Raw genomic sequence first — 230,686 nt, 5'->3', positions numbered from 1 at the left:
ATTCGGTGGACTGTGTTTTCAGGAGACCAGTTCCAAGCAAGGACTTCGCCGATCGCGTTTGCGGGGTGATTGGCGGGTGCGATCGATGACTGCGGCGAGACGGCTTGCGGGTTGAAGCCGGCCATTCATCCGCTTAGCTGAAGGCGCAACGTGCGCGGCGACAATCAAGACGAGGCTCGTCTGATTCTGATCGTCGCTGACGGCGACGAAACGTCCACATGGTAAAGGTCCGACATTGTTCGAACCGAGAGCAGCCAACCGGAAGCAGACGCGGGGCCGCTCAATATGCTCTCGGCGGAACGAACAGGCAGATCGTCTTGCCGTAATCTTTGCCAGCGGCCGAGCACCAATGATATTCGCCGTCAGGTGAAATGCGCACCCTTCTATCGCCATAAGGAACGACCTCACCGGTCGCCTCCACAGTATAGCCTTGCGGGCGCTCGCTTATCGCCGTCTGTCCCACTTCGCGACAATCCAGGTTCGAGCAGCAGGAGCTAGGATACTCCCAGCCGCTCGGAGCGTAGTGGGCGAAGACGGTCGCTGGCAGTCCGCAAAGGAGCACGATGAATATTGCGCGCATTTGCAAATCCCTTCCTCCGATCGCCCACTCGCGAAGCCTTGAGGAGACTGGGCGGCTCTCTTTCATGAGCTTCAAACCTGCGGATCGGCGAAATGATCCCGCAACCGACTCACGCCCCGCAGTTCCGAGCCGTTTTGAGCGTCGGCCGCCGTGCCGCCTATTGGCCAGCGTCCCCAGGTCACTGGAAGGTATGCTCTGCAGGGTTTCGAATGGGACACCGGAGTATCCTGGGGCAGGATGGGCTGAGCCGTTCTGGCAGGCACACGCCTGCTTCATTGCGGTCCAAAAGTTCAGTCCCCGGCGGAAGCCGGCGCTGCGAGTTGAACGGAACTTCCGAGAGATCTTCAGGTTCTACGCGAAACAGTTAGGAAAGGAACATGCAATGTCGGACCCGAGAGAACATCTACATGCATGGCTAAGGGACGCGCATGCCATGGAAGAACAGGCCATAACCATGTTAACCAGTCAATCTCAGCGACTGGAAAACTATCCGGAGCTCAAAGAGCGGATCGATAGGCACCTGCAAGAAACGCGAGATCAGGCCGCGATGCTCGAACGGTGCTTGGAACGGGTCGGCGGGGGTACTTCAAGTGTCAAGGACATCACTGCCAAGATGGTTGCCTTCGGCCAAGGCATGAGTGGTCTGTTCGTCGACGACGAGGTCGTCAAAGGCTCGCTTGCCAGCTATACCTTCGAACAGATGGAAATCGCAAGCTACAGGATCCTGATTGCCGCCGCTGAGCACGCTGGTGATCAGGAGACAAAACGCGTCTGTGAAACGATCCTGCAGCAGGAACAGGAAATGGCGCGTTGGCTTGACGAACACGTCCCTGCCATCACGCGAAGGTTTCTTGAGCGTGACCGGCAGGAGGTAACCGCGAAACATTGACGAAAAGGCGTGATCGAAAACCGCACTATATTCATCGCGGTTATGGCGCTTCGGCTTTGATTAACAACATGGAAGTTGCTTGGTCATACGCGCAGTGGAGTCCGCAGAGTGCAGCATCTTAGCCGTGATCTTGGCGACGGTTGAACAGAAATGGGAGAAGAAGCATGGTTGATAGCACGCAACATAATGAAGACCCGGCCGAGGGGTCGAGGGAAACGATCGAGCGTGAATTGGCAAGGAGTGGTCGAGACGGAGCCGGCAAGGACGGGGACCGCCCGGTACCGCGGCAGCAAGTCAGTTCAAAGACGGCAAACGAAGGAAAGCGAAAGCGCGGAGACTCCAAATCACGGTGAGGAGTCGTCCTTTCGAAGGGCGGCCAGGAAGATTTCAAGCCGTGCGCGGGCGAAGGCGGCGATTGTCTCTGCCGCGCACTTTGCAGCTTTGAACCAGATAACCGTACCGCCACTTATTGCGGCCCGCAAACGCGGCGATTTCATAGCGGATAAGATCCCTCGTCGTTTCAATGAAACAACGAAGCGATCTAGCTATACTCGCCACCCTTCCTTTCCTCGGCGGGTCTGTCGACATATTCGCCGTCATCGGGCACGGCAAGGCGATCGAAGTTCCGGGCGAGCGCATGCAGTGCGTCGCGCATTCCCGCCCCCTGCATGGCAGGGCCGTGGCCGGTGATGACCCGCTCGGGCTCTAGCCCGGCGAGCAGTTCGACCGAGGTGCGGGCGTTCTCCCAGTGCGTAGTGTAGTACATTGGCGGCCCGTGCATCTCCGGTTGCTGAACGGTAACGGCGTAGGCGGACTCCTGCCGGGTCGTTATGAAGGCGTCACCTGCGATGATCGTGCGGTCGGCCTCTCGCCAGAGCGATACATGACCGGGAGTATGTCCAGGCGTGTGAACCCAGCGCCAGCTCGGCAGTCCTGGCACGCTGCCGTCTTCGGGGAGAGTCTGAAGCCAACGGCTCACATCCACGGGGCCGCGCGGAAAGAGCGGCGAAAGCAACGACATCAGCCCGCCAGCGACAGAGGGGTCCGGTGGCGGATAGGAGGCGCTGCCGTCGAGATAGGGCCGTTCGAGCGCGTGCGCGTATACGGGAGCATCCCACCGGTTCGCAAGCTCTTCGAGAGCGCCGACGTGATCGAAGTGGCCATGCGTCATGATGATGGCGGCGGGCCGCGCGTTCGGTCCGAAACGTTCCTCGGCAGCTCCGGTGATCAAACCGGTTGTGCCCATCACCCCGGCATCAATCAGCACCCATTCGCGGTCACCGGCACCTGGCGTTCCAAAAAAGATGACATTGACAATTGCCAGCCGGCGATAGGCGAGATCGGGGCAGATCTCGTGCGTGCTGTCGTCGCGCGCTGCGTCATTCTCCGGATTTTCGGCCCGTCCATTGGGATCGAGCGGTATCTGCTGGGCCATTTGCCTGCCTCCTGTCCCGCTGATTTGGAATGAGGCCGAACAATGGACGATGCGATTGGTTCCGCAGGTACGAGAGCCGGCGAAAAAGGTCCGTGGCGTGAGGCAGATACTGGCGAACCGCCGAGAAGGAACATTGCTGTTTAGCATGGCGTTTCAATGAACGGACGCGCGAGCTTGGACGATGCGATGGCAAATCGTGACCCTTCCCGGCCGAAGATTGCCAGACTTTGCGGCGGCGCTGCTCGTGCGCTGCTCGCCAAGCGCCTGTAGGATGCGCTTTCCACTGTCCAAGGACTCGGTTGTTGTCGTCACGGGTGGATCCAGTGGCGTCGGTAGGGCCATCGCCCTCGAATTCGCTCGCAAGGGCGTCCGCCTCATCCTGACTTCCAGAGACCTGGCTGCTTTGGAAGCGGCGGCGAATGAGTTCCACGCACATGGTGCAACGGTCATCACACACGCCCTGGACATGAGCGATGTGGTGGCCGTCGAAGAACTCGGCCAAAAGGCGGTCGGCGAATTCGGACGGATCGACGTGTGGGTAAACTGTCCTGCGCTGCTTTTATTCGGCCGTTTCGAAGAGTTACCGGCTGCCGACTTTCGGAGGGTTGTTGAAGCCAATCTCATCGGTTACGCGAATGGCTGTCGGGCAGCCCTCATAGCGAGGTGTTTCAGCATCTGCATATCGCGCACACCCGTTTGATAGATTTCGATCAGCCTGGCGGCGAGCTCCTCAGCTTCTTCTCCCTCTCTTGGGATCTGATATTCATCCAAGATCTGGTCGAAGAGACTACCCAGCATCTCGACGTCGTCAGGACTGATTGCTGCGGATTCGTAACTGCGGCGTTCCATGGCGCAACTCCAGACGTGGCGTCGGAGAATCCGTCTCCGGTCGCAAGCGGGTCACATCAAAGTCGATGAAGTGCTCAGTATAAGCGTTTCCGAGCAGATTTGCAGCTTTCTTGGCGAGCCGCAACCTGACGCAACGACCGCCGACGGGTAATTTCGACGTCCGATCTCGATCTCGCACCCGGCATGATAGCCGCCCTTCTTGGTGCTCCCGGTTGCGATGGGCGCTTCCACTTCACGCCATGGGCGCGGAAAACCGGAACCAAAGTTCCTCGGGGTTGTTCACGCTATTTCCGCCACCACGAGGGAGAGCTTCCGTGCCGCGATCCACCAGTGAAGTTTTCGACAGCCATCTGAACCTGCGAATCGACCGCGATCTGGAACGGGATCTCGTCGAAAACTACTCAGAAGACGTTGTGCTTTTAACGCTGAACTCAAACATGAGCGGGCATGAGGCAATCCGTGCATCGGCTGCTCGGCTGGGAGAACAGCTCCCCGGTGCCAAGTTCGAGATTGTGGCAAAGCAGGTGAGCGGCCCCTACGCATTGTTGATATGGAGGGCGACAAGTCAGCGCTTCGATGCCGTCGAGGGCGCGGACAGTTTCGTCGTCAAGGCCGGAAAGATCGTTTTTCAGTCGATTCACTAGAGGCTAGTAGCGGGTTAGCCGCGGCCGATGTTACGTGCGGCTTTAAAATCTTCTGCAAAGTAGAATGTGTGCAAAGAAATAGGGCTGGAATTTGGAACTCGGAAAAGCCTTGCCGGTTATCGCAAGGAATACCACAGGAGGTTCCAATGAAGGAGATTCTTTGGCACGTACCTCTATCGGTCACCCTGCAAAACGGCATGGCTCGTCGGTTCACTGGCCCTTACGACGCTCTTGATTTCCTGGAGTACGAGTGGCCGTGTCATGGGAAGCGGTACCATCGTGCGGTACGCGACTGTCGTGCCGCACTGTCCGGATTAATAAGCGCCGAGGTCGCAAGAGCCTCATTCACGACCGCATGCGCCGAGGCGTCCTTGGCGTGCAGCGACGTGCACGCCGGCTGTACGTTCGAGTTGCCGGGGATTCCTGCCACCACACGGCAGTATTGAGAGACGCCAGGTTCGCTATTGCACTCCCGGTCAGGGGCGTCGCGGAACTTTCCACGAGTGGCTACATTGTAAAGGAAGGTAAGGAAGCATTGGAGGACCGCAAAATGGAAGGTCTCCTGCTAATCTTGGTTATGTCGCTGCCGCTCGGCGCGGCGCTGCTGCTCTTGTGGTGTGGCCCTGTATGGAAAGAGCGTGCCGGACCGTCCAGATTCGCAGCGATCTGGTGTGCCGAAGCCACACTCTCTGGCAGGTTCTGGACCCCCGGATGTGGAGACGGCGTATCGCGGTGTCGGACCAGCCAGTCTGGTGCCTTCCTCGCTTAGCGCCAGACGCAAGCGACGCCCGCAATGAGTGGTTGCGCCGATTTTGGCGTACTCTGCTTTCTTGTGGACTTTACCTCCCATGGCACGGCCACGATTTGATTGACGTGCGCCCTTCGCGCGATGAATGTTGTGGAACACCTCTCCGGCTGTGCGGTTAGAGCGCTTTCCGCCCTGCGCCAAAACCGGAGAATCCCCATGCGAATGATCAAGATAGCCGTTGCTGCAGCCTTCCTTGCCGGTGCGCCATATGTCTACGCGCAGCAAATCTCATCCGAGGAGTTCGTGACCATGGCCGCGAGCTCCGACATGTTCGAAATTCAATCGAGCCAACTCGCGATGCAAAACAGTAAACAGGACGGTGTGCGCCAATTCGCCGAGATGATGGTTGCCGATCACACCAAGGCCAGCCAGGAACTGAAGGCCGCCGCAGGAGAGGCCAAGATTACGGTTCCGACGCAAATGGTTGAGAAGCACGTGGCAGAGTTGGAGAAGCTCAAGAATGCGCAGGGTGAGCAGTTTGATGCGGCCTATGTGCAGGCTCAGCTCGCAGCCCACCAGGAGGCGCTGAAGCTGCTGCAGAGTTATGCCCAGGGCGGCGATAGCGCACCTTTGAAGGCGCATGCGGCGAAGACGGCGCCAGTCGTTCAGGGGCATCTGGAGCACGCGCAGAGGCTCAGCGGCGGCTAAGACGAGTCGAGCATCTGGCGTGGTGTGGCGCAGCGAGCGCTGAAGTCCCAATGCCTGCTGCGAAGGCTATGCCGACTACCTGAGGCAAAACGGGTTCAACTTCAGCGTCAAGCCGACGCAGGACCTTGCAGCGATGGGCCGCGAGGCAGGCATTCCGGACGACGTCCTTTCCTTGATAGTTTCCAGGTTCAGTCGCGGGAAAAGCTTTGTGCAATAGGCCGGTCGCTCTCCGTCGCATTCAACTTCGACTTTAACGCTGCCCCAGCGCGCGACTTGAGATTGGAACTTTTCTCCCGCTCAATCGTTCGGCGCACTTCATCGTTCCAAGCATCGTCCACCGGGGAGGAGAGCGCAATGCGGAAACAACTGATGTTGCCGGCATTCGGAGCGGTGTCGCTGGCGGTCTTGCTGTTCAGTCTGGATGCTTTCTCGGACCCACTCCCGCCGGATCTTACCTACCGGCCGCTTCCCACGCTCCCGTTTTCACAGGTGAAGGAGATAGATGAGGCGCAGAAGCCCGCCGTCATGCGACGCCAGGCCGATCTGCTTAACCGGCGCTACGACCTCGCAGACCGCCCCATGGAGGGTGTGATGATGTCGGGCGGCACCAGACCGGTGCAGGCCGGCGTCAGGGTGAAATTGCCCGACGGCGTGAGCTGGGACGAACTTGCGTCGATGACGCCTGGGGAAATCCGTGAGAAGGCGCTGTTGCCGGAAGGCTTCATGCCCTTGCCACATGTCAAACAAGCAACGGGCGGGCAGGTTTTTCCGGATCGGCAGATCGAGGAGATCGACAGACAGGAAGCACGCGACCTCCGTCGCTTCGATGCGGATTTCGATTTTCCGGATCACCTGATGCCGGAATTTCCTCCGCCTATTTTTCTGACGACGCATCCCGAGTTAGGCGACGTTTCGCGAGGCCAGTTGCTGACCATCAAGAACCACTATGAAATTTTGAACGGGATCATCACTCCGGTCCAGATGGAGGGGTTGAGGCTGCTGCTCACGCCCTTCCCCCAGGAGGAATTCAACCAGACCGAGGACAGGAAGGTCGCAGGGCAAAGTCTCGGCGTGGCCTGTCTCGATTGTCATTCCAACTTCAACACGAACGGCGCCTTCCACCTGACGCCTGACGTGCGGCCGCAGGCGTCCCGATTCCGTTTGGACACGACCAGCCTGCGCGGAATGTTCAACCAGCAGATCCACGGCTCCAAGCGTTCGTTGCGATCGGTGGAGGACTTCACCGAATTCGAACAGCGCACCGCCTATTTCAACGGCGACCACGTCAGCGCAACGCGTAAGGGCGCCAATCTCCCCGACAGGACGAACCAGGTCGCGATGATGGCGCAGATGCAGAACATCATCGATTTTCCGCCGGCGCCCAAGCTGGACTTGTTCGGCCGGCTCGACCCGGCGCGTGCGACCGATCTCGAGCTCGAAGGCGAGAAGGTCTTTCTTGGCAAGGGCCGATGCTCCGACTGCCACGTTCCGCAGACATCCTTCATGGACAATAACATGCATGACCTGAAGCTGGAGCGATTTTACGATATCGGCAAAACCGCCAATGACTTCGTTGCGCTGCCGGACGGACCGATCAAGACCTTCACCCTACGCGGCATCAAAGACACACCACCCTATCTTCACGACGGCCGCCTCATCACACTCGCTGATACCGTGGAGTTCTTCAATCTCGTGCTTGGCGTCAAACTCACCCAGCAGGAAAAAGACGCGCTCTTGGCTTACTTGCTGACGCTTTAGGTTTTTGAACTGGCGCAATTTCGAGGGCGGAAGATCGGTGTGCTTTCCCGAAATTGCCAGCCGAGCAATGGAGGAGACGATGTTCCGCTATGCAGGTTTGGGCGTCCTTGCCGCTCTTCTGACCGTTCCCGCCTCCGCTCAGATCGGCAATCCGGCGGGACTGGGCGCGGATACAAGAATGTCGGAGCCCGGTGTTCCGGCACCCCACCAGACGAACAACCAGGACAGACTGTTTGCCCGCTTGGCCGCAGCTGGTGGAATGGCGGAGGTCGACCTCGGCAAGCTTGCCGCCGGCAAGAGCGAGGCTCAGGCGGTGAAGGACTTCGCCAACCGTATGGTCACGGATCACGGCGCGGCGAACGATAAACTCAAGCAGCTCGCCGAGGCGGCGAGAATGCCATTGCCCGACAAGCTCGATGCCGAGCACGCCGCGGTCAAGGAAAGGCTGCAGTCGCTCAGTGGCGAGGCGTTCGACATCGCCTATATCAAGGCCCAGATTGTCGACCACCAGAAGACCTCGCATCTGCTGCAATGGGAAATCGCCTCCGGAGAGGACGCCGAGTTGCAGAGATTTGCCGCAGAGATCCTGCCTGGCGTTTTGCAGCACCTCGAATTGGCGCGTAACATCCATGCCAATCTCACCGGTGCCGCAACGCGGTAGCTGCCGTTTTTTCCAGGTAGCACTCGTCGGATGACCAAGCCAAGCCGCCGGTTCGAGTCGTTCAAGGCGTGGGACATCGCCGTCGACTTGCTGCCGTGGGGAGTGGACAAGCGCCGATCGTTTTGAGCGGGGGGTGATCAGTCATCCAAGGCTGGCAACATGGAAAGCTGGATTTCCGACGAAGCAGTCATTCGGCCACGAGCAGTCCCTCACCCGATCCTGAGGAAAGGGTTCGCCTTTTTGGGAAGCGTCGTGCGATCGACCATCCGGGATGAGACTTCAAAGTCCGCGTTGATCGCCGGCGCGTCTTTCGGCATGCGACGCCTGATGATTGTCCTCGAACAAGCTGTCCGATCCTGACGTGCTGTCGACTCGGTCTGTCTTTCATGAGAGGCCTGCCCGCTCTTGTCGCGAGCGGCAGCTTTGGGATGATCGTTCCGGTTAAATCGCGTCGCATTGGGCGGAGGGCGGAAGTTTGCTGTGCAGTGGACGAACGGCCGATTGCCCAGGAAACCGCCCATCGCGTCGCCGCATCCTCGGAGCCCCTGTGAGCCCCCCGCGGTAAAACGCTCAGCTTGAGCGCGGAGAACCGCTTTGATCTATGCGCGACGTAGACAATGCGCGTAATGTGTTCCGGCCAATTCTACTTGCATTAGAGACCTAGCGGGAGGAAATGATGGCAAACAGCAAAAAGCGGAACGAAGATCCGGTTGAAGGCTCGAGGGAGACGATTGAACGCGAACTGGAGCGCGATCAGAGCGGGACGGGGTCACCGAATCAAACCATCGATGATGACGAAGATCGAATTCGAAGCCGCGCCTACGAAATCTGGGAGCGCGAGGGCCGACCTGAAGGCGGCCATGAGCGCCACTGGCATCAGGCAAAAAAGAGCTTGAAGATGAAGGACGGAATTCGCCGCGGTAGGCCCAGGGTGTCCCCCAGCCTTACAGGTACTTGCGGAAGCGGCCACGGCTGGCTGTCACGAGACGCTGATCAGTTGGCGCAGGTCTTCCACGTCTCTAACGCGCGCCTGGTAGAGACTGAAGATTTTTGCTGCCAGTTCCTCCGCCGCAACACCCTCGCGGGTGAGGTGCTGGCGGTCGAGTTCCTCCTGGAGGAACTGAGACAACAGATTGACTTCATCCGATTGAAGGGAAGCGGCATATCGGCCTCCTCTCCCGCAAGCGAATGGGCGAACCAAGTTCGCGGTCGTCGGGTGAACCTGCTCTACTGAAATTGTACGCCGTTGGCGTACGGTGACCAAGAGCCGAGAATCATTGTAGCGTTGGGAACGAACTGCAGGCACCGGGGTTCTCAATACGGCCTTCGAGGAGGTCCGAAAATGAGAGAAGTATCTTGGCGTACCTCACTGTGGGTGACGCTGCAAAACGGCATGAAACGCCAGTTCTGCGGGCCGTACGACATCCTTGATTTCCTGGAGAATGAATGGCCGAACCACGGAGTGCAGCACGCACGGGCGGTCAAAGCCTGTCGTGAAGCGTTGCATCATCCGGCATATGCCAATTCCGCTAGAAACTGCTTCAGGGCAGCATGCATCGAAGCGTCATTTGCATGGAGTGAAACTGGAAATCTGGGCTCCCGAACTGAATCGAGGCTGCTGAGTCGGCACAAGTAAACCCTTAATCCCGGCGATATCGTCATTCTCGAAAATCTCGGCAGTCACAAGGGCAAGCCGGCGCCCAACGCCATCCGCGATCTCGGCGCCCATCTGTTCTTCCTCCGCCTTACAGTCCCGATCTCAATCCAATCGAGATGATGTTCGCCAAACTCAAGACCCTGCTGCGCAAATCCGACGAGCGCAGCGTCGACGCGACATGGCGGCGTGGCGGCGAAGTCCTCAAAGCCTTTCGGCCCGCACGAATGCGCCGCCTATCTCAGGCATGCAGGATATGCTTCAACCTAACAGACTTTAATCCAAGGATTTCCGGATCGAAGTTCACATCGCGCGACGTCGTCTTGGCGGACGGCTCATTGTGAATGTATCCGGTTTTATCGCGCGTTCGATTTCTTTCCACGTCACAGGTGTCGCGACGGGAAAGCCCGGACGAGCTCTGGGCGAATAGGTGCCGACTGCGGTGGTGCCGCGGCCATTCCTGAGGTAATCGAGGAAAAGTTTGCCCGGCCGGTGCGAAAGCTGTGCCGACGTGACGTAGCGGTCGGGATCGCTGCTGGCGAACTGCTGCGCCAGGCGCTTCGCACAGGCATGCACCGCATTGTGGGCCATTTTCTCCTCGAGAGGGGCCATCAGATGAACGCCCTTGCCGCCGGTAAGCTTCGGCCAGGTCTGGAGGCCCTCCGCCTGAAGAAGCTCCCGTAGGCGCAACGCGGTCTCGACGACGAACTCCCACTCGATGCCTTCGCCGGGATCCAGGTCGAAAATCAGCGTGTCGGCGTGTTCGATATCGTCGACCGTCGCCGCCCAGGGATGCAGTTCCACCGCACCGATTTCGACAAGGCCCAACAACCCCGCCAAATCATTGACCCATAACCGCACACCTTCGCCGCCCTCGCGTTTCTCAATCCGGAGCTGATGGACCTCCGGCGGTATCGGCGGCAGCGGCCCCTTGTGGTAAAAGGTGGTGCCATGGACGTGCCGCACGAGCTTCAGCGGACGGCCGCCGAGGAAATGAAGGGCGCGATCTGCCACGCGCGTCCAATAGGCTGTGAGGTCTTCCTTCGAAGGGACAACCGCATCCGGCAACAACTGCAATATGTTTTCGCGGGGAACGCGGCTAGTCGCCGACGCGGCCCCTGGCGCCTTTTTTGGAGCTCTCGATTCCTGCAGGCCCTTGAAGACGGGCTCGCGCAATAGGCCGTCATCGGTCACACCCCCGTAGTCGACCTCAGCGCAGACCTGCGGTTCGACCCAGGTCGCCTTTGGCTTGTTGATTTCGTGGGAGAGGGCGCTCTTGCCGATGATCAGCGGATTGAGCCGCTCGCGCACTTTTCGTGCGGCGGCAAGCGTGTAGCCCGTTTGAGCCTTGCCGGCATAGACGAGGCGGTCGCCCTCCCAACGCCCGAGATAGAGCGAGGCGATCCGGCGAGGTTGCGCACCAAGCTTTTCGACGAAGGCGATGATAGGAAACGCCGCGCGCTTCGTGCACTTCGCCTTCGTCCAGATTTCCTGCCGTCCCGATCGGTAGGGCGCGTCTTTGCGCTTGGACACGATTCCTTCCAAGCCCATCATGCAGGCGTGCTCGTAGACCTCGTCTCCTTCATGGACGTCGAGATGGTCGACATAGGCGAGGGTGGCGGCGCGGTCGCCTATGAGCTCGCGTAGCGCGCGCTTGCGCTCGACCAGGGGCACGCGTCTGAGGTCGTATCCGTCCAAATAGAGCAGGTCGAACGCCTGGAACGTCAGGTGCGGCGATGAGGGTTTCGCGAGCTCGCGCCGAAGCGCTTGAAAGTCCGGAAGGCCGGTCTTGCCGAAGACGGTAGCTTCGCCGTCCATCACCAGCTCGTGGTCTGCGAGTGCCTCCGCGGCGGTCGCGATTGACTTGAATTCCTTCGTCCAATCAAGTCCCGTTCGAGTGTAGATCGTGACCTTGCGCCCGCGGATGTGGAGTTGTGCTCGGTATCCATCAAACTTGATTTCATGCAACCACTCCGGACCGTCGGGCGGTCGCTTCTTCAGTGTTGGATGACAAGGCTCAATGAAGACGGGGAAGGTGGCCTTCTTCGCGCCCATATTGGCCAGACGACGGGGAGAGGCCGCTTGTTTGCCGGCTTGCGGCCGCGCGTTCTTGGCACGCCGATCCAAGACATGCCTCCATGTTCTGAACTGAGCGTTCAATCCTCACACGCGAGAATCGTTCCCGAGACTCCTTCGTTTCAAGGATGCAACGGTTTCGCACGTAAGCGAGTTTAGTGGGTGGGCCTTGCGTAGTTGTCGACGAAACGACAACGCTGGCGGGGCTGCGCCCCAACGGAGTGGCCTACAGGCGCAGAGTACCAAGCAAAAGCTGATGAAGGCGAGCGATATCCCTGCCTTCGTCGAGGAGGTGATTAAAACCGGCTGCAACAGCCGCTCTTGCCGGCGTGGGCGAGAACGTTGCGCATGAAGTGGACCCGGCAGCAACCAGCCATGGCTGCCCAGGCGAGAAAATGACGGTCGCGATTCTACAAGAAACATTGAAACTCGTTTGCCGAAGCCGCCCTGTTCGAACAACGCCCGCGGATGCCAACATTCCGCTCAGCTCAATTCCGGCCTCGCCGGCACCGCCGATCTCAATAATTCTGGCCCATGCAGAGGCGAACGCCGTTGCAGCGAGGTCTCGCAGATGACCGGCGACAGGCGGACGTTACGATGAATGCTCGCGAATACTCGGCGCGTCGCATGCCTACAGGCACCCGCCCAACAGGATCACGCGGTGGAACAATCGAGTGGCCGGTAACGGCCGCTTTCCCGGTCATGGGCTGATCCGAGTGTTCGGCCCGCACCACATTCAGATCGCGCTTCGGAGACCCGTCAAACTCAATCTTCTTTGCCGCTCCGCGGAGGAGGCGCTAAAGGCCCTGCGAGCGGTGTGCCGGCCTGATGAGCCGCAGTAGCGCAATCAGGCACGCTTTCGAGCTTTTGATGTAGTGGAGGCGATACAACCGCTGTCTCACATCAGCTCACATGACTTGACGCAAAAGTCTAGCCGAAGATGCTAGGGACGTCTGACAAGATTGGCACCGACGGCGTTGCCAGCAGACCGCAGACATATCGGTCGATCGACATCGGACGCGTGTTCTCGATACTGCAGTTCTCGAGGCACATGAATGCGAATAATATCTGAGGTATTCGCATCGACGCATCGCGGATGGCAATTGGTTGTGGTCCGAGCTACCGCCGCGTGCGGCGTCCAACATCGACTTCGGTTCCCTCCTCAATCGGGCTGCTCACCGCGCCGGGAGAGTTCGGTGCGGGTGGGGCGTCCATCTGGGTCTTGTGCATTGTCCGGGCCATTAGCGCATCGGCCGCGCTCGGAAGAAAGCGCTTCATAGCTATCTTGATAGTCCCATCCCATCCGACGATGTCCTCATCGCTGGGATCGCGTGCTGCGGCCACAATGGCTTCGGCGACGTTTTCCGGATCATGCAGAGGCGTTGGCGGTTTAACCTGGTGCCCGCTATAGTTCGCCACATGATCGAAGAAGGGTGTGTCGTGTGCCGTCGGCATGATCGCGCATATATGAATGTTCTCAAGACCTGCTTGCTTCACCTCTTGGCGCAACGCGTCGGACAACCCGATTACGCCGTGTTTTGACGCCGTATAGGCTGCGTAGTAGGGCACGCTTTCCCTGCCGAGCTCGGAAGCGATATTGATTAAGATACCTGAACCCTGCGTCTGAAACTGCCGATGTGCATGAAAGCTGCCGTAGAGGGTGCCTAATAAGTTCGTCTCGATGACTTTGGCCTGCTCTTCAAGCGGAATATCCTCAAAACGGCCGATGGCACCGACGCCGGCGTTGTTGACCCAAACGTCGATCTGGCCGAGCTCGGCAAGCGCAGCGGACGCCAAATTTGCAACCGCAACGGGGTCGCTGACATCTGTCTCAAGCGCGAGAGCCCGAACGCCAAGCGAACGACACTCCTGCGCAAGCTCTTCCAAAAGATTTTTGCGGCGTGCGGCAAGGACCAGTGAACAGCCTTCCTTGGCGAACCGACGGGCGGCGCCCTTCCCGAAGCCACTAGAGGCACCCGTAATCACGACGATTTTGCCGCTCAAATCCTTCTTAGCCATCAGATCGCTCCATTAATAGTGTGACGCCGATGCTCGTGCACAGTTCATCGGCCTCGTCACCTCCCAAGCGTTTTGCAGCCGCTCGAAACCGATAAGCTTGCAGCGGGCAAACGGTCTAGCCTGCCTTTTCGCCTTCAAGCTTTGCCTGTTTCAGGTCCTCGTCCGACTAGACACGCACATCGGGATCGGCGGTGCTATCGGTGCCAGGAGCGAAGCGCAGCTTCTCCATATAGGGAGTTGGTCTCTTTCGGCGATAGTCACCGAATTCCTTGGCGTAGTAGGCGCGGGCCTCCTCGACGCTCCTGGCGCCGGTGACGATATCGTGCATCAGATTAAGCGCCAGGAAATTTGCCTGTTCGTCATGGCACCGCGCAGATACCTCGCCGGCTGTCCGTTCCACGATCACGCTACCGTCGAACGCGGCAAGATCAGAAAACCTTTCCGGCGGCACGCGATAGTCGATGACCGACTCAACAGAGTCGTGGTGCGGGGCCGGAAAATTGTGATTGTAAAACACCTTGGTGGCGACGATCCGCTTCCAGGGGCCTGGCCGATGCCAGACGAGCTGCGTCGCGGTGACTTCATCCGGTCCATACTGCTCAATGACCAATTGTGCAGCCTCACGGGATTCTTGCGGCCAACTTTCGACGTGCTTTGAAATCGAATGTGCGGACATGATGCACCTCCAGCTTGGCGACCAACCAGCTGGCTCCCACGAAGGTTCCACGATGTCCGGTGAAACGACTCGCAAGATGGGAGAGCCGGGTGCTGCTATGCACGCGCGGCAGGAGATGCGTGTCGAAGGGAATCGTCGTATCAGCCGATCTGATTGAGCGCTTGCTCAATCTCCTTTGCCGGCAGTGGCGTCCGGCGCGCTGCCGATGATCGCGCGGCGCAGTGTTTCCGCATGCTGCCGTCCCTCATTGGCCCGCCTTCTGTTTGCGGCAGCGGCGGCGGCGAAACCGCTGCGCTGCGCATCTTCAGCCATTTTTTCGCTGAGAGTTACCCTCTCCTCGATGATCCGAAGGGCAACTCTCAGAGCCTCGTCGACGGCGCCTTCCGTCTCAGCAGCCAAAGCCTCGGACGTATAGGCATGCCCGACTTGGCAACGAAACCGCAGCGGCGGCCAGTTCTTGATCTGCGACAGCACGCCGCCGCAGGCCGGGCACGAGATCGGGACCGGGTCCGCAATGGTTCGCATCGTCTCGGAACCGATCTGCCGGCCGAGGGCGATATCGATCTCGAGCTTGATGTCGGCCGCGATGAGAATCGGCGTGCCGGCCTCCTCGCCGGTGAGCTCGACGAGGAGTGCGGCGAGACCGTCGAGGGGAGCCCGGTAATCGACGTCGCTTGCCCTCAGGGCGCCCATCGGCATGTCAGGCGCAACGGCGTCGCTCGGGTTCTGGACGACAGTCACCCCGCCGCACCTCTTGAGATCGGAAAGTCCGGCGGCCCCGTCATTCAACATCCCCGTGAGTACGACCGCGATTGCCCGTGGTCCGTAATTCAAACCGACTGATCGAAAGAGCGGGTCGACCGCCGGTCGAGCCAGGTTCTCGCGGGGGCCGCGGCCAAGCCGGATGATGCCGTCGATAACGAGGAGATGGTGATCTGCGGGCGCAACATAGACGTGGCCGCGTTCGACCCGCTCTCCGTCGACAGCGGTCGTGACGGGAATCCTGGTGTTCGCATCGAATATATCTGCGAGCAGATCCTTTCCGCGTGCGCCCACATGTATGACGACGAACACGGTGGCGGGGAAGTCACCCGGAAGTTTGCCGAGCAAGTGCTTCAGGGCTGCCACCGCGCCAAGCGAACCTCCTATGGCTATCACGTCCCGGCGGCTCATAGTATGCTCCATCGGGCAAAAACGTTCGAGGCACGGATAAGTTCGATCGCGTGGGAATCTTAGGGGGGAAGGGAAGATTTTCCCACTCGATACTATCATGGCCGACACGTCCGCTGATATAAGAGGAACGTGCCGGGAACGTGGAATGGGCTACCTCCGGCCTTGAAGATTGCCGATATTCCTCACAGGCGCAGCAGCCGCCGCGCAGGCGGCGCGTTCCTGTGAGATTCCGGGAGGTTAAGCATGGATCGAGAATTGGATCCTCCGATTGTGGCAATCGGAGCTTCTGCGGGCGGCGTCCAGGCTCTTCAGACCTTCTTCGATCTTTTGCCCAACGACACCGACGCGGCCTTCGTGGTCATCGTCCATCTCGATCCGCATGCCAGAAGCGAGCTTGCCAACATTCTTGCGGCCCGGACGCCTATGCCCGTCATCCAGGTCGAGGACCAAGCGCGCCTTGAACGAAACCACGTTTACGTCATTGCGCCGAACCGCCGGCTCAAGATCGCCGACGGGATCATAGACGCGCTTCCGTTTGAGGAGCCGCGTTCGAGCCGCGCGCCGATCGATCTGTTTTTCCGGTCGCTCGCGGAAGAACATGGAAGCGAATTCGCGGTCATACTCACCGGCGCCGGGGCGGACGGGGCGCTTGGCGTCAGGGCCATAAAGGAGGCGGGCGGGATCGTGCTCGTCCAGGATCCGGACGAGGCGGAATATGCCTCCATGCCCCGCAACGCGATTGCCACGGACATGGCGGATTTCGTGCTGCCCGTGCGCGAACTTCCCCGGCGCCTGGCCGACCTGATTGCCAGCCGTGACCGACTGTCTTCGCATCTCGATGAGGCTGGAGACGAAGATCTGGTCGGGCGGATTCTGTCGCATGTGCGCGCCCGAACCGGACATGATTTCTCCCAGTACAAGCGCGCGACCATTCTGCGGCGTATCGGCCGGCGAGCGCAGGTCGCCAGGAAGGAGAGGCTCGCAGACTATTTCGACTACCTGCGCGAGAATGCCGAGGAGGCGCAGGCTCTTTTCAGCGACTTCCTGATTTCCGTCACCACGTTCTTTCGCGATCCTTCGGCGTTCGAGTCTCTGGCCGAGAACGTCATCCCGCAGCTGTTCGACGGCAAGGAAGCCGCCGACAGCATCAGGGTCTGGGTTCCGGGCTGCGCCACCGGCGAGGAAACATACACGATCGCCATGCTTCTGCTCGAGGAGTCCTCGCGCCGCGACCTTTCGCCGGAAATTCAAGTATTCGGCTCCGATCTCGACCTTCAGGCACTGAGCATGGCCCGCGAGGGGCGATACCCATCGACGATCGAAGGCGATCTCTCGGAGGAGCGGCTGCGCCGGTTCTTCCAGCGCGAGGGCGATCACTATCGCGTTCGTCGCGAGTTGCGCGACGTCGTTTTGTTCGCAAGCCACAGCCTGCTTAGGGACCCGCCCTTCTCCCACCTCGATATGATCTCCTGCCGGAACCTGCTGATCTATCTCGACCGCCAGCTGCAGCAACAGGCGTGCAGTACGTTTCACTACGCGCTCAAACCCGGCGGCTTCCTTTTGCTCGGATCGTCTGAAAGCGCCGACTATCCGGGCCTCTTCCGCACTGTGAACCGCGAGGCGCGCATCTACAGGGCCGTAGCAGGCGGTGATCGGCGTCTGGTGCCGCCGGTATTGCTGGGCCCACACAAGACGGAGAGGATATCGACGATCATCCGACCGGCGCCGGCGGGCCACATCAGCGATGCGGCCGTGCACCGTCAGATGCTTGAGAAGATTGCCCCCCCAAGCATGCTGGTGGATGAAAGCCATCACGCAATTCACCTCTCCGAAAATGCCGGGCGGTATCTCCGGCCCTCGGGCGGTCCCGTCACGACCGATGCGACGGACCTCGTGCGCGAGGAGTTCCGGTTCGATCTGAGGGCGGCGCTGCATCGCGCCTTCGAGCGGAATGAACCAACCTTGAGCATGCCGATACTTGCCGAGCTCGATGCGCAGCCGCATCGCGTTTACCTGCAGGTAAAGCCTGTCGTTCAGGCGGACGAACGCACGCGCCACGCTCTGGTGCTATTCATCGAAGGCGAGGTCATCGACAAGACGGGGGAGGTGGTCCTCGAGACGCTCGACGGTCGTCCGTCCATCGACCAGCTTATTCGCCAGCTCCAGGAAGAACTGCAGCTCGCGCAAAGCCGGCTTCGCCTGACGAGACAGGAGTCCGAGGCGGCCAGTGAGGACCTGCGCGCCGCCAACGAAGAATTGCAGTCGATGAACGAGGAATACCGTTCGACGGCAGAGGAACTGGAGACGAGCAAGGAAGAACTCCAGTCGATCAACGAGGAGCTGCAAACGGTCAACAATGAGTTGAAGCTGAAGCTGGAAAGCGTTTCTCGCGCCCATAGCGACCTTCAAAACCTGATGGCGGCAACCGACATCGCGACACTTTTTCTTGATCCGTCCCTGCGCATCAAGCGTTTCACACCACGGTTGACGGATATCTTCAACGTCACGCCGAACGACGAAGGCCGGCCGATCACCGATTTCACGCATCACCTCGAATATGCGGGACTTGCTGACGACGCACGCTCGGTTCTGAAGCAGCTCACGCCGATCGAACACGAGGTGAAAGGCCGCAATGACGGCTGGTACTTGGTGAGAATGCGCCCCTACCGCACGATCGAAGACAAGATCGACGGCGTCGTCGTCACATTCGTCGACATCAGCGAGCGGCGCCATGCCGAAGAAGCGGCGAAGGAGAGCGGACGGCGCCTTGAACAGGAAATGCGGCTCGTCGAGCTGTCGCGCTCGCCCATGTTCGTATGGGACTTCGACGATGGCATAATGCAGTGGAACCGCGGCAGCGAGGAGCTCTACGGCTATTCGCGTGAGGAAGCGCTCGGAAGGCGCAAGGAAGAACTGCTCAAGACGGCCGTTCCCGGCTCGTCCTTCGACAAGCTCCGGCGAAAGCTCGCAGAAAAAGGCCGTTGGAGCGGCGAACTGAACCATACCACGAAGGACGGGCGGGTGCTGACGGTAGAAAGCCAAATCGAGCTCGTGCCGATCGGCGAGCGCCGCCTTGTGCTTGAAAGCACCCGCGATATCACCGACCGCAAGCGCTGGGAGCGGCGCGGGCAGCTCTTGCTGAACGAGCTCAGCCATCGCGTAAAGAACACGCTCGCTGTCGTCCAGTCGCTGGCACGCCAGACGCTCCGCACAACGCGATCGAGCGAGGACTTCGTCGAGCGCTTTGAAGGGCGCCTCGCAGCACTTGCGAGCGCGCACAAGCTGCTTGTCGACTCCGAATGGAGCGGCGCCGAGCTCGACGCACTCGCGCGCGGGCAGCTCGATGCCTATGCGGGCGGTGATCGGCGCCGGCTGCTGATCGAGGGCGAACCAGTGATGTTGCCGCCGGACCTGGCTACGCCGTTCGGTCTCGTGCTCCACGAGCTCGCGACCAACGCCGCCAAATATGGGGCGTTTTCCACCGACAACGGACAAGTCAAACTCAGTTGGAAACTCGGGAACAACGGCCGAACTCTTGGGGTTATCTGGCAAGAACGCGGTGGCCCGCCGGTCGAGCCGCCGAGCGAGCAGGGTTTCGGCGGCGTTCTGATCGAGAAGAGCTTGCCAGGATCTACGGTCCGTCGCGATTTTCAACCGGATGGCGTCGTCTGCACGGTCGACATCGAGCTTCCGGAGATCCCGCCAGATGGCGCGGAAAAATGACGACGGCAGGCCTCTTGAGGGCGTCAGAGTTCTGGTAGTCGAGGACGAGATTTGGATCGCTCTCGACCTGGAGGCAGCACTTCTCGATGGTGGAGCTCAGGTGGTGGGACCCTGCGCCACCCTTGAGACCGCATTGGTGGCGGCGAAAAATGAAGCGTTTGCGCTCGCGGTGCTCGACATTCGCCTGGGCACGGCAACCACCGAGGGGGTCATCGATCTCCTCAACGAGCGGGGCATTCCATTCTTCTTCTATAGCGGCCAAACGCTACCCGACGACATGCGAAAGAAAAGCAACGGCGCCGTCGTCATCGTAAAGCCCGCCACGCAGCAGGATATTGTTGGGACGGCCGCAGGAGTGCTTACGGCCTCGGACCTGCCGCCTTCGCCGGCGTAAGATTCCAATGACGGCACTTGGCTTCGGCGGAGATTGTCTTCGGATACAGCGCAGCCGCTACAATAGCAGGTCGCATATGGTAGGCGCGAAGGAGACAGAGACACGAGGACAGAGGCGGGAGCCTCCCCCGTGAGGGTAGCCCCCAAATTATTCCAAAGCTGCAGCTCCCGCCGTCCTGTCATTTAGCAACTGCGAAATTGCAACGATTAATTGTGACACGACGAAAGGTTTTTCAATCATGATGCTCTTAGGAACGCCTTGAGACGCCCAATCGGGAGCACTGTCCCCGCTGATGTAGACCACCGCCATCTCCGGGTCGACCTCCCTTGCAATCCGGGCGACATCCCAACCGCTCGGGGATTCAGCGAAGCGGATGTCCGTCACTATTCCAGCGATGGAGGGTTCTGCGGCTTTCGAATGCTCGATTGCCTTCTTGCCGCTCGTCACCGCCAGAACCACGAACCCGGCCTCTTTAAGGGCGTCTTCGAAGTCCAACAGCAGGAGAGTCTCGTCCTCCGCGAGCAATATGGTGACCGATTCCAATGCATGTCCCCCGAGATATGGTTCCCGTGAACGCGCAGTTCGGCAAACGGTTCCCTCAAATGTGACTGGATTCGGCGCTTGCTCAGGTTTCCTGGTCAGACCAGACCGAAGTTCGCGCCGCAGCATCATGGAAGTGCAACAGGATACATCTCGCCTTCCCTCCCCGTGTACCCTCGCGTCGGGCCGTTTCTCGCAAACACGCACGGCTGTCCGGCCGGACCGAAACAGCCGAAGAGACGCACCTTTGCGGGTCTCCCATTGGCGCCGATATGGTCGAATTCGTATCTCGGGGAACGGCCCCACCCTGCGTGAGCGAGTGAGTCTCCGCAGCCACTGACTGCATCTCTCGCCTGAGTTTTGCTCTGGGCTGTGGTTGTTTGACGAGAATTTCCCGAGAGTGGTCGTCCTGGTCGCATTACCCAGACGCGGGAGTTTGTATCCCGCGTACACCCTTATCCCAGCCTACATGGTCATAGAGGAAAGGTTCGCATTCAGGTGTGTGTGGCATGGCGCCCAGACGTGGTCGGTTGAGTTGACGACGACTAGGAAAGGGCCGACACCACCGGTGGCGCTCCCAGCCATTCGCCCATCGCAGTAGTGGAGAGTCGGTCCCGTAACAGTTTCGTTTCGATGTTCGGAAAGGTAAAGTGACGGCATGAAGGTTTGTGCGCTCGATCATAAAGTGCTCTGCGTCAACGACGTTCGCGCCACTCGCCGCTTCTATGAACGTGTACTGAACATGGAGTCGCGGGAGGAACGGCCAGGCAAGTGGTCACTGCATTTCGGGGCCCAAAAGATCAGTCTTCAGGACGCTGTTGCATTCCCGAGCATTGCCCACTGCAGCTCTATTTGTGTCAGCCATGTTCGGCACTCGGCATGCCAACTGGGCGGGGCACTGCTTGGGTTTGTGCTCGTTCGTTGTATTAAGCGGAATACAGCAACTCCTTGGAGTAAGACTTCAGTCCTATTCCAAGCACGCCGTACTCCCTTATTTCACTGGCATGTCCAAGAGAGTATCGACGATAATTATCCTGTTGCTGGTTCTCGTCATGCTCCTGATGGCGATCTACGGCATTGTTGGGATTCAACGGATAATCTGACCAGATCCTAGCAGCAAGAAAAGCAGCGCTCCGGCAGATGCGATTAGGAGCGCTGCAGTTGTCCGACATGTGCGATTGTCCGCTAGTCAAAATTCAGAGGGAGAAAACAACCTTCCTCAAATGGGAACGCCTCTCAAACACCGTGTTGGCTGCAATTTTCCGGAATAATGCCCTTTTTCACGCCGGCTCCGGTAATGGCTGCTGGGGAAGGGGACTGTCGTCTCCACCGCCATCATGCTCATCCGGCCACCATCCTTTCCAATCGTCTCCCAACGCTTCCTTCGCCTGGCGGCCGTCCAGACGGGCGATGAGCATCTTCACCAGCTCGTGCTCAGAAATGCCACTCGCCGGTGGCAAGTACGCCGCAATGTCCTTCTGGCAATCCCAAATCAGCTGTTTCATTTTGAGCGCGTCGGCCATGATCTGTCTCCTCGGGCCGTCAACCACCTAACCCTGCGTGAGGTTCCCGCCCTTGTCGTCAGCCGGTCGCCTCCTATCCTTCATGTTTGATGATGGAGGAAAGCATGGCAGACAATCCAAAGAAGAAAGGCCGCGACCGCGAGCTCGTTTCCGAACAGGAGCACGAGGTCGCCTATTTAATGAAAACGGCGAAGGTGTCGCGGCAGAGGGCGCTGGAAGCGATCCGCGAAGCCGGGCCGAACCGAGAGAAGGTGATGGCGTATCTGGGCAAGAAGTAGCGCCGGTGCGATGGCTTTCATTTCCGGGGTTTTCCTATGAAGATCGTGTTGCCGTCTCGGTTCTCGCACTTCTTACATCGCATTCTCGGCACCAACTGAAGGATGCTCTGCCTTTTGCCGAAGCGCGCGGCCAGAGCGCTTCGATTTAGTCGATCGATGCGGCCGCAGCTCCGGCACTTGGCACAGGACGTCGCACCATTCGGGAAGGTTCGCGAAAGTAATCTCCTCAGGGGCACCGGCTGGGGCCGCATCACCAGCCGGCTCCTTCGAGAGAGGGGCGGCTCTCCCGATGGCATATCATATGTGAGCCTGCAACGATCGCGCTGGATGTTGCCGCTCTTGGGGCAACCGAGCGCCTTGGAGAATTCGGAGAGCAGCCCCGGCATGCTCCGGTCACCGATGCGATCGAAAAGCTGTCGTGCGTCGTATTGCCTCTTTACCCCGCACTCGCATTTGATCCGGATCTTTGTCCAGGCCAGAAACTCTGAAAGCCACCAGGCTCCGTCTCTAGGCATGCTTCAGCTTCCACTCTGGCTGATGCTCTGCGCAGAACCACTGAGACTCCTCTTTCCCTGAGGCAAAGCCGAGGCTGCCCCACCTTTTGCAGCCGGGATGCTCGCACCAGTGCTCATACATCACGGTCTCCAATGAAAGAACTCAAGGGGCAAAACGCTTGTTCTGCGCGGCTTTCCCTGGGTTCGATTGCGTTTTGACCGGCACTTCTGCCGACCGGGTAAATCTTCTCCGTTCGCAGGACGGGCTTTTCCATCCTGTGGTGCTGAACCATTCTCCAATTCGTGACCGCTCGTCAACAAGCCGCCGAAGGGGCCAGACTGGGCCTACGAGGTAAAATGGGACGGTTACCGGATCGCCGTGCACATCGAGCCCGGCCGGGTGAGGGTGCTCACGCGCGGCGGCTATGACTGGACCGAGCGCTTTCCGACGATCGTTGACGACGCGCGGCGCTTGGCCGTGAAAACGGCCATCCTCGACGGGGAGGCGGTCGTTCTCGACGATAAGGGCCGGTCGGACTTCGGCATGCTCCAGCGGGCGTTTGGCCGGTTACCGTCGGCGGTCGAAGCCGGCGCCATCGTCTTCTATGCCTTCGACCTGCCCTATCTCGACGGTCGCGACCTTCGCCGGCTGCCTCTGGGCGAACGCCGGCGGCTGCTGGAGCCTCTTGTTGCCGGCCGCGAGGGTGCAATCCGCCTATCGGAAGAAGTCCAGGCCGACGGCGACGAATTCTTCCGCGTCGCCTGCGCGCACGGTCTCGAAGGCATCATCGCCAAGCACATCGAAAAGCCGTATCGGTCTGGCCGCGGTGAATGGTGGCAGAAGATCACCTGCAAGCGCCGGGATAGCTTCGTGATCGTCGGCTTCGAGCCTTCGACGGTGCCTGGTCATCTCGGTCGGCTGCTGCTCGCAGCGCGAAAGGATGGCGAGCTCGTCTATGTCGGCGGCTGTGGTACCGGCTGGTCACATGAGCTTTCGCGAGAACTGCGCAACCTGCTCGAGGGAATGGCGACGAAAACGGCGGCCGTACCGCTGAGGAGGAAAGGCGCTGTCTTCACCGAGCCGGTGCTCATTGCAGAAGTTGAATATCGCGCCTGGACCGACGATGGAAAGCTGCGGCATGCCTCGTTCAAGGGGATCAGGGAGCTGGAGGATGTTGTGGAGATTTATTCTCTGGAACGTTAGTGGTGAATACGCTCCTGGCCGCGAGTGCCGATGCCACCTCAGCGACGGACCAGCGCGGAGCCGCCGGGGAGATCCGGTTCGAGTGACATGACGTGAAGCATGTCATGTTTCTAGTGGTGTCGATTCGCTGAACATACAGGCGGGACCAGTGCTGGGTCATGCCTTCAAGATTCATGGCTTCAAGGGGTCCAACAGACTCGAATAGAGAGTTCTGCCCCACTCCCGTTTTCCACTCCGCCCAAAAGGGGCGGAGCGAAGCAGGCGGACGCCTGAACGCGCTTTCACATCGCGCCGAAGAGAGGGCCGGAGCCTGTGGTAAACGGGAGTGGGGCGGCTGCCGCTTTCACCGCCTCCCGCCTTGACTTGAAGAGGAGGATTGCGCCGCTTAGCTGCGTTCGCTCGTGCTGGTGGCGACAGCGTCGGCCGCGGGTTCGCCTGGGGTCATGCGTCTCAGAAGCCGGATCAGATCGCGCATGGTGTCAGGCGGCAATCGTTCGATAAGCCTCATCAGTGTCATGCGATCCTCTGCTTCTTCCGGCGTCTTGCCCCACAAGTGCGGCGCTGCGTCAGAGATCATATCGAGGGGCATAAAGCCCATGATCTCACAGAGATGAATCAGCCGCGGGATCGACATCCGAGCCTCTGAGCCCCGCTCGTACCTCCCGTAAACAGATACGGACAGCCCTAGCAAATGCGCTAAATCGGCGCGGGAAATACCCTTGGCTTCGCGCGTTTTCTTGAGCCAGGCCGAAATCTTTTCGTCCATCTCCTTTGCGGTAAGGGTGCCGTCGAAACCCGGCTGGCGGAAGACCGGCCTGTCAAATTCCGGATCGGCTACTTCAACCAAACCTCGTGCGCTCATCAAGCCGACTGCGTCCGTCACCGACCTCATCCTTTTTCTGTGTACCGCCCTCAAGCGCCCACTATGCACCACATTGAAGTATTTGGGAGCACGCCCTCCGAAGAATCACAGCAATTTTCCCTAATTTTTTTGGGGAAATCGCGGTCGCGAGCTCATTGAGGCGATGGATCAAAATGCTTCAGCATACGCCAGAGCATTCGGGCAATAAACTTGGCGCTTAGAATGGCGAAGCAGCCGTGAGAAGCCATTACCGGTTCTTCGCGGCTATCATCTTCCAGTCGCCGCCGTTGGCCTGAAAAACCGCCTCGATCCGAGTGTCGCCGGAGATCCACCTGAGCTGCGCGGAGAGCTCGCAAGCGATCTCCGCGTCTGCAATTCGAATGCAGCGGTTGACGATCACTTTGGAGCCGTTGCCATGCTTATTCAGATCCCATTTGGATAGAGCGAATAGCTGGGCCTTGGCCTGTTCGTCTGTCGGCCACGTAGCCTTTTCGGGTACGGCTCTCGCAATATTCACATGAGGCAAATTGCCTTCTGAAAAGTTCCCCATTCCGACCGTCGGTCGGCCGAGATGGGGAGCAACATACACGCCGAGGACGCAGCCAACAGCCACTCCAAGCAGGAAGCCGCGGCCTAACATCGATCAATAGCCGTTATCTTTGAGGAATTGATCGATCGCGGCCTTCATGATGACCGTCATCTTCACGTCGTTCTCAATGGCGGCCTTTTGCAGCCGCATCTTCGTGTCGTAATCCAGCGGGCAGTTGACGTAGTGCTTGGATTCCCGATCGCGCGCCCTCTTCAGGTCGCGCAAGCGAACTCTCGAATCCTCTCGCTGCAATGCTCTCGTGGTGGCCCGTTCGCGCCGAGCTTCTTGTGTCGGGGCGATCAGACCATGAGCGGGCTGACCAATCTCAGTGCCGAGCGGTACAGGCTCCTGAGGCTGATCTGCATTCCTGCTTTCTGTCGACGGCTCAGCCGGATTCGTTGCTGAACCCGACGGTGTCGCAGCATGCTCAAGTGCGCGGCTGCGACGCGGCGCGACTGCAAAGTCAGAAACGGTCGTTTGACCCTTAGCCATTCGCTGCTACCTCATTCTCCCCCGCCAAAATCGCTTCGATGTCCCGGACCAGGCTCAACACTTCCGCTCTCGCTTTTTTTACCGATTCTGTGAGCTCGAGTATTTGCACGGTGCCATAGCCGTTGCGAATTTCGCGATAGCAGTTTCGCTCCATTAGCTCGGTCTTGAGGAGATAGGAGTCGTAGCCTCCTTCCTGCAGGTTCTGCACGAACGGCCTGATCAAGCGGTAGGCTTCTAGCAGTTTCGCCGGCATGGTGATCCTGGTGACGAAGTTGGCATGGGGGATTAACCGCCCCACCTTGTCGGAAATATCGGCCGTGTCGGCCGCGGCCTGTCCTGCCGCCTTGATCTCGTCCTGGTTCGGCTGGATCGGCGTCAGCACAATATCGGAGCCGGCGATGATCGTGTCCCTTAGAACCGTGTCCTGGCCGGGCGAGTCCATCAAAACGACGTCGAACTTGTTCGCCTCGTTCTCCAGGAGCTGCTGGACGGTGGTCTGGCGCGCGGCGGTTATGAGCTCGATGTTGGCAGGCAGATTGTCCTTTGCCTCACAGCGCTTCCACCATTCCTGCAGATTTTGGCGGCCGTCTGCATCGATGAGAAGCACACGCTTCCCCTGAAGCGCATACTCCCCGGCGATCAAGATTGCCGCTGTTGTCTTCCCAGCCCCACCTTTGCCGCTCACGGCGGAAATAAATAGTGGCAAGCGTCGCAACTCCTTTGCTGATCCGAAGTCATTCCGGCAGTTCGTCGTGGACTTGCACGGAGTTTCCGCGTCCCACGTGCACACGATGCGAACAATTGCCCGTACGTTGTGGAATCATTGCACCACCGCCCCGTGTAGTCAATCGAGTCAACTAAACCACGGCTATAGGATGTGAACAATTCCCCCCACGATGTGAAACCATTTCCGCAATCGCCCCATCAACACATGATGTGGAATGATCGTGCTGCTAACTCGTGTGAAATATCGACACGACATTGGTATGTGACCGCTGGCTGCTTTTCGACGGCGTTTCGGTGCGGCGTCCACCTGAACGCTCTCCTCGATCAGTGAACCCCGGAGCCGCGTAAGGCCGGTTTTGACGCTCGCTCGGAAGCGGCAAGGGCGAAGAGCGGAGCGTCCCTTGCGGCTGAGTACGAGGGGCAGACAAGGCCTTCAAAAGCGGATTTCGGAGGTGAACCCTGGGGGCAGCTCGAGGTTGTTTGGTTGAACTCCCCTTACAATTTGGAGAGGCAGGATACGGAAAAATGTGCTACGCCATTTTCCTGCAATCGAGGGACGAGCCCTCGATCATCTGACGCAAGCGCCAGTAGGGGGCCAACGGCCAAATGGATGACGGGAAATTCAACGCTCTTCTCGAGCCAGCGAAGAAAGATCGCACTGTGCATGTCCGCGTCACGGGTGACGAACATGCGGCGATCGAGAAGGCCGCTGAGGATGCCGACATGACGGTATCCAGCTTTTTCCGGTCGCTGCTTCTGGAGGGGGCAGGGGTTCGGCCGATGTTGACCGGCGATGACCGCCTGGTCATGGCGGCTCTGCTCGAAGACATGCGGATGATCGGGATCAACCTGAACCAGGTTGCGAGGGCGCTCAACAGCGGCCGTGGTGTCCACCCAAGCGAATTGGACATCAACCTGGAGAACGTGCAGCGGGTTCAAGTGGCCGTGATGAGCGAGCTGCGTGCTCTGACGCGGCGAGCTGGTTATCAGCGTCGAGGGGAGATGTAGCCTTTGGAAGTCTTCTTCGGCGCATTCACCAGCGAATGGGAGCAGCGGCGCGCGGCCCTGCTGCACGAAATGTCGTCTGGCGGGCGAGGCGCTTCGGCAGAAGAAGAGATGCGAAAGCGCCTGAAGCAGTTGGTTCAACTCGGCGCTACAGGTGGCGGCGGAGGCTCAAGCGGGGCACCCGGCGGACGTGGCTCGGCATCGAAGGGCAGGGCGGCTCCTCCAGCGCAGGCGAAGTCAGCGACGGCAGCAAACCGGCCGATGGAGACACGGCTTGCAGCCGTCGCAAAGGGAAGCCAGCCGGCGGTCGTCAAAATGGCGTCTTATGGCGGCGGTGCTCGGGTCGGTGCGATGCTGAATTATGTGTCCCGTGGCGGCGAGCTGAAGGTGGAGAATGAATGCGGCAGGATCCTCGAGGGGCGGGAGGATTTGGCGCGCATCCGTGGCGATTGGGACCACCTTTTTCAAAACCGCGTAGAAAGCCGCGACATTGGGAGTTTTTCCGTCGAAATCGCAGCGTCCGGCTTTGCATTGGACGAGGCATTGCACGAGCAGGTGAGAAGCACCCTGACGAGCGGATTTGGCGACCGGCGCTTTGCCTATGCGATCGCGAAAAATGGCGGCGGCTCCGTGACCGTTCAAGGGCTTGTCGTCTTGCGAAGCGGGCAGGGGGAGCGGCTAACGGGCGACGTGAAGGCGGCCGGCATCATCCAGGCGAGATACGACGCCAGCGCGGCCGCGGGCGAGGCTGCGGCGAAGTTCTCCTTTCATGGCTACGGAAATGGCGTCGAGTTCGGCGCCAGCCGCTTGCGCGGGCTGGTCGATCGGCATGACGACGTTCGCGACGATCGCGGCCAGTCGATAGCGAATGAGAAGGTCGCGGGCGATCTGGTGCAGAAGGAATGGCGCGGCGAGCTCCACAGCCGCAAGAGCCGCGACGTGATGCACGTCATCATGTCGGCTCGGGCCGGAACCGATGTTGCCGCATTCGAAGCCGCGGTGCGCGACTTCCTGGCGCATCAGTTTGCTGGGCATCGGTATGTCTTCGCCATGCACGATCCGGCCAGCGATCCAAAAGAGGCGGGGGAGGGGGGAAAGCGTCCGCATGTGCATGCCCATGCGATCGTGGCGATGAAATCGGATTCCGGTGATCGCATCGAGACGACGCCTGCCGTGTTTCGCGAATGGCGATCCGTCATGGCAGAGAAGGCGCGGGAGCACGGCATTGAGATGGAAATGACCGACCGGCGCGAGTTTGCCACCCCGCCGGCATTCACGCGCACCCAGGTCCGGCCGGTGAACCGCGAAGGCCGCACCGAGCATGTCGGGACGAGCGAGGCTGCGCAGGCGCGATACGACGCCAAGCGTAGCGTCCGACGCACGGTCGCGAAGAGCGATCGGAGCCGGCAGTACATCATAAAGGCACAGGAATCGTGGCAGAAGGTCGCTCTGGCGGGTGATGATCGTCAGACCGTGGCCTATGCCACGCAGCTTCAAAAGTATTTAGAATCAAGCGTTTCGACAACGCAGACGGAAACGAGCGGCACTGTCATACGGGCGGATTTTGGATCGAACTTCCGCATCAATTTGGCTACATTGCGGGAGATGGTTTTGGAGGGTCAGGAATTGCGCGAAATGTCACGAGCAGAGTTTGAGACCTACGAGAAGAAGGTAGAAACGGCCTTGTTCAAGTTGGAGCGGTCGGTCTCGGCAGACGACCGAGCGGACTTTGTCGAGGTAGCCGGCCTGGCCCGAGATTTCGTCAATCAGAAGCGTGAGCTGGTGGACCTTTACGAGCAGCGCAAAGAGGCATTGGCGGAGCAAGGTGTTGAATCGCTTCGCAGTGAGCCGCGTGATCCGGCCAACGACGAGTGGGACGCTGCGGTCGCCAAACACGGCGGGGCTGTTGTCGAGGCCGGCAACGAGGCCATGATCGAGATCGAGCACTACCGAGAGGGACTTGACCGGATCGAGGCTGGCGAGTTTTCGGCCGACCGCAACGATGGGATGCAAGCCGGCCTTCAGCAGGCGATGGAAAGGGCCGCGCAGTTGGCTGTCGAAGGAAACGGCTACCTCAGAGACGTTGCCGAGCAGGACCAGGATTTGCGACAGGCCATCGATCGCGCGGGAAAACAAGCCGAAGTTGACGGACAGGATGACGGGCGCGCAGACGTCATTAAGGTGGTGCGGACGGTCATAGCCGAGCGGATCGACAGCCTGAATGCGCGTTTGAGCGATATTGCAGAGGACAGCTATGCGACCCGAAAAGAGCTATCTGCCGAACGGCAATTCCTCGCGGACATGAATGGGCAACTCGACGAGCTTGGACCGGGGGATGTTCTCGACCTCTTGCGGACGGAAACCGACTACGGCTATGATGAAGAGGAAGCCGCATCCGCTCGGGAGAGTGGCGTCGATTACGTTCCGTCGCTCGAGAGGGATCGGCAAGAGCACGAAAGCCACATCGACAGTGTTGCTCCGCAGTTGGAGCAACTGAGAGCTCATGGCGTCACGATCGACACGGACTTTAAGATTGCAGCGCCGTCGTCTCAAAGGGATTTCGACGCCTATATGAACGAGCTGGCGAAAGAGTTTGCGGAAGCAGAGCCCGACCTTGACGACACGCGCGAAGCTCACGAATTGGCGACCGCAGTCGATGCTACAAATCGCCTAGAAGATCGTCTAAATAAGGATAAGGAGGCCGCTCAGCGCAGCGGAGAAACGACACGGACAGACCCCGCCCAACAGCATATTCCTCGTCTGGAGGAGCTGGAGCGCGAACAGATGCAACAGAGGGAACGCGACCGCGACGACCGGGACCGTTAAGAGGCAATGCGAGATCACCGTCACGAATACATCTACGACAGTACCGATCCCAAGGCCAATGAAGGGCTCGGAACCGTCATGGGCGCGCTTATCGTTTTTGTTGGTTTCCTTGCCGTTTTGCAAGTCGCACTGGATACAGTTTCCGCCTGGTATCGTGACACGATGGTTTGGCTAAACGACACAGCAAGCTATCTTGCCGGCTTCTGGCCCTTCTAAAGCTCACTTGCCGATCTTATCGCCTGGAGCTGACTGCTTTGGGTGGTGACCGGTCGTCTGCTGCGGTTAGCCCGAATGGCCGAGACGCGGACTTTTCGGACGCTTGGGGACACCACCGCGAACGTCGTGAGTGGGGCCGACAAGAGACAGTCTGCTTCCAGCCGGGCGAACGAAGAAGCGGACATGCCAACATTCACGTGCAGGAAGCTGAGGCACTGAGGAAGGGGCTGGCGCCCTAGGATGCGGTGCGAGCCGCTGGCTCCAGCGCATTTTCGACCCCGACGCTGAGATATCTCACGGTGCCTCCGTTCACGGGCGACCATAGAAAGACAGAGGCACGGCCCCGACGGGTGCGAGACCGTGGTCTGTCGTCGTATGCTAAGCCAGTTCCACAGCCTGCAGCAACGATCGTTCAACTTCCGGATCATCAATGCGAGTGGGCCGGCGCTACCTATTCAAGATACTGCTCGTCAGAAACGAATTCCATCCACTCAGCGTTCTTGCCGTCCTGGATGTAGGTGATGGCGTAGTGACTCATGGCGTTCTGCGCGGTCGCACCATGCCAGTGCTTGACACCTGCCGGAATCCAGATGGTCTCGCCCTGAAGGATCTCCTGACGCGCCTGGCCTTCCTGTTGCACCCACCCTTTACCTGCTGTGACAATCAGCATCTGACCAAGCGGGTGGCTATGCCACGCTGTACGAGCACCGGGTGCGAACGTAACAAGTCCGGATGACGCCGGCGTCGACAGTGAGGTGGGCAGAAGCATATCGACGACGACGTGGCCTGTGAAGTTCTTCGGATCCGCGAGGACAGACGCCGCGGCGCCGACGGGGCTGACGGTAATGCTTTCGGATCTAGCTGCAGGCGCGTCGGCTAATGCCATGGCGGAAAGGGTAGCAGCGATGAGGGTCTTCTTCATAATACGGGTCCTTCTTGTTCGATACACTTGGTTCGGCTACTGCTGGCGCTTTTTCACGACGTCGGCGACGACAGGCCCTGCCGAGAAGGCATTCGGCCAACCGGCGTAGAAGGCGATCTGGGTGACAACCTCGCCCGCCTGCTCGGGAGTGAGCCCGTTGTCGAGCGCCCTGTTGAGGTGGCCTGCGAGCTGGGCCACCTGGCCGTTGGCCATTAGGGACGTGATGGTTACGAGACTGCGGTCACGTGGCGAGAGATCCGGTCGCAGCCAGACATCCTTGAACAGCGGATCCGTCGTGAAGTCCGCTAGCCCAGGCGACGCATCGCCCAGCAGGCCTTCGACCGCCTTTTGACGTGCAGCCTCACCCTCCTGGTTGAGCGGCATGAGATCCGGAGAAACTTCAGGCAACTGATCTGCGTCTATGTTCCGCTCGGCGAAGATGTCATGGGCGACAGCCACCGCCGACGTCGCGTTCGTCCAACCCGCATAGAATGCGAGATGAGTGATGATCTCGGAGAGTTCCTTGGGTGTCACGCCGTTGTTGAGCGCAAGGTTCATGTAAAGTGGAAGATCGGCGGTCTGACTGCGGGCCACGAGGATTGCGACGGTGACGACGCTGCGGTCGCGTACGGATAGCTGCGGACGGGCCCACAGGCCTTCGACGACGTTTTCCTTCTCGTATCGCCCGAGAGCGGGGGAAACGCTGCGGATCTCGTCCGAAGACACGCTTGTCGATCTGGTCATGGTCGAACTCTGCTGGGAGAAGGCGGGTGAAGATGCGATGGTCGCAAGAGTGAGGGTGGCGGCTGCCAGAAGTTTCACGGTCGTCATCCTTTCGATGGTCTACCAACCACCATGAGATAGGAGCGAGGAAACGCAGGATTAGAACGCCGTTTCTGATAGGGTCTATCCGATCTCGACATCAAACGCCGGCGACACTGCAAATACGAAGACGGCCGAGGGGCTGTCCCTTCGGCCGTCTTCGGTCAAGTCCGAGAACCGCCGCCGAGCGGTCTAAAATGCTGGTTACAGTTCCTGCGCCGACGGACGGAACAGGATCTCGTTCACGGCGACGTCCTCTGGTTCGTTGATCGCGAAGGCGACCATCCTGGCGAACGTGTCGGCTGGAACGCCGACCTGACCTACATAATCCTGATTCGCCTGCTGCACGTCCTTCTCGCTGATGTGGTCCAGCAGCTCCGTCTTGACGGCTCCAGGCGAGATAATCGTCGTGCGGATGTTGTAAGGCGCCATCTCCTGCCGCAGCCCCTCCGACAATGCCCTGACTGCGAACTTGGTCGCAGAGTATACGGCGGAGCCGCCGAAGAGTTTGTGGCCGGCCACGGAGGACAGATTGATGATGTGGCCCGAACGCTGCTCCTTCATATAGGGGAGCGCTGCAGCGATGCCGTACAGAACGCCTTTGACGTTAACGTCGATCATCTGGTCCCATTCGTCCACCTTCAGCCGATCCATGGGCGAGAGGGGCATGACGCCCGCGTTGTTGATGAGCACGTCGACCCGTTCGTAGGTCTCAACGGCCGTGTCGATCAACTTCCGCAGGTCCTCTTGCCTCGTCACGTCGGTGACCACGGCAGTGGCCTTGTGGCCGGCTTCATTAAGTTCGGCGGCTAGTGCGTCGATCCGATCGGAGCGGCGCGCTCCAAGGACTACGTTGGCGCCCTTGGCTGCGAGATAACGGGCGGCTGCGGCACCCATGCCGCTCGAGGCGCCCGTGATGACGATAGTCTTGCCAGCGATATTGTCTGTCATTTCGTGTCTCCCTGATGAGAAAGAGACGGCCTTGTGACCAGAAGGTCACCTCGCCGCCTAGAATTACCTCGACCGGCGAGTCAGCTTATGCCAGATGCTGGCCGAAGAACTCGGCCATCCGGTCGAAGGGGATCTTGTCCATGCGGTCGTAAAGGTCGGTATGGTTTGCGTCCGGAATGATCATCAGTTCCTTCGGCTCCGCGGCGGCTGCGAAGGCGGTTTCACTGAAGTAGCGCGAGTGAGCCTTCTCGCCGTGGATGAGCAGCACCGGACGCGGCGAGATCTCCGCGATGTAGGTCAGGATCGGCATGTTCATGAACGAGATTGGCGTCGTCTGCGACCAGGCGTTCCGGGAATTGACCGCCCGCTTGTGGTAGCCGCGCGGCGTGGCATAGTAGTCGTGATAATCGATCATGAACTGAGGGGAGTCCGCGTTGACTTCGGCGTTGTACGCCGGCTGATAAGCGGGTGTACCCTTCTCGGCATCGACCCATCGCTGACGGCTCAACTGCTCCAAGGTCTTGGTGCGCTGTTCCAGCGTGACTGTGTCGTTGTAGCCCTTGGACATGACGCGGGTCATGTCGTACATGGTGCTGGCGACAACCGCCTTCACACGCTTGTCCGAAGCAACGGCGTTGAGCGCCATGCCACCCCAGCCGCAGACGCCGATCACGCCGATCCGTTCGAGGTTGACTTCCGGCCGCAGACCAATGAAGTCCACCGCGGCACTGAAGTCCTCGGTGTTGATGTCCGGCGAGGCGATGTTGCGCGGTTCGCCGCCACTCTCTCCGGTATATGATGGGTCGAAGGCCAGCGTCGCGAATCCACGTTCTGCCATAGTCTGCGCATAAAGCCCCGACGACTGTTCCTTCACCGCGCCGAACGGCCCGCTGACGACGATGGCGGCCAGCGTGCCGTTGCCCCGATCGTTGGGAAGGTAGAGATCTCCCGCCAGGGTGATGCCATACCGGTTCTTGAAGGAGACCTTTTGATGGTCGACCTTGTCGCTCTTGGGGAAAGTCTTGTCCCATTCCGTGGTCTGAGCCAGGGCCTGGGTCGCCGCAGCCGCCGGGATCAGGCCCATGGCTGCGACGGCGACGCCGGTCGCCTTCATCAGACCACGCCTGCTTGAATTGAAGCCGTCCTGCGTCTCAATGCGCTTGCTCATTTGGGAGTCTCCTGTTTGACTGGGTTGAGTTTCACTGGATGCGCTCGATGCGCAGCGGGAATTCCCCAGGGACGTGAAGCGCTTCGTAGCCGTCGTCGAAGCGACCAAGCCGGACGAGGCCCGGATGCTTGTAGTCGGCATAGAACATCGCGAGATTTCCCCAGGGCATGTAGTAGCAGAGGTCGTATGGCCGCTCGTTCGAGAAGGGACCGCTCCCTTCGACCGTCAGCTTCCGAGGCAGGTACGCGATCTTTTCGTTCGATCCGAAGTCCTCGACCTTGAGATCAAGTGGCAGCATGGAGGCGAAGTCACGGGCTGACGGATTGTCGTAGAGCGTCGCCGTCATCGCGTGGTCGCCAAAGGTAAGCTTTATCTTCACGTCAGTCGGCTCCTGGTTGTTGGGGTCGGTCTGAGTCACGCCTAGTCCTGGCAGTGCAAGAACAGCAGCTCCTGCTAGAAGGGTTCGGCGCTTCATGCGGTGTCGCGGATCGCTCATGAGGCTTTCCTGACGGTGTGCCAGGCGGCAATTGACGTCAGAGCCGAGCCGACGAGAAGGGTCGCGCTCAGCGCAAAGGCGGACCACCAGCCCACGGCGTCGAAGAGGAGGCCGCCGATCGATGCTCCCGCCGTGATTGCGAGCTGGATGACAGCGACCTGCAGCCCTCCTCCCGCCTCGGCGTCATCGGCGAGGTATCGGCTGAGCCAGGTTCCCCAGCCGACAGGAGCCGCCGTACCGAAGAAGCCCCAGCCCACGAGTGCGGCGAACACGGGAATCTCCCTCTCTCCGAACGCGATCAGGAACAAGGCGAGACCTGCCATCACCAGGGGTATGACAACAAGGATGCTGAACAGACGCTGCCTCAGAAGTTACCGATCACCCAGGTGCCAACCGCCCCGGCGAGGCCCATCACGAGCAGGCTGAGCGAAAGCGTCTGGATGTCGAGATCGGTTACCTGCTCCAGGAAAGGACGCAGATAGGTGAAGAGCGCGAACTGTCCCATGAACAGGAGCAGGATTGCCATCATCCCGGCGATGACCGGGGGACGCCGGAGCAACCTGAACACGTTCGGCGAAGAGTGGCCGGCCCGCACAGGCAGCGAGGGAAGGCTGATAAACTGCCAGAGGATCGCAAGTAGGCTAATTGGAACCACGAGGAAGAACGCTCCTCTCCAGCCGATGTAGGCGCCCAGGAGGCTGCCGGCTGGAGCCGAAATGGTCGCTGCGATCGCATTGCCTGCGTTGAGCAGGGCCAGCGCTGCAGGCACCTGGCTTTCTGATACAAGCCGCATGACGATCGCCGTCGACATCGACCAGAAGCCTCCGATCGAGACGCCGAGCAGCGCGCGGCCGATCATGAGGACGGGATAGGTTGGCGCAAACGTCACGATAATGCCGGAGAGCGTCAGGAGAGCGGTCAGTCCGAGAACGACGATCCTTCGGTCGAGCCGACGGGTGAGCGTGGCGATGAAGAGGCTTGTGATGACTGCGAAGACGCCGGAGATCGAAATCGCCTGTCCCGCCTGCCCCTCGGAGATGCTGAGGCCCGACGCGATCGGTGTCAAAAGACTGACCGGCATGAACTCGGAGGCGATCAGAACAAAGACGCACAGCGTCATGGAGAATACTGCTCCCCAAGCGGCTTTCTGGCTCTCGATGCCATCTTCGAAGGTTATGCTCATGTCATGGATCCTTGCGTGCTCGCGTTTCGCGTCATGCAGGAGAAAGATATTGCCGGGGGACTTTGCGAACAATCCGTGCTAATCCGCATGGAGTTATCGATACTGAACATTAATAGGAGCTTGGACGGGCATGCTGCGGGAGGATGTGAAGGATCTGCTGTGGTTCATCGAAGTGGCGAGGGAGCAGAGCTTCACCAAGGCCGCGGCGACGCTCGGCACCTCTCAGTCGACCCTCAGCCATACGATCAAGCAGTTGGAGGCGCGGCTGGGCGTCCGCCTGCTGACGCGGACGACCCGTAGCGTGGCAACAACGGAGGCTGGCGAACGCCTGCTACAGTCGCTTGCTCCAAGGTTTGAGGGGATCGAGGCAGATCTGGCAGATCTGGTGGCTTTCCGGGAGAAGCCGTCAGGCACTGTGCGCCTTACGCTCTCAGATCACGCCCTACAGACGACGGTCTGGCCTAAGCTCAGCCGTGTCCTGTCCGACAATCCTGACGTCAAGGTTGAGCTCTACAGCGACAACGGAATGCGCAACATCGTCGAGGAGCGTTTCGACGCGGGCGTTCGGCTCGGCGAGAGTGTCGACAAGGACATGATCGCCGTGCGCATAGGCCCTGATTGGCGCCTGCGCGCCGTAGCTTCCCCGGAATATCTCGTCAGGCACGGGATCCCTAGCACGCCGCAGGACCTCGTCAACCATGTCTGCATCAATACGCGGCAGGCAACATGGGGCGGATTCTATGCCTGGGAATTCGATAAGGACGGGCGGGAGCTGCGGGTCCGGGTCGAAGGGCAGCTTAGCTTCAATTCTTCGATCTTCCAGATTGATGCCGCGGTGAAAGGATACGGGATCGCCTACATACCGGAGGATCTTGTAGAAGAACACATCAAGGCGGGAAGGCTGCAGGCTGTCCTCGACGACTGGAGCGCGCCATTCACAGGATATCACCTTTACTATCCCAGCCGACGCCAGATGTCCCTCGCGATGGCGCTGATCGTCGATGCTCTGAGACATCGGAGCTGAGGACAGGCAGCTTGGTTGTCGGAACCTTCATGATGGAAGCACGATCCGGCGCTTCGGCTGCTCTGTCTCGCTGATCAGGTGTAGGCTAAAAGCCGACCGGCAAAGATGATGCCCGTGCCAGGCCCGCGTGGGAGACGGGGAGCAGATAGCGTTCCGCTGTGGTGACGGAAACGAACCGGTGTCCTATCCCCAGTAGGCGGAAGTCGAAGGCGTACGCGGGGCCAACCAGAAGAGCGATCCCGAGGATGTGGATCGCTTCAAGCACCGGATAGAGGTAACGGGCATTACGCACCACGTCGCCGAGCGCTGAACTCTGCAGCGTCATCAGAAAAGAGTTGAGCAAATCAGGCATATCCGTTCACGTCCAATCCGGAGGGTGATGGCGCAGGCGAAGCAATCTACCCACGCCTGCTGAGATGACGACGAGCAGGATCGCCTCGCGATCAACAGTCGAGGCTCGCACTGAGGGTCACGCAAAATCGTCGTAGAAGCCTACTTCGGAAGGGGGGCTCGTACCGGGAGCGTATTGCCCAGCACCTGGTTCACCGGGATACTGTCGTCCCCGTACCAGAACACGACCGGACGAAACAGGCCATCATCTGTCCGATTGATGTAGCCGACGGCTTGAAAGCGTTCACCGATCTTCAGCGCGTGGCCCAGGCCCCACCTGCCCGACCAGGCCGGAGGCGCGATGATGATTTCCAACTCCGAGCAGCATTGACTCGGCTACTGTCCTCGGGATCTTGCAACTCGTCCGGAATCCTTAAATCAGGAGTGTCGGCAGGTAGGCTACTGTCCAGGGTGACGTCGAACTGGGAGTACGGGTTACCCCAGACGCCGTCCGAAGCAACCGTTCCCGAGATATAAATGAGGCGATCGGTCTCGAAGCCAGGCCACCCGTGATGCGCGGCAGCAGGAGATACCGGACCCAGTACGGCTCCAAGCGCCGTCAGGGCGGCAATACCTGACATGGCTAGCTGTCGGAGGCCCCTTATGACGCCAAGCGTATCCACGATCATGCTCTTCATTTGACTCTCCCTTCCTTGCTGCTCGCGCGTTGCCACGACATCGGTGCGAAAGGAGATATCACTGCGCGGCGCGCTCGATTAGCTGCCGCAGATCGCATCTTCTTATTGGAACAGAACATAAATGGGCGGGAACACATGCGAGGGCTGTAATCGGCGTCGGGCGACCTTAGCTGTTACTCGCCCTTTGCTTCCACTCTGTAACATCGTGGAGCAATAGTCCTCGGAGGCAGTATCGCCCTTTAACAATGCCGGACCAGTTGAGAGAAAGTCGATCAGCACCGAATGCCTTTCGGGCGGGCGCGAGGATGGCGTCTATGACCGACATGAAGGCGCAAAAGAGACGTGGCATATAGCAGCATTCGGCCCGAAGCATGCGTAATCGGGCGGTCCCACAAGGGGCAAGCTCCCAGTACAGTCCCGGTGCAACCGAGATGAAGGGAGATGACGATGTTCTATGCTGCGTTGGACGTGTCACTGCGCTCAGTGGCGATCTGCATTATTGACGGAGCCGGGAAAGTCAGACTTGAGCGGTCGGTGCCATCTGACGTGCCTGACCTTGTTCGCTGCCTGAACGAGTTCGGCGAACCAATTCATCAAGTCGGGCTTGAGGCTGGTACGCTCACTCAGCATTTAACGAACGGCTTGACGGAGGCTGGTTTCAATGTCGTGTGCATGGAGGCGCGCCAAGTCAATGCCGCTCTTTCGGCCATGCGGAATAAGACTGACAAGAACGACGCCCGTGGCATAGCCCAACTGCTGCGATCGGGTTGGTACAGCCGGGTGCATGTGAAAAGTGTCGAAAGCCATTACATCCGTGCACTCCTCTCCAGCCGCAAGGTCATGCAAAGGAAATGCATTGATCTTAAAAACGAGATTCGCGGCCTCCTCAAAGTCTTCGGCGTCAAGCTACCGATGCGCCTGCGAGGTGGCGCGTTCGAAACGGCTGTCCGCGGCACAATCGAAGGCGATCCGGCGTTGAGCCACGCGTTACTCCCGCTGCTGGAAGCCAGGCAAATGCTCCTGGAAACCTTCCTTGAACTCGATCGACGAGTCCGAAGTGTCGCGAAGAAAGACGCCGTCACCGCACGGTTTATGAGTGTTCCTGGTGTTGGGTACGTGACGGCATTGAGCTTTAAGGCCGCGGTTGACGACCCCGCTCGCTTCAGAAGTTCGCGTACCGTCGGCGCTCACTTCGGATTGACGCCGCGAAGGTTCCAGTCTGGCGAGAAGGACAACCCTGGTCGCATCTCTCACGCCGGAGACGCCGACGTGCGGGCGACACTCTATGCCGCCGCCAATGCGATGCTCATGCGCTCGATTGTCTGGAATAGCTTGAAGGCTTGGGGCGTGCGGCTGATGAAGACCAAGGGACGCCGACGAGCCATCGTAGCCGTCGCCCGAAAGATTGCCGTCGTCCTGCATCGCATGTGGATTGACGGTACAGAGTTCCGGTTCGGATCGGAGACTGCAGCATGATCTAACACTGCCCTCGAAACCGACCTCGGCCGGATCGTCCCATGCGGACGACGGGATGGATGAAGCCGACTATGACTGCTGCGCGTCGAGCGCGCCCCAAAGCGAGGCTCTCCAGACCCTGATCCCATGCATGCGTGCAGCGGCTCCAAAACGCAAAAGAGTCAGTAGACTGCGAAGAGAAGCGTGACCCGCGTGAACGATCAGGCCAACGACGATCAAAAGAGCTTGACCCAAATGCCCGATTAGAGAAGCGGACATACGCAAAGCCGAGTCATACGGCATGGTTGCCGCCCGCTCGCGATATTGGTTTGCGCCGTATGCGAGGTGCCCGGCCGTAACGCAAACGAAAGAACCCCGGGATTGGCCGGGGTTCTGATTGGGGTGGGGAGGCTGGTTTCCCGGCCCTTCGCGGTGCTCTTTGGCTGCAACGACTTCTGACCACTCCGACGCTTTAGGCGTGCCCCTTCTATCCTAATGGACCCCACAGAACCGCGAGAAGGAATACCCCAGTTTTCACGTATGCGTTCATCTTAAATCCTTTCAAAAAATCCATCACGAGGTCTTTTGCAAGGTCCTGGACGAATGGACACGCCAAAACATCAAAGATTAGGCCAGCCGGCACAACCATCGACGAGCTGAAACTCGGCGCTTGAAATGGTGGGTGCCAAAAACGATTTTCAAGGGACGGGAGGAATTATTGGTCTTTCTCGCCAGCAGACGCGGCCTTGGCCGCCCGCCTGGCAACACCCTTGTCGTACGTGTCCTTCCACCACGGCAGCAAATCACCCGGCTCGAACGGGTATTTCTTCGCCTGCCGCACGTTGGGAACAGCTGCTGTCCTTACCTCGCGAATGCTCCAGCCGTTGAACTGGTTGTCATGCGCCGCCGCTCGGAACGTCTCCAGCAGGTCATCGCCGGTGGATCGGCTCATGACGTTCTCAAGCTCGTGGATAGACACGAACAGCGGGGTACGCTTGTCGGCGGCCGTCATCTCCGGCTCTTTCTGTGCTGCGATCTTCTCAGCTTCAGCAATCATTGCTGTCCGCAGCTCGGCCGAAGTCTGCGTCCATGGCTCCATGGTCAGCACCACAGCCGCCACTTCTTCCGCAAGCGGATGCTGGATGATGCCGCGTCGAACATGGGAGAAGAACCGCCAGAGCTGGAAAACCCCATTGGCGATCTGATCGTATTGGCTCTTGGCGTCGGCTGCCGGGTCATTGGCATACTGCGCCTGAAACGACAGCTTGGTGGCCTTGCACTCAAATACCGCGACGATTTCCCCGTTACGGTGCATCAGCGCGTCGGGCGTCTCGGCGGGATTGTTCTTGTAGGTGTAAGGCTGCGCCGGCTGCGGGTCGAATTCGGGCAAATAAGCCTGGATGGTGTTCCGTGCGTACTTCTCGAACCGGCTCCGTGCCTCGTTCATCGCCCCGGTAGGCGCGTTGATAAGGTCGAAATACAGCCCGACCGTGGAACGCAGCAACAGGAACTCGGGGAAAGGCGCGATGTAGTGGTTGCGCGGCGCTGCCCGGATAATCGGCCGCACGCGAAGATAGCTGGGATGATAGGCGGCCGGAATGGCGTTCCCCGCTGCCAGCTTCTTGTAAAGCTCGAAGGATTCACGGCGAGCGGTCCACAATTCCGCCGACACCATGGCCATCGTCTTTTCCATTGCGCCTTCGGCAAGCTCGACCGGCAGCTTCCCGCTCAAGGGCATGTTCCAAGCTGCTTGTTGAGTCTGGACATAGAGGCAGAAGCAGCAGGCCATGAAATCCTGAATGGTCAAGCCATAGGTCTTCTCGAAGTAATCTGCGCACTGCCCCTGCCCATAGATGAACACGTGGCGGTAAATGTTGGCCACGTTCTCCCATCCGGTCTGCCACGGAAACTGGCGATGCGCGATGCGGTGGAATTCCCGCATGATGGTGTCGCCGGTGAGTTGCTTGCTGTCTTCCTGCTCAACTGCCTTGAGAAGGTTCATCGTGTCGGCAAAATCGCTGAAATCAGCCGTATTGATAGGCCTCTTCATGAAGTCCGGCACGACATCTTTCCGCATGTTGAGCGTCAGCGTGATGATGCTCTCCATCTCCCATTTGTAGGCCATGAACTTGGATTCCATATCCGTGGTTTCGGCCTCGATGGGATGGCGGATGAGTCCCTTCGCCTGGGCGACACGGTTGCTCTGGAGAGCGTGCATGGCCCACACCATTAGCAAGATACGTCGGTCGTCCGTGTCCGACAGGCGGCGCAACAGGACTTCAATCGGTTTCGCCTTGGGATGGTAGGCGTGCATCGGGTTCTTGGGCATGGCCTTCGGTAGGGTTGCCCGGACACGGGAAGCCCACCCGCGCATGATCGGTACCCAAGCCCGATGATAAAATCCGTAATGGGAGGCCGAACGCAGGTAGATGTCCCGAATTTCCGGAAGGACTTTAGTCAGTGGTGCGCTTCCTGTAATGGGACACGCGGTCTTCCGTAACGGTGACGCTGATGACGTGACTCGTTCATGGCAATGTCGTTGTCGACCCGCTCCATAAAGGTTTTAGAGTTGCGAGCCGTCGTGCGGTTCAGGCCGTCCCCGCCGCGGTTCATGACATCGGCGGTAACGACGTAATTGGGTTTCAGTCATGTCTGCTCCTTGATCTCAACGCCTCAAAGTAGCAGAGTCGGCCGGATTCAATCCAGTCGGGATGCAAGCCTTTCCCCAAAGCACTTAGTAGATAAGGTTCCGAAGGAGGCTTGCAGGGGAGGATGAGCGTCTCGTACTGCAGTCGCTAAAGCCCAAGAACCACCGCGCTCGCATCGTTGTCCGCTGTTGGCGCACCAGCGCCAGGGCGGCTGACGGCCGTAACCGGTCATATCGAGTGCTTCACTCACGCGATGCCGTTGAATGCTACCGCATATTGACCAACGCAACCAATTTCCGCATCTAGGTCAAGGCCATTGAACACCCTCCGAGCCGCTGGTTGCCCGTGCTCTATCGGTTCGACAGCGTAGAACAGTTGGAAGCCGTCCGGATAAGCAGCACCTATTGATGTCGCGCCGCCTACCGCCTCATCCAGCGCTTCAGCCACCATCTTATCAATGACGCGTCGTGGAACTCGCTTTCGAATATCGGGCTCGTTTTGAAGGTACTCAGTTTTTGCTCTGAGGAACGCCTTAGTGCCGCTACCTAAGACGAGCCAAGGTTCTCCTTCGGCGTCGGGAATCTCGGGGTAGCTTAGCTCAACCCTGAAATTCCCTGCGTCTTCTCGACCATCAATATACGCGAGTCTGTATATGTTGTTGAAAGGGCACCACCCGAAGAAGGCGGCTTGGAATAGCCCCTCAGCTCCGAACTGACGTCTCTCCATCATAAACCGGCGCGCCAACCTGTGGATCAGTTGCGCTACATCTTCAAAGACAGGCGGATTCCCGCGACCACCTGGACGAACTAGGTTCTGCAGAAGAGTTGAGGCCGTAATAGCTGTCTGCGATGCTGGCAGAGCCGCCCCAGCATATACGAACCCATATTGCGTCCAGTAGTGAGGGTGACGACGTTCCGATGCGATAAGGTCGAGGGGTAAGCCCGGATTGTACGCACTTGTAGAAAGCGGAATCGAATAAATCTTTGCTGCCACCTCGGTTGTAATGTTGTTCCGCTCGCCAGCGACCAATCGTGTGTCAGCGGCACACCACAACAACCCGTCTTCTTTCCAAACTACCGCTATTGTCATTTCAAAGTTTCCTAGTTGCACTGGTAGTAGATCGCCAAAGCTAGGACTGGCAATATATGGGCGCAATCATGGTGAGCCACGAATTTGGATATGGCCGCTTATGGCGCATCTGTGCCGCTGAACTCGACACCTGGATGGACCGCTTCGGGCTCAATCGAGCCATTCCCGGTCATCGTCCCCTACGGCGGCAGAGGTCGATTTGAGCCGTAGCGCCAGCAGGTTCGGATGGCTGCAATGGCTCCGGAAGCGATCTCGGCAAGCTATTCGGCCGCCACACGAACTTCGACGGGATCAGGCACAGTCGCGCTGAAGATGTCCAGGATGTTGCGGCGCTTGGTCGGAGACTTGTCGCCAAGCTTCTCAGCCTTCATCTCGACCACTTCCTTGAGCTGCGCGGCCTTTGGTTTGAGGCCCTCCTCGATCGCCTTTATCCGGGCTTCCATTGCATCGAGGCTTGCAGATGCTTCCGCACCACCAGCGTTTGCAGCATTCGCCTTAGGCTTCGGGCGCAGCGCCTTTTTATTGACGGTGCGTTTGGCAGATGCTGCAGCTTTCTCGTCTGCCGCAGGTTCCGCCTTGACCGGATTCGCCTGCGCCGCGGCGGCCGTCAAAGGCTTCTCCTCTTTCGCTGGCGCCGGCGAGGGGATTTCGACGGAAGGATCTCCCCCCTTGGTATATTCTGGAGTTGTCGCCGGCACGGGCTTCGGTGCCAGATAATCGACTTCCGGCACCTGCGGAGTGTTGGCCTGAGAAAATGCCTCGGCTGATTTGAAGGGCTGTGTTTGGAAGAAGCGAAGCTTTTCACCGAAGATCGGCCGTTGTCCTTCGATTAGCAGGATCATCTTGTTCTCCGGCATTTGCCGGACCTCCTGCGGCATCATCAGATCGCGTTCGCGAATCTGCTCCACCTTCGTGCGGCGAGGCAGGCCCATCAATTCGATCGTGCGGGATTCCGACTGGTAACGGATGGTGCGCTTTCCGAGCGCGCGCGATGCATACTCGGCTGTGGCCTGGTCGTTGGCGCCGAGGACGAGCTGATAGCCACAATTGCCGAGCAGGGAATGCCGGGAGGTTTCGCCGTAGATCTCGTCGAGGTTCTTCAGATCCTGGATGATGAAGGCGAGCTTGATGTTATAACCAGCCACATAGGGCAGCTTGGTCATGATCTCGTCCATCCGCTTCAACTGCCGGAACTCATCGAGCAGGAAGTAGACGGGGAGGGAATTTGGATCGTGCTCGAGTGTGAGGATATCCATTACCTGCTGCACGAACAGGGTGAGGAGAGGGCGCAGCAGGGTGATGTCGGTGATGTTCGGCGCCAGGTAGATCGAGATCGGCCGGCGCTTCATTGCGCGAAGATCCATGTCGGTGACATTGGTCGCTGCAACGATCCGCTCATTTTTGAAAGGCCGCATCGCCTTTTGAATGTCCAAGAGAGCAGACGCGGCGGCGCGTTCCGATAGGGCAATATAGGAATTGAAGCTCTCGACTGTGAACTTCGAAAGGTAGGGCTCTTTTTCCTTGATGTATTTCATGAGCGCCTGGAGATCGATGCCGCTGTTAAAAAAGGAATTGACCTCGGCGAGGTTGCGCCGGTCTTTGTAGAAGGGGCTTTCCGTGATGTAGCTGATCGCGCCGGCAAGGACCTGTTGCGCGGTCGCTTGCCAGACGGAATTTTCTGATCCCGTGTTCTCGGGCACAAGAATGCTGGCGATGTTTTGAATGTCGGTCGTGCGATTGCCGCGCTCCGGCCGGATAAAGTCCAGCGGGTTATAGCTGTTGGTCTTTTCGGAGCCGGGCGCGAATAGGAAGACTTGGCTGCCGTTCTGCCGGCGATAACCCGCCGTCGCCTTGAACACTTCTCCCTTGAGGTCGGTGACGATCATCGAGCCTTCGTGCATCAGCGCATTGGGGATCACATAGCCCGCGCCTTTACCCGAGCGCGTCGGGCCAATGATCAGATGATGCCGGTCGTCCTTGGTGCGGAGTATGTTCCGCCCGACCCGACCGAAGATATGGCCCTGTTTGCGGAACCACTTCCCGCGTCGTAGCGAAGCCATGTCCTGAAAGGCGGCATCCCCCAATGGGCTGCTCGTCGGTTTCAGTCCGATGTAGGCGACAAGGCCCGCCACCAGCAGCGCCGGCACTATCGACCCAAGCGCGACCTTCTGCAGGGCTGGGCTCGTTTTGTAATGCCAGAACTGTTGAATCGGAGCGAAGGGATTGCTCGTGATCGTCGTTTCGAGGATCCGACCGTCCTTGTAGAAGAACTGAAGCCCCAGGCCGTACCCGAGCATCCAGACAACGAACGCTATCCCGACGCAAAAGAGCAGGTATAAAGCCTGGAGCTGCTTCGTCATGACTCATCCCGGGCGAAGAAGATCTCAGAGACCCCCCGCTTGCCGCCTTCACGGCGGAGCTGGATGACGATCGGGATGACCATCTGAATATACGACATCAGATCCTGCTTCGAAAAACCCGCCGACATGCCGGCTTGCTGCATCATCATGGCTAGCTGTTCATAAGCGCCCATCGGCGTGTCGGCGTGAACCGTCGACATGCTGCCGGGATGGCCGGTGTTGATTGCCCGGAGGAAGGAAAAAGCCTCTGCGCCTCGAATTTCGCCGACGAACAGACGGTCCGGCCGCATGCGCAGCGATGACTCGAGCAGGCTTTGAATTGTCACGTCCGCTGTGCCCTGGTCGCCCTTCGACGCAATCAGATGAACGGCATTTGCTTGCGGTGGGAAGAGCTCTCGCGTGTCCTCGAGCGTGATGATCCGCTCATGCGGATCGACGCTCTTCAGGCAGGCATTGAGGAAGGTCGTTTTGCCGGAGGAAGTGCCGCCACTGATCAGGATAGAGACCCGCTTGGTGATGGCGGTATGGATGAAATCGAAAATCCGATTTCCGCGCAGATGCCCTATCAGTTCGCGATCAATGTCGCTGAGTCCGCCGACGGCCACAGAGACCTTATCGAGCGAACCGTTGTCGCGATACTCCTGGAGCGTAAAGTTATTGACCACCTGCTTGCGGATCGAGATCGAGCCGCCTTCGGGTGCCGCCGGCGGCAAGACGATCTGGATACGCTCGCCGGTCGGAAGCGCGGCGCTGAGGATCGGCTTCGAGCGGCTGATAAACTGGTTCGTCGCAGCCGCAACACGCTCGCCGATGTTCTGGATTTCATCACCCGTCAGGGCGTCGATTCGATGATGCTCCATGTAATCGGCGCCAAACCGTTCCACATAGACATGGCCCGGTTTGTTGACGGCGATTTCCACCACCCTCGGATCGTCAAGAAACTCCCTGATCGGTTCGAGCGCGCGGTTGAATGGTCGGCTTTTCCGACGGATGCGCCGGAAGCCGGCTGCGGCTCTGGACATTTTCTGCGTCCAGGATGTAGCCGCGGCGCGGCACGGTGCGGATAAAGCCTTCTGCTGCACTGCCTAGCGCCACGCGGATGTCCTTCAGACACTGGCTAAGGGAATCGTCCGTCACGATGGTCTTTGGCCAGACCGCGGCGATCAGTTCCTCTTTGTCGACGACCCGGCCCGGGTTTTCGAGGAGATAGATCAGCAGCGCCATGGATTTGGGCCTCAATGCCACTTCGTGCTGGCCACGCTGAAGCCGACCGCGACCGAGATCGAGGCTGTGGCCTACAAATTCGTAAATGCGCTCAGGTCTCATCTGCCCCCCGATACCGCAGAATACATTTCAGTCGCCAAGACGGAAATAGTCAAACACGGGCATGCATTCCGGAGGAAAGCTTCTATCGAACAGGTCCCACTTGACGCGGCGCAGCTTGCGGGAAACGCCGATATCGCTAAGCTGTTCTTCGCTGAACAGGGAAAAGGCTTCGAGGGCCCGCGCATCAGTAATACGGGCAGAAGGATTGTCGCAACTTGCGGGCTGCTCCGCGCCCCTGTGCCGGATCAGCCGGAATGCGCCTCGCAGAACGGTCATCGGGGTTATCGCGTCAGCAATGCGGATATAGGCCATGGCTCGCTCCATTCGTTCCGAATGGGTCCAGGTTCCCATGCATCAGTCATGGAAGTCCGGAAAGTTCGCAGAAATTTGGCTGAATTCCATCCGAAGGTAGGCCCGGAAGGCAGGGCCCGGTTATGGCCGTTGGCTTAAAGTGAAAAAACTCCGAGTTTTGCTCGAAATTTTTGCCGCCTTTTGCGCGTCTAAAAACTCAGGAATTGCGCGACGGCATCAATTTCTTTGTAGGGCGAGATGCGCGCCGAGCCCACAAGGATAGTACCACCGGCTCGCTGAACCAGCTCTTGCGCCATGCTGCATTCGTTGAACCGCGCCATAATCAGCCCTGCGAATGAACTGACATTTCGTCGCGAGAGTTCCATTGGTTGTGAACCATTTGAAAATACTCGCATCATAAGGCCCACGCCAGACCATGATGGTCGAAAGCGAGGATTTTGCACAATTTCGAAGTTGGACTGACGCTGGTGCATGGATTGGGCGTTATGGCGTTGTCGTTCGGCACCATCCAAAGGCTGCCCGCGCCGGCGACACCTCCGCCGTCGTCCGACTCTACCGCCTCGGCCGAGCGCTCGCAGCTTCACTTATTCAGAGACTAACCACCCTCTCCGCTTTCAAGATGCTCGAGGAGGCTTTGGGCAAGCGGCGTCAGTGCCGTATCGCTGCGGGCGCAGAGTGACAAGCGACGCACCGCCCAATCCTCCGCCAAGCCTTTGACGCAGATCGGCATTGATTTCCGGCAGCGGCGTGCGGCAGTCTCGGGCACGACGCCGACCCCGACACCGGCGCTCGCCATCCGGCAGATATCGTCGAACCCGCGCAGCCGGATGCGCGGCCTGAACCGCAGACCGATGCGCGCCGCCTGCGCCTCTAGGTGATCCTGCAAGGCGCCTTCAGTCAGCCCGATAAATGGGTGATCGCTCAGATCGGCAAGCCGCACCGGTCGCATGGCCGCAATGGCATGGTCGCGTGCCGCCACTACGACAAGTCGGTCCGTTGCGACGGGCCGTAGCGACAGGCCAGACGTTTCGACCGAATCCGACAGCACGCCGATCTCAGCAAGGCCGAGGGCGATACTGCGGGCGATGTCGGCGCTTTGGCGTTCCTTAATCACTATATCGGCTTGTGGATGCGCGGCCAGCCAGGGCGCGAGCCGCGCGGGCAGGAATTCGGCCATGGCCGCCGTATTGGCCAGAAGGCGGACGGTGCCGCGCAACGTTTTCGCGAGCTGTCCTACCTCACCGTGCATCCGAGCCAGTTGGGTGAGGATCAGCCGCGCATGGTGCAGCAGCGTCTCGCCGGCTCCCGTCAGTGTCACGCCGCGCCGGCCGCGGTCCAACAGCTTCACACCGGCCGAGGTTTCCATCTCGCGTAAGCGTTCGCTCGCGGCAGGTAGCGACAGACCGGCCTCGGCCGCGCCATGGGTGATGCTGCCGGCCTCGGCCACGACAAGGAACAGGCGCAGGTCGGTCAAATCGAAACGCATGCCGGCAGAATAACCGGAGGCAAGGCTTCGGTCCAGCCGAAGGCTGACTGCGGTACTTCCGCATTGTCTGCGGCGCGCCAGAAGGTATGACGGGGCATGACCGATCTGTCCATGCCCGTCCTGCTCGCGGCCGCCGCAACCTTCTTCGCCGCCGGCGTCGTCAAGGGCGTGACCGGCATGGGCTTGCCGACCGTGGCGATGGCGGTGCTTGGCGCACTGGTCTCGCCCTTGGCGGCGGCCGGCCTGCTGATCGTCCCGTCCTTCGTTACCAATATCTGGCAACTTCTGGCCGGACCCGCCTTCGGTCCGCTCGTCCGCAGACTCTGGCCGATGATGCTGGCGATCTGCGCGGGCACGACGCTGGGTGTCACATGGCTGACCAGCGGTGAGACCGAGGCGACCACCACCGCCCTCGGCGCCGCGCTCGTCACTTACGCCGGCTATTCATTGCTAGGGTCACAGATTCGCGTGCCCGCCCACTGGGAGCCATGGCTTTCACCGCTGATCGGCGCGGTGACTGGTGTCGTGACGGGCGGCACAGGGGTACTCGTCATACCGGCCGTTCCCTACTTGCAGGCACTCAGCCTTCCGCGGGACGACCTGGTGCAGGCGCTCGGGTTATCCTTCGCTGTATCGACCGTGGCCCTCGCCGCGGCGCTTGGCGCACATGGCGCTTTCGAGCTGCAGGGACTGGCGCTCTCGGGACTGGCTCTTGGCCCTGCGCTCGCAGGCATGTGGGTTGGCCAGGCGCTGCGCGGGCGGATCAGCCCGGTTCCCTTTCGACGCCTGTTCTTTATCTGCTTGCTCCTGCTCGGAGCGGAAATGTCACTGGGGCCGCTGGGGTGAAGGGACTCGATCTGCGGTTCGGCCGCACTGTGGGTCCAGCACAAACCGAAATGGCACCATGAACGCTTGTCTGTTTGGCCAAAGATATGGTCGTCCCGAGAGGAACGATCGACCTCCAGTCTGGAGAGCGATCAGAAGACGAGCATCATCGCGACCCGACGAAGTGGGTCGAGACCCTTAGCCTTTTCCGCCGAAAGGATGGCGCTCAGGCGCTCCGGACATGCATCTCCCTCCACGATATGGAATCCGAGCGACGTGCAGAACGGGGCGTTGAAGGGGGCGAAGCGATCGGTCGTAAGAGTTCCACCCTTGAGTTTTCTTGCGCGAGGAACTGCGCCGACGGCGCTCACACTACCAATTATTGCTTACTGGTCATAGTACAACTTTGATGTTTGAATTGGAGGTCGATCACCAGACCTGAAGTCTTTGAAGAGCGGGATCGAGGAGCAGCCCCCCTCAGAGACTGTAGACTCCAGTTCCACCAGATCGACTGGGTTCTGAATTGAAAACTCGCAGGGTCGTCGAGGAGATTGACGACCATCAGATGTATGATTGCTCACTCGACGGGTGCTTGCAGGCGCTGGCGCATCACAAATCCGGTTTGGGAGGCATCACATGAGCAAAGCGGACGAGACGAGACCCCAGGCTGCCGGAACCAAAGGTGATCTCTCTCGCCGCGAGTTCATGGCGGGAGCAACCGCCTTGGGAGGGGGGCTCGTAGCTTCTTCTGCGGTACCATCATTCGCCCAACAGGCGGCAGGTGACCAGCACCCCTGTCGGATCGTTCCACCAGCTCAGACGCCGATCCGGATGCGAGCTGACAAGGCAAGCGAGCTCAGAAGAGATCGCGCGAGCGCTACCCGTCTACTAAACGCCCAACTCCCCGATGGTGGAGGAGCGGGGGAGGCGCTCTGCAACGAAGACGAGGAGGAGTTCTGGAGCGAGGGAACTCCTGGTTCGTGGGTAGTTTTACAAAAGGGCTAAGCCACGATCCCGAAACGGGTGAGGTCCTCGCGGACGCGTATATGGCACTCCTTGCTGCGCTGCGAGCGAGCGATGTCGAGCAGTTCGATGAGCTAATCGAGGATGGGCTTGGGACCAGAGCCGACACCGCGCGGGAGTTGCTGTCCAGGTTCCAAAGTCTCAGTTCTACCGACAGGGAAGCTCTTTCTTCGTTTCTCCGGTCCCAAGGCTTCGAAATCGATCCTACCGGCGCCCGGATTCTCCGGACTGGTTTAGGAGGCCCAGTCACGGTTCCTGAAAATCAAGTCGTCTTGAACCGTGTCCAGCCACATGTTCAGCAAGGTTTGGCCGGAGGTGTGACGAGGAAAGACACGGGTGAGGCCGGCTTCAGGCTCCTGTTCGAGAATCCCTTAGCAGCACTAGGTTATACTCTTGAGGGTGTGGATTGCCATCTTGTGAAACTGTTCCGCTTCAGTGATTCCGAAGACGTCGATCTCATCGAATACCCGACACCGCCGAAATTCTCTCATCCCTCTCAATTTGCAGAGATGGCGGAGCTGTACTGGATGGCTCTCGCGCGAGATGTCCCTTTTGCCAACTATGGGTCCAACCCAATAACACGCGCGGCAGCGGTCGATCTGGGCGAGAACTGGGGTTTTTACTTCAACGTGCCTGAACATGGCGAGCTCCGCACCAGAGCGCAGAACAATGGAGTGCCGGACACGGCAAGGCTATTTAGGAGCTTTACTTTTGGTGATCGCCTAGGCCCTTATGTAGCTCAATACCTTGTCCGCCCGGTGCCCATGGGACGAGTGACCGTTGATCCCCGGATGCGGACAGCTCGAATGCGACGCGACCATGGCGGAGATCCTGTGCCCGTTGAAGGCCGTGACTATCTCACGAACTTCGAGGACTGGCTGGAGCGGCAGCAGGGCTTTGTCCCCCAGAGGGCCATCGGGAATATCCTGAACCCGGAGTTTGACTTTGTTCCCCGCCTGATACGGTCAGGTCGTGACGGTGGAGAATACGTCCATGTCGACATTGTCTTCCAAGAGTTCTTGCACGCTTGCTTCCTGTTGTTGGTGCCACCGCAGGAGAGGACGGGCTATGAGGCCGACCTGACGCAGCGCGTCTTTAAGGAACTTGATGTGGACGCCGCCGCTCTTCCGTTCGCAGGCGGGTTATTTGATCCGGAGCGGACCTTCTCCCGCACAAACCCTTATTCCCCCTTCAATGGGCGCGATGGGCTACCGTCTAAGCCAGGATCGTCCATCCAGCAGGGATTCATCACTTTAGGCAACCACGATGTGAAATCGCTCGTCTCCGAAGTCGCGCGTCGCGCGCTGCTCGCTGCCTGGTATCAAAAATGGTCCGTGCAGCGTAGAACTCGGCCGGAGGAGTTTGGCGCCCGTATTCACGTGCACTTCAGCCGCCATCATCTCGGGGGCGAGCATCGTGGGCGCTATACTTCGAACTGGGACAACGGCTATGCGCGCCAGTTACTCGAACGACCGGTCCTGGAGGGCAAGTCCCTTTTGGCGCTAGTCGCGGAGGCGAACGCGGCCAATGAGGGCGCGGGTGGTGGTGAATCCTTCCTGCTGCCGATCGCATTCCCTGAGGGGTGTCCGATGCACAGTGCTTATGCTGCCGGTCACGCCACCGCAGCCGGCGCATGCGCAACTCTGTTGAAGGCGTTCGTCGGTGACGACAGATCGCTCCGGGACTTGTATCGGACAACGGAGTCGAGGGGCGATCTGGAACAGATATTCGTTCCTGCGGAGCCGCAGCCAGACGGACGAACTCTACGCGTCGCGAACTTTCCAGAGGCTGAGTGGCCCCTGATGACGATAGGCGGCGAGCTGAACAAGCTTGCTTCCAACGAATCCCTTTTCCGCAATCATGCAGGTGTACATTGGCGGTCTGACCACACCTATTCCCTACTGCTGGGCCAAGCCGTGGCGATTTACTTCTTATGGGATTTGGTCAACACATATTCGGAAGCTTTTTCTTTCGAACTCCGAACTTTTGAAGGGTACCGGATCAGGATCACGAGAGGGGAGCGCATTCTCGAAAGCGTCCAAGTGATCGACGGCCGGCCGGAGCATTTTCCTAATCTGGAAGGACTCTACAATCCAGTCTGGTTGAGGTAGGAGCAAACGGAAGATGATCAGGACGCGCAACCGCGCGCTCAGATACGAGCTCTTCGCTGGATTACCCGATTGCGGCGACACGCGCGCGAAGCCTAACAGCGGATGAGTGAGCGGCTGCGCAGGTCCATGAGCGTCGGCCCTACAGTTCCGCCTCTTGAGGGCTTAATCGAAGCGGGAGAGATGTTCCCGTTTTGTGCTTCGAAAATCGCATAATGTATCCTCGGGAATTTCCTAAACGTGGCGTGATAACCTCCTACCGGGAGTTCTGGAGTGGACGCTTCGGCGATGATGCCGGGAAACCGTGAGGCGCTGAAGCGGAATCGATCGTTGAAAGACAATGGCGAATTGTCGAAGAAGCGCAATTCGGTTGCCGGCGGCGCGGGGGGCAACAGCGACCTGCTTGTCCGCTGAATACGAGCAGCCGAAACCGGACGGCTCATCTAATAGAATTCAATTGACCGCCTGCGGCTCAGGGAACTTCCATTTACCTTCCAGGATTTCTGCACGTGGGCGATAGAGGCGAACGGTATAATTCCAGCCTTTCATGATCGGCAGGCAGATCTCTTCCCGCCCATCCAGCACCCGGTGGCCTTCTGGTCGACCCCGCTTGCGCTCCACCAGTGACATGACCGTGCCACCGGCCCGAAACAGCTTCATAAGGCGGTACGCGGTTGCCCGACTGATTTGAGCTCGGTCGCAAGCAGTGCCACATCTCCGGCTGTCGTCTTGCCAGTCCGGTGCGCTCGGGTAGGCGGTAATCCCTACAGCCTGCCTCCCCGGATCGATCTAGGTGAGCTTGCCTCCACCGCGGCCAAGGAACTCTTTCGCGGGTGCTTAGTTTAGACAAGTTGCATAAAGGGAGGCACACCATCATGAGCGATCCTGCCGCCGTTCATCAAACCCGCGAGACCGTTTACGCCCCTGATCTCTCGGCAAATTCCGCCATCAACGAAATCTCTTGGGGAGCAGTGTTTGCGGGCGTCGCGCTCGCGCTCGCGGTGCAATTTCTGCTGAACCTCTTGGGCGTCGGCATTGGAGCCGCCGTGATCGATCCGACAACCACCGACAACCCAAACCCGAGCACTTTTTCGATTGCCGGCGGTCTCTGGTTCGCCGTCTCTGGCATAGTTGCGGCCTTCGTCGGCGGATATATCGCCAGCAGGGTTTCCGGGCGCCCCAGCAAAACGACGGGAAGTTACCATGGGCTGACGAGTTGGGCCGTTACGACATTAATCGTTCTGTATCTCCTCACAACCTCCGTCGGCGCGCTGGTAGGTGGTGCCTTCAGCGGTCTGAGTAGCATCATCGGGGGCGTCGGCAAGACTGCCGCCACAGTCACCTCTGCCGCCGCACCGGCAATCGCCACGTCCGCGGATCCAATGGCCGACATCGAGCGGCAGGTCAGAAGTGCGACGGGGGGAAACGATCCGGCAGCCCTCCGCGACGCAGCCGTCGCCGCTGTGCAGGCAGCAGTCACCGGCGACGAGGCCACCGCGGAAGAAGCACGAAATCGTGCTGCTGATGCCATTGCAAAGGCACAGAACATTCCTGTGGACCAGGCACGTGCGCAGGTTCAACAATACGAAGAGAGCTACAAGGCCTCGATCGAACGCGCCAAACAACAGGCGACCGAAGCCGCCGATACGGCCGCCACCGCCGTTTCGAGCGGGGCCATCTTAGGCTTCTTCTCCCTCGTTGTTGGCGCGGTCGCTGCTTGGTTCGGTGGCGCGTTTGGAACGCCACGTACTCTGGTCACGACCAGCGCCACGCGTCGGGACGGTTAGTAAAAGTAGCGCCGATCTCCCGCAGCTGCGGGAGATCGGCGGTCGGGAACTTGGCTCGCCGCGCTGGAACGCGGGGAGTGCCGACGAGTGCTTCACCATTGCGGGTTTCTCAAAGCCTACATACAGGAACTAACGGCATGATTCTTCCGTCTACAGGATGACTTCGCATCCAAAACATCGACGGCTTGTCGTCATCAGCGATTCTCAGGCCGGGTGGCCATTTGCCTCTCGGGTACCCTCCGTTGAGGATTGCCAGAAGCGGTGGGAAAAGCGTGCGCGCGAACAGCCTAAGGCAGTTGAACGGGCACATCGCGATTTTGCGGTAGAGGGCGGATACATCGAACGTCTTCCTCTGGCCTGCTTGAAAGTGGGGATAGTCGATGCTGTGGAGATTTGGACACATTGGCGCGGGGACGATCCTCCGGAGACAGATCTAGGGGAAGTGCGACCTCTCTTCCGACGTTCATTTCAGATGAATGGTCCGGAAGTACCGTTTGCATCAAACGACATGCTGGCCCACATTTTGGCATTTGGTCCGCCTGACGTTCTTTGCGTATGGGGCCTGGGCGTTTCCGAAGACATACTCGCCGCCTGTAAAGGCAGTTACCTGATTTACAATTCCATTGATGCGCCAGCGTTGCGTATCCCGCCTGAGATTAGCCGGCATTTCGATCTCGTGCTTACCGGTGCGAAGTGGCAGTCAGACGAGGTGACCGACCGGCATCCCGGAATGAAAACTGCCATCAGTACGTTCTATCCGTACCAGAGCCCGAAGCCGTATGACGTCATCTATGTCGCAGCCGCGCAGAGCTACAAGCGTCACGACATTCTTTTCGAAGCTTTGGCGAAACTCCCGCCCTCCCATCGCGCGTTGTGCGTCTTTGGTTATGGGGAGATGAGCGAAACTTTGCGTGCGCAAGCTCGTGACTTGCAGATCAACGTTGACTTCGTCGGTCCGCCCTCCGTCCCGTTTGCCGAGGTAAACCGCTTGATGAACCAGGCCAAGATTGGCGTCGTTTGCGGCGTCGATGATGGGGCGCCAGCGATCTTGACCGAATACATGCTTGCCGGATTGCCCGTCCTTGCCAACAGCGCGCTTCGGTGCGGACTTCAATATATTACGCCGCAGACTGGGCGCGTCACAGCAGCTGGCGCCTTTCACGAGGGGATTCTTGAGATGCTCTCAACGCTTTCCGACTTTTCGCCCAGGCAAACCGTTCTCGACAACTGGACGTGGCCGCACTCGGTGCACAAGCTGCGAACACTGATGAATTTTCCCGCATATTAGAATGTTTGAAGGAAGCGCGCGGAACAAACCAACGGGATCGTAGTTTGCATCCGTCTCTCAAACGCGGATGTGCAATGAATCTCTCCAGTTCGTTTTCTCAAGCGGCACATTCCGTGTCCGCCCACAACACGCCTCTTATTTGTTTCTCTCACTTACGCTGGGATTTTGTGTTGCAGCGCCCGCAACACCTGATGGACCGCTTTGCCAAAGATCGGCAGGTATTCTTCTTTGAGGAATTTATTCCGACAGACCATCATCTCGCCTATCTCGAAATTCATTCATTCGACGGAACGGCGGTCAAGGCCGTTCGTCCCCGGGTTCCGCATGGATGGAGTGACGGCGACCGGGAACAGGCGTTGAGAAGACTGCTGGATGATCTTCTCGGGCTTTGCGGCGCGACGCGCCCAATTTTGTGGTTTTACACTCCGATGATGTATGATTTCGCCAGCCATGTGGATGCGTCGGCGGTCATTTATGACTGCATGGACGAACTGGCGAATTTCAAATTTGCACCGCCCCGATTGAAGGAAACGGAGGCTGCGCTCATCGTTCGGGCCGATGCGGTATTCACGGGAGGACATAGCCTTTACGAGGCGAAGCGCCATCTGCATGCCAACATTCATCCTTTTCCATCGAGTGTCGACGCAAGCCATTTTCAGACCGCACGGCTGAACTGTGAGGAGCCGTCCGATCAACGGACAATTTCCGGCTCGAAGCTCGGATATTATGGCGTCATTGACGAGCGCCTCGATCTGGCGCTGATCGGTGCAGTGGCCAAAGCCAAACCAAACCTCTCCTTCATCTTTATCGGTCCGATTTCCAAGATTTCGCCGGATGATCTGCCAAAGGCCCCAAACATCCATTATCTCGGACAGAAGAGTTACACTGAACTGCCGGCCTATCTTTCGGGATGGGATGTGGCATTGATGCCGTTCGCCCTCAACGAGGCAACGAAGTTCATCAGCCCCACGAAGACGCCGGAATATCTGGCAGCCGGACGGCCAGTTGTCAGCACGCCGATTACGGATGTGGTGCGTCATTACGGTGATGTGGGTGGCGTATTTCTGGCTGGTGACGCCAATGATTTTGCTACGGCATGCGAAAGTGCGCTTACCTTGAAAAGCTCAGGCACGGATTGGCTGGCATCAGTCGATACTTTGCTTGCGGGGTCATCCTGGGACCAGACATTCCTTGCGATGAATGCTCTGATGGAGGAAGCTGTGACACGGCGGATCGTGCCCGAGCTGCCTCCCAAAAGACGCCATCCTCAAAGATCAGGCGCCCCGTTTTCTTTGGTTTACGATTATCTGATTGTCGGTGCAGGGTTTGCCGGTTCGGTTTTGGCAGAGAGACTTGCATCCGATGGCAATAAGCGCGTGCTTCTTTGCGACCGACGACCGCATATCGCCGGGAATGCCTATGATTTCCACAATGGAGACGGCATCCTGGTTCATCGATACGGACCTCATATCTTTCACACCAACAGCGAGGTCGTCCTCAAGTACCTGTCGCGGTTTACCGCTTGGAGGCCCTACGAGCATCGGGTACTTGCACACGTCGGCGATCATCTACTGCCTGTTCCCATCAACAGAACGACGCTGAATGCCCTGTACGGTCTTGACCTCAAGAACGAGGCGGAAGCCGCGCTGTTTCTGGCCAGCCGCGCCGAGCCGTGCGATGCGATCGTGACGTCGAAGGACGTGGTCGTGTCTCAGATCGGCAGTGATTTGTACAGTGCATTCTTTGAGGGTTACACCCGGAAGCAATGGGGGCTTGATCCAGCGCAGCTCGACAAGTCGGTAACGGCGCGGGTGCCGACGCGCACAAATACGGACGACCGGTATTTTCTCGACACTTATCAGGCGATGCCGCTTCATGGGTATACCGAAATGTTCAAGAAGATGCTGGATCACGAGAACATCACCGTCATGACCGGCACCGAGTATGCCGACATCCACAGGGACAGCCTGGCAGCGCATACGATCTTTACAGGGCCAATCGACGAATATTTCGGTTACTGCTTTGGCCCACTGCCGTATCGCAGCCTGAAGTTCCAGCACGAAACGCATGATATCAGTCGCGTGCAACCCGTAGCCGTCGTAAACTATCCGTCTGAGGCTGTGCCTTATACCCGCGTTACCGAGTACAAGCATCTGACCGGGCAGATCCACCCGAAAACCAGCATTTCCTATGAGTTCGCCTGTGCCGACGGCGACCCCTACTATCCGATTCCGCGACCGGAAAACCAGGCACTCTACAAGCAGTACGAGGCCTTGGCACGAGCGCGCGCGGACGTAACGTTCGTCGGACGACTGGGAACCTACAAATACTTCAATATGGACCAGGTTGTTGGTCAGGCGTTGGCAACCTATCGGCGGATGGTGAAGACAGTCCTGAGCGACGCCATGGCTGCCAGCGCTCAATGAACACACGTTTGCGCATAGTGCTTGCGACCGACAGTGTCGATCCATCCGGAATGGGTGAACACATGCTGACGCTCGGTCGGGCGCTCCAGGGCCAGTTCGATGTGACGCTTGCCGCCATCGATGGGATCGAAGCCGCCCTGCTGACAAGGGCTGCGCGTTGCGGCCTCGCGGTCAAAGGCATCGATGATAATGCGTCGTTCGAACATTGGCTGCGGCTTTCGGGCGTTTCTTTGCTCCACGTCCACGCTGGCATCGGTTGGGAGGGGCATGAGATAGCGCGCGCAGGGGTCGCTTGCGGCATCCCGGTTATCCGTACGGAGCATCTTCCCTACCTGCTCACCGATACCGAGCAGAAGGAGCGCTATGCCAGTGAAACTGATGCTCTTGCGCATCATATCGTCGTTTCGGAAGCATCGAAGTTCAGCTTCGAGAGCAACGGGGTCAATGCCAACCGCATGACGGTCGTCCGCAATGGAATCTTCTCGCTAGGCACACGGAACATTGCCGATCGCAGCAAAGCCGCACTTGGGCTCGAGGGAAAAAGCGTCCTCATTACGGTGGCGCGCTTTTCTAAGCAGAAGGACCACGCCACTCTGATCAGGGCAATGCCGGCAGTAGTAGCGGCGGACCCATCGGTCGTTTTGCTTCTTGTGGGCAAAGGCGAGGAGATGGATGCTGTTCGGGCACTTGTCGAAGACCTGTCGCTTGGCCCGCATGTCCAGTTTCTGGGGCATCGCGTCGAGGTCGACCAGTTGATGGGCAGCGCCGACCTTTTGGTCCTGCCGTCGCGATTTGAAGGGCTTCCCTTAGCAGTGCTCGAAGCAATGTCGATCGGACTGCCTGTCGTCGCAACCCGGATCGGCGGCACCGTCGAGGCGCTTGGATCGGAACATCCGTTCCTGGCTGAACGCGAAAATCCACCCTTATTGGCCCGCGTGCTGATCGAAGCTCTGAGAGACCCGGAACGGGCGAAAACGGTCGGCCGGGCCGGCCGGGACAGGTTTCACACTGAATTTTCAGCGCAGCGAATGGCGGACGAAACCGCAGCTGTTTATCGGCGATTTCTTTCCGAGCAGACGGAGAATGAACAAGGACATCATTTCATGAACAAGACACGTGTCGGCTTCATTGGCGTCGGGGGCATCGCCCAGCGGCATCTCGATATATTCGCCGGTTTCGAGGACGTGGCGCTCGTTGCTTTTGCAGACCCGGACTTCGGACGCGCCGAGCATGCTGCGTCGCGGTTCGGCGCGAAGGCGTTCGAGAGCCACAGTGCGATGCTGGAGAAAGAGGCGCTGGATGCGGTCTATATCTGCATTCCCCCCTTTGCCCATGGCGATGCCGAACGGGATCTGATCGCGCGTGGCATCCCGTTCTTTGTCGAGAAGCCCATCACGCTCGATATCGGGCTGGCGGAGGAACTGTCTGCCGCGATCGAAGCCGCACAGCTGATCACGGCTGTCGGCTATCATTGGCGCAATCTCGATACAGTAGAGGAGGCGCGCCGGCTTCTGGCCGAAAATCCCGCTCAGCTTCTTTCGGGCTATTGGCTGGACCAGACGCCACCGCCGCAATGGTGGTGGAAGAACGACCGTTCGGGCGGCCAGATGGTTGAGCAGGCGACCCACATCATCGATCTGGCGCGATACCTTATTGGTGAAGTTACGGACGTTTATGGCCGTGTCGGCTTCAAAGACCGCCCCGAATTTCCGGGCCTCGATGTGCCGGCGGTGACCACTGCGAGCCTCACCTTTCAGTCGGGCGTTATCGGCAACATCTCCTCGACATGTCTTCTCGGTTGGAGCCACAGGGTCGGACTGAACATCTTCGCCGACCGACTTGCGATCGAGCTGACTGACCATGACATCATGATCGATGTGGGTGCTGGTCGACCAGTGCGGCATGCCGAGGGCGATCCCGTCTGGCGTGAAGATCGCGATTTTGTCGACGCCGTGCGCGGGGGAAATAATAACATTCGCTGTGCCTACGCGGATGCGCTGGCGACGCACCGCCTCGCGCTCGCGGTCGCATCCTCGGCGCGCAGCGGCGAGCCGATAAAGCTCGATCCGCCTGTCATAGTCCGCAACGCTGTGACGACGCTGCAGTATCCACCGTCGTCCGAGGCCTCTCACGGATTATCCCCAGACCATCGTGCCATTCGCTCTCTTGGCATCGAAGGGCCCGGAAAAGCATTCTTCTTCGACTATGAAGAGGGCCCGCCCGCTGACGGCCATGTCCGTTTGGAAACGCTCTTTACCGGCTTTTCCGCCGGCACCGAACTTACCTTCATGAAGAACACCAATCCTTACTTCCACTCCCGTTTCGATAGCGAGCGTGGCGTGTTTGTCGAGAACGAGCCGGATCTTCGCTACCCGGTGCCTTTTCTGGGATACATGGAAGTGGCGCGCGTCTCGGAATCGAAGGCGGTAGGCTTCAAGGAAGGGGATGTCGTTGCCGCGACCTACGCGCACAAAAGCGGCCATACTGCCGATCCACTCCTCGACTTGCTGGTGCCCTTGCCAGCCGAAATCGATCCCGTTCTCGGCGTCTTCGTAGCGCAGATGGGCCCTATCGCGGCCAACGGCATTCTACATGCGGATGCGGACGCTCTGGGGAGCAACGTATCCTGTCTCGGAGTTGGCGTTGCCGGGCGTCTCGTGGTCGTGCTCGGAGGAGGCACGGTTGGATTGATGACGGCGCTTTTTGCGCAGAAAGCGGGGGCCTTGGAAATCGTCGTTGCCGATCCTTCGGCGTTTCGGCGGAACAAGGCGCGGGCCATGGGTCTGATTGCGATGACCGAGGATGAGGTCTGGCAGCACGCGAAAACGCGATGGCATAACGGCGGAAGTGATCGCGGCGCCGATGTCGTGTTTCAGACACGGGCGCACCCGTGGAGCCTCCACGTCGCGCTGAAGGCACTGCGCCCGCAGGGCACAGTCATTGATCTCGCATTCTATCAGGGCAACGCCGAGCGGCTGCGGCTAGGCGAAGAGTTTCATCACAATGGCCTCAACATCCGCTGCGCACAGATTAACCGCGTACCCAGAGGACTGGCGCCGCTGTGGAACAGGCGCCGGCTAGCCGAGGAAACGGTTCAGCTCCTAAAAACCCACGGAGCTCTCATTCGCGAGCATATGATCACGCATGTCGTTCCATTCGACGCTGGGCCAAAATTCCTCGCTGATCTGGTGGAGAACCGGCCGGAATTCCTGCAGATCGTCTTCAAGGTCAGCGGATGACGCCGCTTGAGCCACCACTCCGTATTCTGTTCGTCTTCGCATGGCTGGTGGTCGGGGGCGAGGAGACGGAAGTCCGCCTTCTGGCTCGTAGCCTCAATCGAGTTCGCTACCGGATAGATGTTGTCGCCTGTTTCCACAAGCCCAACATGCCCAGCCAGACGCATGAACAATTGACGGCCCTGGGCGTCGACGTGGATACGACGCCTTACGATCTGTCCTTCGACGACACGGTTTCCTATCTTGCAAATAAGATACCGGGATATGACGTCGTGGTCGCGTGTCAGAATGTTGCAGATATTTACCCGGCGTTGGAGCGTGTCCATCTGCGACCGCCGCTGATCGAGCATGGTGGACTTGTATCCGAAGCGCTGGCAGGGCCGAAGCATTTCACCAGCCGCTACGTCGGCGTCTGCCGATCAATACGCGACGCCGCTGCCTCGGTCATGCCGGGGCGCGGAGAAGATGCGATCGAAATCCCCTCGATGGTCGATCTGACGGAGTTCGACGCTACCCAGCGCGCCGCAACGCGTGCGTCGCTTGGTGTGGCGGAAAATACAGTTCTTATCGGCTGGGTGGGGCGGCTCGATCCAAAGAAAAATGTCGAGGATTTCATCGAAGCAGCGGCGATCGTGCATGCGGAAAATGAGTCTGCGCGTTTCGTGATTGTCGGTGGTCCGGACGCGTTTATGCCCGATTATGCCGTCCAGCTGCAGTCGCTAGTCGCTTCGTGCGGGCTGGGCGATGTGCTGACTTTTCTTGGGGACCGGAAGGATATTCAGGCGCTTCTGTCGGCTTTCGACATTTTCACCTGGCTATCGAAGGGCGAAGGCATGCCGCATGTGATAGCGGAGGCGGGCGCGGCCTGCTTGCCTGTTATCGCGACGCCTGACAACGGCGCCTTGCAGCAGATCGATGACGGGGTGTCTGGCATATTCGTGCCCTATAGCGACCCGGCCGCGGTCGCGGCGGCGATGAAGAAGCTGATCGCGTCAGCCGATTTGCGCAGAAAGCTCGGACAGGCTCTACGTTCAAAGGTGGAAACCCACTACAGTGTGGCGGCCGTAGTACCCCAGTGGGAAAGCGTCATCCAGAAGGTCGTCGACGAGAGGCGGAAGTCGGGGCCCGCGGGCATATTCCAGTCCTTTCTTCAGGGCGGTTTCGAGTGTTCCACGCATCGCTTGCGTCCACGCGAGGGCGAAATTACCGGAAAACGCCTGGATGTGATCGCCACGACTGGGCATGATGTCTATGCCGCGGACGACTATGCGCAGCTCGCTCGCCATGCGATCCGTACCGTGCGCGACGGATTGCGCTGGCACCGGATCGAGACGGTCCCCCGGAAGTACGACTGGTCAAGTTTCCTGTCGATGCTCAGGGCAGCGAAGGAGACCAGGACGCAGGTGGTCTGGGATCTGTTGCATTATGGCTGGCCCGACGACATCGACATTTGGTCTCCGGATTTTGTGACACGTTTCGCGCGCTTTGCGGGTGCTGCGGCAAGTGTCATACGGCAGGAAAGCGACGCCGTGCCATTTTACTCGCCCGTCAACGAGATCTCGTTCTTCTCGTGGGGCGGCGGCGACGCCGGCTACCTCAATCCTTTTGCCAATGGGCGCGGCTTCGAATTGAAGGTTCAGCTGGCGCGTGCTTCTATCGAGGCGATGGAAGCCATTCTTGCAGTGGATCCGAGAGCGCGCTTCGTCCACTGCGATCCGGTGATCAATGTTATCACCGATCCGTCGCGCCCTTGGGAGCGGCGCGCCGCTGAGGGCCACCGTCAATCCCAGTTTCAGGGCTGGGATCTGCTTGCGGGACGGCTCTGGCCGCAGATTGGCGGTGCTGATAAGTTCCTCGATATCGTTGGCGTGAACTACTACCATAACAATCAATGGATCCACGGCGGGCGGCCGATCGATATTGATCATCCGCTCTACAAGCCACTCAGGACAATTCTGATCGAAACATATGCGCGATATGGTAAACCGCTCTTTATCGCGGAGACGGGAATAGAAGCGGAACGACGCGCCGATTGGATAACCTATGTTTACGCAGAGGTCAGAGCCGCTATGGACGCCGGAGTGCCCGTAGAGGGCATATGCCTTTATCCAATTATCTCTCATCTCGGCTGGGATGACGACCGGCCTTGCGAAAACGGTCTGTTTGGGGCGCAGATTTCGGGTGATGGACGTGCAACATATGCACCTCTTGCCCGTGCTTTGCGAGAGATTCAGCGCAGACTTGAACTTGTCCCGGACGTCAAAAACGATGCGCGATAATCCACGCCGAAGTTCTAAGCTGCAGATTCCGAGGCAAGCCATATCGTATGTCTAAGCGCAATTTCTCAGAAATTAATAGCGCCGCTACTCAGGTGCCGCATTCAAAAAAGTGTATCAAACGATACCAGCCGCGAAACTTCCTGACACCCTTCCGACGCCCTACTGCATGGCTGTATTGCGGCGCAACATAGGGGAAACGGCAAATTCTGATGAAGGCAACCCGAGCGGGGCTCCCGACATCTTTGATACATTCGGAGACAAACAGCCGACTGCCTCGCATAAACGCGCGACAACTCACATTTAGTTTCTCCCTTGTCCGAGGCCGCATGATTACTGCGCCCGGACTACGTCGCCATAGCAGCCCGACATCTCCCAAGCCGGGGGCGATGGCACAACGGACAAAGGAGAATGGCATGACCGCCAAGCACTATATCGCAGCTACCCTCGCATCGTTTGTGACGCTCGCAAGCGTCGCACCCGCGTTTGCCGACTCTTATTATGATGGCATCGACATCAACAATCCGAGGGGCTCCCTTTCGGCTCCCAAGAAGACGAGCGTTGCACGCGACATTCGGACCCAGTCCGCGGACTATGGCTACCCGGGCGCTGGAACCGCACAACCGGTGTTGTCGAAGGGCGGCGAAGGCGAATACTACCAGGGCATCAATCGCCGATGACCTGAGACGGTCGTGGGCGCATGGCGCTCGCGACCGTTGCCGTGTCGCATTGGCCCGTTCGCCCGCGCCGTAGGGGCAATATCCAACTCTCGAAACAAATGCCGGAAGGGTTCCATGAACGGGGATTGGAGCGAGAAAACTGACGTCGACATCGCGCCGAAGCGGAAGCGCCTTCGGTGGCCGCTTTCCCTCGGAGCATTCGTCGCCGCCGCCATTGCCAGCGGGGCCGCCTACAACGCTTCGAGCGAAGCCAAAACGACCGCGGCCCCGCCACCGCTGACTCCGGTCAAAATCGCCCGTGCGGCCGTTTTCGATATACCCCATGTTACCGAGATCGTCGGCACGGTGGATTCGCTAAATGACATTCTTGTACGAACACAAGTTGAAGGCGTGCTCACAGCCGTGAACTTCAACGAGGGAGACCTTGTCCGGGCTGGCGATCTACTCGCCACTATCGATGATCGGCCGTACCGCGCGGCGCTGGCCGCGGCGCAGGCACAATTGGCGCGCGACCGCGCCATGCTGGCCGTTGCCGAGCGCGAACTTGCGCGAGGCCAATCGCTCCTCCGGCAAAATGTCACTTCCGTTCAAACCGTCGATCAGCAACAGGCCCAGGTCGAGCAGTTGCGCGCAACAATCGCGCTGGACGAGGCGAACGTCGAAACCGCCCAAATCAACCTGTCGTTCACGAAGCTCCTCGCGCCCACAACAGGACGCGTGGGCCTGCGGGAAGTCGACGCGGGGAACTTTGTCAGGCCGGAGGATGCGAACGGCATCGCTTCAGTCGTGCAGATGGACCCCGTATCGGTGATTTTCAACGTGCCGCAGCAGCTGCTAGCCGAGCTCAAGGATCACGCGCAAACATCCGATGGTCAGGGCGTTGCGATCGTCGATCGAGACAGCGGGCAACGCATCCAGGGCAGACTTGCCGCGTTCGACAACCGCATCGGCGGCGGCACAGGCACCGCACGTGTGAGAGCGGTTTTCGACAATAAGGACGAGCGGCTGGCACCCGGCGCGTTCGTTTCCTTGGAGCTTCAGACGAACGTGTCGGCCGAAGCGGTCGTTGTGCCGAAAGTGGCGGTGAGGCTGGGTATGGACGGCAACTTTGTCTTCCGCATCCGCGATGCCGTCGCCGAGAGGGTTCCCGTCAAGGTCGGCTACAACGACGACAATATCGCGGTCGTCACCGAGGGCGTCTCGGTCGGCGATGCCGTGGTTACGGATGGCTACTCACGCCTGAGGCCATCTGCCAAGGTCCAGGTAGTGGAAGAAGCGCCTGTGGCGGACCCTGCCGTGGTGCGTGTTGCGGGAGTTGCCAGCCGATGAGCGAGCTCACACGAACAACGCTCGAGCATGAGCGCGCGCCAGCCTCGGGCGGCGGTCTTTCGGCTTGGTTCATTCGCCGGCCGATAGCCAGTGTCTTGCTTGCGCTCTCGGTGACGTTGCTTGGCGTCTTCGCCTTTCCCGCCCTATCGGTCGCGCCTCTGCCGCAGGCGGACTTCCCAACGATTCAGGTCAGCGCGACGTTTCCGGGCGCAAGTCCCGAAACAATGGCATCGGCAGTAGCGTCTCCCCTCGAGGTCGCCTTCACCGGAATCGCGGGTATAATTGAGATGACGTCTTCAAGTGCGCTAGGCCAGACAAACATTCTCATCCAGTTCGAGCTGGAGAGGAACATCGATGTCGCGGCCCAGGAGATTCAGGCGGCCATCAATTCGGTAGCGGGCCGCCTCCCTTCCGACCTTCCCAACCCTCCGACCTGGAGGAAGATCAATCCGACAGATGGTCCGGTGATGGTGCTGAGCGTGACGTCGGAGAGTATGCCTACGACGTCACTTAGCGACCTAGCCGAGACCAGGATCGCGCGCCAACTTGGACAGATCAGCGGTGTTGCACAGGTCGTCATCGCCGGCATGCAACGACCCGCTATTCGCATTCAGGCCCAGCCGGATCGGCTTGCGGCCTATGGGCTGACAATGGCCGACATCCGCGCGGCGGTCGCATCCGCGAACGTCAATCGGGCCAAGGGCGCTGTTTTTGGACAAGATGTCGTATCGACATTGCAGACAAACGACCAGCTTTTCACCGAGGGTGAATATCAGGACGTCGTCATAACGTGGCGGGATGGTGCACCTGTGCGGATACGAGACGTCGCGAAGGTCGCTGTCGGTCCGGAAGACGCCTACGTTGGCGCATGGCCCAGCGGGGCCCCCGGGCTGGGTGTCATCGTGCAAAGGCAGCCAGGTGCCAACATCATCGAGATCGCCGACCGGATATCTGAAGAGCTTCCACGGCTGCGGGAAAGCCTGCCGTCCGATGTCAGCGTGACCGTCCTCAATGACCGAACGCGGACCATCCGCGCCTCGCTTCATGAAGTGGAATTGACACTGGTCGTAACGCTGGTGCTCGTCATCGCAGTGATGGGTGTGTTCCTGAGGCAAGTCGCGGCAACGGCGATCGTCGCGATCATCCTCGGTATATCCGTGATTGCCACCTTCGCAGCGATGTACGTCCTGGGTTTCAGCCTCAACAATTTGACCCTTGTTGCACTGGTAATCGCGATCGGATTCGTAGTCGACGACGCCATCGTCGTGGTTGAAAACATCCACCGTCACATGGAGGCCGGCGAATCGGCGATGACAGCGGCTCTCGAGGGTGCCCGCGAAATCGGCTTCACGGTCGTTTCGATCACCCTGTCTCTGATCGCGGCCTTCACACCCCTGCTGTTCATGGGAGGCATCGTCGGGCGTCTGTTCCGGGAGTTCTCTCTCACCATCACCTTGTCGTTGCTGATTTCCGTCGTCATGGCGCTGACCCTGGCACCGACGCTTTGCGCCCTATTCATGAAGGCACCGAAACACGGTGGCACCAGGGGCAAAAAGTCCCTTACCGACCGGCTGGTCGATTCCTATGCCGCGGCGCTGCGCTGGTCCCTTCGGCACAAGGCGTTCACCATGTCGGTGTTTGTGGCGACAATCGCAGCAACGGTCGCAACTTACGTTTACATCCCCAAGGGCTTCTTTCCGCCGCAGGATACCGCCTTCATCCTGGGGACGACGATCGCGCCAGAGGACATTTCCTATGAGGCCATGAGGGAGAAGCACCTGGCATTGGCGGACATCGTCGCCGCCGACCCGGCAGTCCAGGACTTCAGCACCGCGATCGGGCGGACCGGCGGCAGCCAATCGCTGGCCAACGGGCGTTTATGGATCGTATTGAAAGACCGGTCCGACAGGGACGTGTCTGCAGAAGAGTTCATCGCTCGCCTACGACCGAAGCTCGCGGCAATTCCGGGAATCGCAGTTCAACTCCGATCGGCTCAGGACATCAACCTTGGCATCGGTGGGGCTGCGCAATACAGCTACGTTATGACTGCCGATAACCAGGATGAGCTTGCGCTGTGGGCGGATCGGCTGACGCGCGCAATGGCGGACTCGCCCACTTTCAGCGACGTCCGGCACGACATGCAACTCGGCGCGCGCATGCAGCAGATCACGATCGATCGGCCTGCTGCCGCACGATACGGCCTTTCGGTCGACATGATCGACCAGACACTCTACGACAGCTTCGGTCAACGCCAGATCGGTGAGTACCAGACGCAGATCGGCCAGTACCAGATCGTGCTGGAGGTAGAGCAGAGCCACTTCTCCCGCGTCGCGACGTTGAGTTCGCTGTTCATGCGGGCTCCGACAGGAGACATGGTCCCGCTTTCCGCCGTGGCGAAGGTGGAGCCGCAGCAGGCAGGACCGCTTTTCATCAACCGCAGCGGGCTTGCGCCCGCCGCAACGATCTCCTTCAATCTTCCCGTCGGCACCTCCCTGGGTGACGCGATCGCCACCATTGACAGGCTGAAAGCAGAAATCGAAGTCCCGACATCGGTCCGCGGGCGCTCGCAGGGAACCGCACGCGCCTTCGAAGAGTCTTTAGCCTCTCAGCCATTCTTGATCGCCGCCGCGCTCATCGCCGTCTATATCATCCTGGGTGTTCTTTACGAGAGCTTCCTCACGCCGGCCGTGATCCTTTCGACCCTGCCGTCAGCAGGTCTCGGCGCGTTGTGGCTCATTTGGCTCTGGGGTCTTGATTTTTCTGTGATGGCTTTAATCGGTGTCATACTTCTCATAGGCATCGTCAAGAAGAACGGTATCCTGATGGTGGATTTTGCGCTCGACGCCGAACGAAGGCGCGGCCTTGACTCCGAAGAAGCGATCTACGAAGCCGCGGTCACGCGCTTCCGCCCGATTATTATGACGACGATCGCCGCGCTGCTTGCCGCTATTCCGCTCATGTTGGCCTTCGGGACGGGCGCTGAGCTGCGCGAACCGTTGGGTGTGGCGGTCGTGGGCGGTTTGCTTGTCAGTCAGGTTCTGACTTTGTTTTCGACTCCGGTCGTATACGTGGTGCTCAATCGTATTTTCCGCGGTCGGAAGCCAGCGATGCAGCCAAAGCAGGTTCCGGCTTGAGATCGACTCAACGAGTGTTAAATGGAATAGCGTGTCACCGCCGCCGTGTCTTGGCAAACGAGGAAAGCCCTTCGGTGGTCCGACATTGTTCAGGGTTGATCTCAATCGTCCGGTTCGGTTGGCGACTGTCTCGCAGCGGATGTGCAGCATTCAAGGCCTGATCGAGACGCCAGCGTCAGCGCTCGGCGGTTAAGTGGCGTCCCTCAGCGAGGTAATCGGCGGCTATGAGTGCGGGACCAATCGTTGCTGGGATGAAACGTGAATATCTCCTCTCAGGAGTCGGTCGCCGTCAACTGGCAAATCTTCATCGCAACTTGCAACGACCTTTCGAAGGCTGGTACCGGGAGAAACTCGTAACGTGAATGGAAGTTGTAGGCGCCGGTGAAGAAGTTCGGTGTCGGTATTCCTCTGGCCGAGAGGACCGCGCCATCGGTGCCGCCGCGCATCGGGATCACTTTCTTCTCGATCCCGAGTTCCTCCATGGCCTTGAAGAGAAGAGCGACCGCACGATCGTCACGAGCGAGGCTCGTGGAGATGTTCAAATACGTGTCGGTGACCTCGTACCGGACACTGCCAGTGGGATAACGTGATTGCATGCGCTCCGCGACCTGAGCGATCCGGCGTTTGCGCCGATTGAAGCCATCTTTATCGAAATCCCGGATCAATGCGGTCAGTATTGCCTCGCTGTCGTTGGCGACGAGGTCCTTGAACCACAAAAAGCCCTGGCGGTCCTCCGTGCATTCAGGCGTCTCCTCGCGGTCGAAATGGGAGACGAAGTCCATCGCCATCAGCAGTGGATTGACGAGCTTTCCCTTCGCGGACATGGGGTGCGCACTGACCCCGGTAAAGACGATCTCACAGGATGCGGCATTGAATGTCTCCAGCACCACTTCCCCGAGTTCGCAGCAGTCGATCGTGTAGGCGAAATCACAGGGAAAGCGTGAGAGATCCAGCGCCTTGGCGCCACGCAATCCGATTTCCTCGTCCGGCACGAAGGCGATGAAGACATCGCCGTGGCGGACTTGCTGATCGAGCCGGGCAAGCAGCGTCATGATGACCGCGATTGCCGCCTTGTTGTCTGCACCCAGCACGCTGGTGCCGTCGCCGACGATGATGTCTTCCCCTATCCATTCGAGAACTTCCGGATGTTCGGCGACACGTAACCAGATGTCCTTCTGATGGTTGAGGCAAAGGTCCGTGCCCTCGAAGTGAAGGACTTGCGGGCGGACAAAGGGCGAGAGGCCGACATCGACCGTGTCGAGATGCGCGATAAAGCCGATCGATGGAGCCTCAGGCCCATTGCCACGTTTGACACCCGTCACGATGGCGTGCTGATCGATGAGGATGTCTTCCAGGCCGAGCGCACGCATCTCGTCAGCGAGCAGGGCGGCAAGTGCAGCCTGTCCCGGGGAGGAGGGAAGAGATTGGGAACGGCTGTTGCTTTGGCTCTCGATGGCGACATAGCGGAAAAAGCGGCTGATGAGTTCTTCGCGTAAACCCATGGTGTTCCTCATGCGGGGTATGCGGGCCGTGTCGGCCGCTGGCTGGGTTGCTGTCACACGCCGGGTCACTGCGGGCTAGACCCTGACGACACCGACATCATCGGAAATGTCGATCTCGACGCCGAACCTGGCCGATTGTTCGCAAATCCGCCGCAAGATACGCTTGGCACTTTTCCCGGTCGCAAGATGCGGCGCCAGGCGCCGTTCCAGCGCGCCTTCCTTCAATGCCTCGTCGCCGCCGATGATGACGGGATGAAGTGTGAGCTCGGCGAGACGGTCGTCAGCCCGGAACGAGCATACTCCGACGACGCTCTCCCAGACTTCGGGTGCCGTCCAGGTCGACTTCTCCGAACGCACATGGAAAATGAAATTCCCCAAGCTGTAGAAGATCGGCCGGCCCCGGTCGATCTCGATCGGCTGGAGGACGGGCGCGCCGTGACTGACGAACATGGCAGCACCAGCATCGATGCACTGTTTGGCGACGCCGGCGACCCAGTCGGGAACCTGGTACCAGTCGGATGCCCAATGATGATGGTGCAGATAGGCGACCACTAGAGATCCGTCCTTGGCCGCGGTAGCAATCGCGGCGAGGTTCCGGGAAAGGTCGGCCTCGTCGATCTTGACGTTGCGTCCGAAGCGGTCAGATCGCCGGAACACGGCTTGGGCGATGCCGATCTCGCTATCCGGAGCAGGGTGCTGTGGATCGTCGGGCTGGCTGTCATTGGTGAGATCGATCGCGGTGTAGCCGACCTTGTCGCGAATGGCCCGAATCTGTTCAAATGCAGCTCCATCGACCTCGAGTACCTGGGTGAGACGCAGCCGGTTGACGCCGGGGCGTGCCGGCCGGTTGTCGTCGCCATCGGCGGCATACATGAAGTCCGGACCCGGACCTCCGTCCATCGCTACGATCGCGACCCGGCGCCCGCCGACCGTTGCGGTGCTGGCGCGCGAGACTTGCGCGTGGTCGCGGCCGAGGCCTGCATGGAGGAAGCCGCGCCTGTCTACTTCTTCAAGCGTCGAGAGCACGCCGGATGGGCCGAGGTCGAAGGCATGATTGTTCGATAGCGACAGCGCCCGGAACCCGATCGCCTGAAGGGTGTCGAGCACGGCCGGATCGCTGCAGCCGAAGAACGAACCTTTAAGTGGCCAGCCGCCGTGGCTCCCAAGGATTGTGCTCTCGAAGTTGGTGAAGGAGAGATCCGCCTCACGAAGCAGCGACTGAACGTTAGCGAAAGCCGGGGCGGTGATGTCGCGGATATCGTGCTTGATTAGCGACTGGCCGGTGACGGCCAAGGTGAACCTGTCATTTATTGAAGTGCCCTTCTGTGGCGATGCACGCCATGTGTTTTGAGTGTCCGCTGTGCTGGTTTGGATCCGGTCGGTGAGGCGTATCCCACAGCTCAGCATGTGAACCGCTGCGGTCGGGCGTCGATGAGCGTGCGCGTGTAGGGATTGTCGGATCGCGAGAAGATGAACTCGGCGGGCCCGAAATCCTCGACCCGGCCGTCCCTGAAAATGTAGACCGAGCTGCACATCTCCTGGACGATGGCGAGGTCGTGGGAGATGAAGATCATCGTCATCTCTCGCTCGGCGATGGTGTCCTTCAGGAGTTGGACGATCTCGGCCTGCACCGAGACGTCGAGCGCCGATGTCGGTTCGTCCGCGACGATGATCTCGGGATGCGCGAGCAGGGCCCTGGCGATGCAGACACGCTGCTTCTGGCCGCCGGAGAGTTGGTGCGGGTAGCGGTCGAGTAGACTCCGAGCAAGCCCCAGCCGATCCATCATCGCTGCCGCGTCCGTAGGCTTATCGCCGGAGCCGAGTCTCGCGCCGAAGCGGATGCTTTCGTCGAGCGTGTCCGCGATGCTCATCCGGGGGTTCAGCGAGACGGAAGGATCCTGGAAGATCATTTGCACGCGGCCGAGGAGGCCGTTGCGGCGACCGCTTTTCGAAACGTCGAATTCGCTGGCACCGATCCGGATCCTGCCGGCAAACGCCGTATCGAGGCCGGCGATGATGCGGCCGAAAGTCGTCTTGCCGCTTCCGCTCTCGCCGACGATCCCGATGATTGAGCCGCGCGGCAGCCGAATGCCGACGTCACGCAAGCCGGACTTTGGCTCGCTGCGGCCAACGCTCCACGCAAAACCCTGCGGGCCAAACTGTTTCGAAACGCCTTCCGCGACGAGAAGCAGGCTCCCACCACCAGCTGTGGCGGGAGAGTCCTCCTGACCTCCACCCCAATGCGCATCAGCCGTGCCGCTCGGGATACGAAGCCTGGGGACAGCGGCAAGCAGCTTCTTCGTGTAGTCGTGGCCAGGCTGATCGAGAATGGAGGCTGTGCGATCCGCCTCAACCACCTGGCCTTTTCGCATGACGAGCACCCGGTCGGTGATCTCGGAAATCACGCCCATGTCGTGGGTGACGAGGATCATCGAGACGCCCGTTTCATCGACGAGGGTTCTCAGCAGTTCGAGAACCTGCTTCTGGACCGTCGCGTCGAGCGCCGATGTCGGCTCGTCCGCGATGATGATGTCGGGTGAGCCGGCAAGAGCAATGGCGATAACGACGCGCTGCCTTTGCCCGCCGGAGAACTGGTGCGGGTAGTTGCGATACCGCCGCTCCGGTTCCGGAATTCCGACGCGGGCAAGCAGATCGATCGCGCGGGCGCGGGCCGCGCGCCTCGAAAGTGAGCCATCGACTGCAAGGCAGGTTTCCTCTACCTGGGCGCCGACGCTCATCAGCGGATCGAGCGAGGCGGTGTGGTCCTGGAAGATCGCCGATATCCGCTTTCCTCGAAGCGCCTCGCGCTCGCCAGTCGTCATGGCCTCGATCGCCTTGCCATCGAACTCGATCGTTCCGGACGTCCGCTGGAACTCGGGCGAAAGCAGGCCGAGCACGGCATTGCCGAGTGTCGACTTTCCGGCTCCCGACTCGCCAATGATGCCGAGGATCTCGCCGCGTCCGAGTTCAAAACTCACGTCCGACAGGATCGTCGTCGGAGCGTCTCCCGAAACATGGCGAAGGCCAAGGTTGTGTACCCGCAGCAGGGGTGTCGTCACGTGTTCCATTGTCATAGCGAATGGTTCCTTGGATCGAGGCTGCGTCGAACGTCTTCGCCGACGAGATTGATGCTTGCGATCAGGCCGAAGAGGGCGAGGCCCGGGAACAGGCTGATCCAGTATTGGCCGGTCAGCAGGTACTGGAACCCGTTTGCGACCGCGGAGCCGAGCGAGGGCCGGTCGATCGGCACGCCCAAGCCGAGGAAGGAGAGGGTCGCCTCGAGTGCGACGGCATGGCCGACCTCGATCGGGATCAAGGTGATGGCAGGCGCGATGCTGTTTGGAAGCAGGTGGCGAAAGATGATCCGGGACGTCGGCAGCCGCATCAATCGGGCCGCATCCATGTAGGGCTTGTTTGCCTCGCTCAAGGCCACGCCGCGTACAATCCGCGCGTAGGTCGCCCATTGCGCAATGATCAACGCCAGGATGATCCGGTCTATGCCCGGCCCAAGCGTGACGATGGCGATGAGCGCAATCAGGATCGTGGGCAGGCTGAGCTGCAGGTCGACCAGCCGCATGATCGCGGCATCCACCCACTTGCCGAAATAGGCGGCACTGACACCGGCTGTCAGCCCGATCAGCGCGGCGATCGCGCTACTCACGATCGACACCACCAAGCTGATGCGCAGGCCATAGAGGATGGTGCTGACGATGTCGCGGCCGAGCCCGTCTGTCCCGAGAAGGTAGAGATAGCCGCCGCTGCCGGGCGTGCCCGGCGGCGAGGACGCCTCCCATCCGTAGATCTGCAGCGGATCGTAGGGGTTTTGCGGTGCGATCACGGGTGCCGCGATGGCAACCAGGATGTAGCTCGCAAGCAGGACCTTGGACGCGGTGAGGACCGGTCCATGCGGACGCTTTTGAAGCGCCCTCAAAATTTGGGCTTTCATGACGGGGTCACCTTTGTGAAGACAGGCGCACGCGCGGATCGAGCACGGCATAGAAGAGGTCGACGAGGGCGTTCAGCGCCACGAACGCGATTGCGATGAAGGTCAATGTCGCCATCACCACCGGTCGGTCGAGGAGCTGGATCGAGTCGATCAGAAGCTTGCCGATCCCCGGCCACGAGAAGATCGATTCCACCACCACGGCAAAGGCGAGCATGCCGCCGAACTGCAGGCCGATGATCGTCACGATCGGCACGCTGATGTTCGGAAGGGTGTGGCGGAACAGAATCCTTCGAGGGGAAAGCCCTTTGGCGCGGCAAAACCGCGTGTAGTCCAGGTTCTCGACTTCGATCGTTCCGGACCGCGACAGTCGCGCAATCAGCGCGATATTCGGTATCGCCAACGCCAAGGCCGGCAGCACGAGGTGCCACAGTCCGTTTGCGGTGAGGAAACTCCAGTCCACACCTAGGAAGCTCTCAGTCGATCCTCTCCCCCCGGACGGGAACCAGCCTGTCAGAATGGCACCGACGAGGATGAGCATCATCGCCAGCCAGAAGGAAGGGATGCTGAGTGCCGACACGCTCGCCTTCAGGATGGTCCGATCGAACAGAGTACCGTTCCGCCGGCCGGCAAGGAGGCCGAGTCCGGTCCCGACCGGCGCCGCGATCAGCATCGCGACTGAGGCGAGTTCCAGCGTCGCCGGCAGCTTGCTCATCACCAGCTCGAATGCCGGCTGATGATAGATATAGGACGTGCCAAAGTTGCCGCTGACGACATTGCCGATAAAGACGAGGTATTGTTGCCAGATCGGCTGATCGAGGCCGAGCGCGATTGTTGCCCGCTGGATGTCCTCAGGCGTGGCCGTTTCGATGTTGACGACGTTGAAGACCGGATTGCCGACGCTGTGGATACCGATGAAAGCGATCAGCGACATGGCGATGAGGAGCAGGAAGGCTTGCGATAGCCTTCCCAATGCGACTGAAATCATGACCATGATCGCTTACTCCATTGCCGCAAGCGTCTGCATCGCGGTCGTCCAGCCGCGGGGATGCATCACATAGGAGCCGATGCGCGGGCCGAAGCCGACGATGTGATGGAAATGGTAAAGCGGTATGATCGGCTGGTCGGCCATTACCAGCTCGGTTGCTTCAGCCAGCGCCTGGTTTCGCTCCGGCCCCACCTCAATGCTCTCCGCCTCTGCCAGTATCGCGTCGAAGGCAACGTTCTGATACTTCCCGAAGTTCAACGCTCCGGTTCCGCGTTCAGCGTCTGGGGATGCCAGCAAGGTATGGAGGATGACGTCGACCGCCTCGCCGGAAGTGCCGCCGTACCAGACGCCATAATCACCTGCGGCCCGCTTGGTATTGAAGACAGAGAACGGAGCTGCCGATGGCTGGGCGTTGACCCCGATGCGGGCCCAGCTTTGCGCGATGGCTTGAAGGCTCTCGGCGTCACCGGGATAGCGGCCGGCCGGTCCGGCAAGAACGAGGTTGAAGCCGTCTGGGAGGCCGGCCTTCGAAAGAAGTGCCTTTGCCTCCTCATAATTGGGCGCCCCGGGCACCAAATTTGCCGAGGTGCCCGGGAGGCCGTTCGGAAAGACCTGAGCCGCAGCCGTACCATAGCCCGCGAGGATCTTGTCGACGAGAATGCCCCGGTCCGTCGCCATCGCAAGCGCACGGCGAACCAGCGGGTTCTTGAAAGGATTGGCGATCGGTTCGCCCGACTTGCCCGTCACTCCCGGAAGTGTCTCTCGCGAAACGTCGAATTGCACGAAGTTGACGCGTGCCGCACCAACGCTTGCAAGCCTGGCGCCGCGCTCTTTCAACGAGGCGACGTCCCGCGCCGGAATGGCGTCCGCCACATCCACTTCCGCGGTGCTGAGTGCGGCCACGCGCGCGGCCGGGTTCTCGATTACCCGGAACGTCACCTTCCGCCAGGCAGGTTTCTCGCCCCAGTAGTCGTCGTTCCGGGTAAGCCTCAGGCTCTCGCCGGAACTCCAGCTCTCGAACCGGTAGGGTCCGGTGCCGAAGGGCGAGCGACCGGAGTTGAGGTCCTCTGTCGTCTCGAACCCGTCAGAGGGCCGCTTCATCACAAAGATGGAGGAGAAGAAGAGTGGCAGGTTGGGGACCGCGCCGTTTGTCTCGATGAGGACGGTGAGGGGATCGGGCGCCGAGGCCGACTTGATGCCGCTCACATACGAGCGAAAGCCGCCGCTTGGCGGTTTGAGGAAGTCCCGGATGCGCTCGATCGTGTAGACGACGTCGTCCGCCGTAAACTTTGACCCGTCATGAAAGCGGACGTTGTCGCGGAGCTTGAACTCCCATTGCGTGTCCGACAGTAGCCGCCAGGAGGTGGCAAGGCCCGGCTTCAACTCGAGATTCTCGTCCTGATAGACGAGCCGCTCGTAGATATGGGAGAGCAGCGAGGTATTCTCGTTGAGATTGGCATATTGCGGATCGAGCGTCATCAGCTTGTAGGACGTGGCGATCCGAAGCTCTTCTCCTTCCTGCGTCTGCGCCAGCGTTGACGGAGCACTCCAGAGGGAGATTGACATCAGAAATGCGGAAAGCAGCCGTGCGCGAAATGGTTTTCCCAGTTTCATACGAAGTTCCTTTTTTTGAGTTCTTGGTGGAGTCACAACACCGCGCTGGAGTGGTCTCCGACGCGGGGTTTCCAAGGCGAGATGCGTGCAAAGGCGCGGTTGCGCGTGAGGGCGAGCCCGAAATCCCGCGTGCTCTACCGTCGCCCGTTCAGCCGCTTTGAACCTCAGATCGGATTTCGGGCGTCGATAGGCAATTCCGTCCGCTCGCAACTGAGGCGATATCGATCTTTAGGAGGTCAGCGATAACGGAGCGGATTTGCGGCCAAGGCTCTTCTTGGCTCGTGGGGGAGGGTTGCCATTTGGTGATGGCGGCGTGGAGTTTGGCGGCAGCGCCTGCGATCGACACCGCCGGTGTCTCCCACAAGGTTTCCGCGGCCCGCTCCTCCGCGATGGCTGCGCGATCTTCGGCTTCGAGAGCCTCGTCGTAGGTTCGCGAACGTGCGGCTTGCTCAAGCGGTGGCAAAGCATCCGGAAAGAGTGATCGTTCGAGCCGCTGCTGGCGCAAGCTCGATTCGCCTAAATATTGCCAGGCGGCACACCATTGATGCCAGAGGGCGAGCGTCGGATCTTCGGCGCACGCACCCCGGGACAGCTGTTTCACCCGAGTAAGCTCTTGATTTGTGGGTAAAGACGCCGCCACCAAGGAATGAAAATCTCCCCGGGTGACCGTAGACAAAGTTCTGCTATTGTCGGAATCAGCCATGATCCGAGCTCCTGACAGCTTGGTTGTGGTCAGGCTGTGCCCGGTGCTCGCAACACCAGGTACAGCCGCTAACGTGTACTCATATACAGGGCAACCTTAACATGCGCAACCAAAATCACCATGGCATGGTGATATGAACGGAATTCAGTGTAAGTTGGCCCGCGTTGCGCTGGGTTGGGGAGTCCTTGAACTTGCAAAAGCAGCTAACGTCTCGACTCAAACGATCACCCGACTTGAGCGTGGAGACCAGCTCCGGGCGTCCACCTTAGAACGCGTCCAGCGCGTGCTGGAAGATGCCGGGATAGAGTTCATCCCTGAAAATGGTGGCGGCGTGGGTGTTCGTTTCAAGAAGTAGTGGCAGGTTGGGCTGTCATGGCCCGAATGGTCACGGCTCTTCGCAGGCCGAGCACGTCGGTAGCGGCCGGGCACATGTTTTGCCGTGGACAATTACGTGAATAGGCTCAGGCACTGGGACTCTCGATTTGCGGGAGCAGGAAAAGGACTGTTGCTTCAACTGGTGAAGGCCTGCGGTTTGGTACCCGGCACAACTTCTTTTATGGGTGGTGAGCGGCAGGTCGCGTAAGCACCACTATGTGGGCGTTGCCGGGGCTAGAACAGCTGACATCCAACTCTGGCAGCTCACGCACGCCACGGCCGTCGCCCGCGCCCCGCCGAATCCTCCCGAGGTCAAATGAGCGTTGGCGCTGGCGTGACCGACTCGTCCCTACGCTAGAATTGCCGCGATCGCGTCGGCCAGACGGTCCACATTCTCCATCCGGCAAGTTTCGCCCATCAGGCCGATTCGCCAGATGCGCCCGGCGAGCGGCCCGAGTCCTCCACCGATCTCGATCCCGAATTCATCGAGCGGGCGTCTGCGTGCGGGGGCGTCCTCCACACCTTCCGGGATCCACACGGTATGCAGCTGCGGCAGTCGGTGCTCCTCGTCGACAACGAAGGCGACGTCGAGCCCTTGCAATCGTTCGGCCAGCCGTGCATGGGCGGCGCGGTGGCGCGCCCATGCGATCTCCAATCCTTCCCCAAGCAGACGGTGAAGGCTCTCGTGCAGCCCGTATAGCGCATTAACCGGCGCGGTGTGGTGATAGGAGCGGGCACCTTCCCCGTCCCAGTAGCCGAGCATCAGACCGAGATCGATGCTGCACGGAGCAAAGATGACGGCACGCGTGACGATAAGTAAAGTTTACTTTATTTAGCCTTGCGCTAAGAAAAAGTTACCGCTGTCATTTGCAGGTGCGATGTTTCAGCAATGCCTCCAGGGTGGCGACGTCGATCACATCCCCCGCCGGCTTCCAGCCACTGATGTGCCGCAGCGGTCGACCGAGCTCCCCCAAGTCAGAAACGACGCAATCGCCCTCCCCCAACTCCTCATCCTGGGTGTAGAGGCTCGGAGTCACAATTACCGGCAGGCCGGCCGCTTTTGCCGCCAGCAGCCCATTGCGCGAGTCCTCAAAGGCAACGCATTCGCTGGGCGCCAGGTTAAGACGATCGAGCACCTGAAGATAGGCTGCGGGGTCCGGCTTCTTCCGGCTGACGTCCTCGCCGGTCACGATGGCCGAGAACCAACCCGCCCCGGTCCCGAACGCCGCCGCAATCAGGGCGTCGAGATTGCCTCGGCTGGTTGTCGTGGCGACCGCCATCGCCAGTCCGCGTGCCCGTGCCTCGACGATGAGACGCCTCACGCCCGGTCGGAGCGCTACGCCCGAAGCCGTTCTGAGCGCATAAAGCCTGTTCTTTTCGGCATGCAGCTCGGCGACCCGCGCTGTAGAGTCTGTCCCGACGTCGAGGCCCATGCAGTCGAAATAGTGACGGATGCGTTCCTTGCCGCCTGTGACCTTCAGGAGCTGGTAGTAGAGCTCACGAGGCCACTCCCAGTCGTGCCCGGCATTCGCAAACGCGTCGTTGAAGCAGATACGGTGAAGCTCCTCGGTTTCGGCGAGCGTCCCGTCCACATCGAAAATCAGCGCCTTGAGTAGCATTCGACCTGTCCTCCTTAAAAACGGTGCCCAAGCCCAGATTAAGCGAAGTCCCCCCCGCGTCTAACGGGAATTCGGTCGGCTCACTGTGACACGCTGTCTCGCCAGAAACACCGCAATGAGCCGTTCGCAGACAATGACGCGAGTTATTGCGCCGTCTGAATGGGCCCCAATCGTGCCGTTCCCAGCGTCTGTTGCGGAAGACAGCAAAGGGTCGGCTTCGGCCTTCAGCGGAGCTTCAATGAGAAGCGCCGCTCTTTGCACTATTACAATTCAAGCACCATCTACGTCGGCACTTGCGCCGACCGGAAAAGGTCGCGGCGTCTTATGCGCTCGTGCTCTGGCGAAGATGCGGGATCGCTGCGATCCGCCTCGTCAGATACGGTTCTGGGCGTCGTTAAAGCGCTCCACGAACCCGATAATGTCGTCGACCAACGGTAAGTCCCAAAGATCATTATGACCGGAGAGGTCGTAGATCAGCATTTGCTTGGGCTGGGGTGCGATTTCATATAGCGCCTCGCCCGAGGAAAGCGGAATGACAGGGTCACGTCGCCCGTGGATAACCAGCTTCGGCTGCCTGACCTTCGCTATTCTCAGATCGGAGCGGAACAGATCCTTTATAGGAGTGCAACCGGGAAGCAGGGATAGATCGTCTGAGCGAGCGACAGCACCGACAGGTAGCCAGATACGAGAATGACGGCCATAGCCGGTCTTCGCCGCGCAATATCGACCGCGACGCCGCTTCTCAACGATTGGCCTAGAAGAAAGATCTGGCTTTCAGATTCTGCAGCAAGCCAGTCGAATGCGGCAACTTCATCGGTGAGTAGCCCGACCTCGCTCGGTGTTCCCGTCGACCCGGGATAGTCGCGATAAGAAATTGCGAGCAGGCCGATCCCCCGTGAGACCAGCGCTTGGGCGAGAAAGCTATAGTTGCCGACCCGGTCAGCGTTGCCAAGAAAGAATAGCACGGCCCGGCTTGCGGGGTTTGTCCCGGCTGTAGAGTCCGAAAAGCGTCTCTCCATCGGGCGTCCTAACATAGACACTGTCGCCCCAGCTTGCGTGCACAGGCGCTTGTCGTGCACCGAGTAGAGCAGGGCTCTCTCTGGGAGAGGTACGTCCCGCCGACGAGGGACGCATAGGCGATAATCGCCACAGTCAAGAACATCAGCAGGAGTTTTGCAGTGCTCACGACGCCATCCAACGACGCCTAACTGAGTGCCTCAGCGCTAGAGTGATCGGCATGCAGGCCCCTCAACACCGCTTCGCTGCGGCGGCTAACCCTGTGGTGTCGCGGATCCCGGACTGGTAGGCATCGATCAGCTTCGCGGCAAGGACTTGAGCTTCCTCCGACTTCAACGGCAGAGCGCGCAATTGCAGTTCGCTTCGGAAAATTCTCTCGATCATCTTGAGCTCGTCAGGCCCGATTGGGTCGAAGCTCCAAACTCGCTCGGATTTCATCAGCTTTTCCTCTTTGCCCCGGCAACGCCGCAGGGTCGATGCTGGCGCAAAGTCTACGCCACTTCACCAACATGGCGAGTCATTAGAGCGCCTAGCGGATCAAGGGTCCGGAACCGTACGAACGAGGAGATCAGTCTGATGGGAAAAACAAAATTAGCCAACGGTGGCTCTGCTATTCCAATTACTAGGGGCGCAGATTGGCGACGCGCAGCCGGCATGCTAATGTTCTATGCGTTTCGGTTATAGCGGAGCGGTCGGCGAGGCGCTGCGGTGGCCGGCTCCGCAGCCTAGGGAGCGGCTATGGTAGTTCCTTCCCAAGCTTCGCTCAACAATCTACTGCTGACCCTGCTCCCAGAGGCCGACTATCGCCAGATCGCGCCCGATCTCGCCCCTTTCAATGTGGCGCGAGGGGCGTTGCTGGCAAGGGCTGGCCATCCCATCGAGCATGTCTACTATCTCACATCCGGCATAGGCTCGCTGGTCGCCTCCACGCCGGAAGGCAACAGAGCAGAGGCGGGCATCTTCGGGCGTGAAGGTTACATTCCGACCTCTGCCGCGATGGGTGTTGAGCTCAGCGTCCACGACGTCATCATGCAGATCGAGGGAGATGCTTACCGGATGGAGTTCACCGCATTCCGGAAGTGGATGGATCATAATCGGAACTTCGCCAAAGTCATGATCCGATGCATCGAGGCCTTCTCGATTCAGCTTACCTACACTGCGATTTCGAACGCGTTGCACGGGGTGGACGAAAGATTGGCCAGATGGCTTCTGATGTGTCACGACCGTGTATCAGGCGACGAAATTACTCTGACGCACGAGTTCATTTCGCTGATGCTTGCGGTTCGCCGTCCAAGTGTCACAACGTCGCTCCACGTCCTTGAAGGCAACGGTTTCATTCGCTCGAACAGGGGCAACATTATTATCCGGAACAGGCAAGCCCTCGAAGAGTTCGCCCGCGACGCCTATGGCAAGCCGGAGGCGGAATACCAGCGGCTTATGACAGGGCTTTTTTGATTCCGGAAAGAAGGTCGCCAAGTCGCTCGCCAGTAGATGTCGTCGCGCTCACCGTCAAAGCTCAAAAAAAGCCCCTCGGAGCATTTGCCGAGGGGCAGGCCATCAATGTGCAAGCCATTATGTGTGCGGTTCTGTAAAGTAGCGCACGAATCGAAATTGCGCCATCTTCGCTCGTCCTGCGTACGAAAGCGGACCAACGGCTCGGGCGGTGGAACGAGACGTGCGCCTCCGGGTTGGATGGCAGGTTCATAGAAGGGAGGTCTCAATGAAGGAGATCCCCTGGCGCATAGCCCTTTCGGTAAGACTTCAAAACGGCATAGAGCGACGGTTCTGTGGCCCGTATGACGCCCTCGACTTCCTCGAACACGAGTGGCCGAACCATGGAAGACGTTACTACCAAGCAGTCGCAGATTGCCGTGCGGCGTTGTTGAGGCTTCAAACAGCCGAGGTGGCAAGGCTATCATTTATGGATGCCTGTATAGAGGCATCGATGCCATTTGCGGAGACCCGTGGCAGTCACACTCCGGCTCTACTTAAGCGCACGTCTGCGCGTCGGCGGTACTGACAGGAAACTAGCGTGAATTCCAGACCGCACCCTCAAGCCTCTTTGAAGCGACGCAGACGACTTCTCGCTCATTTGTATACTCATAGTCAGAATTTCACCTGTGGTGAAATCAGCCTCCATCGCGCGTCGGGGCGGGAGGTTGATTATCCCACCGGGCGGCCAAGCGACGGCAACCGGGTCCCTCAAGACGCCTTCAGATAAGGCGCCGCGGCGCGCCCATGGCGACACGGCCGTCACGTCCTCGCGGGTCCATTTGTGCTCTCGCGCCAGCGTCCGCTCTTGCGGCCAAGACCTGTCAACGCGCCTGACCCGCCGAACGACGGCAATTGGTTTTCTGACTTTGATGCACCGCTGAGGAACTTCGCCTTTGCGACTCGTTGCGGACCTTTCGGTGAGCTTTCAACATCGCGCTCCTGCTCCAGTCTCAACTCCCTCCTCAATGCTCTCCAGTACAGTAACTTTCTTGACTTCAGTGGGTGAATGTTCTGCAAATCATTGTGAGTGAGCGGTTATGGAGGCGCGGCCACTTTCCGGCCGCGCCATCGCATTGTTCTGGAGTCTTAAGCTGGAGCGCGGCAGAGACCCGAGCGAGATTTGTTCAAAATTGCCGCTGCCGCCACTATACTCGGCGTTATAGCCGGGAGAGAGTTCATGCGTCGACTAGCCCAGTGCCAAGCGTTTCTGGCCGTGGTTCTCGCGAGCGCAGCCGCCGTGATTCCGACATCCGCGCCCGCTCAGGATCGCTTCGCCGAGCGTGCGGCGATGATCGAAACGGTCAAAGGGCACGCCCGCTCAGCGCCGTCGGCGGTCGAGGGGCAGGGCATCGATCCGGCCGTGCTGACGACGATGGGGAAGGTGCCGCGCCACTTTTTCGTGCCCGAGGAGCAGCGCGGCGCGGCCTATCGAGATCGGCCACTGCCGATCGGATACGGTCAGACCATCTCGCAGCCCTTCATCGTCGCGCTGATGACCGACCTGATCAACATCGGGCCTGGCGACTCTGTCCTCGAGATCGGTACTGGCTCGGGCTATCAGGCAGCCGTCTTGTCGCCGCTCGCAGCGAAGGTATACTCGATTGAGATCATACCGGAACTGGGCGAAAGGGCGGCCGCCCGCCTCGCGGAGCTCCGATTCAACAATGTCGAGGTGAAGGTAGACGACGGTTACTATGGGTGGCCTGCGCACGCGCCTTTCGACGGCATCGTAGTGACTGCCGCTGCCAGCCACATCCCGCCGCCGCTGGTTGAGCAGCTCGCCAAGGGGGGCCGGATGGTCGTGCCCGTGGGAGGTCCCTTCGCGACCCAGTTTCTCATGCTGGTCGACAAGCGGCGGGACGGAAGCATCACGACCCGGCAGCTGCTGCCGGTAAGCTTTGTGCCGCTGCGTGGAGGTGGGGCCCGATGAGAGCGGGGCGCCTGCTGCCGGTTGGCCTCATATCGGCGGCAATCCTTGCCCACGAAGTGCTGCTGATAAGGCTCTTTTCGATTATTCAGTGGCATCATTTTGCCTATATGATGATAAGCATCGCGCTCTTGGGCTTTGGCGCGAGCGGCACATTCGTTGCCTTGGCCCGCCGCCCGCTGGTGGAACGGTACCCCGTTGCCTTCGCAGCGTCGGCAGCGCTGTTCGGCATTACTGCGGTTGCCAGCTTCGCCTGTGCCGAACGTGTACCGTTCAACGCGCTTGAGATCGTCTGGAATCCGCGCCAGCTCGGTTGGCTTGCGGCCATCTACGCTCTCCTGATCCTGCCGTTCTTTTTCGGTGCAACCAGCATCGCCCTTGCCTTCAGCCGCTATCCTGACCAGATCGGACGCGTCTATGCCTTTGACCTCGTCGGCGCAGGGATCGGTGCGCTGGGCACCGTCGGCCTCCTGTTCCTGGTCTTTCCCTCCGAGGCGCTGCGCTTCATCGCGGCGCTGGGATTCGCGGCGGCTGCCCTCGCCGCGACGGGCATGGCTCGCCATCGGTGGTTCGCCGCGGGCAGCCTCGGGCTTGCAGCTGCGGTCATCACGGTGTGGCTACCACCGTCCTGGCTGGCCCCTGGCCTCCACATGTCGCAGTACAAGGGCCTCCGCATGGCTCTCGAAGTGCCGAACGCGCGGGTGGTCGAGGAGCGATCGAGCCCGCTCGGACTGCTGACGGTCGTCGAGAGCCCGGCCGTCCCTTTGCGGTACGCGCCGGGTCTCAGCCTCGCCAACACCCAAGAGCCGCCCGCGCAACTCGCCGTCTTCACCGATGGCGACAGTCTTACGGCGATCACCGCCTATGGCGGCGACCCGGCGACGGTCGCCTATCTCGGCCGGACAACGACGGCGCTCCCGTACCGCATCCTTGAGCGGCCGCGGGTGCTAGTCCTAGGCGCCGGCGGCGGTGAGCAGGTGCTGCTGGCGCTGCGCGCCGGAGCCGATACCGTGGATGCTGTAGAGGTCAACCCGCAGATGATCGACTTGGCTCGGAATCGCTTCGCGGACATCGTGGGCGGCATCTTGAGCCGACCGAACGTGCATCTGCATCTAGCCGAGGCGCGCGCCTTCGCTGCGACGACTGGCGAGCGTTATGACCTGATCCAGATGCCGCTCCTTGACTCCTTCAGCGCGGCCGCGGCCGGCGTGCAGAGCCTGCATGAGAACTATACCTACACCGTGGAGGCAATGCGGGATTACCTAGCGGTGCTGAGACCAGATGGAGTCGTCGCGATCACGCGATGGCTGCGGGTGCCGCCGCGCGACATCCTCAAGCTATTCGCCACTGCTACCGTTGCGCTTGAAGCGGATGGCGTGGCCCAGCCAGGCCGGCACCTGGTGCTGATCCGGAGCTGGAATACTGCAACCCTGCTCGTCGCCAAGGCGCCGTTCACCGGCGAAGACGTCGCAGCCATCCGCGGCTTCGCGGCCGAGAATTTCTTTGACATCTCCTGGGCGCCGGGCATCTCCGCGAGCGACGTGAACCGCTACAACCAGCTCGACCAGGAATATCTCTACCAGGGAGCCCTCGCTCTCCTCGGCCCTGAGCGCGCCGAATTCACCGAGCGCTACAAGTTCGATATTACACCGGCCACTGACAATCGGCCCTATTTCTTCGACTTCTTCCGCTGGCGCGCCCTGCCCGAACTCCTGACGCTGCGCACCCAGGGTGGGGCAGCGATGCTCGACTGGGGCTACCTGATCCTGGTGACGACGCTCGTCCAGGCCGCGACCCTCAGCGCCGTCCTGATCCTGCTACCGCTCTGGCTTGGCCGGCGCGCACGGGGGAGAGCCGTACATCGGCTGCGCTTCGGGCTCTATTTCCTTGCCTTGGGCCTGGCCTTCCTCTTTATCGAGATTGCCTTCGTCCAGCGCTTCGTGCTGTTCCTCGGCCATCCGCTCTACGCTGTCGCTGTCGTGCTCGCGGGTTTCCTTGCCTTTGCCGGTCTCGGTAGCGCCGTAGCCGCACGGTGGATGGCGGCGGTCGGACGCGGATCACCGGTGCGCGGCATTGCGCTCGCCGTCGTGGTGATCGCGTTCCTGGCTGCCAGCTACCTCGTCGCGCTGCCCTTGATATTCGAACGGCTGCTGGCACTCCCGGATGCCGCGAAGATCGCGATCACGCTCTTCCTCATAGCGCCGCTCGCCGTCTTTATGGGCATGCCGTTCCCCCTCGGCCTCGGCCACGTCGGTGCACGCTCGGACGAGTTTATTCCCTGGGCGTGGGGGATCAATGGCTGTGCGTCCGTGTTGAGCGCGATCCTCGCCACACTGCTTGCGATGCATATCGGGTTTACAGGCGTCGTGACGATCGCCACCATCCTTTATCTTCTCGCCCCGGCCTTACTCGCAGGGCTGCCGGATCGATACGATGAGCACGGCTCTGATCCCGATCGCAACCGTTCGCGAGTTAAACCAACCGGCTGAAAGCCCTACGCGGCTAGCGAGTGCGCCCTGCGACGGCTCGCCAGAGGGGTGTCGTGCGGGTCATTGGCAAATGTCTGCGTTGGGAATCAGAACTTCCCCTCCAAATATCTGTCGGGGAAGACCCGAGAGGGTCATGACCTCCGGTTCGGCGTCAGTGTTTGAAACGTCATATCACCGCGCGAATGACCGAAAATGCATCAAGACTTGCCGTGTGATTGCGGAGAAGGGAGGTCGGAGAAGGGTCGATCTTTCCGGTTCGATCCACGGCAAAAAAGGGTCAGGCCTTGACCGTCAGCGGGACCAGCGAGGGGGGCGCTTCGATGAGAAGCGCCGCCATGAGCACTACAATTCGACTTGCTCAAAAATGGCCAGGGCGTCGTCCACCTCGATCCCGAGGTATTGTACAGTGCTCTCCAGTTTTTTGTGGCCGCGCAAAAGCTGGACGGCGCGCAGGTTGCCGGCCTTTCTGTAAATGTGGTCCGCCCTGCAGACTGATTGTGGATGCTGCCCTGGATCGTTGACGTGGCCCGCGCGGTCCGCAAGACCATCTTAACCAACCTTATGTGGGCGTTCGGCTACAATCTCGTTGCGCTGACGTTCGCGGCAATCGGACTTCTGCAGCCAATCCTTGCGGCGGCGGTCATGGCCGGCTCGAGCATCCTCGTGGTGGTGAATTCGCTGAGGCTGGAGCGGCTGCCCGATCCTGTTCCAGCGCCTATCCCGGAGCAACGATCCGGCAATCTTCCGCTCGGGCGCAGGCTGAAATCCGGGTGAATGGGGAGGATCCTTCGTGCGGCCGCTCTCGCATCCAACACCAGACAGCGCTGGCGCCGTCGAGGTACTACCGCTTCGGGTCGAGAACTCGCCTTCATCAGCGTCGCGGATGGGTGGAGAGCGGAAGTTCGTGCAAGCACCATCTAGTGTCGGCACTTGCGCCCCAAGGGGCCATCCACCGGGATAAACGCCAGCGATTTAGAATGTGGATATCGCAGCCTATCCGAGCGTCAACCCTGGGCGCGGTGCCGTCAAAGGGTCTTGCTTGGAACACTCCGTAATCCAATCGACGAAGATGCCGGCGCCGACCTTGGGCTTTCGTCGCGTTGGCGTCACGACATAGTACGCGCCCGCCGCTTCGATTGAAGCGTCCGTAAGCCGGACCAGGCGGTTCTGGTTCATGAGGTCCTGCACGAGATGCTTCCATCCGAGAGCAATCCCCTGCCCATTCAGTGCCGCGTAAATCGCTTCGGTGTAGAAACTGCAGCGCAATCCCAAAGTCTTCCTCGGCACAACGACGGAACAGGCGGAAAGCCACTCGTTCCAACCGGTCCACATAGGATCGGTCGTGTCGTATGATATCAGTGAGTGGGCCAGCAGGTCGGCGGGCGAGGTCATCGACCCTGCGGCCCGGGCATACTCGGGACTGCAGACGGGAAAAATCTCGTCGCCGAAAAGCCTCTTCGCCCGGCTATCCGGCCACATGCCGTTACCGAACCTTATGGCGACGTCCAAGTTGGCCCCGTCCAGACGCGGCATGCTGTCCTGCGTCATGATTCGAAGTTCAATCTCGGGATGCTGCCCCGAGAACTCGAATATCCGGGGCATCAACCAGAAGTGCGAGAACGCGACCGTGGCGGAAATGATCAGCTCGTCACGTGAGCCCGCTCGGGTGATGTCGTTCACGACGGTGGTGAGGAGATCGAACGCCTCGCTCGCCGCCGCCGATAGCGTCTTGCCCTTTTCTGTCAGCGCGACTTTCCGGTGCAGCCTGATGAAAAGCGGGAAACCGAACTTTTCCTCTAGCAGATGAATCTGCCGGCTGACCGCCGCCTGGGTGATACCGAGTTCTTCGGCGGCTTTCGTGAAGCTCGAGAGGCGCGACGCGGCCTCGAAAGCCGTCAGAGCGCCCAATGGGGGCAGTTTCTTCCGTACGCTCATTCTGAAGCCATGTCCTTCCGGCAGAGACGCCGCTTCTGACGTTACGCGAATAGTCCCATTACCAGCGGTTATGTCAATGCAGTAAATTATTGCGGTTGAGCTCCCGCGATTTCCTGCGATTCTGGGGGAAATCGCATGAGGAGACGACATGCTTAATAAGCTTCAGTCCACCATCACCGCTCTGCTCGACGCACGCGTCGAAGGCCATTCTCTCCCAGCAGGGCTTTACACGCGCGATGACGTCTTCCAAGCCGACCTCGATGTGATGTTTGGCAAGCATTGGATTCAAGTCGGTCTGGAGTGCGATGTTCCGGAACCGGGCGACGCGATCGTCATCGACATCGGCAAGGTCAGCCTGGTCCTGCTGAGAGACGACGACAACCAAATTCGCGTCGTGCGCAATGTCTGCCGGCACCGCGGGTCGCGTCTTCTCGACGGCGGCAGCACTGTGATCTCCAAGCTTGTATGCCCCTACCATCAGTGGACTTACGAGCTCTCGGGCGAACTGACCTACGCGCCCCATATGGGCAAAGACTTCGAAAAGAGCTGCAACAATCTAAAGGCGGTCAACTTCAAGGCCATAGGCGGCCTCATCTTCGTCTGTCTTTCGGACAACCCTCCGGCCGACATCGCAGAACTCCAGACAGTCATGGAAGAGCGCCTAGCGCCATACGGCATTCGTGACGCAAAGGTCGCTCACCAGGTCGACGTCATCGAGGAGGGCAACTGGAAACTCACGATCGAGAACAATCGCGAGTGCTACCATTGCTCGGCCAACCACCCCGAACTCTGTGTGTCGTTCGTCGAAGTGGATTTCGGCTACGACCCGGACGCGCTCAGTCCCGAGGACCGCGATGAGGCGGAGCGGCACTTCGACATGTACGCGGAGCGTACCAAGAGCTGGGAGGACGAGGGCTACCCGTCGGCCGCCGTGAACCATACGCGGAATGTCGAATCCAATTTCAGAACGCAACGGCTGATCATCGCGGGAGCGGGCGAATCCCAGACGGAGGACGCGACCGCAGCCTCGTCGAAGCTGCTCGGCACCATGACCCGCAAGGACCTCGGCGACATGCACCTCTGGGGCCACAACGCCTGGAGCCACTTCATGGGCGACCACGCCGTGGTGTCGACCCTCATTCCGCTGTCGCCCGACCGGACGCTCGTACGCACCAAATGGCTTGTCCACAAGGACGCGGTGGACGGCGTCGACTATGACTTCGACAAGCTGACCAAGGTCTGGATCGCTACCACCGAGCAGGACTCCGAGCTCGTCGGTCGGTCACACGCCGGGATTCATGACCCAGGCTACGAGCCCGGCCGCTATTCCCGTTTCACCGAAGTTCACGTTGACGACTTCGCCACATGGTATGTCGAGCGGATGCGCGCACATGGCTATTGATCTGCTGCAGCGGGCTTCGGCGAGCGCGGGGGAATTCTGGAACAGGGATACCGACGACACGCTCCTCTGCGTCGATGTCCACTACGAAACGCACGACGTCAAGAGCATCACCTTCGTCTCTCCGGAGGGAAAGAAGTTCGCCCTCGGCGCGGGGCAATACATGCTGTTAGAGCTCGGAATCGAAGGCGACACGGAGGCGCGCTGCTACAGCATCTCGTCCTCTCCGCTACGGAACAACGCGATCACGGTCACGGTCAAGCGCGTAGCGGGCGGCAAGGTGTCGAACTGGCTTCACGACAACCTGAAGCCCGGAATGAAAGTGAAGGCGTCGGGTCCACTCGGCAAGTTCGTCCGGCCGCAGTCGGACAAGTACCTGTTCCTCTCCGGAGGTTCGGGTATCACGCCGGTCATGTCGATGGCGCGGGAAATGCTCGACTCGGCCCAGCCGGTCGATGTCGTCTTCCTGCATGCGGGAAGAAGCCCGAGGGACTTTATCTTCCGAGACGATCTGGCGAACATCGCAAACCGGCTTAAAGGGTTTCGCCTTCACCTGTTGCCCGAAGAGGTCGGTACGGAGCGGTCGTGGCCTGGCCTTACCGGGAGGATATCGATGGAATTCCTCACATTGGCAATGCCAGACATCGCCGAGCGGCTCGTCATGTGCTGCGGTCCCGCGCCGTTCATGATGACGGCGCGCAGACTGTGCTCCGAACTCGGGGTGCCGCCGGAGAACTATCACGAGGAGAGCTTCGACGCCGCGGCGATAGAGGAGCCACCGACGCCCGTGACCGAGGCCGGCGTTGCCGCGACGTTCAATGTCCGCTTCTCCAAGCAGGCCAAGTCGGTGGACGTCAGGGCTGACCAGACCGTCCTGTCCTGCGGCAAGAAGGCGGGCGTACGGATTCCGTCATCCTGCGCGAATGGAATCTGTGGCACCTGCAAGTCGAAACTCGTGAGTGGGACCGTCGACATGAAGCATGGCGGCGGCATCAGACAACGAGAGATCGACGCCGGGTTCTTCCTGCCCTGCTGCTCGAAGCCGCTGAGCGACCTAGTCGTAGAGCGGTAGGCCGCTGCGCATCCGGTATTTGCCGTATGGGACTCGAGGTTGAGGTAAGAGCGATCATCTTTGCCAATGTTTGCCGCTAGCCAGCAACGGTTCGATATCCGTGACCGTTATCTCGAATTTAATCCCCGCCCGAACGGCCGCCCCAGAGGACCGGTGACCCATTCACCATTCACGTGACAAAGCGTCACCTGCGCACCCTCCCGCTCGCAATAGGCAAAGCCCGCCGCGGACGGTCGTAGACAACGCAAATCCCAAGACAGTTGCACCAGAACTTATGGCTCGCCCTGATATCCGAGACGTCCAGTTCCGGCACCAGCCGGTTGAATCCGCTTTCTGGTATCTTTCCGGTTCCCTGAAGCACTGTTTCGCGATGCTTGCGAGAGGATGTGTCAAGGTCAGCTCCTGCTGGTTCATCGTGTAACCAAGCGATTGAGAGACGAGACGAGGCAGACGCTGCCAATACCAGCCGCACCATTATCGGCAGTGAGGTGTAATGGCAGCTTTGCGCAGATTTGCGCCGTGTCGCGAGCAGGTTCGGATGGCTGCAATGGGCCGAGAATTCGCCTTCATCAGCGTCGTGGATGGGTGGACAACCGACGTCCCCATAATCCGTCCAAACGGGCAAAATGCGCCATGTTACGGACGTTGGGACGTTTTTGGCCGCAGACGGGATTCTCTCGCGCCTTCATCGAGAATCTGCGGTAGAATACAGAGCCTTGCACGCCGGAGAGACAGAGGCAAAGATACATGAACGTCGGTGCCTGGCTTCGGGAGTTGGGTCTTGAACGGTACGAACGTTCGTTCCGCGAGAATGAGATTGATGCCCGCAGCTTGCCGCACCTCACCGCTGAAGACCTGAAAGAGCTGGGCGTAACGCTTGTTGGCCATCGGCGGCTACTGCTCGACGCGATAGCTACTCTGGGTAAGGCGCAGCCAGTCGGCGCAGCGCCAGAGCGAACCGACATCGAAGAACAACAGCCAGCGCGCTCACCCAAAGGCGAAGCCGAGCGCCGCCAATTAACGGTCTTGTTTTGTGATCTGGTCGGCTCGACGGCGCTCGCTGCGCGCCTGGACCCCGAGGACATGGGGGCGATCATTCGCGCCTATCACAGCCGCTCCACGGACGTCATACGGAGTTGGGGAGGACACGTCGCGAAGTACATGGGCGACGGTGTATTGGCCTATTTCGGCTTTCCACAGGCGCATGAAGACGACGTCGAGCGAGCGATCCGGGCAGGGCTTGCACTCATCGACTCGGTCGCCGGTCTGAGGACCCCTTCCGATGAGCCTATCGGCGCGCGGGTAGGAATTTCGACAGGTCTAGTCGTCGTCGGCGAGCTGATCGGCGAGGGCGCTGCGCAAGAGGAGAGCGTCGTAGGGGATACGCCAAATCTTGCCGCCCGCCTTCAGACGCTAGCGCAGCCGAACGCTGTCGTGATTGGTCCGACAACTCATCAACTCGCTAGCGGTTTCTTCGAGTATGCCGATCTCGGCAGCCACGAGTTGCAGGGCTTTTCTGAGCCCATACGGGCCTGGCAGGTGATCGGGACGACCAGGGCCGAAACCCGCTTTGAAGCGGCGCACGAAGCTGAGCTGACGGCCTTTGTCGGGCGCGAACAGGAAATCTCCCTGCTGATGGACCGGTGGAGTTACGCCAGCGAAGGTGAGGGTCAGGTGGTGCTGATTTCGGCGGACCCCGGGATGGGCAAGTCGCGGATCACCCAAACGCTGCGAGAACACCTCGCCGAAGTGCCGCACACGCGCCTGCGATACCAGTGTTCGCCCCACCACCGCAACAGCACGCTCTATCCCATTATCGACCAGCTCGAACGGGCCGCTGGGATCGGACCCCAAGACGCGGCTGACTCCACGCTCGACAAGCTCGAAACCGTGCTCGCCCAATCCGCCACCAATCTCGCGGAGGTCGTGCCGCTGTTTGCTGCTTTGCTTTCGGTGCCAACCGGGACGCGCTATCCGCCGGTTGATTTGAGCACACCGCGGCAGAAGGAGCGCCTATTGGAAGTTCTGGTAGATCAAGTCGACGGCCTGGCCGCGCATCGGCCGGTCCTCTTCATTTTCGAGGACGCGCACTGGATCGATCCAAGTTCACTCGAGCTCCTGGACCAGATCGTCGACCGTGTGCAGAAGCTCCGGGTTCTGATGGTAGTTACGTTCCGGCCAGAATTCGCTCCGCCCTGGACCCACTACCCGCACGTGACGTTTCACTCGCTCAACCGCCTCACGCGCAAACAAGTCGATACGATGGTGGAGAGCGTTGCCGGGGGCAAGTCCCTGCCGGTGGAGGTGCTCGACCAGATCGCTATCAAGACTGACGGCGTGCCGCTGTTCATCGAAGAGCTCACGAAGACAATCCTAGAATCGGATCTCCTCGTCGCGCGGGACGGCGGCTTTATCCTACGCGGTCCGCTGCCGCCCTTCGCAATTCCGAGCACTCTGCAGGATTCGCTGATGGCCCGGCTTGAGCGGCTTGCGCCTGTAAAGGAAGTTGCGCAGGTTGGTGCAGTCATCGGCCGCGAATTTTCACATCAGCTGCTCGCTGCCGTGTCGCCTCTGCCGGAGCCCGAGCTTGAGAACTCTCTCGATCAATTGCTGAAGTCGGAACTGGTCTTCCGGCGTGGTATCCCGCCCCACGCGACCTACGCCTTCAAGCACGCGCTGGTTCAAGACGCCGCGTATGCCACCCTGCTCCGGAGCAGGAAACAACAGCTCCATGCGCGTGTCGCCCAGGTTCTCGGGGAGCACTTCCCGGCGCAGGCCGAGGCAGAACCTGAGGTCCTTGCTGCTCACTTCACGAAGGCAGGACTGACCGACGAGGCCATTACCTATTGGCTATTGGCTGGACGTCGGGCAACGGAACGCTCGGCCAACGTGGAAGCGATCAGTCATTTAACCGCGGGGCTGGAGCTCTTGGCAGCACAGCCCGATTCACCAGAACGGGCCAAACGAGAACTTATGCTTCAAATCAGCGTGGCGGTCCCGCTGACAGCGGCCAAAGGCTACGCGGCTCCGGAAACAGCCCGGGCCTATACGAGAGCGCGAGAGCTTTGCGGCGCTCTGGGCGATAGGACGCAGCTCTTTCCTGCGATGTACGGCGAATGGGTGTATCACATGGTGAAGGCGCATCAGCGGAAGGCGCGGCGCGTCGCACAAGAGTTTCTGCACCTCGCCGAACAGCATGGGGCTCTTGATGGCATCGTTGTGGCGCATCGCACGCTGGGGCTGACGCTTCTCAACCTTGGACAGCTCGCGGCGGCCCGAGAGCAGATGGAGCAGGTTGCTGCGCTCTATGATCCGGAGGCGCACCGCTCGCTGGCGTATCGCTATGGGCAGGATCCGCGGGCCGTGGGGCTGTCCTTCCTGGCCTGGATTGAATGGCTTCTGGGCTATCCTGATGTGGCGCTGAAACATAGTCAGGAAGCTATCGATCTCTCGCGCGATCTCGCCCACGCCACGACCACAGCGTACGCCTTGAGTGTGGCGCCCTATGTGCATCACTTCTGTGGCGACCTTGCCGGAACCCACAAGGCGGCTCAGGCCGCAGTCGTCTTCTGTGAGGAGGAGCGCAACCCATTCTGGCTGGCCATGGCCCGGGTGATTTGGGGATGGGTGCTGGCCGAAGAAGGAGACGTAGAACGGGGTCTGGCCGAGCTTCGTTCGGGGCTTGCCGGGTGGCGCGAGACAGATTCGACATGGCTGTTGCCATGTTACCATGCATTGTTTGCCCAAGCGCTTGTCAAGGCGGGCCGGTCCGAGCAAGCGATCGAAGCGCTCGATCAAGCGTTGGCGACAATGAGAGAGACCGACGAACGTCTCTACGAATCAGAGCTCCATAGACTGAGGGGCGAGCTACTCCTGCGGCTCTCTCCCCAACAGAATGAGGATCGCGCCGAGATCGAGTATCTCAACGCCCTGGAAATCGCCCGCAACCAAGCAGCCGCTTCGCTCGAGCTTCGGGCCGGCACCTCGCTCGCCCGCCTGTGGCGCGACCAAGATAAGCGCCCCGAGGCCCGCGATCTGCTCGCGCCGGTCTACCGCCGGTTTACCGAGGGTTTCGACACAGAGGACCTTGCCAGGGCCAAGGCGCTCCTCGATGAGCTACGCTGACGGGGTGCCGCAGGTGTGTGGTGCCGATATTCATCTGGATCAGTCGGTACCGCTACCTCAAGACTGCATCAGGCATCGTAGCTGCCGTTTGTCATTTCGATCGGAAGGGCCGAAAAGGGGTCGATCTTTTTCAACCTCAAAAATAGCATTGTGAGGCGGCTACAGCGCCTCCAGCGCTAGTGCAATGCCTTGTCCTCCGCGCACAGAACTCTATGGCCAAAACATCGTGCTTGGCGAGATAGGGCGCCATCGGCAGGAAGGCCCTAACCCTGATGCAGGGTGCAGAATGTGACATCAGAGCAGCAAACCTGGCATGAAAAGGCAAGACGAAAGTTGAGCGCTATAGCAATATGCAACTGATTGGGAAGGCCTACGAAACAAAGTCACCGGAGCAAGCAGAGCCGGCGTCATGGACGGTGAGCGAAAATCATACAGAAAACGAGATCCCTAGGTGAGCAAATGAATGGACCCATAATGAGATCGCTTGGCACAGCAGGGCGCGCGTACGCACTGATGTCGATGCTCGCAGCCAGCGCGGTCGCATTGCCGGCCTCAGCGCGAGACGGGATCGAACCGGAGGCTGATCGGATACTGGCTACGATGAGCGAATATCTCAGGTCGGTGCCCACTCTCAGTGTCGACTTCGATGCAGATCAGGAAATCGTTACTCTGGATGGCCAGAAGATCCAGTACAGCGCATCCGGCTCCATTGCACTTGATCGCGCGAAAGGTTTTCGGATGAAGCGTATGGGCCCATTTGCCCATGCGGAAGTTATTTTCGACGGCACTACGATATCGCTCCACGACCAGATCGCCAACGCTTACGTACAACTGCAAAGTCCGGGCCGCAGTGTTGAAGATGCGACGGAGGAGCTTCGCGCCACAACCGAACTCGACACTCCGGGAGCGGACCTGCTTGGAAATGATCCTTATGGCGTCCTCACCGATGGCGTCACCGGGGGAACCCATGTCGGGTCAGCCTTTGTCAATGGTGTGGAATGCGATCATCTCGCCTTCAGGACCGATATCGTCGACTGGCAAATCTGGATCAGCAAGGGCAGCAAGCCAGTGCCGCTTAAATATGTCATCACGACCAAATGGACGACCGGGGCACCGCAATACACGCTGCGGCTGAGCAACTGGAATTCGGACGGGATCGAGGCAGCGCAGTTTAAGTTCACGCCGCCAGCCGACGCGAACAAGGTTGAACATGTCCACGCCGACGCCACCGGCGAGCTTTCACTGGGGGCGGTGCAATGAAGAGGCGCAAGTTGAAAGTCCTTTCGGTTGCCGTCGCCGGTCTCGCCATGCTCGCGGTGGATGTCGTTCCCATGCCGTTCGGCTCGTTCGTATCCGAGGCGCACGCAATCGTAGGCCGACCGTTAACGCCGGGAAGTGTGGCCGGCGTCGCCCGCCGTACCACGCGTCGAGTGATCCGCCGCTCCACTGTTTATGCCGCCACGCTGCCAGCCGGCTGCGTCAGGAACAGCGTGAACGGTGTCGTGGTATGGCGTTGTGGCGGGGTCTATTACCAACCGTACGGGGGGCGTTACGTGGTCGTTTACATCGACTGAGCTCAGTGCATTGCGTCGCAGCCAATTTTTTTCTGGAGGGATAAAATGGATATCACACGTCGTGACTTGACGAAGGCCGGTCTTGGGGCGCTGGCGGCTGGGTCTCTCGGTTCGCCGGCGATGGCCGGAGACGGCTTGGTGGCAGACTTGCCGGAAGGACTCGACGAGTTTGCGCTGGCTGTCGAAGCCTACATTTATGCCTATCCTCTGGTGACAATGGAAATGACCCGACGGGTGATTACCAACGTCGCCGAGGCGGAAGGCAGCCGCGGTCCTATGGGGCATCTGATCAAGCTGCGCCAGTATCCGGACGCCAAGTTCCGAGACGTCACTGCGCCCAACGCCGACACCCTCTATACGACCGCGTTCTTCGATGTGGGGGATGAGCCTTGGGTCGTTAGTCTGCCCGACCTGAAGGACCGCTATGCCCTGTTTCCGATGCTGGATGGCTGGACGACAGTGTTCGATGTCCCCGGAAAGCGCACCACCGGCACGGACGCACAGACCTTCGTGGTCACCGGCCCAGGTTGGGAGGGGACGCTCCCGGAGGGCGTGACCCAATATAAGTCTCCGACGAGCATCGTTTGGCTGCTTGGACGCATCTACTGCACAGGCACGCCGGAAGACTACGCCGAGGTGCATAAGCTGCAGGATGAAGTGAAGCTCTACCCGCTGAGCGCATGGGGGAAGGACTGGACGCCACCGAAGGGCAAGGTCGATCCGGCGATCGACATGAAGACTGCCGTTCGCGCGCAGGTCAACAATATGGACGCCATTGAGTACTTCACCCTCTTCGCCGAACTTCTGAAGAGAAATCCGCCGACCGACGCGGACGCACCCATGGTCGCCAAGCTTGCCGAACTTGGCATCGTTCCTGGCCAGGACTTCGACAAGGCCAAGTTCGATCCGGCGTTTGTGAAACGCGTGCCGCAGGTCGGCTTCGCGCGCATCATGACGCATTTCAAATTTAGTGGCGGCGACGTGCAGGACATTGATGGCTGGGGCTTCACGACGAAAACCGGTATTTACGGCACCAACTATATCCAGCGTGCCCTGGTTACCGCGATTGGGCTCGGAGCAAACCGGCCGCAAGATGCGATCTACCCAACCTCGCTGAAGTCCGACAGCGGCGTGATCAAGCGGGCATATAACGGGTCCGAGAAGTACGTTCTGACATTCAAGAAAGGCCTAACGCCGCCAGTTTCGGGTTTCTGGTCCTTGACCATGTATGATGCAGACTACTTCTTTGTCGACAATCCGCTGAATCGCTATTCGATCAGTGCGCGGCAGCCACTCAAGGCGAACCCCGATGGCTCGATTGACCTCCTTATCCAGCACGAGTCGCCGGGAGCGGACAAGGAATCGAACTGGCTTCCCGCGCCCAAAGGAAAATTCATCCTCATGATGCGCCTTTATTGGCCCAACGAAAGCAATCCATCCATAATCGATGGCTCTTGGACGATACCGCCGGTGACGAAGGTGAGTTGATATCTGTATTGGCGTGCATGCAGCCGCGACGGCGCTGTTCGTGGTGGCTGCGAAACGTAAAGCCATCGATCCCTCTGTCACACAGACTGGTCCCAGAACAGTGCGATCGAGGCGCAGCGCGCCAATCCATTCTCAGCGGGTTAGAACGCGGACCAACAAACACAGGTTGGTCTTAACAGAGACCGTCATAGGGAGAAATCATGAAGAATTGCATCGCCTGTACTGTGACGGCAATCGGAGCGTGCCTCTTTGCCGGGACGGTCAACGCTGCGGACATCTATTCGCCAATGACGCCGGAGCTTCAGCAGACGACCACCGATAGCGGATGGACCTTTTCCTTTGCCCCTTATTTCTGGGCGGCCGGATTGTCGGGTGACGTTGCCCAATTCGGGCTGCCGGCGGTGGATGTCGATGCCAGTTTCAGCGACATTTTCGACAATCTTGAGTTCGGTGCGATGGCAATAGGCGAAGCCCGCAGCGGCCCGTACAGCATCTTCGCTGATGTGATGTATACCAAGATTTCGGGGCAGGCGGGTACTCCAAGAGGTGTTCTCGCAACGGACGTCGAGCTTACCTCCGAAACATTCGCAGGACTGCTCGGTGCGGGGTACTCTGTCTTCGAAAGCGCGACAGCGCGGTTGGATGTGGTGGGCGGCCTGCGCGTATGGTCGGTCGAAAGTCAGCTTTCCTTCAGCGGCGGGCTTTTCGATGGGCGCTCCAGAAGCGATGATGCCACCTGGGTAGACGGTCTGGCCGGCTTTCGCGGAACCTATTCGCTGACACCCGAAATCTACCTGACTGGGTGGGGGCTCGTCGGTGCCGGTGGCGCCGATCTCGACTGGGACGTCGCCGCGGCGATCGGCTACCGGTTCAGTGATTCGATTTCGGCGGTCGTCGGTTATCGCGCTCTGGGCGTGGACTATAGCGACGGCGGGTTCGTGTTCGACGCTGTTCAGCAGGGGCCAGTCTTGGGCCTCGTGCTGCGGTTTTAAGGATGCTCGTGCGCCCGCGGAGAGATTGTCTACGTGCTCGCCGGCAGGAGTTTTAGATCCAGGCATGCGGGCGGGCGTTGGCTCAAATCAGCAAACACCAAGGGGGGTAATGCGTGTTCACCCATAGCCCTGAGAGACAGAAACCTGATCCCATCGACATTCACGTGGGTCGCCGAATCCGTATGCGCCGACTCTGGATCGAGATGACCCAGGAGACCCTTGCCAAGGCGCTCGGGGTTACATTCCAGCAGGTGCAGAAATACGAGAAGGGGACCAATAGGGTCGGAGCAAGCCGGCTGCAAGCGATTGCCAAAGTGCTCGAAGTGGCACCCTCGTACTTTTTCGGGGACATGCCGGAGGACGACGAGTCCGCCAAGCCGATTCCGCACAATGATTTGACCGAGTTTGTGTCCAGTGATGAGGGCTTGGCCCTGAACAGAGCTTTTGGACGAATTCGCGACGCGAAAGTCAGAAAGCGCTTTGTCTGTCTGGTCCAACCCCTCGCGGCGCAGGGTTAGTGTAGCCTTGTTAATGCAGCAGTTTCGACTGATCGTGAGCGACCTCACCACCGGAGACCTACGATTGAAATAGCCAAATTAGCCGGTGATGAGAGCCGACAGCGCACTGACGCAATGTCTATGTCTCACCACTAGAGTGCCTTGCTGGCGGCGTGCAGACCGCGGCGCTTAGACATGCACGGCACTCGACGGGGTAATCCTTGGTGATCTCGCCCGCCTCGGCCAAGAGCTTGAGCGCAGCCAATCGGCGTCCACGGGCGACGACGAAATAGCGGCCCTTCTTGTCGCCCTTGCGAACAACGAGGTTCTGCAGAAGCCGGTAACCGTCGGCTCGAATGTTTGCTGCCAGCGCCTCAATTCCCTCGGCGCTGTAGGTCTTGCGGACGTTCATTGGATCGGCGTCCAGCTTGCTCAATGCAACGGTGATGATGTCAGTCATGATGGTTCCCTTTCCCTATTCCCGCGAAGCGGCCTCAAGCCCGAAGGGGCAGGAGCCCCGCTCCTGCTCCCCGAGCTCGCGCGGAGCAGCGGGGGAGAGGGGGCCAAGGGGAGAAATCGGAGGGGGATCACCCGCCCGAAGGGGCGACGCCGTCCAGACAGCGATGAGCATTTTCACCAGCTCGTGCTCCGAAAATGTCGCTCCCCGGCGGCCGATACGCGGCAATGTCTTTCTAGCAATCCCAAGTGGAAAATGGCTGAGCACCAAAAACGCAGCTAGTTAATCCCTTCTGGCTATAGACCGCCGCCGATCAAGCGTTAGGTTGTCAGTTGCCGCGTATAAATTAGCGATTTGACAAATTCATTTGGAGTGGTGCCCCCAAGAAGTACGTGCACTGCTGCTCGAAGTCGAGAAGGGCTATGGTGTGCGCCCTCCCGTCCTTCGGAAAAGCACGAGGTTCGCGAACATGGAACCGGCCACAATATTAGTCGCCGACGACGAAGCGCTGCTGCTCTTGGGGTACGAGGACACGCTCGCCGACGCAGGGTTCCGCGTGGTGCCGGTAACGAGCGGCAGACAGGCACTAGCGTTCTTGCGTTCCGCAGACTCCGCCGTAGACGCGGTGGTAACCGATATCCGCTTTGGCGAACTTGCGGACGGATGGGATATTGCGCTCGTTGCTCGCGAGATCCATCCCGATATGCCGGTCGTCTACATTAGCGGACACGCGGCTGACGAGTGGCAATCAAGGGGGGTGGAAAACAGCATTCTGCTGGAAAAGCCTTTCCCTTTTGAGGAACTGGTGACGGCTGTCTCTCAGCTACTTCAGGTGAGTGTACCATTGCTGGGGACCGCGTCGGATACTTCACGACCAGTTCCGGTCGCCATGTGGCGCAGCATGTCCCCCTCGCGAACGCCGGATTGGTAGATGGCAAAATATGCCGGCCTTGGCGTCGCCCGTCGATCTACGCCGCGCCTAACGTGCGGCGACAAGGACGTGGCACTCCTGTGGCGACACGAGCCCTCCGCTCGTCGCATTGCCCCCTAGCGACCGCACGAGATCGCATGTAATCGCATCCACCAGCGCGTCACGCCGGCTAGCTTCCACTCCCGCAAGCATCCCCGCTTGAGGAGTCGCCGAAAGCTGAAGGCGCACATAGTCGCGTGCTGACGGAAAGCGGATCGTTAGGGCGAGCGATGTCACCGTGACGTCTCTGAATCCGGCAGAGGAGACGAGATTTTCTAACAGATGACCGTCCGAAAGGGCGTGCTCGGATCGCTTGATTGAAGAGGCATCGGGCCCGAGATGACGGTCCAGCGCATCGGCTAATGCATGGGCCATCGGCGTCCGTTCAATCGCGGTGAAGACGCTGAGCGCCAGCCGTCCGCCCGGTATGAGGACCCTGAACATCTCTGCCAACGCTCGGGCGCGATCAGGAAAGAATTGCAGGCCCAACTGGCACAGGATCACATCGAAAGTCCCGTCGGAGAACGGCATCTGAAGGACGCTAGCTTCATGCCACTCAATCTTCGGCCCCCCGTTCTGCGCAACCGCACGTGCAACCTCCAACATGGTGCGGTTGAGGTCCAGGCCGACCACGCGTCCCGAGCCCATCCGTTCAGCGGCAAGTCTCGCCACTACCCCCGTACCACACGCCACATCGAGCACCCGCTCGCCGGGGCGAGGCGCGGACCGCTCGACCAAGTCCGCCGCCCAGAGTTCCGTGATGAGCGGAACGAGATATTTTTGATAGAGTTCCGCAGCGGTGCCCTCCAACTGCCATTCCTCATGCTGTGCCATCGCTTCCCCCTTTCAAAACTCCGGCCCACCATGCGCTAGCTTGCCTTCGAGGTCAAAAACAGAGCTATGAACGTCAGGTTCCCCGTCAGCAAAACTAAGGTTCCGTATCTTGCCGCCCCGCCAGGCGCCGACATGTTAGCCCGAAAGGGTTACTGGACAAAACAACCTCGGATTTGGAACATAGCTCTGCTATAGCCCTGCCCGCTGAGGCACAGGAAACCACTCAGTCATTTCAGAAGCAATTTAGAGTAGGGCCCGCGTCTGGGGGATGCGGGCCTTGCTTCTCCAGGTCAATGCCGCGACTCTTCCTCGTGGCGCGACTTCCATTCAGGCTGATGCTCAGAGCAGAACCAGTGCGGCTCCGCCCGACCGACGGCGAAGCCGAAACTTCCCCATCTGTTGCAGCCCGGATGCTCGCAGTAGTGGACATACGGCCCTTGTTCGTGGTGAGGCTTGGCGCCCAGTTCGTCGCTCAATGGACGATCTCCTATGATCACCTCTCCAATATTGGGGAGGTCGAGCATCGGTTGATTGTTCTTCTTTTGTTCCTACCTTATTTCATCGCCATGGTCGAGACAATTGGCGACGCGTTCAGCCTCGGTTGGCAACTCAAAGCGCGATGTGCCTTCGGCTGGCCTGCGAAGAGGAACGCGCGCGCTCCGTCGGCAGCGATTGTGATGGCGCTTTCGGCGTCATTTCGCGTCAGCGATGCCACCTGTCCGGCTTCGACGTCGGCGGCCGAGGCGCCGATCCGGGCGCTTCCCTCGAGCACTACAATGAAGCCGCTGTAACCGGCAGGCAGCTCTTGTTCGAAGCGGGCATCCGGTTCGATCCGCGCCTCGACCGTGGTCACTGGCGCATAGTTCGTCGTGGGCGCAACCGCCGATCCCGACGCGCCGGAAAACACCCGGATCTCCGCGCCAGGTTCATGACGCACCGGCATGTCGGCTGCGCGCAGTGCCTGGAAATGAGACGGAACCAGCTTGTTCGCCGCAGGCAGGTTCACCCACAACTGACGCAGGTGGACAGCCTCGCCATTCGCAGGCTGCTCATTGTGCACGACGCCGCGACCGGCGGTCAGCCAAAGCGCGTCGTTGGCTTCGATGATGCCCTCGTTGCCGTGGTTGTCGTAATGATTAATGGCGCCGTCAACGACGTAGGTCACCGTCTCGACCCCGCCGACCGGCAGATCTGCGAAGCTCCAGCGCCGGCACGCCGCGATACCGTCTTGGGTGGCCGTTGCGTAGGTTTGCCACCGGGCAGGTGAAGTGAAACGGAAATGGTTATCTCACCAAGCGCAGGACCATGATTAACTCGTCATTCTCGGTACCGTGCCCCAGGAAGCCGTTTGGAATCCGGCCAACCTCTACGAAACCGTGGCGTTGATAGAAGCGTATCGCTGCTGAAATCTCTGCATTCACCGCAAGCTCCAGCTGCAGAACTCCGCGATCTCGTGCATGCTCTGTAACGTCATGCAAAAGGTTTGCTGCAATTCCGGTCCCTCGTTCGCCTTTCCGCACATAGACGCTGACGAGCTTTGCGCGATGCACCATTTTCCTCGAACGCTCAAACCTGAGCCCCATCATGCCGACGGGCTGCCCGCTCAGGAACGCGACAAAAACTGGCTGGTCCAGATGCTCACGCCATTCACGGTCGGAGAGATGGACCCAATCGTCAAATACGCTCGCAAACGAAAATGGCTCGTGTGAAAGCGCCTCCAGCCGTATGCGGCGAAACACGTCCACGTCCTCGACTGATAGGCGCCTGATTACCGCCCCTTCTCCAATCGGCACATCGACCTCCACCAAGTTCCGGCTGAGAAACGTCGTATCCTGCCACCCAGGGCATCTGATCGCATGCACGTAAACGCTCCAGCAGCGAAGCCGCTCGGGCATCCGTCCTCGCTCACGAACCCGACCACTGCCACTCGACGGAACCCGAGTTGATGACGCCGCCCGCAATTTGCTCCGACAGGCCCGCCCAGATCGGGTCCCTGGTGAAACTTCCTAGATCACCGCTCGACTGCACCAAAGGCATCTGCGCGTATTTTGAAAGGGGTGCCGCGGCCCCATCGAAAAGCTCGATCTCCTGGAATGGATAGCCGCCAGCAGGCTTCAAGACACGATGACCCCACAGCCCGGGTCGGTCGTCCCTCCGCAATTCAGTCACGAGATCGAAATTTCCCGACTGATCAAGTCCGATCGCGGTAAGATAGCGCATAAGCGGGTAGTAGATCGTCTGGCGACATCCTCCAAGCGCTCTCACGCCGGGCAATATGGATGTCACCAGGAACACCGTGTACAGGCTCGGCACGATCGCTCGCTGCCGAAGCGCGGCTGCAATGCTGCCTGGCCGGAACTTCACTTCGAAGTTCGACAGACCCTTGGCCCTGAGGACGTTGTCCTGAAGGCGGAGCGGAACAATCCTGCCTTTTTCCATGGCCCAGAAGAGATCGGTCGTTCTGCGGATCCAACCTTTCCATGGCCCGGTGTTCAAGCGATCCATGGCATTCAGGATGCCCTCGGCAACCATGCCATCTCCGATGAAACGAGCCGACATCCAGGATTCCGTGTCCTCGAGATGGTCGGCGACCAGGTCGGCGACGTCGAAATCATCGAGCTGAAGCAGCTTGATGGGGAAGGGGAGCTTGTGGCGCCAGATCGTTTGGTTGGCCGCCCTGATTGCGTCGGCCGCTGAAGCAAATTCATCCGACGGCAGTTCGGCGAGGAGATGGGCGGCGGAGGCATTTGGTGCCGGATCGCCTTTGGCATTCGAGAAAGCGAAGCGATAGGGACCGTTCGAGCCGCAGATGCTAAACGAATCCATCCGGCTCCGAGGCAAGCCGAAGACGTTGAGGGGCTCGTCCTTAATCCAGAGCCAGCCGGGACCCTTCTTGGCCTTTTCCGAGAAACTGACGGTCGAGGCGTGATACGTGATGTACCATTCGCGACCATTGGCGTTCAGGCCCAAAAGGCTGAACAGATGCGTGTAGAACGCATCCGGCTCGATTAACAGCAGGCAATGCGGACCAGTCTGGAGCACCGGCGACGCCATCAACTGAAGGCTGGCTCTTCGAGCTTCCACAGGATCGTAACCGGACCTCCGCGCCGCCCGTTCAATGCAGCTGCAGAGCAGCTCCATTGCATGACGACGGACCGAAGATTCGTAACGGAATTCTTCGACGGCGTAGACAACCGAAGCGTAGTCTCGGAGGGGACGCTCCCAATAGGGGGCGAGATGCGGCATCAAGGCAGACAGCGCGCGTCGCACGGCAGCTGCGCTGCAATGTTCGTCCGCCTTGGGAGTTTCCATCATTTCATGATGCCAGGCGCTTCGGCGCGAGCAGCGTCATGGTGTTCGCGCTACGCCAAGTTAGATCAGGAGCCAACGCCTCTACCTCGGTATCGACGATCGCGACCGGCAACTGCTCGTAGCAATAGCCTGGTGGAATTGCCGGCTTCAACATCAGCGAAAGCAGTTCCAACATGGAAGCCCGGGAGTTGGATGACACGATCGTGTAGAAGTTCCCGCTGTTCCAGGTTAACACCGAATATCGGAAAAACGCCCTCAGAGCGGCTACCGTCGTCGCCAGATCGACTTGGAGATCCGTCATAGTGTTCAGGACTTCATCGTTTTTCTTGGAGATGTGGCCTGTAGAGAAGAACCTGGGCTTAAAAAGCTCGTCCTTTTGCCGCTCGCGTCCCTCATATATGTCGCGGTCTTCATGAGCGAGCTTCTGCACCTGCACGAGGAGGCCGCCAGGGCGGATGCGAGGAACAACGAACTCCAGCTGATTTAGCCGATCGCGGTCGTACATCTGAAACGTCGTGTCCTCCAACAGCACGTCGAATCCGCCCCGAAATGGGAGAAGATCCTTGTCGGTCGCGTATCGGTCGTCGTCCAACTCAAAGAATGGGCCGTGGAAGAAGTGCGCGTGCTGGCTTCCCCGGTTCGCAAAGAACGACGCTCGATTGGCTGCCGTTGGACTGCAGCAGAGCGCCTCGATGCGACCATCGCCAAGCGTGGCGAGCGTGCGCGCGAGGCAACCAGTGCCCGTGCCCAGCGTGTATATTGTCGTTGGGGAGGCGTTGCGGGCCCAGGTCCTTAAAGCGAAGGAAAGTATCGCAGCACCCAGTCGGCATTCCTCTTCGAGCCTATAGGGAATGCTGGCAAAGTAATGGCTGTCAAAATGGCCCCAAAGACGCCGATGCGTATCCGCGAAAACTCGCTCTCGAGATCAAAGTCGAGCAGGCTCATGTCGATTTGAGGTTCGGCAAGGTCCGGTGCTTCACCCTTTCCGCTGGCGGTTCTTTCAAAGAACTCGGCGAACGCGGTAAGTCTGGGAGCATTCCGCCAGTGTTCAATAGTTAGTCGATCCACCATCGCTACCTCCCAATATAGCCGGCGGGTGGCGTGCTTCATCTGAGCGCCCATCGAGATGTTTTAGCTGCCGCCCGCATCTGCCATGCGTGAGCTTCTGATCTCATCTGTGGACCCAGGGGAGCGGGTAGCCAATCTACCTAATTCGGGAGGTTGACCGTTCCGGGTATGTCGAAGAGAGGGACGGGCCGCGAATGCGATCGGGCGCGGTCAGATTTTGATCAGCTCGAGGAAGCTTGCCTTGGCAACGGCCTGATAACTTGTAAAAGCACCGAGTTTTTGTCTTGCCGATCGCAGGTACAACTTCACCGCGTTTTCTGAGATGCCCAGATCCGCTGCTATTTGTTTGGAAATCAGACCTGTTGCAAGAAGTTGAACGCACTGGCTTTCGCGCCTGGAGAGGTTCCGGTAGCGGCCAATCTCTCGAAGGCCGCTGGCAGAAAGCATCGTCTCATGAAGATAGTGGGAAAGGATCTGCAGCTCGTGAATGCTCGAAGCGCGTAGCCGCAACCAGTCGCGCTTGGGCAGGTTCGAGGTCACGGAAAAGAGAGACCGTTCGCCTTTCGAGCCTCGGATGGGGATCGTCAAGCCATGGGGGCCGATATCGCACGAACGCGCTTCCTTAAACAATCGGTAGACCTGTGCTGACCGCCGATCGAGAGAGGACCAGTCCACCGGGAGGAACCCCCAACGGACGACGTCAATCACCGGGTCTATGTCGAAATAGCCCTTGTCGACGTATATCTCAGTCCACGTAGCTGGATATGTCGTGCAGTAGTCGGGGTACAAACCCGACCTGCCTCCGTTGCAAACCACAAGCAATGTCATGTGCGACAGGCCGTGTCGCACGCAAAGTTCGCGCAATGCGGGGTCAAGGTCCTCGCGATGCTTCGCTGCCTGGAGCGTCCTTAGGGACAGTGAGATTCTGCGGTTGTCGACCATCGGTGGAAATTTCAGTTTCTGCCATCGCTCTGTGTTTCGACCCTGACTGTTCAGATCGGAGAACCGGATCTTAATGGCAGCGCTCGGGCAGCGAAATTGTAGGAAGATGCAAGTGGCCGAAATCGTCGCTAGTCCGCAATCTCATTGGGTTCAAGTTCGAGGCGGAAGGACTTTGGGTAAAAATCGGGAGTTGGTGTTCTTACCCTCGGTGTCAGTGTCATAGCTACCAGGAACTCAGGAGGGGGCCCGGCGGGGTAGCCATTGAGGTGGCGTCCAGTTCGTTGGCATCGTCATGGTCGGGGTGTTCAACCGCTCTCGAACCTCCAGGTAGCGGCCACTTGAGCGAGCTGGCAATCCTCTATCTCGAGCGGCAGATCACTGGCGAGGTGCGCCCACGGCGCCACCCAAGCCAGCTTGCGGGGTCTGACCCGCCGTGGGCTGCGGCCACCCGCGGTCGCGTCGGTGCCTCGTTTCTCGTCCCTGAAGCTTGGGCTGAGAGGACAGATCATCCGGGCGCCCGCAACGCGCGGTCTCATACAGCGTCGTTGGAGGGCACCTCGGGTGCGCACGATGCGGTCTTCGCCACCACTCATCAAACGCCGAGGCTGTTGTTCTTCAACGGCAATTGTCGGATGCGCTTGCCAGTGGCCGCAAAGACCGCATTCAGAACCGCCGGTCCCGCCACCGCGATCGTCGGCTCGCCGACGCCGCCCCAGAAATTCCCCGATGGCATGAGAATGGTTTCGACGGCCGGCATCTGGTCCATACGCATGACCTCGTAGGTATCGAAATTCTCCTGTTCGACGCGACCGCCATTGATCGTGCACTCTCCGTAAAGACAGGCTGAAAGACCGTAGACGAACGAGCCCTCCACCTGCCGCTCGGCCTGGGCGGGATTCACGATGTGACCCGGGTCCGTCGCCGCGACGATGCGGTGGATCTTAAGCTGACCGTCTGTGACCGAGACTTCCGCCGCGGCTGCGACGTAGCTGCCGAATCCCATGATCTGGGCGAGGCCGCGATGGATCCCGTTTCCTGCCGGCTTTTCCCAGCCAACCCGTTCGGCCACCGCCTCGAGAACCGCAAGGTGCTTGGGGTGGTTGGCGAGCAGCTTTCGCCGGAAGTCGAGTGGGTCGATCCCCGCCTCGTGCGCGAGCTCATCGATGAAGCATTCGACGTAGAGCGCGTTCTGATTGAGATTCACGCCACGCCAGAACCCTGGAGGAACTGGCGGATTGCGCATGGCGTGATCGATCAACAGGTTCGGAATGGTGTAGCCAAAGGCGCCCTCCGTCCCGCCATCGTTCAAACCCTGGAAGACGGCCGGATCGCGACCGGTTTCGCGCACTTCGGCGCGAAGTGGCCACAGAATCGACTGGCCGCTGATCCGCATGTGAAGCGCAGCCACGTTGCCGTTGCCGTCGAGCGCCGCCCTGAAGCGACATTGCGTTACCGGGTGGTAGGCGCCGTGGAGCATGTCCTCTTCGCGCGACCAGATAAGCTTCACGGGGGTCCCCGGGAATTCCTTGGCGAGCCTCACAGCCTGACGAACATACTCCTGGTAGTTGCCGCGCCTGCCGAAGCCGCCGCCAAGGTGTAGCTTGTAGACCTCGCATTGCTCGATCGGCAGGCCGGAGGCTTCGGCCGCGGCAGTAAGGCTCGTCTCGCCGTTCTGGGTCGGCACCCAAACTTCGCATTTGTCAGGTGTATATCGTGCCGTCGCGTTCATCGGCTCCATGGTTGCGTGGGCCTGGTATGGAAAGGAGTAGGTCGCCGTCACCAATTTGGCGTCGCCGTCAAGTGCCGCCCGGGCATCGCCGATCGCCGTACCAACGACTGCGTCCTCTGCGTCCAGTCCTTCCCTCAGCATCGCGGCAATCGTTTCGCTGGTGACGTTCGTATTAGGACCTTCGTCCCAAACAATCGGCAGCGCATTGAGGGCAGAATGCGCCTGCCACCAGGTGTCGGCGACGACGGCAACGGCCGTTTCATCCACCTGAACGACCTTTCGCACGCCGGGCATACCAGACACGGTCGCCGCATCGAAGCTCGCGACTTTGCCCCCGAAGACCGGGCAGGCTTTGATCGAAGCGTTCAACATGCCCGGTAACGTTAAATCGACGCCATAAATCTGTTTGCCTATGAGCTTGTCGCGCGTGTCGAGCCTCGGCAGCGGCTTTCCGGCGATCTTCCACTCCCGCGGAGCTTTCAGCGCAACGTTCGCCGGCAGCGGCATTTGCGCGGCGAGCGAGGCGACCGCGCCATATCTGACCGTGCGCCCGGAAGAAGGGTGTGTGATGATACTATTTGCCGCCGAGCACTCATCTGCAGGCACCTTCCAGATGCTCGCCGCTGCGGCAACAAGCAATTGCCGCGCGGCCGCACCGCCCTGGCGCACATATTCGTGCGACTCCCGGATGCCGCGGCTGCCACCGGTCGAAAAACTGCCCCAGATGCGATTGCGCCTCAGGCTGTCTCCGGGGGTTGGATATTCGGTGGTCACCTTCGACCAATCGCACTCAAGCTCTTCCGCCACGAGCTGGGCGAGGCCTGTCAATGTTCCCTGGCCCATTTCCGAGCGGGCGATGCGGATCACGACGGTGTCATCCGGGCGGATGAGCACCCAAGCGTTGATCTCAGGAAGGACGGCGGAGCTCCCCTCAGCCTGCGCCGCGAAGGGCACATGGAAGCCGAGCGAGAGGCCGCCGGCCGTGGCGGCGGTGCCAATGAGGAATTTGCGGCGCGACAAGGTTGCGACTGTCATGGTCAGGTCCTCATCCTTTCTGGGATGCGCTGGCGGTTTCAGCGGCGAGTTTGATGGCGGCGCGGACGCGGTTATAGGTCCCGCAGCGACAAATGTTGGTAATTTCGGCGCTGATGTCGTCGTCGCTCGGGCTTGGCGTGCTGCTGATGAGGGCGGCGGCCGCCATGATCATGCCAGCCTGACAGTATCCACATTGTGGAACGTCGAGCGCCAGCCATGCCTGCTGGACCGGATGGGAGCCGTCCTTTGACAGGCCTTCGATCGTGACGATCTGTTGACCTGATTCTACTGCACTGACCGGCAACGCGCAGGAGCGCGTCGCAACACCGTCTATATGGACTGTGCAGGCGCCGCATTGCGCTATCCCGCAGCCGAATTTGGTGCCGGTCAGACCTGCCTGTTCGCGTAGTACCCAGAGAAGTGGAGTCTCGGGATCTACCTCGATATCCCGCGTCTCGCCATTGATGGTCAATCGAGCCATGATACCTTTCCTTGCCAGGTTAGCGGCGGCGAACCGCCAGCGCTTGAACGTAGACCAGTCGCATGCTTGTCTTACTGGGTCGTCTCGCCAGGAATGCTCCGCAGATAGGAGATGATTGCCGATCGCTGCGCCGCATCGCGAATGCTGACGCTCATCGTGGTGCCCGGCACGGCCTGGCGTGGATTGTTCAAGTAGTCCTGCAGTCGTTCTTCGTCCCAGACGAAACCCGATGCGCTGAGTGCCTTTGAGTAGCGGGCGCCTTCGATACTGCCGGCTGAGCGGCCAACGAGCCCGGATAAATGCGGACCGACACGGTTTTCGCCCGTATTCAGGCTGTGGCAGGAGGCGCAGCGGATGCGGAAGAGCCTCTCGCCTTCGGCAGCCGCCGGTTCCTGTGCCAGGCTCGCGCCAGGACAGAGTAGGGCACCAAGAATGGAGGCAGAGATCAGATACTTGTTTTTCATGAACAATCCTGGGAGTTGGCGGCTGCAGGCGAGGCACGAACGCCTCCCGTGCAGGTCGCTTCGAGAACCGAAGGATAGTTGGCGTTTGTCGCAGAGATTTGCCGGTGGAACTGCCGAGTTGTAACGAATTATCTCAAAAGCATGCTGTATGAGGCCGCGCGCGAAGTCGGCCCTGCAGAGTTTTACTGGACGCATATTCGAGCCGGCCAGGCGGCTTTGAATTTATATTTCCGGCTCCTTAAACTAAGCCGCCCGACACATGCTGATACAAATTGCCAGCGAACCTGGGAAAATATTGCGACAAGTTGCGGCTAAGCTTCGACCATCAATTCATCCCTGAAGAAAGTCGTGGAGCATGAAACGTAAACTCGCCGAGAGTGAGCCTGGGTATCTTCGTGATCGCCGTGAAGCTGGTGCGCGGCCAGCAGCGAATGTACTAGCGGGTTTACTTCTGAGCGCAGCTTCGATCCTCTGCGCCGCGATGATTGTTCCGGCGGCTGACCTTACCGAAGAGACTTGCGCGGCTCAGACAGCAAGTGTCGAAAAACAAGCGCCGTGCCTGAAGCTGGCCCCGGCTCAGGTCTACGGGGCGCAATCTTCATTGCAGCACACAAGCTGAAAGCCGACGTGGGGCCGTCGCCCGCCAACCAGGGAGGGCGCGGCCGCACACATCGCAATTGCACCGCCGGGATGCCGTATGCGCTCGTCGCCGATCTGTACGGTAGGGTTCTCGCTATCCGCGCACGGGGCCGCCGGAACGCCATCCACAGCCAAGATAGCAGCGCTTCAAGCGCCCCGATCCGACTTGGGAAGCGTTATCGTCGCCCTCAGGCCCTTCTTCAGTCGCGACAGGGTGATGTCGCCGCCGTGGTGGCGAACGGTTGCCCGGGCGATCGACAGGCCTAGGCCAACCCCGCCTGTTTCGCGATTTCGCGAGGACTCCAGCCGGAAGAATGGCTCAAAAACACGCTCGAAATCCGCTTCGGGAATCCCGGGCCCATTATCCTCAACTGCGATTCGAACGGAGGAGGGCGTCTCATTGAGCTGGACGCGAGCCTCGTTGCCGTAGCGCACGGCGTTTTCGATCAGGTTGCGAACGGCGCGCCTGAGCCCGTCCGGACGGCAGCGATAGGTAATCTTGGGGCTATCGAGAAATGTCACGTTTTGCCCGAGGTCGGCAAGGTCGTCACAGAGGCTTTCGATCAAAGCCGTCAAATCGACGGTGCGTGTTGCCTCCGTCACGGCCTCCTCGCGCGCAAAGGCAAGCGCTGCCTCGGTCATCGTCTGGATCTCGTCGATCGTAGCCATCATTTTGTGCTGAGCGTCGCTGTCCGTCACGAATTCAGCCCGCAGACGCAGCGAAGTAAGCGGAGTGCGGAGATCGTGACTGATCGCAGCGAGCATGCGCGTCCTATCCTCGACAAAGCGCGTAAGTCGCGCCTGCATCCGGTTGAAGGCCTCCGTCGTCCTGCGGATATCATCGGGGCCGGTTTCCGGCAGTGGCTCGACGGATTGGCCTCTGCCGAGAGCCTCCGCGGCGCCGGCCAGCCGGCGCATGGGTCTTGCCATGCGGTTAGCTACGAACACGCCGATCAACGCAAGCGTTGTCGCGGTGACGGCGAGCGAGACGAGGGACTGCGTGTTCCAGAAAGGATTCGGCATCGTCTTGCGATAGACGGAGTTCAGCCAGCGCCCGTCGCTGAGTTGGACCGCAAGCCCCATGCCGTGGGAATCGCCTAGCGGAAGAAACTTGGCGAACCGGGGCAGGCTCCATACGTCAGTAGAAAGGCGCGTCCAGCCCTCGGAGGCAATTGCCTTCTCGAAAAGCTGGAGACCCTTGCCTGACGGCGTCTTGGCTGGCGCAGCCGAGGTTAGCTCAGGCGGGCGATAGGCTGGGAGCAGGTTGGGTAGCGGTTCCTCCAGCTGCGCGACTGCCTGTTTTCGCCAGGCGAGCGTATCGACGGGATCCTGTCCCGACATCCAAAAGCGTGTATACGTTGTTCCGCTTGCCCGCAGGACATCGGTATGGAAACCTGGAGGAATGGACTCGAGCAGAGTTGCAAGCGACGCCGTGCGGCTCAAGAATTCACCCTTCGATGCCGCACGCAAAGCCTTGTCGCGTTCCTCCCAGGAGATCAGAAACCCGATCACTTGCGACAACACAAGCGCCATCAACAGAAAACAGATGAACTGAGCCGCGAGGCTCTTCCTCCACCATCGCATTAGTAGGCTTCTACCTCCGCCACGAAGCTGTATCCTCCACCCCAGTGCGTCTTGATCAAACATGGATTTTTCGGGTCGCTCTCGATCTTCTTGCGCAACCGACTGACCTGGTTGTCAATGCTGCGATCGAAGCTCTCCGCGGCTCGCCCTGCGGTCAGATCAAGTAGCTGGTCACGGCTCAAGACCAGACCGGGGTGTTCCAGGAAGGCATTGAGCAGCCGGAACTCCGCCGTGCTCAACGCCACGCTGACGCCATCGCGTCCGACGAGCTCCCGGCGTCCAGTGTCGAGTTCCCAGATACCGAAGCGGATGGTCTTGGCCTTGATCCTCCCGCGCTGGGGAGGAAGGCTGTTGACACGCCGCAGCACCGCCCGGATCCTTGCCAGGAGTTCGCGCGGGTTGAACGGCTTGGTGATGTAATCGTCGGCGCCGAGTTCCAGGCCGACGATCCGATCGGTCCCGTCCGCCATCGCCGTCAGAAAGATGACCGGCAGCTCTGTCGTCGTGCGCAACTGCCGGCAGACCGTCAGTCCATCCTCGCCGGGCATCATGATGTCCAGCACGACGAGATCTGGGGCTCCTTTTTCCAGAAGACGTCGAAGCGCTTCGCCGCTTTCCGCGAGGGAAACGCGGTAACCCTGTTGTGTCAGATATTTCCCTACCAGGTCGCGAATATCGCGATGATCATCCACAACGGCAATGTGAGGCGTGGATTGCATTGGGTCCGCCCGGGTAGAGTTGTCCTTATAAACACATACCGCCACCGCTGAGGCGCCGCATTGAAAAAAGTGTATCAAACGGTATCAGTTACAATACTGCTATCGGTGGCCACGGCATTCTACGCACACCCATATTTGCGCTGCAGCATGGCCGAGAGGGGATAATTGAGGGCAGCGCAAGGCACTCGGACCCCGTCGCGACCTTGTTACACTTGGTCACAAACCGCGCATCGCGTCGCATACCCATTCGACAAATCACGTCTAGGGTTCTCCCGTCCGAGGCCGTGCGTTCTTTCGCACCAGTCCGGACGTCGTCGCCATCGCGCCCTGATAGCTCCCGAACCAGGGCGCGATGGAACAACGGACATAGGAGAATTCCATGACAATCAAGCATTACATCGCAGCCGCTCTTGCGTCGTTTGTTGCCCTTGCAAGCGTCGCACCGGCGCTCGCCAACTTTGACTACTATGAAGGCGCCGACATCAATGTGAAGCGCGGCGCCACATCGGCCGCCAAGAAACTCGACGGCCGCGCCACCGGTGGCATCAGGACAAAAGCCGCCACCTATGGCTTCCCAAGCACGGCGAAACCGGATCCACGGGTCGTGAAGGGCGGTGAAGGTGAATATTACCAGGGACTTAGCCGCCAGTGATCCAAGAGACCGCGGGCGCTCCGGGGAGACCGATCGGCCTTCAGACTGGAAGAGGAATTGGCACCGGGCCTCTCGGCGCGCGACTGATCAACTTGCACGTGGAGGTGGTGAACCATACGCGCCAGCGGAGCGTTTTCTCACCAGGGGCGCACCGCGAGGACTTCGGCTATGCGTCTATCCAGCGTTGCTGCCCGGACGGCGCCGTTTTAGGCAATGCCGGAGAGTTTCTGGTGGTCGCGAACGTATGCGATTGCAGCAGCCTCCAAGCTCTTGCAATTCTTCTCGGACTTGAGCAGGGCGTGATCATCTTTCTCGGCTGCGCATCTTAAGACGTCGCGCCGCAGGCACGCGTGCTCGTAGACCTCGCATATCTTCAGGAACCCGAGATCTCGGTCCATCCAAGCATTGTCACGTAAGTCAGGCGCTGCAAGGAGCAGCCGGGCCATTCCTGCTTTCTGAGCATCCACTGTTGCGCCTCGCAATTATTCGACGAGGTGAACAGTTTCACCTGTTAGAGCTGAGACAAAGTTCCACAGAAGCAAGTGCCGGAAGTGGCTATACGGCGAGCTGCTCTTGGTTCGATGGCCGATGCGCCTGGGAGAAGCATACTGGTGACAGCCCTAATGGGGGTCAAGAGCCGTCGGGGCGGATCACCCGCCCCACAATTATGAATTTCAGAGTTTCTGCTCACCGCAAACCCTTCCCGCTGGCTTTTGAGGGAGCAACCTGATGCTCGCCGTGCCCAGCGCTAGAGCACGTCCACTTTAAACCGGGTCATAACCTGCTGCTGCGAAGTAGTTCGCACACTCTTGCGGCTCGAAGAGTTTGACGATGTCGCCAACGGTGTTCCACAGGGCGTCGACGGAGCGTTCGGCCTGTGCCCGCAGAAGCGCTTTGAGCTTTGAGAAGGCGTTTTCGATCGGGTTGAAGTCGGGGCTGTAGGGCGGGAGATAGAGCAGCGTGCAGCCGGCGGTTTCTATGGCCTGTCGGATGCCATCTGCCTTGTGGGCCGGCAGGTTGTCCATGACGACGATGTCGCCGGGCGTGAGGGTCGGCACGAGAACCTGCTCGACATAGGCCCGGAAAGCCACTCCATTCATCGCCCCGTCAAGGACCATCGGCGCGGTCATGCCGGAGAGCCTGAGCGCCCCGGTGAACGTCGTAGTTTTCCAATGACCGTGCGGAACGCCCGATCGGCAACGCTCTCCGCGCGGCGCGCGACCGCGAAGCCGGGACATCTTCGTGGAAAGACCCGTCTCGTCTATGAAGACGAGGCGGGCTGGATCGAGATCAAGCTGGGCATCGAACCAGTCCTGACGCCGCTTCAGGAGGTCTGGCCGCTCCTGCTCCAATGCATGTGCGGTCTTTTTTTGAATGTGAAGCCGCGCTTGCGCAGCCAGACGTCGAGGGTGCTGCGGCCGATAGAGACGGATCGGTCCTCTTCCAGACGCAAAACCATCTCGTTCAGCGTGATGTCCTTCGACGCCTCGATCATGCCGATGATGAAAGCCTCATGATCGTCGAGACGGGAACCTCCAGGTCGACCCTGCTTGGCAGCGCTCACCTGACCCTGCCGGGCGCTCGCGATCCAGGCAATCGCCGTCGAAATCCCGATCCCGAACCGCGCTGCAGCCGACCGCGCGGACATCCCACCAGCCGACGCAGCCAGAACCCGGTGGCGAAGATCATCACTCAATGCTCGGGCCATGTTCCCTCCGACAAATCAAAGACAGGAGGAGGGAATCACAGAACGCTCTGAAAAGGAATCCTCGCGCCGATTCCGCTTTCATCGGACGCGCTCTAGGTTGCTGCCTCTCATAGGAATGCCGCCAGCGCGGCGCTAAACACAGCCAATATGGCAAACTTCATCGGTTTCATCCGGCGCGTTCTCTTGCCGGTCCAAGAGCGCCGGTTCGAGGCGGAACCGTGGCGAATTGAACACAACATCAACCATAAAGCGACACCCCCTGAAAAAAGCGATCCCGCATCGTAGGATCCTGCAAAAGACCTTGGTTTCCTGAAAGACAGATTTTCGGCGTTCTGCGTCTCTTGCCCTTGATTTCGGTCAGTCCGACTCGTGGCGTGGGGACAATAACGCGCTGCGAAGGACTCGATCGAATGACTGAATTCGAGGGGGTCCTTCATGCGGAAGCCAGTTTCGCTGCGCGATGTCGTGCGACGTTTTACCAAAACTCATGCCGCGACCACGCCGGATTCGGCACAACTCTTCAGTTCGGCACTGGCGACGGTCCGCCGGCGGGCGGGCTCCGCAGCATTCCGGGACATACTGACATCGACAGCTCTGGTGGCCACAACGCTGCTTGCCTCCCAAGCAACGGCTGCAGAAGCCCCCGCGCAGGCCTGGCCGACAACGATAACCGGAACGGGAGCCGCTGTAGGCGCTACCCGCACGTTCAACTGGACAAGCAGTCCTTACGGCAGTCCGGCAGTCACTGCCACTCAGACCATTACCTCGCGCGTTGCAGCGCCTTCGGCGGCCGGCTGCCTCTTCATGGGTGGATCAGGGACGGCCTCCAGTCTGAACAGCTTCTCGAACGTCGCCACCTTCATCGAGCCGGACTTTCCCTCGAATGGATTGGTAGGAAACAGCTGTATCGAGGGCAGCAACGGCTATGTTTCCCGACTCCAGTTCAACAAGCCGCTGATCGCTCCAATTTTCCATTTCTACAATCTGGATGCATCGCGCCTCGCAGTCACTGGAACGAGCACATCGGGTGCGGCAATCGGGCTGACGACCGTCGTCAAGAACAACCTTATGGACGTCAGCGGCACGACGCTGAACAACACCCTGCAGCCGGCCACCCAAAATGGCTGCAACAACAACAGCGCGACCGATCCGATCAATGGCGCCTGCGGCTCGTTCCGCCTGACGGCAGCGTCGGGTCTAATCCAGACCCTGACCCTGAACAACAACGCCACGCCTCCAACCGGCACCACGACCGGTTTCAACGACGGCTTGGCCTGGACGCTTTCCTTCCCCACGGCACCGCTGACCAAGCAGTTCAGCCCTGCTTCGATCGCGGCGGGGGGGACGAGCCAACTCATCTTCTCGATCACCAACCCCAACCAATCGGGCTCGGTGACCCTTACCCCCTTGGACTTCTCCGACAACCTTCCCGTGGGTCTGACCCTTGCGTCGGGGACGGCAACGAACAATGGCAGTTGCGGCAGTCCAACCGTTACCAATGGAGCAGGTGGCGCACTGGCGGCCGGCGCGACCTCCGTTCGGGCGGCGAACATCAGCGTGGCCCCGGGCTCTACGTGCACGATTACCGTGAGTGTCACCGCGACAGCGGGGGGCAACTACACAAACGGCGCCAGCAACATGTCGAGCAGCGTGGGCAATCTCGTGCCCACCGGGAGCGCCTCCCTGTCAGTCGATACTCAACCGAGCTTCGGCAGTTGCACCTCGACCATGTATCTGGCCCAAAACCGGCCGACATCGCTTTACCGGTTCGACACGTCGTCGAATCCTTTTGTCGTCCAGCCGGTAGGGGCGATGTCGTCCTTCACGTACAATGCGGTCGCCTACAACCCGGCCGACAACTACCAATACGCCATATCGGCGACGAACAGGCTTCTCCGCATTGGCGGCGATGGGAGCGTCGCGGATCTTGGCACGGTAAGCGACCTCCCTCAAGTCGCCGGGGCGGAGTACAATGCAGGTGAGATCGGCCCGGACGGCAGCTACTACGTCCGAACGAACCAGGTCTATAACGGGCTGTACCGAATTGATCTGGCGTCGAGAACCGCCACTGCCGTCCCACTGAGCCGGACGCTCTATGTTGCTGATCTGGCATGGTACAATGGTCAGCTTTACGCCGTTGATGGCCAGAACTCCACTCTCACCCTTTACGCGATCAATCCGACGAGCGGCCAAGTCGCGTTGGTCGGGCCGACGGGCCTGTCGACCAGTATTTTCGGTGCCATGTTCGGGGCCAGCAATGGGCTCTATGGCGGCCTGAACTCAGGCGGGTTCTATAAATTCGACGTGACCACCGGGGCGGCGACGCTGATCTCGGACTTGCAGGGTTCGACCAACAATGACGGCGCCAAATGCGCTCTCTCTCCAATGGAGTTCCCGGTTGACCTCGCCATCACCAAGGACGATCAGACGACGACCTATGTCCCCGGAGGGGACGCGACCTATACGATCGTCGTCAGCAATAATGGCCCCTTCGGCGTCCAGAACGCCGCAGTGAGAGATCCGCTCCCGGCGGGCATCACCAATGCCAGCTGGACCTGCGGCAACACGACGGGCGGAGCAACCTGCGACGTGCCTAGCGGCACCGGCGCGATCGACACAACAGCGGACCTGCCGGCCGGAGGCTCGGTCACCTATACGCTGAGCATGACCGTGCCCGCGAGCTACAACGGCAGCCTCACCAATACGGCAACGGTGACCGCCCCCGAAGGTTCGCCCGACAGCGATACGGGCAACAACACCGCGAGCGACATCGACACGATGGAGCCGCCTCCGGTGTCCGGCGTGTGCTCGCCGCGCCTGGTAACGGCGGGCAACAGCTTTACGCTCTCCCCTTTCCCGGTCACCGGTACCGTTACCAAGGCCGGCAGTGCATGGCAGACCGACAATCCGTGGGCGACGCAAGGCGGTGGGAACTACGACTTCACCTGGACCTTCTCGCAAGCCGTTCCGGCAAGCTGGATCCGCTTCCACGTCAACGACCTCAACGGCGCCTATACGGCGCAGAGCCCGGCGACCGTTACCGTGTCGCTCGGTACGGGAAGCACAGCTTCCGTATCCAGCTTCACCAAGGTGGGTGGCGACCTGGCCTGGACGTCGGGAGCGCTGCAATACAATCCTTCGGGACCCTACAGGCAGAGCGGTTACCTGCAGGGGAGCGGCTCAGGCCTCGTAACGTCCATCACTCTCCGCGCCAGGGGAATTGCCAGCGGGGACAACATTGCAAATTCGCTCTATGTCCGCCCGCCCTGCCTGACGGTTTCCAAGGTCAGCGAAGAGGACACCGGCAGCTTCCAGATCAACATGTCCAATGTCGCGGCAGCGAACGGTTCCCTGGTGGGCAGCACGACGCTGACGACCACGCAGGCCGGCACGGCGGTCTCCTCGCCGATGTATTTCGCACGGGACACCAGGACCGACGTTACGCTGAGCGAGGTCGTCCCGGCCGGTTGGACGCTCGGATCCGCCGTCTGCACCGACCAAAATGCGGGAACGACCGGCAATCCAACCGTGATCGGCGCCTTCAGCTCGCCGGCTATGACCATTCCGGCAGCCAATGTCAGACCGCAGGCGGATATCCGCTGCGTGTTCACCAATACGCCGGGCGAGCCGCAGGTGAGCGTCAAGAAGGAACTGACCGGCGAAAGCATCACCACCAACAATGTGGCCGAGGCGGGAGAGGTCCTGACCTATCGGGTGACCGTCACCCACGTAAGCGGGTCGGCCTTCAACGACTTCGAATTCATCGAGAACATTCCGAATGGCGCGACGATGACGCGCGTCTCGGGCGCGACCGGTTTCACGAATCCAGTTGCGGGGGCGTCGACGGTCCTGCTGACGGTGCCGGAGGTACCGGTAGGCGGCGAAGCCGTGGTCGAGATCGACCTGACAGTCGCCGCTCCCCTCCCGCTGGGCGTCACTCAGATCCGCAACATGGTGAGCGGCGGCGACGTGCCCGAGGATTGCCCGGAGTGCTCGGTCACCACGCCGACGCCGCCCTATACGCCCGCCTATCCTCCGACCGTGTCGTGCTCGACCACGGGTGCCTATTTCAATACGGCTTACAATGGCTCAGGCGGCAGGAAGACCAGCGGTTTCGACGACTACTGGCAGGTCGCGTTGACGCCGACCCGTGTCACCGGGGCACCGCCGGCAGGCCTCAGCTGGGGTGGGGCGACGATCGTCACCAATCCGCCGGGAGCCTATATCCCCTCGCCTTTCGGCAATGCGGGGTGGATTTCGCACAGCGCTAACACCATGCATCCGAATACGGGTGTCTCCTACGACATCTTCTATCGCTACCAGTTCAATCTGGACCCAGCAGTCGAGCCGTCGAGCCTCGATCTGGACATGACCTTCTATTCCGACAACTCGGTCTACCAGGTCTGGGTCAACGGGCAGGCGCAGGGCGTGCGCTCCGGGTTCGGCGGCGCCGATCCCTACTACTATGCCGGCTTCAGCTCGGCCGGCGGCGCAACCGGTTCCCTCAACGGAAGCTGGCGGACGGGACTGAACGAGGTCATCGTTCACGTCAAGTCGGGCCCCCCGGCGCAGGCCTTCATGGCGCAGATCAACACGCCGGCGATCTGCCAGCCGAAGGTGACGCTGCGCAAAGTGGTGGTGAATGACAATGGCGGGACCGCCGCGGCGGCCGACTTCACGCTGCGCGCCACCGGCCAGGCTCCGCTGACCAACATGATCGAAGGCGCCATGGGTGATGCGGCGGTCACCAATGCATCGATCCCGTCCGGCACCTACGCGCTTGGCGAAGACAATCTGGCCGGTTACGTGGCTGATGCCTATAGCTGCTCGGTCGATGGCGGCGCCGCAGCCCCCGCGGCCAACAACCAGCTCACGCTTGCGAACGGCCAGAACGCGATCTGCACCGTCGCCAACGACGACCAGGATCCGCAGCTGACGGTCGAGAAGACCGGCACGCTCAACGACCTCGACGGCGACGGCCTTATCGATCTCGGCGAAACCATCAGCTACAGCTTCGTGGTGGAGAACACCGGCAACGTCTCGATGACCGGCGTGACGGTCGACGATCCGCTGCTTACCAATGCGGGCATTTCGGTCACTCCGGGCCCGCAGACGCTGGCGCCGCGCGGGACCGCGACCTTCACCGCCACCTATACGCCGACCCAGGCCGACATTGATGCCGGCCGGGTGGAGAATACGGCAACCGGCACCGGCACGCCTCCGTCCGGCCCGCCCGTCGAGAGCCCGCCGGACACGGTCATCGTTCCGCCGGAGCAGACGCCGCGCCTTTCGATCGAGAAGACCGGTACGCTGAACGACAGCGACGGCGACGGACTGCTCGATCCCGGCGAGACGATCAACTTCTCCTTCCGGGTTCAGAACACCGGCACGCTGACGATGACGGGCGTTACGGTCAACGACCCGATGCTGACCAATGCCGGGATCAGCGTAACGCCAGGCCCGCAGACGCTGGCGCCCGGCGGAACCGCCACCTTTACGGCGACCTACGCGCCGACGCAGGCTGAGATCGACGCAGGCGAGGTGGAGAATACCGCCACCGCCACCGGCACGCCGCCTTCAGGCCCGCCGACGGAGAGCCCGCCGGATACGGTCATCGTGCCGCCGGATCAGGCGCCGCGCCTTTCGATCGAGAAGACCGGCAGGCTCAATGACGCCGACGGCGACGGGTTCATCGATCTCGGCGAAACGATCAGCTATTCGTTCCGGGTCCAGAATACCGGCCCGGTGACGATGACCAACGTCACCGTCAACGACTCGCTGCTTCAAGGTGCCGGCATCTCGGTGACACCCGGCCCGCAGACGCTGGCGCCCGGCGGGACCGCGACCTTCACCGCCACCTACACGCCGACGCAAGCCGACATCGATGCCGGCCGCGTCGCGAATACCGCGACCGGCACCGGCACGCCGCCGTCGGGTCCGCCCATCGACAGTCCGCCGGACACCGTTGTGGTGCCGCCGGACCAGACGCCGCGGCTTTCGATCGAGAAGACCGGTACCCTGAACGATGTCGATGGTGACGGCCTCATCGATCTCGGCGAAACGATCAGTTACTCGTTCCTGGTGAGAAACGCCGGCACGGTGACGATGTCCAATGTCACCGTCAACGATCCGCTGCTCACCAATGCCGGCATCTCGGTGACACCCGGCCCGCAGACGCTGGCGCCCGGCGGATCCGCGACCTTCACGGCGACCTATACGCCGACGCAAGGTGACATCGATGCCGGCCGGGTGGAGAACACCGCGACCGGCACCGGCACGCCGCCCTCCGGGCCGCCGGTCGAAAGCCCGCCGGACACGGTCATCGTGCCGCCGGACCAGACGTCCGGACTGACGATCGAGAAGAGCGGCACGCTCAACGATGGCGATGGCGACGATCTCATCGATCTTGGCGAGACGATCAGCTACTCGTTCCTGGTCAAAAACACCGGGGCGGTGACGCTGACGGGCGTGACGGTCAACGATCCGTTGCTTGCCAATGCCGGTATCGCCCTGGATCAGGGCCCGCAGACGCTGGCGCCGGGTGCGACCTTCACCTTCACGGCAACCTATACGCCGACGCAAGGTGACATCGATGCCGGCCGGGTCGAGAACACCGCCACAGGCACCGGCACCCCTCCGTCCGGTCCGCCGATCGAAAGCCCGCCGGACACCGTCGTGGTGCCGCCGGATCAGACGCCGCAGCTGACGATCGAGAAGACCGGCACGCTCAATGACAGCGACGGCGATGGCCTCATCGATCTCGGCGAGACGATCAGCTACTCCTTCCGCGTCCAGAACACCGGCACGGTGTCGATGACCGGCGTGACGGTCAACGATCCGCTGCTGACCAATGCCGGAATATCGGTGACACCGGGGCCGCAGACGCTGGCGCCCGGCGGATCCGCGACCTTCACCGCGACCTATACGCCGACTCAAGGTGACATCGATGCGGGCCGCGTCGAGAACACCGCGACCGGCACCGGCACACCGCCTTCTGGACCGCCGATCGACAGCCCTCCAGACACAGTGATCGTACCGCCGGATCAGACGCCTACTCTGACGATCGAGAAGACCGGCACGCTCAACGACAGCGACGGCGATGGACTGCTCGATCCGGGCGAGACGGTCAGCTACTCGTTCCTGGTGCGCAACACCGGCACGGTGACGATGACCAATGTCACCGTCGACGATCCGCTGCTCGCCAATGCCGGCCTCTCGGTGACCCCCGGGCCGCAGACGCTTGCTCCAAGAGGCAGCGTCACCTTCACCGCGACCTATATGCCGACACAAGGCGAGATCGATGCCGGGCGCGTGGAGAACACCGCCACCGGCACCGGCACGCCGCCATCAGGCCCGCCGGTCGAAAGCCCGCCGGATACCGTCGTGGTGCCGCCGGACCAGGCGCCTGCCCTGACGATCGAAAAGACCGGCACGCTCAACGACAGCGACGGCGACGGGCTGCTCGATGCCGGCGAGACGATCAGCTACTCCTTCCTGGTGAGAAACACCGGCGCGGTGACGCTGACCGGCGTGACCGTCGACGATCCGCTGCTTGCCAATGCCGGCCTCTCGGTAACCCCCGGGCCGCAGACGCTTGCTCCAAGAGGCAGCGTCACCTTCACCGCGACCTACGCGCCGACTCAAGGCGAGATCGATGCCGGCAAGGTGGAGAACACCGCGACCGGCACCGGCACGCCGCCCTCCGGCCCGCCGATCGAAAGCCCGCCGGACACCGTCGTGGTGCCGCCGGACCAGGCGTCCGGACTGACGATCGAAAAGACCGGCAGGCTCAACGACGCCGACGGCGACGGGCTCCTCGATGCCGGCGAGACGATCAGCTACTCGTTCCTGGTGCGCAACACCGGCGCGGTGACGATGACCAATGTCACCGTCAACGATCCCTTGCTGCAGAACGCCGGCATCTCTGTGACGCCGGGACCGCAGACGCTTGCTCCGCGGGGCAGCATCACCTTCACGGCGACCTATGCGCCGACCCAAGGCGAGATCGATGCCGGTCGCGTCGAAAACACCGCCACAGGCACCGGCACGCCGCCGTCAGGTCCGCCGGTCGAAAGCCCTCCGGACACGGTTGTCGTGCCGCCGGACCAGACCTCCAGGCTCACCATCGAAAAGACCGGCACGCTCAACGATGCCGACGGCGACGGGCTCATCGATGCCGGCGAGACGATCAGCTACTCGTTCCTGGTGCGCAACACCGGCGCGGTGACGATGACCAATGTCACCGTCAACGACCCCTTGCTCCAGAACGCCGGCATCTCTGTGACGCCGGGACCGCAGACCCTGGCACCCGGCGGAACCGCGACCTTCACCGCGACCTATGCGCCGACCCAAGGCGAGATCGATGCCGGCAAGGTGGAGAACACCGCGACCGGCACCGGCACGCCACCCTCCGGTCCGCCGATCGACAGCCCGCCGGACACGGTCGTCGTGCCGCCGGACCAGACGACGGGACTGACCATCGAGAAGACCGGCACGCTGAACGATGCCGACGGCGATGGTCTCATCGATGCCGGCGAGTCGATCGGCTACTCGTTCCTGGTGCGCAACACCGGTACGGTGACGATGACCGGCGTGACGGTCAACGACCCGCTGCTTGCCAATGCCGGCATCTCGGTGACACCCGGCCCGCAGACGCTGGCGCCCGGCGGAACCGCGACGTTCACGGCGACCTATACGCCGACGCAAGCCGAGATCGATGCCGGCCGGGTTGAGAACACGGCGACCGGTTCCGGCACGCCGCCCTCAGGTCCGCCGGTCGAAAGCCCGCCGGATACCGTGGTGGTGCCGCCGGATCAGGCCTCCGGCCTGACAATCGAGAAGACTGGCACGCTGAATGATACCGACGGCGACGGACTTCTCGATGCCGGCGAGACGATCGACTATTCGTTCCTGGTGAGAAACACCGGCGCGGTGACAATGACCGGCGTCACCGTCGACGATCCGCTGCTCGCCAATGCCGGCACCTCGGTGACCCCCGGCCCGCAGACGCTGGCGCCCGGCGGAACGGCGACGTTCACGGCGACCTATACGCCGACCCAGGCCGAGATCGATGCCGGCCGGGTCGAAAACACGGCGACCGGCACCGGCACGCCTCCGTCCGGACCGCCGACAGAGAGCCCGCCGGACACGGTTGTCGTTCCGCCGGACCAGGCGACCGGCATGACGATCGAGAAGGCCGCCGTGCTCAACGATCTGGACGGCGACGACCTGCTCGATTTTGGAGAAACGATCACCTATTCGTTCCTGGTCGAGAACACCGGCGCGGTGACCCTGACCGGGGTGACGGTGGACGATCCGATGCTTGCCCGGGCCGGCATCTCGCTGGATCAGGGGCCGCAGACGCTCGCACCGGCTCAGACCTTCACCTTCACGGCGACCTATGCGCCGACTCAAGGCGAGATCGATGCCGGCCGTGTGGAAAACACGGCGACCGCCAGGGGCACCAACCCCGTCGGCACGCCGATCGGCAGCCCGCCCGACAGCGTCGTGACGCTGCCGCAGCCGGCAAGCCTCGTGCTTCAGAAAACCGGCCTGTTCAGCGATGTCGACGGAAACGGCTATGCCAGCACCGGCGATACGCTGACCTACACCTTCACCGTCACCAATGACGGCGGGCAGACGGTCAAGAATGTCTGGCCGGTCGATGCCGGACCGACCTTCAACGGCAAGGCCGCCGGCGGTTCGCTCTCGCGGTTCAGCCCGGAACCGGTCACCTTGGCCCCGGGTGAGAGCCAGGACTTTACCGCGACCTATACGCTGACGGAGCGCGATATCGAGAATGCTGCCGGCGTTTCGGAGGCCGTTGCCAACAGCGCGACGGCAGCCGGGACCGCCGGTGGCGGTGACGTCACCTCGGCGGAATCGACCTCGCTCGTCACCATGCCGACGGCCGAGCCGACCAGCATCACCGTGACCAAGGTTGCGAACCTGCGGTTCATCCGCCGCGGCGAGCAGGCGCCGTTCACCATCCGCGTGATCAACAACGCGGCTGCGCGGGCCGCCGGCCTGACGATCGTCGACACGATGCCCGCCGGCTTCCGCTACGTGGACGGGACGGCAATGGTCGGCGGCACCAAGGTGACGCCGGAGATCGTCGGCCGGCAGATCCGCTTCCCCGATATCTCGGTCGACGGCAATTCGGAGATCGAGATCCGGCTGCGCCTGCTGGCCTTGAGCACGGCGGGAGGCGAGCACGTCAACCTTGCCCATGCCGATGACGCCACCGGTAACCGCATCTCGCCGCAGGCGCGCGCCGTGGTGGAGATCATCGTCGAACCGGTCTTCGACTGCGGCGACATCATCGGCAAGGTCTTCGACGACGAGAACCGCAACGGCTACCAGGACCAGGGCGAGCCGGGGCTTCCCGGCGTCAGGGTTGCGACCGTCAAGGGCTGGCTGATCACCACGGACGAATATGGCCGCTTCCATGTCGCCTGCGCGGACCTGCCGGAAGCACGCATCGGCTCGAACTTCATCATGAAGCTCGACACCCGGACCCTGCCGACCGGCTATCGCGTGACGACCGAGAACCCGCGTGTCGTGCGGCTGACCGCCGGCAAGATGACGGAGCTCAACTTCGGTGCCTCGATCGGCCGCGTGGTTAGGCTCGATCTCACCGAAGAGGCTTTCGTGCCGGGAGAAGTGGAGCTCGCGAAGCTTTGGGCCGAAGGCGTCGACCAGCTCATCGATGTGCTGGCCCAGGAACAATCGGTGCTGCGGCTGACCTATCTCGATCCGGGCAGCGATCCGGAACTGGCCGAGGCCCGTGTCAAACGCACCAAGGCGCTGATCGCCGAGAGATGGCGACAACGCAAACGATCCTACCCCCTGGAAATTGAGACGCGTGTGGAGGCGGGACAATGAACAGCGTTGTAACGAGCATGGGGCTTTGCCCGAAGGCGTCCAGTCTGCGTCTGATGCTGCTCGCCGGCACGGCCCTTGTTGGGCTCACGGGAGCCCCGCTGCAGGCAGCCGCCGAAGAGGCGGGAAAGGGCGGCAAGATCGTTGCCGGCAGTGCGGTGCGCTCGCTGCCGATCGGCGAAAACACGGAGAGCGAAACCGTGGCCGACAAGCCGGCGATCCCCTTCATGATCAGCGTCGATGGGGAGACGGTGGACAAGAGCGCCGAGACGGTCGAGGAACCAGCTCCGGCCCGCAAGGCCGGGCGCGTTGCGTCCGGCGAGCCGAAGCCGGCAATTCGCCCGGTGGACCAGCAGCGCCAGACCGACATCGATCTCTCCGCCGTCGACATTCAGGTGAAGTTCGACGGACTCGAGGCCGGCACGCTGCTCAATGTCTCGACCGTTCCGGTCAAGCGCACCTACAAGGCCGGCGAAGAGGTCCGCTTCCTTTCTACCGCCAATTACCCGGCCTTCATCGACCGGGCGGAGGTCCGCATCTTCGACCGGAAGGGCAAGGACAAGAAAAAGCCCATTGCGACTGTGCCGGTAGCGATCAACGGCGAGGCGGGCTGGGTCATGCCCGAGGCTGAAGCGGCCGAGTTCGCCTATGTGCTGCGCGTCTACGACAAAGAGGGCCGTTTCGACGAGACGGCGCCGCTGACGATCGCCCGCACCGACCGCGATCTGAATCTCGATCCGAAGCAGGACAAGGCGGTGGCGCCCGGCATGGGTGAGGACCGAACCGCAATTAAGAACATTCCTGTCAGCGGCGGAGCGGTGACGGTCCACGGCCGCCAGGTGCCGCCCGGCTATGCCGTCCAGGTCTTCGGTGAAACGATCCCGACGGATCCCGACCAGGCCTTTGTCGTGCAGCGCATCCTGCCGCCGGGCGACCATTCCGTGGACGTGGCGGTCAAGGGCGCATCGAAGACCGGGGGGAAGACAGGCGGATTGTCATTCAGCCGTGACGTCAACATCCCGGATAACGACTGGTTCTACGTGGCGCTTGCCGATCTCACCATCGGAAAACGCACCGGCGATGCGCGCATCGAAGAGGTGCGGCCGGGCGAATATGACGACGTCTACTCCAAGGGCCGGCTTGCCTTCTATCTGAAGGGCAAGGTCAAGGGCAAATACCTGCTGACGGCGGCGGCCGACACGGGCGAGGACGACCTCAACGAACTCTTCGGCAACCTCGACGGTCAGGATCCGCGCCAGATCCTGCGCCGCCTCGATCCGGACGATTATTATCCGGTCTATGGCGACGACTCGACCTTCACCGAGGACGCGCCGACCAAGGGCAAGTTCTACGTCCGGCTCGAGCGCGGCGACAGCCATGTGATGTGGGGCAACTACAAGACCCAGATCACCGGCACCGAGTTCCTGCCTTCCGACCGGGCGCTATACGGCGCATCCGGCGTGTACCGTTCGCAAGAGACGACGTCGTTCGGCGAGAGGCGCACGGAGGTGACCGCCTATGCCGCGCAGCCCGACACGCTGCCGCAACGCGAGGAGTTTCTCGGCACCGGCGGCTCGGCCTATTTCCTGCAGCGGCAGGACATCGTTGAGGGCTCCGAGACCGTCAAGGTGGAAATCCGCGATCCGGTGACCCGCCGCGTCATCGAGCGGCGGGTGCTCGCCTATGGCGAGGACTATTCCTTCGACTATATGCAGGGCGTCATCATCCTTCGCCGGCCGCTTTCCTCCATGACCGGCACCAGCGCACCGGTTCGCGACGGCGCACTCGGCGGCGGCAAGCTCTACCTGACGGTTCAATACGAGTATGAACCGGTGGCGAGCGATGTCGACGGCTATGTCTATGGCGGTCGCGCCCAGCACTGGGTCAACGACAAGGTCCGCGTCGGCGTCACCGGCATGGACGACAGCACCGAGCTTGCAGACCAGAAGGCCTATGGGGCCGACGTGACGCTGCGGCACTCCGAAAGCACCTATCTGAAGGCTGAAGTCGCCCAGTCCAAGGGACGCGGCTTCGATCTCAACCAATCCTCCGACGGCGGCCTGACCTGGGGCGACAAGCAACCGAGCTATTACGGCGACCCTGATGACGACGAGGGGGCAGCCTGGCGCGTCGAAGGACAGGCCGACCTCGCGGAGATCGGCACCGCGATCAAGGGCAAGCTCGGCGGCTATTATGAGGAAAAGCAGGCCGGATTCTCGACGCTCTTCGACGACGTGACGGTCGACCAGCGCATCTGGGGGGCGCATGCCGACCTCGATCTGACGGCCAAATCCGGCTTGAAGCTCACCTATGACGACTTCAGCGACGATCAGGGCCAGATTCGCCGCGACGGCTCGACGAGCGTCAGCCACCAGTTCGACGAACACTGGAAGCTGTCCTTCGGCGTGACCTACACGGAACTTATGTCGCCGCTTGCGATCGACGCAGGAAAGTCGGGCTATGACGGCTCGCGCTTGGATACCGGCGTGCGCCTCGACTATCGCATCGACGACGACCGGCTCGTCTATGCCTTCGCGCAAGGGACGCTGGACCGCTCCGGCGACATCGACCGCAACGACCGGGTGGGCGTGGGCAGTCAATACCGCCTCACCGACAAGATCGGGCTGGAGGGAGAGGTATCCTACGGCACGAACGGTGTCGGGGCGCTGGCCGGCATCACCTATGACCCGACGGCCGACAAGCACTATTATCTCGGCTACAAGCTCGATCCGGATCGCGCCTTCGACCTCTACGATACGCGCGATCTGTTCGGCAGCGACAAGGGCACCATCGTCCTCGGCATGCGCCGCACCATGAGCGAATTGCTGCAGGCCTACAGCGAGAGCAGTTACGACATGTTCGGCGACCGCCACTCGCTGACCCAGACCTACGGCGTCGTCTATACGCCGGACGACGTTTGGACGGTCGACGGCGGTCTCGAAATCGGCGGCATCCGCGACGAGACGGTCAATCCCGATACCGACGCGCAATACGAGGACTTCGAGCGCTACGCCCCCTCGCTGGCGGTCGGCTACAAAGACGAGGAACGGGGTATCACCGCGCGGGCGCGCGGCGAGGTCCGGGTCGAACGTTCGGACAACCATACGCGCGACCAGAACACCTATCTGTTGACCGGCGGGCTCGCCTGGAAGACCGACCCGGACTGGCGGCTGATCACCCACTTCGACACAGTGCTCTCCGACAGCCGAGGGTCGGAGACCTTCTTTGCCGACACCGATTACGTCGAGGCGTCCGTCGGCTATGCCTATCGGCCGGTCGACAACGATCGTCTCAACGCGCTCTTCAAATACACCTGGCTTTATGATCTGCCCGGCAACAATCAGTTGATCAGCGGCGCCACCGGCGATCAGTTCGCTCCGGCGCAGCGCAGTCATATCCTTTCGGCCGACGTCAATTACGACCTGATGCCATGGCTTACAATCGGCGGCAAATACGGCTTCCGCTTCGGCGAGGTGCGTTACCGCACCGAAGACGGCGGCGGCTCGAGCTTTGAAGAGGAGTGGCAGAAGTCCTCGGCCCATCTCGGGATTATCAGAGCCGATCTGCACGTCATCAAGAGCTGGGATATCCTGGTGGAAAGCCGCGTCCTGCACATGCCCGAGGCCGACACCACAGACTATGGCGCGCTCGCGGCCGTCTACCGGCACGTCGGCGAGAACTTCAAGGTGGGTGTCGGCTACAACTTCGGCCGTTTCTCCGATGATCTCAGGGACCTGACCCTCAACGACGAGGGCGTCTTCCTCAACATGGTCGGCAAGTTCTAAGGCACGTGGCACTCTGGAAATCAGGGAGCCACACCGAACCAACGGGTCTGGGGGATTCAGGTATCCATGCCACACGAACGCACGTGGACATGCGACGGCTGCGGCCGAGAGCATGAGCTTCGCAAAATCGACTCTCATCGGTGGGTCAAGAGTATGGCCAAGTCCGGAGTGTGCCTCGACGAGGGCGCACTGCTTCAGCTGTGCCCTTCCTGCCAGGCTCGCCTGCTTCAAAGCCACAACCCCGATCGGCCGGGCGCTGGAAACTAAATGCTAATAACTATCAAATCCACCCCCAAATTCCCGGAATAGTCGACTTGAGCTTGCCGGGCTAATGTTCGACCGCCTGCAAGATGCAGCGCGTTGTGGGGCAGTGGCAGAAATGAATAGGCAAACTGCAGACGCTAGTCTGCTCGAGCGCGTGCCCGATCATGTCGGGCCGCGAAAGATGGCATTCCGTGGGGGTGCGGTTCACTGGCGCCAGCCGCCAGGCTCGCATTCCTTCCTGTCGAGCGGCCACAGCATGGCGATCAGGCTGGACCGCTCGCCGGGCTTCAGATTTGCCTTCGACTCAGAACGGTGGCGGCAATTCGACGTCACACCGGGCATGATCGGGGTAGCACCGGCAGGCATGGAGTGTAAGTCGGAGTGGTCTGCCACAATAGAGAGCGTCGTCGTGGCGCTCTCACCGGAGAGCATGCGCGAACTTGCGGGTCATGAGATTGATCGCCCCGATATTGAGATCAGGCCGATTAACCATACGATCGACAACACCGCATTGCAGTTCGCAAAGTTGATCAAGGCGGAGCTCAGCCGCCCAGAACACGCGAACGAACTCTACCTCGACTCATTGATAACGCTTTTAGGCGTGCACGTTCTGCGCAACTATTCAAGCGCAACGAAACCGCCCAAGCCAATGGATGGCGGCCTTTCAGTAATCGCCGCCAACAGAGTCCGCGAATACCTTCACGAGCACTTCAGACGAAAGCTGACGACATCCGAGCTCGCCGAGATCTGTGGACTTTCGCCAGGGCACTTCTCGCAGGCGTTCACAAAAACGTTCGGATCGCCACCGTATCGCTATGTCCTGGAACTGCGGCTTGACTTCGCCGAAAAGATGCTCGCCAGAACCGAAATGCCTGTTTCGGAGATTGCATATCTAAGCGGCTTTTCCAGCCAGAGTCATTTGACGAATTTGATGAAAGCTCATCGGGGCAAAACGCCGAGTCTGCTGCGCGAAAAGCACACGCGCCCCTAGCATTTCGCGACTGCTTGCCGCCGCATCAGCCGACGCGCCACAAAACGGCTGTGTTCCCGCGGCCTCTTACTGCCAGCCCACCAGAAGTGTTGCTCGCGCTTGTATCCTTCGTGTGCAATCATCGCTTGAAAGGGGATGGGAGAGAGGAAAGAGGTATGGCAAAGCCAACCTGGATTTGTGCGGGCTGTGACGTACAGTTCACATTGAGGAAAATCGATAAGTGGAGAGTGCTGAGCGTGGAGATCTCATCCGCAAGCGGCTTGCGTTTTGGAGAGACATTCGACCTTTGCCCAGACTGCCAGAATCGTGTTGTTACTCTGGCCGATCCGAGAAAATGGCACAGGGAAGGTGTGCACATCAGTCAACCCCTGCAGGTGGTTGCTCCTTTGAACAGTACCTCTAATCTCCCGGATCCTGTGGTATGCGACACCGTGTCCAAGCTCTCGCGGATCGACCCTGAACAGGAAGAGTAGATACGTCGAAGGGCGAGGAAGAGTCTAAGACGCTCTGCCAGCGAATTTCGAAACTCAAAGATAGCCGCCTGCACTCCACTTTCAGGGGTTTAGACAAGGTGGGGAGCTCCTTGGTGCTTTCTGACGTAATCGACTACGGTCGCCTCTATCATTCGGCATTCCTCCTCCGACTTCATGAGCGTCGTCTCGTCCTGTATTGCCGAGCGCCGAAGCGCGTCCCGGTCAAGGCATGCAAGCTCGTAGGCCTCGCAGAGATTCAGAAATATTGGGTCGCGCATCATCCAAGGACTGCGACGGAGCTCAGGGACCGCCAATAGCAACCGGGCTTTTCCTGCTTTCCTAACGTTCATGTCAATCGCTCGCGAAGCAGACGTCAGAAGCAGTGCCGTCCTGGGTGCCTGGGTGGGCACTACTTGCCATCAATCGGGGGGACATGGAGTCGCTTGTTCCAGATGGAGAAACGACGCCTATTAATTCACGGGCTCAAAGAATGTTCCCCGTTCCAAAGGGCGGACCGGGCCGAGGACTATCGTGACTTCGCCGCAATTATGGAAGCTCGGCCCAAGGTCCGGATGCTCTCGCATTCTATCCGAAATTGTGCTTGCATTCAGTGGGTTCGCCCAAGCACATCGAGGAGCCAGACGAGACCGGCGTCCATGAGTGGGCGTTCGGGCGCTCGAAAGCCAAACCCCTGGTGGTATGATGCGGCAGTTGTCGCTGCGATCGCACCCATCACGTCGTCAGGTGTTCTCTGCCGTTTTGGCTGAGATGCCGACCGACACTCCACCGTTGGAATCCCAAAAGAAGCGAACGCCGTGCGCCTCCAGTGCACTTCGCACCTTTCTCAGGCTTTCTTGTCTTATTGAATCCGTAGATGATTTCATGCGACTTACCGTCGAGAACGATACGCTGGCCTCCCTAGCCAATTCAGGCGCCGTCCAGTCGAGCAATGCCCGCGCGGCACAGATCTGTCCGGGGGTCAGCGGTCCATCCTCGGCGGGCTCTAGAAGGTGATCGTCGAGATAGTCGGTGCTTCCGACCCACTCGACAATCTCTCCAGTCTCATCTCGGACGGCAAGCGCTTGACCCCTCAATCTGACGCAACGTCCGTCCAAGTGTTTCACGCGCATCGTGACATGAAACTTCTTTCCCGTTGATATCGCCGTCGCCCAGGCCTGCCGGAAGGTCGCCCTTCAGCAACGTCTCTTACCGAAGCCGAGAAAGCCCGTCCGGAACTGCGTCGCGTTTCAGGGCAGCTGCAGCACGTCGGGGTGCTGCAGCGATGCATCCTTGATCCAGATCTCAGCCCCTTCGGCCCCGGTCATCGCTTCGAGCGCCTCTCCTGCGGGCAACCGGCCCCAACTCTGCGGTTCCAGTTGCTCGCCCCCGACTGCGAGACCACCGGAGAGGACGAGGAACTCGAGCCCACGGGGATTCTCGACCCTGACGGCTGAACCCGGCAGCCAATTTTCTATCGACACGCGCTCTTTCCCGTCGTCGAACAGGACGCGCGCTGCCTCGACCCCCTCGCGCAACGGCGCTGATTCACCCTCTCCAGGGTGGCGAACACTTTGCGTGCCGTCGCCCTCACGATATTGCCAGAGCCGCACGAAAATCGTGCAGCCGTTCTTCGAGGCAGGTATATGCGAGGTGCCGGGCGGATTGCGGAAATAGCTGCCCGCAGGATAGTCGCCGTGCTCGTCCTCAAAGGTCCCCTCGAGCACGAGGATTTCCTCGCCGCCGCTATGGACGTGGCGTGGGAAAGCGCTGCCCGGCGCATAGCGCACGATCGAGGTTGCGCGCGCGACTTCGCCGCCGACGCGGTAGAGCATGCGGCGATCCACCCCTGCGGCGGGGCTTGGAATCCAGTCGAGTTTAGTCGAATGGACGATTACCGGTTTCGTCAGGTCGTCATTGATGCGCATCTGACTGGTCTCCCACGTCACGACTATACGGAACTTCGCGCCACCGGACCTCATTTTCTCAACAGTTCTGCGGTCGCTCCAGCAGCATGGGATCAGCGCTGCAGCACCGGGGGAACGTAGTCGCGTCCCATGTCGATCGAGGCAGGACGCCCGGCGAGGAAAAGTTCGCCGATGCGCGGCGCGGTTCTGGCGACGACCTTGCCCGCCTTGATGACGAACAGCCGGTTCGGCTTCAGCCTTAACGCTTCGGTGACGTCCGCCGCCTGCAGCACCACGAGGTCTGCCTTGCAGCCAATGTCGAGGCCGTAGCCTTCGAGCCCCATGGTCTTTGCCGAATTGACGGTGATCGCGTCGAAGATCTTGCGCTTGTCGTCAATGCCGGCCATCTGCGCGACATGGATCGCCATATGGCCGACCTCCAGCATGTCGCCGGAACCCATCGAGTACCAGGGGTCCATGACGCAGTCGTGCCCGAAGGAGACATTGAGGCCGGCCGCCATCAGCTCGCGCACCCGCGTCATGCCGCGCCGCTTCGGATAGGTGTCGTGGCGGCCCTGAAGCATGATGTTGATCAGCGGATTGGGGATCACGTTGATCTCCGCCTCGGCCATCATCGGGATGAGCTTCGAGACGTAGTAGTTGTCCATGGAGTGCATCGAGGTGAGATGGGAACCAGCTACGCGCCCCTTGAGGCCGAACCGCACCGTCTGGGCGGCGAGCGTCTCGATGTGGCGCGACATCGGATCGTCGGTTTCGTCGCAGTGCATGTCGACCGGCAGGCCGCGGTCGGCGGCGATCCGGCACAGCGCCTCGACGGAGCGGGCGCCGTCTTCCATCGTTCGCTCGAAATGAGGAATGCCGCCAACGATGCCGATGCCCATATCGAGCGCGCGCTCGAGCGAGGCAACGCCGTCGGGCGCGCGGTAATATCCGTCCTGCGGGAAGGCGACGAGCTGCAGTTCGATATAGGGTGCGACCTTTTCCTTGACCTCGAGCAGCGCTTCGGCCGTCACCAGGCGCCGATCGGACGTGTCCACGTGGCTGCGAATGTAGAGAAGGCCCTGGGTGACGGCGAGGTCGCAATAGCGAACCGCTCGTTCGACGAGGGCTTCCTTCGTCAGCAGCGGCCGCAGCTCGCCCCAGAGCGCGATGCCCTCGAGCAGCGTGCCGGAGACGTTCATGCGCGGCAAACCGAGCGAAAGCGTCGCATCCATGTGGAAATGTGGATCGCAGAAGGGGGGGCTGACCAGGCGGCCGGCCGCGTCGATCTCCTCGCCGGGGGTCGCGGCTATCGATTTCTCGATGGCGGCGATCTTGCCGCCGGCAAGGCCGATATCAAAGCCCTGGCGGCCGTCCGGCAGATTCGCATTGCGGATGATCAGGTCGAACATGGGTCAGTCCCTCGGATTTTCTTTTAGCGCTCGCCGCGCCGGTAGGGTTGCATCAGCGCCTGCGGAACGCGGGCGCGCCGGGCCATGAGCGCCAGCGCTGCGATCGACAGCAGATAGGGTATCATCAGGAAGACCTGATAGGGGACGACGCCGCTCAGCCGCGTCTGCAGGCGCAGCTGGAAGCCGTCGAACAGTGCAAACAGCAGCGCTCCGACGAGGGCGCGGCCCGGCCGCCACGAGGCGAAGACGACGAGCGCTATGCAGATCCAGCCCCGTCCCTGCACCATGGTCGGGAAGAAGCTGTTGAAGGCAGAGAGCGTTAGGAAGGCGCCGCCGATACCCATCAGTGCGCTCCCGACGACCACGGAACCGTAGCGGATCGCCATCGGGTTGATGCCCTGCGCCTCGGCGGCGTGCGGATTTTCTCCGGTCATGCGGATCGCCAGGCCGAGCGGCGTGCGGTAAAACACGTAGCCGAGTGCCAGCGCCAGCAGGATCGCCAGATAGGTCGGCGGCGTCTGTGTGAAGAGCGCCGGACCTAGAAAGGGGAGGGACGATAGCGCCGGCACGTCGATCGGCTGGAACGGCTCGATCGTCGGCGGTGTACCCGCGACCGGTACCAGCAGACGGAAAACGTAGTAGCTGAAGCTCGAGGCGAAAAGCGTCACCCCGAGGCCGGACACATGCTGGGACAAACCGAGCGTGACCGTCAGGCCCGCATGCAAGAGGCCGAAGATCCCGCCGGAGAGGCCCGCGACGAGAATGCCAGTCCACAGGTCGGCGCCGTTATAGACCGTAAGCCAGCCGATCATCGCGCCGAAGGTCATGATGCCCTCGATGCCGAGATTCAGGACGCCCGAGCGCTCGCACAGGAGCGCGCCGAGCGTGCCGAGGATTAGCGGCGTGGCAATCCGCAGGACGGCCGCCCAGAGGCCCGCGGAAGCGAAAATGTCGATGACGGCGTTCATCGGCGAATCCTATACTGGGTGAAGAAGACGCCGGTCAGCATGCTGATCAGCGACAGGGCCACCGTGACGTCGGCTATGTAAGAGGGGATACCCATGCTGCGGCTCATCCCGTCGGCCCCGACGAACATGACGGCCGTGAACAGGGCGGCAAGCACCACGCCAAGCGGGTGGAGATTGGCGAGCATGGCGACGACGATCCCGGAATAGCCGTAACCCGGCGACAGGTCCGTCGTGACATAGCCCTGCACGCCCATGACTTCGATAGCCCCCGCAAGGCCGGCGAGCCCGCCTGAAATGCAGGCCACCGTCACCAGGGTGCGGCCGAGCGGAACGCCGGCGAACACCGCCCCGGCCGGATTGAGGCCGGCTGCGCGCGACTGCATGCCGAACACCGTGCGCGACTGAACGAGATGGACTGCAACGGCGAGTACGAGCGCGATCATCAGCCCGACATGGAGGCGGGATCGGGCGAAGAGCTTTGGCAGGACCGCTGTGTCGGCGACCGGTTGGGACTGCGGCCATCCGAAGCCCATCGGATCCTTGAGTGGGCCATCGATCAGCATGGACACGAAGAGCACGGCGACGAAATTGAGGAGAAGCGTGGTAACGACCTCGTCGACGGAAAAGCGCAGCCTCAGCCAAAGCGGCACGAGCAGGAGGACGATGCCGGCTGCCGCGCCGATGACGAGAAGCAGCGGAATCTGCAGGAGCGAGGGCAGCCCGCCGAAAAGGTGCGAACTGGCGGCGGCGACGGCAATCGCTCCGAGATAGAACTGACCCTCGGCGCCGATGTTCCAGAGCCTCGCGCGGAACGCGACCGCCGCGGCAAGGCCCGTTAGAATGAGAGGGCTTGCGCGGGTGAGGGTTTCGGTCGCCGAAAGCCGCGAGCCGAAGGCACCGACGAGAATGCGCCAATAGGCTTCCATGACCGGGGCACCGGCGATCGCGATGAGCAGACCGGCGAGCGCCAGCGCGCAGAGGATTGCAAGCACGGGTGTCGCGATCACCAGGGCGAGCGAACGATGTTCGCGTCGTTCAAAACGCATTCGAAACCTCGTGCTCTTCATTCCATTCGCCGGCCATCATCAGGCCGAGTTTCGTGGCACTGGCGCTGTCGGCGGCAATCGGAGGCGAAAGCCGGCCGTTGACGATGGCCTGAATGCGGTCGGCAAGCGCCATGACTTCTTCCAGGTCCTCGGAGATGAGGAGCACCGCGGTTCCCGCGCGCCGCGCTTCGAGCAGCCGCGCGTGCACCGCGGCGACAGCCCCCTCGTCGAGCCCCCGCGCCGGCTGCGCCGCGAGCAGGATGCGCGGTCGGTCGATCAGATTTCGCCCGAGGATGAGTTTCTGCATGTTGCCACCCGAGAGCAGCCGCGTGCGCGTCGTCGGTCGGCCGCCGCGCACGTCGAAGGCATCGATGATCTGGCCGGCGAATGCCTGGCCGGACGGCCGATCGACGAGGCCGTAGCGCGAAAATCGCGGCAGGCGCTCCAGAACGGCGTTCTCCCAAATGGCCATTTCGCCGATCGCGCCTTCCTTGTTGCGATCTTCCGGGATGCGGCCGATCCCCGCCCGGACGGCGTCATCAACCGTGAGGTCGCCGATGGGCTCACCGAACAGCAGGAGTTCGCCCTTGTCGCGCCTGACCGTACCCGACAGGAGATGCGCCAGCGTCGTCTGGCCGTTGCCGGAAACTCCGATAATGCCGAGAATCTCGCCCGCGCGGAGGCTGAAATCGATGGACTTCAGCCGTTCCACCCCGTCGATGCTGACGCTCACATCCGCGACATCAAGCACCACCTCGCCGGGCGTCGAAGGCTCGCGCACCGGCCGGGCAACCTTGCGGCCGACCATCAGTTCGGCAAGCTCGGCCTTGTTCGTCTCTTTCGCAAGACGCTCGGCCACCTTGCGGCCGCCGCGAAGCACGACGATCCTGTCGGCCGCGGCCATGACCTCGTCCAGCTTGTGCGAAATGAAGATCAGCGAAAGCCCCTCGCGCGCCATGTCCTTTAGTGTCGAGAACAGTCGCTCGGCCTCCAGATTCGTCAGCACCGCCGTCGGCTCGTCGAGCACCAGAATATGCGCATCGTTGTAGAGGGCCTTCAGGATCTCGACGCGCTGCTGCTCGCCGACCGAGAGGTCGCCGACGCGCGCGTCCGGCTCCACCGTCAGGCCGAACCGCTGGCAAATGCCGAGCAGCTTCCGCCGCGCCGCGCTGGTGCCGGATCGGAGATGCCAGAGGCGTTCCGTGCCGGCCATGACGTTTTCCAGCACCGTCAGGTTGGGGGCGAGCGAGAAATGCTGATGCACCATGCCGATGCCGGCGCGGATCGCCGCGCGTGGTTTGCCCGGAGGGAGTTCCCGTCCCTCGACCAGCACCTTGCCGCTATCAGGCACATAATGGCCGAACAGGACGCTCATCAGCGTGGTCTTGCCGGCGCCGTTTTCACCGAGGAGGGCGACGATCTCGCCCTTTCCGAGGCTCAGCGAGATGTCGTCATTGGCGAGATTGTCGCCGAAGCGCTTGCTGACGCTGCAAATGTCGAGAATGGCTTGGCTCATTCCGGAATTCCCGCGACGGCGAAACGGTGCTGCCAGCGACCCTCTCTTTCCAGGCGTGCCGCAAGCTCGATGAGGAGGCGGTCGCCGCCCATGGGCGCCAGGATCTGCACCGGCAGCGGCAATCCGGCTTCATCCGCGCCGAAGGGCAGCGTGAGGGCCGGAAAACCGGTGGCATTGGCGAGTGCGGCGAGTGGCGCAAACGCCGTCATGCGGCGAATCTGAAGGTCGATATCGTCGTGGTCGAAAGGAAAGGATCCGATAGGAAGGGGTGCCGACGCAAGCATTGGCGTCAGGATACAGTCTACCTGGTCGAAAAGCGACCAGACCGCGTGGCTCGCATGGACGGCGTCGTCGAGCGTCGCCCAGAGCGCGGTCGCCTCGAGTTGCGATCCATGGCTGACAAAAGCCTGCGTCAGCGGTTCGGCGCGCCCGGCATGGAGACCGGCGGAAACGACGAAATTGGCAAGGTTGACGGCGATGATGTCGCGCAGGGCCTGGCCGCTTGCGGCAACGCTTGCGGCAAACGCATCCCAATACATCGGAACGACGCTGTGGCCGTCTCGCTCCAGTGTGCGCGCGGCCTCTTCGACAGCCTCGCTGCGCGCCGGTTCGGTCGGGTATTGGTCACCGGTCTCGAGAAGAAGGCCGACACGTAAGGGGCCGGACGGGAAGGGGGCGAACCACGGATCGGCAAACGGCCCGCGTGCGCGTCCGGCTGCCGCGTTGAATATCGCCGCCAGGTCGCGGACGGAGCGGCACAGCGCCAGTTCACTGGCAATGCCGCCGAGATGATTGCCGAAGGATGGTCCAGCCGCGATCGCACCCCGGCTCGCCTTGAGGCCGAAGAGACCGCAACAGGCCGCGGGGACGCGGATCGACCCGCCCGCATCGGTCGCATGGGCGATCGCCACAATGCCGGCGGCAACGGCAGCCGCCGCCCCGCCGGATGAGCCGCCGGGCGTCCGGCTCGTATCGAGGGGGTTGCGGCAGATGGGGCCGGCCGCCGGTTCGCTCGCGAGCGACAGGCCCATTTCGGGCACCGTGGTCAGTCCAAAGAAGCAAAGGCCTGCTCCGCGGAGCCGCGCCGCCAGATCGCTGTCTTCCGCGACGGCGCCACGGCGCCCGAGCATGTTCGATCCGGCCGCAACAGGGAGGCCGGCAAAGGGGCCGCCCAGATCCTTGGCAAGGCTAGGGACGCCGAGAAACGGTGCGGTCTGCCCGCCGCCGGGCAAGTGGCGCAGGCGGGCGTCCGCATTTTCGGCCGCCGTTCGTCCGAGCGTTGGATCGAGATGGACGATTGCGCCTATTTCTGCCCATCGGCCGGCCGCCGCCAGGGATGCTTCCATTGCTTCGGAAGCGGTGAGGCGGCCCATTCGGATCGCCTCACCGAGAGAGATTGCATCGCCTGCCATAGACAAACCGGTTACTTAGGCTCGTCCGTGATGCGCGGAACCTCGAAGGCGCCTGACTTGATCTCGGCGCGCTTGGCTTCCATTGCCGCTTCGGCATCCGCCGGGGCGACGCCCTTGACATAGGCAACGTCGCTGCCGCCTTCCTTGAGCAGGCCAAAGGCTGTGTAGTCCTTGCCGACCGGCTTGCCGGCGGACACGTCGGCAATTGCGGCGTTGAGGATCGGGCGAAAGCCCCAGAGCGCGTTGGCGAACACTGTGTCCGGATAGCGCGGCGTGTAGTCGATCAGCGAACCCACGGATTTGAGCCCGCGTTCCTTCGCCGCATCGGCGGTGCCGATTCGCTCGCCGAAGAGGATGTCGGCACCGGCGTCGATCTGAGCGAGACCCGCCTCGCGCGCCTTCGGCGGGTCGAAGAAGGTGCCTATGAAGCTGACGAGGTGCCTGGCATCGGGATTGACGGCCTTCACGCCCGCAGCGAAGGCATTGATCAGCATGTTGACTTCCGGGATCGGCATGGCGCCGACGGAACCGACGACGTTCGACTTTGTCATCTTGCCGGCGAGCATGCCGGCGAGATAGGCGCCGTCGTGGTTCCAGGTGCCGAAAACGCCGAAGTTGTCGCCCGATTCCTTGCCGCTCGAGCCGAGCACGAAGGCGGTCTCCGGATAGTCGACGGCGACTTCGCGGGCCTGCTTTTCAACGGCATAGGCTTCGCCGATGATGAGCTTTGCGCCCTGTTCGGCATATTCGCGCATCGCGCGGGGATAGTCCGTCCCCGAAATGCCTTCGGAGAAGACATATTCGATGACGCCCTCCGCGGCCGCATCCTGCAGCGCCTTGTGCAGGACCGAGTTCCAGGCGTTCTCGACCGGGGAGGCGTGGACACCGGCAACTTTTATCGGCGCGCTAGCGCGGACGGCCGGCGCCAAAGCGCTCACGCCAAACGCCAAGCCCGACGCAAGCACATTGCGCCGGCTCATCATCAGATCTCTTGCCATGGATGGTGTTCCCCTTTTTTACCGATTGGTAGAATCTTTATTTTGTACAAAGTTTTGTCAAGCAGCGCGGATGAGCAGAAAAGCGGCAACGGAACACATGCTGGGTTATCTCACAGAAGTTTCATGTCGTCCCCTGTCTGGCGAGCGAGCGCGACAGGCGTCGCATGCCCTTCGCGGAACAAGCCCGACGTGCGTTCGTTTTCCAGCTGCGAAGGAGCATTAAGACAGAAGCGACCAAGGAAGCCTCCGTGTGCCACGGCACATGTGAGGCTTCCTTGTGCAGGGCGGTCGAGCCAGAAATCCGGAGCTGTCCATGGAAGATTTTATACTGTTCGCATTGGTCGGCTTTCTCGCTCAGGTAATCGACGGCGCTCTCGGCATGGCCTATGGCGTCATCTGCTCGACGGTGCTTCTTGCCTTTGGCGTGCCGCCTGCCCAGGCGTCGGCGTCGGCCCATGCGGCAGAATTGTTCACCACTGCCGCTTCCGGCTCGGCCCATCTCTATCACCGCAACATCGATTGGAAGCTGTTCTGGCGGCTCATTCCCTTTGGCATCGCCGGTGGAATGTTGGGTGCCTTCGTGGTGACCTCGTTTGACGGAGATCAGGTCAAGCCTTTCGTCACAGCCTATCTCGCAGTGATTGGAGCCTGGCTGCTTTATCGCTCCTTCCATCGCATTCCCACAAACCCGGTCAAGCTGAGGATCGTGGCACCGCTCGGCGCAACTGCGGGGTTTCTGGATGCCGCAGGTGGCGGCGGATGGGGGCCCGTTGCCACCACCGGTCTGCTCGGCGCCGGCGGACAGCCGCGCTTTGTTATCGGGACCGTCAATGCGAGCGAGTTTCTGATCGCACTTTCAGTGTCTCTGAGCTTCCTGGCCACAGTTCTAACGGGTCACTGGGAACAGGCCGGCGATTTCCGCGATCATCTTACATCCATTGGCGGGCTGATTACGGGCGGCGTGCTGGCGGCGCCATTTGCAGGATGGGTGGTCAAGGCACTGCAAGAGAAAACTCTCCTGCGGCTCGTCGGATCTTTGATCACGCTTTTGGCCGGCTATCAGACGCTCCAACTTACCGGGTTTTTCTGAATACCGGCTTTCCTCAGACCGCGTAAAGCTCAACCGGCTTCTCAAAGCCCTTGAGGCGGTATTCCCGGCCCTCGCTTTCGGCCGTTTGGCTCTGCGCGCGCTCGCAAACGGCCCTGGTCACGAGGATTCGCCCCGCCTCGGCGGCGGACTGGGCGCGAGCGGCGGTATTCACAACCGTTCCGATGGCAGTCAGGTCGCGGTGCGATCGGCCGAATTCTCCGAAGCTGGCCTCACCGGTGTCGATCCCGATGCCGACACCGAGCTCACTTCCGTCCAGGCCCGCGCCTTCCGCCAAGCGAAGGTCACGACGCAATTGGCAGCGGCGCTGGATCTCCCGTGCGGCGAGCACAGCGCGCTCCGCGTGATCCTGGTGGGGGATCGGAAAGTTGAAGATTGCCATGATCGCGTCCCCGACCGTCTTGTTGAGAAGGCCGTCGAACTCCCAAATCGCCGCGGCGCATTCATCGTAGAAATCATCCAGCAGCGACGAAACAGTATCGGCCGAAAGCGACTGCGAAAGCGCGGTATAGCCTCGCAGATCTGCAAAAAGGACGGACACGTCAACGGTGATTTTGCGGGCTTTCATCACGCGTGTGAACATGAGTTCGCAGATCGTGCAGGTATTTGGGTTCATCCGGCTCGGACGGATGCCAAAGGCGCGGAAGGGAATGGAAGCCGGTCCGCGAAGCGGCACGGGAATACGCATCTGCTCCCAGCATCCCTTGCAAATCCTGGATTGAGACATGTTGCCGCCGCCCTGCTTGCGTGACGCAATGCGACTTTCGCATATATCGGCAACAAAATCTCCTGAAAACCCTTGGGGTCTGTAACGGAGGGGGTCTGTAACTGAGGCCGTGATGGCCCGTTATCCTTCAGAGAGTTCTTCGGCTGTGGCCGCTATGGGTGCATTCCACAAGGAATTATTGACGTACTTGAAAGCGAGTATGCTGATAATCGAGGCGACTATAACTAATATGACGATACGCATAAATATTTACCAGGTTCGTTGCCACACCGAGAAACTCTCCCGGAGACCTCGTTGTTCCAGCACATCCGGTTCGGTGGGAACGCCAACTGACCACCTGAGCAGTAATTCACGGATAAGCCTGACTGACGAAAACCGGTGCTTGCCTTTTCTGCGGCAGCCGACGGCTCTCACCTGTCCGAAAAAACCGGGGTCTCGAGCAGCCCTTCCTCAACGATCCTGTGTTTGCGCGACAGGCAGATAGACTTTCGAGCCGGCGCGCTCGCCAGTCAACGAGCCCCCGACCAGCAGGTAGGCTGATATTCCGAGGACCGACAGCAGCAGAATGCTTACGGGCAGTCCCGTTGAGGCGTGATGTTCCGGTTCCTGATAATTCCATCCAGTCATTCGAACGTACTCCACTCTACACAAAGTGAGAACGAGCCACCGATGCAGCAGTTCCTGCAACGATGGTTGAACCTGGGTCACGATGTTCGAGGCGTTGTCACGAGCCGGCATTATACCATGCCGTCGCTGCCGCGGAGTGGTTATTGGCGGGGTATCATTTCGCCATGTTCACCGGCCGTTCCTAGCTATTTCAGGCGTGGCACAGGCTAAGGTCTGTTGAGATCCGGGATGCCCGAGGCGGCTTGCCTGACTACCTCATCCTTGTGCTCGTCACAGGGATCCAGCCAGACCAAGTCCTTGGGCTGAAAGAACTCTTCCCGCGCCGCAGACGCGGCGCTGCTGGATCTCTGTGACAAGCTCATGTGAGGGAGAGGAGAGACTGCAGTCCTCCGATACGTTTCTACAGCGCCGCGCGTCTTATGGCGGCGCGACGAGGAAGTGTGTGCTTGAGATGTAGACTCACTTTGCCAACGCCATTTACCAGAACACGTCGTAAAGAGTAATAAAGACGATCATTCCGATGCAGAGTGCTGGCGTCGACCTGATCGCAAAATCGACGGGATGGAATTGGTATCCGAAGCTTTCAACATACGATTTCATGACTTTGGTTTCCTCCCGGTGAGCTGTCTGGGATCCAGAACGGTTTAGCGAACGGACCATTCGCTTCCTTCGGAAGCGTAGTTCGCAAGGCTCGGTCAGAACCCGCGGAGCATGTTTGACTCCATCGCAGCACGAACAAGTGCCGCCATATTCTCCACACCTCGGCAGCAGAGAAGGCTTTGCGCCCTGGAGGAGCAGATCGATGATCGGAGAGTTGGAGGTCGGGCCTTAGAGCCAAGCCCTTCAATGAATAACGATTAACTTGTGGGACATAAATATGGCGAAATCAAGATCCATGCAGGTGTTTCTCACGCGACATCAGGAAGTTCAGGGGAATTTTGGCAAACGTCCCCAAAACGTCATAGAAAATTTCTTTTCGCAGCGGCCGATATTTCGTCATAAATACTTTTAATCTGCCGTAAATGCCAGATTTTTGCTTGGAAATCTTGCCGTAAGTGCTCCCGCGGTAGGCTTTACCGCTTACCGTCAAGAAGACTACATCACAGCGCCAGGGCGAGCTGCGGCTCGGTCCGATCGTCCACCTGATCGAGAGACGAGAGCGTGACGCCGAGCAATCGAATGCCTTTGGCCGCGGGAAAGATTGGTGACAGCAGCAGTTCCGCGATCTCGGCCATTTCGGCGGCGCTCGCAATCGGCGCAACGATGGTCTTGCTCCTCGTGATCTGCGTGAAATCTGCCCACTTCACCTTCAGCGTCACGGTCTTGCCGCGAATGCCGCTGGCTTCGCAATAGTGCCAGACCTTGTCGATCAGAGGTTTGAGGCCCGCGCGGGCTGTCTCAAGATCATGAATATCCTCCCGAAACGTATCCTCGGCGCCGATCGATTTTCGGATGCGGTCAGGCTTGACCTCACGCTCGTCGATGCCGCGGGCGATCCAGTAGAAATACGGCCCCGACTTGCCGAAGTGCTGCTGCAGGAAGGCGAGATCACGGGACTTGAGGTCGGCGCCGGTTTCAATCCCAAGCCTTTTCATCTTCTCCGCCGTCGCTGGTCCGACGCCGTGAAACTTCTTGACAGGAAGTGCCTGCACGAAGTCCGGGCCGTGCTTCGGCGTGATGACGAATAGCCCATCGGGCTTGCGTTGGTCCGAAGCGATCTTCGCAAGGAACTTGTTGTAAGATACGCCGGCGGATGCGGTGAGCTGCGTCTCGGCCCGGATCCGGGCGCGTATCTGTTCCGCGATCTCGGTTGCGAGCTGCATGCCTTTCAGGTTCTCGGTAACGTCGAGATAGGCTTCATCCAGCGACAATGGTTCGATCAGCGGCGTGTATTCGGCAAAGATCGCCTGGATCTGCCGCGACACGGCCCGGTAGACGTCGAAGCGGTGCGGAACGAAGATCAGCTCCGGACATTTGCGCTTGGCCGTTACCGAGGGCATAGCGGAGTGAACGCCGAACTTGCGCGCCTCGTAGCTTGCGGCCGCCACCACCCCGCGCGCCTCCGGATAACCGACTGCGACCGGTTTGCCTCGAAGCTCCGGATTGTCGCGCTGCTCGACCGAAGCATAAAATGCGTCCATGTCGATATGGATGATTTTGCGCACGCGGCCGCCGGGGGAGGGTGCAAGTGCCCCACCGCTCCTGTCATCTTCCTCTGGCTCTGCGCCCGCCCGCATTCATTTCCTCTCGCTATAGCGCTTCCTACTCTATCCGAACCTCCATCGCCTGCTTAGCCGTAAAGTTGCCCGAAATAGATGTGGACGACGGCCGCTCCAATGGGTTGCCGAGGACGTGTGGACACGAGCACCACTCGTCCTCGGCAGATAGCCGTTCTAGCTGATTTCCGGAAGCTCGTTGATCAGCTTGTCGAGCGTGATGGGATACTCCCGCACCCTTATGGCGGTCGCATTGTAGATAGCGTTCGCGACAGCTGCCGCGACACCGCAGATCCCGAGCTCGGCGATACCCTTGGCCTTCATCGGCGAGGACATCGGATCCGTCTCTTCTAGGAAGACGACCTCCTGGTGCGGAATGTCGGCATGCACCGGCACCTCGTAGGCAGCGAGATCGTGATTGACGAAGAAGCCGCGCTCCTTGTCGACGACGAGCTCCTCCGTCAGGGCGCCGCCGACGCCCATTGTCATCGCACCGATCACCTGGCTGCGTGCCGTGATCGGATTGAGAATCCGGCCAGCGGCGCAGACCGCGAGCATTCGCCGGATCCGTGTCTCTCCTGTCGCGACATCGACCGCGACCTCGACGAAATGAGCGCCGAAGGTGGATTGCTGATGAGTCTTGGTGAGGTCACCGAATTCTATCTGGTCCTCCGCGACGAGCCCCTCATCGCCAGCAGCTTGCGAAAGCGGCATGCGCCGGTCTCCCGAGCGAACCTCACCGTCTGCGAAGACCAGGTCGTCGGTGCTGTTGAAGCCGAGCTTCTGCGCCACGGCTTCCCGCAGCTTGGCGCAGGCCGCATATACGCCGGCCGTGGAGCAATTTCCTCCGAACTGCCCGCCCGAACCCGAGGAAACGGGGAAGCGCGAGTCTCCCAGGCTGACGGCGACCTTCTCCATCGGGACACCGAGCATTTCGGCCGCCGTCTGGGCGATGATCGTGTAACTGCCCGTGCCGATATCGGTCATATCGGTCTCGACCGTGACGACGCCCTCGCGGTCGAGCCGCACGCGGGCTCCGGAGTTCAGCACAAGATTGTTGCGGAACGCCGCGGCCACTCCCATGCCGATCAGCCAGTTTCCTTCGCGCCGAGCGCCAGGTTGCTTGCTCCGGTCTTGCCAGCCGAAGCGCTCCGCGCCGGTGCGCAGGCAGCCGACGAGATTGCGGTGCGAGAAGGGCCGTTCGGGATTCTCCGGATCGACCTGGGTGTCGTTGATGATGCGAAATTCGACGGGATCGAGACCCAGCCTTTCGGCCATTTCGTCGATGGCGATCTCCAGCGCCATCATGCCGGGCGCCTCGCCGGGAGCGCGCATCGCGTTTCCTTCTGGAAGATCGAGTGTCGCAAGCCGCATGGCAGTCATCCGGTTCTCGCCGGCATAAAGCAGGCGAGTCTGCTGGACGGCCACTTCGGGGCCACCGCCCGGAAGGTCCCCGGACCAGCTTTCATGCGCGATCGCCGTGATCTTGCCGTCGCGCCCTGCACCGATCCGGATCCTTTGGATCGTCGCCGGGCGATGTGTAGTGTTGTTCATCAGGAAGGGGCGGGGGAGGGCGACCTTCACGGGGCGCTTTGCTTCACGCGCGGCAAGCGCCGCCAACACCGCATCCGCGCGCAGGAACAGCTTCACCCCGAAGCCTCCGCCAATGAACGGCGACATGAGATGCACCTTGTCCTTGTCGATCCCAAGCGTCGTCGCGAGGTCGGTCCGCCACCAGTCGATCATCTGGCTCGACGTCCAGACCGTCAGGTCGTCGCCATTCCAAGCGGCGATGGAAGCGTGGGGCTCCATCATGGCATGCGACTGGTCCGGGGTGGTATAGACCTGGTCGAACTTGACGGGGGCAGCTTCGAAGGCGGCATCAAAGTCGCCCGCCCCGGAGTCTCCCCCGCCTTCCGGTTCGACGGCGCCGTCCTTGGCGGCGGCCAGGTCGAACGCGCCTTTTTCCTCAACATAATCGACCTTTACAAGCGCCGCGGCAGCGCGGGCCTCCTCGAACGTTTCCGCAACCACGACGGCGATCGCCTGGTGGTAGTGCTGGATTTCGGTGCCGCCGAAGAGCTTGGCGGTGTTGTATTTGCCCTTCTTCAGTTCCCCCACCCCGTCGGAGGTGACGACCGCTATTACGCCGGGAGCATTTCTCGCGGCGGCGACATCCATCGACTTGATTCGGCCCTTGGCGATTGCCGAACCGACGATATAGCCATAGGCATAGCGGGTATTCGGATCATGCCATTCATAGGCATAGATTGCTTTGCCGGTGGTCTTAAGCGGACCGTCGATGCGGGGGATGGGCTTGCCGATTACCTTGCCCTGATCAATCGGGTTCGTCGTTGCTGGTGTGTCGAATCTCATTGTCTCATCCCTTCGCTTCGACGAGGACCGCGCTCAGCGCGCGTTCGACAAGCGTGAGTTTGAAGGCGTTCTGTTCAGTCGGGCGGGCGCCCGCGAGAAGCTTGGCGGCCACCGCCTTTGCTCCGTTCGCCAGCTCCTTTTCGGCCGCCTCGTCACGCCATGGTTTCGGCGCGATGCCGCCGACCGCGATGCGGCCGGTTCCGTCCGGCTGCACGACGGCGCCGACGGAGACGAGCGCAAAGGCGTAGGAGGCACGGTCGCGAACCTTGCGATAGATCTGCTTGCCGCCGGGCGGCTTAGGAAGGACGACAGCGGTGATCAGCTCGCCCCGCTCAAGGACATGTTCGACATGCGGCGTGTCACCGGGAAGGCGATGCAGATCTGCAATGGGGATGCTGCGCGTCGTGCCGTCGGCTCGCACGGTCTCCACGACGGCGTCGAGGGCGCGCATCGCAACTGCCATGTCGCTCGGGTGGCTGGCGATGCAGGCATCGCTGACGCCAACCACCGCAAGCTGGCGGCTGAAGCCGGCGAGCGCCGAACAGCCGCTGCCCGGCTGCCTCTTATTGCACGGCTGGTTGGTGTCGTAGAAATACGGACAGCGGGTGCGTTGAAGCAGATTGCCGGCGGTTGTCGCCCTGTTGCGCAACTGTCCCGATGCCCCCGCGAGCAGGGCGCGCGACAGAAGAGAGTAATCTCGGCGGACCCGTTCGTCGGCGGCAAGATCCGTATTGCGGACCAGGGCGCCGATACGCAGGCCCCCTTCCGGCGTCGCTTCGATCCTGTCCAGTCCTAATCCGTTGACATCGATCAAATGTGTCGGCGTCTCGATCTCCAGCTTCATCAGATCCAGGAGATTGGTGCCGCCGGCGATGAATTTCGCGCCTTCCGTGCTGGCCGCGGCCCGGGCCGCCGCTTCGATCGACGAGACGCGTTCGTAGCTGAAAGCTCTCATGCCTTCCTCCCCGCGACTTCGGTGATGGCTTCGACGATGTTCGAATAGGCGCCGCAACGACAGATGTTGCCGCTCATGCGCTCGCGGATCTCGGCGGGCGTGATTTCGGCCGGCGACGTGAGATCCACGGTCACATGGCTTGGAATATTGGCCTTGATTTCGTCGAGCATGGCAACGGAGGAACAGATCTGGCCGGGCGTGCAGTAGCCGCACTGGAACCCGTCGTGCTTGACAAAGGCGGCCTGCATCGGATGGAGGTTCTCCGGCTGCCCCAATCCTTCGAGAGTGGTGATGCTGTCGCCCTCGTGCATGACGGCGAGCGTCAGGCACGCGTTGACGCGGCGGCCTTCAATGAGAACCGTGCAGGCTCCGCACTGACCGTGGTCGCACCCCTTCTTGGTACCCGTCAAATGCAGATGCTCGCGCAGCGCGTCGAGAAGCGTCGTTCGGTTATCGAGCTGAAGCTCCCGGCGTTCGCCGTTCACCGTGAAAGTGAGCTTCGTGCTCGGGGGTGCGGTGGAGGCATTGGTCTGCGCGTGACCGAGCGAGTGTGCGCTCACCACTGTCACGGTAGCGGCCGAGGCGGCGAGCAGGTCACGCCGCGAGATTTCAAGTGCGCCAGGACTTTGCATATCCAGCTCCATGTCTTGATGATGAAAGGTCTAGGACGAAGCGGCCCTACGCCGCCAACGCGCAACAACCGAGCGCGAGAAATGATCCGGCAGGCGCGTTCACAAGTGAGTTAGGGCGGATAGCGCGTGTGACTACCGTCCCGCTGCCGATAAGGCCTATGAACGGGGTTCATGAATGGCGGTACTGAATCAGGCGCCTTCAGAGGCAGAGGCAACTTGACGAAAGGCGAATCATGTAACAGATAATGTTACGTGAGTGAGAGGACCGCACAATGAAATCCCGGAGCGTCGATAGTCCAGCTTTTACCGCGGCTCATGCCAGTTCCTACGTCGAAGGGACGTTGAGAAAAGTACCGGGGCTGGCCGCTCTCCACCGCATGACATCGATGTTGGTCGCGGAACGTGCGCCGGTGCAAGCGCGGGTTTTGGTGCTCGGCGCCGGCGGCGGTATGGAGCTCAAAGCTCTCGCCGACGAGAATTCAGGTTGGAGTTTTTGTGGCATTGACCCGTCGGCGGACATGCTTCGCGTCGCAGAACGGACGGTGGGACCCCATTTGCCGCGTGTCCATCTGCAGCAGGGCTACATAGACGCCGCACCGGAGGGGCCGTTCGACGCGGCCGTCTGCCTGCTGACGCTCCATTTTGTTTGCCGCGCTCAACGCCTCGACACACTCGAACAGATTCGCCGCCGTTTGGTGCCGGGCGCTCCGTTCGTCGTCGCGCATATCAGTTTCCCGCAATCAGAACCTGAGCGCTCGACCTGGATCGCCCGTCACGTCGCGTTCGGCGGAACAGCCTCCGGCGAACCTGAAAGTGCAAGGCAGGCGATCGCGACGAAGTTATCGGTTCTCTCGCCAGAGGAGGACGAGGCGGTGCTTCGCAAGGCGGGCTTCTCGGGTGTTCGCCTGTTCTATGCGGCTATGACCTTCAGGGGCTGGGTGGGATACGCCTAAATTCTCAACATCCTGCAGTGCTCATGGTTGCCCCGTCCGGCGCCCGCGATAGAAGATCATACCGGCGTGATGCAGAACGCCGTCGATAAAATCTCCATCCGCGGTAAAGCCGGTATCGTCCCAATAATCGATATGCGTGCCCGTCACTTGGTAGCGTCCCTCGTAGGCACGTTCACGCGTACCGCGGGCCTCGACATAGCGACCGTTCGGCAGGAGCTCATGGCGGATGTAACTGTCTTCTGTGACCCAAAGGCCGACATAGGGGTGATTGGCCTGCATTTCGGTTTCCTCGGCTTTTACGGATTGGCTTAGGAGTGCGGCGGTCATCAAGGTTGCAAAGGTACGCTGCACGTTGATCTCCTCGTGATTAGTGATTGCGGGAATATCTTGCGGCTGCGCAGGGCAGATTCTGCTCGCATCTCGGTCCCGGCCGCTCAGCGGCTGGTGACGCAAGGGGCCGAACCCGACCGGCCGTCATTGGGAACGCGGCTCGTTGTTCTCGACAGCCGCGTAATAGGCGGCGAGATCGAGAAAGGCTTCCGCCTCGACGACAGCTCCGTTCTTCATCCGGAATATCCAAACGAACTTGTTTCTGTAAGGCGCTCCCGAAGTCGTGGTGGCCGATCCGTCGAAGCGGATGATGACCGTGTCTCCATCGGCCCAGATACGATGCACTCTCGGCACCAGAGGGGTTGCGAGACGGCTGATCAGGGGAGTCGAGGCCCGTTCGACGAAATCCTCGACGCCACGGTAGGTGCCGGCCACCGGTCCGGAACCGTGGATTGTCCAGACGACATCTGGCGCGAGAAGCCCTGCAAAGATGTTGCCGCCTGCTCGCCATTTCTCGAATGCCGCGCGCACCGCGGTTCTATTCTGCGCCTCGATATCGGCGGTTGGCGCGATGGTATTGGCATGCGCCGGTCCCATGCTGGCCGCAACCGTCGAAGCGATCAGCAGCTTGCGGCCGCCGCCGGCGAGGCGATCTGTCAATAAGGAAAAGATCATGGAATATTCCTTTCGTCAGGGGGACGCGGGAAAGCGCCCCGGGATCGTTCGCGCCGGGTCAATTGCTCGATGCGGTCGGCCTGATCGTGATCTCGGTGGTGTCCACGCTCTGCGGAGCCTCGATCACCTGCCGGACCGCACGGGCGATGTCGCCGGGCTGAAGCGCGATGGCGCGATAAGCGTCCATCGCCGCCATGGTCTCCTCGTGGGTGATGGTTGCAGCAAGTTCGCTTTCGACGACGCCGGGATTGACGCAGGTGACGCGGATATTGGTACTCTCCTGGCGCAGTTCGTCCGAGATCGCGCGGATCGCAAACTTCGTTGCGCAATAGACCGCGGCTGTGGGTACGACCGACAGCGCTCCGATCGAGCCGATATTGATGATCTGCCCGCTACGCTGTGCCTCCATGATCGGCAATACGGCCCCGATGCCCCAAAGCACGCCCTTGATGTTTACGTCGATCATGCGCTCCCACTCGTCCACCTTGACGGCGGCAAGCGGCGAGAGCGGCATGACGCCGGCATTGTTCACCAGAACGTCGATGCGTCCCCAGGTGTCGACCGCGGCCTGCGCAAAGGCGGCCATGGAGTGACGGTCGGTCACGTCCAGCACCTGCGCCAGGGCGCTTCCTCCTGCGTCTCGAATCTCCGCGGCGATGGGCTCGATACGGGCCTGGCGGCGTGCACCCAGCAATATTTTCGCACCGGCGGCGCCAAGCTCCCGAGCGATGCCCTCGCCGATGCCGCTGGAGGCGCCAGTGATCAGAATGACCTTGTCCATGTTGTACTCCGTCCTTTGATTTGCACGAAGAAGATGGACTTTAATGACTGTCGCCGGTATCCATCGCTCACTCAACTCAATGGTTAGCAGTACTCTACAATGAAAATAGACATGAACCTTCTGCCGCTCTTCCTGGCTGTCGCGGAGGAGGACAATTTCCGTGCTGCCGCCGATCGCCTCGGTGTGACCCGCTCGGCTGTCAGCCAAGGGATGCGGCGGCTCGAAGATGCCTTTGGTACGACGCTCGTCACCCGCACGACGCGTTCAGTTCGCCTGACCGAAGCGGGGGAGCGTCTGCGCGAGGCTCTGTCGCAGCCCTTTTCGGATATTGCGACGGCGCTCGATCGGGTAGCGGGTGAGGATGAGCCCCGGGGTCTCTTGAGGATCGCCGCCACCTCGATCGCCGAGCAATTCCTTTCCGGTCCGCTCATCGCTTCCTTTGCTCAGGCCCATCCGAAGGTGACGATAGACGTTACCGTCACGGACGAGGAGTTCGACATCGTGGCCGCCGGTTTCGACGCGGGCGTCAGGCTTGGCGAGGTGATCGAGCAGGACATGATCGCGGTGCCGCTGACGGGCGATCAGCGCGAGCTGGCCGTCGCTGCCCCCGCCTATCTCGCTGTCCGCGGCACGCCGGCGCACCCGCGTGAGCTGGTCCATCATCGCTGCATAGGTTGGCGGCGAGCGCCGAATGTCGCGCCCTACAGGTGGGAATTCGAGGAGAATGGTGTTCCCTTCGACGTGGCGGTCGAGCCCCAGATTACCACCAATGACCTGCGCTTCATGCTCCGCTCAGCACTCTGCGGGGCCGGGATCACCTTCGCAACGGAAGAAACCTTCCGCCCGTTCGTGGAAACCGGTGAACTTGTTCCGCTGCTGCAGGATTTCCTGCCGCCGTTCCCCGGTTTCTTCCTTTATTTCCCTCAGCGCCGCAACATGGCGCCAAAGATGCGGGCCTTGATCGAGCATATACGGCGGTGGCGATAACCGGCGAGTTATCGGGAGATGTGGTGGCGGGGTGAGGATGCCGATGCCATGGGCTGCATTGCGGACGTGCCTGCCTCTTACGCTGCGTGCCAATAGGCGGCGACTGATTGCTCCTGTTTCGCAACCCCCCGCATCCGAAGCGTTGCCCGAATAGCGTTTGCGGTGCGGCTTTCACAGGCTACCCAGACAAATCTCTTCTGCGAAACATCCTCCGGAAAATCCATAGCGGCAATCGCTTGCGCAAGACCGCCCTGACGGCCTTCGCCATCCGCATCGCGATATAGCCATTTAGCTTCAACCGCCGCGCGGCTTGTGAAGGAGATCGCATCTTCCGGGGTTCTGACCTCGATCACGACTGTCGCAGTCGCGGTCCGGTCCAGCGATTCCAGGATTCGACAGATCGCGGGCAAAGCGGTCTCATCACCGGCAAGAAGATACCATTGCGCGTGACCGATGCCTCCTCCGGCGGGCCCCGCGGCTCCGACAACGTCACCACGTTTCGCTCGCCTTGCCCATGAGCAGCCGGGGCCTTCCGCATCGTGCATGACGAAATCGACGGCAATCACATGATTTTCTGAGTCCACGAAACGGACGGTGTAGACGCGCCAGATAGGGTTGACGACGAGTGGCGGCGAGCCCGACCGGCTCTCCCGCCACGCATGCTCTTTGGCGATTTCTTCGAAGTTGAAGAGGATACGCAGGTGCATTTCATCCACCGTGTCGAAGGAACGCGTGTCGGCCGTTCGAAAGCGGATGCGCCTCATTCCGGGTGTGACATCTTCGACGCCGTCGACAGTCAGAACTGAGAAGCTGGGCGGCAGGAGATGCTGAAGACTGCTTTCGCTCCACTCGATTCGGACCGCTTGAGAGGCGTCCTCCGCGACAACATCCTGGAGCCACACTTTGACGAAATACAAGCTTTCGAGATCGGCGCATGAAACATCCACCTCGATGCGGCCGTCGATCGCTTTCAATGTGCCCGCGACCGCAGGCAGATCGACAGATAAGATGCCGTCGGACAGGTGAGGATCGACATCGTGTTCAATCAGGTGCGCGAACAGGCTTTCGAAAAGCTGCGCGGGCTCTTTCGCTACGATTGTTGCCTGGAACCTGTACGGTCGGCCGATCATGAGTTGCTCCTGTCGGGACCCGCGGCCGGATGCCACAGCCGATTCGGAAAGAAATGCTGCCTGGAGATCGACATGATCGCCGCGCGTTTTGTCGGAAGGTCGACGGTTCTTGTGTGAGAGAAACCGGAGCGCTGCAGATTGCCGAGCTGGCGGTTGTGCGCCGCGCTCGGTTCCTGCACGATCCGTTCGGTTCGAGGATCATCGAGAAACATCAGATGCAGAAGGGAGGGTAGCCAAGCCGTGAACCAGGGCTTGCCGCGACAGGACTCCTCTCCAACTATGACGTGGCAACCGCGGTCGTAGTCGCCGGCACTTGAGAAAGGTCCGATCACGTCCTCCTTGGCCCAATAGATCTCGAAGTAGGAAAAGGCCCGTGCGTTGAAGCGGCCGATCAGCGGTATCGTATGCGGATCGGCGAACATGCGCTCCAGATAGCGTTCATGGGCGGCTTCGCTTCCCGCCTCGTTCCAGAATTCGTCGACCCTCGGGTCATTCATCCAGCGATGAATGTCGGGAAGGTCGTCGAGTGTCGCGACGTGGAGCGACAGCGTGCCCGACAGCCACGGGATGAATCGGGCATAGACGCATCCGGCTGGTTTCGGCGGGCGTAGGGGATGCTCGGTCCTGCCGTCAAAGAGGTCGCGCCGTGGGAAGGTGATTGACGGCGAGGCCATCCAGATCTCCGGCATCTGCCAGAACATCTCCGCGAAGATCGTTCGATGCTCGATCGCGTTGGTGTTTTCGACCAAAAGGCCACGCCGCTTCAACTCCGGGGAAAGGACGTTCCAGCCCTCTCCCGCAAGCCTGATCGACGCCAGGTCTCGTCGTGTCGCGAACAAATATTCGAAGGCTGCGCAGGCAAGCCGAAGACCCTCGGCGTCGCCTGAGTGGAGGTCGTCAATGTGGAGTTCCCCCTCCGCAAATGCGAGGCGAGCGCGGTGACCGCCGGCCGCCGAGGCCGACAAGATTGAACCGGCCTCGTGCAGCTCGACGGGTCCGCAAGGATGAAGCTGAAAGGAGCGAAAGACGCGGCCATCTTGAACGTCGGACCCAGCGTACCCGCCGCCCGCTCCCGGGGTGGAACCCCACTGTCCTCGATGACCCCGGTCCATTAAAAAACCTTCGTCAGCGAGACCGCGAATGTGCGGCCGCGGCCCTTGTAGTCGAACACCGACTCGTCGGCTAGGCCGCCGTAAAGGGCTTTGGCGCGAGAACCCCAGATGGTGGTGTAATCAGTATCGAAGACGTTATGGATACCGAAATTCAACGTCGTATCGGTATTCTCGAACCTGTAGCCGCCGGTTAGATCAAACAGCGTATAATCGTCGATCGTGAAATCCTGGGCGTCGGTGAGTTCGAAGACGTGCTGACCGGAAAACCTCAGGCTCAGAGCGTCATTGGTCCAGCCGACATAGCCACCGAGTTTGGAGACGCTCGCGCTGCCGACAGAGTCCTTTTCCCAACCATCGGCTCCCTTGACCTCGGTTCTGACCCAGTGCCCCATGACGCCAACGTCGAAGCCATGATCGAGCTTCACGCCCGCCTTTCCTTCGATGCCATAGACGCGTCTCTCCCGATCGATGAGCTCAACGGCAAGCGATGAGCGATTGAGATTGATGGAACGGTCGGAGAGCGAGTAATAGGCCGCCGTTTCAAGATTGAAGGTCCCGTCATCGAGACGATAGCCGATTTCGAATGAGTTTGTCTTGATCGCCTCCAGCGCGGAATCGCCCACGTTCACGCTATTGAGAAGCGTGTAGTGTCCACCGGAGAAGGAGTAGTTGCCAATTCCATAGTACTTGGCCGGATCCGGCAGTTCGAAGCCCTGGCTGAAATTGGCGTAGACCTGCTGCGTATTCGTCAACTGGTAGGTCGCGCCTGCACTGAACAAAGCGGCGTCGTAACTGACTTCGCCGCCGGGTATGGTGTCGGCAGAAGTTGCTCTGCCCTGCAGGATGGCGACCTGCTGCGCCGCTCCGATGAAGTCGGATACCTCAGTGTTGACGAACTGATAGCGCACCCCGCCGTTCAGAGTGAGCCTGTCGGTAGCCTCGTACGAGGCCTCAGCAAAGCCGGCGACGGTGGAGACATCGATGGATGGATAAAGACCGGTCTTGCCGATCGTATCGAAATCGAGCCCTCCGGATTGCCCGGCTGTCAGCGTGTCGAAGATGTTCTGACGCGCCTTGAAGGAATCTCTATCGGCATCGACGCCATAGGTGATTTTGAGTGCGTCGGTGGGTTCCGCAACCAAGGCGGCCCTGATGGCGTAATAATCTGTGTCCTGCGAACTGCCGTAAAAGTAAGGACCCGTCTCACTATTGCCCGAAGCAGGGAAGGGATGGAACTTTATTCGCTCAGTGCGGTAAGATCCTTGAAGCAATAGCTGCTGGCCGAGAACGTCATTATCGGTGTAGGTGACGTTCAACATCGAGCGGCGTGTCTGCGGATTGAAGTCGGACTCGTATCCGGAACGGGTTTCAAACAGGCTCGGGTCGGCGAGCGCTGCAAAGAAGGGCCCGTAATAAAGCCCGTAATCCGAATCCTGCTTGCTGTCGAAATACTGCCCGGAAAATTCGAGGCGACGGCCCTCATCGATCTGGTAGCCGACAGACCCCAACAGGTCGATGCGCTCGTTGAAGGCGGTGGACGTCTGCGTGATGTCGGGGATCAGCAGCGTGCCGCTGCCGTCATAAAAGGCGCCGGTCCTGTTGCCGGCAATCGAAAGGCGGGCATCCCAGTTTTCGCTGTTGTAGGTGACCGCACCCGCCGCATTGCGGTCGAAGTCCTGGCTGCCGGCAAAGCCGCTGCCCATGCCGCCGGTCACTTCCGCATGCAGGCCCGGCTCCGCGTCCTTGCCCTTCTTCGTGATGATGTTGATGATGCCGCCGGTCGCGTTTCCGCCGTAGATTGCAGTCGCCCCGGACAGGACCTCTACGCGTTCGATGTTGAACGGATCGATGGCATCGAATTGTCGGCTCAGCGAGCGCGCCGAGTTCATCGAGACACCGTCGATGAGGATCAGTGGTGGCCGGCCACGCAGGTTCTGGCCGAAGGACGTGCGCGCTCCGTCGCTCGCGGGATCGAAGCTCGGAATGGTTTCGCCTAGAATCTGCTGCAGCGTCTTGCCCGAGCGCGCCTCGGCCTGGATCTGATCCGAATCGACGACGTAAATGGTGCGCGCGATTTCCGAAATCTGCTGAGGGGATCGTCCGCCGGTGACTACGATCTCTTCCAGGCTCGTCGCAGCTTCCGATTGATTCGCGGCCTCCTGTGCAACAGCACCGGTGCCAAACGCCATTACCACCACGAAGACGCAAAAGCCTACGCCGCCATTCTCATTATTGCCCATAACGCCCCCTGCGCCCGAGAAAACAACTGCCGCTGCCGGTGAGCGGGCAAATTGCCAATACAAGACTATTTAAGTCATGTTTTATGGGCTAAGGGGTGTTCGCCGCTTGGATAATGGCGAACCTCATTTGGACGCATGCGAACGTCAACAGAAAAGGCTGGCTCACGACATGGAGACAATCCGACCGCTGAAATTCGGGACGCTTTCTTTGCCTGATCGGGAAAGCAGACTCGTTTGCAGAAGCATTCTTCTGGACATGCTCGGAGAGGCGACCATCGCCCCAGACGAGGGCGATTTGACCGGTGTGACCGGCCTCTTCTGGAAATACGTTTCCCTGTCGCTGGCAACCGTCTATTTTCCCAGAACGATGCTTCGGCTCAACGCAAGCGGCATGGGGGATGCCGGTATCGTCATCCTGCGTGCGATGGACGGTCCGCTCGTCATCCGTCACCGTCGGATAAAGGTGGAGACGGCACGCGCAGACGTCATATTTCTCCCCTCGGACGCGTCATCCGAGATCACGCTGCCGGAAGGTGGGCGCTTCGATTGCGCTTACCTTCCGGCCTATGCTCTGGCTTCCAAGCGCGATCTTCTAAAGCCGATAATGATGCAACCGCTTGCGGCGGAATGCCTGCCTTTGCAGCTCCTGACGAACTATGCGGGCTATCTTCTGAGGCAGGAGTATCAGAGCGAGGAACATGCCGGCATGATGGTCGCGCATTTCTACGATCTTCTGCCGGTGCTTGCTCAAGATGTCGGCAATGTAAGTCCGCGAGAAACGCCGCACAATCGCATGGCATCCATCAAGATGCGCGTGGAACAGAACCTTGCGAACGGTTCTTTCTCGATAACCGACGTGGCCGAGGCCGAGCGTATCACTCCGAGGGCAATCCAGAAATTCTTCAGCCGCGAGGGCACAACATTCTCCCGCTATGTGCTCGGAAGGCGGCTCTCACTCGCCAAGGGTCTCATACTGGCCGAAGGCGAGGCCACGTCCATCAGCCAGATCGCCTACAATGTCGGCTTTAACGATCTTTCCTACTTCAATCGAACCTTCAGGAGCCGCTACGGCGTGCGCCCCTCCGACCTGCGCCGGCTCGCGGCGGCCGCCTGACGAACTGACAGAAAGGGCGCTCCCGGTTGAGGGAGCCGCCGTGCTTCCGTTGTAGCCCGCACTCTGCAACGAGAGGTAAACAGGAATTCGACAGAAACACCTTAACGGTTCAAATGTTGGAATCGCCGCTGGATGAAAGTTCAGTGGCAGGTCATCGCATTTCCAAATGGCTGATGACGCGCACAAAGTGACATTTCAACTTTGCCCAACGGCGGACAGTTCAACCTTGCTGCCACGAAAAAATCGAGGCGACCGGAGCCGATGTGACCGTCGATGACACGACAGTGCCGGTGGGCCATGGCCTCCAGGTCCGTACGGGGCGATCGGGCCGGAGGCATCAGAAGCAGTCGATCATTCGGCTCAATGCGCCTCGGATGTTCCGGAGGACACGGCCCTCCCCCACTGCAAAAGTCAATTGCGAGCTAGCGCCTCAACGGATCTTAGTCGTGCAGCTTTCCTCGCAGGGAAGAAGCCGAAGATCGTGCCGATGATAACTGCCATAACACAGCCGATGACAACCGCTTGCAACGAGATCACCATTGGAACCGGCGACCCGACGTAGCCCGAAATCCCCCAAGACCCAAAGCCAGGGCGACGCCTACGCCGCATCCAATGGTCGTGATAGCAAGCGCCTCAATGAGAAATTGCATCAGGATATCGCTCGGGCGTGCCCCCACGGCCATGCGCAAGCCTATTTCATTGGTGCGCTCGGTGATTGACACGAGCATAATGTTCATCACGCCTACTCCTCCGACTAGGAGAGCCACGGCCGCGATAGAGGATACCAATATCGTGTCGCCGCAACAATTTCGGAAGGACCTCGATCACCTCTATGGCGCACGGTCTTTCGATCTGCTGCACCACATTTGTTCGATTCTGCATCCGGAAGCATTTCTTCGGGAGAGCGCTCATGGTTGAAAATGGGAACCTGGAAGACGCGGAGCGCGCGCTGTCGAAGGTCATCGGCAAACATGACATTAAGCTGCAATTGGTGCTCAATGGAGTGAATAAGACGTTTTCAGGCAGGTGTTCCGCTGGCGACTTCTTTCTACGGCTATCCCCGGAACGCCTTCATTCGCAAACGGAGCTACAGCGTGAGGCACGGCTCCTCACAATTGTCACTGATCATGAGCCATCAATCGCTACAAGGCCCTTTCCGGATGCCCAGCATGCCGGAGCCGCCTTCGCCTGGGGCGGTGAACGTTATTTTGGAATAGCAACGGCCGTCGCGCCGGGAACTCCTTATGATGAGTCAATCGGCGAGCTGCGTCGGTTTGGACAGGCGCTAGCGAAGCTTCATAGTGTGCGTGCGTTCGGCGACGCCGGCGTCGACAGGGCAGAGCAAGTCGATCATTCACGCTCAGATCATCGCGAAGGCTCGCTGGTGGACCAGATTTCTCTGGTGACTGCTACCGCAGCAGATTGGGTTGATCGCGGTCGGCCCACAGGTTCCGGGCGGCGATCCATCTGCCATGGAGATGCCTGGCCGGGTAACGGCCGATTTGGCGCCCACGCTGTGACGTTGTTCGACTTCGAGCACGCATCGATCGGCGACCCCGTCCGCGACTTCGCCAACGTTGCGTGGTGGCTGACAGGCCTGCAGCAGCCATCGGATACGATAGCGAAACTTTGGACCGCCTTCCTGGAGGGCTATGACGAGGGGCATGACCTGTCACGTCCAGACCTTTCGAGCCTTCCGTATCACGTTCTTCTGGTCGAGCTGCGTTCGCTGCTCTTTCTCCGCGACTTCATCCGGCTCTCGCCTGAGGTCGAACGCAGCACAAAGGCCGGGACGCAGCAACTCGTTAGCATTTGGCGTGACCGGATGGTGCCTAAGAATGGTTTAATGTCGAATGGCTGGTGACGCTCTCATCGACATCGATGACGCATCTCCGTCCGACCGGACCGTGCTAATCGCGATTTATTTGAGCGGGCATGCGCAAGCAGCTGTACCAAGCCCCGTGGACCTGTCGGTCATCGAAAGCACGGTCGACGCCAATCTGATGCTCTCCAGCGCATCTCCTAGGGACCTGATATCTCTGAAGGCCGTCGTTGACACCTCCGTAGCTGGTGCGGGCCTCGCACGCCGCCGACGTGACGGTCGATATTCGGTAGAGATCATCGTGGGGGCGACTTGGCTGAGGAGGGGCATTGCGAAGTCATTGTTGTTCGAGCTGAACACGCGCTGCCGCGATCTGGGCGCAATCGAAACCTGCGCACACATCTATAAAGATAACTGGGCTAGTATTGCCCTGGTCGAGAGCGTTGGCTCACACTCATCGGCAGATTGGAAGGCGGAAAAATGCTCGAATTCGTAAAACTGCTTACGTGACTAGCCTTCCTTGAAAAGGAGCTGAGCAGCATTCTGCGTGTGCGATAGAACAATTATTCGCTCGACAGCCGCTGACATCAGGCAAATCTGCTTCTTGATCTCCTCCAGACCGGCACCATTGACGATAAGGTCGATAATTGCGGTCATTGCCGATTTAAGATCATCGTACTCGACGTCGCACTCGGCCGGTGGCGCCAGAAGAAGATTGTCGACGGTGATAGAGAACAAGAGATATTCGGTTTCCGACAGGCCTACCTTCCCGATGGCGTCCACAATACGTAAGCAGAATACCGACGCGTGGACGCCGTTATTTTCCGCCCTGGCCGCAAACTGGGCGAGAGCCCCGGAACCGAGGTGATGATGATCCGCTTGGAGGATCCAATGGTCTCCAACGCATTTTCGATCTGCGAACGCAACGCCTACCAGGCCCCCGGAGCATGGCCCTTTACGTAGTTTGCCGAACTGCTCACATCGATGACCGCGGCCTCTCCAGCGTTTAGCCATCGTTGAAGAATTTCCGGTGAAACTGCCTTCACCTCCGGGACGGGAAGGATATCGAACCGTGCGTGCTCAGTCTCACGTCGCTCGCCGTCGGGCCATGCCAAGTCAGGGCGGGCGACGATGGTTCGCGGGAACGACTGACTGATCCAAGAACAGTACCGACGGTGTGCTTGACTCGGCGCTTACTCTTCAGCCGCGATCGCTCTGATGAGGCCTACCAGTTGGCGACGAACTGTCGTGTCGCTTAGCCGGGCAAATGCCCGGTTAAGAGCAATGCCCTCTGGACTGGACAGATACTGTTCCAGGTCAGCATCGGCCTTCGGCAGAGCGCCGCCGCCTGGGCTGTCAAAGAAGTGGGAAACCGGCACGTTCAGTGCGTCCGCGATGTTTTGAAGACGACTTGAGCTCACTCTGTTGGCAGCCTTCTCATATTTTTGTAGCTGCTGAAACGTCACTCCAATGCGCTCCGCAAGCGCCGTCTGCGACATGCCCAACATCATCCGCTGCGTTCGGATTTTGGCGCCAACGTGAATATCGACTGGATCTGGTTTGTTGTTCTGTGACGCGAGTCTGCTCACCCTATTTTCCCCGCACCTTACGGCAATGCTGAGTGCTGTTATGTGGCCTTGGAGCACTCGGCTGATGCCCTCATTATTTTAGAACTCCATTATATACAATTTAGCAGCTGCTGTAAGTTGGTGTGACCGAGCAGCTTCGCCTTTTTTTGCGCATTTCATTTCAGCTGCCCGGCCGCTTGCAGAGTGTCGGCTCAGGGTGCACGGAGGGTATGGAGCCGCCGCGCATTGGACAATCAGGGCTCCATCGCGATCGCGAGCTGGAACATATGGCTAACTATCGGCTTCTCCACGTTGAACAGGAAAGGATGCGATCGATGAAGGAATTCGTGAGAAGCCTGCTGGCCGAGCTTGCCCCGGCCTGGGTGGCGCAGCAGGAGCCGCGCAAAGATGAACCGCCTTTACCGGTACCGGGGCGTGAGCCAGATCCTGGGGAAAGACCCGGGAAAGAACCAGCTCCGGAGCCCGAACCCATTCCACCCATTGATCCAGACGAGCAGGAGCGGCCGATCCTGCCAGTACCGCCGGTCCGCTGAGTCACATTCCAGCGCATGCGGTGTAGCTACTCCTCGGAAGCCCGCCACAGGCTCGTCTCCTGGGAAATTTGGCCTTGAAGCCCATTACGCGGCGTTGCTGCGCTTGTCGAAGGCGACCAGTGGATTGTCCACCATGCCCTGGAAATCCGGTACCGGGCGCTCGTCGTCATCGGCATAGCCATGCGTGAACAGGCGAACCCGGTTCAGGCAAAGACGCGGATATTCATCGGCGAAGAGATCGAATGTCGCGAAACGGGAGGCCATCTCGGGGAAGCGCTTCTGATAGGCGAGTATGCTGTTGCGCGCCAACCCCCAGAAGGCGTGCTCGGAGAGGCCGGAGCGCTGGTCAAGCAGGACAGACATGTAGCGGAAGACGCATATGAAGAGCGTCGTCTGGATGAAATGGATCAGGAAGTCCGCAGGTAGGCACAGGAGAACCGCCCGGACCTCTTCCGGCAGGGTGGCGCTTTCGGGAAACGCCTGATCGCATACAATAACGTCGTCGATGAAATCGCGCAGTGCCAGACGCTCCGGCCGGCCGTCCTTGAGAATGAGTGTCGCATTCTGACCGTGCGCCGAAAAGGCAAGGCCGTGCTTCGCGAGCAGATGGAAGACCGGCGGGATCACGACGTCGAAGAGCCGCGCCATCCATTCCGAAACCGTCATTCCCGATTTCTCGGCGAGTGCTTGAACCACCGGTTTGCCGTCCGTGCCGGCATGGAGGAGGGCGGCAAGCGGCATGCCCGTTTCGCCGGACTTCAGATGCGCTGCCAGGCTGTCGCGCCACATGCAGCCAAGCATTTCGTTGAACTGATAGGGCGCGCCCTCAATCGCGGAGAATTGCGGATGGACGTAGTGCATGCCTGCGCGCTCGCCGAGAAGAACGAGACCGCACTCCTCGGACAGGAATCGGTCCCTGGCGAGCAGTTGGTCGAGCCACGTCGTCAGCGGCGCAGCCGTCAGCGCCCGCTTGCCGGGTATGCCGCGATAAACAGCCGTGTTCAGAATGGTCATGCATAGCTTCAGTGTCGACTTCTCCGGATGGGAGATGTTCGACAAGGTTCGTACCGATTGCTGCGGCAGGTAGAGATCATCGCCCGTGCCGAGAAACACGATGTGCCCTGCCGCTATGTCGGCGGCAAAGTGCGCAACGATCATGTGATCCCATTGCCATGGATGCACCGGCATCATGTAATGCGTGCTGACGGAGCCGCCTCGCGCGGCGAGCGCGGCGCAAAACGCGTCGAAGCGAGACACTCCGACGGCTTCGCGGACAAGCCCCTCGTTGGTAAGCGTCTTTTCCGCGATGAAGGAGGCGCGCTCCTTGCTGACACCGAGCCAAAGCACCTCGGTCGGCGTTCGGTTTTCCGGCGTGTAGGCAAGATAGTCGGAATAGCCGAGGCCGATACGCCCCTTGCTGACGGTGACCCACGGATGACCTGTGGTCTCGCCTTCCATGCGAATCTCATCGAGCTCCGCAAGTTCGGTACCGGTTTTGGCCGCGCGTGCGGCAATATGGGCGTCGGAAACGAGCGTGTTACCGAGTTCTTTGATGAAGTGTGCGACCGTCATTGGCTTGACGCCGAGCTTGGGCAGCACCTCCGCGCAAAAGGCCAGCGGATCGTCAATCGGGGCATCGGTATTGCCGTGTCGCTTCAACAAGCTCGCAGGATCGACCGAGAGGTTGTCGAAGACATAGCGCTTGGCTTTGAAGCGATACTGAAACTCGCCGATGTCGATGCGGTAGTGTCCCGGTTTTTCCTCCAGAACGTCGAAGACACGTTCATACGCGAATTCCTCGATGACTTTGGCCAGAAGACGTTTCGAGACCTGCTGCCAGAGCTCCTTGGAAAAGGCGCCGGGAAGAAGGGGATCATGATGCATGCGCATAGAAATCTCCTGAAATCGAGGACGGAGCGGTCTGACTGGAGGGCAGACCGAACTTCTGGAACGATGCCGACGCGTTGACGCGGTAATGCTCGCGACCGAGAAGCTGATTGACGATGACGGCATTGCGAAAGGCGCCGAGGCCAAGATCCGGCGCGCCGACGCCGTGGTGGAAGGTTTCGGCATTCTGGACGAACACATGGCCCTGGCCGCCGTCGCTGCGGCGTGCACGGAAATCCCCGCCGACGACGAGGTCGCCCAAATCGCAGGTATCGAGAACGTTGCCCTTCAGCGACTCCAGCCATTCCGGCCAGGCATGCCGGTACCCCGTTGCGGCCACAATCGCGTCGGTCTCGACCGTTGCCTTCTCATCCAGATGGTTGTGGTTGATGCCGATGCGGAACGACCCCGATCCCCCTGCGCTCTCCAGCATTTCGACCGCACAATTGGAAAAAAGTGCCAGGCCTGGATCGCGTCCGCCTACCGAACGTTCATACATGAGATCGAAGATCTCACCGATGGTCGAAAAGCTGATGCCCTTGTAGAGCAGGCCCTGGTTCGCAACGATCTCGCGACGTCTGTCCGGCGCGATTCGATGGAAATGGCGCATGTAGTCAGGCGTGAAGTATTCGAGTCCCAGCTTCGAATACTCCATCGGGAAGAACCCCGCCGAGCGGGTGATCCATTGGATCGAAGCGCCGGCTGCGACCATCTCCGGCGTCAGATCGTTCAAAAGCGCAAGAACGCATTCGGCGGCGCTTTGCCCTGAGCCGATGACTGTTACACGGCGTCGTTTCGAGAGCTCCAGACGCCGCCTCCCGAATTCGCTGGAATGCATGAGCGGTGCCATCGTCTTGACCTGCGCCCACTTCGGCAGGAAAGGAGCCGTGCCGACGCCGACCGCAATGTTTCGGCTTCGATATCGCTGCTTTCCGCCCAAGGCGGACCTGCTTTCGACAATAAAGCTGTCGGATGCCGGCTCATGGGCAACGTCGACCACTTCCTCGCCGAAGCGGCAAGCGGAAAGTTGCTGCGAGGCCCAGCGGCAATAGTGATCGTATTCCTGCCGCGGGATCATGAAGTTTTCGTAGAAGTAGAACTTGTAGAGGCGATCGTGCACAGCAAGGTAGTTGAGGAAGCTCAGACGATGCGTCGGGTCCGCCATGGTGACGAGATCCGCCATGAAGGGAACCTGCAGGGTCGTCCCGGGAAGAATGAGCCCTTCGTGCCACCGGAACGCCGGTTTGCGCTCGAGAAACACGCTCGAGAGATTTTCGTGGGAAGAGAGAAGGGCGGCAAGGCCAAGATTGAACGGCCCGATGCCGATCCCTGCTAGATCGAAATCCGTCATGATCATAATCCGAATTGTTGAATGAAGCGTTCCCGGTAGCAGAACATCAGTTTGGCGCGCTTGTCGGGAAGGTCGATTTCGCCCTGTTCCTCGAAGGCGCAGGCTGGTGCATAGCGAAGCAGGCGCCGGGCTGCGACGCTCGGCTCTCCGACTACCTTTTGCGTTCCCGGGTCATCGAGAAAGAGGAAGCGGGTGAAGGCACGGATGACTGCGGGCGCGATGCCGCGGCCGAAAAATGAAGGTTCGCCGACCAGCATGTGCCAGCCCCTGTCCTTTTTCTCGGCCGGATAGTAGCGACCAAGCACATCGTCCTTCGCCCAGTAGGCTTCCCAATAGCTCATCGGGGTCCCGTCGATGAGGCCGATATACGGATCCTGGTGCGGATCGGCGAGATTGATATCGATATAAGCTGCGATGTCTTCGATCGGTTTCGCCATCTTCCATTGCGGCACGACATGCGCCTGATTCATCCACCGCCAAAGGAGCTTCAGATCGCGCTGCTTCTCAAGAAGGCGGAAGCTGATCGTCCGGCGTATGTCGGGGTCGTAGCGCGAATAGGCCAAGGCAGTGTCCGGCTCGCTCCTCTCAAGCATCTGCCAGAACCTTTTCCGTTTCGAACAGGGGGTTGGTGATTTCAAGGTAGACCGATTGTGTTTCAAGCGGCCCGACGAGCTCGTCCATGCGCGCAAGCCGCGTCTTGAGATTCGCCTTGCATTGCAGCGTCGGCGCCAGCATCTTGCGCACAATTCCGGAATTCGCGCCCTCAAGCGCCTCGAGCCGCAGCAGCTCGCTCCGCAACATCGTAAGAAGGGCGGTCTCGCTGACGAGTCCCTCCCGCCCGAGCGCTCCGATCATGCCGAGAACCGAATTGATGAAGGCGTAGTAGAGCAGGCGCTCATCGACCGGCTCTTCACCAAAGACGGACTCGCTCGGCTCTCCGAAGCCCGGCAGCGCCTCGACAAGCGCTCCGTGCGCACGCTCATGGTGGAAGAAGCCCTGATTGTCACGGTAGAACAGGCCGACCGGATAGCCATGCTCGATCTCGACCACGATGTTCTGCTGGTGCGCCTCCATAGCGATGCCGTGGCGTAGATAGAGCCCAAAAATCGGCCGGACGAAGATCGTCAGGAACCGCTCGAACCAATCCCTCGCAACGATATCAAGCGGGCGTCCCTCCAGGCGCGCCCGGTTTCGTATCAGCGCCCCAAGCCGGCTGCCGCGGTCCGGCAAATGCTCGCAAACGGCCGCAAGGAGCGACACGTTGCGATCGGCATCCGCGCCAGTGAAGGGATTTTCACGCATCGACACGGAGAGACCGTCGATCAAGGCGCCGTCGATCTTGACGCCCATAAAGGCCGGATCTGGAATGAGTGTCAGGCCCGGATAGCTGCGCGCGAAATCCTGCCATAGCCCGTGGCGGCGGAAGCGGTACATGTCGTCCCCGCGGAGGAGTTCCCGGGCAAGATTGACGCGGACGGAATTGGTGATGCCGACGCCCAGCGACATCTTCAGCATGAAAGGCGCATCCGGGCGGTAAAGCGTGCGCACGGACGACGTAGGGAACCATGGCTTGCCGGCCTCGCCGCAATCGATCATGCGCCCACCCGCCACGAGAGCTGCCACTGTGGGATCCTTCAGCATCTGGTCAGCCTGCCAGGGGTGCACCGGCAATAGAGCGAAGTCGCCCACGGGCAGACGTGCCTTGAGGGCATCGATGTCGCTCCCCATGGCCTCTTTCAGCCATTCTTCCGCCGAAGGCGAGCCCTCGGAATGGCCGGTATGGAAAAGCCCGCCTTCGACGGCGAACCAACGCAGCGGGAAGCCGGCGGCGAACTCGGGGGAGTAGCGCCGCGATTGCGCCTCCGTCATGCCTTCGCGGCTTTTCGGGCAGGGATGAATGCCGTGTCCGGCAATCAGCCCCTGTTCCGCCGCGACGAAAGAGACCTCATCGCCCGCGAGTGCGGCCAGGTCACCGTTGCGGGCTTGAAGCGCCGCTTCGATCAGGAGCCGACTCGAATGCGTGCGGTTCAGCAGGTCGGCACGGCCTTCTTTCGCAGCATTGGAAGGTTCCAGACGCTCGACAACGGCGGTTATCGCTTCGACGGCATCGACCGCCTTCGCCCCATTTTCGTCCGTCAGGATCACCGGCTCGCCGAAAAGATGGTGACCGGTTGCCGAGCGGTAGTGAGCGGGCAGGCCGAGGCTCCCGCCGCCGTCGGAGAAGGTCATCATAAAGTGCAATTGGCCTTGTGTCTCCACCCAGCGGACGTGGTGGGGATACTCGCGTGCTACGCAGTTGAGAAGGGAGCGCAGGGTAAGCGTCGCAGCGTTATGGGCGTGCATGATGGGTCTCCAGTTCGCGGGCCGTTTCGCCGATCGCATCGAGGATGCGGTGGACGACATCGGGGGTTGAACGCGGATTGAGCAGGGTGAGCTTGAAGTGGACGCGGCCGTCGAGAACGGTCGTTGCAAGCGCCGCGATGCCGGCATTGAAAAGCGCCGCTCGCGTCTTCAGCGTGATCGCATCGGCAAATTTCGGTCCCCTCGCCGAGACGTAACGGAAGAGAACGGTCGACAAGGACGGTGGCCTAGCAAGACTCAAGTATTCCCGTGTCTTCACTGCTTCCGCGGCGGCATACGCATTTTGCAAAGTCTGGCAGATCAGAGCGTCCAGCCCGTCGCGGCCGATAGCGCGCATGGTCATGAGAATCTTCAATGCGTCGGCTCTGCGCGTCGTCTGCATCGAACGCTCGACGAGATTCGGTGCATCGGCAAAGACTGCATCTTCGGGATTAAGGTAATCCGCCTTGCTCGCAAGCGGTGCGAAATCCGCCCGGTCGCGCAGAAGTAGCGCGCCGCAACTGATCGGCTGAAACAGCATCTTATGAAAATCGAGCGCGATCGAGTGGGCATACTCCAATCCCTCAAGGCGGCTGCGATGGCGGGAAAAGAGAAGCCCACCGCCATAGGCAGCATCCACATGCATCCAAAGCTTCTGAGCGGCGGCCAGATCGGCGATTTCGACAAGCGGATCGATGGCGCCGAGGTCGGTCGTTCCCGCCGTCGCGACCACGGCGACGGGTATGCGACCTTCGCCGGCCACCCGCAGCAACTCGGCTTTAAGCGCCGGCACTGACATCCGGCCATCTGCATCGGCTGCAATAGCGATGACCGCATCTTCGGCGAAGCCCAGTATCGCAGCGCTCTTGCGGATACTGAAATGCGCATGTGCCGACGTCAGGATGACGCCTGCTTCCCGTGCTTCGGGGCCGCACCGCACCGCGGCCAGATACAAGGCCGTCATGTTCGACTGGGTGCCGCCGCTGGTGAAATTGCCGCTTGCCGACGCCGGCAATTCTGCCAATTGCGTGAGGCAGGTGAGAACCCGCTCTTCGACGATCGTAGCGAAGGGCGATTGATCCCACGAATCGAGCGACTGGTTGGTCGCCGAGATAAGGACCTCTGCCGCGAGTGCAGGCACCGCGACGGGGCAATGGAGATGTGCCATTGCCGCCGGATGACCGACCATCATCGCATGCTCAAGCGCCGGTCTGCCGACATCGGCAAGTGCGGCGGCGATTCCCGTCCCGACCTCCGGCAGCGGATCGAGATCGTCGAGGAGGCCGCGTAGCCCCTGGACGCTCGTCCCGGAGTAGAGACTGCTTGCGGCTGCCGTTCGATCGACGACCATGTCGATGGCCTGCAGCATCGCGTTGCGGAATCCCTGGCGTGACTCGCTGTCGGTGCCGAGTATCTGGTCGGCGTGATCGGGTTGGTCGGCCGGTGGGGTTCTGAATGCAGCGACGTTGATGTTCATGCGGCCTTGCGTCCAAGGCGCTCGAATGCGGCGGCAAGAGCGCCAGAGACCTGATCGATCTCCGCGTCGGAGATTACCAGCGGGGGCAAGAGGCGCAGCACGCTGCCGTAGCGACCGCCTGTTTCAAGAATAATCCCGGCACGGAACATCTCGTGCTGGATCGTCCGTGCGATCTCCTGCCCATGCGGCGGATGGCCGAGCGCATCCGGCAGGCCGTCTGGATCGACGACTTCGACGCCGAGCATCAGGCCTTCGCCGCGCACTTCACCGATGTAAGGCGTCTGTGCCGCCATCCGTTCGAGATTGGCGCGAAGCCTTCGCCCGGCGATCGCCGCCCGTTCGACAAGCCTGTCGCGCTCAATGATTTCCAGGGTCTTGGACCCGGCAGCCATGGCAAGCTGATTTCCACGGAAGGTCCCGGCATGAGCGCCCGGCTTCCAAAGGTCGAGAGCCTCGCGGTAGATCACGACCGCAAGCGGCAGTCCGCCGCCGATCGCCTTGGAGAGCACGAGGACGTCGGGAATAATGCCGGCCTTCTCGAAGGCGTAGAAGCTGCCCGTGCGCCCGACGCCGCTTTGCACTTCGTCGACAATGAGGGGGATGCCGAGATCGCGCGTCACGCGGCGGACCGCGCGCAGCCATTCGACAGGAGCGGGTATGACGCCGCCTTCTCCCTGCACGGCTTCGAGAATGACCGCGGCCGGGCGGTTGATGCCCCCCTCCGGGTCACGCAGTGCGCGCTCGAAGTATTCCGCGGCGAGGGTTGCAGTCTCGTTGCCCCCACGGCCGAAGGGGCAACGATAGGCATAGGGGTAGGGAAAGAAATGCGCACCGGGCACCAGCTGGCCGACGGAAGCTTTTGGTCCGAGTGAGCCCATGAGGGAAAGCGAACCCTGCGACATGCCGTGATAGGCGCCCCGGAACGAGACGACGTCGGTGCGACCTGTCGCCGTCTTCGCAAGTTTGATGGCCGCCTCGACGGCGTCAGTACCGCTCGGCGAGCAAAATTGGATCTTTGCCTCGTCACGAAGTCCGGTGGGAAGGGTGCCGAAAATGTCGGCGACAAAGCGGTCCTTCACCGGCGTCGTCAGATCTAGGGTGTGGAGCGGCAGGCCCGAACCGAGGACCTGCTGCAGCGTCTCGATCACCTCCGGGTGGTTATGACCGAGCGCCAACGTTCCAGCGCCTGCGAGGCAATCGAGATAGGATCTGCCGTCGACGTCGGTAACTGTGCAGCCGAATGCCGATTTCAGCGCGACGGGAAAGCGGCGCGGATAGCTGCGGGCGTTCGACTCGCGCCTTTCCTGTCGTTCGAGATAAAAGGCGTTGTCAGCGCGTGCGGAAGCATCCATGAGATCAACTCCGTTGAAGATTTTCGATGACGTTCGGGCGGCTAACTCAGCCGGCGTCTCGGTCTAACTCTTTACAATCACTCAGCTTCTGCGATTTTCAGGTCGATCGACCTGAAATCATCGTGATCTTGAAGGACGCGCTTTCATCCGTTCCAGCATCCAGACCGACAATCCGATGCCCAGCACGGAAATGACCGTCGCCGAGGAGAAGAGCGTCGCATAGCCGAACCGGTCGGCAACGTAGCCGGCGAGCGAGGTGCCGATCAGATACACGACCAACTCGGCGCAGCTCAGGATGGTGAAGTCCGTCCCCGGCTGGTCGTCGGACGAGGACGCCATAAAAAAGGAATAGATCGCGACCAATTCCATGTAGCGGATCAGGGTCTGGAAGGCGGAGGCGGACATGGCGACGGCTATACCGGGCCATATGCCGAAGGCATTGAGTGCGAAGGCAAGGAAGCAGAGGCTGCGAAGCCCGCCGAGCAGGATGAGCGTCGCCGTTAAGCCCGCCTTGCGGATGATCAGCGCGGCGATGAGTGCGCCGAGAAGCCCCGCCGTCGCGGCGGCCGCCCCGGACATGTAGCCGATCCACTCGGTCGGCACTTTACTGTCGACGAGGTAAGATCCTTCCATGCCGCGCACGAGGCCTTCGCTCGCGCGATAAGTGAGGGCGAAGGCAAGGATCATCCAGGCATTCGGCCGCCGGAAGAAGCCGAAGAGGCTTGCCCGCCTGCGCGGCGGCGCTTCCGGATTAGCTATGGCCCTATCTTTCATCCAGATCGCCGCGACCAGCGGCAGCAGGGAGAGGCACGCGACAAGCAGGATCGTCGGCCGCCAACCGATCTTGTGGAAAAGGACCAGCGTCAGCGTACCGCCGACAATGACGCCAAGCGCGACCGATCCGGCCTGGACGGCATTGCCGATCGGCCGCGTCCTGCCGCTGAGGTGGCGCACCGCATACCCGTCAGTAGCGATATCCTGCACTGAGGAAAGAAGCGTGATGCAGATGCCGATCGCGAACAGCGTGCCAGCCCGGTCGGGCTCGACCAGCGCCATCGATGCTATACCTGCACTGACGAGAAGCTGCGTCGGCACGACCCAGCCGCGCCGGTGGCCGAGCCCTGGCCAGGGCGCCCAACGATCAACGAGAGGCGCAACCGCGAATTTCAGCACAAGCGGCAACATCAGAAGCGAGAACAAACCGATCGCGGTGCGCGACGCGCCGCTCTCGCGCATTAAGGGCGGCAGGGCCACGAGCAGGAGGTAAGTTGGGATCCCCTGGGCGAGATAGAGTCCGCCCAAGACCGCGTAAAGCCTTCCCGCACCTGCCGCCGTCGACCCTTCGCGGATCGCTGGAGAAGTCTGCGCAATTGTCATGATAGGATCCGATCCTTGGACCACAGCGGCGAATGTCGAAAACTGCCACTGCCCGGCAACATTGTCTGACGATAAACATGAGTGTTGTCATCACCTTTAAATGGACGGGCGGTGAACGGCTTGGATGTGAGCGAACCTGATTAAGACAATAGCGAACGCGTTCTCGAGAGAGGCGATAAACTGCTGAAATAGCTCTTAGTTGGGCGAGGAGAGAAAGATCAGCGGACGCTTCCGGCGCAGCGTCGAAGGTCATGATCACGCTCGGCCCGAACTCCTTATCTTTTCTTTATGTGGCCGCCAAACCATCCCAATCGATAATTGACGCGGCGCGGGCGCATCATCCGGCTCTTGGATCAATCTGGAGAATGCCCATGTCCGATTTTCTTTTCGTTGCCGCCGGCGTTGGCGGCCTTGCCGCGCTAGCGCTTTATGCGCGCGCCCTGAGCCGACTTTAGGAGGATCCGATGGTCGAGGCTTTGATCGGGCTCGTGGTCGCCGTCGCGCTCGCAGCCTATCTGATCGTGACGCTTGTCCGGCCGGACCGTTTCTAGAGCATTTCCTCTTTTCTGCGAATTCCGGCCACGCAACCATTAGTTCTACCGCAACTCAGGACGGAAAAGCGCTGCGCACTTTTCCTGGAGTTGTTCGAGCGCTCCTTCACTCACGGAGACTTCTCATGTCTGTCATCGGATGGCTGCAGGTCAGCCTCCTTTTTCTCGCCGTCCTCGTCGTCGTCAAGCCGCTGGGGCTTTACATGGCTGAGGTTCTTTCCGGCGAACGCAATGTCCTTTCGCCAATTCTCGGCCCGGTGGAGCGTGGGCTTTATGGTGCCGCCGGCATCGATCCGACGCGCGAGCAGGGCTGGCTCGCCTATACGCTCTCCATGCTCGCTTTCAGCATGGCGGGCTTTGCGCTGCTCTATGCGATTCTAAGGCTTCAGGCATGGATGCCCTTGAACCCGCAGGGCTTCGGCAACGTGCCACCGGACCTCGCCTTCAACACCGCGGTCAGTTTCGTCACCAACACCAACTGGCAGAATTACGGCGGAGAGACGACGCTCAGTCACTTCAGCCAGATGATGGGGCTGACCGTGCAGAACTTCGTCTCGGCCGCCACCGGCATTTCGATTGCGCTTGCCGTTACCCGCTCCTTCGCCCGCTCAGCCGTACCGACGATCGGTAACTTCTGGGTCGATCTCACCCGTTCGACACTGTACATCCTCTTGCCGCTCGCCGTGCTGGTGGCGGTCGCCTTCGTGGCGATGGGCCTGCCGCAGACGTTCCGCGCCTCGGTGGAGGCCACGACCCTCGAGGGGGTGAAGCAGACCATCGCTCTGGGCCCGGTTGCCAGCCAGGAAGCGATCAAGCAGCTCGGCACCAACGGGGGCGGCTTCTTCAACGCCAATGCCGCACATCCGTTCGAAAATCCGACTGCGCTTTCCAATTATCTCAATATCTTCGCGATGCTGTCGGTTTCGGCGGCGCTGCTCTACACATTCGGGCAACTCGTCGGCAATCGTCGGCAGGGCTGGGCCTTTATCGCCGTCACCTATGCATTTCTGATCATCGGTGTCGGCATCGTCTATTGGGCCGAAGCGCAGGGAAATCCGATCCTGTCGCAGCTCGGCCTCGACCCGGCTTTAGGCAATATGGAAGGCAAGGAAGTTCGCTTCGGCCAGGCGATGACTGCGCTTTACGCGACGGTTACGACCGGCCTTTCGGATGGCGGTGTCAACGGCATGCACGGCTCGTTCACCGGCCTTGGCGGTCTCGTTCCGATGTTCCTCATGCAGCTCGGCGAGGTCCTGCCCGGCGGCGTCGGCTCAGGCCTCTACGGCATGATCGTCTTCGCGATCCTTGCGGTTTTCGTCGCTGGTCTTATGGTCGGCCGCACTCCGGAACTGCTCGGCAAGAAGATCGAAGCGCGCGAGATGAAATACGCGATGCTTGCCGTGCTCATTCTGCCGGCTGCAATTCTCGGCTTCACGGCGATTTCGGCCGTCACGCCCTCGGCCGTCGCCAGCGTCGGTACCGCCGGACCGCACGGGCTCTCGGAAATCCTCTATGCCTATACGTCGGCCACCGGCAACAACGGCTCGGCATTCGGCGGGCTTTCGGGCAACACACTCTGGTACAATACGACGCTTGGATTTGCGATGCTGCTCGGCCGCTTCGCCTATGCCGTTCCGGTGCTTGCCATTGCCGGCTCGATCGCCGCCAAGACCCGCGCCTCGGCATCAAAGGGTACGCTCCCGACCGATACGCCGCTCTTCGTCGGTCTCCTGATCGGCATCATCCTCATTCTCGGCGGGCTGCAGTTCTTGCCGGCGCTCGCGCTCGGTCCGATCGTCGAGCATTTCGCCATGCTCTCCGGGCAGACCTTCTGAAGGAACCAGGCATGTCAAGCAAACCCATGACCCCGAACCTTTTCGACCCGAAGATACTCCTCCCGGCAGCGAAGGCCGCTTTCGTCAAACTTGATCCGCGCCAGCTCGTCCGCAATCCGGTGATCTTCGTCACCGAAGCCGTGGCGGCGGTGGTGACCTTCTTCTTCGTTCTCGATGTCGCAACCGGCGGCGGCAGTCCGCTCTTCTCGGGCCAGATTGCCGCCTGGCTATGGTTTACCGTTCTCTTCGCCACCTTCGCCGAAGCCGTTGCCGAGGGGCGCGGCAAGGCGCAGGCTGACTTCCTCCGCCGTACCAAATCGGAGCTCAGCGCCCGCAAGCTTGTCGCCCCCGAGGGTCGGGAGACCAAGGAAATCCCCGCGACCATGCTGAAGGTGGGGGATCTCGTCCTCATAGCGGCCGGCGAATTGATCCCGGGCGACGGCGAGGTCGTCGAAGGGGTCGCCTCGGTCAACGAGAGCGCGATAACGGGCGAATCGGCCCCGGTGATCCGCGAGGCGGGCGGCGATCGCTCCGCCGTCACCGGCGGTACCGAGGTGCTTTCGGACTGGATCAAAGTCCGCATCACGACCGCCCCGGGTTCGACCTTCGTCGATCGCATGATTGCTCTGATCGAAGGGGCGCAACGGCAGAAGACGCCGAACGAGATTGCGCTGTCGATCCTGCTTTCCGGATTGACGCTGATCTTCCTGATCGCCGTGGTGACGCTCTGGGGCCTTGCCGCCTATTCGGCGACCGTGCTTTCGGTGACCGTGCTTTCCGCCCTCCTTATCACGCTGATCCCGACGACCATCGGCGGATTGCTTTCGGCGATCGGCATCGCCGGCATGGACCGGCTGGTTCGCTTCAACGTGATCGCCACCTCCGGCCGCGCCGTCGAGGCTGCGGGGGACGTTGACACGCTGCTCCTCGACAAGACCGGGACGATCACCTTCGGCAACCGAATGGCAAGCGAGTTCCTGCCCGTGCCGGGCGTAACGGTGGAGGAGCTCGCCGATGTGGCGCTCCTCGCAAGCCTTGCCGACGAGACGCCGGAGGGCCGCTCCATCGTGGCGCTCGCCACCGGCGAGTTCGGGCGCTGGGCGTCCGAGGCCGGGATAGATGCGGTCGTGCCCTTTGCCGCGGAAACCCGGTTGTCCGGCGTCGACCATGGCGGCCGCCGGCTGCGCAAGGGCGCGGTCGACTCGATTTTGAGGTTTGCCGGCCTGTCCGACAGCGAGATCCCGCAGGAATTCCGGCAGGCGGTCGACCGGGTCGCCCGAACCGGCGGCACGCCGCTCGGCGTCGCCGACGGCAGCCGGCTGCTCGGCGTGATCCACCTGAAGGACATCGTCAAGCCCGGGATCAAGGAGCGCTTCTCCGAATTGCGCACCATGGGGATCCGCACGGTAATGGTGACCGGTGACAATCCGATCACCGCCGCGGCAATCGCCTCAGAGGCCGGCGTCGACGATTTCCTCGCCGAAGCGACGCCGGAAGACAAGCTCGCCTATATCCGCAGGGAACAGAAGGGCGGCCGGCTGATCGCCATGTGCGGGGACGGCACCAATGATGCGCCGGCGCTCGCCCAGGCGGATGTGGGCGTCGCCATGCAGACCGGCACGCAAGCCGCCCGCGAGGCGGCCAATATGGTGGACCTCGACTCGAGCCCGACCAAGCTGATCGAGATCGTCGAGATCGGCAAGCAACTGCTGATGACGCGCGGTTCCCTCACGACGTTCTCGATCGCCAATGACGTGGCGAAATACTTCGCCATCATCCCGGCGCTCTTCGTCACCACCTATCCGGCGCTCGGCGTGCTCAACGTAATGGGCCTGGCGTCACCGCAGTCGGCTATCCTGTCGGCCGTCATCTTCAACGCGCTGATCATCGTGGCGCTCATTCCGCTGGCATTGAAGGGCGTCAGGTACCGTCCCGTCGGCGCGGCAGCCCTGCTTCGCGGCAATCTCCTCGTCTACGGCCTCGGCGGCCTGGTCCTGCCCTTCGCAGGGATCAAGCTGATCGACCTTGCCGTCTCGAACCTCAACCTGGTGTGATCATGCTCAACCAACTCCGTCCCGCACTCGTCCTGACCTTCGCACTTACCCTCATTACCGGGCTCGGCTACCCGCTGCTGATTACCGGCGTGGCGCAGGCGCTGATGCCGGTAGAGGCGAATGGCAGCCTCGTCCGCAAAGGCAGCGTCCTCGTCGGATCGCACCTCATCGGCCAGAATTTCGCCTCGGAGAAATATTTCTGGCCGCGTCCTTCGGCGACCGGCCCCGAGCCCTACAATGCCGGCGCTTCGAGCGGTTCCAATCTCGGGACGACTTCCGGCAAGCTGGAGGAGCGTGTCAGGGCCGATATCGAGAGGCTTCGCGCCGCAGGCATGCGGGGTGCGCTCCCCGCCGATGCCGGCATGGCTTCCGCATCGGGTCTCGACCCGCATATCTCGCCCGAATACGCCAGGGTCCAGATCGCCCGGGTTGCGAAAGCGCGCGGGCTTCCGGAAGCCGATGTGGGCGCGCTCGTCGACAGGGCAACGCAAGGCCGTCTGTTCGGGGTCGTAGGCGAGCCGCGCGTCAATGTGCTAGAACTGAACCTTGCCTTGGACGCGCCGAGGACCTGACCGAGTTCGAGACGTTGCATGCCCGACAATGATCGCGACCTGACGAGCCGCCCTGACCCGGACGCCCTGCTGGCGCTCGCCGAACGGGGCAGGAGAGGCAAACTCACCGTCTTTCTTGGTGCCGCACCCGGTGTCGGCAAGACCTATGCGATGCTGACGCGTGCGCGGCGCCTCAAGGAAGAAGGCGGCGATATCGTCATCGGGCTCGTCGAAACGCATGGACGCGGCGAGACCGCGGCCCTGCTCGAGGGGCTGGAAGTCCTGCCGCGCCGTCAGGTGCTCCACAACGGACGGACGCTCCACGCATTCGATCTGGACGCGGCGTTGGCGCGCCGCCCGCGCGTCATCCTGGTCGACGAGCTCGCCCATACCAACTTCGGCGAATGCCGCCACCCCAAGCGCTACCAGGATATAGAGGAACTGGTCGATGCCGGCATAGACGTGTGGACGGCACTCAACATCCAGCACCTGGAAAGCCTCTCGGACGTGGTTGCGCAGATTGCCGGCGTGCCGGTGCGCGAGCGGGTCCCCGACACGGTTCTCAATCGCGCTGACGATGTCCTGCTGGTGGACCTGCCACCGGCCGAACTGATCGAGCGGTTGAAGGAGGGCAAGGTCTATCTGCCCGACAGCGCCAAGCGCGCCGCCGATCGCTTCTTCCGCCTGGGCAATCTTACAGCGCTGCGCGAACTCGCGCTTCGCCGGACGGCCGACCGGGTCGACGACCAGATGGTCGACTATCTCAGGCAGAACGCGATCGAGGGTCCCTGGGGGGCCGCCGAACGGCTTCTCGTCTGCATCGGTCCCGACCCTCTATCCGAAAAGGTGGTGAGGACGGCAAGCCGGCTCGCTTCGGGCCTGAATGCCGATTGGCTCGTCGTTTCCGTCGAGCGTGCGGACGGGGAGGCGGAGAGCAGCGGGGCGATGCGACAGCTCGACGAGACTTTCCGGCTCGCCGAGCAACTGGGCGCCGAGACGCGCCGTATCATCGGCAACGACTTCGTGGAAGAAATTCTGAAGCTCGCAAGGCGGGAACATGCGACGCAAATCGTGATCGGCACGCGCCGCCACCGTTTCCCGCTGCGCCTCTTCCGCCGCTCCTTGCCGGACGCACTCGCCGCGCGGGCGGCCGGTATCGCCATCCACCTCGTCACTGACGGGAGCGCACCCGTGGTAAAACCGGCGGCCAGACGCAGAAGCACGCTTCCGGAAGGGTGGGGGCGGGGGGTTGCCATCGCAGCCGGTACGGCTGCAGCCGCGACAGCACTTGGCCTGCTGATCGAGCAATTCGTCGTCCTGCAGAATATCTCGCTTCTCTTTCTTCTGGCTGTGCTCGTCTCGGCGACTTACGCGGGCTATGTCGCTGCGATTGCGGCCGCGCTCATTTCCGTTCTTGCCTATAATTTCTGCTTCATCGAACCGGTCGGCACTTTTACTGTTGCCGAACCGCACGAAGTCTTTGCCCTCTTCGTGTTCCTCGCGGCGGCGATGCTTGCCGGGGGGCTCGCCTCCCGCGTTCGCGAGCAGGCGAAGACAGCGAGGCGGCGGGCCGGGGCGACGCAGGCGCTTTACGATTTCTCCCGCAAGCTGTCGGGTACGGCAAATGCCGAGGACGTGCTGTGGGCGGCCGTCACGCAAATCCAGGCGACCCTTCGGCGCAACGCGGCGCTGCTGTTGCCGGAAGACGGAGATGTCCGCTTGATGGCGGCCTGGCCGCCGGATACGGAGCTCGGCCTAACCGACACGATGGCGGCGCGCTGGGCTTTCGAGAAGAAGGAGGCTGCCGGCAACGGCACCGGCACGCTACCGAACAGCCCTTTCCAGTTCAGGCCGCTCATGAGTCCGCACGGAGTCGTCGGCGTCTTCGGTTTCCTGCAGGAAGACAAACCGTTGGAAATAAACGAGGAGCGAGCGCTTGCCGCGATCCTCGACCAGACCGCGATCGCCGTCGACAGAGCGCGTCTCTCGCGCGAGATCCTCGACCAGGCTGCGCAGCTCGAGGGCGAGAAGTTCCTCGCGGCGCTGCTTTCGTCCATATCCCACGACCTCAGAACGCCGCTTGCGACGATCACCGGAGCTGTGACAAGTCTGCGGCAACTCGGCGAGCGGATGCCGGAGGAGAGCCGGGACGATCTCCTCAAATCGATCGAGGAGGAGAGCGGCAGACTCACGCGCTTCGTTGCCAACCTGCTCGACATGACCCGCATCGAAGCCGGAACGGTAAACGCCAAGCGCGATTGGGTCGATGTCGCCGATGTGGTCCATTCGGCTGTGGAGCGTGCGCGGAAGTACTTCCCCGGCCGTGTCTTCGAAACGAGCATCGCTCCGGACTTGCCGTTGATCCGCGGCGATAGCGTGTTGCTTGGTCAAGTGATCTTCAACCTGCTCGACAACGCCAACAGGTTTGGCGGTGACGAGCCGGTCAGCGTCTATGGGCGGCGGGAAGAAGATGAGATCGTGCTCTCGGTGACCGACCTCGGTAAAGGCATCGCCCCGGCCGACCTCGACCATGTGTTCGACAAATTCTTCCGCAAGGGAAAGCCGGACGGCCGTTCGCTCGGCACCGGGCTCGGCCTTTCCATCAGCAAGGGCTTCGTCGAGGCGATGGACGGGCGGATAAAGGCGGAGAGCCCGGCGATGAAGCGCCGCGGCACGCGCATTTCCATGCGGTTCCCGGCGGCAGAAACAGGTATCGTGGAGAAGGAGCGCGGATGACGACCGAGCGCATCCTCGTCGTGGACGACGAGCCGCAGATCCAGCGTTTCCTGCGCCCCGCGCTCGCAGCCGCCGGCTACGAGGTGATAGAGGCGGCAAACGGCGCGCAGGCGCTGAAGGCGGCTGCCACGGTGGCGCCGGACGTCGTGATCCTCGATCTCGGCCTTCCCGACATGGACGGCAAGGATGTCGTGGCCAATATCCGCGCCTGGTCGCAAGTCCCGATCATCATCCTTTCGGCGCGCGACCGTGAAAGCGAGAAGATCGCTGCCCTCGATCTCGGCGCCGACGACTACATCGAGAAGCCCTTCGGGATCGGCGAGCTGACGGCGCGGATCCGTGCGGCGCTGCGCCATCGCATCCAGATGGCAGGGGGCCAGGCGCAGCTTTCGGCGGACGGCCTTTCGATCGACATGGTCAAACGCGTCGTGACGCGCGACGGCGCGGCGCTCCGGCTGACGCCGAAGGAATACGACCTCCTCGTCATGCTCGCACATCACGCCGGCCGCGTGGTCACCCACAGGGCGCTGCTCACCTCCGTCTGGGGCGCCGCCCATGGGGAGGACCTGCATTATCTGAGAGTCTTCATCGGTCAACTGCGTGGCAAGATCGAACGCGATCCCGGCAATCCGAAGATCGTCCGCACCGAACCCGGCGTCGGTTACCGCTTCGTTGGCGACGAGGATTGAGGAGTGCAGCCGACCACATCGCCAATACCCGGCAACGCGGTGAATTCTCTGCGGCCTAGAGCAATTCCAGATAAGATGAGCAGCGGTTTTTCGAGTTGCGGCAAAACATAGGGTGGGCATTTCCCCGCGGAGAAAGTGGAATTGGTTCTAGTCGCACTTCAACAGATCGACTTGACGCCGGGTCCCCAGGTTCAGCCCCTTATTCGTTGGGCCCTGGGCTGTTACTTCAGGTCGTCGCGCCAGATGCGCTCTACAGCAATGAAAGTAAACGACGCCGACCAGGCAATCAGAACGAGCCCGTTCAACCCTTCCAGACCGGCGAGAATTCGCATGTCGCCTGTCGCGTAGACATCGCCGAACCCCATTGTACTGTAGCAGGTCAGCGAGAAATAGAAGAAGTCTGTGGCGTTTGAGCCTGCCAGTCCTTCGAGTGAACCGAATTCGGGATGGTAATGCATCCAGGCAAAGGCCAAAGCGTAAAGGCCGACGCCGAAGAGGTGAGCCATAAAGGCTGACCCGAGAAAAACGACCATTTCAGCTCGTTTTGAAAGCACCTTGCGTCGACGCAGGGCCGCTACGCCGGTCATGATTTCAAAATGAGTGGCGCTTGTCACGATGATGAGTGCGGCGGAAAGCAGACAGACCAACACAATCCCTGGCACCTATCAACCTCGCCCTGTGCTTGCCGCAGTATGATCGGCGCTTACCTCAAACGCACCAACTCGACTCGACGACGCTGGTACAACCACCATAGCAGGACATCGTGCGGATTGGGAGTTTCGGTCTGTCGGGCCCGTCCAAATGGTGCCGTTGCCGAGGCTGACGGTGTGGGCGATAGCGGGAGTACAGCATAATGTATCTCGGGAATTCGGCCCGTCCGCCGAGCATTTCCCTTTATCTCTAATAAGCACTCCCTTCGAAGCGCCGCCACAGGACAGCCAGTGATTGACCACCACGCACTGCTGAACGCTACCGCCACATGGTGCGCATCCGGGCTGCGACATCGATGCGGATCTGCTTTGCGCTACGCTCGGAGCCATTGGGGCTGGCAACGGGCCAGGTTGCACTCTCAAAGAACTGAAGCAATGTCGCGGGGATAAAGCGTGTGCGGCTTGCGTAGACATGGCGGTCACCCTGCACGTGCTGACCGCCGGTGAAGAAGCGTTGCGGCACCATGAGCGTCAGCTGATCCTTGGCGCGTGTCATACCGACATAGAGAAGCCGCCGCTCCTCCTCCAGTTCGTGGCTGGTGCCTGTAGCCAGGTCTGACGGAATGCAACCGTCGACGACGTTGAGCATGAAGACGGAGCGCCATTCCTGCCCCTTGGCCGAATGGATGGTCGACAGGATAAGATAGTCTTCGTCGAGTAAAGGCACGCCAGCCTGGTCGCTCGTCGCGTCCGGCGGATCGAGCGTCAGCTCGGTGAGGAAGCGCTCGCGGTTCGGATAGCCGGCGGCGATCTGCTCGAGTTGCACGAGGTCGGCCCGGCGCGTTTCGGCATCCTCGTGTATTCGCTCGAGATGCGGTTCATACCACATCCGCGCCATCTCGATTTCCGTCGGCCATGCGGAACCGGGTTTGCGCAGGGCCTGCAGCAGCTCGACGAGGGACAGCCAGTCCGCGCCGCTCCTCGGCGGAGCTGGGACTTCGCCAAGCGCCATCAACGGCTCGGGATCGGCCGCAATCGTGTCCAGGATCTTGCCCGCGGTCTGCGGGCCGATGCCCGGCAGCATCTGCAGGAGCCGGAAGCCCGCGACGCGGTCACGTGGGTTCTGTGCAAAGCGCAGCACGGCAAGCATGTCCTTCACGTGAGCGCTGTCGAGGAACTTGAGACCTCCAAACTTTACGAAGGGAATGTTGCGGCGGGTCAGTTCCACCTCGAGGGGGCCGCTGTGGCTCGAGGTGCGGAAGAGGACGGCCTGCTGTTTAAGAAGCATCCCGGATTCGCGATTGGCAAGCACCTGCTCCACGATGCAGTTCGCCTGATCGGCCTCGTCCTTCACCGTCAGCAGCTTAGGACGTTCAGCCGACTCGCGGTCCGTCCAGAGGTTCTTGGTGAAGCGTTCCCGCGCCAGATCGATAACCCCGTTGGCGGCCGCGAGGATCGGCTGGGTCGAACGATAGTTGCGGTCAAGCGTGACGATCTCGGCCGCCGGCGAGAATTGCTTCGGAAAGTCGAGAATGTTGCGGACCGTCGCCGCCCGGAACGAGTAGATCGACTGCGCGTCGTCGCCGACGACCGTCAGGCCGCGTCCGCCGGGCTTCAGGGCCAGCAGCACCGAAGACTGGAGCTTGTTGGTATCCTGGTATTCGTCCACGAGGACATAGTCGAACCGGTTGCCGATATCGTCGGCCAGGGAGGGATCGCTGACCATCTGCGCCCAATAGAGGAGCAGGTCGTCGTAGTCGAGGACGTTCTGCGCCTGCTTGGCCTCGACGTAGCCGGCAAACAGCTCCTTCAACTGCTGTTCCCAGCCGGATACCCACGGGTACCAGGTGCGGAGCACTTCGCTCAGCGGCAACTCCGCGTTCACTGCCCGCGAATAGATCGCCAGACAGGTGCCCTTGGTCGGAAACCGGCTTTCCATCTTCGAGAAGCCGAGCTCGTGGCGCATGAGGTTGATCAGGTCGGCGCTGTCCTCGCGGTCGTGAATGGTGAACTCCGCATTCAGCCCGATCTGTTCGGCATAGATTCTCAGCAGCCGTGCCCCGATACCGTGAAATGTGCCCGCCCATGAAAGAGCGTCGGTCATCGTTCCGGAACTGGGACCGAGCACCTGGGCGCAGATGCGCTCGACGCGGCGCGACATCTCGGCCGCGGCCCTGCGCGAGAAGGTCATCAGGAGAATGCGGCGCGGATCGGCCCCGTTGACGATCAGGTGAGCAACGCGATGAGCCAAGGTGTTGGTCTTCCCGGAGCCCGCGCCCGCGATGATCAAAAGCGGGCCTGCCTGGGCGCCTTCTCCTGTTCCGACGCCATATTCGACTGCGCAGCGCTGTCTCTCGTTCAGTTTCTCTAGGTGGGCCGCCGTCGCCATTTACTTTCCCTCGATAGCTCTTTGATGTCTGGCCGCGGCCTTAAGAACGGAGGGGGAACATACAAGGCCGATCGGCCTTTGGAAAGTGGGACGTTCGCATGCGCGTTTGGCGCGGTGAACCCGTCAGCCTTGTCAATTTTTGCCAATGCCGCTATGGTCATTCGCATGGGCACGATGAACATTTCCCTCCCGGACCAGTTGAAGAGCTTCGTCGACGAGCAAGTCGCCGGACGAGGCTATGGGACGAGCAGCGAGTATATCCGGGAATTGATACGCCGAGATCAGGATCGCCTCGCATTGCGCGGGCTGCTGCTCGAGGGAGCCTCGTCCGCACGGACCGACCCGGCCGACGCGGATTATTTCGCCAGTCTGCGCGACCGTGTGCGTGGTCTGCCGAGCAGGTGAACAAAAGGGAAATTATCCCCCGCGAATTGGCCCGCGATGATATCGAAGCGGCTATCGACTATTATGCACGCGAAGCTGGAACCGAAGTTGCTCTCGGCTTTATCGACGCTCTTCAGGCGGCTTACGAATTGATCGCAAGCCATCCGGAGTCCGGATCGCTGCGGTATGCATACGAATTGGGGCTACCTGACCTGCGTGGTGTCTCTCTGAAGCGATATCCCCATCTCGTTTTCTATCGCGTAGAGGCGGGTTATGTCGACGTGTGGCGCGTACTTCATGCCAAGCGGGACATCCCGCACTCGATGCAGGAGCCGGACAATCACTGACCGCTCGGAAATTGCCACAGTTCAAGCTCCAGGCGCACGGCCGGAAGCACGCCGCGTAAGGCACTCGGCAAGCGCGGACCTTCGTCAGCCGGTCGGTGCGGCGGTGAAAACCGCCAGTTGGGCGTCGAAAGCGCGCTTGTATGCGGGCCGCGCTTTGCCGCGGGCCACATAGGCGGAGAGGTTCGGATATTCCTCAATTATGCCCGATCCTTCCAATCTGCGCAGCACCGTCACCATCAGGAGGTCACCGGCGCTGAACGCGCCGTCGAGCCAGTCGGCCTTGCCTAGAGCGGTATGTATTTAAGCCCGTTCATATCCCGCCTCTTTGAAGTAGGCTGCGCATTCCTGTGGGGTGACGGCTTGGAGAATGTGGCGCAGTTCGTCATGGATTGCATCGCGTGATCTGGCCTGTGCCTCACGCAACCAGTGCTTGATTTTGGCGAAGAGCTTTTCGATCGGATTGAGATCGGGGGAATATTTCGGCAGAAAGAACAGGCGGGCGCCGGCCTTACGGATGGCGGCGCGGATCTCCTGACCCTTATGGGAGCCGAGATTGTCCAGGATGACGATGTCGCCGGCTTTGAGTTCCGGCACCAGAACTTGCTGGACATAGATGCGGAAGCGTTCGCCATTGATCGGGCCATCGAGGATAAAGGGAGCGCTGACGCGGTCGGCCCTGAGTGCGGCGACAAAGGTCATGGTGTTCCAATGGCCGAAGGGGGCGTAGCCCACCAGTCGTTCGCCGCGAGGCGCCCAGCCCCGCAGCGGCGCCATGTTCGTCTTCGTCCAGGTCTCATCGATGAAAACGAGGCGGGCGGGATCAATTCCGGGGCAGTGCTTCAGCCATCGTGCCCGGTGGCGGGCGACGTCGGGCCGCTCCCGTTCGCTGGCGACCAGCGTCTTTTTTTATAACTCAACCCCTCTTCGTGCACGAAGGTCCAGACGGCGCGATAATCCACCTTCAGGCCGCGCTCGCTCAACTCGGCGACAAGTCCGTGCAGCGTGAAGTCGCGCTCGCGGCAGCGGCAAAGCAGCCAAGCCCGGTGCGGACCGGAAAGCTTGCGGGGCTTGTGCCCACCCATCTGGCCGGGTGCGGCGCTGCCCGTCTCGCGAAACCGCCGCACCCAATCGATCGCGGTGCTGATGCCGATGCCGAAGCGCTTGGCCGCTGCCCGGCACGATAGGCCCTCGCCCGTCACCGCATCGACAACGCGTTCCCGAAGATCATTCGAAAAAGGTCTCGCCATAAAGGCCGGCCTCCTTCACCGGCCTGAATGGTGAATCTGATTTGCGCAGAAAAAGGAATCCCCTTTCCGATTCCGCCTAAATGCATCCCGCTCTAGTCGGCCGGAAAGTTCGCCCAGCCGCTTGCGGATGCGTTCGTCGATGAAGGGCAGGCGCTGCTCGTACCAGGTCTCGTCGCCTTCCAGATACTCGGCGACCTCGCGATCTACGATCGGCGGCTCCACCGTATTGAGCGCGGCGAACATCCATGTGATCGCGCGCGCCCGGGCATTCGCATCGTCCGGCAGCAAGCCCGCATGGCGCTCCGCGATATGGAACACGATTGCCCCCGACTCGAACAAAGCGAGATCGCCTTCTTCGTAGGTCGGAATCTGCCCGAATGGATGAAGCGCGAGATGCGCGGGTTCCTTCATCGCCTTGAACGAAAGAAGACGAACGTCGTAAGGCCGGTCCACTTCTTCGAGCGCCCAGCGAACGCGCATGTCACGCGCCATACCTTGGCCGCCATCCGGCGACCGCTCAAAGGCGGTAATGGTAATAGTCATGCTGCTCTCCATAGCTTGTCCGTCTTGAAGACGACCGGCTAGACGAGATTCCGACACCCTGCTGCCATAAAGCGGAAGAAGCTTCTTGGCAGCTTCCGACCCAAAGCGTCATAGGAGTTCCGAGACCCGCTGGCGCAGAAATGCTGCCGTCCGCTCGGAAGCAGTCCGCCGATTTTCCCAGTCGTCCCTGACCTTGCCCAGATAGGCCTCACGCGCGTAGATCAGCATATCAGCTTCCTGGTCCGGCATCTGGTTCGCTGCCCATGTCGCTGCAGCATCCTTGGTGACGAAGTCACCGGTGGCCGATGTACGCCACATGCGCGCAAGAGTCAGCAACACGTTCCGCTCGTCCCCCCGTAGACTGTCGCCCAATGAGGGAAGTGCATCGCGTGTTGCCCGGCGAATCTGTTCCGGCGGAATCGGCGGAAGAAGCTCCTTTGCATCAGGGCCGAACAGTGGAACGGCCTCTTGTCGGGCCTGGGCCAGCACCAGGGTATTTTCCGGATCGGACACAGGGACCGGGAGTTCTTCGGATTCAAAGGCCTCCCGCAACCATTCGCCATAGATGAATTCAGCCCGAACAGGAAAATTCGGTGCGGCGATATCTGCGCGCAGAAACACCATCAGTTCGACGCAGCGGGGAGTTCCGACCGCACGGGGATGACGACCGGAAATCCGCAGCAAAGCCGCCAGAAGATCGCGACGCTGTTCGTCGGCCATTGGGCGGTCGATGATGGCGAGGAGGTCTACGTCACTCTGCGGTCGCAAGCCACCCGAAACTGCCGACCCATGCAAATAGACGGCGAGAAGCGCGTCCCGAAGGATGCCGCGGATGGTTTCTGTCGCTGCGAGTGCCTGGTCAATCTGCTGTCTGTCCGCTCTCATTGCTCGGGTTCGATCTACTTGGAATACCGCAAGGAAGCGTACCAAGCTGTTCAACTGATATGAAGACTCCTGTGGCGCAAAGCAGACCTCCCACGCGCAACCGGCGCCGGAATTCGACGCAGATTCGTTTCGGCTCAAGCCGCGCTCGACTCGCCCGGGTCGCCATCTCGCAGCCACTGGACGTCACCCGGGGAGAGCGTGACCGAGAAAGCGTCGAGGCTGTGGTTGAGCTCGGCGAGCAAGCGCGGGCCGATTAGCGGGATGACACGGCCCTTCTGCGCCAGAACATAGGCGAGCGCTATTTGTATCGGGTCTTTGCCGAGCCTGCGCCCAAGTGCGATCGCCCGGTCCCGCCGAGCGAAGTTGCCTTCGGAATACCAGGAGCGGGCAAGTTCCGAATCGTCCAGCTTGGCGCGGCCTGCACGATCGGTGAAGAAGCCGCGCGCCTGGCTCGACCAAGCGAAATTTGTGACGCCTTTCTCCTCCAGCCAGCGCATCCAGGCGTCGTCTGAGGAAGAGATGCAGCCAGCCCAAACCGGCTGGACCATCTCGGCCAGCGAGAAATTGTTGGAAAGCACGCTCGGTTTCGTCTTGCCGGTACGCTCGGCATAGGCGATTGCCTCTTCGAAGCGTTCTCGCGTCCAGTTCGAACCGCCGAACGGGCCGCGGATGCGGCCGGCCTTCACCTCCGCGTCCATGGCGTCGACGAATTCGCCGACGGGGATGTCCGGATTGTCGCGGTGCATGAAATAGATGTCGACATAATCCGTGCCCATTCGCTCGAGACTGGTGGTCAGTTGCTTGCCGATCACGTCTGGATAGCAGAGCGGACTGTGCGCGCCTTTGGCGATGACGACCGTTTCCTGGCGCACGCCGCGGCTGCGCATCCACTCGCCGACGAGCCGGTCCTGCAGGCCATTGCCGTAGAGGAATGCGGTATCGACCAGATTGCCGCCCGCCTCGAAAAAGGCGTCGAGTACCATGGCGGCGGATGAAAAGGTCGTAAACTCCATGAGGCCGAGCGCAGCAAGCGATATCTCTTTTTGCAGGCCGGCGATGCGACCGCTCCGCACGAGACTGGTCTTGCGGGCAAGCTTGTCGCCGCGCACCGTCCGGGTCCGCATCGTGTGTTTCTCGCTCTCGTATTCCAGGCCGATCGCCGCACGCCACTTGTCGATGACACGCAGATTCCCGAGTGTGTCGGCCCGGCTCATGCCCGGATAGGCAAATTCCGTGCGACCTGCGCGGATCGCGTCGCCGGCGGCCTCGACCTCGAAGCTGTAGAGATGGCGCGGCTCGACGACCGCGACTTCCTCCTGGCGGCCGTCGGCGTGGATAACGCGGATGATGTTGGTGCCCCCCTGCTTGCCGCCGGCGAACCAGAAGTGATCGACCTCGATGCGGCCATTCGTGCCGAGGATCCGCAGCACGTTTTCCTGCACGAGTGAGACCGAGCAGGAAAGCTCGGCGATGATGCCGTTCGGAAAGGACAGGAGGGCAGAGGTCCACTCGTCGACGCCCGTCCGACCAAGATGGCCGAGGGCGGTCACCTCGGTCGGCTCCATCACGCCCGATGATGTGCCGATGCCCGCGATGAGGCGCGCCATGGAGGTGGTGTAGCCGCCCACGTCCAGTATGCCGCCGCCCGCCATTTCATTGGAAAAGAGCCGATGCCCCTCATCGAAGGGCAGCTTGGCAAAACCGAAGCTCGACTGGATCTTGCGCACCTCGCCGACCATGCCGTTTTTCACGAGCTGGACGATCCTGGCGGTCAGCGGGTGAAGCCGGTACATGTAGGCTTCGGCCATGAAGGTGCCCGCCTTGCGGGCCGCCTCGAACATGGCGTCCGCCTCCGCCGCCGACAGACCCATCGGCTTCTCGCAGAGCACGTGCTTGCCCTTTTCGGCGGCCTTAATCGCCCATTCCGCGTGAAACGGATGGACCGTCGCGATATAGACCGCGTCGATTTCCGGGTCGTCGAGCAGTGCGTGGTAGCCGTCGACGATGCGCGCACCCGGGAAATCGTCCGCAAGGCCGGACTTTGTCGGATTGCGGGCGCCGATTGCGACGACCTTTCCGTTGGCGGATTGCAGCGCGCCGGCGAAGAAATCCTTCGCGATGTTGCCGGGGCCGAGAATGCCCCAGCGGATCCTGGTCGGTTCGTTCATATCGTGCCTACTTTGGTTTGGTTTGAATGGCTGGCCTTGCGGATCGTCACGGTCCGCTCGCCGTCGCCGGCGAAGAGATAGGCGTCGTGCGGATCGATCGAGAGCGAGACCGGGCTATCGGCGGCTATCGGCGTCACCTGGCCGATCTGCACCGTGATGTTGCCCGTGCCGCTCTCTGAACTGACGCATTGCAGGGCACCGGCGTCGACATAGAGGATCGTTTCGCGGCCGAGATGCTCGACGAGGCGTACCTTGCCGGAGATCGCAGCCCGCGTGGTATCGTCGGGGGAGAGGCGGATATTCTCCGGCCGGATGCCGAGCGTAGCTCTGTCGCCACGCTTCAGGGCCGCACCATCGGCGAGCGACACGGTCAGGGGCGCAAGACCGGGTGCCGAGATCCCGGCCATCGCACCGGAGACACTGTCGACAGTCACGTCGAAGAAATTCATGCGCGGCGCGCCGAGAAAGCCGGCGACGAAGAGGTTTCCGGGGTTGCGATAGAGTTCGAGCGGCGAACCGACCTGTTCGATCGCGCCGCGGTTTAGCACCACGATGCGACTCGCCATTGTCATCGCCTCGACCTGGTCGTGCGTGACATAGATCATGGTGGCGCCGAGTTCGGCATGCAGACCCGAAAGCTCAACGCGCATCTGCGTTCGCAACGCCGCGTCGAGGTTCGATAGCGGTTCGTCGAACAGGAAGACGTCCGGTGAGCGCGTGATTGCGCGTCCGATCGCGACGCGTTGGCGCTGGCCGCCGGAGAGCTGCTTCGGCCGTTTGTCGAGCTGGTCCGTGATCCGAAGTATCTTCGCTGCGCGCGCGACGGCGGCGTCGATCTCCTCCTTCGGACGCTTCGCCATGCGAAGCCCGAAGCCCATATTCTCGGCGACCGTCATGTGGGGATAGAGGGCGTAGGACTGAAAGACCATGGCGATGCCGCGCTCGCCCGGTTCTTCCTTCGTCACATCGCGCCCGCTGATCAGGATCTGCCCCGAGGAGATCGTCTCGAGCCCGGCGATCGTCTTCAGGAGGGTGGACTTGCCGCAGCCGGACGGCCCGACCATGACGATGAACTCGCCCTCCTCGACGGAAAGGTCGATTCCGCGAAGGGCGTGATAGGCGCCGTAGCTCTTCTCGATCCGGTGAAGTTCAAGGCTTTTCATGGCGTTACGCTCGTTACGGTTCCTGGGCTTGGCAAAGATTGGCGAAGAGGCTGCAGTCATCCCTTCACCGCTCCCATGGTAAGTCCTGCGATGAAGTGTTTCTGCATGAGGAAGAACATGACGACCGGCGGCACGGCGACGATGATGGTGCCGGCCGAGATCAGGTTCCAGGCGGAGACCCATTCGCCGCGCAGGTTCGCAAGCCCTGCCGTCACCGGCTTGACATTGTCGCTGACCGTCAGGACCACCGCCCAGAAGTAGTCGTTCCAGATGAAGGTGAAGAGCAGGATGGCGAGCGCCGCCAATGCCGGCCGGACGAGGGGCACGACAACGTGGATCAGGGTCTGGAAGGGTGTCGCACCCTCGGCACGCGCGGCCTGGAACAGTTCGTCAGGCAGCGCGGCGATGAAGTTGCGCATGAAGAGCGTCGCGAAACCGGTCTGGAAAGCGACGTGAAAGATGATAAGCGCCGTGGTTGTGTCATAGAGGTTCAGCCTCACCATGAGGTCGCGCACCGGGATCATCATGATCTGATGCGGCAGGAAATTGCCGCCGACGAAAAGCGCGAAGATCAGCATGTTGCCGGGGAAGCGGTAACGCGCGAGTACGAAGCCCGCCAGCGTCGAAAGGACCAGCACGCCAATCACCGAGGGAATGGTGATGACGAGGCTGTTGAGGAAATAACGCGCCATCGGCGTCTGCGTGAAGACGGCCGTGTAGTTCTCGACGACGGCGATTTCCGTGGGCCAGCCCCAGAGATTGCCGCTCATCACGTCCGCCATCGAGCGGAACGAGGTAAGGATGACGGCGAAGAGCGGCGCAAGCCAGATGATGAGGATCGCGCCGACGAGCGTCATGTAGAGCCTGCGGCTCGCATGCGCAGTTTCGGGGACGGGACGGGGGTACATCAGGCGCCCCTTTCTTCCGCGCGGATGATGCGCGTGAGATACCAGGTGATGAAGACGGCCATGATCACGAAGAGCACCGAGGCGATCGCCGCGCCATAGCCGAAGCGGTAGGAAAAGATCGACTGTTCGAACATCTGGTAGGCCAGCACGGACGACGAGCCGAAGGGGCCTCCCCGCGTCATGACCGAAATCATGTCGAAGGAGCGCAGCGCACCCACCACTGTCACGGCGATTGCGATGAAGGTGACTTGCGTCAGTTGCGGCAGCACGATGTGGCGCAACATGTTCCACCCGCGCGCGCCGTCGACGCGGCCGGCACCGATCAGCTCCTCGCTCAGATTGTTGAGTCCGGCGAGGTAGAGAACCATGCAAAAGGCGATCTGCGACCACAGGGCGGCGATGACAATGGCAAAAGTGACGAAGTGTTCGTCCGACAGCAGCGCCGGAGCGTTCGCCCCGAATGCTCGAAAAATGAGCGCCAGTAGTCCGAACTCCGGAGTGTAAACCCAGGTAAAGACCACGCCGACGGCGACCGAGGCGAGCACCAGCGGTATGAAGAACATCGATTTGACGACGCGCATGCCCTTGATCTTCTGGTTGACCAGCAGCGCGATCGCGAGCCCTATCGGCGGCGCGAGCATGAACATGACGAGCCAGATGACGTTGTTCTTGAGCGAGACGTAGAATTGCGGATCGTTTATCAACTCGCGGTAATTGCCCAGGCCGATCCAGATCATGGGACCGAAGCCATCCCAGTCGTGCAAGCTGATCCACAGGCTTTGGACGGAGGATGCCAGGATAACCACGACGAAGAGGATCGCGCCGGGCAGGATCAGGAGTGTCGGAGTCAACCACCAGCGGTGGCGGCGCCAAAGGCTCGTCATGCATGGAATTCCCTGTTCATGGGGAAGGAAGGGGCGGGACCGCAGCAGCCCAGCCCGATGCTATTGAGGAAGGTCTCAGTGCTTGAAGATCCGCCGGCGAGTTCCTTCGAGCCGCTGCAGGATCGCGTCCCGGCGCTCCGGTCGTGCCATGAACTCCTGGAAGCCGACAAGGCCAGCCTGAGCCATGTCAGGATCGGTGTCCCGATCGTAGAATTGCGAGGTGCCGGCAACTGCCTTGAGGCTCTCGACGGCGGCGTTGACGAGCGGGTCCTTGCTTGGCGGCAGGTCGTTGCGCGGCGGAACGTTGCCGCCCGGCTCCAGATAGGCGGCCAGATTCTCCGGCTTGTAGAAATGTGTCAGGAATTCGCGCGCGCCCGATTTGTTCTTGGCATTTGTCGGAATGTGCACGGAATTGAGCGAGAATTCCTCATACCGGCCGAGGCCATCCTCGATCACCGGGAAGGGAGCGAAGGTGAGTTGCGGCAAGTCCTGTTGAGGGAAAGCCGCCCGGACAAACGCGCCGAGGTTCATCATTCCGGCCCGCTTCTGAGCGAGAAAAGCGCCTGCCTCCTGCCAGCCGAAGGAGGTATGGTCGGGCGTGAAGAAGCCCTGCTTGATCAATTCTTCCCAATGTTCGAAGACCGGCTTCAGCGTCTCATCCGTATAGGCCATCTCCCCATTCATCAGTGCGAAATGCTTGTCGAGACCATTGATACGGAGGTTCATCTGGTCGAACCATCCGGCCGCTGGCCAGAGGTCCTTCGTGCCCATGGCGACCGGCGTCAGGCTCGCACTCTTGCACTTCTCGCCGAAAGCAAGGAAATCGTCCCAGGAAGCGGGAACCTTCAGCCCGTGCTCGTCGAAGACGTCCTTACGGTAGAACATGCCCCAGAGGGTGCCGCCAGTCGGCAGACCGTATTGCCTGCCATCGACCGTCACCGAGCCGGCGGTAGCGCCCAGCACATCGGCATATTTCTCCTTTTCGAAGAGGTCGGAGATGTCGTCGAACAGGCCGCGTGTCACGAAGGCGCGCATGCGGTTGCCCGAAAACCAGAAGCAGACGTCCGGCGCACCGGCGACGAGGTAGTTGCGGATCGCCGTCTTGTGGGCCTCGTGGTCCATATTGTTGACGACGACCTTGGTGCCGGCCGCCTTTTCGAAATCGGCTGCAATGCGCCGCAGAACGTCTGCCGTATTGGCATTGCTCTCGGCGGAGATGATCGACACCTCGCTCGATTGCGCCAGAGCGGGAATTGGAAACCCGCTCAAGGCGGTGGAAACTCCGGCGGTGCCCTTGAGGAACGTACGTCGGGACAGGCTGCGCTCAATCCAATTGAAAGTCACTCGATAATCCTCCCTGGAATGGCTTGATCAAGGCGCTTCGCCCCGGCTCCTCCGGGGGCTGGCTGCCGGCAAAAAACGATCCCCGCGCCGACAACGCCATACGTCGCCTGCGTTCGCGGTAGGGATTTCTGCATTTCGGCCGGTCGCGGATCATGCCCGGTTGATCGGCGCGCCCAGTTATGCATAGTCGCGGAGACGAGGCAATATTAATTTACAAAATAAAATAAGGGTCGAAGTGAAGATCAAGGGTGACCAGAGCACGACGCGTGCGATGAACCGCCGGCTTATCCTAAACCTGATCCGGCGCGAGGGCGCCAAGAGCCGTGCCGAAATAGCCGCCGCCACGGGCCTTAGTCCCGCGGCCGTAACGTTCGTGGTGAGCGACCTCATCGAGGAAGGGTTGCTCATCGAAGGCCAATCCGTAGCCGGCGCACAGGGGCGGCGTCCGATTCCGGTCGCCATCGACTATGCCGGCGGTGTAGCGCTGGGCTTCAAGCTGATGGCAGGCAGCGTCGAATGCGTGGTCACTGATCTTGAGACGACACCGCTCGCTTCATTGCGGCTGCCGCTGCCGGCGCATGATCCCGATACGATTGCCGATGCCCTCGCCGAAGCGGCGCCGAAGCTGATTGCGCTCGCCAACCGGCCGGCCACCCGGCTCGCCGGGATTGGCATCGCCATGCCCGGGGTCATCGACAATCAGCGGGCGGTCTGTATTCGGAGCAACCGGTACGGTTGGGACAATGTACCATTGGGTGATCTCGTGGCGCGCCGGATCGGGGTACCCGTCTGGCTGGAAGACGACACCAACGCCTATGCAATCGCCCAGCAGCTTTTCGGCCTCGGGCGGCATTACAAGACCATGGGTGTGCTTGCGATCGGGGTAGGGGTAGCCTGTTCTTTGGTGCTGGATGGTAAACTTTATCGCGGTGCGCACGGCGCGGCCGGCAAGTTCGGCCATTTCCCGCATATGGAGGGCGGCAGACCCTGCGAATGCGGCAAGCGCGGCTGCCTTATGTCCTACTTCTCAGAGCCGGCCATGCTTCAAACCTGGCACGAACGCAGCGGCCGACCGGAGACGGACGGACGGGCCGAAATGGTCGCCGCCATCGCCGCCGGCGACAAGGCCGCTCATTCGGTCATGCGCGAAGCGGGTGAAACTTTGGGCCGGCACCTCGCTGGTCTGATGAACGTCATCGATCCGGAGGTAATCGTGGTCGGCGGCGAAGCAGTCGCCTACGGCGACGCGCTCTTCGGACCGTTGCGAGCGACCCTTGAACGTTTTGCATTCCGTCAAGCACCGCCTGTTCTACTCGATTGGGAGGACGATTCCTGGGCCCGGGGTGCAGCGGCGCTCGTCACTCAAAAGCTATTCGATTTCGAGACAACGGCGGGCAATGCCTGAGCGCGCCTGACCCGGAAAGTCGCGGCCTTGCACAGCAGCCGCCGCGTCGTCCAATGCTCACGGCAACCGCCGCCACGGTTTGCCGTATGAATGCAACTCGCGAGTTCATGCGCCGGTGATCTTGCCAGCAGGAGGTGCTCCCCTAGATGGGCAAGGATGGAACTTCAGGAAAGTGCAGTTGCTGCCAGTCGCATGAGCACCTCCCCTAAGGTGCGGTATCAGCCACGCAGCCCGGCTGTCATGGCCGAAGTCGAGCGCCTTCTCGCGGGCCGCACGCGTGACATCCGTCTCAGGGGTGAGCTCGATCGCCTGTTCCAGGAGCGTTCGTGGTCGCGGACGGCCAAAATCATTCGCGCGTGGATGATATGGGTGACCCTGCTGGATGTACTGACGCTGGGTCTCAACGCGATCCTGCTGCCGAAGGCGGTCGCGCTGGCGATGCTTCCGCCGGCCTGCCTTCTCCCGCCCGCAGCTCTGGCCACCGCCTTCGTCTGGCGAAAGCCGCGCGGCGTCTGGCTGCAAAGGATGTCCTTGCTTGCAGGCTTGTTCCTCATCCTCCTGTCGGTTGCGCTGGTGGGCGTGAGCGCGGGTGGCGAATTCTATGAGCGGCACTTGAACATCATGCTGTTCGTCGCCATCACCGCCATCATCATCTTCGCAATTCCTCTGGCCTGGACGGTGACGCTCGCCTCTTTCGCGCTCGGCCTCTACCTGATCTTTCAGTTGCAGAATCCGGCTTTGGAGAGGGGTAACGCGGTGGCTGGGACGCTATTTTTCGCCAGCGGGATTATCGCGACCGTCGTTGCCAGACGTACGATCACAATCCTGGCCCAGAAGACCTTCCTTCTCGAACTTCGCGACATGCGGCGGGTGGCGGAGCTTGCCGACGCCAATGCCCGCCTCGAGCGCCTCGCCAAAACCGATCCCCTGACCGGGATCGCCAACAGGCGCTGGATGATGGAGACCCTCAATCGTCTCTGGAGCACAGGCGCGGAACGGCGGCCGGGTACCGCCATGCTGATGTGCGACATCGACGACTTCAAGAGCCTGAACGATCGTCTTGGTCACGCCGAGGGCGATCGCTGCCTGGTGAAAGTTGCCGGGATCATTCAGAGCAGCGTCAGGCGAAACCGCGACCATGTAGCCCGCTACGGCGGTGAGGAGTTTCTCGTCGTGCTTCCGGGCGCCAATGAAGAAGCTGCAGTGGCGACGGCTGAGCGAATACGGGCAAGCGTCGAAGCCGCCTCCCTCCCGAACCCCGCATCCCGCGTATCGCCCTACGTCACCCTCAGCATCGGCGTAGCGGCGCAGGCACCGGGTGAAGAGATCATTGCGCCGGAGAAGCTCCAGAACCAGGCCGACGCGGCACTCTACCTGGCCAAACAAGCGGGCCGCAATCGCGTGGTGCTCTACCAGCCTGATCTGCCGACCGTATAGCGGCGCGACGAGAGCGGGATCGGGAAAGGTCCGCTTTGACGCCGGTATGCAGGTGCCGGGACAAGGCGAGCAGCGTGCAGCTCACAGGGAGCTCGGCCTTTGTCGTCGCCGCTGACGGCGATTTTCACCGCCTATGAGCGCGAGGGAACCGAACTGAGTGCGACCGCGCCTTGATCGCACACCCCCCGCCTGGAGGCGTCTGAGCGCGCAGGACCGTGCGCTGGAGGTCACTTCGGAACTCAAGCTCTCGGATCGATAGGTGTAGCCGACCCTTGCGGCCGAAGCGCGGTGGCGGCATTTCTGCCGCCCCGGGCCACATTAGTTGGGGCAATCCGGTTCGCCGGGTTCGCAGACACGTCGCTGCGGCCTGCGACGGTCACTGTCGCCACCGCCGCGGTTACGATTGTCGTCGCCGCGTCGGATGCCGCGATCGCCATCATCGCCCCGGCGTTCGAAGTTCCGGCGGTTGCGATCTTCGCGGCTACGCAGTTCACGGTCAGAGTCCGGCTGCCTGTCGACATTAGGCCTGCGGTTGGGCGCGCGATCGAGATCGGGTAGGCGGTCCGGACGATCGTCGAAGTCCCGGCGTCTTTCAGGGGTGCGGCTAAAATCGGGCCTCCGCTCCAATCTCCGGTCGAACTCCGGGCGCGGAGCCGGCCCTGGCTCGAAACCAGGTCTGCGGCCAGGCGGCCGGTAAGGTTCCGCACGGCGATCCGAGCCGCGATCGAAGTCCGGTCCGCGGCGCCAGCGGTCGCGGTCGCGATAAAAGTCACGGCCGCGGTAGTGACGATCCCAATAACTGCCGAAGCTGAAGACAACGACGGGGATACCGAGCGGGCGATAGTATCGAGGCCCGACAGAAATGCGGCGCTGTTGATAAAGTGCTTGGATATACCGTCCATGCACCCAGCCGCGGCCGTCGTAGAACTCCACGTCGCACCATGGCACGTCGGCAAGACAGCCGTAGATCTCGATGGATTCGCCGGCGGGAATCACGGTGACCGCCGGATATGCTGTGCTTGGGCCCGCGCGCATATTGACGTTCGCCGTCGCGAAACCTTCTGCCGCCTGAGCGATCGCCGGAGCAAGCAAGAGCATGCCGGTCGCGACAATTTTCAAAAGCGTAGATTTCATGTTTTCACTCCCTGGCGGCATGCGTCGGGCCACCACATCCGGAATTTGCTTTGCTTCGGGCTTTTCCGGTTCCCGGGCATGGTCGGAGCGGCTGCCAGCTGGTGTCAGGTGGCCACCATCCTCTTGTCTCTTAATGGTTTATAGCGCCTTTTGCATGAACGCAGCTTGAACACTGGGTCCTTGGGCCCCGCAGGAAGTCGATGGGTACAACGACGCTTCCAGTCTCTTCAGCGCCTGTGCCTGGCAGGAATGGGCTCTGAGCGCCGAGCCCTGCCAGGAGCATCCACGGGCCGTCGGTAAAATGCGCCTCACGCCAATCAGTGAGAGCGGGCACGAAACCCCAGCCGCAATTGAATGAGCATCGTCCAAGCGACGACCGTTCCGCGAGCATTTACGCGTCAATCGCTAGACGAATCATCTACAGACGGTTCTCCCGTCGCGACGGGAACGACTTCGGCACCTGACGGCGATGGGAAAACGGGCGTGAGGAGCATTGGGAGGATGCGATGCAGGAGGGCGCCGCCGAGCGGCACGGCATTCCACCCGGAGGTGCGGTTGCCATAGGTTTCCGCCAGGCCGCGAGGCTCGTCGAGCAGGGTGAGCAGCAGGTACCTGGGATTGTCCGCCGGTACGATGCCCATGAAGGATGTGACGTTGAGCACCTTGGAATAGCGGCCCTGGACCACCTTTTCCGCCGTGCCGGTCTTGCCGCCGATCACGTAGCCGGGGACATCCGCCTTCGTGGCTGAGCCGACGGCGGTGTTGAGGCGCAGGAGGTGGCGTATTGCCTCGCTGGTGTTCGCAGACACGAGATTCTCCGCCATGGTCCGTTCGGACACGGGGCTGTCCTTTATGAAAGTGGGCCTGATCAGCCTTCCGCCGTTCGCCAGAGCGGCGACGGCCATGCTGGCTTGCAGTGGCGTGACGGCGATCCCGTGACCGAATGAGACCGTTGCCGTGGTCACTTCGCTCCAAGCGGATGGCCGCAGCGGCGCGGCGCTCTCCGGCAGCTCGGTCGCAAGCTGAGACAGAACGCCGAAACGTTCGAGAAAAGTCCGCAACGCTTCGGGGCCGAGCGCCATCGCCATTTTCGCCATGACGATGTTTGAGGAGTGAATGAAGGCTTCCGGAATGGTGAGCGGCCTGTATTTCCCGCGATAGTCATGAATGCGTTGACGCCCAAAGCTTAAGGGTCTGCTCGCATCCACGACGGATTCGAGATCGAACCGGCCCGACTCCAGCGCCATTGCCGTGGTCAGAGCCTTGAAGGTCGATCCCATCTCGAAAACGCCGGCGGTGACGCGGTTTATCCGGTCGGGCTTGAAGGCATCCACGGGATTGTTCGGGTCAAAGGCCGGATAGGAGGCGAGCGCCAGTATCTCGCCATTCGTGACGTCGAGGACGAGCCCGGCACCCGCAGCAGCTCCGAATTTCGTGACGGCTTTACCGAGTTCTTGCTCCATGGCGTACTGAACGCGCAGGTCGATTGAAAGCTCGACCGGCTGGAGCTCACGTCCCTTTAGTTCGATGCCGGCGCCGCGCAGGTCTGCGAGCCAGTTTGCGTCGATCCATTTTTCTATGCCGGCAATGCCGAAATTGTCGATGTCCACGGCGCCAAGGACATGGGCAGCCAATGAGCCGTTCGGATATAGGCGTTGATTTGCCGGCCGAAAGCCGACCGCCGCCAGTCCCGAATCGATGACCGCCTGCTGCTTGTCCGGAGGTATCTGCCGCTTGATCCATGTGAACGCATCTTTGCTGCGGAGGCGCGAGTGTAGTTCGCGCGCGTCGAGTTCCGGGAAGATCGCCGTGAGCTTCTCGACCGCCTCGTCCAGATCGGGAATCGACCGCGGCTCAATGTAGAGTGACGCGATCGGAATGTCGGTCGCGAGCAACTGTCCATTCCTGTCGAGGATTGCGGGTCGTCCACCTGGAGCACTGTCGTAGGTGAGGCGGGTTTCGCGGCCTGCCTCTTCCTTCATGCCGAGTTGGACAAGTCGTATGAACGCGCCGGCGAAAATGGCGGCAAACGCTGCCATGATGCAGACGATGCGTAACCGCCTGCTGCGTGCCCTGCTCCGCAGGGCGAAGGCGTGCTTCCTCATTTTGATCCCTCGACGAGATAAGAGGCGATTGGCTCAATAGAGGCCTTGGGGGGCGGTCAGAAGCTGCTCGCGCAGCGCGGCAGGGAGTTCTTCGGCCTCCGCTTCGAACCCGTCTATGACGGGACATTCCGTCAAGCACGGCCCGGTTCCCGGTTTGAATACCTCGACAGCGGAACCGGGTTCTCCTGAAGCGGTTCGCTTGCCCGTGCGGCGGTTCACGCTTGCGGAGGTCAAGCCCTGCGGAACGGGAAAATCCACGGCAGGTTTGCCGCGCATTGCCACTTTCATGAAGTCGATGAAGATCGGGGCCGCAAGTCCGCCGCCCGTTTCGCCATAGCCCATCGGCTTCGGTGCGTCGTATCCCATGAAGATGCCAGTCACGAGCGTCGGGGTGTAGCCGACGAACCAGACATCCTTCTCGTCGTTCGTGGTCCCGGTCTTTCCGGCGACGGGGGCGCCGAGCTCCGCCACTCGGTGCGCCGTTCCACGCTCGACCACGCCGCGCAGCATGGATGTCACCTGATAGGCCGTCATCGGGTCGAGCACCTGCTTGCGGGTGTCGCGAAGCACCGGCTCTTCCTGATGCAGCCAGCTTGCGGCGTTGCATCGATCGCAGGCACGATCGTCGTGACGGAACATCGTACGACCGTGACGATCCTGGATGCGGTCGATCATCGAGGGCTGCACGGCGTGTCCGCCATTGGCGAGGACCGCATAGGCCGAAACGAGCCGCGTCAGCGTCGTTTCGCCGGCTCCGAGCGACATAGGCAGGTACGGAGCGAGCTTATCGTAGAGGCCGAAGGCGCGGCCGTATTCGGCAACGACGTCCATGCCGAGATGTCGGGCGAGGCGCACCGTCATCAAGTTGCGGCTTTTCTCAAGCCCGGTGCGCAGAGTGGAAGGACCGCCGAATTTGCCGTCGTAGTTCTTCGGGTTCCATAGACGGCCCGCCCCGTCCGGCATCGAAAAGGGTGCGTCCATGACCAGCGTCGCCGGCGTGTAGCCGGTATCCAGGGCGGCGGCGTAAACGAACGGCTTGAAGGCTGAACCGGGCTGGCGCGAAGCCTGAGTCGCTCGATTGTAGCGTGACTGTGCAAAGGAGAAACCGCCAACGCTCGCCAGCACGCGCCCCGTATTCGGATCCAACGACACGATTGCGCCCTGCACTTCCGGTATTTGTCGCAGGAGGTATCCGTCTTCCGCCTTCTCGACATAAATGACGTCTCCCGGCGAGAGGAGCTTGCCGATGGAATCGACCTGCCTGATCCTGCCTCCGGCAGAAAGCTTCAGCGCCCACCGCATGGTATTGCTGCCGATAAAGCCGGTTTCGGGGCTTGACGGCGAGTGCTCGGGACCAGGCTTTGCACTGCGCAGGCCGATGCGCACACCCGCATCGGAACAGGAGAGCACTACGGCGAGCTGCCACTCCTTCACATCCGTCAATGTCTCTTGCTCAGCAAAGGCGGCCGTCCAGTCTTCGGAGACATCGATATGTGCGACCGGCCCCCGAAACCCCCGCGCCTGGTCGTAGTCGACGAGGCCGGCCCTCAGCGCCTTCAGCGCAGCCGCCTGAAGGGTCGGGTCAAGCGTCGTGCGCACGGAAAGCCCAGCATTATAGAGAGCCGCCTCGCCATATTGCCCGGCGACTTCCCGGCGCACTTCCTCGGCAAAGTAGTTTGCCTCCGCCATCAAGGGGGTTTCGGCCCGAGGCTTAACCCCGAGAGGTCTCGCCATCATGCTGCTTGCCTGCGCGGCGCTGACGAAGCCGTTGCGCTGCATCTGGCCGATCACCCAGTTGCGCCGGTTGAGCGCGCGTTCGGGATGCCGGTGCGGGTTGTAGTTGTTGGGTCCCTTCGGCAGGGCAGCGAGATACGCTGCCTCGGCAACGGTCAATTCGCTGACGGACTTGTCGAAATAGGTCAGCGCACCGGCGGCAATACCGTAGGCCCCGAGCCCCAGGTAGATGTCGTTCAGATAGAGTTCGAGAATTCTGTCTTTGCTGAGCGATTGCTCGATGCGGATGGAAAGCACCGCCTCCTTGATCTTGCGTTCAAGGGTGCGATCCGAAGAAAGCAGAAAGTTCTTGGCAAGTTGCTGGGTGATTGTCGAGGCTCCGATCATCCGTTGGGCGGAGCCCAGATTCATGACATTAGACCAGGCAGCCTTGACGATGCTCAGGAGATCGATTCCGGAATGGGAATAGAAGCTCTTGTCTTCCGCCGAAAGAAAGGCTGCCTTCACGCGCTGTGGGATCGCGCCGATGGGCAGATACAGACGCCTTTCCTTGGCGTATTCGGCTATCGGCCTTCCATCATACGCGTAAAACCGCGTCATGAGCGCCGGCTCCCATTCAGCGAGCTTGCGGTGATCCGGCAGAGCCTTCGCGATTTCCGACAGATAAATGGCGCCGGTGCCGAAGATAGCCAGCAACGCAGCCGAGGCGATGCCGAAGATATAACCGATGAGCTTCATGCCGATACCAATGGTTCAGACCTGACAAAAACTTGACACAGGAATAGGTGCCGCCGTCGCGGATGCCGCGAAGTCGTGATCGAATGACTGGAGCAGAATGAGGAAAAGTGTATGCGGTTTCCCGCCCGAATACCGCTCTAACGTATTGGAATAGATCACGTTCATGACTTTAGGTCGACCCGGCCTAAGATCATCGTGATCTTGTGTTGCCTTGAATTGCAGGGAGAATGGCAGAAGCGATAGCACTCGACAAACGAGCAATCTTGCGGGTAGGCATGAATCAAACTTGGCCTTAACGAAGCTGATTCCATGGAACTCCCAAAACTGCCCCTCAATGCATTGCGTGCCTTCGAGGCATCGGCGCGCCACTGCAGCTTTACCCGTGCCGGACTGGAGCTACGGGTTTCGCAGACTGCGATCAGCCATCAAGTGAAGTCGCTCGAGGATCTGCTTGGCGTCAAGTTGTTCCGGCGGCTGCCGAGGGGCCTCGCCCTTACCGATGAGGGCTCGGCGCTTGCGCCGGTAATGAGCGACGTCTTCAAGCGCATGTGTGCGACCCTAAGCCGTTTCGAGGAAGGAAACTTCCAGGAAGTCGTGACCGTTGGCGTCGTCGGCACCTTTGCAATTGGCTGGCTTATGGAGCGGCTGCCGGATTTTCATGATGCACATCCGAACCTCGATCTACGCATCCTTAGCAACAACAACCGTGTCGATCTGGCCGGCGACGGCCTCGACTTCGCGATCCGGTTCGGGGACGGGTCGTGGCATGGCACGGACGCAATGCACCTGTCGGCCGCACCGCTATCGCCGGTCTGCTCGCCTCAGATTGCTGCTCGGCTGAAGGAACCGGTCGACCTGGCTAGAATCGAGCTGTTACGTTCGTACCGATCCGATGAGTGGGCGCAATGGTTCCGGGCAGCGGGCGCCCAGCCTCCAATCCTGCGCGGCATGGTCTTCGATACCTCGCTGGCGCTGGCAGAGGCGGCCGCCAGAGGCTCAGGTGCAGCCCTCCTGCCGACCACCATGTTCGAGCATTATATCGAGAGCGGGCGGCTGGTGCAGCCTTTCGCCATCACCGTGGCAGCGGGTGACTACTGGCTGACATGGCTGAAGTCACGCCAGTTCACCCGGGGCATGACCGCGTTCAAGTCGTGGCTGAAGCAACAGTTGCCCGACCCTTCCGGCGTGCCATAGGCGGCAGCGAATCGGCCGGGGCATGCTTGCCCCGGCGATGCCGGCCCTCAGACTGGTCGCCGCGCCCTCATGTCAAAGGGCGAGTTCGCTGTCCTTGATATCGCTGAGCGGTGCGAGCATCGAAAGTTCGAATGGGCGCAACTCGCTGCGGGCGGCCGTGAGGTGCGGCCAATCGGGATTGACGAGTGCGCCGCGGCCGAGCGCGATCATGTCCGCTCCGGCTTCCATGACCTGCTCAGCGCGCGCAAGATCATGCAGGCTGCCATTGGCGATGAGGAAGAGACGCGGCGCATGCCGGCGAGCAAGCGACACGAGAGAGATGTCGCCGCCTTCGAAGGCCGGTTGCCACGCTTCGAATTCCGTCACATGAGCGAAATCGGCCGGGCTCTCGGCCAGTGCCTCGAACACTCTCGCCGCGCCCTGTTCCCGCTCCGCCCATTTGTGCCGGAAGTCGTTGACCTTTCCCTGAGAGAGACGCAGGCCGAGCGGCACGAATGGGCCGATAGCCGCGCGCACGGCCTTCAGCACTTCCAGCGACAGACCGAAGCGAGCGACGATGTCGCCGCCCCAACGGTCCTGGCGATGGTTGGTGTAGTCGGTGAAGAACTGATCCAGGAGATAGCCGTTGGCGCCGTGGATCTCGATGCCGTCGAAACCGGCGACCTCGATCGCCAGGCGCGCGGCACCGGCGAAGCCCTCTACCGCGGCGGCGATCTCTGCTTCGCTGATCTCGCGCGGCATGGCATAGGGGCCGTCGCCGCGGTAGCCGGTCATCTGGCTGCCCTTCGGGCGAACGGCCGAGGGACCGACTGTACCGGAACGGTGAGGATTGCCCTGAGACAGCGCGCCGCCATGCATGAGTTGCGCGAAGATGCTGCCGCCGGCCGCATGGACCGCGTCGACGACGCGGCGCCAGGCATCCGCCTGTTCCCGGTCGGTCAGGCCGGGTTGGCCCGAATAGGTCTGCGCATAGGCCTTGTCCGTGTAGATGCCTTCAGTCGTCACCAGACTGAAGCCGCCGCGTGCGAAGCGCTGATAGTAGCGCACCATGCGTTCGCCCGGCACACCGGCGGACGAGGCGCTGATGCGTGTCATCGGCGCGACCGACAGGCGGTTGGCGAAATCGAGACCTTTGAGGCCGGTACCGGTGAAGACCGGTGAGGGGATGATCGCCGGCGCGTTCATGTCAGCGGCTCCCGTCGAGCGCGATCGCTTCGATCTCTACAAGCGCCTCAGATGAATAGAGAGAGGAGACCTCGATCATGCTTTCGGCTGGATAGGGTGCGGAAAACCACTGGCGACGGAGCTCGACGAGCTTCCCTGAGTTCGCCATGGAGCGCAGGAAGATCGTGGTCTTGACGACCTTGTCGAGCCCGGAGCCGGCGGCTTTAAGCGCGCGGTCGAGATTGCGGAAGGCCTGTTCGGCCTGGCGGTCGAAGTTGCCCTCGCCGACGATCTCGCCATTGTCGCCGATAGCCGCTTGGCCCGAAACGAAGACGAAGCCGTTGGCCTTGATCGCCTGCGACAGCAGGAACGGGGCATAGGGGTCGGGCTCGGTGACGACCTGTTCGAGAGGCATGGGATGTCCTTTCAAGACTGGAGACGGAGTAGTTTAGGCGCATCCACGTCAGCGACCCCCGTCGAGCGCGATCGCCTCTATCTCGATCATTGCTTTTGGCGAATAGAGGGAGGAAACCTCGATGATGCTGTCGGCGGGATAGGGCGCGGAGAACCACCTGCGGCGCAGCTCTACAATCTTTGCGAAATTATCCATGGAGCGCAGGAAGATCGTGACCTTGACGACATTGTCGAGCCCGGAACCGGCGGCCTTCAGGGCGCGATCGAGATTGCCGAACGCCTGCTCGGCCTGGCGGTCGAAGTCGCCCTCGCCGACGATCTCGCCATTGTCACCGATCGCTGCCTGGCCCGAAACGAAGACGAAGCCATTGGCTTTGATTGCCTGGGAGAGGAGGAACGGCGCATAAGGATCCGGCCTGGTGACGACCTGTTCGAGAAACATGGGGTGCCCTTTCATGCTTGAGTTTTTCTCAGCTCGGCGTGTCGCCTTGCTTGTCGAGAGCAATATGTTTGTCCCTTCGTGCATTGACAAAGGAGCATTTCTCAGCCGATAGATGAGTTAAATTCATGTATGGGGAAGCGATGAGAAAGTTGCCGCCGCTTGGGGCATTGAGAGTGTTCGAGGCCGCTGCCCGCCGGCTGAGCTTCAAAGACGCAGCCGAGGAACTCAACGTTTCAGCAACCGCCGTCAGCCACCAGATCCGCCAGTTGGAGGAGATGCTGAACGTCAAGCTCTTCGAGCGCGCAACGCGACAGGTGCATCTGACCGCCGCGGGAAAGACGCTGTTTCCGGTGCTGCGCGACGGCCTGGACCGCTTCGAACAGGCGCTCGCAGACGTGCGCCGTCAGCAGGCGGGGCAGGTCGCGCGGCTCACTTCCACCGTCGCCTTCGTCGCGAAGCGCCTGGCGCCGCTCGCAGGTTCGTTTCGCGAGACGTATCCCGATTGGACGTTGCGACTCGACGCCTCCAACCGGGCCGTCGATCTGGAGGCGGATGCGGACGCGGCCATCCGTTTCGGCGGCGGGAACTATCCTGGTCTTGTTACGGAGCCGCTGTTTGCCGATCGCTTCGCGCCGGTCTGCGCGCCGCGCCTGTCTCGGACGAGCGCTGCCGATCTCAGGCATGCGACGCTCATCCATTTCGACTGGGGTCCGGCACGGCGCGACGATCCGCGCGCGCCTGTGTGGCGGCAGTGGCTGGCACGGGCCGGCGTCGAGCACATCGACGCGAGTGCGGGTATTTCCTTCACCGACGAGATCCATGCGGTCCAGGCCGTGGTGGCGGGGCAAGGGATCGGGCTGCTGAGCCTTACGCTGGTGGCGGAAGAGCTCGCCTCCGGCATCCTCGTCCAACCCTTCGAGTTGTCGCTCGAAGGCGACCGCTGCGATCTCGTCTACAGCCCGCGCATGGCCGACCGGCCGGCGACGCGTGTGCTGCGCGACTGGGTGATGGCGCAATTCGGCGGCACGGCCCATCAACTTGGCCCGCGGCCAAATGCGCAGCCTCGCGCTTCGAGCGTTTGAAACTACGCACTTCCGCACGGGAAACCGTTTCGCCCTTTCCTGGAAGTGCTCCAAGGGGATCTCAGGCGTCGTGACATGGACGCCCAGCCGACGGCGCCTGCTCGCCGGTGATCGCTTTGCGGCTCTTGCGCTGCCGCGGTCTGGCGCTGGCTCAAACGGCAGGCCGCAGCACGGGTTTCACTGACGGCGCGGCAAAGGAGCTGGTCAGGCCCCGCCAGTGTGTGAGGATAGACCAGGAGGTCGGCCGCCACCACACCGTCGCCGGCGCGTGCGGATCTGCGGCTTTGAGCGGCGCGCTTGGGAGCTGGCGCGACCTGATGTTGGCGGCGGCCGTCGTTCAATCGACGCTCGGGATTAGCCCGTCGGCCTATCAGGACGCCTGAGCGGTCATGGGACAGGCTAATGCCGCGGTTGCGGTTGCCTGCATCCTGGAAAGGGCAGGGCAAATAAACAACGCCGACGCCTACCTGCGTGATCTCACGCGAAAGGCGGCGCGCGGCGCGTTTTCGCTTGGTCCGATGCTGATGGCGCTGCTCAGGGCAAATGATGCGGGAGAGCGGAGGGCGCTATGACTCAGCGTTCATCTGCAAGCTGGCCAATTCCGCTGTGGTTCTGGGGGGACGAATCGACGACGCTGTAACTGCTTCTAGGAACGGCTACGATGTAGTGGCGTTCCGCCGGTTTATAGCCCATCGACCGCTGTCCAAAACCGACAAGATGGGTTCCCAGGTCTGCTTGAATCGCCGGCACAAAGTAATACCTTCCATGTATCTGGGATTACCGAGGACACGCAGATGACAACGACAGTTACACCTAAGGGGCAGGTGACCATTCCGAAGCCAGTGCGCGATTTATTGGGCATCGTTCCTGGAAGCAAGGTTGACTTTCGCCGTGCTGTCGACGGCACGGTCGTACTGACGCGTGCAGACAAAAAGCAGCCAGCGAGCCGCTTTGCGAAGTTGCGGGGTCATGCCGGCAAAGGACTCGATACCGACTCCATCCTGGCCCTGACCCGTGGCGAAGCGTGACGTTCATCGACACCAACGTCCTCTTGGACGTTGTCACAAATGACGACAATTGGGCAGATTGGTCGATTGCTCAACTCGAAGCGGCGAGTCTAAACGGGCCCTTGCTGATCAACGATTTGGTCTACGCGGAGCTGTCGGTCAGATAAGATCGTGTTGAGAACTTTGAAGTATTTCCTGAGGAGGCTGGATTGGAGATGACGCCAATTCCTCGAGCCGCACTCTTCCTTGCAGGAAAAGTCTTCACGCAATATCGCAGGGCAGGAGGATCAAGGACTGGCGTCCTACCTGACTTTTTCATTGGCGCGCATGCTGCAGTTAGCCAGCTTCCGCTGCTGACGCGCGATAGCGGACGGTATCGCACCTACTTTCCGTCGCTGTCGCTGGTCACGCCAAACCCATAGCGGTGTCTGAATTGGTGCGCGTTCCGCACGGCTTAGACAATCAGCCGAGCCGCTCGGCCGTTCTTCCGTTCCGCGTTGTTGTAATAGCTCGCCGCCTGGCTCACTGATTTGTGCAGAGACTGTTGCATTGCTTCGGGCAGGGGGATGCCTCGATTGGCCGCCTCGGTCAGATAGCCGGATCTTAAGCCATGAGCCGAAAACAGCGCCGGATCGAGCCCAGCCTGTTTGCAGCGGCCCTTCAGGATCAGGTTGATGGATTGCGGCGTCAGTGCACGGCGATCGACGTTGCCCCATTGGTCGATACGGCGGAAGATTGGTCCGTCCTTGACCCCGGCTTCAGCCAGCCAAAGCTTCAGCGCGGTCACAGGCCGGCCGATTAGAAGCACGTGTTCGTCGGCATTCGTCGTCTTGGTGCGCCCGAGGTGGATCGAAAAACAGGGGAGGGGAGCGGATGTGGCATCTGCCGGGTCGGCGCGCACCGGCTCTTCCTCGACGAGGTCTTCAAGGCGAAGACCCGCGATCTCAGAACGGCGGCGACCGCCGGAGGCGAAGGCAGTCAAAAGCAGGGCGGAATCGCGCAAGTCGACCAGCCGATCGCCGGTACAGGCCTCAAGAAGTTTCGCCAGGACATCACTGGTGACCGCCTTGTTGCTCTTGCGCTGCCGGCCGCTCGCCTTCACCGCCAGTCTGAACTCACTCTTCAGCGACGGAGCGCCGAAAGAGCCGGCCAGGCCCCGCCAGCGCGTGAGGATCGACCAGGAAGTCAGCCGTCGCCGCACCGTGGCCGGCGCGTGCGGGCCGATGGCTTTGAGCAGATGGCCGGCGCGCAGGGCGCTTTCCACCTCGATAGGCATGCCGTGGGCCGGATCCTCAGCGCGCTTGACTGGATCCCAAAGGTGGTGGGCGACGAATTTCAGGAGCAACGCTTCCGGTGCCGGCCAGGGGAGGGGAGTGCCGGTCACGAGCTGACACCAGGCCTCGAGATAACCGAGATCCGAGGCAAGCGCCCTAAGTGTGTTTTCGCCCATGCCCTCGCCGGCGAGATGTTTCAGTGTCGCGACGTCGTCGTCGGTCAGCAGCGCTGCGAGCTGGTCACGCCGGTCGACGCGCAGGATGGCGCTGAGCGCATGGAGCGCTTCGGCTCGGCTGGCAATGGATGTCGATGGCACGATCGTCATCGCGGCAGCCCGTCCTCGTCAGAGAGATCATCGTGCGCCGACGTCAAATCACGTTCTCGCCTCAGCTCGCCTTCCGCAGCGAGCCTCCAAACTTGGTCGGCCGAAGAGTTTTTTCCACCCTCGACCAGCTCGCTGCCACGGGCGGTAGGCCCTTTGTCAGGAACCGTCTCGGCGATTTCGTCTGCGGGGGGGTCATCCGGGGTCTCTGAGAAGGAGGTCAGCTGCGCGACAGGCGAGCCGCCGCGGCACACATAGACTTCGTCCTGCCGAGACGCCAAATCGATCAGCTCTTCCAGCCGTTCGGCCGCCTCCTCGACATCAATGAAAATCCGCATTGGCTGGCTACCAAACCCGTTCATGCAGCACCGCATCGAAGGCGCCGTCGACGGAAACAAGTGCACAATGTTCCAGCCGCGCCTGTGCCGCGAGAATACGGTCCCACGGATCGCCGTGGTCCCATTCGAAGGCCGCGGCCAGTTCGGCATGCAGATCGGTAATGGCAAGGGTCTGCAAACCGCTGTCCGAGACTGCGGCACGTAACTCCTGCGGTTTGAGATCGAGCTTTTTCAGCCGCATCTTGTTGTCCAACTCGTAGAAGGAGACGGCGCTGACCAGGATGATGTTGGCCTTGTCCTCGATCAGCAACCGTGCCGTCACGGAGAGGCGATCACTGCCGATTGTCCACCAATAGACCGCGTGGCTGTCGAGCAGAACCTTCATTTGGAGGTCTTGCGGTCGTCGGGTTCGCCCCGCCAGATGCCGACGTCGTCATTCCAGTCGCCGGCATCTATTGCGGCCTGTTCGGCGTCGTCCGCGTCGAACAGGTCGTCCGGCAGCCCACGCTGGCGTAAGAGGCCGAAGGGGCGCTTGCCGCCGTCGGCAGGACCGATGCGCGCGTAGACTTCATTGCCGCGCATGATGATGATTTCCTGGCCCTGGTTGGCGCGTTCGAGCACCTCGGCGAAATTCTTGCGGGCTTCGCTGATCTTATACGTGGTCTGGGGCATCGCGATCTCCGCTACTCGTTCAGAAGTCACCTTATCATTGCTCCGCGTCGCGTACAACCCGCATGTACGCGTTACTATCGATACTTGAAACCTATCGATAGTGAGATTGCTTAAAAAGCGGCGTCCGGATGACGGAATAATACAGCCAAATAGCTTCCGTTTGTGAAATTAAGACGTCAATTTAAATGGTTATCTACGAAGCCAAGATGCGGAGGGGCAGCAACTGGGTGTGCCACTGGTGTGGCTTTTGCTTCTCCATTGAAGCGCTAGCGGTAAATCCGATGCCGAGCTTTGACTAAAGGGCTTCACGCCGAGCTGGAGGAGGAGCTTAGAAGCCCACCTTTCGCGCCCGTCGAATCGTCTGAAGGTGCGCCCGGCGGAGGCCAGGTCAATGGCGGGCCTTGCACTTTCTCTAATTCGCCCCTATCTTTCGGGGTGTATTAGAGGGCGAGCACATGGAACATCTGACAACGGCACAGGCGGCTTTTGTGGTTGACGCGCCGCTGGACACCTTCAAGAAGGTTGTCGAGCGCGCGCCGATCAAGCCGCAACTTGTAAAGCGAGGCGGTCGAAGCATCCGGCAGTTCGGTCAGGCTGAGTTGGTGTTTCTCCATGCCTATGACGAACTCAAACAGGCGCTTACACCCAAGAGCCAGTCCGAGTTCTATGAGGCATTGCGAACTTCTGTTAAGCGAGGTCCTACGAGGGAAATCACGTTCGGTAAACAGCGCTACGACATTGGTCAGCACCTTCTGTTCGTCGAACGCAAACTGAAAGAACTCGAGAAGCTCACCGCTCAAATCGACTTATCCGGTAAGGAGCCGGTCATCCGAGGGACGCACATCGAGGCGCATCGCATAGCCGCTCTTCTTGACGCTGGCTCGACGATCGAAGAGGTCCTTCGTGACTATCCCTCCTTGAAGGAACAACAGGTCGTCGCGGCTCGCGTCTATGCGGAGGCGCACCCGAAGGCGGGCCGGCCTTATCCAAAGCAAACAGCAAAAGCGGCCATGCGCGCAGCCGATCTTAGTGCGCTGGACGACTGAGCTTGAAATACTTGCTCGATACGAATGTCCTGAAGGAGATTGGTCGGCCCGAGCCGCACGAAAATGTGTCGGCTTGGCTCGATACGATCGACGACACCGAACTCGCGATCAGCGTGATCTCGGTTCGGGAGATCTCGAAAGGCATTGAGAAAAAGCGGAAATCCGACGATGCCGTGGCAAATGTGATCGCCAAGGCTGCTGACGCCATCTTCGCCGCCTATCAAGGTCGCATCCTCCCTGTCGATGAGGCTGTCGCGCGTCGTTGGGGGCAAATGCTCGGTCAATCTGACAAGAATGCCGACGACACCGGATTGGCGGCGACGGCGCAGGTCAATGAACTCATTGTTGTTACCCGCAACGTCGCTGATTTTCAGAGACGGGGCGTCACAGCGCTTGATCCGTTCAAAAAGCCTGCCAAGCCTGTCCTCGCATGAGAGGTGCGATGATGAACGCGCTGGATGGTCAGTTCGCTTCGCCGAATCTCTGATCGAGCCGCTCTCGACAACTGTGATTCCACGCAAATCCGCCGTCGGCGCGTGCCCAAATTTCAGCGTGTGAAGCGTGGCGTCCAGCTTTCGATCAGTTCCCGCCGACGCGAACGAGCTGAGCGGATTCGATCCCGGTATGGCGGGTGCAGTCGTAGCCTTGGCCGCAGCGGGCGCGACACCGATCACCTCGTGTGACGGAGGTACGATCGGGTTCAGCTATCACTCCAGCGACGTCCCGAATATCCTCTTCGCTGCCTCGGACACCATTGATGTCAAAGCCATTCAGTACGCCATAAACGCGGCTGATCTAGGGTCGGTCGCCAACGGACCATATGCCGAGATCTATGCCGACCAGGTGCTTAAATTCCACGCGTTCGCCTCACACTTGATCAATGCATTGCAACGAGAACGTTGATTATTTAGGGAAAAAACGAGCCAATCACCATGGTGCCCTACGCTCTTTTGGCATTATGCGCGGCGCTGATGATACGATGTGCTGCTGATTTCGGTTGGGGCATGGGAAGCTGACCGCTCGGCGTGCTCGATGGCACCGAAAGGCCGTTCGCGCATTCTTCGGTGGGCGTAGTAGCCTAGCCAATGTCTTAGTGTGGATCGCAAGCTCGACGGCGGCAAGATTGATAGCGCCGGAATTCAGTAGCGCCAGCCATCCACGCGCAAGATGCAGGGGCGCTACCAAATTGTGTCCATAGCCAAAGTGCACAGTGATTGAACGAACAGAGCCGTTCTTCACGAGCGTGTTGGACGGCTTGTTGCTGTGATGTTCACTGTTTGGGCCAAGAAGATCGCATAATGTATCCGGCCTTTATCAACGAAAGGCCGCCCGGTTTGAGACGGAAGGACGGTGTTGAAGTGGAGCCCTTCCGACCCGGACGACTACGAACGTGCGATAGAGCACCATCGCTAGAGGCAGTCATCGAATATGGGTGGTGAGCGTTAGATGGGAGGTCGAGGATTACTGCAATGGGCAGCGTCCGCTTGAGCAGGCAATCAAGCGGCTCGGTAAGCAGAAGTCGGCCGCATGACATTTAAACGGCGGCGTGTTGGGACCACATAAGAAACATGAAAAAGCAGGCGATACCGATTGAGCAACTCGCACGCCTCCGGCGTATCCGGGGCCTGGCCCGGCTTATGGACACCGCGCTCCGAATTCCCGGCACCCGCGTCTCGCTCGGTGCGGACTCCGTGCTCGGCTTGATCCCCGGCATCGGCGATTTCGGCGCTGCGGCGGTCAGCCTCTTCATCGTCAACGAGGCGCGCCGTCTCGGCGTGCCGAACGACAAGCTTCTCAAGATGCTGGTCAATGTGGGATTCGACACCGTCGCCGGGAGCGTCCCGGTGGTCGGCGACGTCTTCGACATCTATTTCAAGTCCAACCGCCGCAATCTCCAACTGGTGCTCGACCACTTCGGACTTGATCACGCTGACCTTGATCGATCGCGATGATCAACGGCCGCCGGCCGGAACGGTCATATCGACCACCGCGGCATTGTCCTGAACTTCGCGCAGACCTTTGTAGGAGGCGTGGCGCTTCTACACGCAGCAAAAGCCTTTTTATTTGTTCTATGCAGATTGATGAGGACCAAAACTGGAGCTGCTCAGCGCATGGAGGCGAGCGAAGCCATTAGCAAGTCGGCAGATGAGGTTGGCCATAGCCACCGGGCTTCGGACCGTTACTGTTGTTCTGGCAACTCGTCTGGACGGATCACGGGCGTTCTTCCGACGTCAGGAGCGGGCTCGACCATTTCGGTGTCGCCGACTGTTGGCGGCTTCAGAACTCCGTCGCAATCATCAAGCTTTTCTGTGAGCGTCCCCCGATTGGCGCCCGCACCCGGAGCGACGCGGCAACGCTCATTCTGCGCCAGTTCCGGGGTCGTTGGAGAGTGCTGAAGTTGTGAACAGGGCGGCGATTGCAAGTAATGGGGCGACGACGAAATCTCGGGTCAGTTTGTGCCTCATAGGACTCGTCCTTCAGTTTAGGCGCCGCGGAGTTGCAGCCCTTCCGTGGCGATACAGGCCCCGAAGTTGGGATCTCTAGAAAACCCGAGCTCGCCAGCAATAGTTCCGGTGAGTAGCTGCCACGCGAACGCCAGTCACAGACAGCCCATAATGGGTGGAGCCCAAGGTGAGCCTTCGCCTTACGCCTCTGAGGCAGAGCTGCCATCGCAAGCTCTGTCGAGATTGGTGTCTCTTCCGCCTCGTCCTCACTTCGCTGCCTGGGATCAGCCGAGGGATAAGCAATCGACTTCTGGCAACGGGGCGGTTTATCGTCCGACCTACCGATCTGAGGATGCGGCGGAGCGCCATGCAGAACTGCTCGAGGACTATACCCGTGCAGAACCTCTTGCCTGGGCAGAGCGGGTAATCGCGCAAGCGCGGGAGCGGCTGGCGGCGCGGAAATAGAGACACGTATTTCCTTTCCCAAGCGGCGAGGTGCAGCTTGACGCCGCGGGAGCAATTCTTTGCAGATTGCCGATACGGAGATAATCGGCCAACTTCCATGGGGTTTTCGACACCGAACTCCTGTTCGAGCATCCGGTGCGCATTCATTATCGCGGTGGAGGCGGCGACGAACTCACGGAAAGGGACGGCCACGGAATCCTCGACTGTCACCCTCCGGTGTGCCTGCGCGCGTGTTCCGACTGATGGGCAGATTGTCTCATGGTGAAGAGTTGGAATTCTCGACCATCGCTGTCGGCGCCGCGAACATCATCGCAGCGACTGTATGTTCCCGCACTGTGCTCCGAAGATCGCATAATGTATCGAACGGACCTGGTGGTTGGTTGATAGACCGCGCGGATCAGCCACAGGCCGCGCCAATCATGAGGGCTGGCGATTGCGGATAGGGTGAGGTTCGGCGAGGAAGCGGTTGCAACCTTGGTCGCCTCAGATGCATCGCTTGGGAGCGAGGTCCAGGCCATGCGGCGCTCTGTTCATAGCGTGAAGGGCGCCTCGAAATTGGTCTGCGATTTGGGCTCTAGCCCCAGTCGTTGGAGCTAGGGCCAACATCGGGCCAAGAGTCAACCTGATGCGTCCTCGAAATCGAGTCTCGTCCAGATGCGCCAGCATCAAGCGAGGCACGCGTATGAAGATGAGTGTCACACCGTCTCGGGGGAGGTCGCCTAATCTGGACTAGAGGTCACGACCACCCCTTTGTCCTCCCGTCAGATGGTCTGCTGAGATTGGCGCGACCTTTTTCGTTCCGGCGCACCGGTGCGAATTTGGAGTTGGCCGAAAATCAGGACTAGGCATCACCCCTGCGGCGGCCGCCAGTCAGCCGACGGAATGACGTTGATCATCCAAGGGACGCCAAACCTGTCGATCAGGGAACCGAAGCCAGGCGACCAGAAGGTCTCAGCAAATGGCATGACTGGCTTGCCCCCTTCGGACAACTGATCGAACCAGCGTTGGGCCTCGGCCTTGTTCTCCGTGTGCAGAGTGACATCGAAGCCGTTCTTGGGCTTGTCAATGTTCCGGGCCCATCCGACGTCCATATCAGCGCCCATCAGCGCTTGGTCGCCAACCTCTAGCCAGCAGTGCATCAGCCAACTCTTGTATTTGGGGTCGTTGATCGGCATGTCGGGCGGGGCTTCACCGTAGGAATGAGCGGCGGTGATCTTGCCACCCAACACCTTAGCGTAGAACTCAAACGCCTCGCGGCATTGCCCTTGGAAACTAAGGCTGGTCACAATCTTCATGATCTCCTCCTTATGTCGCCATGAATTCGGATTTCGGGCGGAAACGGCCATTGAAGTTGCTCTCTATTGGGCCGCTGCTTGTTCAGATTCGGGAGGTGCGCGATCAGGCGTAGGTAACCTCCGTCTCTGTCGGCACTTGCGTCCGTCGTACTGGCGAATCCAATCTCGATTGCCCGTCCGGTGCGAACCCGAACTTGCGTCGAAGGTTGAGATCAACGTAAATCTTCTCCGGTGTCAACCTTGAGCCTGAAGCGCAAGGAGGCCGTCTTCGTCGAGCGGGCCTGATCGCGGAGGTCGAGTATCGGGCGTGACCCATGAGCGGAAGTTGAGGCATCCCTCGTTTGAGGGGATCAGGGGGATCCGAATGCTGAGGTGAGTGACGTCGTCGGTCCAAGACGTCGCGACGCCAGCCGAACAGTTGCGACGGATGAATGCCGATCCGATGAGCGATCGCCGAGATGCTCGCGCTGGGCTCCAGTGCCTCGTTCCAGCGTGACTGCTCGCCATCGACTATGGACCCCGATGTCGGCGAACGATTTATCTGGACGGTCGCGCGCAGGCGTTCGAGCCATGGTGGCGTTAATTGCGGGCCGGTAGGCTCATCAGCCCAAAAAAAACAGGAGAAGGCCTAACGGCCTCCCCCGAAATCGTTACTGGGTCTTCAAGCCATCAAGCAACGCTTGGTGGAACCGGCTCGGGTCCTGGATCTGCGGTGAATGGCCGAGGTCTTCGAATTCCACCAACTTTGCGCCCGGGATAACCTCGACCGCTTGCTTGCCGAGCTGCGTGTAATCGCCAAGGGTCGAAGCAATCTGCTCGGGAGCGCGGTTAGCGCCCGGTGCCGTCTTGTCCGTCATCCCGATCATCAGTAGGGTCGGCACCTTGATCTGGCTGAATTCATGCACTACTGGCTGCGTAAATAGCATGTCAGACGTCAGCGCCTGGTTCCAGGCCACCTGCTCGCCGCCTTCGCCACGATACATGCCGGCGCTCATCGCCACCCACTTGTCGTATTCCGGCTTCCACTGTCCGGAATAATAGAACTTCTGCTGATACTGTTTGATGCCGTCGAAGCTCGTCTTCTTCTCGCCCTCGAAAGCCGCATCGATGGTTTGGTAGGGGACGCCCTTCGCCTTCCAGTCCTCGAGCCCGATCGGGTTGACCAGCACCAGCTGCTCGGTGATACCCGGGTACATCAGCGCAAACCGCGTCGCGAGCATCCCGCCCATCGAATGGCCCACCACCGTCACCTTCTCGATGCCTCGGCTGTCCAGCAGCGCCTTGGTGTTCTCCGCCAGCTGGTGGAAGCTGAACTGATAGGCCTGCGGCTTGCTCGACTTGCAGAAACCGATCTGGTCCGGCGCGATTACCCGGTAGCCGGCCTGGGTCAGACTGTTGATCGTGCCTTCCCACGTGGCGCCGCAAAAGTTCTTACCGTGCAGCAGCACCACCGTGCGCCCATTAGGGTTCTCCGCCGCGATGTCCATAAAGGCCATCTCCAGCTGCTGCCCCTGGCTTGAAACGGCCAGCATCTCCGTCTTGAACGGATATTCGAACCCTTCCAGCCGTGGCCCATAGGTTCCCTGAGTGACGCCCGGTTGGTCGCCGTTGCTCTGCGCGCTGGCGGTTGTGGGAGAGAGACCGGCGATAAGAACTGACGCCGTCATGCACGATAACAGTAGACTTTTTTTCATGAGTTTTCCCAATGAGACGCTCGCATTCTGCGGGCGCGGGCCTCACTTGGTTGCCTTAGCGCAGTACAGCAAGCTCCCTCACGAGGCTGTGAAAAGGTGTTATACCACGGCGCGCTAAAATGTTGGCCCACCCGAATCCGGGACGCATGCGCTGCGAAGCCCTTGCGAGGCCGCGGCGGACGTTTGCCATCCGGACGCTCGCGGCCCTTGTTGACCTTTGCCGTATCGAGGCGATGCCGTTTCGATTTGCTCGAAGATAAAGGCCTGCTGCTCGTCGTCGGTGGTTGGAGAATCGACATCCCGGACCGGGCGGCATATTGCCTGCTTCGGATCGCCTCAGTCGGGTGGGCTCACCAGCTATCCGACGGCATATGTGCGCCAGGAGCGGCTATTGCCAATCGAATGCTCTAACGTCGCGTTCGGGGCGAGAGCAGACTGGCCACTTCGTTAGATTGGCAGCGGACAGCTGACATTCATTCATCACGACGCAATCAACATCACGCCCGCCCGCCGAGCAGGTATCTGCCTAACGCGCCGAGCATGCTCTCCCAGCCGGAACGATGGCCTGCGACATCATCCTGCCCGTCGAAATAGAGACCCTGCTCGACGAGCCGCATGCGTGTTCCGTCATCCGTTTTCTCAAATGAGACGACGACCGTGCCAGCAAAGGTGAGCCGGCCTCTATCTTCAAGCGACATTGAGTAGACGATCCGCTTGCCGGCTTCGATTTCGAGGTAACGGTTCTCGTTGACGTAGTTTTGACCGCCTGCCGGACCGAAGCGGCAGATATCGACGCTTCCAACGGCGAATCGAAACCGGTCGAAGCTCAGTTCCCAACCCTCTCCGGGATCGCTCCATGCCCTCTGGGCTTCCTCCTTCGACCAGGCTGCAAAGACAGCGTCAATCGGCTGCGCAAAATCCTTCGTCAGATCGACCGTACCTGCAGTAAAGCTCATGTCTATATCCTTCCGCTCCGGTGCTTCAGAGATGGACGACATTGGACCGGATCGATTGTGAAGTTCAGCGGCAGACTCGACGGCATCGGGGCATTTGTGCCAGATTTCGATGATGCCGATACGCTCGCGTCCTACAGAACCGCTTCGTGTTTCGATCCTGAGCTTGCCCGAAAGCGGAACGATGGCGGCCTTTGGTATGCACGAGGTTCTCAGCGACACTCGGACCAATGACGAGGCGCTGTCCCGGCCTATTCACCCTGCACTCGTCGCAAGCTGCCGCGGATCATTCCGGTCGAGCACCGGATTACGGGTCACACCCGAAAGCCGTCTGAATAGCGACGACGCCGACGTCATCATCGTCTGTGATATTCACCTGTCTCGCGATGAAACGCCTGAAGGGCGGTGGCCGGAGGAGATCGAATGGGTGCGCCGACACGTCGATCGTGGCTCTCTCGTATGTTCGACCTGCAGCGGCGCCGTGCTCTTGGCCGAAGCCGGCCTGCTCGATGGAGCCGACGTGGCCTCGCACTGGACCATGGCGGAGCTGTTCCGTGACCGCTATCCAAGTGTCAGGTTCAGGCCGGAGCGGATCCTGTGCAACAGCGGCCGCGGCGGCCAGTTGATCACCACAGGCGGCGCGTCTTCGTGGCAAGATCTCGCGCTCTACTTGATCGGACGCTTCTGCGGAGCAGAAGAAGCGGCTCGTGTCGCGCGCCTGTTTCTGCTCGGCGATCGCGGCTATGGCCAGTTGCCGTTCGCATCGATGGTGCGCCCGCGCCAACATAGCGATGCGGTCATTTCGAAGATTCAGGCATGGCTGGTCGACAACTACCCGACGGCGAACCCAGTCTCCGTCATGGTCGGTCGGTCCGGGTTGTCAGAGCGCAGCTTCAAGCGGCGCTTTTTCGCAGCCACGGGATATACGCCCGTCGAATATGTTCAGGCCATCAGGATCGAGGAGGCCAAGCAGATGCTCGAGACCGAGAACGTGGCTATCGAGGATGTCGCCGCCTCGGTCGGCTACGAAGATCCGACATTCTTCCGCAAGTTGTTCAAGCGCCGTACGGGCTTGACGCCGGCGCAATATCGCCAGCGCAATCGCATTCGCGGCCTACCCACGTAATGACCGTTTTGCCCCGAAAGCGGCGATACCGCCTCTAACCACATCCCGCTGGATTTGTCACCGTCGTGAAGCGAAGTGCGCAAGGCGCTTGGCTTTATACGGAGACACGCCATGGACTTCTATCACAGTCCCGGAAGCAGCTCGCAGGCCGCGCATATCATGCTGCGCGAGGCGAAGCTTGCCTTTCGGCCGCACAAGGTCGATATCTTCAGCCATACCGTCGAGGGCGGTTTCGACTACATGCAGGTCAATTCGAACGGCTACGTGCCGGCACTTGTGCTCGACGATGGCATGTTGCTCACCGAGAACGTGGCAATCCTCGACTGGATCGCCAACCAGTCGGTTGCCCTTCTGCCCGGAGGGAAAATGGGTCGTACCCGGCATTTGCAGATGCTTGCGTTCCTCTCGACAGAAGTACAGAAGCCGTTTGTCCCTCTTTTTTTCCTGGAGGACCAGGAGGAGCAAGCTCGTCAATGCCATTGGTCTAAACGCCAAAGAAGCGTCAGGAGCGGATTCTTGGCCAGTGCGACCCGAGCGTCTCAATTGGGCCGGAAGCGAACCGACTGCTCTAGACCCATTGACGGACATCTGTTGCAGTATGAGTTAAGCTGAGCTGAGCTTTGCGTCTAACATGGCTCACCTGCTCGTATGGGTCTCGCGGAAAAGTCGAGGCGTCACGCCGAAGCGTCTTTGGAAGACCTGCGTGAAGCGTGCGGTCGGCGCAAGTCCCACCCGCCTTGCGATTTCCTTCAACGGCAGTTCTTGGGAGAGCAAGATACGCGCCGCGTCCAGCCGCACGGTCTCGATACACTGTGCCGGCGTCTCGCCTATCGCAGCGACAAACCGTCTGTAAAACGTCCGCTCCGAGAGGCCGACCCTCGCCGCAAGGCTCGGCACATCCAGCGCGGTATCGAGATTGGCCTGTGCCCACACCAGGAGATCGGCGAAAGGACCATCGGCTTTCGCCTGGGCACGCAGCAGCGGGCTGAACTGAGACTGATAGCCGGGACGGCGTGCGTAGAGGACGAGGCGCTTGGCGACCCGACTTGCAAGCGCGCTGCCGAGATCCTCGCTGACCACGGCGAGGGCCATGTCGATACCGGTCGTCACTCCGGCCGATGTCCAGACGTTGCCATCGACGACATAGAGTGCGTCGGCGTCGACCGTAAGGGAGGGGTAGAGTCGCGCGAGCGGTTCGCAGGCGCTCCAGTGTGTGGCAACACGCTTACCGTCCACCAGTCCCGCCGCTGCGAGCACAAAGGTGCCGGCGCAAACCGACCCGAGTCGTCTGACGGACGAGGCACTCCGCGACAACCACCGCCCTAATTCCGGCGTCCGGGTTGCTGCGGTGACCGCGCCAGCCTCCGCCCCGGCCACGAGGATTGTGTCAACCTGTCGTGGCACCTTCGCCAGTGCTTTGGTTTCGACGACGACACCGCTGCTACTCGGCACCGCACCGCCAGTCGGCGAGGCCAAATGCACGGCATAGCGTGCAGGCTCTCCATCCTCTGCGAGCGCGTGATTGGCGGATGCGAAAACGGAAGCCGGGCCGGTCGCATCCAGCAATTCGAAGTCTTGATAGACGGTAATGACGATATGATGCAGCACTGGCAGGAATTACCACTCTTTTGTCATTCCTGCCAACTCTGTGCGCCTGCTAGTGTTCACACTGGTGGTCAGCCAAGGACCGCGCCACCGCAAGGAGGAGCAATCATGACTGAAGCATCGGAAGCGTCGAAGTCAGCGCCCGAATCCCCCACGTCGGGCTGGCGGTCGATCCAATGGTGGCCCGCGGCTATCGGCCTGGCATTCGCGGCCTTCGTTTCGATTGATCTGCTCAATGGTTCGGAGCACGGAACGGATTTGGCTGCGATCGTCGTCGCCTCGGGCCTCGTGTACCTGGCAGCGGCTGCCTTGGAGATTCCATGGGTTTCCTGGCCGGTATTCCTGCTATCGGTGGTCGTGATCACCGTCGCAAGGCTCGGCCTCATACCGTTCGATGCGACATGGGCGATGCTTACCGTCGCCGCCCTCTTTGCGGTCTATGGCGTGATCCGGGCTCTGAGACGTCCTAACCGCGACCTGCCGCTGCAAGCCATCGCAATGATTGTCTTCGGCGGTTTAGCCACCGTGGCCCTCTTCATCAGCCCCTTTGTGGGAGCGCTGCTGGTAGCGGCGGGACTGGCCGCACATGCCGGCTGGGACGTCTATCACCACGTCAAGAACAAGGTCGTCGTACGGTCGATGGCCGAGTTCTGCTTCGTGCTGGACACTGCTCTCGCGATCGTCATCGTCTTGGCAACAGTGAGAGGCTGAGACGGGCACCCTGCCGTACGTTGCGGCATTGAGGTCGGTCTCCATGCGCTCGCGCTGCGACGCCCTTCGGACAAACGCGCGCAGTGTGCTGTGACGCAACCTTGGCATGGCGTTGACGCTGCTATGTCTGCTTCTGGAGGACGGGAAGGGATGGTGGAATGACCTTGATGAGGCGCGCAGCGGTCGTTGGTGAACCGTGGCGGGAAAGTCGTCTTCGGCTCGCACCGGGAAATCCCGGCCGATATTAACGAGCGGCAGCAATGGTTCGAAGGGAGCCGTTCTTCACGAGCCCTGTACACGGCTTGCCGCGAGGATGTTCGCTTTTCCGGGGCAAAAGATCGCATAATTTATCGACGGGAACCTTGCCACGTGGGATCTGGAGTCCCGCAGCCGATCGCTAGTGTGTTCTCCGACGGAAAAAGTTCCAGCCAGAAGCGCAGATCGTTCGCCGCATTCGCTCAGAGTGACCCCATGATCGATCGAACACCGGGAAATCACTCACCTAGCATGCTATCAAAGACTTCGAGCATTGCATCGCTGATCGCCTTGCCGAGCACGGCCGCACCTTCCATCAGCCCAACGCTGATTAGCGCAACTTCGATCGACAAGGGCTGTGTACGGCTCCCTGGTAGAGTTTCAGCAGAGCTGCTTTCGCATCGGCTGCGGCCGCGCGACGGTCGGAAAGCTGGTTGTCTCTAGAGTTCTTCAAGTCGTCGTCGTGACTATGATCTTATTGAGATGGTGCTAGCGCCTGGTCGCCATCCACAATACATGGCGGGCACCACCGTTCTTATGGTTGGCGCGCACGCTCACTTCGTCGGTGGCGAAGCCAACCTCACGCAATCGGCGTGTGAAAGCGCGATCCGGCGCGGATGACCAGACGGCAAGCACACCGTTCGGGCGGAGGGCAGCCTTGGCGGCCCGAAGACCGTCGTGGCTGTATAAATTGTCGTTGGAGGTGCGCGTCAGGCCATCGGGGCCGTTGTCGACATCAAGCAGAATCGCATCATATGCGGCCTTCTTTGACCGAATGAGCGCGCCGACGTCACCGAGATGGATGTCGACACGTGAATCGTCGAGTGTGCCGACGTGGAGATCTGCCAAATGTCCGCGCGCCCATTCGACGACAGCGGGAACGAGTTCGGCGACAACGACATGGGCATCTTGAGGAAGCACGCTCAGAGCGGCCCGCAATGTAAACCCCATGCCGAGGCCACCAACGAGCATGCTGGGGGTTTTCCGGCCCGCAATCCGCTCGCAGCTAAGCGCTGCCAGTGCCTCTTCCGAGCCGCTCAGCCTACTGTTCATGAGCTCCGTCGAGCCGAGCATGATCGAAAATTCGCTACCGCGCTGCTTCAGGCGCAGCTCGCCGACATCACCGGGAATGGTCGCGCGATCAAGGTGAATCCATGGAAGCATTGGGGCATCTCATTGCGTTGTTCAGAGGCCTCGTAACATGGCGGTCGTGCCGAAGACATCACATTATCGATGAATAGTAGAGTTGCATGCAACCTGGCCGTTCTCGACTGGATTTCTCGTTCCTCTCAGATTTGCGAGGGGAAGCTGCAGCCTACGAACGTTGCCTTCGGTTTCCCGATGAAGTTCAGCATGGTTCGTCGTCCGGGAAACACGCTTTATTGTGGGCGGTTGGACTTCAGCCGAAAAATCGGGCGATGCGCTATTTGGACACCGATGCGTCAGCCCGTCCCGCTAGGCCACACTTTTCGCCGACCCCTATACCGGGGCTGTTGCGGAGCCACGCGCTTGCCTATGAGATGACCCGCGGGCGGCGCCTGATCGCGGTACAGGTGCCAGGGTCCGGTCCAGAAAATAGAGCGTTCAAGGTTCCGCAGTCGCATGGAGTGCTGTGCAATTGGTATCGAAACCCAATGCCTTGATGGAGGGACGAAGTCGGCCGAGATGCCGGCCGAATTGCTGACGTTGATCTCCGCGCTGTCCGCGCAGGGCTTTTCACCGTACGATTTACCGTGGAGCTCTAGTCGAGTGCGATGATTGTGCCGGCTTAATCAGACGCAGCCGGGCGTCGTGGCACGCATTTGGCCAATCTCACTTACGACTGCCAGCCTCTGACAAGCAGGGTCCGCGGTTCGACTCCTTCAATACCGTGATTTCCAAGATTACGCGGCGCTGAAGTCAGTTAGGACGCTAGAACGGCGTGACAAGGGAGGTACGAGCGCCAGAGTGGGCCAGGCGCTCGGACAATCTATTAAAGCACGCGGACGTTTTCTGCCTTGGATTTGCCGGTCTTGCGATCCTGACCCAAGTCGTAGCTGACGCGCTGGCCGTCGCTCAGAGCGCCACCCTGCACTGCGGAAATATGGACGAACACGTCGCTTCCACCATTTTCGGGCGTGATGAAGCCGAACCCCTTATCGTTGTTGAAGAATTTGACTGTCCCGTTCGCCATGATTTGATCTCCAGAGTTCAGCGATGAACGATGGGTCGAAAACCTATAGGCGCGAGGCGGTGGCCGCAATGCCTCCGTTTGTTCTCGAGCGAAACTTGAAAACAGAACGTACCTTCCGTGCTCAAAAGATTGCATAATGTATCGAACGGAACGCCAATTCATGAACGGCTAGTCGCCGCCCGCGAATTGATGGTTTATATGCCGATAGGCGTGCCTCGGCAAAGTTGTCGGCGGCTTCCTCCAACACCTCTTCTGTCCACTGGTTCAGGCTTTTTCCCGAAAGCTCAGCAGCAAGAGCTGCTCGGCGATGGACTTCGGGAGCGACACGAAACATCATCTTTCCTGAATAGGGTCTCTGAGGCTTTGGCTATTTTCCTGCAGGTCTCAAGGTAATCGTCGCGACGCGTGACTGCAAATTGCTCTAGCTCGAGGCGATTCCTTCTCCCGAGTGCTGCTTGCGCCAGGTAGCCGGCGGCATTTCAAACGCGCGCTTGAAGGCCTTATTGAAGGCAGCTTCGGATTCGTAGCCTGTCTCGTAGGCTATCCTGGCGATCGGCTCGCGCGAGCCCCGCAGCCGCTGGGCTGCGACCTGCATCCGCCAATTTGCCAGATAGCGCATGGGCGGCTCGCCCATGACGTTGGTAAATCTGTCGGCGAAGGCGGACCGCGACAATCCGATCTCCTTTGCCAATTCCTCGGTCGTCCAGTGATGCATCATGCGGCCATGCAGCAGGGCCAACGCCCTCCCGACCACCGGATCACGCAGGCCGGCAACCCAGCCGCTCGTATCCGGCGGGAGATCTCCCACATACCGGCGCACGGCCTCCATGAACAGGAGCTCCGCAAGCCTGCCCAGCAGGCCCGGCTCCGCCCGGCCGGTGGAAAGTTGCTGCGCGCCGAAGCGGAATGAGCTTTCGATCCACTCCCCTAAACCCTGTTCCACCTTCATCTTCATAACGCTGGGAAGGATATCGCAGATGGGCAGCCTTGCGGCGTTGGTGCCGAGAAAGCCGCATAGGATCTGCGTCCTTTCCCCGCCGCCGCCGTGGACAATCCGCGCCAGCTTGCCGTCGAAGCCAGGCAGGATCAAGTGGTCGGCCATGATCGGCTGCAGAGCAGCTGCGCTTCCGATCACGTGCTCATCGTTGCGCGGCAGGAGTATGATCTCGCCGACCTGGACGGTGACCTGTGGCTGCTCAGCTACCTTCAAGATGAGGTTGCCCTCGGTCACGTAGTGATAGGCGATGAGATTGGCCGGTTGCGGCATGAAAGGCGCGCAGTCCTCGGGCGTGACTTGCGATGTCACACACCAGGGGGCGGTGAACTCCGCATCGAGGAAAATCCCCCCGCTGAGCCGCATTGTTTTGAAGATATCCAGCAGCGCGTCCATGGCCCCACACGTCCGGCGGATCTGACAAGAAAACAGGCGTCCCGGTCATTACCCGGTAACGTGAAATGCGTCATACCAGTGCCCGGAGAGTAACTGAAAAGGTCGTGCGAAGAAACTCGCGACGGATCCTTTGCGCCGGAATGCACAACGGCCGGCACGCTCCCACAATCAGAGGATCAAAAATGACTGGCTACAGACACCGTCTGCCGCAGCTAAGCGGTGGCCTTTTCCTGACAGATGGCGGCATCGAGACCACGCTGATCTTTCATAAGGGCTTTAACCTTCCTCTTTTCGCGTCATACCTCCTGCTGGATGACAAGGCCGGCCGGACGGAGCTGAAGAGTTACTATCGCGATTATATCAAAATCGCCGAGGAGCGCGGCGTCAGCTTCATACTGGAAAGCCCGACCTGGCGCTGTTCGCGCGGCTGGGGGGCGAAGCTCGGCCACGAGGATCGCACCATTGAGGCCTTCAACCGCAAGGCCATCGAGCTGATGGACGAATTGCGGCAGGAGGCGAGCACCGGCGCGCCGATCGTGATCTCCGGTAACGTCGGTCCCCGCGGCGACGGTTATGCACCGGAAGCGCAGCTCAGCCCGGACGAGGCTGAGGAGTATCACAGCCACCAAATCCGCATCTTTGCCGACACCCGCGCGGATATGGTTGCCGCCGTCACCATGACCCACAGCGGCGAGGCGATCGGTGTCGTCCGCGCGGCGGTCTCTGCCGGGATGCCCGTCGCTTTAGCATTCACCACCGAGACCGACGGACGACTGCCCTCCGGCGAGTCCCTTGGCGAGGCGATCGAGAAGGTGGATGAACTCACCGGCGCGGCACCCGTCTACTACATGGTCAACTGCGCCCACCCTGATCACTTTGTCGATGCTCTCGGCGAAGGAGCGTGGCGCTCGCGCATTCGCGGCGTCCGCGCCAACGCCTCGCGCAAGAGCCATGCCGAGCTCGACAATTCAGACGTGCTGGACCCAGGCGATCCAGTCGAGTTGGCACAGGACTACATGCGCCTGCGCCGGATACTGCCCAATCTTTCGGTCTTCGGCGGCTGCTGCGGCACCGATCATCGCCACATTGAGCAGATCTGCTTTCGCTGCCTCGAAGCGGCCTGAGAAAAAGTGCGTGCGGTTTTCCGCCCGCCTTCCGCTCTAACTACGTTGGAAGATTACGAGATCCTCACACTCGTTGACGATCGGTTCGCCCGTCATGTCAATATCTGAGGCTGCGCTCGCACGCGAGCGCGGCCCTTACGCTATTTCCAGGACAGCTTGCGCTCGTGGTCCGGATCTCTCCAGTATCCCGAGAAAGTGGGCGGCGCACAGCAATAGATGCTAAAGCGAGCGGTGGCTCGACGGCTCGTCCAACTGGCGACCGCACCTGGTTAGGCGTGGTTCTCCCATGGCGCCTCCCTGACGCCGTACCACGTTCCCAAGGACAGGCGGATGCTGGGGATGGAGCCGCTTGGTTGAGGTTATTGGATGTTCAACTTTAAGGCTATCAAGTTGGGCAAATCGTTTTCGATTTGCGTTTGTATTGATGAGCGAATTTCAGAACAAAGCTATTAGACTGTTGGCCGCGTGCGACGGTGAAGCTTCAGTAAGTGACCTCGCACTTCGCCAGCGGAATCTTTTGTTGTCGGCGCTATAGAGCTCTACCGTGCGCTGGGAGGATCGTTTGAGCAACTCGAGGCAGCCATCATGCAAGATGAAGCGAACATTCCCCGTCGCGTTGATCTCGTAGTAGGCGATCTGATGAAGGAATTGGCGGCGATCAGTCACATACACGACATGGACATCATGCAGGCCGGTCACAATGCACTCGACAAGCTGGTTTGTGAGGAATGATCCGTTCGGGCGCTGAGAGCGCGTGCATTTCTTAGCAAACCTACTACCTGTGGAAGCGGAACGTAAAGCCCGTTGAGCAAAAGGCCGAGAAGCCTCTCCCGAAGAGTTGGCAAATATCGTTTGGCTCGAAGACGAAAAACCAGAGGCTCCGCAAGCTTTTGGCGGAAAAGTTGCGATCGGAGAATGCCGAACTGCGCAAGAGGCTTGGCCTGGATTAATCAGGACCGGAATGCGCGGCCAACCGTTTGGCATCCTAACGGCGACACACAAGCTTGAGTTTACTCCCAGTTTCTTATTGGGCCCGGCAAAACGATGCGCTGCTGTTTCCCCGCCGTCACCTCGTCAAAGGCATGTGAGCTGGGACGCTCGCCCGGGAAGCACAGAGCCGCCGCGCACGTGGAGGAGTTGAAGCGCGATTGGTGCGGTCATGCAGCGGCGCCGGTCGCGTTGTCCTTTTCAGCTTTGCTTGGGATCGAGAGTATGAAGACGCCACAACGGAGATTCGTTGTTGAATTCAGTCGGCCTGACGAAAAGCCCCAAAAACCTCAATCTGGGGAGACACAGATCTGACGGCTCTGGCGCGCGAACTGCAAGAGAAGGGCGCATCTGTTCAGTTCACCTGAGGCACCCGCCACGCCTGACGCAGCTGAAATCAGACCGGCTGGCTAGTAGAGCCCCGCCGACGCAATCAGCATCAACACACTGATGCCAAGACCCGCCGCGAAAGAATGCTCGACAATGAGTAGCTTACAAAGCTGGCTCCATGTACCCGTACCCGGGATCCGCTAGCTTGGTCGCTAGGGCGGGCTGGCGGAAGGTCTAGGGCGAATTACGCCTTTGTCGCCCGCAAACATCGGTTCGAACGATAGCGACGACACTGTCCATTGCGTCATCTTTCATGCAAAACCACCGCGCGGACACATAAAATGCCCGCAGCTATTCTGCCGCCCTGATGCCATGGCGTTCAATGAGAGCGTGCGAGTGCCACAGCCGAGCCCATGAAATCTCTATCCACTTACCCCGAATGCCAAATCCCAATCAACTACAAAGGAGACCCGAGATGAAGTCTATCCCCCTCATCGTGCTTGTGTCGGCCACGGTCGGCTTTGGCACCTTGTCCGTTGCAGCTGAAGACGGCGCAAAGGTCACACCATTGATGACCAAGGATCTGCCAGACTATCCGGGCAAGGAAGGGCTCATGCTGTCGGTCGAATATCAACCAGGCGGCTCCTCACCTATCCACCGCCACGATGCCAACGCATTCGTATACGTCCTGGAGGGCTCGATCGTCATGCAGGTTAAGGGCGGCGAAGAAGTCACCGTTGCTGCTGGAGAAACCTACTACGAGAACCCCTCCGACATTCACCTCATTAGCCGCAATGCGAGCACGACGAATTCCGCGAAATTCATCGTAGTACTGCTCAAGAAGAAGGACACGCCGGCCGTTATCCCGGTGGAGTGATCAAGGCGAATATGAGGACAACCGGAGCGTAATCATCCCCACGGCACAGCTGCCTGCTTGCCAAGTTCGATACCTCCAAGCTTGCAGTTGCACACAATGCCCAGCCTCACACCTTCGATGCAGATCGACGAAAAGGAAAGTAACCATGCAACCTCGTCAGAATAATTACTTCAAACTTGCTGAACCGGGCTTTAAACACGTCTTCGCGCTGGAGAGCGCTCTCAAAAATGGTCCGCTAGAGCCGAAGCTGCTGCACCTTGTCAAGCTGCGCGCCTCACAGATCAATTCGTGTGTGTTCTGCATTCATTTGCACACCACAGAAGCTCTCAAAGACGGGGAAGATCCCATGCGCCTCTATTTGTTGACGGCGTGGCGCGAGGCAACGGTTTATTCCCCGCGCGAGCGTGCTGCTCTTGCCTGGACTGAGGCGTTAACCAACATCGCGCAAACCAATGCCCCCGACGATGATTGGAGGCTGATTGAGGCTGCATTTACGGCAGAAGAACGGTCTTGGTTGTCTCTCGCAATCGGTGCAATCAACGTTTGGAATCGGCTTCAGGTAGGCTTCAGGGCTACACACCCTGCTTGACAGCTCGACGTGCGTCATC

General features: G+C 60.7%; 186 protein-coding genes and 19 pseudogenes. 84 read left to right on the top strand and 121 right to left on the bottom strand.

Annotated features, from left to right (window positions below):
- Window positions 1–280 precede the first annotated feature (280 nt).
- The gene (locus M1D34_RS30865; protein WP_127509590.1) at window positions 281–580 is read right to left on the bottom strand and encodes a hypothetical protein; all 300 of its coding nucleotides are present in this window, start codon (window positions 578–580) and stop codon (window positions 281–283) included.
- 382 nt (window positions 581–962) lie between these two features.
- Between M1D34_RS30865 and M1D34_RS30860 the strand changes: the two genes are divergently transcribed.
- Entirely contained in the window at window positions 963–1,469 is a 507-nt protein-coding gene (locus M1D34_RS30860; RefSeq protein ID WP_127509593.1) for a ferritin-like domain-containing protein, read from the top strand.
- Between the two features lie 541 nt (window positions 1,470–2,010).
- Here M1D34_RS30860 and M1D34_RS30855 read toward each other — a convergent pair.
- Entirely contained in the window at window positions 2,011–2,904 is an 894-nt protein-coding gene (locus tag M1D34_RS30855) for an MBL fold metallo-hydrolase (protein ID WP_498785126.1), read from the bottom strand.
- A 181-nt stretch (window positions 2,905–3,085) separates the two neighbouring features.
- On the opposite strand from M1D34_RS30855, the gene M1D34_RS30850 reads away from it, so the two are divergent.
- Window positions 3,086–3,604, top strand: coding sequence for an SDR family NAD(P)-dependent oxidoreductase (locus M1D34_RS30850; protein ID WP_498785124.1), 519 nt, complete (start codon window positions 3,086–3,088; stop codon window positions 3,602–3,604).
- On the opposite strand, the gene M1D34_RS30845 is transcribed toward M1D34_RS30850, so the two are convergent.
- Window positions 3,532–3,753 carry a hypothetical protein gene (locus M1D34_RS30845; RefSeq protein WP_498785122.1) on the bottom strand — a complete coding sequence of 74 codons (222 nt, stop codon included), beginning with the start codon at window positions 3,751–3,753 and terminating at the stop codon, window positions 3,532–3,534. The genes M1D34_RS30850 and M1D34_RS30845 overlap by 73 nt on opposite strands.
- A gap of 314 nt (window positions 3,754–4,067) precedes the next feature.
- On the opposite strand from M1D34_RS30845, the gene M1D34_RS30840 reads away from it, so the two are divergent.
- From M1D34_RS30840 to M1D34_RS30805, 8 genes and pseudogenes are all read left to right on the top strand, one after another.
- A complete protein-coding gene (locus tag M1D34_RS30840) occupies window positions 4,068–4,397 on the top strand; it encodes a nuclear transport factor 2 family protein (RefSeq protein ID WP_498785120.1) in 330 nt (109 codons plus the stop codon).
- Window positions 4,304–4,843 (top strand): DUF982 domain-containing protein, encoded by a 540-nt coding sequence (locus tag M1D34_RS30835; RefSeq protein WP_498785118.1) that lies wholly within the window; start codon window positions 4,304–4,306, stop codon window positions 4,841–4,843. Before M1D34_RS30840 ends, M1D34_RS30835 begins: the two co-directional genes overlap by 94 nt.
- A gap of 518 nt (window positions 4,844–5,361) precedes the next feature.
- On the top strand, window positions 5,362–5,853 hold the full coding sequence (locus M1D34_RS30830; protein ID WP_498785116.1) for a DUF4142 domain-containing protein: 492 nt from the start codon (window positions 5,362–5,364) through the stop codon (window positions 5,851–5,853).
- A 369-nt stretch (window positions 5,854–6,222) separates the two neighbouring features.
- The gene (locus M1D34_RS30825) at window positions 6,223–7,611 is read left to right on the top strand and encodes a cytochrome B6 (RefSeq protein ID WP_498786213.1); all 1,389 of its coding nucleotides are present in this window, start codon (window positions 6,223–6,225) and stop codon (window positions 7,609–7,611) included.
- A gap of 79 nt (window positions 7,612–7,690) precedes the next feature.
- The gene (locus tag M1D34_RS30820) at window positions 7,691–8,272 is read left to right on the top strand and encodes a DUF4142 domain-containing protein (protein ID WP_498785114.1); all 582 of its coding nucleotides are present in this window, start codon (window positions 7,691–7,693) and stop codon (window positions 8,270–8,272) included.
- A 676-nt stretch (window positions 8,273–8,948) separates the two neighbouring features.
- Window positions 8,949–9,506, top strand: a complete 558-nt coding sequence (locus M1D34_RS30815; protein WP_498785112.1) for a DUF2934 domain-containing protein — start codon at window positions 8,949–8,951, stop codon at window positions 9,504–9,506.
- Between the two features lie 108 nt (window positions 9,507–9,614).
- A complete protein-coding gene (locus M1D34_RS30810; protein ID WP_498785110.1) occupies window positions 9,615–9,908 on the top strand; it encodes a DUF982 domain-containing protein in 294 nt (97 codons plus the stop codon).
- Window positions 9,909–10,196, top strand: a pseudogene (locus tag M1D34_RS30805) (transposase); the annotation flags it as partial.
- Window positions 10,197–10,229: 33 nt separating this feature from the next.
- Here M1D34_RS30805 and ligD (M1D34_RS30800) read toward each other — a convergent pair.
- The 4 genes from ligD (M1D34_RS30800) to M1D34_RS30785 all read right to left on the bottom strand — a co-directional run bounded on the left by ligD (M1D34_RS30800) (window position 10,230) and on the right by M1D34_RS30785 (window position 15,870).
- Window positions 10,230–11,981: a DNA ligase D gene (ligD, locus tag M1D34_RS30800; RefSeq protein ID WP_498786212.1), complete on the bottom strand. Its 1,752-nt coding sequence runs from the start codon at window positions 11,979–11,981 to the stop codon at window positions 10,230–10,232.
- 1,140 nt (window positions 11,982–13,121) lie between these two features.
- A complete protein-coding gene (locus M1D34_RS30795) occupies window positions 13,122–14,021 on the bottom strand; it encodes an SDR family oxidoreductase (protein WP_498785108.1) in 900 nt (299 codons plus the stop codon).
- A 166-nt stretch (window positions 14,022–14,187) separates the two neighbouring features.
- The gene (locus M1D34_RS30790) at window positions 14,188–14,697 is read right to left on the bottom strand and encodes a hypothetical protein (RefSeq protein ID WP_498785106.1); all 510 of its coding nucleotides are present in this window, start codon (window positions 14,695–14,697) and stop codon (window positions 14,188–14,190) included.
- 165 nt (window positions 14,698–14,862) lie between these two features.
- Entirely contained in the window at window positions 14,863–15,870 is a 1,008-nt protein-coding gene (locus M1D34_RS30785; RefSeq protein WP_498785104.1) for a chemotaxis protein CheB, read from the bottom strand.
- A 243-nt stretch (window positions 15,871–16,113) separates the two neighbouring features.
- Here M1D34_RS30785 and M1D34_RS30780 point away from each other — a divergent pair, with 243 nt between their 5' ends.
- Both M1D34_RS30780 and M1D34_RS30775 read left to right on the top strand, forming a co-directional pair.
- On the top strand, window positions 16,114–19,593 hold the full coding sequence (locus M1D34_RS30780; protein WP_498785103.1) for a chemotaxis protein CheB: 3,480 nt from the start codon (window positions 16,114–16,116) through the stop codon (window positions 19,591–19,593).
- A complete protein-coding gene (locus M1D34_RS30775) occupies window positions 19,577–19,987 on the top strand; it encodes a response regulator (protein WP_498785101.1) in 411 nt (136 codons plus the stop codon). Before M1D34_RS30780 ends, M1D34_RS30775 begins: the two co-directional genes overlap by 17 nt.
- 147 nt (window positions 19,988–20,134) lie before the next feature.
- Here M1D34_RS30775 and M1D34_RS30770 read toward each other — a convergent pair whose 3' ends face one another.
- Window positions 20,135–20,530, bottom strand: coding sequence for a response regulator (locus tag M1D34_RS30770; protein WP_498785099.1), 396 nt, complete (start codon window positions 20,528–20,530; stop codon window positions 20,135–20,137).
- Window positions 20,531–21,185: 655 nt separating this feature from the next.
- On the opposite strand from M1D34_RS30770, the gene M1D34_RS30765 reads away from it, so the two are divergent.
- Entirely contained in the window at window positions 21,186–21,641 is a 456-nt protein-coding gene (locus M1D34_RS30765) for a VOC family protein (protein WP_498785097.1), read from the top strand.
- Window positions 21,642–21,807: 166 nt separating this feature from the next.
- On the opposite strand, the gene M1D34_RS30760 is transcribed toward M1D34_RS30765, so the two are convergent.
- Window positions 21,808–22,050: a hypothetical protein gene (locus tag M1D34_RS30760; protein ID WP_498785095.1), complete on the bottom strand. Its 243-nt coding sequence runs from the start codon at window positions 22,048–22,050 to the stop codon at window positions 21,808–21,810.
- A 104-nt stretch (window positions 22,051–22,154) separates the two neighbouring features.
- Here M1D34_RS30760 and M1D34_RS30755 point away from each other — a divergent pair, with 104 nt between their 5' ends.
- Complete coding sequence (locus tag M1D34_RS30755; protein ID WP_088203163.1) at window positions 22,155–22,328, top strand: DUF3606 domain-containing protein; 174 nt, start codon at window positions 22,155–22,157, stop codon at window positions 22,326–22,328.
- 507 nt (window positions 22,329–22,835) lie between these two features.
- Here M1D34_RS30755 and M1D34_RS30750 read toward each other — a convergent pair.
- On the bottom strand, window positions 22,836–22,964 hold the full coding sequence (locus M1D34_RS30750) for a hypothetical protein (protein WP_498785093.1): 129 nt from the start codon (window positions 22,962–22,964) through the stop codon (window positions 22,836–22,838).
- Window positions 22,965–23,132: 168 nt separating this feature from the next.
- On the opposite strand from M1D34_RS30750, the pseudogene ligD (M1D34_RS30745) reads away from it, so the two are divergent.
- Window positions 23,133–24,026, top strand: a pseudogene (gene ligD, locus M1D34_RS30745) (non-homologous end-joining DNA ligase); the annotation flags it as partial.
- A 41-nt stretch (window positions 24,027–24,067) separates the two neighbouring features.
- Here the strand turns inward: ligD (M1D34_RS30745) and M1D34_RS30740 are convergent.
- The 5 genes and pseudogenes from M1D34_RS30740 to M1D34_RS30720 all read right to left on the bottom strand — a co-directional run.
- Window positions 24,068–24,186, bottom strand: a pseudogene (locus M1D34_RS30740) (WGR domain-containing protein); the annotation flags it as partial.
- 225 nt (window positions 24,187–24,411) lie between these two features.
- Window positions 24,412–24,918, bottom strand: a complete 507-nt coding sequence (locus M1D34_RS30735) for a helix-turn-helix transcriptional regulator (RefSeq protein ID WP_498785091.1) — start codon at window positions 24,916–24,918, stop codon at window positions 24,412–24,414.
- Between the two features lie 217 nt (window positions 24,919–25,135).
- Window positions 25,136–25,528, bottom strand: a complete 393-nt coding sequence (locus M1D34_RS30730) for a hypothetical protein (protein WP_498785090.1) — start codon at window positions 25,526–25,528, stop codon at window positions 25,136–25,138.
- Window positions 25,529–25,531: 3 nt separating this feature from the next.
- Window positions 25,532–25,969 (bottom strand): hypothetical protein, encoded by a 438-nt coding sequence (locus M1D34_RS30725; RefSeq protein WP_498785088.1) that lies wholly within the window; start codon window positions 25,967–25,969, stop codon window positions 25,532–25,534.
- Entirely contained in the window at window positions 25,962–26,675 is a 714-nt protein-coding gene (locus tag M1D34_RS30720) for a ParA family protein (protein WP_498786210.1), read from the bottom strand. The genes M1D34_RS30725 and M1D34_RS30720 overlap by 8 nt, the downstream gene beginning before the upstream one ends.
- Window positions 26,676–27,301: 626 nt before the next feature.
- Between M1D34_RS30720 and M1D34_RS30715 the strand changes: the two genes are divergently transcribed.
- Genes M1D34_RS30715 through M1D34_RS30705 form a run of 3 tightly spaced genes read left to right on the top strand, consistent with a single transcriptional unit; the run spans window position 27,302 to window position 30,742 of the window.
- A complete protein-coding gene (locus M1D34_RS30715) occupies window positions 27,302–27,703 on the top strand; it encodes a plasmid mobilization protein (RefSeq protein ID WP_498785086.1) in 402 nt (133 codons plus the stop codon).
- 3 nt (window positions 27,704–27,706) lie between these two features.
- Window positions 27,707–30,526, top strand: coding sequence for a relaxase/mobilization nuclease domain-containing protein (locus M1D34_RS30710; RefSeq protein ID WP_498785084.1), 2,820 nt, complete (start codon window positions 27,707–27,709; stop codon window positions 30,524–30,526).
- A gap of 6 nt (window positions 30,527–30,532) precedes the next feature.
- A complete protein-coding gene (locus M1D34_RS30705) occupies window positions 30,533–30,742 on the top strand; it encodes a hypothetical protein (RefSeq protein ID WP_153349646.1) in 210 nt (69 codons plus the stop codon).
- Between the two features lie 451 nt (window positions 30,743–31,193).
- Here M1D34_RS30705 and M1D34_RS30700 read toward each other — a convergent pair whose 3' ends face one another.
- The 6 genes and pseudogenes from M1D34_RS30700 to M1D34_RS30675 all read right to left on the bottom strand — a co-directional run bounded on the left by M1D34_RS30700 (window position 31,194) and on the right by M1D34_RS30675 (window position 36,284).
- Window positions 31,194–31,664, bottom strand: a complete 471-nt coding sequence (locus tag M1D34_RS30700) for a (R)-mandelonitrile lyase (protein WP_498785082.1) — start codon at window positions 31,662–31,664, stop codon at window positions 31,194–31,196.
- Window positions 31,665–31,700: 36 nt separating this feature from the next.
- Complete coding sequence (locus M1D34_RS30695) at window positions 31,701–32,495, bottom strand: carboxymuconolactone decarboxylase family protein (RefSeq protein ID WP_498785080.1); 795 nt, start codon at window positions 32,493–32,495, stop codon at window positions 31,701–31,703.
- A 195-nt stretch (window positions 32,496–32,690) separates the two neighbouring features.
- Window positions 32,691–33,437, bottom strand: coding sequence for an SDR family oxidoreductase (locus tag M1D34_RS30690; protein WP_498785078.1), 747 nt, complete (start codon window positions 33,435–33,437; stop codon window positions 32,691–32,693).
- An 85-nt stretch (window positions 33,438–33,522) separates the two neighbouring features.
- Window positions 33,523–34,605, bottom strand: a complete 1,083-nt coding sequence (locus tag M1D34_RS30685; RefSeq protein WP_498785076.1) for an alpha/beta hydrolase — start codon at window positions 34,603–34,605, stop codon at window positions 33,523–33,525.
- A 31-nt stretch (window positions 34,606–34,636) separates the two neighbouring features.
- Window positions 34,637–35,101 carry a cyclophilin-like fold protein gene (locus tag M1D34_RS30680; RefSeq protein WP_498785074.1) on the bottom strand — a complete coding sequence of 155 codons (465 nt, stop codon included), beginning with the start codon at window positions 35,099–35,101 and terminating at the stop codon, window positions 34,637–34,639.
- Window positions 35,098–36,284 (bottom strand): annotated as a pseudogene (locus tag M1D34_RS30675) (MFS transporter). The gene M1D34_RS30680 and the pseudogene M1D34_RS30675 overlap by 4 nt, the downstream one beginning before the upstream one ends.
- A 130-nt stretch (window positions 36,285–36,414) precedes the next feature.
- Here M1D34_RS30675 and M1D34_RS30670 point away from each other — a divergent pair.
- Window positions 36,415–37,308 carry a LysR family transcriptional regulator gene (locus M1D34_RS30670; RefSeq protein ID WP_498785072.1) on the top strand — a complete coding sequence of 298 codons (894 nt, stop codon included), beginning with the start codon at window positions 36,415–36,417 and terminating at the stop codon, window positions 37,306–37,308.
- 85 nt (window positions 37,309–37,393) lie between these two features.
- Here the strand turns inward: M1D34_RS30670 and M1D34_RS30665 are convergent, their stop codons facing one another.
- Both M1D34_RS30665 and M1D34_RS30660 read right to left on the bottom strand, forming a co-directional pair.
- The gene (locus M1D34_RS30665) at window positions 37,394–37,660 is read right to left on the bottom strand and encodes a hypothetical protein (RefSeq protein ID WP_498785070.1); all 267 of its coding nucleotides are present in this window, start codon (window positions 37,658–37,660) and stop codon (window positions 37,394–37,396) included.
- A gap of 140 nt (window positions 37,661–37,800) precedes the next feature.
- Window positions 37,801–38,336: pseudogene (locus M1D34_RS30660) on the bottom strand (hypothetical protein).
- Between the two features lie 447 nt (window positions 38,337–38,783).
- Here M1D34_RS30660 and M1D34_RS30655 point away from each other — a divergent pair.
- A complete protein-coding gene (locus tag M1D34_RS30655) occupies window positions 38,784–39,812 on the top strand; it encodes an IS110 family RNA-guided transposase (RefSeq protein ID WP_498785068.1) in 1,029 nt (342 codons plus the stop codon).
- Window positions 39,813–40,506: 694 nt separating this feature from the next.
- Here the strand turns inward: M1D34_RS30655 and M1D34_RS30650 are convergent.
- The 7 genes from M1D34_RS30650 to M1D34_RS30620 all read right to left on the bottom strand — a co-directional run bounded on the left by M1D34_RS30650 (window position 40,507) and on the right by M1D34_RS30620 (window position 49,012).
- Window positions 40,507–42,120 carry a hypothetical protein gene (locus M1D34_RS30650; protein WP_498785066.1) on the bottom strand — a complete coding sequence of 538 codons (1,614 nt, stop codon included), beginning with the start codon at window positions 42,118–42,120 and terminating at the stop codon, window positions 40,507–40,509.
- A gap of 565 nt (window positions 42,121–42,685) precedes the next feature.
- Complete coding sequence (locus tag M1D34_RS30645) at window positions 42,686–43,528, bottom strand: hypothetical protein (RefSeq protein ID WP_498785064.1); 843 nt, start codon at window positions 43,526–43,528, stop codon at window positions 42,686–42,688.
- 260 nt (window positions 43,529–43,788) lie between these two features.
- Window positions 43,789–45,888, bottom strand: coding sequence for a type IV secretory system conjugative DNA transfer family protein (locus tag M1D34_RS30640; protein WP_498785062.1), 2,100 nt, complete (start codon window positions 45,886–45,888; stop codon window positions 43,789–43,791).
- Window positions 45,885–46,910 carry a P-type DNA transfer ATPase VirB11 gene (gene virB11, locus M1D34_RS30635; protein WP_498786208.1) on the bottom strand — a complete coding sequence of 342 codons (1,026 nt, stop codon included), beginning with the start codon at window positions 46,908–46,910 and terminating at the stop codon, window positions 45,885–45,887. Before virB11 ends, M1D34_RS30640 begins: the two co-directional genes overlap by 4 nt.
- On the bottom strand, window positions 46,822–47,112 hold the full coding sequence (locus tag M1D34_RS30630) for a winged helix-turn-helix domain-containing protein (RefSeq protein ID WP_498785060.1): 291 nt from the start codon (window positions 47,110–47,112) through the stop codon (window positions 46,822–46,824). The genes virB11 and M1D34_RS30630 overlap by 89 nt, the downstream gene beginning before the upstream one ends.
- A 129-nt stretch (window positions 47,113–47,241) precedes the next feature.
- Entirely contained in the window at window positions 47,242–47,526 is a 285-nt protein-coding gene (locus M1D34_RS30625; RefSeq protein ID WP_498785058.1) for a hypothetical protein, read from the bottom strand.
- A gap of 595 nt (window positions 47,527–48,121) precedes the next feature.
- Window positions 48,122–49,012, bottom strand: a complete 891-nt coding sequence (locus M1D34_RS30620) for a LysR family transcriptional regulator (protein WP_498785056.1) — start codon at window positions 49,010–49,012, stop codon at window positions 48,122–48,124.
- A 96-nt stretch (window positions 49,013–49,108) separates the two neighbouring features.
- Here M1D34_RS30620 and M1D34_RS30615 point away from each other — a divergent pair, with 96 nt between their 5' ends.
- From M1D34_RS30615 to M1D34_RS30605, 3 genes are all read left to right on the top strand, one after another.
- Complete coding sequence (locus tag M1D34_RS30615; RefSeq protein WP_498785054.1) at window positions 49,109–49,858, top strand: sulfite exporter TauE/SafE family protein; 750 nt, start codon at window positions 49,109–49,111, stop codon at window positions 49,856–49,858.
- A gap of 615 nt (window positions 49,859–50,473) precedes the next feature.
- The gene (locus tag M1D34_RS30610; RefSeq protein ID WP_498785052.1) at window positions 50,474–50,842 is read left to right on the top strand and encodes a twin-arginine translocation signal domain-containing protein; all 369 of its coding nucleotides are present in this window, start codon (window positions 50,474–50,476) and stop codon (window positions 50,840–50,842) included.
- Between the two features lie 41 nt (window positions 50,843–50,883).
- Window positions 50,884–52,971, top strand: a complete 2,088-nt coding sequence (locus M1D34_RS30605) for a phosphatase PAP2 family protein (RefSeq protein WP_498785050.1) — start codon at window positions 50,884–50,886, stop codon at window positions 52,969–52,971.
- Between the two features lie 450 nt (window positions 52,972–53,421).
- Here M1D34_RS30605 and M1D34_RS30600 read toward each other — a convergent pair.
- Window positions 53,422–53,547, bottom strand: a pseudogene (locus M1D34_RS30600) (carboxylesterase); the annotation flags it as partial.
- A 296-nt stretch (window positions 53,548–53,843) separates the two neighbouring features.
- On the opposite strand from M1D34_RS30600, the gene M1D34_RS30595 reads away from it, so the two are divergent.
- From M1D34_RS30595 to M1D34_RS30560, 8 genes are all read left to right on the top strand, one after another.
- On the top strand, window positions 53,844–54,755 hold the full coding sequence (locus tag M1D34_RS30595) for a PhnA-like protein (RefSeq protein WP_498785049.1): 912 nt from the start codon (window positions 53,844–53,846) through the stop codon (window positions 54,753–54,755).
- A 157-nt stretch (window positions 54,756–54,912) separates the two neighbouring features.
- Window positions 54,913–56,043 carry a glycosyltransferase gene (locus M1D34_RS30590; protein ID WP_498785047.1) on the top strand — a complete coding sequence of 377 codons (1,131 nt, stop codon included), beginning with the start codon at window positions 54,913–54,915 and terminating at the stop codon, window positions 56,041–56,043.
- Window positions 56,044–56,117: 74 nt separating this feature from the next.
- Entirely contained in the window at window positions 56,118–58,469 is a 2,352-nt protein-coding gene (glf, locus tag M1D34_RS30585; protein ID WP_498785045.1) for a UDP-galactopyranose mutase, read from the top strand.
- A complete protein-coding gene (locus M1D34_RS30580; RefSeq protein WP_498785043.1) occupies window positions 58,466–61,708 on the top strand; it encodes a glycosyltransferase in 3,243 nt (1,080 codons plus the stop codon). The genes glf and M1D34_RS30580 overlap by 4 nt, the downstream gene beginning before the upstream one ends.
- Window positions 61,705–63,984, top strand: coding sequence for a glycosyltransferase (locus tag M1D34_RS30575; protein ID WP_498785041.1), 2,280 nt, complete (start codon window positions 61,705–61,707; stop codon window positions 63,982–63,984). Before M1D34_RS30580 ends, M1D34_RS30575 begins: the two co-directional genes overlap by 4 nt.
- Before the next feature lie 413 nt (window positions 63,985–64,397).
- On the top strand, window positions 64,398–64,661 hold the full coding sequence (locus M1D34_RS30570; protein ID WP_498785039.1) for a hypothetical protein: 264 nt from the start codon (window positions 64,398–64,400) through the stop codon (window positions 64,659–64,661).
- Between the two features lie 114 nt (window positions 64,662–64,775).
- Window positions 64,776–65,990: an efflux RND transporter periplasmic adaptor subunit gene (locus M1D34_RS30565; RefSeq protein ID WP_498785037.1), complete on the top strand. Its 1,215-nt coding sequence runs from the start codon at window positions 64,776–64,778 to the stop codon at window positions 65,988–65,990.
- The gene (locus M1D34_RS30560; RefSeq protein ID WP_498785035.1) at window positions 65,987–69,124 is read left to right on the top strand and encodes an efflux RND transporter permease subunit; all 3,138 of its coding nucleotides are present in this window, start codon (window positions 65,987–65,989) and stop codon (window positions 69,122–69,124) included. Before M1D34_RS30565 ends, M1D34_RS30560 begins: the two co-directional genes overlap by 4 nt.
- A gap of 272 nt (window positions 69,125–69,396) precedes the next feature.
- Here the strand turns inward: M1D34_RS30560 and pepT are convergent, their stop codons facing one another.
- The 7 genes from pepT to M1D34_RS30525 form a co-directional block, all read right to left on the bottom strand.
- The gene (gene pepT / locus M1D34_RS30555; protein ID WP_498785033.1) at window positions 69,397–70,626 is read right to left on the bottom strand and encodes a peptidase T; all 1,230 of its coding nucleotides are present in this window, start codon (window positions 70,624–70,626) and stop codon (window positions 69,397–69,399) included.
- Window positions 70,627–70,701: 75 nt separating this feature from the next.
- The gene (locus M1D34_RS30550) at window positions 70,702–71,937 is read right to left on the bottom strand and encodes a CapA family protein (RefSeq protein WP_498786206.1); all 1,236 of its coding nucleotides are present in this window, start codon (window positions 71,935–71,937) and stop codon (window positions 70,702–70,704) included.
- A gap of 89 nt (window positions 71,938–72,026) precedes the next feature.
- Window positions 72,027–73,700, bottom strand: a complete 1,674-nt coding sequence (locus M1D34_RS30545; protein ID WP_498785031.1) for a dipeptide ABC transporter ATP-binding protein — start codon at window positions 73,698–73,700, stop codon at window positions 72,027–72,029.
- Entirely contained in the window at window positions 73,697–74,572 is an 876-nt protein-coding gene (locus M1D34_RS30540) for an ABC transporter permease (protein WP_498785029.1), read from the bottom strand. The genes M1D34_RS30545 and M1D34_RS30540 overlap by 4 nt, the downstream gene beginning before the upstream one ends.
- A gap of 7 nt (window positions 74,573–74,579) precedes the next feature.
- A complete protein-coding gene (locus tag M1D34_RS30535) occupies window positions 74,580–75,563 on the bottom strand; it encodes an ABC transporter permease (protein ID WP_498785027.1) in 984 nt (327 codons plus the stop codon).
- Window positions 75,564–75,569: 6 nt separating this feature from the next.
- Window positions 75,570–77,171, bottom strand: coding sequence for an ABC transporter substrate-binding protein (locus M1D34_RS30530; protein WP_498785025.1), 1,602 nt, complete (start codon window positions 77,169–77,171; stop codon window positions 75,570–75,572).
- A gap of 148 nt (window positions 77,172–77,319) precedes the next feature.
- On the bottom strand, window positions 77,320–77,874 hold the full coding sequence (locus M1D34_RS30525; protein ID WP_498785023.1) for a hypothetical protein: 555 nt from the start codon (window positions 77,872–77,874) through the stop codon (window positions 77,320–77,322).
- Window positions 77,875–78,007: 133 nt separating this feature from the next.
- Here M1D34_RS30525 and M1D34_RS30520 point away from each other — a divergent pair, with 133 nt between their 5' ends.
- Window positions 78,008–78,229: a helix-turn-helix domain-containing protein gene (locus M1D34_RS30520; protein WP_498785021.1), complete on the top strand. Its 222-nt coding sequence runs from the start codon at window positions 78,008–78,010 to the stop codon at window positions 78,227–78,229.
- A gap of 369 nt (window positions 78,230–78,598) precedes the next feature.
- On the opposite strand, the pseudogene M1D34_RS30515 reads toward M1D34_RS30520, so the two are convergent.
- From M1D34_RS30515 to M1D34_RS30500, 4 genes and pseudogenes are all read right to left on the bottom strand, one after another.
- Window positions 78,599–79,027 (bottom strand): annotated as a pseudogene (locus M1D34_RS30515) (alanine--glyoxylate aminotransferase family protein); the annotation flags it as partial.
- 85 nt (window positions 79,028–79,112) lie between these two features.
- The gene (locus M1D34_RS30510; RefSeq protein ID WP_498785019.1) at window positions 79,113–79,868 is read right to left on the bottom strand and encodes an HAD-IA family hydrolase; all 756 of its coding nucleotides are present in this window, start codon (window positions 79,866–79,868) and stop codon (window positions 79,113–79,115) included.
- Window positions 79,869–80,240: 372 nt separating this feature from the next.
- Window positions 80,241–81,054: pseudogene (locus M1D34_RS30505) on the bottom strand (alpha/beta hydrolase).
- Window positions 81,055–81,116: 62 nt separating this feature from the next.
- Complete coding sequence (locus tag M1D34_RS30500) at window positions 81,117–81,323, bottom strand: hypothetical protein (RefSeq protein ID WP_041414189.1); 207 nt, start codon at window positions 81,321–81,323, stop codon at window positions 81,117–81,119.
- A 300-nt stretch (window positions 81,324–81,623) separates the two neighbouring features.
- On the opposite strand from M1D34_RS30500, the gene M1D34_RS30495 reads away from it, so the two are divergent.
- From M1D34_RS30495 to M1D34_RS30480, 4 genes are all read left to right on the top strand, one after another.
- Window positions 81,624–82,340, top strand: a complete 717-nt coding sequence (locus M1D34_RS30495) for a Crp/Fnr family transcriptional regulator (RefSeq protein WP_498785017.1) — start codon at window positions 81,624–81,626, stop codon at window positions 82,338–82,340.
- Between the two features lie 265 nt (window positions 82,341–82,605).
- Window positions 82,606–82,905, top strand: a complete 300-nt coding sequence (locus tag M1D34_RS30490) for a DUF982 domain-containing protein (RefSeq protein ID WP_498785015.1) — start codon at window positions 82,606–82,608, stop codon at window positions 82,903–82,905.
- 651 nt (window positions 82,906–83,556) lie between these two features.
- Window positions 83,557–84,309, top strand: coding sequence for a protein-L-isoaspartate(D-aspartate) O-methyltransferase (locus M1D34_RS30485; protein WP_498785013.1), 753 nt, complete (start codon window positions 83,557–83,559; stop codon window positions 84,307–84,309).
- Window positions 84,306–86,795 carry a spermidine synthase family protein gene (locus M1D34_RS30480; RefSeq protein ID WP_498785011.1) on the top strand — a complete coding sequence of 830 codons (2,490 nt, stop codon included), beginning with the start codon at window positions 84,306–84,308 and terminating at the stop codon, window positions 86,793–86,795. The genes M1D34_RS30485 and M1D34_RS30480 overlap by 4 nt, the downstream gene beginning before the upstream one ends.
- A gap of 342 nt (window positions 86,796–87,137) precedes the next feature.
- Here the strand turns inward: M1D34_RS30480 and M1D34_RS30475 are convergent.
- Window positions 87,138–87,278 (bottom strand): annotated as a pseudogene (locus M1D34_RS30475) (tyrosine-type recombinase/integrase); the annotation flags it as partial.
- Window positions 87,279–87,317: 39 nt separating this feature from the next.
- On the opposite strand from M1D34_RS30475, the gene M1D34_RS30470 reads away from it, so the two are divergent.
- Complete coding sequence (locus tag M1D34_RS30470) at window positions 87,318–87,569, top strand: hypothetical protein (RefSeq protein ID WP_498785009.1); 252 nt, start codon at window positions 87,318–87,320, stop codon at window positions 87,567–87,569.
- Window positions 87,570–87,788: 219 nt separating this feature from the next.
- Here the strand turns inward: M1D34_RS30470 and M1D34_RS30465 are convergent, their stop codons facing one another.
- Window positions 87,789–88,730 (bottom strand): LysR substrate-binding domain-containing protein, encoded by a 942-nt coding sequence (locus M1D34_RS30465; RefSeq protein WP_498785007.1) that lies wholly within the window; start codon window positions 88,728–88,730, stop codon window positions 87,789–87,791.
- A gap of 148 nt (window positions 88,731–88,878) precedes the next feature.
- Between M1D34_RS30465 and M1D34_RS30460 the strand changes: the two genes are divergently transcribed.
- The 8 genes from M1D34_RS30460 (at window position 88,879) to M1D34_RS30425 (ending at window position 99,898) form a co-directional block, all read left to right on the top strand.
- Window positions 88,879–90,132, top strand: coding sequence for an aromatic ring-hydroxylating oxygenase subunit alpha (locus M1D34_RS30460; protein ID WP_498785005.1), 1,254 nt, complete (start codon window positions 88,879–88,881; stop codon window positions 90,130–90,132).
- Window positions 90,122–91,201 (top strand): FAD-binding oxidoreductase, encoded by a 1,080-nt coding sequence (locus tag M1D34_RS30455; protein WP_498785003.1) that lies wholly within the window; start codon window positions 90,122–90,124, stop codon window positions 91,199–91,201. Before M1D34_RS30460 ends, M1D34_RS30455 begins: the two co-directional genes overlap by 11 nt.
- A gap of 747 nt (window positions 91,202–91,948) precedes the next feature.
- A complete protein-coding gene (locus M1D34_RS30450) occupies window positions 91,949–95,326 on the top strand; it encodes an AAA family ATPase (protein ID WP_498785001.1) in 3,378 nt (1,125 codons plus the stop codon).
- Between the two features lie 600 nt (window positions 95,327–95,926).
- Window positions 95,927–96,586 carry a DUF2092 domain-containing protein gene (locus tag M1D34_RS30445; protein ID WP_498784999.1) on the top strand — a complete coding sequence of 220 codons (660 nt, stop codon included), beginning with the start codon at window positions 95,927–95,929 and terminating at the stop codon, window positions 96,584–96,586.
- Window positions 96,583–96,900 (top strand): hypothetical protein, encoded by a 318-nt coding sequence (locus tag M1D34_RS30440; protein ID WP_498784997.1) that lies wholly within the window; start codon window positions 96,583–96,585, stop codon window positions 96,898–96,900. The genes M1D34_RS30445 and M1D34_RS30440 overlap by 4 nt, the downstream gene beginning before the upstream one ends.
- 45 nt (window positions 96,901–96,945) lie before the next feature.
- Window positions 96,946–98,388 carry a DUF1254 domain-containing protein gene (locus M1D34_RS30435; protein WP_498784995.1) on the top strand — a complete coding sequence of 481 codons (1,443 nt, stop codon included), beginning with the start codon at window positions 96,946–96,948 and terminating at the stop codon, window positions 98,386–98,388.
- A gap of 200 nt (window positions 98,389–98,588) precedes the next feature.
- Window positions 98,589–99,380, top strand: a complete 792-nt coding sequence (locus tag M1D34_RS30430; protein ID WP_498784993.1) for a hypothetical protein — start codon at window positions 98,589–98,591, stop codon at window positions 99,378–99,380.
- Window positions 99,381–99,562: 182 nt separating this feature from the next.
- A complete protein-coding gene (locus M1D34_RS30425; RefSeq protein ID WP_498786204.1) occupies window positions 99,563–99,898 on the top strand; it encodes a helix-turn-helix domain-containing protein in 336 nt (111 codons plus the stop codon).
- Window positions 99,899–100,016: 118 nt separating this feature from the next.
- On the opposite strand, the gene M1D34_RS30420 is transcribed toward M1D34_RS30425, so the two are convergent.
- A complete protein-coding gene (locus M1D34_RS30420) occupies window positions 100,017–100,337 on the bottom strand; it encodes a ParB/Srx family N-terminal domain-containing protein (RefSeq protein ID WP_498784991.1) in 321 nt (106 codons plus the stop codon).
- A 466-nt stretch (window positions 100,338–100,803) separates the two neighbouring features.
- Between M1D34_RS30420 and M1D34_RS30415 the strand changes: the two genes are divergently transcribed.
- Complete coding sequence (locus M1D34_RS30415) at window positions 100,804–101,265, top strand: response regulator (protein ID WP_498784989.1); 462 nt, start codon at window positions 100,804–100,806, stop codon at window positions 101,263–101,265.
- Between the two features lie 48 nt (window positions 101,266–101,313).
- Here M1D34_RS30415 and M1D34_RS30410 read toward each other — a convergent pair whose 3' ends face one another.
- From M1D34_RS30410 to M1D34_RS30365, 10 genes and pseudogenes are all read right to left on the bottom strand, one after another.
- Window positions 101,314–102,138, bottom strand: a complete 825-nt coding sequence (locus M1D34_RS30410) for a class I SAM-dependent methyltransferase (protein WP_498784988.1) — start codon at window positions 102,136–102,138, stop codon at window positions 101,314–101,316.
- A 290-nt stretch (window positions 102,139–102,428) separates the two neighbouring features.
- The gene (locus M1D34_RS30405; RefSeq protein ID WP_498784986.1) at window positions 102,429–102,614 is read right to left on the bottom strand and encodes a hypothetical protein; all 186 of its coding nucleotides are present in this window, start codon (window positions 102,612–102,614) and stop codon (window positions 102,429–102,431) included.
- A gap of 77 nt (window positions 102,615–102,691) precedes the next feature.
- Complete coding sequence (locus M1D34_RS30400; RefSeq protein ID WP_498786202.1) at window positions 102,692–103,360, bottom strand: pirin family protein; 669 nt, start codon at window positions 103,358–103,360, stop codon at window positions 102,692–102,694.
- Between the two features lie 61 nt (window positions 103,361–103,421).
- Window positions 103,422–104,033 carry a GNAT family N-acetyltransferase gene (locus M1D34_RS30395; protein WP_498784984.1) on the bottom strand — a complete coding sequence of 204 codons (612 nt, stop codon included), beginning with the start codon at window positions 104,031–104,033 and terminating at the stop codon, window positions 103,422–103,424.
- A gap of 10 nt (window positions 104,034–104,043) precedes the next feature.
- Entirely contained in the window at window positions 104,044–105,279 is a 1,236-nt protein-coding gene (locus M1D34_RS30390; protein WP_498786200.1) for a hypothetical protein, read from the bottom strand.
- Window positions 105,280–105,454: 175 nt separating this feature from the next.
- Window positions 105,455–106,521, bottom strand: a pseudogene (locus tag M1D34_RS30385) (class I SAM-dependent methyltransferase).
- Window positions 106,522–106,728: 207 nt separating this feature from the next.
- Window positions 106,729–107,460 (bottom strand): helix-turn-helix transcriptional regulator, encoded by a 732-nt coding sequence (locus tag M1D34_RS30380; protein WP_498784982.1) that lies wholly within the window; start codon window positions 107,458–107,460, stop codon window positions 106,729–106,731.
- A 592-nt stretch (window positions 107,461–108,052) separates the two neighbouring features.
- Window positions 108,053–110,224: a xanthine dehydrogenase family protein molybdopterin-binding subunit gene (locus M1D34_RS30375; protein WP_498784980.1), complete on the bottom strand. Its 2,172-nt coding sequence runs from the start codon at window positions 110,222–110,224 to the stop codon at window positions 108,053–108,055.
- Window positions 110,225–110,234: 10 nt separating this feature from the next.
- Window positions 110,235–110,705 (bottom strand): (2Fe-2S)-binding protein, encoded by a 471-nt coding sequence (locus tag M1D34_RS30370; RefSeq protein WP_498784978.1) that lies wholly within the window; start codon window positions 110,703–110,705, stop codon window positions 110,235–110,237.
- A 71-nt stretch (window positions 110,706–110,776) separates the two neighbouring features.
- A complete protein-coding gene (locus M1D34_RS30365; RefSeq protein ID WP_498784976.1) occupies window positions 110,777–111,169 on the bottom strand; it encodes a c-type cytochrome in 393 nt (130 codons plus the stop codon).
- Between the two features lie 355 nt (window positions 111,170–111,524).
- Here M1D34_RS30365 and M1D34_RS30360 point away from each other — a divergent pair, with 355 nt between their 5' ends.
- Entirely contained in the window at window positions 111,525–111,788 is a 264-nt protein-coding gene (locus M1D34_RS30360; protein ID WP_498784974.1) for a hypothetical protein, read from the top strand.
- Window positions 111,789–111,955: 167 nt separating this feature from the next.
- Here the strand turns inward: M1D34_RS30360 and M1D34_RS30355 are convergent, their stop codons facing one another.
- Together M1D34_RS30355 and M1D34_RS30350 are read right to left on the bottom strand one after the other, a co-directional pair.
- Window positions 111,956–113,149: a sensor histidine kinase gene (locus tag M1D34_RS30355; protein WP_498784972.1), complete on the bottom strand. Its 1,194-nt coding sequence runs from the start codon at window positions 113,147–113,149 to the stop codon at window positions 111,956–111,958.
- Between the two features lie 242 nt (window positions 113,150–113,391).
- Window positions 113,392–114,111: a response regulator gene (locus M1D34_RS30350; protein WP_498784970.1), complete on the bottom strand. Its 720-nt coding sequence runs from the start codon at window positions 114,109–114,111 to the stop codon at window positions 113,392–113,394.
- A 379-nt stretch (window positions 114,112–114,490) separates the two neighbouring features.
- Here M1D34_RS30350 and M1D34_RS30345 point away from each other — a divergent pair, with 379 nt between their 5' ends.
- Entirely contained in the window at window positions 114,491–114,763 is a 273-nt protein-coding gene (locus M1D34_RS30345) for a hypothetical protein (RefSeq protein WP_498784968.1), read from the top strand.
- Window positions 114,764–114,969: 206 nt separating this feature from the next.
- Here M1D34_RS30345 and M1D34_RS30340 read toward each other — a convergent pair whose 3' ends face one another.
- Entirely contained in the window at window positions 114,970–115,230 is a 261-nt protein-coding gene (locus M1D34_RS30340; protein WP_498784966.1) for a hypothetical protein, read from the bottom strand.
- 297 nt (window positions 115,231–115,527) lie between these two features.
- Window positions 115,528–116,471 (bottom strand): IS630 family transposase gene (locus M1D34_RS30335; RefSeq protein WP_498784408.1). Its coding sequence is split into 2 segments (ribosomal slippage): window positions 115,528–116,135 and window positions 116,135–116,471, totalling 945 coding nucleotides; the frame shifts between segments, so codons are not numbered across the junction.
- A gap of 435 nt (window positions 116,472–116,906) precedes the next feature.
- Between M1D34_RS30335 and M1D34_RS30330 the strand changes: the two genes are divergently transcribed.
- The 3 genes from M1D34_RS30330 to M1D34_RS30320 all read left to right on the top strand — a co-directional run bounded on the left by M1D34_RS30330 (window position 116,907) and on the right by M1D34_RS30320 (window position 132,392).
- Window positions 116,907–127,355, top strand: coding sequence for a CLIPPER-2 domain-containing protein (locus M1D34_RS30330; RefSeq protein WP_498784964.1), 10,449 nt, complete (start codon window positions 116,907–116,909; stop codon window positions 127,353–127,355).
- Window positions 127,352–131,137 (top strand): TonB-dependent receptor, encoded by a 3,786-nt coding sequence (locus M1D34_RS30325; RefSeq protein WP_498784962.1) that lies wholly within the window; start codon window positions 127,352–127,354, stop codon window positions 131,135–131,137. Before M1D34_RS30330 ends, M1D34_RS30325 begins: the two co-directional genes overlap by 4 nt.
- Window positions 131,138–131,468: 331 nt before the next feature.
- Window positions 131,469–132,392 carry a helix-turn-helix domain-containing protein gene (locus M1D34_RS30320; RefSeq protein WP_498784960.1) on the top strand — a complete coding sequence of 308 codons (924 nt, stop codon included), beginning with the start codon at window positions 131,469–131,471 and terminating at the stop codon, window positions 132,390–132,392.
- A 1,213-nt stretch (window positions 132,393–133,605) separates the two neighbouring features.
- Here M1D34_RS30320 and M1D34_RS30315 read toward each other — a convergent pair.
- From M1D34_RS30315 to M1D34_RS30280, 8 genes are all read right to left on the bottom strand, one after another.
- On the bottom strand, window positions 133,606–133,995 hold the full coding sequence (locus M1D34_RS30315; protein WP_498784958.1) for a helix-turn-helix domain-containing protein: 390 nt from the start codon (window positions 133,993–133,995) through the stop codon (window positions 133,606–133,608).
- Between the two features lie 117 nt (window positions 133,996–134,112).
- Window positions 134,113–134,790, bottom strand: a complete 678-nt coding sequence (locus M1D34_RS30310) for a cupin domain-containing protein (protein ID WP_498784956.1) — start codon at window positions 134,788–134,790, stop codon at window positions 134,113–134,115.
- A gap of 92 nt (window positions 134,791–134,882) precedes the next feature.
- A complete protein-coding gene (locus M1D34_RS30305; protein ID WP_498784954.1) occupies window positions 134,883–136,181 on the bottom strand; it encodes an amidohydrolase family protein in 1,299 nt (432 codons plus the stop codon).
- Between the two features lie 23 nt (window positions 136,182–136,204).
- Window positions 136,205–137,149: an ABC transporter permease gene (locus M1D34_RS30300; RefSeq protein ID WP_498784952.1), complete on the bottom strand. Its 945-nt coding sequence runs from the start codon at window positions 137,147–137,149 to the stop codon at window positions 136,205–136,207.
- Window positions 137,146–138,195, bottom strand: a complete 1,050-nt coding sequence (locus tag M1D34_RS30295; protein WP_498784950.1) for an ABC transporter permease — start codon at window positions 138,193–138,195, stop codon at window positions 137,146–137,148. Before M1D34_RS30295 ends, M1D34_RS30300 begins: the two co-directional genes overlap by 4 nt.
- A complete protein-coding gene (locus M1D34_RS30290; protein ID WP_498784948.1) occupies window positions 138,185–139,711 on the bottom strand; it encodes an ABC transporter ATP-binding protein in 1,527 nt (508 codons plus the stop codon). Before M1D34_RS30290 ends, M1D34_RS30295 begins: the two co-directional genes overlap by 11 nt.
- Window positions 139,708–141,123 carry an amidase gene (locus M1D34_RS30285; RefSeq protein WP_498784946.1) on the bottom strand — a complete coding sequence of 472 codons (1,416 nt, stop codon included), beginning with the start codon at window positions 141,121–141,123 and terminating at the stop codon, window positions 139,708–139,710. The genes M1D34_RS30290 and M1D34_RS30285 overlap by 4 nt, the downstream gene beginning before the upstream one ends.
- Window positions 141,124–141,134: 11 nt before the next feature.
- Window positions 141,135–142,121: a BMP family protein gene (locus M1D34_RS30280; protein ID WP_498784944.1), complete on the bottom strand. Its 987-nt coding sequence runs from the start codon at window positions 142,119–142,121 to the stop codon at window positions 141,135–141,137.
- A gap of 313 nt (window positions 142,122–142,434) precedes the next feature.
- On the opposite strand from M1D34_RS30280, the gene M1D34_RS30275 reads away from it, so the two are divergent.
- On the top strand, window positions 142,435–143,211 hold the full coding sequence (locus tag M1D34_RS30275; protein ID WP_498784942.1) for a sulfite exporter TauE/SafE family protein: 777 nt from the start codon (window positions 142,435–142,437) through the stop codon (window positions 143,209–143,211).
- Window positions 143,212–143,224: 13 nt separating this feature from the next.
- On the opposite strand, the gene M1D34_RS30270 is transcribed toward M1D34_RS30275, so the two are convergent.
- From M1D34_RS30270 to paoA, 6 genes are all read right to left on the bottom strand, one after another.
- Window positions 143,225–143,956, bottom strand: a complete 732-nt coding sequence (locus tag M1D34_RS30270; protein WP_498784940.1) for an adenylate/guanylate cyclase domain-containing protein — start codon at window positions 143,954–143,956, stop codon at window positions 143,225–143,227.
- Window positions 143,957–144,406: 450 nt separating this feature from the next.
- The gene (locus tag M1D34_RS30265) at window positions 144,407–144,583 is read right to left on the bottom strand and encodes a hypothetical protein (RefSeq protein WP_498784938.1); all 177 of its coding nucleotides are present in this window, start codon (window positions 144,581–144,583) and stop codon (window positions 144,407–144,409) included.
- 1,100 nt (window positions 144,584–145,683) lie between these two features.
- Entirely contained in the window at window positions 145,684–146,820 is a 1,137-nt protein-coding gene (gene dinB / locus M1D34_RS30260) for a DNA polymerase IV (protein ID WP_498784936.1), read from the bottom strand.
- A gap of 156 nt (window positions 146,821–146,976) precedes the next feature.
- The gene (paoC, locus tag M1D34_RS30255) at window positions 146,977–149,175 is read right to left on the bottom strand and encodes an aldehyde oxidoreductase molybdenum-binding subunit PaoC (protein ID WP_498784934.1); all 2,199 of its coding nucleotides are present in this window, start codon (window positions 149,173–149,175) and stop codon (window positions 146,977–146,979) included.
- Between the two features lie 4 nt (window positions 149,176–149,179).
- Window positions 149,180–150,130 carry an FAD binding domain-containing protein gene (locus tag M1D34_RS30250; protein WP_498784932.1) on the bottom strand — a complete coding sequence of 317 codons (951 nt, stop codon included), beginning with the start codon at window positions 150,128–150,130 and terminating at the stop codon, window positions 149,180–149,182.
- A complete protein-coding gene (paoA, locus tag M1D34_RS30245; RefSeq protein WP_498784931.1) occupies window positions 150,127–150,762 on the bottom strand; it encodes an aldehyde dehydrogenase iron-sulfur subunit PaoA in 636 nt (211 codons plus the stop codon). The genes M1D34_RS30250 and paoA overlap by 4 nt, the downstream gene beginning before the upstream one ends.
- Window positions 150,763–151,034: 272 nt before the next feature.
- On the opposite strand from paoA, the gene M1D34_RS30240 reads away from it, so the two are divergent.
- Window positions 151,035–151,715 carry a class I SAM-dependent methyltransferase gene (locus M1D34_RS30240; protein WP_498784929.1) on the top strand — a complete coding sequence of 227 codons (681 nt, stop codon included), beginning with the start codon at window positions 151,035–151,037 and terminating at the stop codon, window positions 151,713–151,715.
- A gap of 21 nt (window positions 151,716–151,736) precedes the next feature.
- Here the strand turns inward: M1D34_RS30240 and M1D34_RS30235 are convergent, their stop codons facing one another.
- The 3 genes from M1D34_RS30235 to M1D34_RS30225 all read right to left on the bottom strand — a co-directional run bounded on the left by M1D34_RS30235 (window position 151,737) and on the right by M1D34_RS30225 (window position 153,501).
- On the bottom strand, window positions 151,737–152,042 hold the full coding sequence (locus tag M1D34_RS30235; RefSeq protein ID WP_498786198.1) for an Atu4866 domain-containing protein: 306 nt from the start codon (window positions 152,040–152,042) through the stop codon (window positions 151,737–151,739).
- A 147-nt stretch (window positions 152,043–152,189) separates the two neighbouring features.
- Complete coding sequence (locus tag M1D34_RS30230; protein ID WP_498784927.1) at window positions 152,190–152,720, bottom strand: nuclear transport factor 2 family protein; 531 nt, start codon at window positions 152,718–152,720, stop codon at window positions 152,190–152,192.
- 58 nt (window positions 152,721–152,778) lie between these two features.
- On the bottom strand, window positions 152,779–153,501 hold the full coding sequence (locus M1D34_RS30225; protein ID WP_498784925.1) for an SDR family oxidoreductase: 723 nt from the start codon (window positions 153,499–153,501) through the stop codon (window positions 152,779–152,781).
- Window positions 153,502–153,600: 99 nt separating this feature from the next.
- Between M1D34_RS30225 and M1D34_RS30220 the strand changes: the two genes are divergently transcribed.
- Window positions 153,601–154,488 (top strand): LysR family transcriptional regulator, encoded by an 888-nt coding sequence (locus M1D34_RS30220; RefSeq protein ID WP_498784923.1) that lies wholly within the window; start codon window positions 153,601–153,603, stop codon window positions 154,486–154,488.
- A gap of 77 nt (window positions 154,489–154,565) precedes the next feature.
- Here M1D34_RS30220 and M1D34_RS30215 read toward each other — a convergent pair whose 3' ends face one another.
- The 3 genes from M1D34_RS30215 to rhtA form a co-directional block, all read right to left on the bottom strand.
- Complete coding sequence (locus tag M1D34_RS30215) at window positions 154,566–155,618, bottom strand: siderophore-interacting protein (RefSeq protein ID WP_498784921.1); 1,053 nt, start codon at window positions 155,616–155,618, stop codon at window positions 154,566–154,568.
- Complete coding sequence (locus M1D34_RS30210; protein WP_498784919.1) at window positions 155,615–156,583, bottom strand: GNAT family N-acetyltransferase; 969 nt, start codon at window positions 156,581–156,583, stop codon at window positions 155,615–155,617. Before M1D34_RS30210 ends, M1D34_RS30215 begins: the two co-directional genes overlap by 4 nt.
- 146 nt (window positions 156,584–156,729) lie before the next feature.
- Window positions 156,730–158,970, bottom strand: coding sequence for a TonB-dependent siderophore receptor RhtA (gene rhtA / locus M1D34_RS30205; RefSeq protein WP_498784917.1), 2,241 nt, complete (start codon window positions 158,968–158,970; stop codon window positions 156,730–156,732).
- A gap of 169 nt (window positions 158,971–159,139) precedes the next feature.
- Here rhtA and rhrA point away from each other — a divergent pair, with 169 nt between their 5' ends.
- Entirely contained in the window at window positions 159,140–160,084 is a 945-nt protein-coding gene (gene rhrA / locus M1D34_RS30200; RefSeq protein WP_498784915.1) for a rhizobactin biosynthesis transcriptional regulator RhrA, read from the top strand.
- 411 nt (window positions 160,085–160,495) lie between these two features.
- Here the strand turns inward: rhrA and M1D34_RS30195 are convergent.
- A pseudogene (locus M1D34_RS30195) lies at window positions 160,496–160,878 on the bottom strand (FtsX-like permease family protein); the annotation flags it as partial.
- A gap of 116 nt (window positions 160,879–160,994) precedes the next feature.
- Between M1D34_RS30195 and M1D34_RS30190 the strand changes: the two are divergent.
- On the top strand, window positions 160,995–161,948 hold the full coding sequence (locus M1D34_RS30190) for a phosphotransferase family protein (RefSeq protein ID WP_498784913.1): 954 nt from the start codon (window positions 160,995–160,997) through the stop codon (window positions 161,946–161,948).
- Window positions 161,938–162,402 carry a GNAT family N-acetyltransferase gene (locus M1D34_RS30185; protein ID WP_498784911.1) on the top strand — a complete coding sequence of 155 codons (465 nt, stop codon included), beginning with the start codon at window positions 161,938–161,940 and terminating at the stop codon, window positions 162,400–162,402. Before M1D34_RS30190 ends, M1D34_RS30185 begins: the two co-directional genes overlap by 11 nt.
- A gap of 14 nt (window positions 162,403–162,416) precedes the next feature.
- Here M1D34_RS30185 and M1D34_RS30180 read toward each other — a convergent pair whose 3' ends face one another.
- The 9 genes from M1D34_RS30180 to M1D34_RS30140 all read right to left on the bottom strand — a co-directional run bounded on the left by M1D34_RS30180 (window position 162,417) and on the right by M1D34_RS30140 (window position 173,812).
- Window positions 162,417–162,920 (bottom strand): hypothetical protein, encoded by a 504-nt coding sequence (locus M1D34_RS30180; RefSeq protein WP_498784909.1) that lies wholly within the window; start codon window positions 162,918–162,920, stop codon window positions 162,417–162,419.
- Window positions 162,921–163,099: 179 nt separating this feature from the next.
- A complete protein-coding gene (locus tag M1D34_RS30175; RefSeq protein WP_498784907.1) occupies window positions 163,100–163,495 on the bottom strand; it encodes a helix-turn-helix domain-containing protein in 396 nt (131 codons plus the stop codon).
- Window positions 163,496–164,112: 617 nt separating this feature from the next.
- Window positions 164,113–165,918 (bottom strand): rhizobactin siderophore biosynthesis protein RhbF, encoded by a 1,806-nt coding sequence (rhbF, locus tag M1D34_RS30170; RefSeq protein WP_498784905.1) that lies wholly within the window; start codon window positions 165,916–165,918, stop codon window positions 164,113–164,115.
- Complete coding sequence (gene rhbE, locus M1D34_RS30165) at window positions 165,902–167,266, bottom strand: rhizobactin siderophore biosynthesis protein RhbE (protein ID WP_498784903.1); 1,365 nt, start codon at window positions 167,264–167,266, stop codon at window positions 165,902–165,904. Before rhbE ends, rhbF begins: the two co-directional genes overlap by 17 nt.
- Window positions 167,267–167,268: 2 nt before the next feature.
- Window positions 167,269–167,859 (bottom strand): rhizobactin siderophore biosynthesis protein RhbD, encoded by a 591-nt coding sequence (gene rhbD / locus M1D34_RS30160; RefSeq protein ID WP_010968204.1) that lies wholly within the window; start codon window positions 167,857–167,859, stop codon window positions 167,269–167,271.
- Window positions 167,852–169,609, bottom strand: a complete 1,758-nt coding sequence (gene rhbC / locus M1D34_RS30155) for a rhizobactin siderophore biosynthesis protein RhbC (RefSeq protein WP_498784900.1) — start codon at window positions 169,607–169,609, stop codon at window positions 167,852–167,854. Before rhbC ends, rhbD begins: the two co-directional genes overlap by 8 nt.
- Window positions 169,596–171,083, bottom strand: a complete 1,488-nt coding sequence (gene rhbB, locus M1D34_RS30150) for an L-2,4-diaminobutyrate decarboxylase (RefSeq protein ID WP_498784898.1) — start codon at window positions 171,081–171,083, stop codon at window positions 169,596–169,598. The genes rhbC and rhbB overlap by 14 nt, the downstream gene beginning before the upstream one ends.
- The gene (gene rhbA / locus M1D34_RS30145) at window positions 171,080–172,435 is read right to left on the bottom strand and encodes a diaminobutyrate--2-oxoglutarate transaminase (protein ID WP_498784896.1); all 1,356 of its coding nucleotides are present in this window, start codon (window positions 172,433–172,435) and stop codon (window positions 171,080–171,082) included. The genes rhbB and rhbA overlap by 4 nt, the downstream gene beginning before the upstream one ends.
- Window positions 172,436–172,552: 117 nt before the next feature.
- The gene (locus M1D34_RS30140) at window positions 172,553–173,812 is read right to left on the bottom strand and encodes an MFS transporter (protein WP_498784894.1); all 1,260 of its coding nucleotides are present in this window, start codon (window positions 173,810–173,812) and stop codon (window positions 172,553–172,555) included.
- 464 nt (window positions 173,813–174,276) lie between these two features.
- On the opposite strand from M1D34_RS30140, the gene kdpF reads away from it, so the two are divergent.
- The 6 genes from kdpF (at window position 174,277) to M1D34_RS30110 (ending at window position 182,228) form a co-directional block, all read left to right on the top strand.
- A complete protein-coding gene (gene kdpF / locus M1D34_RS30135; RefSeq protein ID WP_498786196.1) occupies window positions 174,277–174,363 on the top strand; it encodes a K(+)-transporting ATPase subunit F in 87 nt (28 codons plus the stop codon).
- Window positions 174,364–174,488: 125 nt separating this feature from the next.
- Window positions 174,489–176,198, top strand: a complete 1,710-nt coding sequence (kdpA, locus tag M1D34_RS30130; RefSeq protein WP_498784892.1) for a potassium-transporting ATPase subunit KdpA — start codon at window positions 174,489–174,491, stop codon at window positions 176,196–176,198.
- 11 nt (window positions 176,199–176,209) lie between these two features.
- Window positions 176,210–178,252, top strand: coding sequence for a potassium-transporting ATPase subunit KdpB (gene kdpB, locus M1D34_RS30125; RefSeq protein ID WP_498784890.1), 2,043 nt, complete (start codon window positions 176,210–176,212; stop codon window positions 178,250–178,252).
- A 2-nt stretch (window positions 178,253–178,254) separates the two neighbouring features.
- On the top strand, window positions 178,255–178,824 hold the full coding sequence (kdpC, locus tag M1D34_RS30120) for a potassium-transporting ATPase subunit KdpC (protein ID WP_498784889.1): 570 nt from the start codon (window positions 178,255–178,257) through the stop codon (window positions 178,822–178,824).
- Between the two features lie 18 nt (window positions 178,825–178,842).
- Window positions 178,843–181,539, top strand: coding sequence for a DUF4118 domain-containing protein (locus M1D34_RS30115; RefSeq protein ID WP_498784887.1), 2,697 nt, complete (start codon window positions 178,843–178,845; stop codon window positions 181,537–181,539).
- The gene (locus tag M1D34_RS30110; RefSeq protein ID WP_498784885.1) at window positions 181,536–182,228 is read left to right on the top strand and encodes a response regulator; all 693 of its coding nucleotides are present in this window, start codon (window positions 181,536–181,538) and stop codon (window positions 182,226–182,228) included. The genes M1D34_RS30115 and M1D34_RS30110 overlap by 4 nt, the downstream gene beginning before the upstream one ends.
- Window positions 182,229–182,449: 221 nt before the next feature.
- Here the strand turns inward: M1D34_RS30110 and M1D34_RS30105 are convergent, their stop codons facing one another.
- A complete protein-coding gene (locus M1D34_RS30105) occupies window positions 182,450–182,890 on the bottom strand; it encodes a potassium channel family protein (RefSeq protein ID WP_498784883.1) in 441 nt (146 codons plus the stop codon).
- A gap of 307 nt (window positions 182,891–183,197) precedes the next feature.
- Window positions 183,198–185,267 carry an ATP-dependent helicase gene (locus M1D34_RS30100; protein WP_498784881.1) on the bottom strand — a complete coding sequence of 690 codons (2,070 nt, stop codon included), beginning with the start codon at window positions 185,265–185,267 and terminating at the stop codon, window positions 183,198–183,200.
- A 165-nt stretch (window positions 185,268–185,432) separates the two neighbouring features.
- Between M1D34_RS30100 and M1D34_RS30095 the strand changes: the two genes are divergently transcribed.
- Together M1D34_RS30095 and M1D34_RS30090 are read left to right on the top strand one after the other, a co-directional pair.
- Window positions 185,433–185,672 (top strand): type II toxin-antitoxin system ParD family antitoxin, encoded by a 240-nt coding sequence (locus tag M1D34_RS30095; RefSeq protein WP_498784879.1) that lies wholly within the window; start codon window positions 185,433–185,435, stop codon window positions 185,670–185,672.
- A complete protein-coding gene (locus M1D34_RS30090; RefSeq protein WP_498784877.1) occupies window positions 185,669–185,998 on the top strand; it encodes a type II toxin-antitoxin system RelE/ParE family toxin in 330 nt (109 codons plus the stop codon). The genes M1D34_RS30095 and M1D34_RS30090 overlap by 4 nt, the downstream gene beginning before the upstream one ends.
- 84 nt (window positions 185,999–186,082) lie before the next feature.
- On the opposite strand, the pseudogene M1D34_RS30085 reads toward M1D34_RS30090, so the two are convergent.
- The 9 genes and pseudogenes from M1D34_RS30085 to M1D34_RS30045 form a co-directional block, all read right to left on the bottom strand.
- A pseudogene (locus M1D34_RS30085) lies at window positions 186,083–186,286 on the bottom strand (glutathione S-transferase family protein); the annotation flags it as partial.
- A gap of 12 nt (window positions 186,287–186,298) precedes the next feature.
- Window positions 186,299–187,245, bottom strand: a protein-coding gene (locus tag M1D34_RS30080; RefSeq protein ID WP_011970797.1) for an IS630-like element ISRm2011-2 family transposase whose coding sequence is annotated in 2 segments (ribosomal slippage) — window positions 186,299–186,906 and window positions 186,906–187,245 — 948 coding nt in all. Because the reading frame shifts where the segments join, the coding sequence is not laid out codon by codon here.
- A gap of 93 nt (window positions 187,246–187,338) precedes the next feature.
- Window positions 187,339–187,788, bottom strand: a pseudogene (locus tag M1D34_RS30075) (glutathione S-transferase family protein); the annotation flags it as partial.
- 108 nt (window positions 187,789–187,896) lie between these two features.
- Entirely contained in the window at window positions 187,897–188,673 is a 777-nt protein-coding gene (locus M1D34_RS30070) for an aminoglycoside adenylyltransferase family protein (RefSeq protein ID WP_498786194.1), read from the bottom strand.
- A 134-nt stretch (window positions 188,674–188,807) separates the two neighbouring features.
- Entirely contained in the window at window positions 188,808–190,841 is a 2,034-nt protein-coding gene (locus M1D34_RS30065; protein ID WP_498784875.1) for an aldo/keto reductase, read from the bottom strand.
- Entirely contained in the window at window positions 190,838–192,004 is a 1,167-nt protein-coding gene (locus tag M1D34_RS30060) for an ABC transporter ATP-binding protein (RefSeq protein WP_498784873.1), read from the bottom strand. Before M1D34_RS30060 ends, M1D34_RS30065 begins: the two co-directional genes overlap by 4 nt.
- A 56-nt stretch (window positions 192,005–192,060) precedes the next feature.
- On the bottom strand, window positions 192,061–192,912 hold the full coding sequence (locus M1D34_RS30055; RefSeq protein WP_498784871.1) for a carbohydrate ABC transporter permease: 852 nt from the start codon (window positions 192,910–192,912) through the stop codon (window positions 192,061–192,063).
- On the bottom strand, window positions 192,912–193,796 hold the full coding sequence (locus M1D34_RS30050) for a carbohydrate ABC transporter permease (protein ID WP_498784869.1): 885 nt from the start codon (window positions 193,794–193,796) through the stop codon (window positions 192,912–192,914). The genes M1D34_RS30055 and M1D34_RS30050 overlap by 1 nt, the downstream gene beginning before the upstream one ends.
- A 75-nt stretch (window positions 193,797–193,871) precedes the next feature.
- Window positions 193,872–195,140 (bottom strand): ABC transporter substrate-binding protein, encoded by a 1,269-nt coding sequence (locus tag M1D34_RS30045; RefSeq protein ID WP_498784867.1) that lies wholly within the window; start codon window positions 195,138–195,140, stop codon window positions 193,872–193,874.
- Between the two features lie 235 nt (window positions 195,141–195,375).
- Here M1D34_RS30045 and M1D34_RS30040 point away from each other — a divergent pair, with 235 nt between their 5' ends.
- Both M1D34_RS30040 and M1D34_RS30035 read left to right on the top strand, forming a co-directional pair.
- Complete coding sequence (locus M1D34_RS30040) at window positions 195,376–196,545, top strand: ROK family protein (protein WP_498784865.1); 1,170 nt, start codon at window positions 195,376–195,378, stop codon at window positions 196,543–196,545.
- A gap of 192 nt (window positions 196,546–196,737) precedes the next feature.
- Window positions 196,738–197,982: a GGDEF domain-containing protein gene (locus M1D34_RS30035; protein WP_498784863.1), complete on the top strand. Its 1,245-nt coding sequence runs from the start codon at window positions 196,738–196,740 to the stop codon at window positions 197,980–197,982.
- A 318-nt stretch (window positions 197,983–198,300) separates the two neighbouring features.
- Here the strand turns inward: M1D34_RS30035 and M1D34_RS30030 are convergent, their stop codons facing one another.
- From M1D34_RS30030 to M1D34_RS30020, 3 genes are all read right to left on the bottom strand, one after another.
- A complete protein-coding gene (locus M1D34_RS30030) occupies window positions 198,301–199,116 on the bottom strand; it encodes an SH3 domain-containing protein (RefSeq protein ID WP_498784861.1) in 816 nt (271 codons plus the stop codon).
- 398 nt (window positions 199,117–199,514) lie between these two features.
- Window positions 199,515–201,221, bottom strand: a complete 1,707-nt coding sequence (locus tag M1D34_RS30025; protein ID WP_498784859.1) for a peptidoglycan D,D-transpeptidase FtsI family protein — start codon at window positions 201,219–201,221, stop codon at window positions 199,515–199,517.
- A 33-nt stretch (window positions 201,222–201,254) separates the two neighbouring features.
- Window positions 201,255–203,693: a penicillin-binding protein 1A gene (locus M1D34_RS30020; protein ID WP_498784857.1), complete on the bottom strand. Its 2,439-nt coding sequence runs from the start codon at window positions 203,691–203,693 to the stop codon at window positions 201,255–201,257.
- Between the two features lie 309 nt (window positions 203,694–204,002).
- On the opposite strand from M1D34_RS30020, the gene M1D34_RS30015 reads away from it, so the two are divergent.
- Window positions 204,003–204,887: a LysR family transcriptional regulator gene (locus tag M1D34_RS30015; protein ID WP_498784855.1), complete on the top strand. Its 885-nt coding sequence runs from the start codon at window positions 204,003–204,005 to the stop codon at window positions 204,885–204,887.
- Window positions 204,888–204,959: 72 nt separating this feature from the next.
- On the opposite strand, the gene M1D34_RS30010 is transcribed toward M1D34_RS30015, so the two are convergent.
- From M1D34_RS30010 to M1D34_RS30000, 3 genes are read right to left on the bottom strand one after another with little or no spacing between them, the layout of a single operon-like run.
- On the bottom strand, window positions 204,960–206,072 hold the full coding sequence (locus tag M1D34_RS30010; RefSeq protein ID WP_498784853.1) for an NADH:flavin oxidoreductase: 1,113 nt from the start codon (window positions 206,070–206,072) through the stop codon (window positions 204,960–204,962).
- 1 nt (window position 206,073) lies between these two features.
- Complete coding sequence (locus tag M1D34_RS30005; protein WP_498784851.1) at window positions 206,074–206,466, bottom strand: RidA family protein; 393 nt, start codon at window positions 206,464–206,466, stop codon at window positions 206,074–206,076.
- A gap of 48 nt (window positions 206,467–206,514) precedes the next feature.
- Window positions 206,515–206,907: a RidA family protein gene (locus M1D34_RS30000; RefSeq protein WP_498784849.1), complete on the bottom strand. Its 393-nt coding sequence runs from the start codon at window positions 206,905–206,907 to the stop codon at window positions 206,515–206,517.
- 125 nt (window positions 206,908–207,032) lie between these two features.
- Between M1D34_RS30000 and M1D34_RS29995 the strand changes: the two genes are divergently transcribed.
- Complete coding sequence (locus tag M1D34_RS29995) at window positions 207,033–207,989, top strand: LysR substrate-binding domain-containing protein (protein WP_498784847.1); 957 nt, start codon at window positions 207,033–207,035, stop codon at window positions 207,987–207,989.
- A 154-nt stretch (window positions 207,990–208,143) separates the two neighbouring features.
- Here M1D34_RS29995 and M1D34_RS29990 read toward each other — a convergent pair.
- Window positions 208,144–208,269: pseudogene (locus M1D34_RS29990) on the bottom strand (integrase); the annotation flags it as partial.
- A 10-nt stretch (window positions 208,270–208,279) separates the two neighbouring features.
- Here M1D34_RS29990 and repC point away from each other — a divergent pair.
- The 3 genes and pseudogenes from repC to M1D34_RS29975 form a co-directional block, all read left to right on the top strand.
- Window positions 208,280–208,561 (top strand): annotated as a pseudogene (repC, locus tag M1D34_RS29985) (replication initiation protein RepC); the annotation flags it as partial.
- A gap of 222 nt (window positions 208,562–208,783) precedes the next feature.
- Window positions 208,784–209,017 carry an AbrB/MazE/SpoVT family DNA-binding domain-containing protein gene (locus M1D34_RS29980; RefSeq protein ID WP_498784845.1) on the top strand — a complete coding sequence of 78 codons (234 nt, stop codon included), beginning with the start codon at window positions 208,784–208,786 and terminating at the stop codon, window positions 209,015–209,017.
- Window positions 209,014–209,418, top strand: a pseudogene (locus M1D34_RS29975) (type II toxin-antitoxin system VapC family toxin). Before M1D34_RS29980 ends, M1D34_RS29975 begins: the two are co-directional and overlap by 4 nt.
- A 32-nt stretch (window positions 209,419–209,450) precedes the next feature.
- Here M1D34_RS29975 and M1D34_RS29970 read toward each other — a convergent pair.
- Genes M1D34_RS29970 through M1D34_RS29955 form a run of 4 tightly spaced genes read right to left on the bottom strand, consistent with a single transcriptional unit; the run spans window position 209,451 to window position 211,603 of the window.
- Complete coding sequence (locus M1D34_RS29970; protein WP_498784843.1) at window positions 209,451–210,596, bottom strand: site-specific integrase; 1,146 nt, start codon at window positions 210,594–210,596, stop codon at window positions 209,451–209,453.
- Window positions 210,593–210,931: a hypothetical protein gene (locus M1D34_RS29965; RefSeq protein ID WP_498784841.1), complete on the bottom strand. Its 339-nt coding sequence runs from the start codon at window positions 210,929–210,931 to the stop codon at window positions 210,593–210,595. Before M1D34_RS29965 ends, M1D34_RS29970 begins: the two co-directional genes overlap by 4 nt.
- Window positions 210,932–210,938: 7 nt before the next feature.
- Window positions 210,939–211,316: a type II toxin-antitoxin system VapC family toxin gene (locus M1D34_RS29960; RefSeq protein WP_498784839.1), complete on the bottom strand. Its 378-nt coding sequence runs from the start codon at window positions 211,314–211,316 to the stop codon at window positions 210,939–210,941.
- A complete protein-coding gene (locus M1D34_RS29955; RefSeq protein ID WP_498784837.1) occupies window positions 211,313–211,603 on the bottom strand; it encodes a type II toxin-antitoxin system Phd/YefM family antitoxin in 291 nt (96 codons plus the stop codon). The genes M1D34_RS29960 and M1D34_RS29955 overlap by 4 nt, the downstream gene beginning before the upstream one ends.
- A 455-nt stretch (window positions 211,604–212,058) precedes the next feature.
- Between M1D34_RS29955 and M1D34_RS29950 the strand changes: the two genes are divergently transcribed.
- From M1D34_RS29950 to M1D34_RS29935, 4 genes are all read left to right on the top strand, one after another.
- A complete protein-coding gene (locus M1D34_RS29950; RefSeq protein ID WP_498784835.1) occupies window positions 212,059–212,649 on the top strand; it encodes a DUF433 domain-containing protein in 591 nt (196 codons plus the stop codon).
- 2 nt (window positions 212,650–212,651) lie between these two features.
- Window positions 212,652–213,083 carry a type II toxin-antitoxin system VapC family toxin gene (locus M1D34_RS29945; RefSeq protein WP_498784833.1) on the top strand — a complete coding sequence of 144 codons (432 nt, stop codon included), beginning with the start codon at window positions 212,652–212,654 and terminating at the stop codon, window positions 213,081–213,083.
- A gap of 190 nt (window positions 213,084–213,273) precedes the next feature.
- The gene (locus tag M1D34_RS29940) at window positions 213,274–213,552 is read left to right on the top strand and encodes a hypothetical protein (RefSeq protein ID WP_498784831.1); all 279 of its coding nucleotides are present in this window, start codon (window positions 213,274–213,276) and stop codon (window positions 213,550–213,552) included.
- Window positions 213,553–214,217: 665 nt separating this feature from the next.
- The gene (locus tag M1D34_RS29935; protein ID WP_498784829.1) at window positions 214,218–214,601 is read left to right on the top strand and encodes a DUF4112 domain-containing protein; all 384 of its coding nucleotides are present in this window, start codon (window positions 214,218–214,220) and stop codon (window positions 214,599–214,601) included.
- 1,805 nt (window positions 214,602–216,406) lie between these two features.
- Here M1D34_RS29935 and M1D34_RS29930 read toward each other — a convergent pair.
- The 5 genes and pseudogenes from M1D34_RS29930 to M1D34_RS29910 form a co-directional block, all read right to left on the bottom strand.
- The gene (locus M1D34_RS29930; RefSeq protein WP_498784827.1) at window positions 216,407–216,853 is read right to left on the bottom strand and encodes a VOC family protein; all 447 of its coding nucleotides are present in this window, start codon (window positions 216,851–216,853) and stop codon (window positions 216,407–216,409) included.
- A 103-nt stretch (window positions 216,854–216,956) separates the two neighbouring features.
- Entirely contained in the window at window positions 216,957–217,286 is a 330-nt protein-coding gene (locus M1D34_RS29925) for a hypothetical protein (protein ID WP_498786192.1), read from the bottom strand.
- Window positions 217,287–217,503: 217 nt separating this feature from the next.
- Window positions 217,504–218,547, bottom strand: a complete 1,044-nt coding sequence (locus M1D34_RS29920; protein WP_498784825.1) for an alpha/beta fold hydrolase — start codon at window positions 218,545–218,547, stop codon at window positions 217,504–217,506.
- Window positions 218,548–218,675: 128 nt separating this feature from the next.
- A pseudogene (locus M1D34_RS29915) lies at window positions 218,676–218,838 on the bottom strand (IS66 family transposase); the annotation flags it as partial.
- A gap of 206 nt (window positions 218,839–219,044) precedes the next feature.
- Window positions 219,045–219,503 (bottom strand): SRPBCC domain-containing protein, encoded by a 459-nt coding sequence (locus M1D34_RS29910; RefSeq protein ID WP_498784823.1) that lies wholly within the window; start codon window positions 219,501–219,503, stop codon window positions 219,045–219,047.
- A gap of 181 nt (window positions 219,504–219,684) precedes the next feature.
- Between M1D34_RS29910 and M1D34_RS29905 the strand changes: the two genes are divergently transcribed.
- A complete protein-coding gene (locus tag M1D34_RS29905; protein ID WP_498786190.1) occupies window positions 219,685–220,626 on the top strand; it encodes a GlxA family transcriptional regulator in 942 nt (313 codons plus the stop codon).
- A 111-nt stretch (window positions 220,627–220,737) separates the two neighbouring features.
- Complete coding sequence (locus M1D34_RS29900) at window positions 220,738–221,238, top strand: glutathione S-transferase N-terminal domain-containing protein (protein WP_498784821.1); 501 nt, start codon at window positions 220,738–220,740, stop codon at window positions 221,236–221,238.
- Window positions 221,239–221,262: 24 nt separating this feature from the next.
- Here M1D34_RS29900 and M1D34_RS29895 read toward each other — a convergent pair whose 3' ends face one another.
- Entirely contained in the window at window positions 221,263–222,234 is a 972-nt protein-coding gene (locus tag M1D34_RS29895; RefSeq protein ID WP_498784819.1) for a GlxA family transcriptional regulator, read from the bottom strand.
- A gap of 105 nt (window positions 222,235–222,339) precedes the next feature.
- On the opposite strand from M1D34_RS29895, the gene M1D34_RS29890 reads away from it, so the two are divergent.
- On the top strand, window positions 222,340–222,942 hold the full coding sequence (locus M1D34_RS29890) for a hypothetical protein (protein ID WP_498784817.1): 603 nt from the start codon (window positions 222,340–222,342) through the stop codon (window positions 222,940–222,942).
- Between the two features lie 744 nt (window positions 222,943–223,686).
- Here M1D34_RS29890 and M1D34_RS29885 read toward each other — a convergent pair.
- The 4 genes and pseudogenes from M1D34_RS29885 to M1D34_RS29870 form a co-directional block, all read right to left on the bottom strand.
- Window positions 223,687–224,361: a spermidine synthase gene (locus tag M1D34_RS29885; RefSeq protein ID WP_498784815.1), complete on the bottom strand. Its 675-nt coding sequence runs from the start codon at window positions 224,359–224,361 to the stop codon at window positions 223,687–223,689.
- A gap of 808 nt (window positions 224,362–225,169) precedes the next feature.
- Window positions 225,170–225,370, bottom strand: a complete 201-nt coding sequence (locus tag M1D34_RS29880) for a cold-shock protein (RefSeq protein ID WP_331373478.1) — start codon at window positions 225,368–225,370, stop codon at window positions 225,170–225,172.
- Between the two features lie 199 nt (window positions 225,371–225,569).
- A pseudogene (locus M1D34_RS29875) lies at window positions 225,570–225,768 on the bottom strand (type II toxin-antitoxin system HicB family antitoxin); the annotation flags it as partial.
- A gap of 23 nt (window positions 225,769–225,791) precedes the next feature.
- Entirely contained in the window at window positions 225,792–226,760 is a 969-nt protein-coding gene (locus tag M1D34_RS29870; RefSeq protein WP_498784813.1) for an AraC family transcriptional regulator, read from the bottom strand.
- Window positions 226,761–226,942: 182 nt separating this feature from the next.
- Between M1D34_RS29870 and M1D34_RS29865 the strand changes: the two genes are divergently transcribed.
- The 5 genes and pseudogenes from M1D34_RS29865 (at window position 226,943) to M1D34_RS29845 (ending at window position 230,667) form a co-directional block, all read left to right on the top strand.
- Window positions 226,943–227,884, top strand: coding sequence for a homocysteine S-methyltransferase family protein (locus M1D34_RS29865; protein ID WP_498786188.1), 942 nt, complete (start codon window positions 226,943–226,945; stop codon window positions 227,882–227,884).
- A gap of 585 nt (window positions 227,885–228,469) precedes the next feature.
- Window positions 228,470–228,616 carry a hypothetical protein gene (locus M1D34_RS29860; protein ID WP_498784811.1) on the top strand — a complete coding sequence of 49 codons (147 nt, stop codon included), beginning with the start codon at window positions 228,470–228,472 and terminating at the stop codon, window positions 228,614–228,616.
- Window positions 228,617–228,651: 35 nt separating this feature from the next.
- Window positions 228,652–228,834, top strand: a pseudogene (locus M1D34_RS29855) (transposase); the annotation flags it as partial.
- A gap of 842 nt (window positions 228,835–229,676) precedes the next feature.
- A complete protein-coding gene (locus M1D34_RS29850) occupies window positions 229,677–230,078 on the top strand; it encodes a cupin domain-containing protein (protein WP_498784809.1) in 402 nt (133 codons plus the stop codon).
- Window positions 230,079–230,223: 145 nt separating this feature from the next.
- Window positions 230,224–230,667 carry a carboxymuconolactone decarboxylase family protein gene (locus tag M1D34_RS29845; RefSeq protein WP_498784807.1) on the top strand — a complete coding sequence of 148 codons (444 nt, stop codon included), beginning with the start codon at window positions 230,224–230,226 and terminating at the stop codon, window positions 230,665–230,667.
- Window positions 230,668–230,686: the final 19 nt, after the last annotated feature.

This window comes from Ensifer sp. D2-11, from assembly GCF_054161295.1.
The sequence above is the reverse complement of the archived record's forward strand: the minus strand, read 5'-3'. Positions and strand labels throughout refer to the sequence as shown.

What these genes read in the sequence shown, in the direction of transcription:
- M1D34_RS30865 (WP_127509590.1), bottom strand. Translation starts at nt 580, where the DNA reads ATGCGCGCAATATTCATCGTGCTCCTTTGCGGACTGCCAGCGACCGTC.
- M1D34_RS30860 (WP_127509593.1), top strand. Translation starts at nt 963, where the DNA reads ATGTCGGACCCGAGAGAACATCTACATGCATGGCTAAGGGACGCGCAT.
- M1D34_RS30855 (WP_498785126.1), bottom strand. Translation starts at nt 2,904, where the DNA reads ATGGCCCAGCAGATACCGCTCGATCCCAATGGACGGGCCGAAAATCCG.
- M1D34_RS30850 (WP_498785124.1), top strand. Translation starts at nt 3,086, where the DNA reads ATGCGATGGCAAATCGTGACCCTTCCCGGCCGAAGATTGCCAGACTTT.
- M1D34_RS30845 (WP_498785122.1), bottom strand. Translation starts at nt 3,753, where the DNA reads ATGGAACGCCGCAGTTACGAATCCGCAGCAATCAGTCCTGACGACGTC.
- M1D34_RS30835 (WP_498785118.1), top strand. Translation starts at nt 4,304, where the DNA reads ATGGAGGGCGACAAGTCAGCGCTTCGATGCCGTCGAGGGCGCGGACAG.
- M1D34_RS30830 (WP_498785116.1), top strand. Translation starts at nt 5,362, where the DNA reads ATGCGAATGATCAAGATAGCCGTTGCTGCAGCCTTCCTTGCCGGTGCG.
- M1D34_RS30825 (WP_498786213.1), top strand. Translation starts at nt 6,223, where the DNA reads ATGTTGCCGGCATTCGGAGCGGTGTCGCTGGCGGTCTTGCTGTTCAGT.
- M1D34_RS30820 (WP_498785114.1), top strand. Translation starts at nt 7,691, where the DNA reads ATGTTCCGCTATGCAGGTTTGGGCGTCCTTGCCGCTCTTCTGACCGTT.
- M1D34_RS30815 (WP_498785112.1), top strand. Translation starts at nt 8,949, where the DNA reads ATGGCAAACAGCAAAAAGCGGAACGAAGATCCGGTTGAAGGCTCGAGG.
- M1D34_RS30810 (WP_498785110.1), top strand. Translation starts at nt 9,615, where the DNA reads ATGAGAGAAGTATCTTGGCGTACCTCACTGTGGGTGACGCTGCAAAAC.
- ligD (WP_498786212.1), bottom strand. Translation starts at nt 11,981, where the DNA reads ATGGGCGCGAAGAAGGCCACCTTCCCCGTCTTCATTGAGCCTTGTCAT.
- M1D34_RS30795 (WP_498785108.1), bottom strand. Translation starts at nt 14,021, where the DNA reads ATGGCTAAGAAGGATTTGAGCGGCAAAATCGTCGTGATTACGGGTGCC.
- M1D34_RS30790 (WP_498785106.1), bottom strand. Translation starts at nt 14,697, where the DNA reads ATGTCCGCACATTCGATTTCAAAGCACGTCGAAAGTTGGCCGCAAGAA.
- M1D34_RS30785 (WP_498785104.1), bottom strand. Translation starts at nt 15,870, where the DNA reads ATGAGCCGCCGGGACGTGATAGCCATAGGAGGTTCGCTTGGCGCGGTG.
- M1D34_RS30780 (WP_498785103.1), top strand. Translation starts at nt 16,114, where the DNA reads ATGGATCGAGAATTGGATCCTCCGATTGTGGCAATCGGAGCTTCTGCG.
- M1D34_RS30775 (WP_498785101.1), top strand. Translation starts at nt 19,577, where the DNA reads ATGGCGCGGAAAAATGACGACGGCAGGCCTCTTGAGGGCGTCAGAGTT.
- M1D34_RS30765 (WP_498785097.1), top strand. Translation starts at nt 21,186, where the DNA reads ATGAAGGTTTGTGCGCTCGATCATAAAGTGCTCTGCGTCAACGACGTT.
- M1D34_RS30760 (WP_498785095.1), bottom strand. Translation starts at nt 22,050, where the DNA reads ATGGCCGACGCGCTCAAAATGAAACAGCTGATTTGGGATTGCCAGAAG.
- M1D34_RS30755 (WP_088203163.1), top strand. Translation starts at nt 22,155, where the DNA reads ATGGCAGACAATCCAAAGAAGAAAGGCCGCGACCGCGAGCTCGTTTCC.
- M1D34_RS30750 (WP_498785093.1), bottom strand. Translation starts at nt 22,964, where the DNA reads ATGTATGAGCACTGGTGCGAGCATCCCGGCTGCAAAAGGTGGGGCAGC.
- M1D34_RS30735 (WP_498785091.1), bottom strand. Translation starts at nt 24,918, where the DNA reads ATGAGGTCGGTGACGGACGCAGTCGGCTTGATGAGCGCACGAGGTTTG.
- M1D34_RS30730 (WP_498785090.1), bottom strand. Translation starts at nt 25,528, where the DNA reads ATGTTAGGCCGCGGCTTCCTGCTTGGAGTGGCTGTTGGCTGCGTCCTC.
- M1D34_RS30725 (WP_498785088.1), bottom strand. Translation starts at nt 25,969, where the DNA reads ATGGCTAAGGGTCAAACGACCGTTTCTGACTTTGCAGTCGCGCCGCGT.
- M1D34_RS30715 (WP_498785086.1), top strand. Translation starts at nt 27,302, where the DNA reads ATGGATGACGGGAAATTCAACGCTCTTCTCGAGCCAGCGAAGAAAGAT.
- M1D34_RS30705 (WP_153349646.1), top strand. Translation starts at nt 30,533, where the DNA reads ATGCGAGATCACCGTCACGAATACATCTACGACAGTACCGATCCCAAG.
- M1D34_RS30700 (WP_498785082.1), bottom strand. Translation starts at nt 31,664, where the DNA reads ATGAAGAAGACCCTCATCGCTGCTACCCTTTCCGCCATGGCATTAGCC.
- M1D34_RS30695 (WP_498785080.1), bottom strand. Translation starts at nt 32,495, where the DNA reads ATGACGACCGTGAAACTTCTGGCAGCCGCCACCCTCACTCTTGCGACC.
- M1D34_RS30690 (WP_498785078.1), bottom strand. Translation starts at nt 33,437, where the DNA reads ATGACAGACAATATCGCTGGCAAGACTATCGTCATCACGGGCGCCTCG.
- M1D34_RS30685 (WP_498785076.1), bottom strand. Translation starts at nt 34,605, where the DNA reads ATGAGCAAGCGCATTGAGACGCAGGACGGCTTCAATTCAAGCAGGCGT.
- M1D34_RS30680 (WP_498785074.1), bottom strand. Translation starts at nt 35,101, where the DNA reads ATGAGCGATCCGCGACACCGCATGAAGCGCCGAACCCTTCTAGCAGGA.
- M1D34_RS30670 (WP_498785072.1), top strand. Translation starts at nt 36,415, where the DNA reads ATGCTGCGGGAGGATGTGAAGGATCTGCTGTGGTTCATCGAAGTGGCG.
- M1D34_RS30665 (WP_498785070.1), bottom strand. Translation starts at nt 37,660, where the DNA reads ATGCCTGATTTGCTCAACTCTTTTCTGATGACGCTGCAGAGTTCAGCG.
- M1D34_RS30655 (WP_498785068.1), top strand. Translation starts at nt 38,784, where the DNA reads ATGTTCTATGCTGCGTTGGACGTGTCACTGCGCTCAGTGGCGATCTGC.
- M1D34_RS30650 (WP_498785066.1), bottom strand. Translation starts at nt 42,120, where the DNA reads ATGCCCAAGAACCCGATGCACGCCTACCATCCCAAGGCGAAACCGATT.
- M1D34_RS30645 (WP_498785064.1), bottom strand. Translation starts at nt 43,528, where the DNA reads ATGACAATAGCGGTAGTTTGGAAAGAAGACGGGTTGTTGTGGTGTGCC.
- M1D34_RS30640 (WP_498785062.1), bottom strand. Translation starts at nt 45,888, where the DNA reads ATGACGAAGCAGCTCCAGGCTTTATACCTGCTCTTTTGCGTCGGGATA.
- virB11 (WP_498786208.1), bottom strand. Translation starts at nt 46,910, where the DNA reads ATGTCCAGAGCCGCAGCCGGCTTCCGGCGCATCCGTCGGAAAAGCCGA.
- M1D34_RS30630 (WP_498785060.1), bottom strand. Translation starts at nt 47,112, where the DNA reads ATGGCGCTGCTGATCTATCTCCTCGAAAACCCGGGCCGGGTCGTCGAC.
- M1D34_RS30625 (WP_498785058.1), bottom strand. Translation starts at nt 47,526, where the DNA reads ATGGCCTATATCCGCATTGCTGACGCGATAACCCCGATGACCGTTCTG.
- M1D34_RS30620 (WP_498785056.1), bottom strand. Translation starts at nt 49,012, where the DNA reads ATGCGTTTCGATTTGACCGACCTGCGCCTGTTCCTTGTCGTGGCCGAG.
- M1D34_RS30615 (WP_498785054.1), top strand. Translation starts at nt 49,109, where the DNA reads ATGACCGATCTGTCCATGCCCGTCCTGCTCGCGGCCGCCGCAACCTTC.
- M1D34_RS30610 (WP_498785052.1), top strand. Translation starts at nt 50,474, where the DNA reads ATGAGCAAAGCGGACGAGACGAGACCCCAGGCTGCCGGAACCAAAGGT.
- M1D34_RS30605 (WP_498785050.1), top strand. Translation starts at nt 50,884, where the DNA reads ATGGCACTCCTTGCTGCGCTGCGAGCGAGCGATGTCGAGCAGTTCGAT.
- M1D34_RS30595 (WP_498785049.1), top strand. Translation starts at nt 53,844, where the DNA reads ATGAGCGATCCTGCCGCCGTTCATCAAACCCGCGAGACCGTTTACGCC.
- M1D34_RS30590 (WP_498785047.1), top strand. Translation starts at nt 54,913, where the DNA reads ATGACTTCGCATCCAAAACATCGACGGCTTGTCGTCATCAGCGATTCT.
- glf (WP_498785045.1), top strand. Translation starts at nt 56,118, where the DNA reads ATGAATCTCTCCAGTTCGTTTTCTCAAGCGGCACATTCCGTGTCCGCC.
- M1D34_RS30580 (WP_498785043.1), top strand. Translation starts at nt 58,466, where the DNA reads ATGAACACACGTTTGCGCATAGTGCTTGCGACCGACAGTGTCGATCCA.
- M1D34_RS30575 (WP_498785041.1), top strand. Translation starts at nt 61,705, where the DNA reads ATGACGCCGCTTGAGCCACCACTCCGTATTCTGTTCGTCTTCGCATGG.
- M1D34_RS30570 (WP_498785039.1), top strand. Translation starts at nt 64,398, where the DNA reads ATGACCGCCAAGCACTATATCGCAGCTACCCTCGCATCGTTTGTGACG.
- M1D34_RS30565 (WP_498785037.1), top strand. Translation starts at nt 64,776, where the DNA reads ATGAACGGGGATTGGAGCGAGAAAACTGACGTCGACATCGCGCCGAAG.
- M1D34_RS30560 (WP_498785035.1), top strand. Translation starts at nt 65,987, where the DNA reads ATGAGCGAGCTCACACGAACAACGCTCGAGCATGAGCGCGCGCCAGCC.
- pepT (WP_498785033.1), bottom strand. Translation starts at nt 70,626, where the DNA reads ATGGGTTTACGCGAAGAACTCATCAGCCGCTTTTTCCGCTATGTCGCC.
- M1D34_RS30545 (WP_498785031.1), bottom strand. Translation starts at nt 73,700, where the DNA reads ATGACAATGGAACACGTGACGACACCCCTGCTGCGGGTACACAACCTT.
- M1D34_RS30540 (WP_498785029.1), bottom strand. Translation starts at nt 74,572, where the DNA reads ATGAAAGCCCAAATTTTGAGGGCGCTTCAAAAGCGTCCGCATGGACCG.
- M1D34_RS30535 (WP_498785027.1), bottom strand. Translation starts at nt 75,563, where the DNA reads ATGGTCATGATTTCAGTCGCATTGGGAAGGCTATCGCAAGCCTTCCTG.
- M1D34_RS30530 (WP_498785025.1), bottom strand. Translation starts at nt 77,171, where the DNA reads ATGAAACTGGGAAAACCATTTCGCGCACGGCTGCTTTCCGCATTTCTG.
- M1D34_RS30525 (WP_498785023.1), bottom strand. Translation starts at nt 77,874, where the DNA reads ATGGCTGATTCCGACAATAGCAGAACTTTGTCTACGGTCACCCGGGGA.
- M1D34_RS30520 (WP_498785021.1), top strand. Translation starts at nt 78,008, where the DNA reads ATGAACGGAATTCAGTGTAAGTTGGCCCGCGTTGCGCTGGGTTGGGGA.
- M1D34_RS30510 (WP_498785019.1), bottom strand. Translation starts at nt 79,868, where the DNA reads ATGCTACTCAAGGCGCTGATTTTCGATGTGGACGGGACGCTCGCCGAA.
- M1D34_RS30500 (WP_041414189.1), bottom strand. Translation starts at nt 81,323, where the DNA reads ATGAAATCCGAGCGAGTTTGGAGCTTCGACCCAATCGGGCCTGACGAG.
- M1D34_RS30495 (WP_498785017.1), top strand. Translation starts at nt 81,624, where the DNA reads ATGGTAGTTCCTTCCCAAGCTTCGCTCAACAATCTACTGCTGACCCTG.
- M1D34_RS30490 (WP_498785015.1), top strand. Translation starts at nt 82,606, where the DNA reads ATGAAGGAGATCCCCTGGCGCATAGCCCTTTCGGTAAGACTTCAAAAC.
- M1D34_RS30485 (WP_498785013.1), top strand. Translation starts at nt 83,557, where the DNA reads ATGCGTCGACTAGCCCAGTGCCAAGCGTTTCTGGCCGTGGTTCTCGCG.
- M1D34_RS30480 (WP_498785011.1), top strand. Translation starts at nt 84,306, where the DNA reads ATGAGAGCGGGGCGCCTGCTGCCGGTTGGCCTCATATCGGCGGCAATC.
- M1D34_RS30465 (WP_498785007.1), bottom strand. Translation starts at nt 88,730, where the DNA reads ATGAGCGTACGGAAGAAACTGCCCCCATTGGGCGCTCTGACGGCTTTC.
- M1D34_RS30460 (WP_498785005.1), top strand. Translation starts at nt 88,879, where the DNA reads ATGCTTAATAAGCTTCAGTCCACCATCACCGCTCTGCTCGACGCACGC.
- M1D34_RS30455 (WP_498785003.1), top strand. Translation starts at nt 90,122, where the DNA reads ATGGCTATTGATCTGCTGCAGCGGGCTTCGGCGAGCGCGGGGGAATTC.
- M1D34_RS30450 (WP_498785001.1), top strand. Translation starts at nt 91,949, where the DNA reads ATGAACGTCGGTGCCTGGCTTCGGGAGTTGGGTCTTGAACGGTACGAA.
- M1D34_RS30445 (WP_498784999.1), top strand. Translation starts at nt 95,927, where the DNA reads ATGAGCGAATATCTCAGGTCGGTGCCCACTCTCAGTGTCGACTTCGAT.
- M1D34_RS30440 (WP_498784997.1), top strand. Translation starts at nt 96,583, where the DNA reads ATGAAGAGGCGCAAGTTGAAAGTCCTTTCGGTTGCCGTCGCCGGTCTC.
- M1D34_RS30435 (WP_498784995.1), top strand. Translation starts at nt 96,946, where the DNA reads ATGGATATCACACGTCGTGACTTGACGAAGGCCGGTCTTGGGGCGCTG.
- M1D34_RS30430 (WP_498784993.1), top strand. Translation starts at nt 98,589, where the DNA reads ATGAAGAATTGCATCGCCTGTACTGTGACGGCAATCGGAGCGTGCCTC.
- M1D34_RS30425 (WP_498786204.1), top strand. Translation starts at nt 99,563, where the DNA reads ATGCGCCGACTCTGGATCGAGATGACCCAGGAGACCCTTGCCAAGGCG.
- M1D34_RS30420 (WP_498784991.1), bottom strand. Translation starts at nt 100,337, where the DNA reads ATGACTGACATCATCACCGTTGCATTGAGCAAGCTGGACGCCGATCCA.
- M1D34_RS30415 (WP_498784989.1), top strand. Translation starts at nt 100,804, where the DNA reads ATGGAACCGGCCACAATATTAGTCGCCGACGACGAAGCGCTGCTGCTC.
- M1D34_RS30410 (WP_498784988.1), bottom strand. Translation starts at nt 102,138, where the DNA reads ATGGCACAGCATGAGGAATGGCAGTTGGAGGGCACCGCTGCGGAACTC.
- M1D34_RS30395 (WP_498784984.1), bottom strand. Translation starts at nt 104,033, where the DNA reads ATGCCCGAGCGGCTTCGCTGCTGGAGCGTTTACGTGCATGCGATCAGA.
- M1D34_RS30390 (WP_498786200.1), bottom strand. Translation starts at nt 105,279, where the DNA reads ATGGAGCTGCTCTGCAGCTGCATTGAACGGGCGGCGCGGAGGTCCGGT.
- M1D34_RS30380 (WP_498784982.1), bottom strand. Translation starts at nt 107,460, where the DNA reads ATGGTCGACAACCGCAGAATCTCACTGTCCCTAAGGACGCTCCAGGCA.
- M1D34_RS30375 (WP_498784980.1), bottom strand. Translation starts at nt 110,224, where the DNA reads ATGACAGTCGCAACCTTGTCGCGCCGCAAATTCCTCATTGGCACCGCC.
- M1D34_RS30370 (WP_498784978.1), bottom strand. Translation starts at nt 110,705, where the DNA reads ATGGCTCGATTGACCATCAATGGCGAGACGCGGGATATCGAGGTAGAT.
- M1D34_RS30365 (WP_498784976.1), bottom strand. Translation starts at nt 111,169, where the DNA reads ATGAAAAACAAGTATCTGATCTCTGCCTCCATTCTTGGTGCCCTACTC.
- M1D34_RS30360 (WP_498784974.1), top strand. Translation starts at nt 111,525, where the DNA reads ATGAAACGTAAACTCGCCGAGAGTGAGCCTGGGTATCTTCGTGATCGC.
- M1D34_RS30355 (WP_498784972.1), bottom strand. Translation starts at nt 113,149, where the DNA reads ATGTCGGGACAGGATCCCGTCGATACGCTCGCCTGGCGAAAACAGGCA.
- M1D34_RS30350 (WP_498784970.1), bottom strand. Translation starts at nt 114,111, where the DNA reads ATGCAATCCACGCCTCACATTGCCGTTGTGGATGATCATCGCGATATT.
- M1D34_RS30345 (WP_498784968.1), top strand. Translation starts at nt 114,491, where the DNA reads ATGACAATCAAGCATTACATCGCAGCCGCTCTTGCGTCGTTTGTTGCC.
- M1D34_RS30330 (WP_498784964.1), top strand. Translation starts at nt 116,907, where the DNA reads ATGCGGAAGCCAGTTTCGCTGCGCGATGTCGTGCGACGTTTTACCAAA.
- M1D34_RS30325 (WP_498784962.1), top strand. Translation starts at nt 127,352, where the DNA reads ATGAACAGCGTTGTAACGAGCATGGGGCTTTGCCCGAAGGCGTCCAGT.
- M1D34_RS30320 (WP_498784960.1), top strand. Translation starts at nt 131,469, where the DNA reads ATGTTCGACCGCCTGCAAGATGCAGCGCGTTGTGGGGCAGTGGCAGAA.
- M1D34_RS30315 (WP_498784958.1), bottom strand. Translation starts at nt 133,995, where the DNA reads ATGCGCGTGAAACACTTGGACGGACGTTGCGTCAGATTGAGGGGTCAA.
- M1D34_RS30310 (WP_498784956.1), bottom strand. Translation starts at nt 134,790, where the DNA reads ATGCGCATCAATGACGACCTGACGAAACCGGTAATCGTCCATTCGACT.
- M1D34_RS30305 (WP_498784954.1), bottom strand. Translation starts at nt 136,181, where the DNA reads ATGTTCGACCTGATCATCCGCAATGCGAATCTGCCGGACGGCCGCCAG.
- M1D34_RS30300 (WP_498784952.1), bottom strand. Translation starts at nt 137,149, where the DNA reads ATGAACGCCGTCATCGACATTTTCGCTTCCGCGGGCCTCTGGGCGGCC.
- M1D34_RS30295 (WP_498784950.1), bottom strand. Translation starts at nt 138,195, where the DNA reads ATGCGTTTTGAACGACGCGAACATCGTTCGCTCGCCCTGGTGATCGCG.
- M1D34_RS30290 (WP_498784948.1), bottom strand. Translation starts at nt 139,711, where the DNA reads ATGAGCCAAGCCATTCTCGACATTTGCAGCGTCAGCAAGCGCTTCGGC.
- M1D34_RS30285 (WP_498784946.1), bottom strand. Translation starts at nt 141,123, where the DNA reads ATGGCAGGCGATGCAATCTCTCTCGGTGAGGCGATCCGAATGGGCCGC.
- M1D34_RS30280 (WP_498784944.1), bottom strand. Translation starts at nt 142,121, where the DNA reads ATGGCAAGAGATCTGATGATGAGCCGGCGCAATGTGCTTGCGTCGGGC.
- M1D34_RS30275 (WP_498784942.1), top strand. Translation starts at nt 142,435, where the DNA reads ATGGAAGATTTTATACTGTTCGCATTGGTCGGCTTTCTCGCTCAGGTA.
- M1D34_RS30270 (WP_498784940.1), bottom strand. Translation starts at nt 143,956, where the DNA reads ATGTCTCAATCCAGGATTTGCAAGGGATGCTGGGAGCAGATGCGTATT.
- M1D34_RS30265 (WP_498784938.1), bottom strand. Translation starts at nt 144,583, where the DNA reads ATGACTGGATGGAATTATCAGGAACCGGAACATCACGCCTCAACGGGA.
- dinB (WP_498784936.1), bottom strand. Translation starts at nt 146,820, where the DNA reads ATGCGGGCGGGCGCAGAGCCAGAGGAAGATGACAGGAGCGGTGGGGCA.
- paoC (WP_498784934.1), bottom strand. Translation starts at nt 149,175, where the DNA reads ATGAGATTCGACACACCAGCAACGACGAACCCGATTGATCAGGGCAAG.
- M1D34_RS30250 (WP_498784932.1), bottom strand. Translation starts at nt 150,130, where the DNA reads ATGAGAGCTTTCAGCTACGAACGCGTCTCGTCGATCGAAGCGGCGGCC.
- paoA (WP_498784931.1), bottom strand. Translation starts at nt 150,762, where the DNA reads ATGCAAAGTCCTGGCGCACTTGAAATCTCGCGGCGTGACCTGCTCGCC.
- M1D34_RS30240 (WP_498784929.1), top strand. Translation starts at nt 151,035, where the DNA reads ATGAAATCCCGGAGCGTCGATAGTCCAGCTTTTACCGCGGCTCATGCC.
- M1D34_RS30235 (WP_498786198.1), bottom strand. Translation starts at nt 152,042, where the DNA reads ATGACCGCCGCACTCCTAAGCCAATCCGTAAAAGCCGAGGAAACCGAA.
- M1D34_RS30230 (WP_498784927.1), bottom strand. Translation starts at nt 152,720, where the DNA reads ATGATCTTTTCCTTATTGACAGATCGCCTCGCCGGCGGCGGCCGCAAG.
- M1D34_RS30225 (WP_498784925.1), bottom strand. Translation starts at nt 153,501, where the DNA reads ATGGACAAGGTCATTCTGATCACTGGCGCCTCCAGCGGCATCGGCGAG.
- M1D34_RS30220 (WP_498784923.1), top strand. Translation starts at nt 153,601, where the DNA reads ATGAAAATAGACATGAACCTTCTGCCGCTCTTCCTGGCTGTCGCGGAG.
- M1D34_RS30215 (WP_498784921.1), bottom strand. Translation starts at nt 155,618, where the DNA reads ATGATCGGCCGACCGTACAGGTTCCAGGCAACAATCGTAGCGAAAGAG.
- rhtA (WP_498784917.1), bottom strand. Translation starts at nt 158,970, where the DNA reads ATGGGCAATAATGAGAATGGCGGCGTAGGCTTTTGCGTCTTCGTGGTG.
- rhrA (WP_498784915.1), top strand. Translation starts at nt 159,140, where the DNA reads ATGGAGACAATCCGACCGCTGAAATTCGGGACGCTTTCTTTGCCTGAT.
- M1D34_RS30190 (WP_498784913.1), top strand. Translation starts at nt 160,995, where the DNA reads ATGGTTGAAAATGGGAACCTGGAAGACGCGGAGCGCGCGCTGTCGAAG.
- M1D34_RS30185 (WP_498784911.1), top strand. Translation starts at nt 161,938, where the DNA reads ATGGCTGGTGACGCTCTCATCGACATCGATGACGCATCTCCGTCCGAC.
- M1D34_RS30180 (WP_498784909.1), bottom strand. Translation starts at nt 162,920, where the DNA reads ATGGCTAAACGCTGGAGAGGCCGCGGTCATCGATGTGAGCAGTTCGGC.
- rhbF (WP_498784905.1), bottom strand. Translation starts at nt 165,918, where the DNA reads ATGCGCATGCATCATGATCCCCTTCTTCCCGGCGCCTTTTCCAAGGAG.
- rhbE (WP_498784903.1), bottom strand. Translation starts at nt 167,266, where the DNA reads ATGACGGATTTCGATCTAGCAGGGATCGGCATCGGGCCGTTCAATCTT.
- rhbD (WP_010968204.1), bottom strand. Translation starts at nt 167,859, where the DNA reads ATGCTTGAGAGGAGCGAGCCGGACACTGCCTTGGCCTATTCGCGCTAC.
- rhbC (WP_498784900.1), bottom strand. Translation starts at nt 169,609, where the DNA reads ATGCACGCCCATAACGCTGCGACGCTTACCCTGCGCTCCCTTCTCAAC.
- rhbB (WP_498784898.1), bottom strand. Translation starts at nt 171,083, where the DNA reads ATGAACATCAACGTCGCTGCATTCAGAACCCCACCGGCCGACCAACCC.
- rhbA (WP_498784896.1), bottom strand. Translation starts at nt 172,435, where the DNA reads ATGGATGCTTCCGCACGCGCTGACAACGCCTTTTATCTCGAACGACAG.
- M1D34_RS30140 (WP_498784894.1), bottom strand. Translation starts at nt 173,812, where the DNA reads ATGACAATTGCGCAGACTTCTCCAGCGATCCGCGAAGGGTCGACGGCG.
- kdpF (WP_498786196.1), top strand. Translation starts at nt 174,277, where the DNA reads ATGGTCGAGGCTTTGATCGGGCTCGTGGTCGCCGTCGCGCTCGCAGCC.
- kdpA (WP_498784892.1), top strand. Translation starts at nt 174,489, where the DNA reads ATGTCTGTCATCGGATGGCTGCAGGTCAGCCTCCTTTTTCTCGCCGTC.
- kdpB (WP_498784890.1), top strand. Translation starts at nt 176,210, where the DNA reads ATGTCAAGCAAACCCATGACCCCGAACCTTTTCGACCCGAAGATACTC.
- kdpC (WP_498784889.1), top strand. Translation starts at nt 178,255, where the DNA reads ATGCTCAACCAACTCCGTCCCGCACTCGTCCTGACCTTCGCACTTACC.
- M1D34_RS30115 (WP_498784887.1), top strand. Translation starts at nt 178,843, where the DNA reads ATGCCCGACAATGATCGCGACCTGACGAGCCGCCCTGACCCGGACGCC.
- M1D34_RS30110 (WP_498784885.1), top strand. Translation starts at nt 181,536, where the DNA reads ATGACGACCGAGCGCATCCTCGTCGTGGACGACGAGCCGCAGATCCAG.
- M1D34_RS30100 (WP_498784881.1), bottom strand. Translation starts at nt 185,267, where the DNA reads ATGGCGACGGCGGCCCACCTAGAGAAACTGAACGAGAGACAGCGCTGC.
- M1D34_RS30095 (WP_498784879.1), top strand. Translation starts at nt 185,433, where the DNA reads ATGGGCACGATGAACATTTCCCTCCCGGACCAGTTGAAGAGCTTCGTC.
- M1D34_RS30070 (WP_498786194.1), bottom strand. Translation starts at nt 188,673, where the DNA reads ATGAGAGCGGACAGACAGCAGATTGACCAGGCACTCGCAGCGACAGAA.
- M1D34_RS30065 (WP_498784875.1), bottom strand. Translation starts at nt 190,841, where the DNA reads ATGAACGAACCGACCAGGATCCGCTGGGGCATTCTCGGCCCCGGCAAC.
- M1D34_RS30060 (WP_498784873.1), bottom strand. Translation starts at nt 192,004, where the DNA reads ATGAAAAGCCTTGAACTTCACCGGATCGAGAAGAGCTACGGCGCCTAT.
- M1D34_RS30055 (WP_498784871.1), bottom strand. Translation starts at nt 192,912, where the DNA reads ATGTACCCCCGTCCCGTCCCCGAAACTGCGCATGCGAGCCGCAGGCTC.
- M1D34_RS30050 (WP_498784869.1), bottom strand. Translation starts at nt 193,796, where the DNA reads ATGACGAGCCTTTGGCGCCGCCACCGCTGGTGGTTGACTCCGACACTC.
- M1D34_RS30035 (WP_498784863.1), top strand. Translation starts at nt 196,738, where the DNA reads ATGAGCACCTCCCCTAAGGTGCGGTATCAGCCACGCAGCCCGGCTGTC.
- M1D34_RS30030 (WP_498784861.1), bottom strand. Translation starts at nt 199,116, where the DNA reads ATGAAATCTACGCTTTTGAAAATTGTCGCGACCGGCATGCTCTTGCTT.
- M1D34_RS30025 (WP_498784859.1), bottom strand. Translation starts at nt 201,221, where the DNA reads ATGAGGAAGCACGCCTTCGCCCTGCGGAGCAGGGCACGCAGCAGGCGG.
- M1D34_RS30020 (WP_498784857.1), bottom strand. Translation starts at nt 203,693, where the DNA reads ATGAAGCTCATCGGTTATATCTTCGGCATCGCCTCGGCTGCGTTGCTG.
- M1D34_RS30015 (WP_498784855.1), top strand. Translation starts at nt 204,003, where the DNA reads ATGGAACTCCCAAAACTGCCCCTCAATGCATTGCGTGCCTTCGAGGCA.
- M1D34_RS30010 (WP_498784853.1), bottom strand. Translation starts at nt 206,072, where the DNA reads ATGAACGCGCCGGCGATCATCCCCTCACCGGTCTTCACCGGTACCGGC.
- M1D34_RS30005 (WP_498784851.1), bottom strand. Translation starts at nt 206,466, where the DNA reads ATGCCTCTCGAACAGGTCGTCACCGAGCCCGACCCCTATGCCCCGTTC.
- M1D34_RS30000 (WP_498784849.1), bottom strand. Translation starts at nt 206,907, where the DNA reads ATGTTTCTCGAACAGGTCGTCACCAGGCCGGATCCTTATGCGCCGTTC.
- M1D34_RS29995 (WP_498784847.1), top strand. Translation starts at nt 207,033, where the DNA reads ATGTATGGGGAAGCGATGAGAAAGTTGCCGCCGCTTGGGGCATTGAGA.
- M1D34_RS29980 (WP_498784845.1), top strand. Translation starts at nt 208,784, where the DNA reads ATGACAACGACAGTTACACCTAAGGGGCAGGTGACCATTCCGAAGCCA.
- M1D34_RS29970 (WP_498784843.1), bottom strand. Translation starts at nt 210,596, where the DNA reads ATGACGATCGTGCCATCGACATCCATTGCCAGCCGAGCCGAAGCGCTC.
- M1D34_RS29965 (WP_498784841.1), bottom strand. Translation starts at nt 210,931, where the DNA reads ATGCGGATTTTCATTGATGTCGAGGAGGCGGCCGAACGGCTGGAAGAG.
- M1D34_RS29960 (WP_498784839.1), bottom strand. Translation starts at nt 211,316, where the DNA reads ATGAAGGTTCTGCTCGACAGCCACGCGGTCTATTGGTGGACAATCGGC.
- M1D34_RS29955 (WP_498784837.1), bottom strand. Translation starts at nt 211,603, where the DNA reads ATGCCCCAGACCACGTATAAGATCAGCGAAGCCCGCAAGAATTTCGCC.
- M1D34_RS29950 (WP_498784835.1), top strand. Translation starts at nt 212,059, where the DNA reads ATGGAACATCTGACAACGGCACAGGCGGCTTTTGTGGTTGACGCGCCG.
- M1D34_RS29940 (WP_498784831.1), top strand. Translation starts at nt 213,274, where the DNA reads ATGGCGGGTGCAGTCGTAGCCTTGGCCGCAGCGGGCGCGACACCGATC.
- M1D34_RS29935 (WP_498784829.1), top strand. Translation starts at nt 214,218, where the DNA reads ATGAAAAAGCAGGCGATACCGATTGAGCAACTCGCACGCCTCCGGCGT.
- M1D34_RS29930 (WP_498784827.1), bottom strand. Translation starts at nt 216,853, where the DNA reads ATGAAGATTGTGACCAGCCTTAGTTTCCAAGGGCAATGCCGCGAGGCG.
- M1D34_RS29920 (WP_498784825.1), bottom strand. Translation starts at nt 218,547, where the DNA reads ATGAAAAAAAGTCTACTGTTATCGTGCATGACGGCGTCAGTTCTTATC.
- M1D34_RS29910 (WP_498784823.1), bottom strand. Translation starts at nt 219,503, where the DNA reads ATGAGCTTTACTGCAGGTACGGTCGATCTGACGAAGGATTTTGCGCAG.
- M1D34_RS29905 (WP_498786190.1), top strand. Translation starts at nt 219,685, where the DNA reads ATGGCGGCCTTTGGTATGCACGAGGTTCTCAGCGACACTCGGACCAAT.
- M1D34_RS29900 (WP_498784821.1), top strand. Translation starts at nt 220,738, where the DNA reads ATGGACTTCTATCACAGTCCCGGAAGCAGCTCGCAGGCCGCGCATATC.
- M1D34_RS29890 (WP_498784817.1), top strand. Translation starts at nt 222,340, where the DNA reads ATGACTGAAGCATCGGAAGCGTCGAAGTCAGCGCCCGAATCCCCCACG.
- M1D34_RS29885 (WP_498784815.1), bottom strand. Translation starts at nt 224,361, where the DNA reads ATGCTTCCATGGATTCACCTTGATCGCGCGACCATTCCCGGTGATGTC.
- M1D34_RS29880 (WP_331373478.1), bottom strand. Translation starts at nt 225,370, where the DNA reads ATGGCGAACGGGACAGTCAAATTCTTCAACAACGATAAGGGGTTCGGC.
- M1D34_RS29870 (WP_498784813.1), bottom strand. Translation starts at nt 226,760, where the DNA reads ATGGACGCGCTGCTGGATATCTTCAAAACAATGCGGCTCAGCGGGGGG.
- M1D34_RS29865 (WP_498786188.1), top strand. Translation starts at nt 226,943, where the DNA reads ATGACTGGCTACAGACACCGTCTGCCGCAGCTAAGCGGTGGCCTTTTC.
- M1D34_RS29860 (WP_498784811.1), top strand. Translation starts at nt 228,470, where the DNA reads ATGCAAGATGAAGCGAACATTCCCCGTCGCGTTGATCTCGTAGTAGGC.
- M1D34_RS29850 (WP_498784809.1), top strand. Translation starts at nt 229,677, where the DNA reads ATGAAGTCTATCCCCCTCATCGTGCTTGTGTCGGCCACGGTCGGCTTT.
- M1D34_RS29845 (WP_498784807.1), top strand. Translation starts at nt 230,224, where the DNA reads ATGCAACCTCGTCAGAATAATTACTTCAAACTTGCTGAACCGGGCTTT.